Origin of the sequence: Modestobacter sp. VKM Ac-2982 (assembly GCF_026967935.1) — a bacterium.
GTDB lineage: Bacteria > Actinomycetota > Actinomycetes > Mycobacteriales > Geodermatophilaceae > Modestobacter.
Genome location: NZ_JAPVBL010000003.1, coordinates 227,578 through 455,496 on the forward strand (window position 1 = coordinate 227,578; position 227,919 = coordinate 455,496).

The window sequence follows — 227,919 nt, forward strand, 5'->3', positions numbered from 1 at the left end:
GACCTGGACCTCGACACGGCGATGGACATGATCGCCGACCGCGTCCTTGACGCCCGCCGCAAAGGCTGGCAGGACGAGGTGGACGGCCACGCCGTCAACCGCACGCTGGGGATAGCGAGCCTCGGAGGGGCGACCCTCGACAACGAGGAGAACTACCTCATGAAGAAGCTCTACAGCGCCATGGGCGCGATCCAGATCGAGAACCAGGCCCGCATATAGCACTCCGCGACGGTCCCCGGTCTGGGGACCTCGTTCGGTCGTGGCGGCGCCACGAACTTCCAGCAGGACCTGGTGAACTCCGATTGCATCGTGATCGAGGGTTCGAACATGGCCGAGTGCCACCCGGTCGGCTTCCAGTGGGTCATGGAGGCCAAGGCGCGGGGCGCGAAGGTCATCCACATCGACCCGCGGTTCACCCGCACCAGCGCGCTGGCCGACCTGCACGTCCCGCTGCGTGCCGGCACCGACATCGCGTTCCTCGGTGGGCTGATCAAGTACGTCCTGGACAACGACCTGGACTTCCGCGAGTACGTCGTCGCCTACACCAACGCGGCGGCGATCCTGCGTGAGGACTTCCAGGACACCGAGGACCTCGACGGCCTGTTCTCCGGCTTCGACCCCGAGACCGGGCAGTACGACGAGACGACCTGGCAGTACGAGGGCGTGAACGTGCCCTCCTCGGCCGGCCAGCGCTCGCCGAGCCAGCCGGGCGGGTCGGCCTTCCGTCAGGACGAGGAGGACCGGCCCGACGACGCCGCGGACGACGGCACCGACGACGAGACCGAGGGCGTCAAGGAGTCCGACCAGCAGCAGGGTGCCCAGGGCTCGGCCGACATCCACGGCAAGCCGAAGCGGGACGAGACGCTGCAGCACCCGCGCTGCGTCTTCCAGGTGCTCAAGCGGCACTACGCCCGCTACACCCCCGAGATGGTCGCCGACATCTGCGGCATCGAACCCGAGGTGTTCCTCAAGGTCGCCGAGTGGGTCACCGCCAACAGCAACCGCGAGCGGACGACGGCGTGGGTGTACTCGGTGGGCTGGACGCACCACACGGTGGGCGTGCAGTACATCCGGACGGCGTCGGTCCTGCAGGCGCTGCTGGGCAACATGGGCCGCCCGGGTGGCGGGATCCTGGCGCTGCGCGGGCACGCGAGCATCCAGGGCTCCACCGACATCCCGACGCTGTTCAACATCCTGCCCGGCTACATCCCGATGCCCCACGCCCAGCAGCACACCGACCTGGACAGCTTCTGCGCCTCCAGCGACGACCGGGTGGGCTTCTGGGGCAACATGCGCTCCTACTCGGTGAGCCTGCTGAAGTCCTGGTGGGGCGACGCGGCGCAGCCGGAGAACGACTTCGCGTTCGACTACCTGCCCCGGCTGACCGGTGACCACGGCACCTACACCACGGTCGCCGACATGATCCAGGGCAACGTGCCCGGCTACTTCCTCGTCGGGGAGAACCCGGCGGTGGGCAGCGCCAACGGGCGGATGCAGCGCTTCGGCCTGGCCAACCTCGAGTGGCTGGTCGTCCGTGACCTGCAGATGATCGAGTCGGCGACGTTCTGGAAGACGGCCCCGGAGATCGAGACCGGTGAGCTGGTCACCGAGGACATCGCCACCGAGGTCTTCTTCATGCCCGCGGCCACGCACGTGGAGAAGGAGGGCACCTTCACCCAGACGCAGCGGCTGCTGCAGTGGCGGCACAAGGCGGTCGAGCCGCCGGCCGACTGCCGCAGCGACCTGTGGTTCTACTTCCACCTGGGCCGCAGGCTGCGGGAGAAGCTGGCCGGGTCCACCGACCCGCGGGACCGCCCGCTGCTGGACCTCACCTGGGACTACCCGACGCACGGGGAGACCGAGGAGCCCAGCGCGGACGCGGTGCTCCGGGAGATCAACGGCTACGACGCCGACGGCGAGATGCTCTCGACGTACCTGGACATGAAGGACGACGGGTCGACCAGCGGTGGCTGCTGGATCTACACCGGCGTCTACGCCGACGGGGTCAACCAGGCGGCCCGGCGCAAGCCCGGCCGGGAGCAGGACTGGGTGGCCGCGGAGTGGGGCTGGGCCTGGCCGTCGAACCGGCGCACGCTGTACAACCGCGCCTCGGCCGACCCGGACGGCAAGCCGTGGAGCGAGCGCAAGGCCTACATCTGGTGGGACGAGGAGGCAGGTGAGGACGGAGCCGGCCGCTGGGTCGGTCATGACGTCCCCGACTTCGAGGCGACCAAGCGGCCGGACTACGTGCCGCCGGAGGGCGCGACCGCGCAGGCCGGACTGGGCGGTGCCGACCCGTTCGTCATGCAGGCCGACGGCAAGGCCTGGCTGTACGTGCCGGCGGGGCTCGCCGACGGCCCGATGCCGGCGCACTACGAGCCGGCCGAGTCGCCGGTGGAGAACGCGCTGTACGGCCAGCAGGCCAACCCGGGCCGGGAGGAGATCCAGGCTGCGTACAACCGGGGCAACCCGCCGCGCAGCACGGTCTACCCCTACGCGATGACCACCTACCGGCTCACCGAGCACCACACCGCCGGCGGGATGAGCCGCACGCTGCCCTACTTGTCGGAGCTCCAGCCGGAGTTCTTCGTGGAGGTCAGCCCGCAGCTGGCGCAGGAGCGCAACCTGGAGCACGGCGGCTGGGCGACGTTGATCAGCGCCCGGACGGCGATCGAGGCCCGCGTCCTGGTCACCGAGCGGATCCGGCCGATGAAGCTCAAGGGCGGCCAGCTCGTCGAGCAGATCGGCATCCCGTACCACTGGGGTGAGCAGGGGCTGTCCACCGGCGACTCCGGCAACGACCTGTTCGGTGTCGTGATGGACCCGAACGTGCACATCCAGGAGACGAAGGTCGCCACCTGCGACATCCAGCCCGGGCGGCGTCCGCGCGGCAAGGCGCTGGTGCAGTACGTGGAGGACTACCGGATCCGGGCGGGCGTGCAGTCGGGCCTGGTCCCCAGCGGCGGCCGGGCACCGATCGAGGAGGGGACGAGCTGATGCAGCGCGACCCGATGGAAGAGGAGCGCTCGTGACGACCGTCAGCTCGGCGAGCCCGGCGCTCACCGGCAACGACCCGGCCAACCGGCTCTACGGCCCGCTGCCCGACGTGAGCGGGGAGGCCGGTTACGCCGAGGACCACCCCGCGCGGGTGGGCTTCTTCACCGACACGTCGGTCTGCATCGGCTGCAAGGCCTGCGAGGTCGCCTGCAAGGAGTGGAACACGCTCCCGATGGACGACGCGGACGGCAACCGCGACGTCATGGCGATGACCGGGATGTCCTACGACAACACCGGGATGCTGGGGGCCAACTCCTGGCGGCACGTGGCGTTCGTCGAGCAGAGCCGGGCCGTCGACCTGCCGATGCCCGGGATCGGGCTGCCCGGGGCCGGTGCCGAGGGCGCCGGCGCACCCGCGGCGGGCTGCGGGAGCGGCGGAGGCGGCTGTGGGAGTGGTGGAGCCCCGGGCGACGCGCACGCCACGTCGCACGGCGGCAACGCCGACGGCGGGCTGACCGCGCAGTCCAGCGTGCTCAACGCCGAGGCGCTCAGCGAGTTCGACCCGCAGACCGGTCACTCGGCCGACCGGGAGATCCGCTGGCTGATGTCCTCCGACGTGTGCAAGCACTGCACGCACGCCGGCTGCCTGGACGTCTGCCCGACCGGGGCGCTGTTCCGCACCGAGTTCGGCACCGTGGTCGTGCAGGGCGACATCTGCAACGGCTGCGGCTACTGCGTGCCGGCCTGCCCCTACGGCGTCATCGACCAGCGCAAGGACGACGGCCGGGTCTTCAAGTGCACGATGTGCTACGACCGGCTCACCGACGGGCTGCAGCCGGCCTGCGCCACCGCCTGCCCGACCCAGTCGATCCAGTTCGGCGACCTCGACGAGCTCCAGGCCCGGGCCGACGCCCGGCTGGCCACGCTCAAGGAGCAGGGCGTCGAGACCGCCCGGCTCTACGGGCGCGACGAGGACGACGGCGTCGGCGGGGCGGGGGCCTTCTTCCTGCTGCTCGACGAGCCGGAGGTCTACGGGCTCCCGCCGGACCCGATCGTCACCACCCGGGACCTGCCGTCGATGTGGAAGCACGCCATCGGCGGGGCCGCCATGGTGGTCGGCTTCGCGCTCTCGGCCGTGCTGGGCTCACGCAAGGGGCTCGGGCGATGACCCTCCCCGAAGCACCAAAATGGCCATTTTGGTGGGAGGAGCAGCTGTGACCGAGGGACTGGTGACGCCGGGCGCCGGCTGGCGGCGGGCCGACGGCCCGCCGGCGCAGGTGCGGGAGAAGAAGCGGCGCAAGGGCGGCCGTCGCGGCGGTGGCCGCGACGGTGACCCGACCGTCGACGAGGCGGAGTTCACCTCCTACTACGGCCGGCCGATCATCAAGCCGCCGGTGTGGAAGACCCCGGACGTGCCGCTCTACCTGTTCCTCGGTGGCGCCGCGGGCTCGTCGGCGGTGCTCGGTGCGATCGCCGACGTGACCGGTCGCCCGGCACTGACCCGGGCGGCGCACTACACGGCCGGCGGTGGGGCGCTGGCCTCGGTCGTCTGGCTGATCCACGACCTGGGCCGGCCGGCGCGGTTCCTGCACATGCTGCGGGTGATCAAGCCGACGTCGCCGCTGTCGGTGGGGTCCTACATCCTGGCGCCGTTCAGTGCCCTGACCGCGGTCACCGCCGGCATCCAGCTGCTGGAGGCCTTCCCCGGCCTGCAGAAGTTCGGGCTGTCGCGGATCGCCGGGTGGTTCCCCGGGTTGCGGAAGGTCGTGGGCACCACCTCGGCCGTCTTCGGTGGCCCGATGACCACCTACACGGCGGTGCTGCTGGCCAACACCGCCGTGCCGTCGTGGCACGAGCCGTACAAGGAGCTGCCGTTCGTCTTCGCCGGCTCCGGGATGGCCGCCGGCGGTGGCATCTGCATGGCGTTCACCCCGGTCGCCGAGGCGGGGCCGGCCCGGAAGATGGCCGTTGCCGGCGCGGCGGTCGAGCTGGCCGCGATGCACAAGGTCGAGCACGACCACGGCATCGTCGGCGAGCCGTACCAGCTGGGCAAGGCCGGGAAGATGATGAAGGCCGCGAAGGCCTGTACCGCCACCGGCGCCGGGCTCACCGTGGTGGCCGGCCGCACCCGGGTCGGTGCCGCCGTCTCCGGTGCACTGCTGGCGGCCGGTTCGCTGCTGACCCGGTTCGGCGTCTTCGAGGCCGGCATGGCCAGCGCCCGCGACCCGAAGTACACGGTCGTGCCACAGCGGGCCCGGATGGCCGCCCGCGAAGAACAGAAGCGCCAGGACGAGGCCAGCACCATCACCCGCTGAGCACCCGCACCACCCGAACTGCCCCGTACCGCCGACGCCGGTGGTACGGGGCAGTTCGCTGTCCCGTCCCTGACGGCGGGTGACCAGGGGTGGGCACGCGCCCGCCGGCCGGTCGAGTGCCTAGGGCTCGACCGGAGCTCCCGACGGCGTCACCGGCGATGAGGCGTCGTCGGCCACCGTGTCGTCCAGCTCCGTCGGGGTCGGCTCCGTCGGCCCGACCGGATCGGTCGGGCTGGGAGTCGGCGTGGGCTCCGTCGGGGTCGGCTCGGGCTCGGTGGGGGTGGGCTCCGGGGTGGGGGTCGGTTCCGGCGTGGGCGTGGGAGTCGGCTCCGGGGTGGGCGTGGGGGTCGGCTCCGGGATGGGAGTCGGGGTGGGCTCCGGGTCGGTCGGGGTCGGCGTCGGGGTGGGGCGCGACACCGTGGGGTCGGCCGGGTCGGCCGGGTCAGCCGGGTCGGCGGGGTCCGTCGGCGTCGGCGCGGTGGTGCGGGTGCCCCCGCCGGACCCGGCGTCACTCGCCGGCGGCTGGTCATCGGTCACGGTGGCAGGTGGCACGGTCGACGGCTCGCTGGTCGAACTGCCCGTCGAGGTCGCAGGTGCGGTGTCGGTCCGGTCCGGCTCGTCCGTGGACGTGCCGGGCCGAGACTCCGTGGCGTCCTCCGGAGACCGGTCGCGGGTGTCCGTCTGCACGGGATCGGCCGTGGGCGCCTCCCAGCCGGGGATGACGACAGGGGTGGCGAGCCCGGAGATCGCGGCCCCCTGGTTGAGGGCGTCCCAGGTCGCCGGGACCTGGTCGGGATTGGCGGCCAGCTGGGCGGCAAGCGGGTCGCTGAACCCGAGACTGCTGCTGGAGCGGGCCAGGACCGGTGCGAGCGCGATGGCCGAGAGTGCGGTGAGGGCGAGCAGGCGCTGTGGGACGCGGCCGTGCAGGCCCGACCGATGGGCCCCTCTCCGGGTCCACGCCGACCCGATGCGGCGTGCCGGACCGGTGGGCACTCCTCCCGCGCCGAGGTGCCTGGCCGGTCGGGATGGCTGGCGGGACGCCGCTGGGACGGCGACGGTGACGTGCCGCCGTGCACCTGCGGCGAGGAGGGCGCGGTCGGCGGTCCGCCGGGTCCCGCAGCACGCGCCCGCCGCCGCGCCGGTCACGCGGGGGAGGGGCGACCGGCTCGACGTGCTCGGCCGGCGTCGCGAGACGTGCCGCGCCTGCAGGGGGATCCGGTGGACCGGACCGCGGACCAGGCGGGCCGTGCCGGCTGCGGTGGTCAGCCGGTGCCGGGTGGTGGCGACACCCGGCCGGCCGGCCGGCGGACGGGAGGCGGGCCGGCGGCGCAGCCCCAGCTGACGGCCCCCGGCGCGGTGGGCGTGCGCGGCGCGGGGCAGCTCGTAGCAGTGGTCCGGTGGCACGTTCGCGACGACGACGTGGAAGACGGCAGCAGCCAGCAGGCCCAGCACGGGCCAGGCGACCAGCAGCCACCACCACGCCACGGAGTTCCCCCGTCTCGGCCGCTCTGCCCATGCGGCAGGGTCCCGCTGCCAAGGTTCGCTCGCACGGACCCTCCCGTCAATCGCGCGTCTCACCAGGTGAGGGATCCGTACGTGGAGCTGCCCCGCGCCGCCGGGACACGGCGGCACGGGGCAGGCCTGGAGGCGGCGACGAGGGCCTCGCGGCCACCCCGCCGCTGCGGCGGACGCGCGGGGTCAGCGGCGGCTGCCGCGGTAGCGGATGACCCGGCCGCCGCCGATGCTGCGCGCCGCGGTGAGGCAGAGGGTGGCCCGGCGGTGCACCTCGCTGGACGAGGTGTCCGGCGCGAGTTCGGCGATCCCGGCGCAGGCGGTGACGCCGGGGAGGCCGGCGCCGGCGACGACCTCGAGCAGCCGGTCGGCGGCGGTCTCGGCGTCGTGTTCGGCCGCGCCCAGCAGCACGGCGAACTCGGCGGGCCCGGAGCGGGCCAGCCAGTCGTCGCCACGGACGTTCGCCGACAGTGCCGCAGCGACCTGGTCGAGGTGGCTGCCCGGCAGGGGCCAGCCGGTGTCCCGCCGGAGCAGCCCGACCAGCACGAGCGTCGCCGGGGAGACCCCGGACGCTGCCGCCTGCTCGGCCATCCGGAGCAGCAGGGTGGCTCGGGGCGGCAGCAGGGTGACGGCGGCGGTGGCCTGGAGGTCGGGCGGGGCCCCGACCTCGTCGGCGACCGGGGTGGCGGCGATCGGCATGGCGGTGATGTCGTCGTCCGGGACGGCGCGGTTGAGGTCCTCGGCCACCGGGTGCCCCGTTGGAGGGAACGGCCGCTGCTCGTCGGTGTGGTCGGCGGCGTCCTGGCTCAGGGGGCGACGAGCGAGCCGTCCCGCTCGGTGACGGTGCTGGCGGCCGCCTCCGCCGTCGCGGAGGGCGCGGTGGCCGTCCCGACCGGGCCCGGGTCGGAGGGCAGCGGCACGGCCGCCGTCCCCAGCGTGCCCGAGGGCGACGACGGGGTCGGGCTGGGCTGCGGCGAGGACGGCGGCGAGGACGGCGGCAGGTCGGGGACCGGGACGATCTCGCGGGACGGCTCGTCGGCCGCCGGGGGGTCCGAGGTCTCCGGAGCGACCGGGGCGCTGGTCCCCGGGGTGCTGACGGGGGTCGGCGTCGCACCGGTCGGCACGGGCGCTGCCGGGCCGGGTCCGGCCGGGGCCGGCTCCGTCGGTGCAGCCTCGGTCGCGCCCGGCCCGTCGGCGGGGTGGCTGTTCGTGGGGGAGCCAGGGGCTGGCGGAGCGGTGATCGGGTCACTGGCGGTGCCGGACGGGGAGCGGTCCGCCCGGGTGGTCGCGGGGGCCGGTGGCGTGCGGTCGGGCTGCGCCGTCTCGGGGGCAGGACCGCCGGCGGCGGAGGGCGCACCGGTCGGGCTGGGCGATCCGGCGCCGGTCCGCGCCGCCAGTGTGTCCTCGGCCTGGTCGGGATGGGCGGCGATCTCGGCGGCGACGGCGTCGTGCAGACCCAGGGCGCTGGTGGACCGGGCGAGCACCGGGGTCACGGTGAGGAGCAGCAGCGTCGCGCCGGCGAGCACTCGCTGCGGGGTCCGGCTGCGGCGGCGGCGCGCATCGGGGTGTGAGCTCGGCGCCTCGTCCGCCGCGTGGCGTCGTCGCACCGGCCGCAGCTGCTGGGGGGCGGGCAACGGGGGCAGGGCCGGCTGCGCGAGGACCACCCGGTGCCGGCCGGTCTCGGTGAGGGCCGAGGGCGCCGGGACCTGGCGGTGGCGGCCAGAGGTCTCCGGGCCAGGTCGATCGGTGTGCACTGTCCTGCGTCCCCCCTCGCGCCGGTCAGCAGCCGACGACGGGAACGTAGCCGTCGTAGCAGGCTGTGCCCAGACGGCTACGGCGTGTCGGATTTGACACGCCGCGTCGCTCGAGGGGCATGGCGGAACTCGGCTCGTGATCCATTTCACGTGCAAGTGCAGATGTGCACCGATGGCGCAATGTCGGGGTGCCGATTGCAGTGAGTATTGACCGAATGACCGACTGTGCCTAATTGCTGAGCCGACATGGAAACCCGGTCGGATGTCCATTCTCGTGGGGTGCCGCTTTCGCTACAGCTTCGTTACCGTCACCCGTGCCGGTCGGACAGTGCAGTCATCGGTCCGTCTCAGACATGGCTACCAGGTCACGCCCCCCACACGGCGTCGGCCGCCCGGGGGTGCACTGCATGAGCATGATCGACGAGCGCAACAGCGCCGTCCGTACTCGACGCCGCACGGCGTCGAAGCACCGGGCGCAGGACCCCCGGCGCCGGACGTTCGCACTGTCCCGGCTGCGCGGTGAGGGCACCCTGGCCCGCCGGGCCTGGCGGGCCGAGTACGTGCAGCGCATCGCGATCGGCGACACGCTCGCAGCCGGGCTCGCCGCGGGTGTCGGCTACCTGACCCGCTTCGGGCCCGAGGGGATGGCCGCCAGCTCGCAGGCGTCGCTGTGGATGGCCGCGATCCTCCCGGTGGCCTGGGTGGGCCTCATGCTCGTCAGCCGCAGCTACGAGGAGCGCTTCCTCTGGGTCGGCCCGGAGGAGTTCCGCCGGGTCTTCTCCGCCGCCATCCTGCTGCTGGCCCTCGTCGGCACGGTCTCCTGGGGCTTCAAGCTCGAGCTCGCCCGGGGCTTCATCGTGGTCGCCCTGCCCCTGGCCACCGGCCTGTCGCTGCTGCAGCGCTACGCGCAGCGGCAGTGGCTGCACCGCCGCCGCGGTGAAGGCCGTTTCCTGCAGACGGCGATCATCGTCGGTCACCGCAGCGGGGTCACCGCGCTGCACGCGCAGATCGACCGCGAGGCCTATCACGGCTACCGGGTGATCGGCTGCTGCCTCCCGGCTGCCCCTCAGGGCGAGTCCCCGGAGGCCTTCGACGGGCTGCCGGTGCTCGGCACCCTCGAGGAGGTGGTCGACGTCGTCCACGCCTACGAGGTCGACACCGTCGCCGTGCTGCCCTCCCCGGAACTCGACGGGCCGGCGCTGCGCCGGCTGGGCTGGGACCTGGAGAAGACCCGCGCCGAGCTGCTGCTGGCTCCCGCGGTCACCGAGATCGCCGGCCCCCGGGTGCGCATCCGGCCGGTGTGCGGGCTGCCGCTGCTGCACGTGGAACGGCCCGAGCTGCGCGGCGTCCGCAGGCTCACCAAGGAGTCGTTCGACCGCATCTCGGCCACGCTGGGCATCCTGGTCATCCTGCCGGTGCTCCTCGCCCTGGCCCTCGCCGTCGGGCTCACCAGCCGCGGTGGGGTCTTCTACCGCCAGGAGCGCGTCGGCCGGGACGGGCAGACCTTCGGGATGCTGAAGTTCCGCACCATGGTCGCCGGCGCCGACCGGATGGTGCCGGACCTGACTTCGCAGAGCGACGGCAACGGCGTGCTGTTCAAGATGAAGGGCGACCCGCGGGTCACCCCGGTCGGCCGGGTGCTGCGCCGCTACTCCCTGGACGAGCTGCCGCAGCTGCTCAACGTGCTGCGCGGTGAGATGTCCCTGGTCGGCCCCCGCCCGCCGCTGCCCACCGAGGTCGAGCGCTACGGCTTCGACATGCACCGCCGCTTCCTGGTCAAGCCCGGGATCACCGGGCTGTGGCAGGTCAGCGGTCGCTCCGACCTCTCCTGGGACGACTCGGTGCGCATCGACGTCCGGTACGTGGAGAACTGGTCCCTGGCCTTCGACTTCATGATCCTGTGGAAGACCGTGGGTGCCGTCTTCCGCGGCTCCGGCGCCTACTGACGCAACCGCCGGCGCGCTGCGCCGTGCCGCGGGATCCCTGCCGCTCCGCCCTGTGGCGGAGCGGCAGGTCCGCGTTCAGGACCGTGAGGTGGGCAGGGGGACGCCCCGCGAGGCAGCCAGGACCGCACCGCCGTCATCGGGTGACCCGCGCCGTCCGGACTGCCCACGGACGTCAGCGACCCCCTCGGGCAGTCGCCCGAGGGGGTTGCAGAGGTCGGTGGCGTCCGGTCAGGAGGACGCCCGCTAGATGATCAGCAGCCCGGCGTCCTCGGCCTGGATGACGGCCTCGACGAGCTTGCGCGGGGACTTGTACGTCCCGAAGGGGAGCAGGTGCGTGGCGTACCCGTCGAGCATCCGCTCGAGGTGCACCCCGTGCCGGCCGTTGATCACGGCGTGGGCGCTCTTCCCGACCTTCTGGATCACGACGGCGCGCCCCCGCGACGAGAAGCGTTCCTCGCCTGCGGCGGCAGCGGCCGGCATGTCGTCGAACGGAGGGGTGCCGGTCACGGCCACTGCCGTGCCGACGACGGCCACGGAGGCCCCCACCATGAATCGCCTGCGGTCCATGAGCCTGGTCCTCCTAGACGTATCGGTAGTTGAGTCGGTTGATGTCCAGGACGTCGGCCGGCGTCCGCGGCACGACCAGGCCCTGCATCGTGTCGTTGAGGTTGTGGCCGGTCGGGCCGCCGGATGCGGGCTGGTAGTTGTTCACGCCACGCATCCCCTGCCAGACCCACCAGAGCCGGTCCACGTTGCAGTGGGTCAGCCAGAAGACCGGGTCGTTCGGCGAGGTGCCGGCGAGCATGTCGCCGCCCACCCACCGGTGCACCAGGTTGTGCATGCGGGGGCCTCCGGACCAGCCCTCCATCCGGTTGCGGAAGGTGGCCACGCTGGCGTCCCAGGGGGACCTGTCGTAGGTGGTGTAGCGGTCGATGGCGTCGGTGACCTGTCCCGGGGTCGGCAGGCTGCTCGACCCGCGGGGGTCGCGACCGAGGAGCCGGATCAGGCCGGGGGTGGAGCGCGGGACGACGGCGCCGGTGCTGTTGTTGACGATCAGTGCCACCCAGTGCGCGAACGGCCCGTTGAGGACCCGGTTGCCCCGGGCCGGGTCGCCGTCGCCGCCGATGCCCCCCGCGGTCCACAGGGGCGAGCGTCGCGGGTCGCCACCGTTGAGCGCCGTGTCGTTCTGCCACCGCCAGTAGGGCATGCCCTCGATCGACGGGTCGACGGCCTGCAGGGCGTTCTCGATGTCCAGCAGGGTCGCCCGGTGCCACGGGAGGAAGGCGGGTGCGCGATGGGCGGCGTTGCGGGTGGAACCCGCCGGGGTGGCGATGTTCATCGCCTCGACGTGCTTGCGGATGAAGTGGTCGTAGGTGCCGTTCGCCTTCAGCACGTTGAACGCCGAGGTGAGCCGCTGCACCTCCCCGGCCGACATGCTCAGGATGTTCCGTCTCGTCCCTGTCATCAGGAAAACGCCCCTTCCACGGTGCCTCGCACGAGATCGTGAGTCGTCGACCGATCCCTGGTCTCGGGGGTCGGCTGGACTCTGTGACGAGACGGTGGTCCGAAGGGTGACGGCGGGTCGGCCACGAGCATGTCCGACCCTTCGACGACGGTTGACGGCAACACAGGTGAGTGCAATTCGGCCACCATTGATCCGCACTGGGAGTGCGAACGAGGTGGTCGACCACTCGTCAAGTCGTCGACACCATAGCCACATCTGTCTCTGCTAAGGACAGGGGTTCTCACGCATTTCTTTCCGTGATCGCGGAGTCACGATCTGCATTCTCAAATGTCACTCATCGCGCACATTCGGTGACGCGATGGTGCGCCTCGCGGGCCCTCGGTCCCGTCGACGGATCGCCGGCAGGCTCAGCCGGCCGGCGGGGTGCCCGGGCCGGACGGACGGCGGTCGGCGAGCGCGGCGAGCCACAGGTCCTCGACCCGGGGGAACACCGCGTCGGCGCTGAAGCGCTCCTCGAACGCCTGCAGGGCCGATGTGGCCAGCTGCGACCGGCGCTCCGGGTCGCTGAGCACCGACTGGAGGGCGGCCCGGAACGCCTCGGCGTCCCCGGGCGGTACGACGATGCCGTGCTCGTCGCCCAGGACCGCGGCGATGCCCCCGACGTCGGTGGAGACGACGCAGTTGCCGCGGGCCATGGACTCCAGGATGAACATCGGCATCGCCTCGTCCCGGGAGGGCAGCACCGCGACCCGGGAGCGGTCCAGCAGCGCCATGAGCTCCTCGTGCGCCAGCGAGCCGGCCATCGTGAGCCCGCCGATGCCCGGACGCACGAGGTCGGCGTCCTGGACCGGGCCGGCCACGACCAGCTCCCAGCCCGGGGCGTCGATCCGGGACCACGCCTCCTGCAGGACGTCGATCCCCTTGCGGTGCGACACGACGCCGCCGAAGACCACCAGGTCCTCCTTCGCCGTGGGCGCGCTGGAGGGGATCGCGTTCGGGATCAGCACCACCCGCTCGGCCGGCACGAAGCGGGCCGCCACCTCCGAGGACTCGGCCGACAGGCTGATCACCCGGTCCGCGCCGCGCAGCGCCCAGCCGGTCAGCCGCGGGTGCGCCGCGGCGAAGGCGGCGAAGGAGCTGCCGTGCAGGTGCGCCACCGTGGCGATCCCGCGACCGTGCGCCACCCGCATCAGCGCGCCCTCGCGGAGGAACGACCCCCGCTCGGACAGGTGCGCCACCACGACCGAGGTCCGCCGGGGCAGCCGCAGCACCCGGGCCAGCGCGCCGCTGGCCTTCACCAGGGCAGCACGCAGGTCGTGCGGGTTCCCCCGGGAGGTGATCACCGCGACGTCCACCCGCGGGAAGGGCCACGCCAGGTAGCCGTTCATCACCTGCGTCATCCCGCCCGGGATGTCGCCCACGCGGCCCAGGTGGTGCACGGTCGGCCGGGACGTCTCCACGGTCAGCCCGCGACCGGCTCGGTGGTGGCCGGCGCCGCCGGGGAGCGCCCGGAGAGCACCTGCTGGACGTCGTCGCGGTGCCCGCGCAGCCGCCGCCGGGCGTCCAGGAGGGCGCCGAACAGCTCGGCCCGCCGTCCGGCGAGGGCCTCCAGTCGGGCCACCAGCTCGTCGGCGGAGTCGATCGCCGCCGACACGGCCACCCCCGTGATCCCGATGGTGGTGAAGTGCCGGTCCACCTTGTCGGAGCTCTCGACCGGTGAGCCGACCGGCACCGCGCCCTCGGTGAAGGCGGCGATGACCACGTGCAGCCGGTCCGACAGGACGATCGCGGTGCGGGAGTACAGCTCGCGCAGCCGGCGCTCCTGCTCGTCGTGGCCGGTGGGGCCGACCCAGCCGAGCACCTGCCCGCCCAGGTCCGCCGCCAGTCGCCGGGTGCGCTCCTCGTCGGTCCACACCTGGGTGACGGCCCAGATCTCCAGCTCGTGCGCGGCGGCGTACGCCCGGACGCCGTCCAGCCAGGCCTGGCTGGGGTAGGGGCGCGCCGGGTCCTCGCCGCGCATGGAGACCACGAGCGCGTTCCGCTCGGGAGCGGGGGAGGCGAACCTCGCGACGGCGGCGTCGTCGGCCCCCTCGCCGAAGGCCAGGTCCGGCATCACCGCACCGGTGCCCATGTACCGGCCGGTCGCGTCGTCGCGCCACAGGGTCCGGTCCGACAGTGCGATCGACGGGCGCATCAGGGCCCGGGGCACGGCCGCGTAGTTGCGCGTGCCGACCCCGGCCCGGACCGCCGCGCCGCCCCGCAGCTTCAGCGCCACCAGCAGGGGCAGCAGGGAGAGGTGCTCCTTCATGCCCACGAGGGTCAGCTGGATCTCCCCGGGCTTGAAGACGTAGGCCGCCTGGCCCCGCACGGCCGAGGCGAGGGCCACCCGGTACCAGGCCCGCAGCGACCGGTAGACGCGGTCTCCCGGCCGCAGCCCGAGGCCCTCGTCGTAGCCGGCGGGGGAGGCGCCCACGTAGACGTGCAGCTCGCCCACGGGCCGGACCCAGTCGAGGAGCTGACGGCGCAGGATGATGTCTCCCACGTTCTCGTACTGGCCGCGGCCGATCGCGAACACCTTGGTCATGCGGGCGCCTTTCGGGGACGGTGGCGGCGGTGGCGGTGGCGTCGACGGCACCTCGGGACGCGCAGGTCCGCAGGTCACCTCGACGGCACCCTAGGAGGCGCCGGCCCGGCGGCTCACGGAGCCGCAGAACCGTAACGCACCGTTCACGACCCGGGCGCTCACCGGTCGGCGACGGCCAGCAGCCGGCGGTAGGCGGGGAGGGACACCTTGGCCGACACCGCCAACGCCAGTCGCTTGGCGTCCCGCCGGCGGGCCAGCAGCACCAGCTCCCGGACGCCGAGCCGGCCGCGCAACCGGCGCAGGTGCTCGGCGCTCTGCTCGGGGCTGTAGGAGCCCAGGACGGCGTCCTTGATCCCGGAGAGGGTGAGGTAGCGGGTCACGAAGTACCGGTACTCGGCCGTGTCCGTCGTCCCGGGGCCGACCTGCCGGGCGGCGGACTCGACCGCGGTGGCGATGAGCTCGAGGGACTCGGCCCGCTGCGACCGGCTGGTGATGATCGAGGCGCTGCGCACCCGGTACTCGTAGACGGTGACCGGCAGGAAGCCCACCCAGCGGGCGCCGGCGACCGCCTGGGCGACCATGGCGAGGTCGGACTGGACCCGGGCGGGGGTGAAGTCGATGCTGCCCAGCAGCTCCCGGCGGAACAGCTTGTTCCACAGGTGCCCGGTGATCTGGCCGGTCAGGAAGAGGCTGAACGCGTCCCGGCCCGGGACGGGAGGGCCGGCCGGCGGCTCGGTGCTGGTGGGTGCCTTGCCGGACTCGAAGGTGGCGCGCGCGCCGGCGACCACCACGTCCGTGTCGGGGGACGCGAGCGCGGCGGCCAGGAGCTGCGCGGCGGCGTCGGACGGCCAGCTGTCGTCGGAGTCCACGAACCAGATCCAGTCCGCGGTCGCCTCCCGCACCCCGCGCTCCCGCGCCCGCGCGACCCCGCCGTTCTCCGGCAGGGGGACGAACCGGACCCGGGGGTCCCGGTCGGCCGCGGCCCGGGCGATCGCCCGCGACCGGTCGGTGGAGCCGTCGTCGACGACGACCAGCTCGACGTCCACACCCTCCTGGCCCAGCACCCGGTCGATCGCGTCGGCGAGGTGGGCCTCGTCGTTGTAGACGGGCAGGACGACGCTGATCAGCACGTTTCCTCCGGGAGGTCAGGCGTAGGCAGGGTAGCCGTAGCTGATCAGCTCCTCGTCCTCCCACGGGCGGGCGTACCGGCGCACGAAGCGCTCGGGGTAGGGGAGGGAGAAGGGGTGGTCGCCCTCGACCGTCTGGGGGACGCCACGGGTCACCGAGGTCACCAGCCCCACGTGGTGCGGCCGGTTGACCTCGCCGCGGGAGTAGAAGACCAGTGCGCCCGGCTCCGGGTCCGAGCCCACCCGGCCGGCGCGCTGCAGCTCCGCGTGCAGGGTCACCGGGTCGGCCGTCGTCGGCAGCCCGACGTCGCGCAGCAGCCAGCTGACGTAGATGGCGCTCCACGGCTCGGAGGTCTCCCCGAACCAGGCGCGCCACGGGCTGCCGAGCAGCCGGCGACCGGCGGTCTGGTCGGCCTCGGCCAGCACCGCGTCCAGGGAGCCGGGCACCAGCAGCGACGGCGCCGGCGGCTCCGGGGCCGGCGCGGGGGCCGGCACCGGCGGGGGCTCCGGCGTCCCCTGCCGGTTGATCCCCGCCACGACGGCCGCACCTCCCGCCAGGACGGCGCCCCCCGCGAGCAGGAAGGCGCGACGGCTGACCGGCCGACCACCCCGGGCCGGGGCGGGCCGGCCGTCGGGGTCGGCCGGCGGGTCGCCGCGGAGGGACGGGCCGTGCGGGTCGATCACGCCGGCACCCCGTTCCGGTAGGACCCCGGGTCGGCTTCCTCGACCGTGCGGGCGATCCGGTGGCCGGTGTGCCACAACGTCACCCGGTCGAAGCGGCCGGCCACCCGGTAGAGCTGCATGTCGGTCCGGTGGTCCGCGGAGTCCGGCCGGAGCAGCACCCGGGGCACCTGGAGCCGGCCGTCGGCGAGGTGCATCGGGCGGACCGCCGTGGACTCCCCCTGGTTGACGTGGCACTCGACCCAGCCGGACCGGATGGACGACGACGCCCGGATCCGGAACACCACGTCGGTCCACTGCCCGCGGCGGTAGGGCAGGGACAGGAAGGGGACCGGGTCGCCGGGGTTCAGCTCGTTGCCCCGCACGCTGAACTCGTCGATCGGGTCGTCGGGCGTGCGGCGCTCGGTGTGCAGCACGAACGGGGAGCCCTGCTCGTAGGGCGGCCCGTAGAACTGGAAGACCGCGATGTAGCCGGAGGCGTCGCCACCGGGGGCGAGGACGCCGTCCCGGGGGTGGACGGAGGGGAAGTCCTCCGGCGGCAGGAAGGCGAACCCGACGCAGAACTCGTCGCCCTCGCGGATGTTGGACACGCTCGAGGACTGGAACCGCACGGTCGTCGACGTCGGCTGGTCGCGGTCGCCCCGCGCGCTGTCCGGCACGGAGACCCGGACGGCCCGCCGCGCCGGTCCGAGCACCGGGTCGGGCTCGACGGAGGCGTACTCGGCCCCGACGACGGCCGTGTTGCTGGCCAGCCACTGCTCGGTCGAACCGCTGTAGTCCGCCGCCCAGGCCAGCTCCTCCCGCCAGCCGCCGGCCGACTCCGCACGCGCGGCATCGCGGTCGTTGGCGGTGACGACGGCGACGTGCGGCGCCTCGACCCGGATGCCGTCCACGACCGCCGAGGCGGTGATCCAGAAGAGTGCGTCGGCCGGCGCGGGGACCTCGGGGTCCACCAGCTTGCGGGTGGTGTCCCAGCGGACGGCGTACGTCCGGTCGCCCACGGACTCGGCCCGCCGGGTCCCGAACCGGGGGTCCCCGATGGCGACCGTGACAGTGCTCACCCTGCTGCCGCCGCGCACCTCGACCCGCACCTCGACCGTGCCCCGGACCCGGGCCCCCGGCGCAGGACTCAGGATGGCGATCGAAGCCATGTTCCTCCTCGGGGACGGGCGCGGGACGGTGCCACGGCGGGCCGTGGGCCTGGGAATTGGCCTTCGTCCAGGGTACGTGCCGGGACGGCGGTGCCGGCCGTTCGCGGCTGCGCACGAGCCGGGCCGGGCTCGACGGGGTCCGGTGCCGCGTCGCGGCGTCCCCCGTCCGGGTGACACCCGGACGAGCTCGACCCCAGGTCGGCCCTGGCATCTGCGGTCGGCGGGGGCTAGCTTTCCTGTACACCCGTTCCGGTCCTGCGGCTCGGTGCGACCACCCGTCCCGGTTCTCATGGAGGGCCCAGCCCGTGTCCCGAGTCCACCCGGACGTCACCGCGTCCGACCTCCGCTCCGTCCGCGGCCCCCTGGCCAGCCGGCGCGCCGTCCTGATGGGCGCCGCAGCTGGGCTCGCCGGCGTGGCTGTCGGTGCCGGGCCCGCCCAGGCCGCCCCGGTCTACACCCCGATCCCGAAGCTGCCGGGCGAGGTCTCCCGCAGCGACACCCGGACCACCCGGATCGGGAAGAAGAAGTACGAGGCGATCGAGGTCGTCTGGGGCAAGGACCGGGCCCGGCTCTACGTGCCGTGGGCCACCCCACCGAAGGCGCCGAAGCCCGGCGCGGTGGCCTGGCTGTACCACTCGAACGGCAGCACGCACACGGCGCTCGACGGGGCCTACGCCTACCCCGCCATGCTGATGGTCGACCGCGGTGCGGTCTGCGTCTGCCCCAACTTCGGTGGCAGCAGCACCTGGACCACGCAGGCCGCCCTCACCCACCAGGTCAACTGGGACAAGTACATCAGCGCCGTCTTCAACGTCGGCGTGGCCTTCGCCCGTGCCAACTCCGGTGGCGGCTCGCTGATGACCTACGCGTACGCGAACGACATGGTGCGCGGGATGCGCGGGATATACCTCGCGAACGCCACCTACGACATGGAGGACCTGTACGCGCGGGACCCGGCCCGGATCGGCCCGCCCTACGGGAACGACCCGGCGCTCATCGCGGCGACGAACCCCGCCCGCCTGCCGCAGAGCGCCTGGGCCGGCAAGCGGGTCAAGACCGTGGTCTCCCTCGTGGACCCCGTCGTCCCGCCGGCCCGGCACGGCCTGGCGCTGGCCGACCTCGCCCGGCCGGTCGCGGCCGACGTGCGGGTCCAGTACCACGACCAGGGGCACACCGTGCCGGGTTGGACGCACTCGGACATGGCGGCCACCTTCTCCTCCTGGCTGTGAGCGCCCGTCCTCGGCCTGATGTCCGTTGCACCGAGCTCCGGTCCGTCGTCCCGCAGGCGGCACCCGTGACCGCGCGGGGAGCGGCGTGCGCGAGGCCGGACCGTGGGGTGCCTGGCGACGGGTCCGGCCGGTCGTGACCGGCCGCCGGCCCATGCGTCCGGCGGCCGTGCGGAGCGGCACCGACCGGCGCCTGGTGGTGCTGCACTCCCTGCGCGAGCCGGACGGCACCACGCAGTACGCCGACCAGATGGTCGACGGGGCAGCCTCGGACGTCGACATCCGCTTCTTCGACTGGCAGACGGGGCTGTTCGGCCGGTACGACGTGCTCCACGTGCACTGGCCCGAGCTGCTCATCCGCGACAGCCGGCGGCCGTGGTTGCGCTTCGTGAAGCGCCGGCTGCTGGACCTGCTGCTCCTGCGGCTGCGGCTGCGGCGGATCCCGCTGGTCTGGACGGCCCACAACCTCAACCCGCACGAGCAGGGCAGCCGGGCCGACCACCGGTCGCTGGACCGGTTCTACCGGCACGTCGACCTGGTCATCCGGCTCAACCCGGCCAGTCCGGTCACCGCCGGGCGCGAGACGGTGACGATCCCGCACGGTCACTACCGCGAGCCCTTCTCCCGGTACGCGCAGCCGGAGGCGGAGCCGGGGCGGGTCCTCTACTTCGGCATCATCCGGCCGTACAAGGGCGTCGACCTCCTCATCGCGGCCTTCCGCGGCCTCCCCAGCGACGACCTCCGGTTGCGGATCGTGGGCAACCCGCACCCCGGCCAGGCCGAGCTGGTGCACGAGGCCTGCCAGGGCGACCCCCGCATCGACACCCTGCTCCGCCTGGTGAGCGACGAGGAGCTGGTCGAGGAGATCCGCCGGTCGCAGCTGGTGGTCCTGCCCTACCGGGGGAGCATGCACAACTCCGGGTCCCTCTTCGCGGCGCTGTCCCTCGGTCGCCCGGTGCTCGTCCCGGAGTCGCCGACCAACGCCGCGCTGGCCGAGGAGGTGGGCCCCGGGTGGATCCTGCAGTACTCCGGTGAGCTGACCCCGGAGGTGCTCGGGTCGGCGATCGCCTCGACGGCCTCCCGGCCGAGCGCGGAGCCCCGGCTGGACGACCGCGACTGGGCGCGGATCGGGCTCCACCACCGCGACGCCTACCGCCGGGCCCGAGCGCTCAGCGGGCGAGGGTGACCGCCGACCCCGAGGCGAGCACGGCACGTCAGCCAGGACTGGCCGCGGCAGCCTCCCGGGGCGCCGCCGTCACCCTGGGCGGCCAGGGGCTCCGCGTGCTCGTCCAGCTGGTGGGCATCGTCGTGCTCGCCCGGCTGCTCGACCCGGAGGACTACGGCCTGGTCGCGATCGTGGCCCTGATCGTCGGCTTCGGGGAGCTGTTCCGGGACTTCGGCCTCTCCTCGGCCGCCGTGCAGGCGAAGACGCTCTCCGACGGGCAGCGGGACAACCTGTTCTGGCTCAACACCGGCATCGGCGCGGTCCTCGCCGGGCTCGTCTGCGCCGTCTCGCCGCTGATCGCTCTCGCCTTCGACGACGACCGGCTCACCCTCGTCGCCGTCGTCATGTCCGCCACGTTCCTGCTGAACGGGGTGTCCACCCAGTACCGGGCGATGCACACCCGGCACCTGCGGTTCGGCAAGCTGGCGCTCTCCGAGATCGGCGGGCAGGTCGCCGGGGTGACCGTCGGCATCGTGCTCGCCGTCCTCGGGGCCGGCTACTGGGCGCTGGTGGCCCAGCAGCTCACCCAGGGGCTGGTCGCGCAGGTGTTCCTGGTGGCCACCAACCGGTGGCTGCCGGGCTGGGTGGACCGGCGCGCGTCCGTCCGGCCCTTCCTCGGCTACGGCCTGCCACTGCTCGGCTCGCACCTGCTCAACTACCTGGGCAGGAACATGGACACCCTGGTGCTGGGCGCCCGCTTCGGGGTGGCGTCCGTGGGCATCTACAACCGCGCCTTCCAGCTGGTCATGATGCCGCTGCTGCAGGTCCAGGCACCGTCCACCCGGGTGGCCCTGCCGGTCCTCTCCCGGCTCCAGGACGACAAGAAGCGGTTCGCCGAGTTCATCAGCTTCGGCCAGGTCGCGCTGCTGACCCTGATCGGCGGCCTGTTCGCCGCGCTGTTCGCACAGGCCCCGTCCGTGGTGCGCGTGATGCTCGGGTCCCAGTGGACGGAGGCGGTGCCGATCTTCCGGGTGCTGCTCGTCGCCGGGTTCTTCCAGGCCGCCACCTACGCCACCTCGTGGGTGTTCCTCGCCAAGGGGCTGACGCGGTCGCAGTTCGTCTACGCGCTGGTGACCCGGCCCGTGGTCGCCGTCCTCATCGTGGTCGGCTCCATCTGGGGGCTGCAGGGCGTGGCGGCGGGCTACGCGGTCGGGGCGGCGCTGGTGTGGCCGGTGGCGCTGCTCTGGATCGCGCGCATCTCCGACGCCCCCGCCGGCCGGATGTTCCGCAACGGGCTCCGCACCGGGCTGGTCTTCAGTGCGGCGTCGGCGCTCTCCTACCTGTCCACGGTCGCGCTGCCGGCCGACGCGCACGCGTTGCGCCTGGTCGTCGGGGTCGCCGCCGTGCTCGCCGCAACCGGTCTCACCGCGTTGGTCTGGCCGACGTTCCGCCGCGACCTGCGCGACATCGCCGGGATGCGAAGGTACTTCCGACGCGGGCAGCGCCGCCCGGCCGACCGGACGGCGGGCGACGCCGAGGAGCCGGTGACCGCGCCGGCCGCCCAGACCGCCGACCCGGCCGCCCTCTCCGCCACCGGCGCGGCGGCCACCGACCCGATCACGACCCCGAAGGCGGGCATCGACCGATGAGCAAGGCCATCCAGCGCGCGCAGCGGATCTGGCGACGAGCGGTGGTGGGGTCGGGGCTGCCCGGGCTCGTCGACCGCACGATCATCCGCTCCCGGGTGCGCGCCGAGCCGGGCGAGCGGACCACGCACCTGCTCCTGGCCGCCCCCGGCGGCGGCAACGTGGGGGACCAGGCGATGCTCGAGGCGGTGCTGGAGAACACCGCCGGGCCGGTGACCCTGGTCGTCCCCGACCGCGCCTCGGTGGAGCTGCCCGAGGAGTTCCGGCAGCGGGTGGAGGTCCTGGAGATACCGCACCTGGTCTACGGGACCGGAGCCGACCACCGGGCGTCGGTGGCGTCGTTCGGCCGCGCCCTCGCGGGGGCCGCGCACCTGTCCGTCCTCGGGGCGGACGTGATGGACGGCCGGTACTCGCTGCCGGCGTCGGTGCGCCGGTCCACCCTCGCCCGGGCCGCGGCTCGCGCCGGGGTCGAGACCCGGGTCATCGGGTTCAGCTGGAGCGACCGCGCCCGGGTCGCGGCGCGGCGGTCGCTGGCGGCCGCGGCTCGCGACGGGGTGCGTCTCCTGCTGCGCGACCCGATCTCCGCCGGGCGTGCCCGGCGGGACGGGATCGCCCCGGTCGAGGAGGTCGCGGACGTCGTCTTCGCCGCCCGGAGCGTCGACGGCTCAGCGGCCGACCAGCTGCTGCAGGACGTCACCAAGCCGGTCGCGCTGGTCAACGTCAGCGGGCTGCTGGCCGACCGGATGGACCAGACCGAGGAGTACGTCCGCATCGTGGCGGCGCTGCGGGAGCGGGGCCTGCACGTGCTGGTCCTCCCGCACGTCGACCGGGCGCAGGCCGGCGACATGGCGGCCTGCGCCGCCCTGATGGCGCGGGTGGGGGAGCTGGCCGACGTGAGCGGTGTGCCGTCGATCCTGAGCCCCGCGCAGGTCCGTGGGCTCACCGCGCGGGCGAGCATCGCGGTGACCGGGCGCATGCACCTGGCGGTCATGTCGTTCCTGAACGGCGTCCCGGCGATCACGCTGGCGTCCCAGGGCAAGGTCGAGGGCCTCATGCAGTTGTTCGGGACGCCCGAGCTGCGCATCGACGCAGCCCCCGGCTTCGCGGCGGAGGTGGTCGAGGTGGTCGACCGGGTCCTCCCGGCGGACTCGGCTGCCCGCGAGTCGATCCGGCAGGCGCTGCCGGGGGTCGTGGCGATGGCGCGGCGCAACACGGCCGACCTGTCGGCGCCCGTCACCACCGGGCAGGCGTAGATGGCCGGCAGGATGCGTGGCGCGCTGGCCAGCTCGGTGGCCGGCAGCCCGGTCTGGGCTCCCCGTACCCGGGCGCGACTGCTCAAGGCGCTGGGCGTCCGGGTGCACGGCAGCGCCCGCGTCTACCCGTGGATCCGTTTCGTCGGCGGCGTCGACCACCTGGAGATCGGTCGGGGGGCCTTCGTCAACGTCAACGCCACGATCGGTGCCAACGCCCGGATCGTCATCGGCGACCGAGTGCACCTCGGCCCCGGGGTCAGCCTGCTGCCCACCTCCCACGAGGTGGGGCCGCGGGAGCAGCGCGCCGGAACACCCGGCAGTGCTCCGATCACGATCGGGGCCGGGGCCTGGCTCGGCGCCGGGGTCACCGTCCTGGGCGGGGTGACCATCGGTGAGGGCTGCGTCATCGCCGCCGGCAGCCTGGTCAGCGCTGACACCCAGCCGGACGGCGTCTACGGTGGAGTGCCGGCACGGCTGATCCGCCGCCTGGGTCCGTCGGGATCCGAGCCGGCACCGTCCCGGGCGGAGCCGACGCCCTCCACGGCAGAGTGAACATCGTCCTTCCAGCCCGCCGGGTGATCACGATCCCCGTACCGTCGGAGTACCGGCTGTTAGGGTCCGCCCGGATGACCGGCGGGTTACCGCGGCATCACATGACCGGACGCGGTCGGGCGACGGACCAGGCCGTAGGGAGAACGGAACCTCGATGAGCGCCCACAGTGCGGCCCCGACGACGGGGCGGTTCGCGTGGCTCGAGCCCGTCAAGGGCCTGGCCATCTTCATGGTCATCGCCTACCACGTGACCCTGTACCTGAAGACGGCGGACGTGGACGCCGTGCTCGGCCGCGCCAAGGCCGTCTTCGAGCTCTTCCCGATGCCGGCGTTCTTCCTGATCGCCGGGATCTTCGCCGGCCGGCACGGGGCCACGAAGTTCCGCGCGCTGTGGAAGCGGCGGCTGCTGCCACTGCTGTACCTCTACGTCGTGTGGTCGGTCATCCGGACCGTCTTCTACTTCGTCGTCCCCGGGCTCAACGGCGAGCTGGGTGAGATTCCGGCGACCGACCCGCTGGCGCTGCCGCTCATCCTGTTCTGGCCGAGCAGCAGCTACTGGTTCCTCTACGCCCTCTTCCTCTTCACCCTCGGCCGCTGGCTGATCGCCCGGGCGCCGGTCTGGGTGCAGCTGGCCGGTTCCGGGCTGGTCTCCACCCTCTTCACCAGCGGCCTGGTCGACGCGCAGAACATCGGCTGGAACCGGGTCGGGGCGCTCTTCTTCTTCTTCGTGCTGGGCGCGGTGTTCTCCCGGGAGATCCGGGACCTCGTCGCCCAGGCGCGGCCGGTGCACCTCGGGATCGCGTTCGCCGCCCTCGTCGTGTCCACCGCGCTGATCGTCCTGGGCTTCCGCTGGGTCCCGCTCGTGGTGCTCGTCGGGCAGCTCTCCGCCGTCGCCGTGGGCATCCTGATCACCCGGTACCTGGTCCGGCTGCCGGGCTTCGGCATCTTCACCTCGATGGGCCAGGCCAGCCTGAAGCTGTACCTGTTGCACCTCTACATCATCGTCGTGGCGACCGCTCTGATCGGGCTGCTGGACCCGGCCTGGCCCCGGTGGATCGACGTCGGCGTGCAGGTCGCCCTGGTGATCGTCACCGTCGTCGCGTCGTTCGGGCTGGCCCGGCTCACCAGCCGGGTGCGCTGGCTGTACGCCCCACCGGCCTTCCTCCGCGGTCCGCGTCGGCGCGGTGCACGGCAGGACCCCACTCCCAACGACCCCGAGGCGGCGATCAGCCCGCAGCGCGACCTGACGCCCCGGCCCACCGAGACGAGGGAATGACGATGCCCCGGGAACTGCCCGAGCTCCGGCCGGGTGCCGAGCGGCGGCTCGTGCTGGCTGCGTCCACCGGCGGTCACCTCGCCCAGCTGGTCCGCCTGGCCCCGGGGCTCGGCGCGTCTGCCGACTCGCTCTGGATCACCTTCGACACCGCCCAGAGCCAGTCGCTGTTGGCGGGCCGGAACGTCCTGCACGTGCCCTACATCCGCCCGCGGGAGGGGCTGAAGATCGCCCGGGCGTTCCGGTCGATCCTGCCCCGGCTGCGGTCGGAGGAGTTCGACGCCGCGGTGAGCACGGGGTCGGCGCTGGCGCTGGCCGCGCTGCCCGCCGCGCACCTGGCCGGGATCCCGACGCTCTACATCGAGAGCGTCTCGCGGGTGAACGGCCCCTCCGTCAGCGGCCGGGTCCTGGCCGCGATGCGGTTCGCCCAGCTGCGCACGCAGCACCCGGCCTGGGCGGGCGGCCGCTGGGGCACGCACCCGAGCGTCTTCTCGGCGTACCGGACGGTGCCCCGGGCCGACCGGCCGGAGGGGCCGCCGCGGCTGTTCATCACCCTGGGCACGCTCCGCGGGTATCCCTTCCACTCGATCATCGACCGCGTCCTCGAGTTCGGGCTGGCCGACGAGAACACGGTCTGGCAGCTGGGCGAGACGGAGCCCGCGACCGAGCTGCCGGGCCAGGTCCACCGTGAGGTGTCCGGTGCGGACTTCGACAGGTACGCGCGGGAGGCCGACGTGGTGATCACCCACGCCGGTGTGGGCAGCGTCCTCGGGCTGCTGGAGATGGGGATCTCGCCGATCGCGGTGGTCCGCCGCCGCGCCCGCGGTGAGCACGTCGACGACCACCAGCAGCAGCTGGCGTCGCTGATGAAGAGCAGTGGGATCGGCGTCGCCGTCGAGGTCGACGAGCTCTGCCCGGAGGTCGTCGCGGCTGCGGCCCGCGTCCGGGTGGAGGTCGACCCCAGCGGGCCCGGGGAGACCGGGACGTCGCTGTCGGGCACCGACCTGCCGTGACGGCCGCCGCGCGGTGCGCGGCGACCGGAGAGCAGTGCGGGCCGGGCATCGCCGGGGGTGACCGGCGGGCCCGCTGACCCGCCGGCCGGGGACGTCGGGGGAGCCGGCGGGCTCAGGTGACGGTGTGCCCCGCCTGCGAGATCGCGGTGATCTCGCGGAAGAACTCGTTGTCCTGCATCAGGGCCGAGGGCGCGTCGATGGCCTGCAGCCGCCCGGCCCCCATCACCATCACCCGGTCGCAGATCGACAGGGTGGACACCCGGTGCGCGACGAGCAGGAGCAGGACCTCGCCCTTCATCCGGGCCAGGGACTCCTGGACCGCCTGCTCGGACTTGACGTCCAGGGCGCTGGTGGGCTCGTCGAGGATCAGCACGTCGGGCCGGCCGGCCAGAGCGCGCGCGAGGCACAGCCGCTGCCGCTGCCCGCCGGAGATCGCCGAGGCCCGCTGCCCGATGACCGTCTGGTAGCCCTCGGGCCAGCTGATGATCTCCTCGTGCAGCGAGGCCTTGCGGGCGGCCTCCTCGACCTCGGCGTCGGTGATGCCGTCGCGGTAGAAGCGGATGTTGTCGGCGACCGTGCCCCACAGCAACTGCGGGCTCTGCGGGACGTAGGAGACGCGTTCCCGCCAGTCGCTGAGCCGGAAGTCGCGGGCGTCCTGGCCGTTGACCGTGACGGTGCCGCTGGTCGGCAACCGCAGGCGCAGCAGCAGCTGCACGATGGAGGACTTCCCGGCCCCGGACGGACCGACGATGCCGATCACCTCACCGCGACTCGCCTCGAAGGAGACGTCGTGGAGGACGGGGGCCGTGGAGTCGTAGGCGAAGTCGACGTGGGACATGCCGAGCCGCTCGACCCGGGACAGTGGCTGGTCGCCGTCCTGCCGGGTGTGGCCGGCGTAGTGGTCGAGCGCGCGCCGCAGCCGGCCCATGTACGGGATCAGCTCGTTCATCCGGGTGGAGGAGGCCTGGATCCGCTGCCCGAAGGTCAGCGACCGGATGAGGATGAGGACGACGGCGCCGAGCTCACCGATCGCCGTCGCCCCGGACAGGTGGACGATCATGAGGGCGAGGAGCAGCAGGAAGAAGGCGACGCTCTGGTAGAGCGCCGGCACGGCCCGGTTGAGGAAGCGGGTCTGCAGGAGCGGACGGCGCACCTCCTGGATCATCTTCTCCACGGCGTCGCGGTAGGCCCGGTTGGCCCCGAAGACCTGGGTCTCCTCGGCCAGCTGCACCATCTCCTGCACGCCCTTGGCGTACTCGACGTTCTCCGCGCTCAGCGCCCGGGCGTGGCCGCGCTGGCGGCGGGCCAGCGGCGCCAGCATCACGAACAGGACCGCCGAGGCCCCGATCAGGATGAGCGCCGTCGGGGCGCTGAGCAGGAAGGCGGAGGCGAGCAGCGTGAAGAACATCAGGACGGCGCTGATGCCCTCGGAGAGGGTGGTGACCGCCGCCGAGGCCTGGATCGCCTGGGTGGTCATCAGCGACTGGAAGTGCCCGTCGCGCTCGGCCGACTGGATCTTCCAGGACGCCGAGGTGAACCGCTCGAACAGGTCGCGCCGGAGGGCGGCCATCACCGATGCGCTCATCGACGCGGGGACGTAGGCGAGCCAGACCTGCAGCGCGCCGCGGAAGACGGCCAGCCCCAGCCCGATGGCGCAGAGGACGAGCAGGGGGGCAGTGGCCTCGAAGGGGCCCGGGATGGCGTCGACCTGCGTCTGTCCCTGGGAGAGCGCGGTGGCGAGGGAGGCGACGAGCGCCAGCAGCGCGGCCTCGACCAGACCGGCGATCACCGAGCCGCCGGCCATCACCGCTATGCGCGACTTCGACGAGCCGAGGAAGGGGCCGAACTGCTGCCAGGCGGTCCTGTAGCGCCGGACGACCCTGGTCGGGGTCGGCCACTGCTTCGGCAGTGACAACTGCCCTCCTGAGATCACGTGCGCGGCCCCGTCCGGGGCGTGGTCAGGCAGAACCTTACCGTCGACGGCTGGCCGTGCGGAGCGTCGTGGACCACACTGGCGCGAGGGCCGACCTTGCGGCGCGGCGTTCCGTCTGTTGGAGTGTGCGCCGTGCCGCCGGTGCCGTTCTCTCGTCTCGACCTGCAGCGGCTGGTTCCCGTACAGCTGCGGCGGGCGAGGAAGTTCTACCTCCGACACGGTCGGCTCCCTCCGCTGATCGGGTTCGAGACCTTCAACGACAAGGTGCAGTGGCGGGTCACCCGCGACCGCCGCGAGCTGCTCCGGACCACCTGCGACAAGCTGGCGATGAAGGAGCACGCGGCCCGGCTCACCCCGGATCTCACCCGGACGCCGGAGACCTACTGGTTCGGCACCGACGTCGCCGAGCTGCGCGACGTGGAGCTCCCCGCGAACTGGGTGCTGAAGCCCAACCACGCGAGCCAGCGGGTCATCATCAGCGGTGGCCCCGCCGACGTCGAGGAGCTGGCCGAGCAGGTCGCGGGCTGGGTGACCGAGCCGTACTGGCGGCGCAGCGGCGAGTGGGCCTACCGCACGGCGCGCCCCGGGCTGCTGGTCGAGGAGTTCATCGGCACGCCGGGTGAGGTGCCCGCCGACCTCAAGCTGTTCGTCTTCGACGGCCAGCCGCGGGTGGTCGCCGTGCACAGCAAGGACGGCGACGTGCACAAGGCCCGGTACTACAGCACCGACTGGGAGCCGCTGCCCTGGACCGGTGGCTACGCACCGGGGCCCGACACCCCCCGACCGGAGCGGCTGGCGGACATGCTGAAGGCAGCGTCCCTGCTCGCCGCGGACTTCGACATGATGCGGGTCGACTTCTACGAGCACGACGGGGTGCTGTGGTTCGGGGAGCTGACCCCCTACCCCGCGGCCGGGCTGGCCCGCTACGAGCCCGAGCTGGACCGGCTGCTGGGCAGCTGGTGGGAGCTGCCCGTCACGGGCCCGAGAGGGCTGCTCCGCCTCCGCTGAGCGGGGGCCGCCGTGCTCAGGCGTGCCGGCGGTCCAGCAGGCCGTGGTCGACGTAGAACCGCCGGACGCGCGGGTCGGCCAGGAAGGACCCGTGGAACTGGAACACGTTCAGGTTCGGGACGCCGGCGTTCCCCTCGAGGACCAGCGGGCCGCGATCGGTGACGCAGACGTCCCAGCCGACGTGCGTGACCTCCGGGAACGCCGTCATCAGCTCCCCGACCAGGTCGAGCACCTCGCCCCAGTGCGGCACGGTCTCCCCGGTGATCGGCGCCCCGGTGTCGGGGTGCCGGTCGTGGGAGGGCCGGCCCCGCTCCCGCGGACGGCCCACGGCCGGGCCGAGGCGTCCGGACCCGAGGTCGACGGCGCTGCACAGACCGCCGGAGCTGACGTTGTCGACGGCGCCGCTGGCCGCCGTGCCCCATCGGTGGACGGCCGCGGCGACCACCGGGTCGCCGTCCGGCAGTCGGATGGCCAGCGCCCGCAGGGTGTTGAGCGAGCCCGGGTGGACCGCCCGGAGGTCCGGGTGCTGTTCCAGCCGCTCCTGCACCAGCAGGGCGGCTGCCGGCTCGCCGGCGACCAGGCTCGCGACCCGCTCGCCCTCGACGATGCGGACCCCACGCCCCCCGGCGCCGTCCAGGGGCTTGAGGACGACGCCGTCCGCGGCCCGCATCCGGTCCAGCGCCGCGGCGGACCGGCCGTGCAGCACGCCGCGGAGCCCGACGCCGTAGACCTCGGGGGCGGACGCCGCGAGGCCCCGGGCGACCACGGCGTCGGCGAAGACGTTCTTGTCCTCCAGCAGCCGGGCGCCGGCCGGGTGGTTCAGTCGGCGCAGCCGGGCCTCGACCGCGGCGTCGCTGATGAACGGGACGGCGGGGTCCTGGATGCCGGGGTAGGCGTACCAGCGGTTGGAGAGGAAGCCCCGCCGCCACATCGAGGGGTGCAGGCGGCCGACGTACTGGCGCCGCTCCAGCCGCGCCATCGTGCGCAGCAGCGTCGCCCGGCTGGTCACCCGGCGCTCCGGACCCGGCGCCGGGCGGCCCGGGCGAGCCGGCGCGGGGTCCGGGCCAGCTTGCGACCGAGGACCAGGGGCGGAGGAGCGAAGGTGATCCCCTCCCGGTTGGTCAGCTGGCAGGGCCGGCACTGGCCACAGGGGAGGTCGCCCAGCGGGTCGTGGCAGAACCAGCGCTGCGACAGCAGGTCCAGGAAGCCGTGCTCGCGGGCGATCGCGGCCATCTCGCCCTTCGTCGTCCGGAGGACGGGGAAGGACCAGAACCGGAACATCTGCGCCTCGGGTGCGCTGCTGAGCGTGCCGCGGTCGTCGGTGAAGACGAGGCGGTGCAGCGCGGTGGGGCCGTCGTCGTGGGCCTGCATGCAGATCTCCACGTCGGACCAGCCCAGCGCCTCGGCGACGCCGGCGAGGTAGACGTACTGGCTGCCGATCCAGGTTCCGTTGCGCAGGATCGAGGCGTTGAGCGCCTGGAGTTCCGCCGACGGCGGGAAGTCCCAGCGCAGGTGCAGCTCGGTGGGGGCCAGCATCGCCGGGTCGTCGAGCCGGGGCAGCAGCTGCTCGCGCATCCGGGCCATGGTGCTGAGCTCCAGCAGCGTGCTGCGGCGCTCGGGGTTGACCACGTAGACCGGCTGCACCGGCCGGTGCTCGACGAGCAGCGCCTGCATCAGCCGGAAGGAGGAGTCCCAGCCTCCGGTCCACAGCAGTCGGATGGGGGTGCGGTCCTCAGCGGCGCTCATCGCCGTCCTCTCGTTCGTTCCAGGGGTCACCGGCCGGGTGCCTCGCAGCCGGCGGCGGGGGTCATCGGGAGGTGAGGGCGCGCCCGGTGCGCCGGACCACCCGGCGGGCGCGGTCCTGGCCCCGGACGAGGACCCCGACGGCGACCTGCCGCGACAGGCGGCCGGTGGGCAGCGGCACCCCGAGGCCCTCGAGCCGCTCCCGGGTGTCCGGGTCGGCGAGCCAGCCCTCGTCGGCCAGCATCTGGGAGCCGCGCAGGCTCCAGTGCACGTTGCCCTCCAGCAGCACGGGGCCGTCCGGGCCGATCACGACGTCCCAGCCGAGGAAGCGCAGCCCGGGGAAGAGGACGGCGGCGCGGCGGCACAGCTCCGTCGTCTCCTGCCACAGGGGCAGCTGCCGGCCGGCGAACCGCTCGCCGGTGTCCGGGTGGTCGGTCAGGTCGCCCGGCACGCCCTTGAGGATGCCCGGGCCCATCACGCCGGTGGTCACGTCGATCGGGATGCTGACCCCGCCGGAACCCCAGTTGTCGATCATGCCCCCGCGCCGGCCGAGGCGGATGCTCGCGGCGTGCACGTGCGCCGTCCCGTCCTCGGCGACGGTGGTCAGGACGCGGCAGGTGTTGGTCGTGGTGGGGGCGAGCGGCTCGAGCTCGGGGTGGTTGCGCACCGCGTGCTGCAGGACGTAGCCGCTGACCCCGCGCTCACCGCCCGGGTCGAGCGCTGCGAGGACCTGCTCGAGGCTGGTCTCCTCCCCGGTGCGGGTGGTGGCCGTGCCGGTCGCGTGGTCGATCCGGTCGAGGATGACGATCTGCGCGCCCTGCCCGCCGCCGGCCGGCTTCACCACCAGCCCGGACGGCCGCTCCCGGTCCAGCTCGGCGAGGACCTGTGGCACGGTGCGCATCGGGCGCAGCCCGTCCCAGCTGACGCCCTGGATGCTGTCGAAGAAGCCGATGGTCGGCGGCACGGACAGCCCGAAGCCGTGGGCGAAGCGGTAGAAGACCCACTTGTGCTCGGTCAGCACGTGGTTGCGGGGGTCGTTGACGACGTCCTGCACGAACCGGCGGTTCCAGTCGCTGCCCAGGTACCGGCCGGCGTCGGAGCTCGGGCGCCGGCCGTCGAACCCGTAGGCCGGGATGTCGGCGGGGCGGAAGCCCCACAGCCACACCAGCTTGCTGCGCTGCAGCCAGGTCAGGGTCACGCTGCTCCTCCTACCGATGGGCTCAGGACGTCGCCGGGGTTCCCACCGGCCACGGCATTGTGCCCGAGAACGATCATGGGAGGGCGGGTTGCTGCCCCGCGACCGCTGGTCCGGACCGGCCGGCGCGGGCGGCGTCGTCCCGGGCGTCGACGCGGAGGGAGGCGATGACGCCGGCGGCCGCGAAGACGAAGGGGAACGACGGGGACGACACGAACACCGGGGCCACCGCGGACTCCACCAGCAGCAGGATCAGCCAGCCGACCCCGGTGATCCGGATCCAGCGGACCAGGACGTCCTCGCGGGCGGAGACCCGGCGGAGCAGGGCGATGAGCATGCAGGCGAGCCCGGCCGCGAAGAAGAAGGCGCCGAACCAGCCAGCCTCGCCGTAGATCGCCGGCCACTGGGAGTCGTTGAGGAACTGACCGGAGTCCGGCCCGGGGCCCAGGCCGTAGCGGCCGGGGAAGCCCAGGGCGTAGTAGAGGGGGCTGTAGTCCTCCGCGGCCGACGAGCTGGCGTACCGGCCGAACCCCGCGCCGAGGGGGAAGTACTGCGCCGCCACGGTGATCCCACCTGCGGTGAGCAGGGACCGGGCGGAGTCCTGGGTCAGGTAGATCTCGATGTCGCCACCGATGAGTGCGGCCAGGGGCGGCACCGTGACCAGCGCCACGAGCGGACCGATGGCGAGGAGTGCGGCGACCCCGACCGGCCGGAGGAAGCGGGCACCGACCGCTGCCAGCGTGGCCAGCAGCCCGACGATCGACTTGACCTGGAAGGTCAGGAACGCCAGGCCGCCGGAGACGAGCACCAGGACCGTGTTGGCGACGGACCGGCGGACGACCAGGCCGTAGACGAGCGCGCCGACGGCGAGCACCCCGCAGAACCGGCTGAACGCGGCCGGGTGCTGGAACGCGCCGTTGATCGCCGGGAACGGGCCGATGTAGCTGATCGGCGGGCGCCCGGTGGTGAACTCCGCCCAGGCCGCCGGGAACGCGAGGTTCAGCACGGCGCTGAAGCCCATCAGCACGATCGCGACGATCCCGAGGCGGATCAGCAGCGCCAGGTCGTCACGGGTCCAGTGCAGCTGCGCCAGCGCGAAGGCGAAGAGGATGCCCTTGACGGCGATGAAGGCCGCGGGGATGCCGAGCCCGGCGGGGACGTCGGCCAGTGCGGCGCTGAGCAGCCCGGCGATGAGGTAGCCGACGAACCAGCCGGTCCCCGGCAGCCAGACCAGGCGCCCCTCGGTGACCAGGCGCCGCGTGGTGAGGGTGACGACGGCGAGGGCGATGACGCCCTCGTCGGCGTAGGTGCCCAGTTGCCCGAGCACGTTCTGGATGGGCGCCGACAGGATGATGACGACCAGCGCCAGCAGCGCGAAGAGCTTCGGCCGGAAGGCGGCGATCGCCACCGCCGTGACGCCGCCGAGCAGGACGATCGGCAGGGCCAGCTCGACCCAGGCCAGGGCGACCAGCACGAAGGCCAGGACGGCGGCAGTCACCACCCAGGCGGGCCCGGGAGGTGATCCCGGACCGGACCGGACGGGGGTCGCGCCGGTCGTCGGCGGCGCCGACATCAGCGTCCCCGGGTCCCCGTGGCGAGCGCCTGCCGGACCACGATCACCAGGAAGGCCACGAGCAGGCCGACCGCGAGACCGATGAGCAGGTTGAGCAGGAGCAGCGGCGAGGCGAGCTCGTCGGGGATCTCCGGCGCCTCCACCACGGTCCCGGTCACGTTGATCGGGTTGGCGACGGTGTCCTCGCCCTCGATCTGGGTGATCAGGCTGGCGGCGATCGCGTTGGCGAGCTCGGCCGCGTTCGTCGGCGTGCCGGCCTCGACGGTGATGTTGATGATCGACGTCCGGGGGATGACCTCGGCGGTGACGTTGTCCACGAGGTCGGTGGAGGCGACGTCCGCGTCGATGGCGTCGATGGCGGGGTCGAGCACGGCCGGGGTCTGGGCCAGGGCCGCGTAGGTGTCCACCCGGTCGGCGACGAGCGCCGATGCCTGGGACAGGCTCTCGGCGGCAGCGCCGGCAGCGCCCGCGACGGCGGCGCCGTTCGCGTCGACCGGGACGGAGACGACCGGGTCGACCAGGATCTTCGTCTCGGTCTCGTACCGCTCCGGGAGGAAGACGGTGACGAGCCAGCCGGCCAGGAGCCCGGCGACGACGGCGGCCACGATGACCAACCAGCTCCGGCGGATCACGCGCAGCACGTCGCGCAGCTGCATGGAGTCCCGGGCCTCGTGCCGATAGCGGGGGAGCGGAGGCGCCGCGGTGTCGATGGTCATGTCAGTGGTCCTCTCGGGTGGTGCCGATGTGCGGGAGTCAGGCGCGCCGATCACAGCTGCTCCTCGAGGAAGGTCAGGACCGCGCGCCGCACGTCGCTGTTGAGCAGCGTGATCCCGTGGTCGGGTTCGTCGACGATCAGCAGCTCCGCCGGGACGCCGGCGTCCGCCAGCGCTGCCGCCAGTGCCTCGGCCTGTTCTTCCGGCACCAGTTCGTCGGTGCCGTTCACCAGCAGCATCGGGGGGTCGGAAGGGTCCACCCCGGTGATGGGCGAGGCCGGCACCGACTGCGGGCAGTCGGTCACCGAGGTGCAGCCGAGGTAGTTCAGCACCAGGTCGGCGGCGTCCTCGCTGGGCTGACCCAGTTCGAGGCCCTCGGGGGACAGCACGGAGACGCCGCTCAGGGACGCCACCGCGCCCAGCCGTTCACCGGTGTCCAGCGGGCCCTCGCCACGCGTGGCCAGGCTCTGCGCGATGATCGCGCCGGCCGAGCTGCCGATGGCGCCGATCCGCGCCGGGTCGATCCCGAACTGCTCCACCTGGGCGGGCTCGCGCAGCCACTGGACTGCGTTGGCGAGGTCGTCGACCTGGGCGGGGTAGGTGAACTCCGGGGCGAGCCGGTAGTCGATCGAGAAGGCGGCTGCGCCCTGCTCGGCGGTCAGTTCGCACAGGGTGCGCAGCCCGGTGTTGTCGCGTGCACCTTCGGTGAAGCCGCCGCCGTGCACGATGAGCACGGCTGGGAGCGGCCCCTCGGCGTCGGTGGGGAGGCAGGCATCGAGCTTCAGCTCGGACTGCTCGTCGGACCAGTAGGTCAGCCCCTCCTCCACCGCGACGTTGGCCGGACCGGGATCGAGCCGGGTCGTCGGCTCGGAGTCGGAGGAGCAGGCGGTCAGCGTGACGAGCAGTGCGGTCAGCCCCATGGCTGCACGGGGGACGCCGGACCGCGACGTGGCGGGACTGTTCACATGCATCGGGGTTCTCGAATCCGTTGGGCGGCGACGGACGAGGGCCCCAGTGCTCGGGCACGGGCGGGGCCGGGTCTCGTCGAGGCCATCGGCTCATCAGTGCAGCGCGGCTGCGCTCCGTCATCGTGCCGTCGCCGGGGATCCGGCGGATGGCAACCCCGTGAACTTAGCGCCCGGGGCAGGGTGGTGACCGTGATCGCTGTCACGACCTCCCGCCGGCTGTGGGCGGGGGAGAGGGGAGCGCCGGGCTGATCCGGGGACCCGAGTGACGGGACTCACCAGGCGGCGGGAAGGGATCGCTCACAGCAACTGGTGCGCGTCCTCACTGGTCGAGTCACGGGTCATGGCGAGTCGTGAGTTTAGTCGGCGCACGCGCGCGATGCGGTACCGCTGTCACCGGTTCGGGTGTCGCCCGCCGGCGTCCTCGTCGTGGTGACGCAGGACCGCAGACGTGCTGGTCCGGGACGACTCTCAGCGGCGGGATGGATCGGAACCGGGAACTCGCTGCCGGCCGGTGCAGTTCGCCGGAGGAACTGCCGATGAAGCGGTCGAGGCCGTCGATCCGCCAGGTGCGTCAGGTCGGTCCGGGCAGTGCTGTGCGTGGTCACCTAGCGTCACTCTCGTATCACCGGACTCAGTGGTTTCACAAGGCTGTTGCGTGACGTAATCGCGCTGCTACGTTCCGCTGCGTGCCTCGCTCCCGTTTCGTCTCCCCACGAAAGTCCGTCTCGGCCACGTGCCGCGCGATCATGGGTGGCGGCCGCAGCCGCTGGCTCGCGCTCGCCATCGCCGCCGGCTGCCTCGTGCCGGTGACCACCACCGTCACCGGTGCCGCCGAACCAGTGCCCGCCGCTGACACCGCCGCGCCGGCCCCGGCCCCTGCGCCGGCCCAGCCCGCCGACGCCCCCGCCGCGGCTGAGGCCACCACCGACCGCACGGCCACGCAGCCGGCCGGCAGCGCACGGGCCAGCGCCTCGGCAGCCGCCCGGGCCGACCGCCTGGCGGCCGAGGCATCCACCCCTGCTCCTGCCCCTGCCCCTGCCCCCGCCCCGGCACCTGCTCCGGCCCCCAAGCCCGCTCCGGTCGCCGCGCCTGCTCCGGCGCCCGCGCAGGTCGAGCAGGTCGCCGCACCGGCTCCCGCGCCGGCGACCAGCGGCGCCGCGCTCAGCTGGGCGCCGCCCGCCGGCTACGCCAACTACCCCGTCACCAACGTGACGGCGACCGACTCGCTGACGACGGTGAGCGGTCGCGGCGGTGACGTGCTGATCAAGCTGCCGACCGACCGGGCGGTCGGCCCGATCACCATCACCGACTGCCGCAACGCCGTCCTCATCGGCGGCAGCATCAAGGCGCTGCCCTCCTCCAAGGTCGACGGCCACGACCAGCGCGCCATCTACGTGCGCAACTGCACCGGCACCGTGCACATCGAGGGCGTGCACATCAACGGCGCCGTCAACGGCGCGCAGACCGACGGCATCGCCGCCAACGCGCCCAAGGCGATCCTGCAGATCCAGAACGTGCGGGTCGACGGCCTGCGCGGCATGAGCACCGGGAACCACGCCGACGTCTTCCAGCCGTGGGGTGGGCTGCGGGAGTACCGCATCGACCGGCTGACCGGCTCGTCGAACTTCCAGGGCCTGCACATCTTCGAGAACACCGGGCCGATCGGCGCCGGCACGATCCGGAACACCAACATCTTCGGGCACAACGACGCCCCGGTGGACAAGGGTGGCTACTACATCTGGACCGACTGCAACGACGACTACCCGGTGGCCCTGGACGGCGTCTACGTCGCACCGCGGCCCGGTCGTCCCTTCGGTCAGAGCGTCTGGCCCTCGGTGACCCACAAGCAGTGCGCGGCGACCGTCGCCAACGGTGTCGCCACCTGGCCGAAGGACAGCTCGATCACCGGCAGCGTGCGGGAGGGTCGCCCGTCGTCGGGTGACTTCGTCCCGGCCGGCTCGGTCGGCCAGAACTACACCTCGCCCGGCTACCGCTGACCTCTGGTCAGAGTCCGCCCGTCGCGCTCAGCGACCGATCTCCTGCCGCCTACAGGCGGCACCGAGTGCCTCGTCCCCGGGACCCCGGGGGTGAGGCACTCGGCCTTGGTGGCACGGCCCGCCGGTCGTGCGCCCCAGATGAACTCCTGGTGAACGCTGTCGAGGCAGTCGACCCAACGCGTGCGGTAGGTCGATTCGTTCGGTGGGTGCATGGTCACCTCGAGTGGCGTCATATCACCGGACCGCTCGGTTCCACAAGTAGTGCGGTGTGACGTAATCACACTGCTACCTTCCCCCGCGTGCCTCGCTCCCGTTTCGTCTCCTCACAAAACTCCGCCTCGGCCACGCGCCGTGCGATCACGGGTGGTGGCCGCAGCCGCTGGGTGGCGCTCGCCATCGCCGTCGGTTGCCTCGTGCCGGTGACGACGACCGTCACCGATGCCGCCGCGCCCCAGGCGTCCGCGCCTGGTGTGGCCCTCGCATCGCCGCAGCTCGAGCTGGCCGCCGCGACCAGCCGCCCCAAGCTCAGCTGGGCGCCGCCCGCCGGGTACGCCAACTACCCCGTCAAGAAGGTGACGGCGACGACGTCGATGACGACGGTGAGCGGTCGCGGCGGTGACGTGCTGATCAAGCTGCCCACCGACCGGGCGGTCGGCCCGATCATGATCGCGGACTGTCGCAACGCCGTCATCATCGGCGGCAGCATCCGGGCGCTGCCCTCGGCGAAGGTGAACGGCCACGACCAGCGGGCCATCTACGTGCGCAACTGCACCGGCACCGTGCACATCGAAGGCGTCAACATCGACGGCGCCGTGAGCGGCGCGCAGACCGACGGTATCGCCGCCAATGCGCCGAAGGCGATCCTGCAGATCCAGAACGTGCGGGTCAACGGCCTGCGCGGCGGCAGCACCGGCAACCACTCCGACGTCTTCCAGCCCTGGGGTGGGCTGCGCGAGTACCGCATCGACCGGCTGACTGGATCGTCGAACTTCCAGGGTCTGCACGTCTTCGAGAACACCGGCCCGATCGGCCGCGGCACGATCCGCAACACCAACATCGTCGGCACGAACGACGGCACGGTCAGCAAGGGTGGCTACTACCTCTGGACCGACTGCAACGACGACTACCCGCTGGCCCTGGACGGCGTCTACGTCTCTCCCCGGCCCGGCCGCCCCTTCGGTCAGAGCGTCTGGCCCTCGGTGACCCACAAGCAGTGCGCGGCGACCGTCGCCAACGGCGTCGCCACCTGGCCGAAGGACAGCTCGATCACCGGCAGCGTGCGGCAGGGCCGCCCGTCGTCGGGTGACTTCGTCCCGGCCGGCTCGGTGGGTCAGAGCTACACCTCGCCCGGCTACCGCTGAGGCACAACAGCAACAAGAAGTAGCAGTCACGCCGGAGTCGGGTGCTTCACCCGGTTCCGGCGTGATTGCGTTCTGATCTCTAGTCGTGGAGCTCGGTAGAACTCGGCGTGGACCAGACGACGTGACCCTGGGGCAGCGGGGATGCGCTGCCATCGCGCACCTTGACCGACCACTCACCGTTGGCGTGTGCATGCCGAACGCGAGGACAAACCCTCTTTCTGGTGATCTGTAGCACCTTAATGTCTCAACTAGTGGACGGCCTCTGGCTTCTGGACGGCACTGCCGCTTGAGTGGGGCTCGCAGCGGTGAGGACGGATCAGTTTCGCTCTGGGCCGACCGCCGCATGGCCGGCTCATGTGAGTCGACCGCGACACCACGGGGGCACCACAGTTGAGTGATTCCTGCGCCATGCACGGGCCAAGACGGCGCCGACCTCTAGGCGACTGCGCCATCAGGGGCGGTGGTCGGACGTGAAGGTCGCGATCGCTCACGACTACCTGACACAACGGGGTGGGGCCGAGCGAGTGGTCCTGTCGATGGTGAAGGCGTTCCCCGACGCAGAAGTGCACACGCTTCTGTACGACCCGGCGACCACCTTCAGCGAGTTCGCTGACGTGCGTGTGCGTACTTCCCGACTCAATGACGTCGGCTTCCTGCGCCGGGACCACCGCAGGGCGCTGCCACTCCTTCCGTTTGCGGCGAGTCGGCTGAAGATCGATGCAGATGTCGTGCTGGCCAGCACCAGCGGGTGGGCTCACGGCTTTGATACCGGGAACGCCACACTCGTGGCCTACTGCTACTCGCCGGCGCGCTGGCTCTACCAGCATGACCGGTATCTGGGGGAGAACCCGCCACGCTTGCGCAGCATCGGTCTCCAGGCCTTGCGTCGTCCGCTCATTGCCTGGGACAAGCGCGCTGCTCAGCGGGTGGATCACTACCTGGCCATCTCAACGGTCGTACAGCAGCGCATTTACGATGTGTATGGCAAGACGTCCACGCTTGTCCCCGCGCCACTGAGCGGCTTCGCCAGCGGCGCACGTGCGCGGCCTGCTGAACTGTCCGATCACCTGGTGAGGGGCGGATTCCACCTCTGTGTCAGTCGCTTGTTGCCGTACAAGAACGTACGCCAGGTGCTGGAAGCTGCGCGGATTGCGGGCGTCAACCTCGTCATCGTGGGGAAGGGGTCTGAGGCGGAGTCGCTGAGAATGGCAGCGGGGCAGCGCGGTCAGGTGCTGTCTGATCTGAGCGACGCCGAAGTGGCGTGGTTGTACGCGCGCTGCGACGCATTGATTGCTGCCAGCTATGAAGACTTCGGTCTGACGCCGCTGGAGGCTGCCGTGCACGGGAAGCCGAGCATCGCACTCCGCTTTGGAGGCTTCTTGGACACCATGATCGAGGGGGTGACCGGAGTCTTCTTCGACGAGCCGACGCCCGAGCTAATCGCTGTTGCCATCGGGCGGGCCCGGGATGTCGTGTGGTCGGGTGAGGCGATCAAGGCACGGGCCGCCGAGTTTTCCGAAGATCGTTACATCGATCGGCTCCATTCCGCAGTCCACGCGGCGGCGACAGCTCGAAATGCTGTTCAGGGTCTGCCTGGCTGAGGGCACACATCGCCTCTCTCGTCAGACGAATGTTCAGACGGGGCGGGTCGAATGGTCTCGTTCATTGTTCCTCACGCCCACTCCAGTCGCTGACCCGAGTCGGCATCAACAGAAGGTGGCTCCGACCGCGTGCGCATCACTTTCGTCACGATCGCCCAGAATGAAGAGAAGAAGATCGCAAGGTGCATCCACTCCACACGTGGGCTGGGGCAGCACCTCGTCATCGACGGCGGCTCTCGAGATGGCACCGTTGCCACTGCCGAGGAGTTGGGCTGTCGGGTGCTCAAGCGGACCTACAGGTACTCGGCGGACCAGTACAATTACGGGCTGTCGCAGGTTGAGACCCCTTGGGTGTTCATCCTGGACGCCGATGAGACCCTCAGTGATCGCTTGCGTCAATCACTGGCCGAATTGGCTGACGCGGGCGAAACGGTTGCTGCCTATGAGGTGTCGCGGCTGAACCTGGTCTGGGGTCGCCCGCTGCGGCATGGTGGTTGGTACCCGGACTTCAATGCACGCCTTCTCCGAGTCGGAAAGGTGCGGTATCAGGACCGGGAGGTGCATGCGCGGCTGACCATTGACGGGGAGCTCGGTAGACTGGTTGGGGACATCGTCCATGAGACGTACGATTCAGTCGACCACTATCTCACGAAGCTGAACAAGTTCACGACCCGGGAACTGCTGGCGAGAAACCGTGCCAATGCCTCGACCGAAGCAGTGGCAGCCAAACGTGAGTTGTGGCTGCGTACGCCGTTCAAGCCGCTGACGAAGTTCCTGTACCAGTACGTGGCCAAGCAGGGCTTTCGTGACGGACGACTGGGCCTGGACATGGCGATCCTGTCCGCCTTCTACGAGTACATCGTCGGCGTGAAGAAGCGATCCGGTCTGGCTGCTGGCGCTCCCGGGTCGTTGCAGTCCCCAGCCCGCGATGTTGTCCAGCCGTGAAGCACCTCCTGGTCGAATCGCGCTGGAGAGGTGACTTCGGCATCGCTCGCTACGCGCGCGAGATGGTCCCGCGGCTCGGCATGAGCACTGTCCAGGTGGCAGCCCACTTGGGTCCAGGCGCTCCGCTGGACCCGGTCTACCTCTCCTCCCTCCTCGCCAGGGACCGGAGTGCACACTTCTACAACCCCGGGTTCAACGCCGGGGTCGGCTTCACAGCCCGGCAGTCCTTGACCATTCATGACCTCATCCACCTCGATGTCGAGGCGGAGTCCTCGCGGGCGAAGGCTCTGTACTACCAAAAGGTGGTCCGCCCGGTGGTCCGTCGCAGCCCTGTGACGTTCACGGATTCCGAGTTCAGTGCACGGCGGATCACGGAGTGGTCCGGGATCGACGAGGATCGGTTGGTGATCGCTCGTCCCGGGATCAGCCAGGTGTTCTTGGACGTCCCGCTGAGGCCTGCGCCTGATCCGTACGTCCTCGTCGTGGGCAACGCGAAGCCGCACAAGCGCGTTGCCCTCGCCCTCGAGGCGGCGCGCCACCTGCCGGATGGGCTGGGGCTGGTCTGTGTGGGGCTGAACGTCGACGAGGCCCGTCGTCTCGTGGACGACCCGGCAGAGACTGTCACCTACCGCCAGAACTGCAGCGACCAGGAGTTGGCGGGGCTGTACGCAGGAGCGGCGGCGGTCGCGTTCCCGTCCGCCTACGAGGGCTTCGGGTTGCCGGCCCTGGAGGCCATGGCAACAGGTACCCCTGTGGTCTATTCCGCCGTTGCCGTCCACGAGTTCGCCGTGGGATACGGCACCCTCTTGCATCACGGAGCAGACGCGCGGGAATGGGCGGATGCACTGGTGACCGCCACAGAGCATCGTGCCGAGATGCAGGCCGCTCGACGAGCCCGAGCAGCAACGCACACATGGGATCAGGCTGCTGCCACGGTAGGTGTGCGCCTACAGGCCCTCCTCGGCTGAAGCCGCGCTCACGGCTGATGAGGTCACGTCGCCTTCCTCAGCGAACGCATGTGGGGCGCGTTCGAGGGCACGAGAGGTGACTCGCGCCCACACGAACGCGGCCACCGTCTCATAGACCACGGCGCCTGCGGCGGCTCCGACGCCGCCGGCGAGGAGGAGCCCGGCGACCAGGCAACCAATGGCCACTGGGACAAGCGCCAGTCGCGTGGCGAAGGAGCTCTTGAAGCTCCGGATGCTCTTGAGGATCAAGACCCGCGACTGGGTGAAGGACGCTGGCGCTGACGAGATCAGCAGGATCAGGGCAATCTGCTTGGCGTCTGCCCACACCTGTCCGAAGGCTGCCTCGCCCACGGAATCCGGCACCAGGAGCAGGCTGGCGGCGCAGGCGACGGCCACGGCCACGCTCAGGGCGGTGTATCGGAGGGCCTGTGCGCGCAGGACGTCGGGGCGTGCGCGAGAGAGTTCCGGCAAGAGCGCCACGGTGAGCGAAGACGTCAGCAGGCGCACCGGAGCCAGCAGGACCTGCCCGGTGCGGTAGACGCCTGCAGTGGCCAGCGAGCCGATCCCGGCGATGATCCACAGGGAAGTCTGGCCGATCGCCTGAAGGCTGAGAAACTCCAGGGACAAGAAGCCACCGCTAGGAGCGTGCTCCCGGTACCAGGACACCCTTCCCACTTGTCGGGCGCCCCGGAGCAGGAGGCCAGGGCCGAAAGCCAAGGTCGAGATGGCTCCGGCGCCAGCCCAACACCAAGTCGCGACCCAGAGCGAGTCGATGAAAGGCGCGGAGGCCAGCAGTAGGACAAGCCACAGTGCATCCGAGGCGACTGCACCGCCGGCTCTCGACCTCGCGAACCTGTCATAGCGACCCAGGTCTTGGAGGAGCAAGAGGGGGAGCAACGCTCCGGTCGGGATCAGGGCTGGTGCAAACCGGGGGATGAGAAGTCCAGCGATAACGAAAAGTGCCCCAAAGGCGAGTCCTAGAGTCAAAGCCGCCCCAGCAGCCCGCTCGTGATATTCGCTGTGGTGGCCGGTGGACTTCTGTTGTGGTGCTGAGGAGAACAAGAGCAGGGGTTCCTGCACGTAGGCGCGGGTCAGCCCCAGGCAAAGCCAGTACGCGAGGAAGACGATCGAGAAGATGCCCAGACTGTCAGCGTCCGTGCTTCGAGCGACCAGTGCCGTCGCGACAGCATTGGAAATGCTGGCCAGGCCGTGATCAAGCGTGACGAGCAGTTTGTGTGACCTGAGAGCACTCAATTTCGACACGACGGCTGCCTCGCCTTGCTCATGCACATACCCCGGTCCACGGTGACGGGCGCACCGAGGGCGAGGTGGCTCGCCGTCCGCCTCCGCCGCTTCGTCATACGCGCTGTAGGCCATCCTCTTCGACGTGTGAACCACGGGCGGTGAAGCGCGGAGATGCGTGTGCTCCTGGATGACCGGTTGGGTGGCCTTGGGAGCCGGCGAATGTTACACAAATGGCCACGAGGGAGAACAACAAGTCGGCAGACCCGCGCATGGTGAGGTGGGGATCAAGGATCATCAAAACCGCCAGCTGGATCACGCCGGCAGCTGTCCCCATGCCCAGCGCTGCAACTGGGCCGAGATGAGAGGTAGCGATGTGACCTGCTGCGCGGTAGGCCAGGAGCAGGTACGCGGCGCAGGCCGTCAGAAGGAAGACGCCTCCAGCCCACAGTGCCCATGTGTATCCGCTCTCGATCCAGATCCATTCTCGCCATGGATATGGCGACGGAAGGCGGGCGGACGTGCGCACGCCGGTCAACCAGTTTAACTGAGTGAAGATTGATGGCCAGACGTGTTCCGTCAGGTTCGTCCATCGGCCGGCGTCGCCGGTCCACTGAACGGGGAGCCCGGTTCGCGGGTCGAGATCACCCAGCCGCTCCGCAACGACAGGGCCCAGCAGGGGAGTCGCTGCCAAGCCCGTTACCAGTAGTCCGCCCAGCAGCTGCCGCCATTTCCCGAGCATTGCTCCCAGTACGAGGAGTATCACCACGAGACCGATGACGGCAGAGAACTGTCCTGACGCGATGGTGGATACAGCAAAGAGAGCTGCGCCGGCCGAGTAGAGAGAGCGTTGTCGAGGCTGTGAGAAGGCAAGCGCTACGGTCAGGGCCGCGCAGATGCTCATGACGTCAGCAAAGGCGATGGGTGACCCGATGGTCGAAGAGGCATGCAGGATGTCGAGCTTGTGGGCGTCGCCCTCTGCTGCGTAGTACTGGAGGAGGAGTCGGGTCGCCGGAACGCCTGCCGCCTGAAGGAGGCCAATAACTCCTACAACCGCGCAAGAGCCCAAGGTCAACCGCAACACGATGCTGACCTGTCGGGCGTTTCTGACTGTAATGCGAAAAAGGGCGTATATGGCTGCGAACTTGAAGAGGGTCAAGGCGAATACGAAGTCGTCTCCGCTGATGCTCCGCCCGCGCGCGTACATCCATGCCAAAGGGACTGCTGAACTGAAGAGCACGAGAGCAGCAACGGCATAGTCGACGGACTCAAATCTTGGGATGCTCCCTCGGTCCCGCAGCCAGTCGGTCGTCAACCGAATGATGAGGGCAACCCACAGTGCGGCAAGCAGAGCCTCGTTGAGGCGTATACCAGGTAGAAGAGCTCCCCGGTCGAGGCCGACGATCAAGGGCGTCAGCACCGCATACACATATGCCGCTGTCTGGACTTGCCGGGTGACGAGCCACATGAGGCACACGAACGCCACGGCGGCAGGCGCGAATGGAGGAGACAGAGCGCCGCAGACACCAATCGCGGTCGCGGACGTGAGGGCAAGTAGCCCACTTGCCGGGCTGATGACCTTACGCTCCAGCATCTTCGCGGGTTCGTCGTACAAAGAAGGCGGTCGCCAGGGCCGCCAGTAGGGCACCTCCGACGAAGCCTCCCACCGCGGCACGCGCGGGTTGCGGGCTGACGGGCTCGGGGAGCGCGTAGGGCTCCGTGATGACCTCTGCGGGCGCAGAACTCTGCAACTCCCCGATCTCTGCGGTGGTCAACTGCATCTGCAGGTCGCCAATCTGGGAGATCAGGATCTCACGCTGGGATGTGAGTCCGACGGTTCCTCCCGCTGCAATCCGCGCGTCTAAGTCCGCGAGCGTGGCGTTCAGCTCTTGGAGTCTCGAGCGAAGGAAGTCGATGTCCTCGGGAGACTCAGCCGTGGTGTCGGCAACCGCCAAGTAGCTGGTCACAATCGCTGTCGTAACGTCAACTGCGCGATCCGCGTCCTCGGCTGTCACCGACAGCCCAAGGACCTGACTGTCATTGACTCGTTCCACCGAGACCGAGTCGGTCAGGGACGAGGTGTCCATGTCCAGGGCGCGGGCGACTGGACCGAGCACTGAACTGCTGGTCAGCAGTGTCACCTGGGTTGCCAGGGTCTGTTCAGTGACGGTCCCGCCTGCCTGGCTGGTCACCAGGACCTCAGCGCGAGCTTCATGAACGTCGGGCAGCGCGGTCGCGGTCGCATAGGCGACTGCTGTGGGGATCACGACGAGAGCAGCGATGCTCGCGGCGAACTGCATCTTGGTCTTCGTGGGCAGATCGCCGGCTCTGTGCCTCGACCGGCTCGCGCCGTCACGGTCCTTCACGCGGCGTGTGCCGCTGATGGGGACCAAGGACTCTGCGGCTCCATCGTCGGGCGCATTGTCGTCACGGTCGACTTCACGGGTGGGGCCCGGGCTGGCTGGCCCTGAGGTGCGGACCTCGCCCGTTTCACTCACCGGGTCGGTGACCGATGGCGGAGAGGGGTCTGTGTCATGCGATGTCACAACACTCGCCTCGCCGTCAGTGGGGGACTCGGGCTGGCGTCTGGTGGCTTGAGTCGTTGAGGCGTCGACTCCCGCCATGTCGAGCTTTGTGCTCCTGCCGACCGCGCGGGTGTTCGTCGGTTCGTCGACCACTTTCAGCCCATTCCCATCGCTGACGTTCTCATGATCGCTCGTCCCCCAACTTGTGGGGTGTGAGCCGGTCGGACCAATCCGTCGCGTCGGCCCGGGGGCTACCGATAGGTGGTGGCGACCAGGATGATGCAACTCATGCGGAGCGCGCGTACATCCTCCTTCATATGACGGCCGAAGTGGAGCGACTGAGTGCACCGTCACGCCAGGTTTCTGCGTTCCCATCGCCGGCATTGGCTCTGTCTCCCCTGTCTAGCCTCTGGGGCTGTATGTCTACCGGGGGACGTCAGGTAGGGCCTCGTCGCTGAACTCGTCTGCGTTCTGCCCCAGTGAGTCGGTGTGCAGGTAGCCCCACATGCGTTCACCGGCAGTCTGGTCCAGATATACGACGCTGGCCGCGCCCTCGGTGCCGAGACCCAGCACCGGAGCGGTGAAGAACTCGACGTCAGCCGGGGTGAGGCCGCGCAGCGAGTAGGCCAGCGACAGCAGGTCACCGTTGCCGAGAGCGTCGTCGACGGCCACCGCGTTCGTGACCGAGCGCAGCGTCGAGTCGAGCTTCCCGGGGGAGGTGAAGACCTCCTGGCTGAACAGCTTGGTGAACATCGCCCGCAGGTAGTTCTGCTGCCGCTTCACCCGGTCGAAGTCGCCGCCGGGGAGGTCGTAGCGCTGGCCGACGTACCAGCGGGCCTGATCGCCGTCGAGGTGGTTGAGCCCCTCGGTGAAGGTGTACGGCCCGTTGCTCGTCGTCTCCGACACCACGACGTCGACGCCGCCGAGGTCGTCGGTCACCTGGATCAGTCCGGCGAAGTCGATCGCCGCGTAGTGGTCGATCCGGACGCCGGTCAGCTGTTCGATCGTCTGGATGAGCAGCGTTGGGCCGCCAAGCGCGTAGGCGGCGTTGATCTTGCTCTTGCCGTACCCGGGGATGTCGACCCAGGAGTCGCGGGGGATGGAGATGACCTGGGCGTGCTCCCGGTCGCCGGCGAATCGCGCCAGCATGATCGCGTCGGAGCGGGCGTCGGGCAGCTCGCCCGGCCCGACCTCGGCGCGGGTGTCCGAGCCCACCAGCAGGAACGTGAACGGGTCGGCGGTCGCCGCGGGCTGGTCGACCGGCGAGGCGGGGGCGGGGCGGGAGTCCTCCTCGAGCTCGGCGAAGACGTTGCCGACCCGCTCGATGTTGCCGCCATACCGGTTGCCGACGAACCACAGGCCAACGCCGACGACCAGGGCCAGCACCAGGGCCAGCGCGCCGAGACTGATCAGCATGCGCCGCACCCATCGAGGCCGGGAGTTGGTCTCGCCCGCCTCTGCGGCACCGCCGCCTGCAGCGGGACCGTCGTCCTGTGTTCGGTCGCTCATGCCCACCGCCTCCCTGTCACTCCGTCGGACCCTAGCTGCGGGCGGCCGCGGAGAAGCGGCCACGGACGGCGACGTCATCCGAGGGAGGGACGACCTCAAATGACGCGTGTTGGCGGTGACGTTCGTCCCATCGGGCGACGGGGCCGCCGCTCTGGGTGACGACGGCTGGCGCCCGGCCGCGTCCGTTGTCTACGGTTCGCGGGAGCTGGGCGCGTCGGGTGTCCGCCGGTAGGGGAGTGGCACGCGCATGAAGATCTCGGTCATCGGTTGCGGCTACCTGGGCGCGGTGCACGCGGCCTCGATGGCCGAGCTGGGGCACGACGTCGTCGGCATCGACGTCGACCAGCCGAAGATCGACGCACTGCAGCGGGCCAAGGCGCCGTTCTACGAGCCCGGCTTTGAGGAGCTGCTCGGCACCTCCCTGGCCTCCGGGCGGCTGCGGTTCAGCACCGACATGGCTGACGCCGCCGACGCCGTCATCCACTTCGTCTGCGTGGGCACCCCGCAGAAGCGCGGCGAGTACGCCGCCGACCTGCGCTTCGTCGAGTCGGCCGTCGAGGGTCTGTTGACGGCGCTCAAGCCGGGTGACCTCGTGGCCGGGAAGTCGACGGTGCCGGTGGGCACGGCGGCTCGGCTGGCGGAGCTGGTGGCCGACAAGGTGCCGGGGGCAATGCTGGCGTGGAACCCGGAGTTCCTGCGGGAGGGCTTCGCGGTGCAGGACACGCTGCACCCGGACCGCCTGGTCTACGGCCTGCCGGCCGGCGCCGACGGTGAGACGGCGCGGGCGATGCTGGATGAGGTGTATGCCTCGATCGTGGCGGCGGGGACCCCGCAGGTGGTCACCGACTACGCGACGGCGGAGATGGTGAAGACGGCGGCGAACTCGTTCCTGGCCACGAAGATCTCCTTCATCAACGCGATGGCCGAGCTGTGCGAGGCCACCGGCGCGGACGTGAAGCAGCTGGCCGATGCGATCGGGCACGACGACCGGATCGGCCGCAAGTTCCTCAACGCCGGCCTGGGCTTCGGTGGTGGGTGTCTGCCCAAGGACATCCGGGCGTTCATGGCCCGCGCCGGGGAACTCGGCGCGGATCAGGCGCTGACGTTCCTGCGCGAGGTGGACAACATCAACATGCGCCGGCGGATCCGGATGGTGGAGCTGGCCCGCGAGGTCTGCGACGGGTCGCTGGTCGGCAAGCGGGTCGCCGTGCTCGGAGCGGCGTTCAAGCCCAACAGCGACGACATCCGCGATTCCCCGGCGCTCAACGTCGCCGCCCAGCTGCAGCTGCAGGGTGCGGCGGTACGGGTGACCGACCCGGCGGCCGGGGACAACATCCGCCGCAGCTGGCCCCAGCTGGACGCCGTGGACACCCCCGAAGAGGCCGCCGACCGCGCCGACGCGGTCCTGGTGCTCACCGAGTGGCAGCAGTACCGTGACCTGGACCCCGTCTCCTTCGGCAAGATCGTCGGGCAGAAGCGGATGCTCGACGGCCGCAACGCCCTGGACCGCGACCGCTGGGTCGCCGCCGGCTGGACCTACCGCGCCCTCGGCCGCCGCGCCGGCTGACCGTTCACGTCACGCGCCAGATGATCCGGCGACGAGAACTCGTATGAGCGCAAGTGGCCGATTCGAAGTCCGGTGGCGGTTCGCTTTGCAGGGCATGTCGTTTCAGCATCTTCCTCCCGTCCTGCAACTTGCTTCGCGGCCAACCATGCGGCTTTGCTGGTCTAGCGAGGGAAACCTCGGGGATCTTCCATCTCATGAAGCTGGCCGCGACGGATGTGCCTCGATCACGGTCGCCTGTGCATTTGGAGTGAATGATCCGTCGGTTGGGTCGTAACTGTAGGGCTGCAATCGATACGCGGGGTTCCAACGCGTTCCGGTGGCCCAGTACGTCGCTCCGATCCCCGCATCATCCAGCATGCTGTACAGCGCGTCGCCAAGCACGTTCCACCTGTCGGCATCTGTTGCGTCGTGGGGCCAACCAATCTCTCCGATGAAACCTCGGACGTTGTGTGCAGAAGCCCAGTCTGTGAAGTCGGACAACTCGTCGGTCACTCGGTCGTGAAGGTCTGTCCATCCGCGCGCCATTGCCTCCGACTCTACTGTTGAGAAGTCGTTGGGGTAGGCGCCTGCATTGTTCTCGGACAGGTAATAGTGTGCCTCGTAGACGATGCTGCCAGCGGGGTCCGTGATCCAAGGGGCGCCGTTCTTGTGTTGCCAGCTCTGTGCACCGCCCCACTGGTCCCCGCTGACGTAGATGTCCCTCGTGTCACCAGCGGCGCGGATGGCGTCGACGGCCTTCTGCGAGAACACTTGCCATGTCCCGCCGGGGCCCAACTCCTTCAGGTCATGGGGCTCGTTCATCAGACCCCAGCCAACAATGCCAGGTTGGTTTTCAAATGCGTGAACCAGTCGTCTCCATGCGTCGGCGAAGGCAGCGATGCTGATGCCTGACCCCAGCGTGACCTCAACGTCATCTTCCGTGCGAACAAAGGTGCCATAGTTGTGCATGTCCAAGATAACGGACAGTCCTTCGCTGGTGGCGGCCTCGACAGTCTCTTGAAGTTCCATCAAACCGATGGGATCCAGCGGCTGCCCAAATGAGTGCTGAATCCGCTCCCAGCGGAAGGGGATGCGAACGATCTCGTGGTTATGTGCGCTCAAGTAGCTGTACATCCGCCGCTGGTTGTATGCGTAATGGGTGTTCTGGCGCCCAGGCAGGGCGCTCGGGGAGTCGTTGAATTCGCCTCCCGCCGCATTTACGCCGCGGCGGAATGCGTAGTCCATCGCCAGGTCGGCATCGGACTCGAGCGCCTCTGGCTCACTGATCGTTGGCGGTTGTGCAGTCGGCGCAGTTGCCGCAGTGCCGTTTGCCTGACCGGAGGCCGAGTTGCCGTTCTGGTCTTTCTCGGGTCTTACGGCGGTGGGCCTGTCCTTTGCGGAGTACGCATCTAGCTGCCCCTGTGGACCCGACACGCCCGGCACGCCTGAGGTGCGTGGTGCTTCCGGTTTGCGTGGTGCGCCTGAGGAGGGTGGCGCCAGAAGGGGTAGGGGGGAATCGCCGTATTCGTCAGGATTCGTGCCGGTTGCAGGTGTTCGAGTAGCAGTGGGAGTTTCGTCCCGCTCTACTGCTCTCTGGTCGATGTTCCCGCTGCAAGATGTCAGGGCGAGGAGGCAGGCTAGGGCGAGTACAGCGCGACGCACGAGTTCTCCGACCGTTGATAGAGCGTCAATCCTCTGTCACGCATGGAGGATCGTGCGTTATCGACACGGTGGGCGATGGCTTAAACTTGATACTCGCTGAGTCCGCAGGGCTGTCGTCAGCGTTCGTCGCCAGTCGGATGCGGCCTCATAGCTACGCAACGTCCGGATGCTGAGCAGGGACCCCGGCGCACGGCTCCTAGTCGGCTAGCAGCTGGCTGGGGTGGCTCTCGATCACGACAGTCTGCGGGTTCGGTGAGAACTGGGTCTTGCTGTCGTCATAGGAGTAGGCCTGGAGCCGGTAGTCGGGATTCCAGCGAGTGCCGGCGGCCCAGTAGGTGGCGCCGATCTCGGCGGCGTCGAGGATGTCGTAGATGACGTCCCCAAGCCTGTTCCACTCCTCGGCGTCGGCTTCGTCGTAGGGCCAGCCCATCTCGCCGATGAAGCACTCGACGTCGTGCTCGCCACACCAGTCGGTGAAGTCGGTGATCTCGTCGGTGACCCGGTGGCGCAGCCCGTCCCAGCCCCGATCGACGGCGTCGGCGTCGACGTCGGCTAAGGCGTCCGGGTAGGCGCCAGCGTTGTTGGCCGCAAGGTAGTAGTGAGCCTCGTAGACGATGCTGTCGGCAGGATCGGTGATCCAGGGGTCGCCGTTCTTCGAAGGCCATTCCTGGGCCCCGCCCCAGGCGTTGCCACTCACGTAGATGTCTCGGGTATTCCCAGCATCACGGATCGCATCGACAGCCGCCTGCGAGAACACCTTCCAGGTGGGCACAGGTCCGTCCGGAAGGTGGATCGGCTCGTTCATCAAGCCCCAGCCGATGACGGCGGGCTGGTCCTTAAAGGCGTGGACGATGCGCGTCCAAGCGTCGGCGAAGTCGGAGGTCGTGACGCCATCGCCCAGCTTCACCTCCTCGTCGTCGACCTCTCGCACGAACTTGCCGTAGTTGTGCATGTCGAGTAGCACGAAGAGCCCAGCGTCGGCAGCGGCGTCCACCGTCGCCTCGAGTTCGGCCAAGCCGGTCGGGTCGAGGTCTTCGCCGAACGAGTGCTGGAGCCGCTCCCACCGGAAAGGTATGCGGACCACGCGGTGTCCGCGGTCGTACAGGTACTCGTAGAGCTCGGCTTGGTTGTAGGCGTAGTGCTGATTCGATGCCCCGGGCAGGGCGTCGGGAGCGTCGTTGAATTCGCCGCCGGCTGCATTGACGCCGCGCAGGTAGCGGTAGTCCTCTGGTGCAGGCGGCCCCGCGGTGCAGGCCGGCAAGGTCAGGAGCAGGAAAAGGACGAAGAGGTTCCGGCGCATCGCTGCCTGACGGTTGCACGGGGCAGCTGCAACTGTCCACTGGACGTTTCTCTGACTCACTAACGGCGCCCTTCTCGGCGAGCTAGCTGACCACCAGGAAGTCGTCCCAGCGGGTCTGACTCTTGTTCAGCGTGGCGCGGGCCACCCCTCTGCGCCGGAGCACGGGGCGCCGACAAAGGCCAAGGGAGCGTAGTCGCTTGGGGGCATGGTGAGCCGACTTCTGTACCGCTCCGGTCCGTAAGTAGATACGGTGCGCGGCGTGACACGGGGCCTGAGCAGCGAGTTCGAAGACGTAGCGGGGAGCAGGCAACCGGAGGTCCTCGGCGATCCGCCGCGGCCAGTCTCGCCGCTGCCCTATCTGCCGGGGTTGGACGGCCTAAGGGGCATCGCGGTCGGGCTCGTGCTGGTGCACCACTTCGTCCGGCCGTATGACTTTGGCGGCAACATCGGCGTCGACGTCTTCTTCGTCCTGTCCGGGTTCCTGATCACGACGATCCTGCTCGGCGAGTGGTCGAAGCGGTCGACGATCCGGCTGCGGCGCTTCTACATCCGGCGGGCGATCCGACTCTGGCCGCCGCTGCTGCTCGCACTCGCGGCTCTGGCGGTCCCCGGGCTCCTGCTCGCTCCGTCCGTGAGCGCCTTCGTCCGGGAGAGCGTGGCGGCCGGGCTCTACCTGACCCCGGTCGCGCAGCTGCTGGACGGCGACAACGAGGGCGCTTGGTATCACACCTGGACTCTGGGTCTGGAGGAGTACTTCTACCTCCTGTGGCCGGCTGTGCTGCTGCTCACCCTCGGCCGCCGGTGGGGATGGCGGACGCTGGCCGGCCTCTGCGCCGCGGGCGGGATGCTCCTGCTGCTGGCGAAGATCGGGCTCTCCGGGGTCGGCGTTGACTCGGGGGCCTACCTGCGCGCAGGGGCGCTAGCAGTCGGTGCCGCCCTGGCTGTGGTGATGCGAAACCGCCCGGAGTGGGTGCCGCCCCGTTGGTGGGGCACGGGCGGACTGGCGTTGATCGGGGTTGCGGTGCTCTGCAGCACCGTCCAGACCCTGGGCGTCATCGCCTCCCTCTCCTACCTGCTCACCGCCATCGGATCAGTTGCCGTGGTCGCCACCGTCTCTCGACGGGGTGGGGGTGCACTGCTCACGTGGAAACCGCTGGTGGCCACCGGGGTGGTCTCCTACGAGCTCTACCTCTGGCACTACCCGGTGCTGCAGCTGGCGGCGTGGGCGACGGACCGGCCCATCATCGAGGTGGCCTGGTGGGCCGGTCCGTTGGGTATCGCCCTGGCTGTGCTGGCCTACCGATTGCTGCACCAGCGGACTGAGCGGTGGAAAGTGCGGTATTAGGCCCTCGTTGTAGTGCGCGGTGATGGGGTCCGCCGGGATGCCGTGTCGTCCATGGCGAAGTTCTTAGCCGAGCAACTCTTCGGCGGCGTTCATTTGGGCGCCAAGCCGCTGGCCAGTTGCTTGTAGGCGTAATCGGTGACCCCGACCCCGGCAGCGCGGCGGCGGTGTCGTGAACTCGCCGCCAGCTGCCTTGATGCCGCGCAGGTAGGGGGCTCGGCGCGTAGGAGAGGGTGGTGCCCGCCCGACCTCGATGGCGCCGTCCGCGATCGCGTCCTGTAGCGCTGCGACAGGCAGAGGCCGCCCCTGTGCCACGGCCCAGTAATCAGGGCTCGGTGGTGCCCGTCGCGGGGATGGGACGAGCGGGCACCCGGTGGCGCGCCGGCGATTGAGCGACGCGGCTGGGCGCCGCGGTCCTTGGTAGCGGTGCTGCCTGCGCCCACGTGCTCAGGGGCGGCGGCAGGTCGAACAGCCAGTTCGCCCACGGGCGGTCGGCCGTGAACGTCGCGACGGCGAACGGGATGCCGACGCCGGCGAGGACCGCCAGCGTGGCGATGACGTACGGCTGGTCGACCCCGAGTCGCACGAGCACGACCCGCACCCCGGCGACGACCAGCACGTGGGCCAGGTAGATCGGCAGGGTGCGGCGGCCGATCGCGGCCAGCAGGTCGCGCAGCGGAGGCACCCGGGTCAGCAGCACCGAGACGGCGAGCAGCGCGATCGTGCCGGCGACCGCGGCGCCCAGGCTCAGCGCCCGCTCGGCCAGGCCGACCTCGGCCGGCAGCGTCGACGGGACGACGTCGGCCTGCAGCAGCACCCCGAGCGAGGCGGCGCCGAGCAGCCCGGCCGCCGTCCAGGCCCAGAGCGGGCCCTGCATCCAGGTGCCCAGCCGGGCCAGCCCGACGACGGACCCGGCCGCCGCGAACACCAGCAGCGAGAGCCCGGTCAGCCCGAACAGGGTCGGGTTCCAGCCCCAGGTGAGCAGGCACACCAGCGCCAGCGCACCCCCGCCCAGCAGCCGGCGGGCCGGGTCCTGCCACGGCCGCAGCACCGCCAGCACCACCGCCGTCAGGATCAGGAACGGCAGGAACCACAGGTGCGCGAACGGCTCCCACACCCGCCAGACCGCCCCGGGCTCCCGCGGCACGTTCTTGACGTCGTTGGTCGCCAGCTCGGCGACGCTCTGCACCAGGTACCAGAGCAGGTAGAGCCAGAGCATCAGCGTGGCCCGCTCGCGGACGTAGCCGGCCGCCCCGCGCCTGGCCACCGCCCGGGGCACGAACAGCCCGAGCAGAAACGCCAGGGCCGGCATCCGGAACAGGTAGAGCGCGGAGTTGGCCACCTCGAGCGGGTGGTCGGTGGGGATCAGGCCGGCGTTGAGCAGGCCGTCGATCGAGTGGTTGGCCGCCACCCCGATGATCGCCACGGCCCGCGCGACGTCGATCGCCGCCACCCGCTGCGGGCGGGCGGGGGCCTCGGTCACGCGGCAGAGCCTAGGTGTGGATCTTCCTCTGTCCACCCGTGTGTGCAGACGTATCCGCAGCTCAGCGGCCCGTTCCCTGCTGTCCACCCGGTGTTCACCCGGAGGGATGACGCGTTCCGGCGTGATCAGCCGGGCCCTATCATCTGGACGCTGTTGCGGGCGGACTCCGCCGATGGCACGAGGGAGGACGCACGCGCATGAGCAGCTCGACAGGCCGGTCGGCCGGCACTGACCCAGGCGACGCAGACACCCGGGCCGACACCTGGCCCGGGCCGGCGGCACCGCTGGCCTGGCTGGCCCGGCTGGCCGTCATCGGCGCCCTCCTCGGTGGGCTGCTCGGCCTCCTTGTCGGGGTCGCCGCTGAGGAGGAGGTCACCGCCTCGGCCACCTTCGAGGTCGTCCCCGACGCCCAGGTGCTCAGCGGCCCGCTGCCGACCACGACGCAGACCGGCGCCGACGACTCCCTGGTCGCCGGCCAGCTCGAGGCGCTGGACGCGCTCCGGCTCAGCCAGGAACCGCAGCCGGACGACGCGGTCACCGTCTCGGTCGCCCAGGTCGGTACCTCCGACGTCCTGCGGATCAGCGCCACCGCCCCCACCGCCGAGGAGGCCCGGCGGGCCGTGACGGCGCTGCTCGACGGCTACGTCGCCGCCCGCCAGGAGGCCGCCGAGACGGCGGTCACCGCTGCGCTGGCCGCGGTGCAGCAGCGGCTGGACGCTCTCGGCGAGCCGGGCGCGGTGAACAGCCCCGTCGCCCAGGAGGTCGAGCGGCTGCTCGCCCAGCAGAGCCAGCTGAGCGGCGCCGCCACCCGGGTCCCCGACCTGGTGCCGGTGCTGCGCGCCCCGACCCTGGAGCAGGAGACCGGCGCACCGGCCGCGCTGCTGTCCACCGTGCTGGGCGCCGTGCTCGGTGCCGTGCTGCTGCTGGCCGCCGGTGCCGTGTGGCGGGCCACCTCCCACCGGCTGTTCGACGCCCGGCTGCTGGTGGCGGCCGGGGTGCCCGTGCTGCTGCCGCGGCTGCCCGCCGGGCGGGTGCGCAACCGCAGCCCGCAGGTCCCGGCACAGCTGCCCCGGGCCGGCGCGCTCGCGGCGGCCCGGCTGCTCGCCCCGCAGGTGATCGACGCCGGCGGACGCAGCCTCGTCGTGGTCGGCGCCGACGAGCGCGCCGGGGCCGCCGAGGTCGCGTGGGAGCTGGCCTGGGCGATCTCTTCCACCGGCGCTCCCGTGGTGCTGGTGACCACCGCGGCGCACGCGCACAGCAGCCGCCCGACCGCGTCGCCGGAGTTCCCCGGCGAGCAGGTGCTCACCCCGCTGCTGACCGTCGTCGCCCTCCCGCCGCACGACGGCGACGCGGTGCTCGCCGCGACCGTCGCCCGGCACACCGCCGCCGGCCGGCAGGTGCTGCTGCACGCCCCGGCGCTCACCTCCGTCGCCCGGTTCGACGAGACCGCCCGGCACGCCGAGCGGGCCGTCGTCGTCGTGGGGGAGGGGGTCTCCTCGCTGGAGGACGCGCTGGCCGCGGTCCGGGACGTGGCGTCGTCCGGCCCGGCGCTGCAGGGCGTCGTCGTCACCACCACCGGGCGGCACCTGGGGCGCGAGCGCCCCCAGCCGTCCTCCCCGCGGGCTGCGGAGGAGACGACGTCCCCTCGGCAGGAGCCCGTCGCCAGCGAGGCCTGACCGTGGCGGTCCAGGCGGGGGAGCAGACCCAGGAGGTCCGCCGGAGCTTCGGCCTGCGCATGGTCGTGGCCGTGCTCGGGCTCCTCGCCACCTTCCTGACGTCGGTGCTCGCGGTCCGCACCCTCGACGCCCGGGCGGCCACCGGCTTCCTGGCCGTGCTGGGCGCACTGATGCTCGGGCCGATGGTCGGCCGGCTGGGCCTGGGGCAGCACGCCATCCGGGCGATCGCCGCGGCCGCCTCCCCGGCCGAGGTGGCCGCCCAGGTGCTCGCCCACCTGCGGGCGGTCGCGCTGCTCAGCGTGGTCACCGCGCCGGCCGTCGCCTGGGTCGCCACCGCCGTCGTCCGGGACGACCGGGCGCTCGTCGTCGCGCTGGTCGCCGCGCTGATCGTGCTGGAGACGCTGCGGCTCACCATCAGCGACGTGTACGCCGCGGTCGGCCGGATCCGCTGGTCGGTCGCGGCCACCCACCACAGCCGCTCGGTGCTCGCCCTGCTCGCCATGGTCGTCGTCGTCCTGGTCCAGGGCGGCCGGACGACGCTGGTGGCGCTGCTGACCGTCTACGCCGCGACCTCCCTGGTGCTGCTGGCGGTGATGCTGCTCCGGCTGCCGCTGCGGGCCCGGGTGCGCGGCGCCCGCTGGTGGTCGCCGATGGCCGCCGCCGTCGCGGGCGGGGCCTGGCTGTTCACCGTCGAGCTCGGCGCCTTCCTGGTCGGCCGCGGCGACGTCTGGCTGGCCGGCTGGGCCTTCCCCGGCGAGCAGGCGCTGCTGTACTCGACCGCCAGCGTGCTCGCCATGCAGGTGACCGTGCTCGAGGGGCTGGCCAACATCGCGATCACCCCGGTCGCCGCCCGGCTGGAGGCCCAGGGGCGGCGGGACCGGGTGCTGGCCCTGCTGTCGGCGGCGGCCACCGTGTCGAGCGCGGTCACCGTGGTGCTGGTCGCCGCGGCCTGGCTGCTCGCCCCGCAGGTGCTCACGCTCTACGGCCCGGGCCTGGACGACGCCGCCCCGTACCTCTCCGTGCTCGCCACCGGCGGCCTGGGCATGGCCGTCTTCGGCTCCTGCGCCGTCCTGCTCGTGGTCACCGGCCACGGCCGTGCCGCCGCCCGCGCCGTCGGGGTGGCGCTGCTGGTGGTCCTGCCCGCGGCCGTGCTCGCCGCGCAGCTGGGCGGCCCGCTGGCGCTGGCGCTGGTCAGTGCGGCGGCGACCGTCGTGCTGTTCGGCTCCTACGCGGTCGTCTGCCGCCGGGCCTTCGGGACGGCGCCGCTGCCCGGGCTGCAGCTGCGGCACAGCCTGCGGGTGCTGGCCGGCCGCGAGCCGGACGGCGTGGGGGCCCGATGAGCACCCGGATCACCGCCGTCCGGCCGCGGACGGCGGACCTCGGCGGCCGGCCCGGGGGCGTGTGGTGGCTCTCCCCGATCGCGCTCATCGGCCTGGTCGCGCTGCCCGCCACCTGGCTGAGCCTGGCCATCGCCGACGAGCGGTACCGGGCGCTGTGGGGCACCCCGAAGGCCGTCAACCTGGAGTGGACGCTGTGGTTCACCGCCGGCCTGCTGCTGTTCCTGGGCGGCGCGCTGCTGCCGGGGCTGCGCGGCGTCCGCCGGGTGCCGAGCTGGCCGGCGCTGTCGGCCGGTGACCTGCGCGTCCTCGAGCGCGCGGCCACGGTGCTGTTCTGGCTGACCATGCTCGGCTACGTCGCCTACGGCATCAACGCCGTCCGGGTCGGGCTGGAGCCGGTCGTGCTGGTCACCGCGCTGATCGACCAGGAGCTCTACGGCCTGGGCATCCGCGAGCAACTGGGCACCGTGCCCGGGCTGACCACGATGACCCAGTTCGGCGTCGCCTTCGTCGTGCTGACCGGGGTGCTGATGCTCGCCGAGGGGCGCCGGCCGCAGCACCTGCGCCGGCTGGCGGTGGTCGCCTTCCTGGCGCTGCTGCGCGCCTTCTTCGTCACCGAGCGCCTCGCCCTGCTCGAGCTGCTCGTGCCGCTGCTGGTGCTGGTGGTCGCCGGGATGTCGCGGACCAGCCGGGGCACCCGGCGGGCCGCGTTCCTGCCGGCAGTGCTGGCGCCGGTGGTGGTCGCGGTCTTCGCCGCCTTCGAGTACTCCCGCAGCTGGGTGTTCTACGCCGCGCAGGGCGGCCAGTCCTTCCCCGTCTTCGTGGTCGAGCGCTTCGCCGGCTACTACGTCACCGCCTACAACAACGGCGTGATCCGGCTGCTGCACCAGGAGCCGGCCGGGCTGCCCTACGACCTGTGGTCGGCGTTCTGGACGGCGCCGGGCATCGGCAGCCTGAACCTGTTCCGGTCGCTCACCGGCGTCGACCCCGAGCCCGCCTACACCCTCGCCCTCACCCAGTTCGGCAACCCCGAGTTCAACAACTACGGCGCCGTGGCCAGCCCCTTCGTCGACCTGGGCATCGCCGGGGGGCTGCTGTTCTTCCTCGGCGCCGGGCTGCTCACCGGCACCCTGCACCGCGCCCTGCGCGAGGGCCGGATCTGGGGCCTGCTGCTCTATCCGCTCTTCGTGCTGACCATGCTCGAGCTGCCGCGCTACTTCTACCTCGGCCAGGGCCGGGCCACCCCCGGGCTGGTCGCCCTGGTGGTGGTGGCGCTGCTGGTCAACCGCGGCCGACGCCGCCGCGCCGGAGCCGTGCGCTGATGGCCCGGCCGCTGCGCTACCTGCTGATCGGCACGCACGTCCCGCCGTCGGGCGAGGGCGGGGGGATGGTCCGGTACGTCGTGCAGCTGGCCCGCGGGCTGGCCGCCCGGGACGACGTGGAGCTGCACGTGCTCGCCGGCGCGGGTGCGCAGGGGGCGTTCACGCACCTGGTCGACCGCGACCGGGTGCACACCCTGCCCGGCCGCGGACCGCTGGTCTCCGCCGTGGAGCGGCTGGCCGGTGCGCGGGTCGGCGGCCGGATGGACGTCGTGCACGGCACCAAGCACCTGCTGCCCCGCGGGGTGCCCGGCGTCGGGGTGCTCACCGTGCACGACATGCTGGCCCTGGACCGCCCGCACGACTTCGGCCGGGCCAAGCGCTGGCTGGTCCGCCCGCCGTACCTGGCCTCGCTGCGGGCCGCCGACGCGCTCGTCTGCGTCAGCGCCGCCACCCGGGAGCGGCTGGTCAGCTACCTGCCGTCCACCGCCCCGCGGACGTCGGTGGTGCACCACCCCGACGGCTCCTCGCTCACCGACGTCGCCGCCGAGGCCGTGCCCGAGCTGGCCGGCCGGCCGTTCGCGCTGGTCGTCGGCGACCCCTCACCGCGGAAGAACGTCGGCCTGGTCGTCGACGCCTGGGCACAGGTGCGCGCCGCCGTCCCCGACGCCGTGCTCGTGGTGGTCGGCCCGGACAGCTGGGGGCCCACCGACCGCGGCCGGGCCTTCGCCGAGCTGGCCGCCGACGGCGCGGTCGTCGCGCTGGGCCACGTCCCCGACGCCCGGCTGCGGTGGCTCTACGAGCGCGCCCGGGTGGTGCTGTGCCCCAGCCTCGCCGAGGGCTTCGGGCTGCCCGCCGCGGAGGCGCTGGGGCTGGGGGCGCCGGTGCTGACGTCGGAGGACCCGGCGCTCGCCGAGGCCTCCCCGGCCGGTGCCCAGCGGCTGCCCGCGCGCCGTCCCGAGGTGTGGGCCGCCGCGATGGTGGAGCACCTGGGCCGGCCCCGGCCGCCGGTGCTGCTCCGGCCGGCCCGCCGGAGCTGGGACGACGTCGTCGAGGAGACCCTGGAGGCGGTGCGCCGTGTCCGCTGACGTGCGCGCCATCCTCTCCACCCCGGTGTACGGCGAGGTGCTGGGCGTGCTGCACGTCGCCGGCCCCGCCGAGCTGGCGACGGCCCGGGCGGTCGCGGCCGCGCAGACCGCGGCCGGCTGGCGCACCGGCGTGCTGGCGCCCGACGCACTGCCGGAGGCGCCGCTGGACGACGTCGACGTGGTGGTGCTCTGGGGCCGTCGCGCCGCCGCCGGGCGGGACGTCGTCGCCGGCCGCCGGGCGACCGTCGTCGTCCTCGACGCCGGGGACGTGCGGGCGGTGCTGACCTCGCCGCTGCACTGGGCCCGGGAGCTGCGCCGGACGGCGCACACCAACCTGCTGCTGGTGCCCGCCGGCCTGGCCGAGCGCTACACCCGCTGGGGGCCGCCGGTGCCGCTGGCGCACCGCCCCGAGGGGCTGCCGGAGCCAGCCGCCGTCACCGTGCTGTCGGCGTGGACGGCGCGGGCGCACGCGTTCGGGGCGCGGCCCGCCGGCTGAGCCGGCGGGTCACCAGCCGCGGTGCTCGGGGACGGGGGAGCCGTCGACGGTGACGTCGAACAGCCGCACCGCGGGGGACGCGTTGGTGTGGAACGGCCGCGCCGGGCCGCCGGTGAGCGAGATCCCGGAGAAGGTGACCCGCTGGACGCCCGCGCCCGGGTCGGCGAGCACCCCGAGCTCCCAGCTGGCACCGGCCCGGGTGCCGCTGACCGCCAGGTCGCGGATCGTCACGTCCGCGGTCGTGGTGTCGCTGTTGCCGGCGTAGACGAGCACCGCACCGTGGTCCTTGGCCGGGTTGGTGTTGGCGCCGGTCACGGTGCCGCGGGTGATCCGCACCCGGCGCGAGGGGAACGTGTAGTAGGGGTCGCCCTCGCTGCCGACGTAGACCCCAGCGGCGTCGGTGTCCCGGACAGCCACGTCGGTGTAGGTGATGTCGTCCCCGCCGACCACGGAGATGCCCCGGCCCCACGTCGTCCCGTTCACCTGCGGGGAGGTGATCTCCACCCGCGCGCACGGCACCCCGTCGGCCCGGTAGGAGACCACGGCGACCCCGTCGTCCCCGGTGTTGGTGGTGACGGGGGAGACGACCCGGCCGTCGTGTGCGCCGCCGGTCACGTGCACGCCGTCGGCGCGGCTGCCGACGACCGTCACCCGGTCCAGCAGGAAGTGCCCGGAGCCGTTGCCGACGTAGAAGCCGGCGGCCGCCGCACCCCGGACGTGCACGTCGCGCAGCACCACCCCGTCGGCGGAGACGCGGACCTTCATCTGCTCGTAGGCGTGGAAGCGCTCGGTCGAGGTGGCGAGGGCGAACGTCACCCCTTCGACGACCACGCGGTCGGCGTCGACGTGGAACGCCGACCGGGTCTCCTGGGTGGCGGTGACGGTCGCGCCCCGGCCGAGGACGGTGAGACCCGGGGTGCGCACCCGGAGGACGTCGGAGTGCAGGTAGGTCGCGCCCGCGCGGAGCCGCAGGACGCTCCCGGTGGGCACGGTGTCCAGCGCCTGCTGCAGCGCGGCGGTGTCGTCGGTGACGCCGTCGCCGACCGCGCCGAACCGCTCGACCGGGATGTCGCCGCGGGCGCCGGCGACCACCACGGCGTCCCTGGCACCGGCCGCCGCGGTGCCGGCCGCTGCGGTACCGGACGCGCTCGAGCCGGAGGACGGGGCGACGGTGGCCGGACCGGCCGCGGCAGGCGGCGGCGGAGGTGTGGAACCGGCGGCCGGTGGGGCGGCCGCTCCGGGCGCCGGCAGGGCCGCGCTCGGGTCCGTGGCGGTGGACGGGCCGGCCGGGGGGACGGCGGCGGGCGCGGCCCCGGCCGGGTCGCCGGTGAGGGCGCTGGTCCGCGGCTCGGCCACCCCCGTGGACCCGACCAGGCACAGCGCCAGGAGCGCGCTCGCCACCAGCGCCCGGGACACCGTCCGCGGCCGGCGCGCCCGCGAGGGGCTCATCGGGACCCGGCCAGGTGCAGCAGGTGCTCGGCGACGGCGGCCTGGGAGGTGGCCGCGGCGTACCGGGTGGTCGCCACCGATCGGCCGGTCTCGGCCTCGCGGGCTGCGGCGGCCGGGTCGAGCAGCCGGGCGGTCAGCGCGGCGGTGAACGCCTCGATCTCGAACGCCGGGACGGCGGCACCCGCGCCGCCGAGCGAGGCGCCGATGCCGGCGACGTCGAAGGCGACCACGCTGCGCTGACCTGCCATCGCCTCCATCGCCACCAGCGGCAGCCCGGCCTCCCAGCGGGAGGGGACGGCGACGACGTCGGCGGCGGCGTACCACTCGGCCAGCCGCTCCCCGGGGGCGAAGCGCATCGAGCCGTCGGCCTGGGCGCGCAGCGCCGCCTCGTCCGGGCCGGCGCCGACGAGCACCAGCTGGGCGTCCGGCACGGCCCGTCGCACCCCGGGCCAGGCGGCGAGCAGCATGTCCTGGCCCTTCTGCCGGGCCAGCCGGCCGACGCAGACGACGGTGGGCGCCGCGGGGAGCCCGAGCGCGGCGCGGGCGGCCGCCCGGTCCTGCGGAGCCCACAGCTCGGGCTCGACGCCGTTGGGCACCACCACCGACCGCCCGGTCAGGCCGGCGGCCCGCCCGGTCGCCAGCTCGGCCTCGCTCACGCAGAGGGTCAGGTCGGTCCAGCGCTGCGCGAACCGCTCCCAGCCGCGGGAGGCCGTCTGCACCGGCCCGGTGACCGCCTCGAACGACCAGGCGTGCGGCTGGAAGACCGTCGGACGCCGGCCCCGCACCGCCAGCCGCCCGGCCAGCCCGGCCTTGGCGCTGTGCAGGTGCACCACCTGGGGGTCCGTGGCCGCCACGACCCGGCGCAGCGCCGCGGCCTCGCCGGGCACCGACGGGCCGGGGGAGCGGCTGGCCCGCCACGGCACCAGCTCGGCCCCGGCGGCCTGGACGGTGTCGGCCAGCCAGCCCTCGCCCGGGCAGGCCACCAGCACCTCCCAGCCGCGGCGACGTTGGTCGGCGACCAGCCCGGCGACCACGCGCGCCACCCCCGCCTCGACCGGCTGGCTGACGTGCAGGACGCGCAGCGTCGGGTTCTCGGATCCGCCCACGGGTCGAGCATGGGGCCCCCGGGCGACGGGCTGGCCGGAGGACACCACGGACGTCCAGAAGGTGACCGAACTCACGAGGCTGACGGCAGGTGTACGGCAGGAAACGGCGGTATGGAGCCCCCTGCGCGCCGTCACTCTGCGCGAGTGATCACCGGGTGATCGGTTCGATCGGGTGTGGCGCGCGCCACGGCCACCGATCCCCGGGTGTCCCGGGCTCTCGTCCGGGGCTGGTCGACCCGAGCGGCCGGACCGTACGTTCCCCCGGGTCGGTCGGCGGGGGTCTCCTCCCGACGGACCGGCGGCGACCGGTCGCCGCGCTGACCAGGGAACCAACGACCTAGGGGAGCCGGACCTTGTTGCTGCTGGAAGCGCCCGACGAGCTCGTCGAGCCCCGGACGGGGGTCGTCGCCCGCCGGCGCTTCTGGTCCGTGGCGCGCCTCCGGGGCGAGGGCACCGCGGCCCGCCGGGCCTGGCGGAAGACCTACGTGCGCCGGATCCTGCTGGGCGACACCCTGGTCGCCGTGCTGGCCGCCCTGGTCGGTCGGTTGCTGCCCGAACAGGGGCCGCTCGCCGCGCACGGCGCCCCGTGGCCGGTCGTCGTCCTGCCGCTGGTCTGGGTGGCCGCGATGGCGGTCGGGCGCAGCTACGAGGAGCGCTTCCTCTGGGTCGGCCCCGAGGAGTTCCGCAGGGTCTTCTTCTCCGCCGTCCTGCTGCTGGCGTCGGTGGGCACGGTCTCCTGGGCGTTCAAGCTCGAGGTCGCCCGCAGCTTCGTCGTGGTCGCGCTGCCCCTGGCCACCGTGCTCGGCCTGCTGCAGCGCTACGCCCAGCGGTCCTGGCTGCACCACCAGCGCACGCACGGCCGGTTCCAGCAGACCGCGATCCTGGTCGGCCACCGCAACGGCACGGCCGAGCTGCACGCCCAGCTCGTCCGCCAGGCCCAGCACGGCCTCCGGGTGATCGGCGTCTGCCTGCCGTCGGCCCCGCCCGCCGGGACCGTCTTCGACGGGCTGCCGGTGCTGGGCGGCTTCGCCGACATCGCCGACGTCGTCCGCCGGTACGAGGTGGACACCGTCGCCGTGCTGCCCTCACCGGAGCTGGACGGCGCTGCCCTGCGCCGCCTCGGGTGGGACCTGGAGACCACCGAGGCCGAGCTGCTGCTCGCCCCGGCGGTGACCGAGTTCGCCGGCCCGCGGGTGGGCATCCGGCCGGTCAACGGGCTGCCGCTGATGCACCTGGAGCGGCCGGAGTTCCGCGGGCTGCGCCGCGTCACCAAGGACGTCTTCGACCGGTCGGTCGCCCTCGCCGCCGTCGTGGTGCTGCTGCCGGTGCTGCTGATGCTGGCCGTGGCGGTCAAGACCACCAGCCGCGGCCCGGTGTTCTTCCGGCACGAGCGGATCGGCCGCGCCGGCCAGCCCTTCCACGTGCTGAAGTTCCGCAGCATGGTGCCCGACGCCGACCAGCGGATGGCGGCGTTGATGGCACAGAACGAGGGCAACGCCGTCCAGTTCAAGATGAAGCGCGACCCGCGGGTGACCCGGGTCGGCGCCGTCATGCGGCGCTGGTCGCTCGACGAGCTGCCGCAGCTGCTCAACGTCGTCGGCGGCACGATGTCGCTGGTCGGCCCGCGGCCGCACGTGACCCGCGAGGTCGAGCAGTACGGCTTCGACATGCGGCGCCGCCTGCTCGTCAAGCCCGGGATCACCGGCCTGTGGCAGGTCAGCGGCCGGTCGGACCTGTCCTGGGACGACTCGGTGCGGATCGACGTCCGGTACGTGGAGAACTGGTCCCTCGCCCTGGACCTGATGATCCTGGGCAAGACCCTCGGTGCGGTGGTCCGCGGCTCCGGGGCCTACTGACGCCGACCCGCCGCGGCGGCGCCGGGGTGCGGGGCCGGAGGATTGCCCCCACCCCCGCCCGGACGGAGACCGACGTTGACCGGCACCGATCACGACCTCGCCCGCACGCTGGCCACCCAGGCCGGCGAACTGCTGCTCACCGTGCGCGGCCGGGACTTCGCCGACGCCGCGGCGCGCAAGGCCGCCGGCGACGGGGAGTCCCACCGCTGGCTGGCCGAGCAGCTCGGCGCGCTGCGCCCCGGGGACGCCGTCCTGTCCGAGGAGGGCGCCGACGACGCCCGCCGGCTCACCGCCGACCGGGTCTGGATCGTCGACCCCCTCGACGGCACCCGGGAGTTCTCCGAGCTGGAGCGCACCGACTGGGCGGTGCACGTCGCGCTCTGGGAGCGGGGCGACCTGGTCGCCGGGGCCGTCGCCCTGCCGGCCGAGGGCACCACCCTGGGCACCGCCGCCGTCGCTCCGCCGCCGGCCCGCCCGGACGGCCCGCTGCGCCTGGCGGTTAGCCGCAGCCGCCCGCCGGCCCTGGTCGCCGACCTCGTCGCAAAGCTCGGCGCCGAGCCGGTGGCCATGGGGTCGGCCGGGGTCAAGGCGATGTCCGTCGTCCGCGGGGCCACCGACGCCTACGTGCACGGCGGCGGCCAGTACGAGTGGGACTCCGCCGCACCGGTCGCGGTCGCCCGGGCCGCCGGGCTGCACACCAGCCGGCTCGACGGCTCCCCGCTGCGCTACAACCGGCCCGACCCCTACCTGCCCGACCTGCTCATCTGCCGGCCCGAGTTCGCCGACCAGCTGCTCGCCGCCCTGGCGGGGGACGCCCGGAGCTGAACCCCTTGAGATCGGCAGCCCCGACCCGGTCAAGCACCGGTGCGGACCTGCCGATCACGAGGACATGCCGTGGTGGGGGTGGGTGCTCGTCGGGTGGACGACGCTCGCGGTCGTCGTCGCCGTGCCCCTGGGCATGGCCCTGCGGATCGCCGAGCTGCGTTCGCGGGGGGAGACCGGCCCGCTGCCGACCGGCCTCCGCTCCGCCGTCCGGACCCGTTCGCGCCGACGCCGGCTGCCCGTGCCGCCGCTGTCCGCCGCGCTCATCGGTGTCGGGCTCAGCCTGGAGGCCGTCGGCCTCGGGCTGCGGATCGCCGGCACCGACCGCGGCGCCGCCCGCTACCTGTCCATGGACGCCCCGCTGTCGGTCCCGCGGATGTGGGTCACCGCCCTGCTTGCCACCGCCGCCGTGGCCGCCTTCGTCGGCGCCGCCCGCGCCACCGAGCGCCGGCCGTGGTGGCTGGGCGTCGGTGTCGTCGCGGCCCTGGTCGCCCAGGTCAAGGGCGGCGGGACCGTGCACGTCGAGGCGCTGCGGACCGCCGGTCTGGCCGGCCGGCCGGTGCTGGCCACCGCCGTCAGCGCCGGCATTGCCGCCGTGACCCTCGCCGTGCTCTGGTGGCTCAGCCGCACCGAGCGGCGTGACCGCCGGCGGGTGATGACGGCCTTCGGCATCTACGCCGCCGCCGCCGTCGTCCTGTCCGGCGTCTCCTCCGTCGTCGGGTCGGCGTCCGGTGCGTTCCCGTGGGCCGCCGTCGCGACGTTCGTCGAGGAGAGCGGTGAGGTCGTCGGCGCGGTGGCCGTGCTCACCGCCGTCCTCGTCGGGGTCGCACCCCGGCTCGTGCTCCCGGCCGACTGGGCGCTGCGCCGCCGCGCCGACGCCGAGACGGTCGACGCCCCCGGTCAGCTGCCGGCCTGGCGCACCGGCCCCGAGCGACTGCCCGGCTGGCCCGGCTCCTGACCGTCAGTCCGCGACGAGGTGCGCCAGCACCCGCCGGGCGCTCTCCTCGGGGGTCAGGTCCCGGGTGTCGATGGTCAGCTCGGCGTCCGTCGGCTCCTCGTAGGGGTCGCTGATCCCGGTGAAGCCGGTGATCTCCCCCCGCCGTGCCTTGGCGTAGAGCCCCTTGCGGTCACGCGCCTCGCACTCGGCCAGCGGGGTGGACACGTGGACCAGCACGAACGACCCCGGCCCGGCCTGCTCCTCCACCAGCCGGCGGGCGTCGGCGCGGGTGGCGGCGTAGGGCGCGATCGGTGCACACACCGCCAGCCCGCCGTGCTTGGCGATCTGCGCGGCCACCCAGCCGATCCGGCGCACGTTGGTGTCCCGGTCGGCCTGGGAGAAGCCGAGCCCGGCCGACAGGTGGGTGCGCACCACGTCGCCGTCCAGCAGCGTCACCGTCCGGCCGGCCTCCAGCAGCAGCTCCACCAGGCGCCCGGCGATCGTCGACTTCCCGGCGCCGGAGAGCCCGGTGAACATGACCACCCGGCCCCCGGTGCGCAGCGGCGCCGGGTCGAGCCGGTCGCCCAGCAGCTGCGCGCCGTAGGCGGCGGCGACCTCGGTCCAGCCGGCCTCCGGTGCCGCGGCGGTCACCGGCACGGGGACGACGACGAGCTCACGCCCCTCGGCCCACGGTGCCCAGGCCGCCGATGCCAGCGACAGCGCGGCCGAGTCGGGCGAGGTGCCGGCCGCCGGGAGCAGGACGAGCAGCTGCTCGGGCAGGTCCGTGTCCTGGGCCGGAGGTCCGCCGACCCAGGCCCGCGGCGCCGGCCAGCCCCGCTGGGCCAGCTCGGCACGGACGGCGGACGGCGCCCGCCAGCGCGGGATCTCCCGGACGGTCAGCCCACCGTCGTCCCGGGTGGCGACCAGCACCCCTTCGGCGTCCTCCAGCTCGACGGCCGGGGGCACGGCGGGTGCGCCGGGCACGAGGTCGAAGCCGTACCGCGCGAGCGCGGCGAGCTCGGCGTCGGTCAGTCGGGTCCGCGTCTGTGCCATGCACGGAGTCTGGCAAGCGCCGGGTCACCGGCCCGGACCCGGTCGGGTGCGGACGTCACATGCCGGGGCGGACGACCCCGCAACGGCAGGCGTACAGGGAGGCGCCGCTGAACGGGTCGTCCCCGGCGCGGCGGTAGTGGTGCAGGTGCACCGGCGACGGCCGGCGGCGGGCCGGGCGGACCACCGAACGCAGCACGGCGACAGGCGCGGGCGGCGGCGATGCGAGGAAGCGCACGGGGCGAGTGTGGAGCCCCTCGGGCCGCCGCGGAAGAGCCTGAGCACCAACAGCAGATGAACTGCGTCACCCGGAGGGGGTGGCCCGGACGGGTGGTCGACGGGCGAGCGGTCACCGAGCGTGGTCGGCGTCCGGGCCCGGACGCCGCCGCTGCGCCCGGTCGGCCGGGATACAGCGGCGGTCGAGGTCAGCGGGGCGCAGGCCCGACGGGGTCGCGCGGGGTGCGCTCGTCGGCGGCCCGCTGGGCGGCGAAGTCCGACTGCAGGGCGTCGGCGAGCGCGAGGGCGGAGTCGGCGGGACCGGCGACCGGAGCCTGTTGGGTACGCGTCATGGCGGAAAGCTAGGGCTCCGCCCTGGCGCGGGGACGGCGACACACGGTCGGCGTCTGTTGCGAGTTCATGACGGGTGCACACCCGTCACATCGGGCAGCCGGTCGCCGAGCGCGGCGTCCAGCCAGGCGTCCGTCCGTCGGTCCCAGGTGCGTTCGGCGGCCCACTGGACCCGATCGGCGGCCCAGCTCACCGGCTCGTCGGCGGCCGCCACCATCGCCGCGGCCATCTCCGCCGCGCCGTCGGCGACGTAGCTGTGCGGCGGTGCGTCGCTGGAGTGCTCCAGGTGGCCGGCGCTCGCCACCACCGGGACGCCCCGGGCGCAGTAGTCGTAGGTCTTCATCGACGACTGGCCCAGCGCCCGGTCGGCCACGTCCGGGAGCAGGGCGACGGCCGCGGCGTCGAGCACCGCGGGCAGCTCCGCGCGGGCGATCGGCCCGGCGTACCGGAACCGGCCACCGGTCTCCTGCTCCAGCGCCAGGAAGCGCTCGGCCGCGGCGCTCGCGCGCAGCGGGAAGACCAGCTGCCCGTGGACGGTCAGCGTCCACTCCGGCAGCAGGGTGAGCACCGCACGGACCAGGTCGACGTCGAACCGCTCGGCGACGCTCCCGACGTAGACCGCGTGCCGCGCCCGCCGCTCGACCGACCGGGGCGCCTCCAGCAGCGCCGCGTCGGTGCCGTTGGGCACGACGACCGGGGTGCGGCCCGGGAACAGGTCGGCGAGCACCTGGTTCACCACGATCACCTCGTCGGCCTCGTCGGCGATCCGGCGGAGCTGCTCGGGGAGGCCGCGGGCCTGGGGGAGCAGCCGGGCCCAGTCGTCGGTGCAGTCGAACACCACCCGGCCGCCGACCGAGCGGGCCGCCCGCCACTCCCAGGGCAGCATGAACACCGTCAGCGCCGGACTCCAGGAGGAGCGGCGCAGGAAGCCGCCGAGCAGGGCAGCGTCGACCCGTTCGGCCACCGGCCCGCGCAACCCGGGCAGCACCGTCGAACGCTCGGAGACGGTGATCCCCGGAGCCACCTCGGCGAACCGGCCGGCCGGCAGGTGCCGCCACCAGTTGCCGGGGTCGCTGCGCACCCGTCGCCAGTCGGCCGGCGCCTGGACGAACCGGATCGGTGCACCGCGACGGGCCAGCTCGGTGGCGATCATGTGCTCCCGCCGGATGGCCGGGTGCCAGGGGTCCTTGGCGACGAAACCGACGCCGGTGGTCAGATCGGGGAAGGGCATCGAGCTCAGCGTGGGGCCCCAGACGTGGTCACCGCTCGACCCTAGGAGTCCCGCCCAGCGGCCGCTGCACCAGACTCCCGGTCGTGACAGCCGGGTGGGGAGTGCAGCGGGTGTCCCCGGCCGTCGTCCGCCGGTTGCCGCTGCCGGCCAAGCGCGCCGTCCTGTACCGGCAGGCGCACGGACGCCGCCCGGCCCGCCCGCCGCAGACGTTCACCGAGAAGGTGAACTGGCGGGTGGTGCACGACCGGCGGCCGCTCATCGGGCAGCTGGGCGACAAGCTGGCGATGAGGCAGTTCGCCGCCGCGGCGCTCCCGGGCCTGAGCGTGCCCGGGGTGCTGTGGGCGGGCGTGGACGTCGCCGCCCTCGCCGAGCTGGACCTGCCCGACCGCTGGGTGCTCAAGCCCAACCACGGCACCATGCGGGTGCACCTGGGCACCGGGCGCCCGGACGTCGACCAGCTGCGCCGGGTCACCGCGGGGTGGCTGGACGAGCCGCTGTACCGGGACCGCGGCGAGTGGGTCTACCGCCGGGCGCGGCGGCTGCTGCTGGTCGAGGAGTTCCTCGGCTCGGCCGGTGAGGCGCCGGCCGACCACAAGCTGTTCGCCTTCGACGGCCGGGTGCGCCTGGTCCAGGTGGACACGGGCCGGTTCGGCGAGCACCGGCGGCGGCTCTACACCCCGGACTGGACGCCGGTCGACGTCGACGAGGCGGTCGCCCCCGGGCCGGTGACCCCACCGCCGGCCTCGCTGGCGCGGCTGACCGAGGTGGCCGAGGCGCTGGGCGCACCGTTCGACTTCGTCCGGGTCGACCTCTACGACGTCGGCGGCCGGGTCTGGTTCGGCGAGCTCACGCCCTACCCCGGCGGCGGGCTCGACCGCTTCGACCCGGCGCTGGACGTGCTGCTGGGCTCGATGTGGCGGCTGCCGCCGCGCTCAGCCGTGCGTGCGGGCCAGCAGCTCCTCCGCTGAGCCGGTGTTGATCACCCGGTCGGCCGGTACGCCGCACTCCACCGCCCGGGCACAACCGGCGTCCTGCCAGTCCAGCTGGCCGGGGGCGTGCGCGTCGGTGTCGATGGCGAAGTCGCAGCCCAGCTCCACGGCCCGGCTGAGCAGCCGCCGGGGCGGGTCGAGGCGCTCGGGCCGGGAGTTGATCTCCACCGCCGTCCCGTGCTCGACGCAGGCGCGGAAGACGGCGTCGGCGTCGAACTCGCTCTCCGGCCGGGGACGCTGGGTGCCGTTGCGTTGCTTGCGGCCGATGACCAGCCGCCCGGTGACGTGCCCGAGGACGTCGGTGTGCGGGTTTGCGACCGCGGCCAGCATCCGCTCGGTCATCTGGGCGCGGGGTGCGCGCAGCTCGGAGTGCACGCTCGCGACGACGACGTCCAGCCGGCCCAGCAGTTCGTCGGTCTGGTCCAGGGAGCCGTCGACGAGGATGTCGCACTCGATGCCGGTGAGGATGCGGAAGGGCGCCAGCTCCTCGTTGAGCGCGGCGACCACGTCCAGCTGTTGCTCCAGCCGCTCGGGGGTGAGCCCGTTGGCGACGGTGAGCCGCGGGGAGTGGTCGGTGAGGGCGAGGTACTCGTGGCCGATGCCGATCGCCGCCTCGGCCATGTCCCGGATGGGGCTGCCGCCGTCGGACCAGTCGGAGTGGGCGTGCAGGTCGCCCTTGAGGGCGGCCCGCAGCGCGGCGGCGTCGTCGGCCAGCGGGGTCAGCTCGGCGTGGGCCGCCTCGAGCTTGGCCAGGTAGGCCGGCAGCTCGCCCCGGTGCGCCTCGACGACGACCGCCGCGGTCTTGTCGCCGATGCCCTTGAGGTCGGTGAGCGTCTTCGTCGCGACCCGGCGGTCGAGCTCCGCGTCGTCCAGGGCGGCGACGACGGTGGCCGCCGTCCGGAAGGCCTGCACCCGGTACGACGGCTCGCGGGCGCGTTCCAGGAGGAAGGCGATCCTCCGGAGCGCGCCCGCGGGTGTCAGTGCCGTGCTCATGCGGTCAGCTCAGTGGGTGAGCTTCTTCGCCTGCTTGGTCGCGCGCTTCTGTGCCTTGGCGGCCCGCTTCGAGGCCTTCGTGTAGCTGGCCTCGGCCGCAGCGGCGGCGACACCGGCGGAGCGCTTCGCGCGCCAGCCCACCGACGGCTTGCCCTCGGTGTCGACGGCGGCGATGAGCAGGCCGCCCAGGATGCCGACGTTCTTGACGAAGTTGCTGGTCTGCCCGAAGCGCTCCTTCGGGTCCTCGTGCTCCCAGAAGCGGTGGCCGGCCAGCGTGGTGGGCACCAGCGAGGTGGCCAGCGCCAGGGCGGAGAAGCGCGGGAACCGGCCGAGGGCCAGCAGCGTGCCGGCGCCCACGTGCACGCCGGCGTTGATCTTGACCCACTGCTCGACGTCGCGAGGGACCTCGACGGGGAGCTGCTTGTCAGCGATCTCGGTGATCTGTTCGACGATCGGTGCTGCACCGGGCACGCGCGACTGCGGGTTCCGGAGGGTGTTGATCCCCCCGTAGATGAACGTGGCGGCGAGCATCGGCCGGGCGATCCGGCGGACCAACATCTGTGACCTCTTCCCATCGGTGACGTCAGCGGTGCGGTGCCCTGGCCGAGGCCTGGGCAACCGCTGCATCGGAACCGTAGTGAGAAGTGGCGATCACCGCCGGACGAGCAGGCCCCTCGTCGAGGGGACCGGGGTCAGTGGCTGGGCAGCGGGCTGCGCGGGCCCAGGACGTCGGCGACCGTCAGGTCGGCGGGCAGGCCCACCAGGTGGTCGGTGAACGGGGCACGGTCATCGGCCATGCGGACGCACCCGCCGATGACGAGTGCGACGACTCCGGACAGGGCGGCCCACGACAGGGCGACGACAGCGACGATCACAGGTACTTCGTACTGGGCGCAGGCCGTGGTCAGGGCGGTGTTCGCACGGCAGAACCTGACCAAGCTGGGTGATCGTCGTTGGGGGATCGCGCACGGGCGACGCCTGTCGGTCGCCCGGGTGAGACGGGTGGGTCGGGAGGATGGCGCTGTGACGGGAGAGGTGTCGGGAGCGGGTCCGTCACCGCTGCACGCACCCCCTCGCCCGGCCCGCTGGGTGCTGGCGCCGGCGGCGGTCGGGGTGCTGCTGTTCGCCGTCGGGCTGCTGGTCGAGGTGCGCTGTGCGGTCGACCGGTGCCCGGCCGCCGGGTGGTCCCGGTTCTTCGCGCTGGACGCTCCGGGGGCGCTGCCCCGGCTGTTCACGGCCGCGGCGTTCCTCGCGGTCGGTTTGACGGCCGCGCTCGCCGTTGCCGGGTCGACGGGGCGGGCGCGGTGGTGGTGGGCGGCAGTGCTGGGCGTCGGCGTCGTTCTCGGGACGGCGAAGGCGGCCAGCGCCTCCTCGGCGGCGGAGCAGAGCGGCGGCAGGTACACCACGTTGGTCGTGGGCGTGCTGCTGTCGGCGGTCGGCCTGCCGCTGCTGTGGCGGGCCGGACGGCGCTGGGCGGTGCGCGGCGCGACCCCGGTGACCCTGGCGTTGACGGGTTGCGCGGTCGCGGTGTTGGGGCTGGACCAGGTGACCGCGCTGGTCAGGTGGGCGTCGGGCTCTCCGGTGGCCCTGGCGGTGGCGACCTGTCTGGAGGAGGGCGGGGAGGCGGTGGCCGCGCTGCTGCTCCTGGCTGCGACCTCGGCCTGGCGACCCCGGCGGACCTGACGGTTGCGCCGGGGCGGTCGTCAGTCGTACGGGCTGGTGAGCACCGAGCGGGCCTGCCGGACGGTGAAGGTGGTCGGTGCGCCGTCGGTGGTCGTGGTCCCGGGGACGTCGGCGCTGACCCCACCGTCGACCGAGTAGGTCGCGCCCCAGGTGGTGGTGAGGGAGGCGGTGTAGGTGCCCGAGGAGTACTCGTGGGTGATCGTCTGGTCGGGGTACGCGGCGCCGGGGTCGGTGGTGGTCAGGGTCGTCCCGTCGTCGGTGCGCCAGGTGTAGCTGACCGCGTTGGCGGTGATCAGCACGTCGAACCCGCGGATGTCGACCGTGAACGTCTGGGTCGTCGGGCTGTCGGTGAAGAAGATGACCGGCAGGCCGACCAGCGCCTCACCCGGTGGCTGCTGGCGGGTGGTCAGCTGGGGGAGCGGGAGGGTCTCGAAGTAGCGGAAGACCTCCGCCGGCGACGGCGGCGGATTCAGATCCGTGACATCAACGCAACCAGCGAACTCGGTGTCCCAGGCTCCGTAGGGGGTGCCGACCTCTTGCCCCGGTGGTGGAGTAGCCCCATCTACTGGTTCACCGTTTGCCTGCGCGAGTCGCTGACGTTGGACGATGTAGTAACTGACCAATCGGCCAGGCGGCGAATCGCAGCTAGTGGCGCCAGGATCGCACCCACCAACTTGACCGTCCGTCATCTGGCATGTGGTGCGCAATCGCCACCGATATACAGGCGGAGCGGGGGTGGTGCTCGAGGCGTACCCGATTTCTGTTTGCACCTCGAAATATGCAGCATTGATGACGCCGTCACCAAACTCGGCTTCGGGATCGGGGGCGCAGGAGAACCTGCATTCTTGCGTGGCAGCTTCGGCCGGCGCCGCGCTCGTCACGATCAAGCTGGTGAAGACAAAGCCCAGTAGCCATGCCGCTCGGCGAATCATCCGAACGACAGATTGGTTACGACCCAGTGGTCACCCGTCCACACACCAATCATTCCCGCTGGTAGGCCGGTCATCTGCGCAGCCGACAGACCTTCGACTGGGCGGCCTGACGCGTCGATCACAGAATAGGCGGCCTGATCGATAGTGAAGGCAATCTCTGCCTGTTCGTCAGTTAGAGCGACTGGCGCGATGGCTGCGATTGTAAGCTCACCACCGTCGTACCGGTATCCCGCAAGACTATCCGAGTCTGCGTCGGCAGCCAGTCGGTCACAAGTATCGCAATTCCGGCTGAATTGGCGAAGGTGTGTCGAGTCGAGGTCGTTCTGCAGCCGATTGATGAGGCTGATGTAGTACTCGGCGAAGGCGCTGAACCCTTCTGCGGTTCGCTCTTGAGCGACGGCGGGAAGTGGAAGGTCGGCGGGCCCTAGTTCTATGGGATGCGCCGCGGTTACAGATGACGAAGCATCGGGCAGGGTCTCGTTCGCCGCTTCCCCTCGTGAGCAGGCGCCGAGCACGGCGATCGCCACGGCCGCTGCCACAGCTGCCCGAACCGGCCGCATGCGCCGTCCTCCCTGCTCCACCCGACTGAGGTCGTGAGGAGAGTACGCAGGTCAGCGGCTCGCCGCGTCGCCCAAACGGTCGAACTGTGGACGCTTGTGCTGTGGTGCACCAGTGCAGCCAGAGCACAAGCACCAGCAGGTGCAGCATGTGGTCGGCCGGCTGTGCTGCCCGGTGGAGGCGGCCCGGCCACGACCGTGGGCGCCGGCTACGTGCTGACCGGCTGTTCCCGGCGCGTGCGCCCCCAGCGCTGACTGGCCAGCGCGACCCCCCAGCCGAATGCCATCCCGGCGACCACGTCCCCCGGGTAGTGCACGCCCACGTGCACCCGGGACCACCCCACTCCGAGCGCCAAAGGCGCGATCAACGCCCCGGTCACCGGGCTCTCCAGCGCGACCCCCGTGGTGAAGGCCGCCGCGGATGCCGAGTGCCCGCTGGGGAAGGACGACGTGTGCGGTGCCCGCCGCAGGGTCCGTTCGACCTGCACGGTCGCCAGCTCCGGCCGGACCCGGCGGAACACCCGCTTGACGACGGCGTTCACCAGCACGCTGGACACCGCCATCGACCCCAGCCCGCGCAGCGCGGCCCGGCGCAGCTTGCCCGGTTGCAGCGCGAGGACGGCGCCGATCAGCGCCCAGAGCTTGCCGTGGTCTGCCGTGACCGACAGTCGGCGCAGCCACCGGTCGGCCGGCGTCGTCGGCAGCCGGCCGATGTGCTCGAACAGCGTCGCGTCCCAGTGGCGGGGATGGAGCACCCGGCGTCGGCCCTCAGCTGCGCTGGCGGGCGCGGTACGCGGCGACCGTGGAGCGGCTCGCGCAGGTGTTCGAGCAGTACCGCCGGCTGGCGTTGCGCGAGGTGTCGACGTAGACGTGACCACAGCCCTCGGCCGAGCAGGCGCCCAGGCGCTGCCAGCCGTGCTGCACCACGACCTGGGACAGGCCCATCGCCACGGTCGTGGTCAGCTGCTCGACCACGCCGGCGTCGGGGCGGGCGTAGTGCAGGTGCAGCTCGCCGTCGTGGTCGGTGGCGTAGGGCTTGGGCGAGGCCAGCGCCAGCAGGGCGTTCAGCCGCGCCATCACCTCCGGTTCGCTGTCGGCCTCGGCGACGTCGCGCACCAGTGACGACGTCTGCACGACCGCGGTGGCCTCGGTGGGCCCCAGCTCCAGCGCCGTCCCGGTGGTGAACCACTCGTGGTGGGCGTCGAGGAACACCTGCACCCAGTCCGGGTCGTCACGGTCGGCGTTGGCCAGGTCGATGGCCAGCTCGACGGCGTTCGACCCGTAGGTGTCGTAGTCCATTTGACTCCCTACTCGTTGGTCCGTAACCTTCGGCACCTGTAGGGGGTCAACAGCATCTGACCACCTACAGATTCCCTTCTCGTACGTCTCGAAGTGAGCTCAGTCATGCGTTCGTACCTCGCCGTGTGGCGGCTGCCGTCTGCCCCGGTGCTCCTGCTCGCCGGGTTCGCCGGACGACTGCCCTCCTCCATGGTGCCGCTCGCGCTGCTGCTCATGGTGCAGGAGCAGACCGGCTCCTATGCGATCGCCGGAGGGGTCTCCGCCACCTACGGCGTCGCCACCGCGGTGATGGCCCCGGTACTGGGCAGGCTGGCCGACCGGCGCAGCCCCCGCCACGTGCTGTTCGCCCAGTCGGCGGCCTACCCGCTGCTGCTGGCGCTCATGGCCGCCGCCGTCCTGGGTGGCGCATCGCTGCCCTGGGTGTTCGCGGCCGCGGCCGCCGTCGGTGCCAGCACCCCGCTCGTCTCGGGCACGGTCCGGGCGCTCTGGTCGCGGGTCGACGCCCGGGTCCGCCCCACGGCCTACGCGCTGGACGCGACCGCCACCGAGCTGGTGTTCGTCGCCGGCCCCACGCTGGTCGCGGCGCTGACGTTCCTGACCCGGCCGGCGGTGGCCCTCGGCGTGGCCGGTGTGCTGGGCGTCCTCGGCGCGCTGGGGGTCGCGACGAGTGCGCCGATGCGCGCCTGGCGGCCGGTGGTCGCGGAGCGTCGCCGACTGCTGTCGACAGTGACCGCGCCGGGCATGCCACGCATCCTGCTGAGCGGCACCGCACTGATGTTCGGCGTCGGTGGGCTCGAGGTGGCGGTGCCGGCGTTCGCCGACGACGCCGGCTCGCCCGGCATGTCCGGCCTGCTGCTCGCCGTCTGGGCGCTGGGCTCGGCCGGGGGTGGCCTCTGGTTCGGCGCCCGCGTGGTCAGCGCCTCGCTGCCCCGCCAGTACCGCTGGTGCCTGCTGGGCGTGACGATCGGCCTCGCGCCGCTGGCGGCCATCTCCGACCCGTGGGTGCTGGGCGCCCTGCTCTTCCTGGGTGGGACGGCGATCGCGCCGACCCTCACCGTGCAGAGCTCGCTCGTCGGGTCGATCGCGCCCGCGTCGGCGGTCACCGAGGCGTTCACCTGGCTGTCGACCGTGACGTTCGGGGCGTCGGCGATCGGAGCGGCGGTCGGGGGTGCGCTGATCGAGAGCTCGGCCGGCGTGGCCGGTTCGCTGCTGATGGCCACCGGTGCCGCGGCGCTGGCCGTGGCGGTGACGCTCGTGCCCGGGCGTCGTCCTGGCCTGCCGGTCGTCCCCCAGCGGGACGTCGTCCCGGCCTGATCGACGGCGGCTCCCGACCCCGGTTGGGAGCCGCCCACACGCGCTGGTAACCTTTCCCCTCGGTGGTTCCGGGGCAACCCGGTCCCCGGGAGGCTTCGCCTAGTCCGGTCTATGGCGCCGCACTGCTAATGCGGTTTGGGTTAATCCCCATCCCGGGTTCAAATCCCGGAGCCTCCGCGCGACAACTGAACACGCACCACGCGCCCGTAGCTCAACGGATAGAGCATCTGACTACGGATCAGAAGGTTAGGGGTTCGAGTCCCTTCGGGCGCACGTCTGGTTGAGACAGCACCACGGCCCCGCACTCCTCGGAGTGCGGGGCCGCAGTGTGTTCTGGGGGTGGTTCAGGCCGGGGTGGCCCCGCCGTGCCGCACGCCGAGGTCGGCGAAGACGTCGGCGTTGAGCCGGAAGGCCAGCGACACCTCGGCGATCACCCGGTCCTGCTCCGCCGCACTCCACGGTGCGGCGTCGAGCGCGGCCCGGTAGGCGTCCTTGAACGGCTTGGGCTTGGGGATCTGGTCGAACACGTAGAACCGCAGCCCGTCCCGCTCCAGGCCGAAGGTGCGGCCGACCAGTCGGCGGATGATCTGCCCGCCGGACAGGTCGCCGAGGTAGCGCAGGTAGTGGTGGGCCACCAGCCCCGCCGGCCAGTCGAAGGCCACCTCCCGCAACCGGGCCACGTACCGCTCGGTGGCCGGCAGGATCGTCAGCTCGCGCCGCCACTGCGGCCCCAGCAGGAAGGTCAGGTCCGCCTCCAGCGCGGGCAGCCGGACCAGCCCCGGGTGCAGGAACGGGCGCACCTCGGGGGAGTCGGCCTGGGCCTCGGCCGCCTCCTCCAGCACGGCGTAGACGGCGTGGGTCTGGCCGAGGAGATCGGCGTAGGCGGTGCGGGGAAGCTCACCGGCGAGGAGCGCGGTGACGAAGCCCGAGCCCTCCGCCGCGGTGTGGTCGGCCTGGGTCGCCTCCTTGAGCCGGGCGGCGAACCCAGGGGTGGCGGCGAGCGTGCGGGTCATCGGCGGGTCTCTCCGGTCGTCGTCACGGGCGTGGAGCCGGCGGTGGCAGGGGCGGGGCCTGGTCGGTGCGCGTCCGTCGGCGTCGACGTGGCGTCCACCATGCCGCGAGGACCGCCCGGAACACCAGCATGGACGTCGTCCGGCTGCCGGTGCGGCCGGGCTCAGCGGGGGCGCAGCACCGTCTTGGTCACCTGGCCGGCAGCGACCAGCACCCCGTCGACGCTCGCCTCGGCACGGAGGAACGCCACCGACCGGCCCAGCCGCAGCAGCGTGCCGGTCAGTCGCACCTCTGCGCCCGGCTGCACCGCGCGCAGCAGCGAACTCGTCGCGTCGTGGGTCACCGCGTTCTCGCCGGGGCCGAGGTGGGGGAGCAGGTGGACGTAGGCGGCGACGTCCAGCAGGGCCGCCACCAGCCCGCCGTGCAGCACCCCGCCGTTGTTCAGGGCCGGGGGCCCGACCGGGAGCACCAGGCCGGCCGCGGGGTCGGCCGGGTCGGCCAGCCGCAGGCCGAGCCAGGCGTGCAGCGGGACGTCGAGCACGCCCTGGACCCGTTCGGTCAGCAGCTCCTGCGCAGCGGTCACCCGAGCGACCGTACGGCCCGGTTCGGGCGCCCCGCCCCGTCCGGGCGGCTGCGTGGCGAACATGACGATCGCGTTGAGAAGTGCCCGGGACGTGCATGGACCGGTGATCCCGGAGCACGGTGGAGAACAACCCACCGTGGCCGATGGGCAGGAGTCGGCTGCGCACGTCAGGAAGAGGTGCAGGTCATCGCCGGAGGAGGAGGTCGGCCCCCGGGTGGCCAGCCCTGGCTGTTGCCCGCTGCCGAGCCGGTCGCCCCCCGGCCGCGCGGTCGCAGTGTCCTCCTGCTCCGCCTGGTGATCGCCCTAGTGCTAGCCGGCGGGCTGGTCGCCGGGGTCGTCGCACCCTGGATCGGCGGGGCCAGCGCGCTGGCCCAGCGGGGAGCCGACCTCGTCCGCCCCCTCGAGACCGCCGCCGTCGACACCCGGCTGCCCGGCAACACGCGCGTCCTCGCCGCGGACGGCTCGCTGATCACCGAGTTCTACACGCACAACCGGCACCCCCTCACCGGCGAGCAGATCGCCCCGGTGATGAAGGACGCGCTGATCGCCATCGAGGACGCCCGCTTCCGCGACCACCCGGGCGTGGACTCCCGCGGGCTGCTGCGTGCCCTGGCGCGCAACATCGCCGCCGGCGAGGTCGCCGAGGGCGGCTCGACGATCACCCAGCAGCTGGTCAAGCAGTTGCGGCTGCAGACCGCCGAGGACGCCGACGGGCGGGCCGCGGCCACGGCCGACACGGTCGGGCGCAAGCTGCGGGAGGCCCAGATCGCCCTGGCGGTGGAGGAGCAGTACTCCAAGGAGGAGATCCTCACCCGCTACCTGAACACGGTCTACTTCGGAAACGGTGCCTACGGGGTCGCCGCCGCCGCGCAGCGCTACTTCGCCACCACCGCCGACCAGCTGACCCCCGCCCAGGCCGCGATGCTGGCCGGGCTGGTCCGCAGCCCGGCCTACTACGACCCGGTGACCGCTCCCGAGCCGACGAAGCAGCGCCGGGACCTCGTCCTGCGCCGGATGGCCGAGGTCGGCCTGCTCGACCACGCTGCCGCGGACGCCGCCCGGGCCGAGCCGCTCGGCGTCGTCGACGGGGGCAGCGCCCGCAACGGGTGCACCGAGGCGACCATCGGTGGCTTCTTCTGCGGGCACCTGCTGAAGGTGCTCGCCGAGCAGTACGGCGTGACCACCGAGCAGTTGCAGGCCGGTGGGCTGACCGTGCGCACCACGTTGGACCCGGCGCTGCAGCGAGCCGGGGACGCCGCCGTGGTGCAGACCCTGGCGCTGGAGGACCCGCGCGCCGCCGTCTACGTGAACGTCGAGCCCGGTACCGGCCGGGTGCTGGCCATGTCGGTCAACCGCAGGTACGGGCTCGACCCGGCCGACCCCGCGCAGACCACGTTCGACCTCCCGGCCGCCGCCGGTCAGGGCGCCGGCTCGACCTACAAGGTGTTCACCGCCGCGGCGGCGCTGGAGCAGGGCTTCGGGCTGGACTTCGAGCTGTCGACGCCGGACCCCTACGTCTCCAGCGTCTACCGCGACGGTGACGGCCCCTACGACGTCGAGAACGCCGGCAACTACCCGCGCCGGCTGGACATGGAGCAGGCCCTCTACCGCTCCTCCAACACCTACTTCCTCGCCCTCGAGGACGCCCTGGGCAGCGTCGAGGGGCCGGTCCGGGTGGCCCAGCGGCTGGGGTTGTCCAGCCTCGACCCGATCGCCGACCAGGTCGTCGCGGAGAACCGGGGGTCATTCACCTTCGGCGCCGAGCCGACCAGCCCGCTGGCCCTCGCCAACGCCTACGCCACCCTCGCCGCCCGGGGCACGCACTGCGAGCCGCGGCTGGTCGAGGCCGTCCTCGACCGGTCCGGCGAGCCGCTGACCGGGCCGGACGGCCAGCCGCTGGTCGGTGCGCCGCAGTGCACCCCGGAGGTCATCGCGCCGGGGATCGCCGACACGCTCAACCACGCGCTGCGCAAGGACGTCGAGCCGGGCCACCCGGGGCAGACCGGTCGCCGGGCCCACGTCCCCGGCCACCAGATCGCCGGCAAGACGGGCACCAGCCAGGGCAACTACTCGGTCACCTTCGTCGGCTACACCCCGCAGTTCGCGGCGAGCGTGATGGTCTACGACCCGGTCCGCAACCAGGACGTCGGCGGGTTCGGTGGCGGCAAGGCGGCCACCATCTGGCACGACGCGCTCGCGCCGGTGCTCACCGGCCGGCCGGTCGCGGCCTTCCCGCCGCCGGACCCGCAGTACGTGCGCAGCGAGCGCGCCACCGTGCCGGGCGGGTGCGTGGGCGCCTGGGCGGACGGGTGCACCGGGCTGTTGGCCGAGCGCGGCTTCCAGGTCGTCCGGGTGGTCGTGGACGGCGCCCGGCCCGCCGGCCGGGTGGTCGGGCTGACCCCGTCGGGCGGTCGGTCCCTCCCGCCGGGTGGCCAGGTCAGGATGTTCGTCAGCAACGGGGCCGACTACGCGCCGCCCCCGCCACCGCCGCCGGTGCGCACCCCTGCGCCCCGTCCCGAGCCGACGCCGGAGCCGGCTCCCGCACCGGTGCCCAGCCCGGCACCGGAGCCGAGCCCTGAGCCCGCCCCGGAGCCGGCTCCCGTGCCGGAGCCGACGCCGGTGCCGGAGCCGACGCCCGTGCCGGAGCCCACTCCCGTGCCAGAGCCGACGCCGGTGCCGGAGCCCACTCCTGGACCGGAACAGACCCCTGCTCCCGAGCCGACCCCGGACCCGACTCCCGTGCCTGAGCCGGAGCCCGCTCCGGAGCCGGAGCCTGAGCAGGAGCCCGCTCCGGAGCCGGCGCCTCAGCCGGAACCTGCTCCGGAGGCTGCGCCCCAGCCGGAGCGGGCACCTCAGCCGGAGCCCGCCCCGGAGCCTGCGCCCCAGCCGGAGGCTGCCCCGCAGCCGGAGCCCGCTCCGGACGCTGCGCCGCAGTCAGAGCCTGCGCCTCAGCGGTAGCCCTGCGTCTCCGCCAGAGCCCGCGGCCCAGTCGAAGCCTGCGGCTCAGCCGTGGCCTGCACCTCAGGCCGGAGCCCGCGCCCCAGGCGGCGCCCGCTCCGGAACCGGAGTCCGTGCCTCAGCCAGAGCCCGCGCCCCAGCCGGAGCCCGCGCCCCAGTCGGCGTCCGCTCCGGAACCGGAGTCCGTGCCTCAGTCAGAGCCCGTGCCTCAGTCAGAGCCCGTGCCTCAGCCAGAGCCTGCGCCTCAGCCGGAGCCGGCCAGCTGACGGCGGAGCGACGTGTGGTGGGCGGAGGGCCGGTCCTGACGGTCTGGCCGCGTTGGTCGGTCTCTCCAGCAGTGGAGAGCCACTCGTAGCCGGCTCCCCCGCCCGCAACAACTGTGACCCACGGCACAATCGAACGTCAAGGGGCGGACGGCGAGCCCTCGTCGCCACGCGGCACCACCAGCACCGGCACGGTGGCGGCGCGCAGGATCTTCGTCGCCGTCGAGCCGAGGAACACCCGTCCCGCCGGCCCGAGGCGCGAGGACCCGATGACCAGCACGTCGCCGGGCACCCAGGTCACGGCGGCCACCGCTCCCGCCCAGCCGGCGCCGCGGCCCTGCACGGTCTCCGGGACGGGCCCGGGCCCGGGCCAGTCCGCCACGACGTCGTCCAGCGAGCCCTGCACCTGACCGGCCCACTCCTCGCTGACCACCTGCTCCAGCGGGAGACCGGTCTCGGAGGGCAGCAGGGCGGCGCGTTCGGGCACGAAGGTCGCCAGCCGGACCGGCACGCCCCAGCGGCCGGCGAGGACGCGGGTCGCCGACAGCGCCTCGGTGGAGCGGGCTGCGTCGGCCCAGGTGCAGGTGAGCCGGGTGGGCTCCGCCGGCGCCGACCACGCCCGCGGGGCCAGCGCCAGGGGCACCGGCGAGCTGTGCAGCAGCGGCTCGGCGACCGAGCCCGCCGCGAACCGGCCCTCCGGCGCCTCGGTCGCGGCGCCGAGCACGAGCACCCGCGCCCGGTACCGGTGGGCCGCCTCCACCAGCCCGGCGGGCACCGAGGACGCCGGGACGACGGCGGTGCGGACGTCCTCGACGCCCGCCGCACGCAGCGCGGTGAGCGCCTCCGCGTGCCGGGTGGCGGTCAGGGCGGCTCGCCACTGCCGGTACTCGTGGTCGAGCCGGGAGACGGTCGCGTCCGGCGGGTCGAGCGGCACGACCGTCGTCACGACGACCGGGGAGCCCTCCGCACCGGCCAGCCCAGCGGCCAACCGCAGCGCGGCGTCGTCCCCGCCGCTGTGCTCGGCGGCCTCCAAGCCCAGCAGGACGGTCATCGGGCACCGGGCTGCGGGGAGGCGATCACGATCCGCACTGTGCCCCGCGAGCGCCGCCCTGACCACCCCGGGCGGTCATCTCGTCCCCGGCGGCGGTCAGGGGCGGCGGTGCAGGACCTCCCGGGAGAGCTGGTCGACGGCGGTGTGTCCGGTGAGCCCCAGGGTCAGGTCGAACTCGCCGAGCACGTCCTCGACCACCTGCCGGACGCCGTCCTCGCCGGCCACCCCCAGGCCCCAGGCGTAGGGCCGCCCCAGCAGCACCGCCCGGGCGCCCAGGGCGACGGCCACCAGCACGTCGGCGCCGCTGCGCACCCCGCTGTCGAACAGCACCGGCACCCGGTCGGCGACGGCGTCCACCACGTCGGGCAGGGCGTCCAGCGCGGCGATCGAGCGGTCGACCTGCCGCCCGCCGTGGGTGCTCACCACCACCCCGTCGACGCCCTCCTCGACCGCACGACGGGCGTCGTCGGGGTGCAGCACGCCCTTGAGCACGATCGGCAGCCGGGTTCGCTCGCGCAGCCAGGCCAGGTCGGCCCAGGTGATCGACGGGCGGGAGTAGATGCCGAGGAACACCTCCACGGCCGCCCGGGGGAGGGGCGAACGCAGCGCCTCGCGCATCGGCATGCCGGTGGCGCGCGACCAGGCGCGCGACATGCCCACCAGCGCTCGGACGGCGGCGGCGTTCGGCCGTGGCTGGGGGTGCCGCTGGGGTGGTGCGGGCGGGGGGCCGCTCTGCGCGCCGGCCGCAGCCGCCCGTTCCTCGACCAGCCGGCGGAACACCGGGTCGGAGGTGTACTGCGCGATGCCCTTGCCCAGCGCGAACGGCAGGTGGCCGAGGTCCAGGTCGCGCGGGCGCCAGCCGAGCATCGTGGTGTCCAGTGTGACGACGACGGCGTCGCAGCCGGTGGCCTCGGCGCGACCCAGCAGGCTCTCCACCAGCTCGTCGGAGGTTGACCAGTACAGCTGCATCCACCGCGGGCTGTCGCCCATCGCCGCTGCGGTGGTCTCCATCGGCACCGAGGCCTGGTTGGAGAAGACCATCGGCACCCCGACCGCCGCCGCGGCGCGGGCGACGGCGAGGTCGCCGTCGGGGTGCACCAGCTCGAGCGCACCGACCGGGCCGAGCAGCACGGGGGCGGGGAGCCAGCGTCCGAACAGCTCGACCGAGGTGTCGCGGCGGCTGACGTCGCGCAGCACCCGGGGCACCACCGACCAGTGGTCGAACGCCGCCCGGTCGGCGCGCTGGGTGGCCTCGTCGCCGGCGCCGCCGGCGACGTAGCCGTAGGCCCGGGCGTCCAGCCGGCGCTTCGCCTCCCGGGCCAGCGCCCGGTAGACGGTGGGCACCCGGGGGTGCCTGCCGTAGACGCCCGCCCGGTAGACCACGTCCTGCCGCCGCCGCCCGGTCCCTGCCGCTGAGGTCATCGGTCCACCGTAGTGACCGAGGTCTCCCCACTGGTCCCGAGACCGCCACCGGCGAGAGCCGGGGCCATGGACGGTCGGCGCACCGGTCGACACGCCCGTGACGACACGCCAGTGGGACGGAAGTGGTGGGTGTGGCGTACTCGCGGCTGGTCAGCGCCACGGGGCATGGTGGAGGCAGTTGCTGGGCAGGACGACTGCACGTCACAGAGCAGTCGTCCGCCGGGCGCTGGAGAACGGGGGACCACCGTGCCGCTGACGCGCCCGGTCGCCCGCCCGGCGCTGACCGCCGGCCTCGCCCTCGGCGCGCTCCTGGTCGCCGGGGTCGCCGCAGCCGGTCCGGCCGCCGCGCTGGAGGACCCACGGCGCCCGACCGCGACGGTCACCCACGGCCCCAGCTGCGGCCCGGCCGTCGTCCGGGTCCAGGTCACCAACGGCACCGAGCCGCACCGGGTCGCCCTGGTCTTCGACGGGGTCGAGCAGCAGGACGTCGCCGACCTCGACCCCGGCCAGCAGGCCGAGCTCGTCAGCGAGGACGTCGACTGGGGCGTCACCGTCGAGGTGTCGGTGACGGTCGCGGACCCGGACGGGACGGTGGAGCAGCCGCTGCACTTCCAGACCTACACCCGGCCGAGCGAGGAGGACTGCGAGGCGGTCATGCCGCCGCCCACCCCGGTGACCCCGACGCCGGATCCGTCGACGCCCGCGCCGGTCCCGCCGACGCCGACCGCCACCCCGGTGCCGTCGACGCCGCCTCCGTCGAGCTCCCCGCCCTCGCCCCCCGAGCCCTCGCCCCCCGAGCCGTCGAGCCCTGCGCCGTCCAGCCCGACGCCCCCTCCCGTGGCGTCCAGCCCGACGCCGTCCCCCGTGCCGTCCAGCACGACTCCGTGGCCCCGGGTCCCGTCCGCGCCGCTGCCCACCGCGTCGGACCCGGGCACGTCGGCACCCACGACCTCCAGCGGTGCGCCGTCGAGCACGTCCACGACGGAGCCCGACGTCGGGTCCGGCGGCCCGTCCCGTCCGAACGGTGACGCGACCTGGTCGCCGGTGGCGTCGGTGTCGCCGGGCGGAGTGGTGACCGTGCGGGCCAGCGGCTTCTTGCCCGGAGAGCCGGTCGACGTCCGCCTGGCCGGCGACGGGGAGCTGCTCGACACCGTCACCGCGGCGGCCGACGGCAGCGTCGAGGCGGTCGTCCAGATCCCGCGCGGTGTCGCGCTGGGCGCGGCCACGCTGGAGTTCGTCGGCGGCGAGTCCGCGGCGACCGCCGAAGTCGACCTGGAGGTGGCCGCCCGCGCCGCGCCGGTGACCGAGCAGAACGGTTCACCGGTGGTGCTCGCCGCCGGACTGGCCCTGCTCACCGCGGCCGGGTCGATCGGGCTGGTGGGTGTGCGCCGGTCGCGGAGCGGGCACTCCGGGGGGCGACGGTGAGCGGGCGGTCCGGGGGACGGCACCGGGACGAGCCCTGTGAAGGAGACGTGGACCGACCGATGGACCAGCCCGCGGACCGGCTGCACGACGGCGCACCACCCCGGGGGGTGCCCCGGGACGTGCGTGGCCTGGCCGCCGCCGGACCGAGCGCGCCGGAGACCTGGCTGCGGATCGTCCAGGTGCACGACCGGATCACCCGGCGGGTCGACTCGGCGCTGCACCGGCAGCACGGGTTGTCGCTCACCGGCTTCGAGGTGCTGCGCCGGGTGGCCGAGTCCCCGGCGGAGCACGCCTCGATGGGCGACCTGGCCGAGGCGGTCGGCCTCTCCCGGCCGGGGATCACCAGCACCGTCAACCGCCTCGTCGAGGAGGGGCTGGTCACCCGCGAGCGGCTGGACGGCGACCGGCGGCTGCTGCACGCCCGGCTGACCGACACCGGCCGGGACCGCGTCCGCGCGGCCATGTCCACCCACGACGACCTGGTGGCGCACCTGTTGACGATGCTCGGTGACGACGCCGCCGTGGTCACCGATGCGCTGGCCCGGGTGTCCTCCGCCACCCGCCGGCCGCGCTGAAGGGGGGATCCGCCGTCCACTGCCCGCCGGTCCGGCGCGGCTGCGGTGTACGCCCAGACAACTTAAAGCCCGTAGTGTTTCGGAGACGATCTTCCGGGCACGATTCCAGGCATGTCCGGTGCCCTCTGCAACTGCACGGTCGTCGTGCCGACGATCGGACGGCCGTCGCTGGGCGTCCTCCTCGACGCCCTGGCCGACGCCACCGGCCCGCGTCCGGCGGAGATCGTGCTGGTCGACGACCGGCCCAGCGGTGAACCGCTGCACCCCGAGCGGTCCGGGCTGCCCCCGGTCCGGGTGGTGCGCACCGGCGGCGGCGGGCCGGCGGTGGCCCGCAACCTGGGCTGGCGCACCGCGCGCACCGAGTGGATCGCCTTCCTGGACGACGACGTCGTCCCCGACCACGACTGGTACGCCCGGCTGGCCGAGGACCTCGCCGCCCTGCCCGCCGACGCGGCCGGCACCCAGGGCCGGGTGCGGGTCCCGCTGCCGGCCGACCGCCGCCCCACCGACTGGGAGCGCGGCACCGCGGGGCTGGCCACCAGCAGCTGGATCACCGCCGACCTGGCCTACCGTCGGTCCGCACTGGCCGCGGTCGGCGGGTTCGACGAGCGTTTCCCCCGGGCCTTCCGGGAGGACTCCGACCTGGCGCTGCGGGTCATGGACACCGGGTCGGCGCTGATCCGCGGCGAGCGGTGGATCACCCACCCGGTCCGGCCGACCGACCGCTGGGTGTCCGCCCGGGTGCAGGCCGGCAACGCCGACGACGTCCTCATGCGCCGGCTGCACGGGCCGACCTGGCGGGCGCGCGCGGACGCAGCCGTCGGCCGCCGTCCCCGCCACCTCGCCGTCACGGCGGCGGCGGTGGCCGCCCTCGGCCTGGCCGCCGCGGGACGGCCGCGCGCTGCGGCGCTCGCGGCGCTGGGCTGGGCCGCCGGCACCGCCGAGTTCGCCTGGGCGCGGATCGCCCCCGGGCCGCGGGACCGCGCCGAGGTCACCACCATGCTCGCCACCAGCGCGCTGATCCCGCCGCTGGCCAGCTGGCACTTCCTGCGCGGTGCGGTGCAGCACCGCACGGTGACGCCGTGGCGCGGCCTGCCCGACCTGGTGCTCTTCGACCGCGACGGCACGCTGGTGCACGACGTGCCCTACAACGGCGACCCGGCCCAGGTGCGCCCGGTCGACAGCGCCCGCGCGGCACTGGACTCACTCCGGGCCCGCGGCGTGCGGATCGGCCTGGTGACCAACCAGTCCGGCGTGGGCCGGGGGCTGATCACCCGGGCGCAGGCCGATGCGGTCAACGCCCGCGTCGCCGAGCTGCTCGGCCCCTTCGACACCGTCCAGGTGTGCCCGCACGCCCCCGAGGACGGCTGCGACTGCCGCAAGCCGGCTCCCGGCATGGTCAAGGCCGCCTGCGCCGAGCTCGACGCCGACCCCTCCCGCGTCGTGGTCATCGGTGACATCGGCGCCGACGTCGAGGCCGCCACCGCGGCCGGCGCCGCCTCGATCCTGGTGCCGACGACGGTCACGCGCCCCGCCGAGGTCACCGCCGCGGCACACCGGGCGCCCACCCTGGTCGAGGCAGTCGAGGACGTGCTGGCAGGCGCCTGGTGACGCGCACCGTCCTGGTCGCCCGGCTGGACAACGCCGGCGACGTGCTGCTGCAGGGCCCGCTGGTGCGGGCCGTGGCCGCCGGCGCCGACCGGGTGGTCTTCCTGGCCAGCCCGCAGGGCACGGCGGCGGCCGAGCTGCTGCCCGGCGTGGACGACGTGCTGACCTGGCACTGCCCGTGGATCGACGGCTCACCGCAGCCCGTGGACGCCGAGGACATCGCCGCGCTCGCCGACCGGGTCCGCGCCCTCGGCGTCGACGAGGCGGTGGTGAGCACGAGCTTCCACCAGTCGCCGCTGCCGCTGGCCCTGGTGCTGCGCACCGCCGGGGTGCGGCGGATCTCCGCGATCAGCGTCGACTACCCCGGTTCGCTGCTCGACGTCCGGCACCGGGTGGAGGACGACCTGCCGGAGCCGGAGCGGGCCCTCTCGCTGGCCCGCGCCGCCGGCTTCGAGCTGCCGGCCGGGGACGACGGGCTGCTCGCCGTGCGCCGTCCGTTGCCGGCGACCGGCCGGGAGCCGGGCTACGTCGTCCTGCACCCCGGCGCCTCAGTGCCCGCGCGGGCCTGGCCGGCCGAGCGCTGCGCGGAGGCGGTCGAGGCGCTCACCGGCGCCGGCTGGCGGGTGCTGGTCACCGGCGGGCCTGGGGAGCGCGCGCTGACCGCGGCGGTCGCCGGCCGGCGGGGCACCGACCTCGGCGGGTCCACGACGCTGGCCGAGATGGCCGCGCTGCTCGACGGTGCGGCCGCCGTCGTCGTCGGCAACACCGGCCCGGCGCACCTGGCCGCCGCCGTCGGCACGCCCGTCGTCTCCCTCTTCTCCCCGGTCGTCCCGGCCGTGCGGTGGGCGCCCTACGGCGTGCCCACCGTGCTGCTCGGCGACCAGTCCGCCCCCTGCCGCGACACCCGGGCCCGCGAGTGTCCGGTGCCCGGTCATCCCTGTCTGACGTCGGTGAGCCCAGCCGACGTCGTCGCCGCCGTCGACAAGGTGGTCGCCCCATGAAGGTCCTGCTCTGGCACGTGCACGGCTCCTGGACGACGTCGTTCGTCCAGGGCGCCCACGACTACCTGCTCCCCGTGACCCCCGATCGCGGCCCCGACGGCCTCGGCCGCGCCCGCACCTGGGCGTGGCCGGCGTCGGCCCGCGAGGTGACCCCCGACCAGCTGCGCGGCGAGGACGTCGACGTCGTGGTGCTGCAGCGCACCCGCGACCTCGAGCTCGTCCGCGAGTGGCTCGGCCGCGAGCCCGGGCGCGACCTCCCGGCCGTCTTCCTCGAGCACAACGCCCCCGACGGGGCGGTGCCGAACACCCGGCACCCGCTGGCCGACCAGCGCGAGATCCCGATCGCCCACGTCACCTTCTTCAACCAGCTCTTCTACGACAACGGCAGCGCCCCGACGACCGTCATCGAGCACGGCATCGTCGACCCGGGCGAGCGGTACACCGGCGAGCTGGCCTGCGCCGGCGTGGTGGTCAACGAGCCGGTCCGCCGGGGCCGGTACACCGGCGGCGACCTGTTGCCGCTGCTGTCCGCGGCCGCGCCGCTGGACGTGTTCGGCATGGGCCTGGCCGGGCTGCACGAGCGCTACGGGCTGGATCCCGACCGGGTGGGCCTGTACGACGACCCGCCGCAGGCCGCCATGCACGACGAGCTCGCCCGCCGCCGGGTCTACGTGCACCCGGTGCGCTGGACCTCCCTGGGGCTGTCGCTGCTGGAGGCGATGCACCTGGGCATGCCGGTCGTCGGGCTGGCCACCACCGAGGCCGTCGAGGCGGTGCCGCCCGACGCCGGGGTGCTCTCCACCCGGCCCGAGCGGCTGGCCGAGGCGGTCCGGCACTTCGTCGCCGAGCCGGACGCCGCGCGGCTGGCCGGCAAGGCCGCCCGCGCCGCGGCGCTGGAGCGGTACGGGCTGGACCGGTTCCTGGCCGACTGGGACGCGCTGCTCGCGGAGGTGACCCGATGAGGATCGACCTGGTGAGCGAGCACGCCTCGCCGCTGGCCGCGATCGGCGGCGTCGACGCCGGCGGGCAGAACGTGCACGTGGCGGCGCTCGCCGCCGGCCTGGCCCAGCGCGGGCACCAGGTCACCGTGCACACCCGCCGGGACGACGCCGCGTTGCCCGACCGGGTCACGACGGCCGACGGCTACGACGTCGCGCACGTCGCCGCCGGGCCGGCCCGGGTCGTGCCCAAGGACGAGCTGCTCCAGCACATGGCGACCTTCGCCGACGTGCTGCGCGCCGAGTGGTCACAGACCCGGCCGGACGTCGTGCACGCGCACTTCTGGATGAGCGGCTTGGCCTCGGTGCAGGCCGCGTCCGGCCTGGGCATCCCGGTGCTGCAGACCTTCCACGCCCTCGGCTCGGTCAAGCGCCGGCACCAGGGCGACGCCGACACGTCCCCCGAACAGCGGATCGACCTGGAACGCGGGCTGTGCGCCGACGTCGACCACGTGGTCGCCACCTGCAGCGACGAGGTGTTCGAGCTGCGCCGGCTCGGGCTCTCCAGCGACCGGGTGTCGATCGTGCCGTGCGGGGTGGACACCGACGTCTTCACCCCGAGCGGCCCGGTCGCCCCGCACGCCGGCCACCCGCGGCTGCTCGTGCTGGGTCGGCTGGTCGAGCGCAAGGGCCAGGAGGACGCCGTCCGGGCGCTGGCCGCGGTCCCCGACGCGGAGCTGGTCGTCGTGGGCGGCCCGCCGACCGACGAGCTCGACACCGACCCGGAGGTCGGCCGGCTGCGGGCGATCGCCGCCGAGCTCGGCGTCGGCGACCGGCTGGTCTTCACCGGCGCGGTGTCCCGGGCCGACGTGCCCGGCTGGATCCGCTCGGCCGACGTCGTCCTGGCGGTGCCCTGGTACGAGCCCTTCGGCATCACCCCGCTGGAGGCGATGGCCTGCGGCCGGCCGGTCGTGGCCACCGCCGTCGGCGGGCTGGTCGACACCGTCGCCGACGGCGTGACCGGCGACCTCGTCCCACCCCGTGACCCCGACGCCCTCGGGCAGGCGCTGGCCGCCCTGCTCGCCGACGACGAGCGGCGGGTCGCCTACGGCGCCGCCGGCGTCACCCGCGCCCGGACCCGCTACCGCTGGTCCCGGGTCGTCGCCGACACCGACGCCGTGTACCGACAGGTGGTCTCCGCCCGGACCCCGGTGGAGGCCGCCCGATGAACCCCCGCGCTGGAAGGACCGTCATGAGCACCGCCCCCTCCGCCGACCGCGAGGTCGTCTCGCCCGACACCTGCACGCACCTCACCGGGCGCGACCACGTCGCCTCGCTGAGCACCGCATTGCGCGGCCTCGACGAGCAGATCGAGACGCTGGACCGCTGGGGCCGGCTGCTCGCCGACGTGCTGACCGGGCCGGCCCGGGGCCGGCTGCTGGCCGCCGGGAACGGCGGCAGCGCGGCGCAGGCACAGCACCTCACCGCCGAGCTGGTCGGCCGCTACCGCGCCGACCGCCCGCCGTTCTCCGCGATCTGCCTGACCGCCGAGACCTCGTCGCTGACGGCGATCGCCAACGACTACCCGGCCGACGAGCTGTTCGCCCGGCAGGTCGAGGCCCACGGCCGGGACGGCGACGTGCTGGTGCTGCTGTCGACCAGCGGCCGCAGCCCCAACGCGGTCGCCGCGGCCCGCCGCGCCCGCGAGTGCGGGATCACCGTGCTGGCGATGACCGGGCCCGCGCCCAACCCGCTGGCCGCCGTCGCCGACGAGACGGTCGCCATCGACTCGCCGTGGACCGCGACGGTGCAGGAGTGCCACCTGGTCGCGCTGCACCTGCTGTGCGCCGCCTTCGACGCCGCCGTGCTCGCCGACTCACCCCGGATCTCCACCCGCAACCACGTCGAGGTGGTCTCGTGACCCGCGCGCCCTCCCGGCCGATCGTCGTGGTCGGTGACGCCCTGCTGGACGTCGACCTGGTCGGGACGGCGACCCGGCTGACCCCCGACGCCCCGGTGCCGGTGGTCGAGGACGTCGAGACCCGCGAACGCCCGGGCGGGGCCGCGCTGGCCGCCGTGCTCGCCGCGCGGTCCGCCGGTGGCCGGGAGGTCGTGCTGGTCACCCCGCTCGCCGACGACGAGGGCGCCGCCCGGCTGCGGGCCCTGCTCGACGGCCGGGTCCGGCTGATCGAGATCCCGGCCAGCAGCGCCACCCCGGTCAAGCAGCGGATCCGGGTCGGTGACCACTCCGTCGCCCGGCTGGACAGCGGGGGAGCGGTCGCCACCTTCGGCGCGCTGCCCGCCGCCGCCGCGACGGCGATCGGGGACGCCGCCGCCGTGCTGGTCGCCGACTACGGCCGCGGCACGACGTCGGCCCCCGACGTGCGGGCCGCGCTCTCCGCCGCCTCGGGCCCGGTGGTCTGGGACCCGCACCCGCGCGGCGCGGAGCCGGTGCCCTCGGCCCGGCTGGTCACCCCCAACGGTGCCGAGGCGACCCGGGCGGCCGGACTCGACGTGACCGGCGAGGGGCTCGCCGCGGTCGGCGCCCGGGCCCAGGCGCTCATCGCGCACTGGGGGGTCGGCGCCGTCGCGATCACCCTCGGTGCCCGCGGCGCACTGCTCTCCTACGGCGAGGGCGCGCCGATGGTCGTCCCCGCCACCCCGGTCACCGGCGGGGACCCGTGCGGCGCCGGCGACGCCTTCGCCGCCGCGGTGACCGTGGCGCTGGCCGGTGGCGCGGTCACCGGTGAGGCGGTCACCGCGGCGGTCGCCGCGGCCGGGACGTTCGTCGCCCGCGGCGGGGCCACCGCCTGGGACGCCGAGCCGGCCGTCGCGGACCCCGTCCCCGACACCGACGAGCCCGGCCCGGCGCCCCGGCTGGCGGCCGTGCTGGACCGGGTGCGCGCGGCCGGCGGCACCGTCGTGGCCACCGGGGGCTGCTTCGACCTGCTGCACGCCGGGCACGTCGCCACGCTGCAGGCCGCCCGCGGGCTCGGCGACTGCCTGGTGGTCTGCATCAACTCCGACGACTCGGTGCGCCGGCTCAAGGGCCCGACCCGCCCGCTGGTCACCGCGGCCGACCGGGCGCGGGTGCTGGAGGCGCTGGAGTTCGTGGACGCCGTCGTCGTCTTCGACGAGGAGACCCCGGCGCAGGTGCTCGAGCAGGTGCGCCCGGACGTCTGGGCCAAGGGCGGCGACTACGCCGGCGCGGACCTCCCGGAGGCCGCGGTGCTGCAGACGTGGGGCGGGCAGGCCGTCGTCCTGCCCTACCTGGACGGCCACTCGACCACCGCCCTGGTCGAGCGCTCCCGGGTATGAACTCACCCTCGAGGGGCCATAATCGCGATTTTGGCCCTTCTGCGGTGGTGCTGCGGCCGCTGGGGCTGGGGGACCTGCTCACCGGGGTGCCGGCGATCCGGGGCATCCGGGCCGCGGTGCCCGACCACCGGCTGGTGCTGGCCACCACCCGGGCGCTGAAGCCGCTGGCCGCGCTGATCGACGCCGTCGACGAGGTGCTGCCGGCCGTCGAGCTGGAGCCGCTGGACTGGGCCGGCCCGCCGCCGGAGCTCGCCGTCGACCTGCACGGCAAGGGCCCGGCCTCGCACGTCGTCGTGGCCGGGCTGCGCCCGCAGCGGCTGCTGACCTTCGACAGCCCCGGCTACCCGGGGCCGACCTGGCACGCCGACGAGCACGAGGTGCGCCGCTGGTGCCGGCTGGTCTCCGAGGGCCTGGGCGTCGACTGCGACCCGGACGCCCTGGACCTCGCCGTCCCGGACGTCGAGCCGCCGGTGCGCGACGTCGCGGTCGTGCACCCAGGAGCGGCGTTCCCGGGCCGGCGTTGGCCGGCAGAACGGTTCGCCGCCGTGGCCCGGCACCTGGTCGCGGCTGGGCTGCAGGTCGCGATCACCGGCGGCCCGGCCGAGCGGGAACTGGCCCTCGCCGTGGCCGCGCAGGCCGGGCTGGGCCCGGAGTCCGTGTTGGCCGGCCGGACGACGTCCCTGGAGCTGGCCGCCGTGGTCGCCGCCGCCCGGGTGGTGGTCTGCGGGGACACCGGGGTGGGCCACCTGGCGACCGCCTACCGCCGTCCGTCCGTGGTGCTCTTCGGCCCGGTGTCACCGGCGCTGTGGGGGCCACCGCCCCGCGCTCAGCACGTCGTCTGCTGGCACGGCGACGGCACCGGCGACCCCTGGGGGACGACGCTGGACCCCGCCCTCGCCCGGGTCACCGTCGACGAGGTCACTGCAGCCCTCGACGCCCTCCTCGCCCGCACCTGACCGGGCCCCTCCTGCAGAGGGCCCTTCGTCAGCCGCGGCGGCGGATGGCGTCGAACAGCACGCCCTGCAGGTCCTCGGGGTCCAGTGCCTGGTAGGCCGCACCGCCGGTCGCCTCGCCGATCTGCTCCAGCGCCTCGAGGTCGGCGTCGGGGCCGAGCGCGATCCCGATGACCTTGACCGGTCGATCCGGGTCGGCCTCGGCGCGGAGGGTGTCCAGCAGGACGGGCAGGTCGGTGCCCGCCGCGTCGTCGTCGTCGGTCCCGTCGGTGATCAGCACGACGCTGTTCACCGAGTTCGGGTCGTAGGCCTCCTGGGCGGCACGCACGGCGGCGAGCGTCGTGTCGTACAGGCCCGTGCCGCCGGGCGCCAGCAGGTTCGGCAGGGTGTCGAACTGCTGGTCGATCAGCTCCCGGTGGGTCTGGCCGCCGACGTCGGTGCCGAAGGTGCGCAGCGGGGCCAGCTCGACCCAGTCGCGCTCGCCGTCGAGCTGGTAGGCGAAGGCCCAGACCCCGCCGGAGTAGGAGTCCGGCAGCAGGGTGAGCGCGCTCTTGGTGGCGTCCCGGGCGAGCGTGGCGCGGGTGCCGTCGCCGGCCGGGGCGTTCATGGAGGTGGAGACGTCGATGACGGTGAGCAGCCGGGACGGGGTGGCCAGGCTGGACAGCCGGCCGAGCAGGCCCTGCACCGCGGCGGCGTCCAGCTCCAGCGGCTCCGGCGCCTCCTCCTGCACACCGGTGCCGGGGCCGGCGCCCTCGGGAGCGGTGCCGGCGGCGTCGCGGAAGCCGGCCGCCCGGGCCTGCTCGCCGGCCGAGGCGGCGGTCAGCGCGTCGACCACGGCGTCCACAGCCGCGGAGTCCTCCTCGGCGGAGGGCAGCCGCAGCACCGGGTAGTCCAGGGACGGGGAGCCCTCGCGCGGGTAGATCGCGACGAGGGAGTCGGAGCCGGCGGCGCGGTTGGCGGCCAGCACCTCCTGCTCGCTGACCGGCACCAGCGGTGCATCGGCCCCGTTCTCGGTGCCGGTGGCCAGCGCGTCGGCGACAGTGGGCACGTCGCCCCGCCCGGCGGCCAGCACGGCCTCGACCACGGCGTTGTCGGCGTCCTCCCCACCGCCGAGCGACTGCCGGACGGCGGCCAGCACGGACAGCCCCTCGGCGCTGGCGGCCAGATCGGGCACGGCCAGCGCCCGGCCGGTGGTCAGGGCCTCGCCCCAGCTGGGTGCGTTGCTGGTCCAGCCCAGCTCGTCGGCGGCGGCCCGGCTGGTGGCGAGCACCAGCGGTGAGGTGGCCAGCGACCCGGCCACCTCGAGGTCGGCGCTGCTGGCGCGGGCGGCCCACAGCGAGGAGTCGGGCACCCACACCTGGGGGAGTGCGTCGGCGCCGAGGGAGCCCAGGGCGGCCAGGGTCTGCAGCGGCTCGGTGGCCTCGACGTCGGCCACGGCGCACGCGTCACCGCTGAGCGGCAGCGGCTCGGCCAGCAGCTCCCGGACCAGCGTGCCGAGCTCCGGGGCCACGGTCACGCGGACCGTCTCGGGCTCGTCGCAACCGGCGGCCTCCGCCGTCCCGGCGTCCGGGCCGGTGGCCCACCAGGTGACGCCGGCGATCAGGGCCAGGGCGACCACGACCGCGAGCCCGGTGAGCAGGGCTGGTCGGCTGGCCGTCCCGGAACGGGCGGGAGTACGGGCGTGCCGCCCCATCTGGGTTCTCCGTCGTGTCTGGTGCTGTGCAGGTGCCCTGCGGACGCCGCGGGGCCGACGCGGGCATCGCGTCGTCCCGGACTCTACCCAGTTCCGGCCGACAGACGGTCGGCGTCCGAGCCCTCAGCGTTCGGCCGATCACCCTCCGTCGCGGCCCCGGCGGGGTCGCTCAGCCGGCCTGGGCCGCAGCGTCGCGCTGGGCGGCGAACCAGGCCACCGTGCGCCGGAGCCCCTCCTCAGAGGGCACGCTGGGGTGCCAGCCGAGCACCTCGGCGGCCAGGGCGGTGTCCGGCCGGCGCACCTTGGGGTCGTCGACGGGGAGGTCGATGAAACCGACCTCGGACTCCGACCCGGTGAGCCGGACGATCCAGCGGGCCAGCTCCAGCATCGACAGCTCGTCGGGGTTGCCGATGTTCATCGGGCCGGTCGCGGAGCTGAAGGCCAGCGCCAGGATGCCGCGCACCGTGTCGTCCACGTAGCAGATGGACCGGGTCTGGGAGCCGTCACCGGCCACGGTCAGCGGCCGCCCGGAGAGCGCCTGGCCGACGAACGCGGGGATGGCCCGGCCGTCGTCGGCGCGCATCCGGGGGCCGTAGGTGTTGAAGATCCGCACGATCGCGGTGTCGATGCCCTGCGAGGTGCGGTAGGCGGTGGTGAGCGCCTCGCTGAACCGCTTCGCCTCGTCGTAGACCCCGCGCGGGCCCACCGGGTTGACGTTGCCCCAGTAGTCCTCGCGCTGGGGGTGCTGGAGCGGGTCGCCGTAGACCTCCGACGTGGAGGCCAGCAGGTACCGGGCGCCCTTCTCCTTGGCGAGGCCCAGCGTGTGCAGCGTGCCCAGGCTGCCGACCTTGAGGGTCTCGATCGGCATCTTCAGGTAGTCCAGCGGGCTGGCCGGGGAGGCGAAGTGCAGCACCAGGTCGACCGGCCCCGGCACGTGCACGTAGTCGGTGACGTCGCAGCGGACCAGCCGGAAGCCGGGGTGCTCCATCAGGTGCAGCACGTTCTGCGGGGAGCCGGTCAGGAAGTTGTCCAGGCAGACCACCTCGACGCCCCGGTCGAGCAGCTGCTCGCACAGGTGCGAGCCCAGGAAACCGGCACCGCCGGTCACCACCGCCCGGCGGATGTCCCGCGTGCTCCGCACCGCTCCCTGCACCGCCATCTGCCGCTCCTGTTCTGCCGAGCCCACGCCGTGCCCGGCGGGTCTGCGCGGCCCTACCCGGAGATCAACTCGACGACACTTCGCCGTCGAAGCGTCTTGGTGCCGAACGGCCGACGGGCCGCCGGCCTCCCGTGGGGGGAGACCGACGGCCCGTCGGTGGGACCCGTCCGCTGGACGGGGTCCTGGATCAGTCCATCACCGACTCCTCGTTCGGGATGCCGTTCTCCGGGACCTCGGCCGGCTCACCCTCGTAGGGCTCGATCTCCGCGCCGCCGATGTCGGTCAGCTGCACCGGCTCGACCTCCTCGGTGGTGTCGCCGGTGACCCGGCTGATCGACATGCCGGCGGTGCCCATGTGGCTGTCCTCGGAGTAGCGGAACGGTGCGAGCACCGGGCCCTCCCAGTCGCCACCGGCGATCTCGATGGCCTCGACCAGACCGTCGCGCGTCGGGTTCTGGCCGGCCGCCTGCAGGGCCTGCACCGTGGTGTAGGCCTGCGCCATGCCGTAGATCCGGTAGTTGGTCAGCTCACCCTCGCCGCCGCACTCGTCCCAGATGCGCTGGAACTCCTGCACCCACGGGTTGTCCGGCTCGTCGACCGTCGGCAGGTAGTCGGTGGTCAGCGCGCCGTCGAGCAGGCTGGCGTCGCTCACCTGGCCCTGCGAGAAGTTGTTCAGCAGGCTGCCGACCAGCGTCGGGTCCGACCCCACGTTGGAGTAGAACCACTGCGGGTCGTAGCCCAGCTGCAGGGCGGTGAGCTGGGACAGCGCGGTGTAGCTGGGCACGTTGAAGCCGACGACGAAGTCGGCCCCGGCGGCCTGCAGGGCGGCGATCTGCGGCCCGACGTTGGTGTTGCCCGGCGTGTAGCGCTCGGCGGCCACGATCTGGTCGTCGATGTACTCCCGGATGCCGGCCTCGCCGTCCTCGCCGAAGTCGTCGTCCTGGAGGAAGAGCCCGACCTTCGCGTCCGGGAAGTTCTCGGCGATGTACTGGCCGATGATCTTCCCCTCGCTCTCGTAGTCGGTCTGCCAGCCGAACGTGTACGGGTTGGTCTCCGGGTCCTCTCCCCACAGCAGCGAACCGGAGGAGACGAACAGGTCGGGCACGCCCTCGCTGTTCAGGAAGTCCAGGACGGCGCTGTGCGTCGGGGTGCCGAGACCGCCGACGATGGCGAAGACCTCGTCCTCGAGGACCAGCTGGTTGACCACCTGGCTGGTGTTCGTCGGGTTGTAGGCGTCGTCCCGGTAGATGTACTCGATCGTCCGGCCGTTCACCCCGCCCTGCTGGTTGAGGCACTCGAAGTACGCCTGCGCGCCGGTCGGGATCTCGCTGTAGCCGGGCGCGGCCACCCCGGTGAGGGGGAAGTGGGCGCCGAGCTTGATCGAGTCCTCGGTGATGCCGATGTCGGAGGCCTCGTTGGCGCTGGCGTCGCCACCGCCACCGCCACCGCCGCCGTCCCCGCCGCCGTCATCGCTCCCACCGCAGGCGGCGAGGGTCGAGGCGGCGGTGGCTGCGGCGATGACGGTCATGAGACGTCGAGAGGATCTGGACAACGGTTCTCCTCTGGTGCTGCCCGGGCTTCGTTGCCCGGGGGTGTGTGGGGGGTCGCGGGGGCCGGGATCGGCGGTCAGGTCGGGTCGTCCTCACCCCCTGCTCGGCTGGGCGGCCGACCGCTTCGCCTGGCGGGTGAGCCAGCGCATGCGGAGGGTGCCGACGAAGCCGGCGGGGGCGAAGATCATCGCGACGATGAGCACCACGCCGTAGACGAAGGGGGCCAGCTGGGCGGCCTCGGTGTTGTCCAGGCCCCACCCGGCACCCAGGTCGGTGACGAACGGCGGCAGGAAGACCAGCAGCGCCGAGCCGAGCAGGGCGCCGAGCAGGCTGCCGAGCCCGCCGATCACGATCGCCGTGAGCAGGGCCAGGGAGAGGACCAGCGTGAAGCCGCTGGGGGCGGCCAGCCGGACGACGAGGGCCAGCACGCCGCCGGCCAGCCCGGCGGCCGCTGCGCTCACCACGAAGGCGAGCACCCGCCACGCGCCGAGGTTGATGCCGGCGAGCTCGGCGGCGACCTCCTGGTCACGCACCGCGCGCCAGGTGCGGCCGATCCGGCTGCGGATCAGGTTGGCCAGCAGGAAGTAGGTGATCAGCAGGCAGATGGCGCCGAGGTAGGCCAGCCACTTGGTGTTGGTCGCGGAGTTGCCCGAGACGGCGCTGATGAAGGACCCGAAGGCCTCCGGGGCCCGGGGGGCTCGCACCCGCATGCCCTGCTCGCCGCCGAGGACGTCGTGGAAGTAGATCGCCAGGCCGGGCAGGCCGACGGCCAGGGCGAGCGTGGCGCCGGCCAGGTACGGGCCGTGCAGCCGGGCGGCCGCCACCCCGACCAGGGCACCGACGGCGGTGGCCGTCACGATCGCGGCCAGCAGGATCAGCGGCAGCGGCAGCGGCTCGTCGGCGGAGAGGAACAGTGCGGTGGTGTACGCGCCCACCGCCATCAGGGCGCCGTGCCCCAGCGAGATCTGGCCGTTCATCCCGGTCAGCACGGTCAGCCCGCCGGCCGCGATGGCGTAGTAGGTCAGCGTTGCCAGCTGGGAGTTGGTGAACGGGTCGGTGATCTCCAGCAGCACCACCGCGCCCACGGCCGCGAGCAGCAGCACCAGCAGGTGCCGCAGCAGCGTCGACTGGGGGAGCAGGCTGCGCCGCCGGGTGGCGGTGGGCTGGTCGGCGCCGGCGGTCGCCTCGGTGGGGGCCTCCTCCGCGGCCTTGCCGCCGGCCCGGGTGCCCTCGGCGGTCGTGTTCGTGGGGCTCTGCAGGTCGCTCATCGTCATGCCCTCCGGGCCGTGCTGCTGGCGAACAGGCCACCGGGCCGCACGAGCAGCACGACCATGAGGATGACCAGGGCGGCGACGTTGACCAGGGCGCTGCCCCGCTCGACGTAGCCGCTGACGTAGCTGAGAGCCAGGCCCAGGATCAGCCCGCCGACGATGGCGCCGATGGGGGAGTCCAGGCCGCCGAGCACGGCGGCGACGAAACCGAAGACGATCAGGCTGTCCATGTAGGCGGGGTAGACGAACTCCCCGCCGGCGATCAGCAGCCCGGCCAGCGAGCCGACGACGGCCGCGAGCGCCCAGCCCAGGGTGAGCATCCGGCCGACCCGCACGCCGAGCAGCCGGGCGACCTCCTGGCCGAACGCCGAGGCGCGCATGGCCAGGCCGATCCGGGTGAACCGGAACAGCACCACCAGCAGCGCCATGGTGACCAGCACCGCGGAGATCACCCAGACGCTGTTCGGGGTGAGGGCGATCCGGTTGTCGCCGACCTGGAAGCCCTCCAGGCCGAACGGGGTCGGGAAGGACTGGAACGCCGAGCCGAAGACGATCGCGATCGCGGCCTGGATGGCCACGAAGAGGCCCAGGGTGACGATGACCGCGTTGAGCTCCGGCCCGCCCTCCACGGGCCGGATGACGACCCGCTCGACGAGGGCGCCCAGCAGCAGCCCGGAGAGCAGGGCGACGATCAGCGCGACCCAGTACGACTGCCCGGCCTGGATCAGCGCGAGGGCGATGAACGTCGTCGCCGCCGCCATCGAGCCCTGCGCGAAGTTCACGATCCGGGTGGACCGCCAGATCAGCACCAGGGCGAGGGCGAAGGCCGAGTAGACCATTCCCTCGGTCAGCCCGGTGAGGGTGACGTTCACGAAGTACTGCACGGAGGAGGTGCCTTCCTGGCGGTGCGGAGGGAGCTCGGGAGGGGTGGGTCAGAAGCCCAGGTAGGCGTGCCGGAGGTCCTCGTCGGCCATCAACGTGCGGGCGGAGTCGGTGACGACCACCCGGCCGAGGTTGAGGACGACGCCGACGTCGGCCACCGACAGGGCGCTCCGGGCGTTCTGCTCGACCAGCAGGACCGACAGCCCCTCGCTGTCGACGAGCCGGCGGAGCAGGCCGAAGATCTGCGCCACGATCCGGGGGGCCAGGCCCAGCGACGGCTCGTCGAGCAGCAGGATCCGCGGCTGGGCCAGCAGCGCCCGCCCGATCACGAGCATCTGGCGCTCACCACCGGAGAGGACGTGCGCCGGCTGGTCGCGGCGCTCGGCGATCCGGGGGAACAGGTCGTAGATGCGGTCGTACTCGCTCTTCTCGACCTTGCCGCGGAACAGCGCCCCGACCCGCAGGTTCTCGTGCACGGTGAGCTCGGCGATGACGCCGCGCCCCTCGGGCACGTGGGCCATGCCCCGGCCGACCATCGACTCGACAGAGGCGGAGGTGATGTCCTCTCCGTCCAGGACGACCCGGCCCGAGGAGCTCCGGACCAGCCCGCTGACGGTGCGCAGCAGGGTGGTCTTGCCGGCGCCGTTGGCCCCGAGGACGGCGGTGATCCGGCCGGCGTCGGCGGTCAGCGAGACCCCGTCCAGTGCCCGGACCGCCCCGTAGGAGGAGGTGAGGTCCTCGATCTGCAGCAGGGCCGGGGCGGTGGCGGTGTCCCCGCCGGTCGCGACCGCGGTGCTGCCGTGCGCGCGGGTGTCAGGCATGGTGGCGCCCTCCGTCGGTGGGGGTCGTGCCGGCCGCGTCCTCCTCGGCGGTCACCTCGTCGCCGAGGTAGGCCTCGGTGACGGCGGGGTCGGCCTGGACCTCGGCCGGGGTGCCGGCGGCGATCTGCCGCCCGGAGTCCAGGACGGTGATCCGGTCACAGACCCGCATGACCAGGTCCATGTGGTGCTCCACCAGGAGCACGCTCATCCGGCCGGAGAGCGTGCGGATGAGCTCGCCGAGCTCGTGCATCTCGTCCTCGGCGAGACCGCTGGCGGGCTCGTCGAGCAGCAGCAGGTCGGGGGCGGAGACCAGGGCGCGGGCCAGTGCGACCCGCTTCTGCACCGGGTAGGGCAGCCCGCCGGGGTAGCGGCCGGCGTGCTGCTGGGCGCCCAGGTCGCTCAGCGCGGTCATGGCCCGGGCGCGCAGCTCCCGCTCGTCACGGTCCGAGCGCGGCAGGGCGAGCAGGGCGGAGCCGAAGCCGGCGCGGGCGTGCCGGTGGGCGCCGATCATGACGTTCTCCAGCACGGTCATGCCGGGGAAGAGGCCCACGCCCTGCAGGGTGCGGGCGATGCCCAGGCCGGCCAGCTGGTGCGGCTTCAGCCGGCGGAGTGGCCGGCCACGCCAGGTCATCTCACCGGCCGTGGGGCGCACGATCCCGCAGGCGACGTTGAACAGGGTCGTCTTGCCTGCGCCGTTCGGGCCGATCAGCCCGTGCACCTGGCCGGGCTCGACCACCAAGGAGACCTCGGAGAGCGCGACCACGCCGCCGAACGCGACGGTGATCCCGGTCATCTCCAGGCTGGCGGAAGGGGCGCGGTCGGTGTCCGGGGCAGCGGTGCGGTCGATCGCAGTGCTGCCTGCAGTCGGGGTCGGCTGCGCCAACGGGCCCACGGCTCCTTTGCCTCGGGTGCCCCGTCCGCCGGGCATGGCGCGGCGAACGAGTGTCGGATGATCCGACCACCCGAGGGTGGGGTGCGGTGAGTGCGGTCACAATGGGCGCGGAGCACAGCGATCACTCCGGTTGCTTGTGCAGTGTGCCGTGTGTCACAGAAGGGGGGCGGGGTGCAACCGTTCCGACCCGAGGTCTCCGCGCGGCTTGCCCAACTCGCCCCGCCGCTGCTCGGCCAGCTCGACGAGATGACCTCCCGGATGATCAGCATCCTGGAGCGCACCGAAGGCGCGTACACCGAGCAGGGGCCCGTCGTCCGAGCCGAGCTGTTCGAGTCCGGCCGGACGAACCTGGAGCGCGCGGTGCGCACCCTGATGGGCGACGCCGACGACGGCGGGCGCGCAGCGCTGGCCGCGGCCCGCGAGGTCGGCCGCCGCCGGGCGATCCAGGGCGTGCCGCTGGAGACGGTGCTGCGCGCCTACCGGCTCGGCGGGCAGGTCACCTGGGAGGCGTTGCGGGCCACGGCCCGCGCCGCCGAGGCGCCCGGCGACAGCGACGTCCTGCTCGAGGTGGCGGGGTCGGTCTGGCACGTCAACGACGTGCAGTGTGCAGCGCTGGCCGAGGCCTACCGGACCGAGGAGCGTCGCCTGGCCGGCATCGACGACCAGGCCCGGCAGCAGGTGCTGGACGGGCTGCTGGGTGGCCGCGGGGGTGACCCGGTGTTCGTCCGGACGGCATCAGAGCTGCTGGCCCTGCCGCTGGACGGCCGGCTGGTGTGTGCCGTCGCGCCCCCGGACGAGTCGGGGGGGCCGAACCTCACCGACCCCGGCGCCCGGCTGCTGAAGCGGGGTGTCCGATCGGTGTGGGGCTGGCGCTCCGGTGCCCAGGTCGGGGTCGTGGCCCTGGGCACCCGCCAGGTCGGCGACGTGCTGACCTGGCTGGCGGAGCTGGCCGCCGGCCCGGTCGGCGTCTCGGCCGTGGTGGACGGCGCCTCGGCGGTCGCCTCCGCCTGGCGGCTGGCCGACACCGCGGCTCGCACGCTGCCCGCGGGCCAGCCGCGGGTGGTGACGATCGACGACCGGTTGCCCGAGGCGCTGCTCAGCAGCTCACCGGAGATCACCCGCCGGCTCGTGGAGCAGTCGCTGGGCCGGCTGCTCGACCTGCCCCCCGACGAACGCGACGTGCTGCTGGACACGCTGACCGCGGTGCTGGCCTCCGACGGGTCACCGACCCGGGCCGCTGACCAGCTGTACTGCCACCGCAACACGGTGATGCACCGGCTGCGCCGGATCGAGCAGGTCACCGGCCGTTCGGTGGCCGACCCCCGGTCCCGCCTGCTCTGGCAGCTGGCCCTGCTGGGAGCCGACCACCACCGCTGACGGGCCGGGGCCTCCTGTTACTGGAGGTAGTTCTCGACCTGCGGTTCCGGGCGGGGCTGGGCCTCGTCGGGGTCCTCGCCGTACTGCCGCTTGGCGTCCCGCTGGCGCAGGAGGTCCCACAGCTGGTCGCGGTCCTCCTCGATCTGCCGCAGGCGGGCGCGCTGCTCGTCGGTGTGCTCGCTGGCGTTGCGGAGCGTGTGCTCCTCCTCGACCAGTGCCTCGATCCTGCTGCGGATGTCCTTGTCGTCCATGGCGGTCACCTTGCCCGGTCCGGGCGTCTCCCACGCGTGCGGATCACGCCCGATCCGGCACCCAGCCCTCGACGAAGGCCGCCAGCCGCCGGGTGACCGCCCCGCCGGCCCGGCCCAGCGCGAGCAGAGCGGCCCGGTCCAGCGGGACCCGGACCGTCCGGCGCCCGGCCGCGGCCACCCGCACCGCGTGCCCGTCGGCGACCAGCTCCGGCCAGGGGCGGTCCAGCTGGGCCCGGACCCGGTCCAGCGCCGCAGCCGCCGGCCCGGCGTTGCCGGTCACCAGCGCGGTCACGAACGCCGGGTCGCTGCCGATCACCCGGGTGGCGTCCCGGAAGCTGCCGGCCGCCAGGGAGAGGGCGAGCGGGCCGGCCTGCCCGGCGGCGGCGGCCACCGCCGCGGCCAGCAGGTGCGGGACGGCGCTGATCGCCGCGACCGCGTCGTCGTGCTCCGCGGCGGTCACCGGGACCACCTCGGCGCCGACGGCCAGCGCGATCTCGGCGACCCGCAGCCAGCGCCGCAGGTCGGTGTCCGCCTCCAGGCACAGCGCCCACCGGGCGCCGGTGAAGAGCGTGGGGTCGACGGCGGCGGGCCCGGAGCGCTCGGTGCCGCACATCGGGTGTCCGCCGACGTACCGGTCCCCGTGGGCGGCGCCCAGCTCGGCCAGCACCGGCACCTTCACCGAGCCGAGGTCGGTGACCGTCGCCCCGGGGTCGATCCGCAGCCCGGTCAGCGCCGTGCCCATCGCCGGCAGCGGGACCGCGAGCACGACCACGCCGGTCAGCTCCCGGCGGATCTCCACGCCGGTGTCCTCCGCCGCCTGCCGGGCGGCCGGGTCGACGTCCCAGCCGGAGACCGGCCGGCCGGCCGCGACCAGCGCCGCGGCCAGGGAGCCGCCCAGCTGCCCGAGGCCGACCACGGACACCGGCGGTGCCGGCATCGTCGGGACGGGGAAGGAGCCGGTCACGGTGCCGCCTCGCCGGTCTCCCACGGCGTGCCCAGCCGGAAGACGCGGGCCAGGGCGGTGGCGACCGGGCGGCCGTCCGCGGTGGCCGCGTCGATCCGGTAGACGGCGGTGCGACCGGTCCGGTGCAGCTCGACCCCCTCGGCGACCAGGTGGTCGCCGGACCGGCCGGCGGAGAGGAACTCGGTGTGCACGTCCTGGGCTACGGCGATCGTGCCGTGGCTGTTGCTCACCGCGGCGTGCACCACGTCCAGCAGCGCCATCGTGGCGCCGCCGTGGGCGGTGCCGACAGCGTTGAGCAGGCTCGGGCCCACGGTCATCGACGCGCGGGCGTAGCCGGGCCGGACCTCCTCCAGCTCGATGCCCAGGTGGGCGGCGAGCGGATCGGCGGCGAGGGCGGCGAACAGCGCGGGTGCGACGGCGGGGACCTCGACCGGCGCGCTGTCGTCGGAGAGGGCGTCGGCCATGATCTACAGGCTATGGCCCTCCCATCCGACTCCGGCACCTCGCTGCAGGAGAGCTTCGCCGTCCGGGTCAGCTCGGCCGCCGGCCGCTGGCAGTGCGAGCTCCTCGCCGCCGATGCCGACGACGAGTTGCCGGCCCTGGAACGGGCCCTCGGCGACCCGGGCGCCGCCGGCTGGCCGGGCCCGTTCGTCCTCGTCGTCGACAGCCGGCTCTACTTCGTCGTGCTGCGGCACGGACCGGGCGGCATGGTCCGGGCGCTGATCTCCGACGCGACCTTCCAGGAGCACCTGCTCGCGGCGGAGGTGGTGGAGCGCTACGGCATCCCGGTCGAGACCGGCACCACGGTCGACGACGCCTTCGACGCCGACGAGCAGGGCCGGCCCGGCGGTGACCTCGACGTCCTGGCCGACGCCGGGCTCCCGGCCGAGGAGCTGAGCCGGCTGCTGGACTCCGACGAGCTGTGGGCCGACGAGGTCGTGCTGGCCATCGCCGAACGGCTCGGCTTCGCCGACGAGCTCAGGGCGGTCGCGGCGCCGTGAACGCACCTGACCCCGGCCACGTCCGTGCCGTCGTCTTCGACCTGGGCGGTGTGCTCACCGAGAGCCCGCTGACCGCCTTCGCCGCCTACGAGCAGGAGGCGGAGCTGCCCGCCGGGTTCATCGTCGGCCTGAACAGCACCGACCCGGACACCAACGCCTGGGCCCGCTACGAGCGCCGGGAGCTCGACGAGCCGGGGTTCCGGCGGGCCTTCGAGGCCGAGGCCGCCGCCGCCGGCCACCCGCTGGACGCCGGCCGGGTGCTCGCTGCCCTGGCGGGGGAGCTGCGCCCGGCGATGGTGACGGCGGTGCGGCGGCTGCGGACGGCGGGGCTGCCGCTGGCGCTGCTGTCGAACAACGTCGCGCCGATGCAGCGCACCGGCCGGTTGGGCGAGCTGCTGGGGCTGTTCGACGTCGTCGTCGAGTCCTCGGTGGAAGGAGTGCGCAAGCCCGAGCCGGCGATCTACCCGCTCGCGGTGCAGCGCCTGTCGCAGGAGGTCGGCCGGGAGCTCGCGCCGTCCGACTGCGCCTACCTGGACGACCTGGGCATCAACCTGAAGCCGGCCCGGGCGCTGGGCATGCACACGATCAAGGTCGTCGACCCCGCCGCCGCGCTCGCCGAGCTGTCGGCGCTCACCGGCCTGGACCTGGCATGACCTCGCCGCGCAGTTGTGCTCTGGCTGCACCAGTGCGCCAGAGCACTACTCGCGGCGAAGCACGCCTGTCGGCCCGTCCGTGGGCGGGCCGGCGGTGACCGACGACGAGGCGATGCTGCGGGCGCTGGAGCTCGCGGCCGCCGCGCAGGAGTGGGGGGACACGCCGATCGGCGCCGTCGTCCTCGGGCCCGACGGGACGGTGCTGGCCGAGGCGGCCAACGAGCGGGAGAAGCGGGGCGACCCGACCGCGCACGCCGAGGTGCTGGCCCTGCGCACCGCCGCGGCGGTGCACGGTGACGGCTGGCGGCTGACCGGGGCGAGCCTGGTGGTCACGCTGGAGCCCTGCACGATGTGCGCCGGGGCGAGCGTGCTGGCCCGGGTGGCGCGGGTGGTCTACGGGGCCGACGACCCGAAGGCGGGGGCGGCCGGTTCGTTGTGGGACGTCGTCCGGGACCGCAGGCTCAACCACCGGCCCGAGGTCACCGGCGGTGTCCGCGCCGAGGAGTCCGGCGCCTTGCTACGTGCGTTCTTCCGTTCGAAGCGGGGCCTGTAGTCTCTCCGGCGGTGGCGTGTCCGAGCGGCCGAAGGAGCACGCCTCGAAAGCGTGTGAGGTGCAAGCCTCCGTGGGTTCAAATCCCACCGCCACCGCCATGTCAGTCGAGAACGGCGGCGCCCCACCCGGGGCGCCGCCGTTCTGGCGTCCCGGGTCCGTCAGACGGGGACGTCGTAGTCGATGAGCAGCCGACCGTCGTCCCCGCGGACCAGGGTGACCTGGTGCTGTTCGGCGATGACGGTGCCGTCGCGCTCGGTGAACGTCACCGGCACCGAGGCGACGAGCGACCCGTCCTGCGCCGACACCGGCCCCCGGCTGACGCTCTGGAAGCGGTCCCAGAAGGCGAGGTAGGCCGACCGGCTGCCGATCTCCGCGCGCAGCCGTGGCCCGGTGCGCTCCCAGGCCGCCCCGGCGTCACCGGGCAGCAGCGCGTAGTAGCTGGTGACGGCCTGCACGACCTCGGCCGCGGAGCCCGGTGCCGGACCCGCGGGCGTCGGCGTCGGTGTGGGGGTCGGGGCCGCGGTGGGCGCCGTCGGCGGTGGGGTCACCGACGGGGTCGGGGCGGCGGAGGTCGACGGCGCCTCCGAGGTGACCACCGGTTCCTCCTCGGTCGTCGGCGCCGGCTCCTCGGTCGTCGGGGCCGGGTCGGCGGACGACGGCGCCGACGGCGAGCTGCTGGCCTCGGCCGCGGGGGCCCGGCCGTCGTCGTTCCGGGCCTCGAACCAGACCGCGCCCAGCGTGCCGGACAGGGCGAGGAGCACGATCGCGACGGCGGCGACCAGCCGGGACCGGCGGCGGCGCCCCGGTGCGGGTGTGCCCGAGGGTGGCTGGTCGGCCGCAGACGGCGCGCCGGCCGCCGCAGCACCCGGGGGTGTGGCACCGGCGACCCGCGGCCGGTCGGTGCTCTCCGGCTGGTCGCCCGTGCGCGGTCGGTCGCCCGTCTCCGGGGACGGCGGGTCGTCGGCCGGGGGCGCCGGCCCGGCGGCGGCCACCCCAGCGGCGGCCACCCCAGCGGCGGCCGCCCCGGTGGGTGTCCCGGTCGTGGCGGAGCCGGTGGGGGTCCCGGTGGTGGGGGTCCCGGTGGTGGCGGAGCCGGTGGTGGCGGAGCCGGTGGCGGGGGAGTCGGTGGCGGGGGAGTCGGTGCCGGCGGGTGTGCCCGGCGCGCCGGCGGGCTCCGCACCGGGCACCGCGCGCAGGTCGGCCAGCGTCGGCAGCAGCGGTGTGCGCGCGGCGAGCACCTCGGTGACGTCGCCGTCCCGGCCGGCAGCCAGCTTCGCCAGCTGGTCGCGCGCCTGAGACATCGTCGGCCGCTTCGCCGGGTCGTTGGCCAGCATCCGCATCAGCGGCCGGGTGAGCGGCCCGGCGTTCCGCGGCCGGGCCACGTTGCCCCCGGCGACCCGGTGGAGCATCTCCAGCGGGTTCTCCGTCATCCCGAACGGCGGCGTCCCCTCCAGGCAGGCGTGCAGGGTGGCGCCGAGGGAGAAGACGTCGCTCGCCTCCCGCGGTTCCTGCCCGCGGGCGACCTCGGGGGCCAGATAGGCCGGCGTCCCCTTGACCACGCCGGTCTGGGTGAGCGAGACGTCGCCGCGGGCACGGGAGATGCCGAAGTCGGTGATCTTGACGAGGCCGGCGCTGCGCTGCCCCTCGCCGATCAAGATGTTGCCCGGTTTCACGTCCCGGTGGACGACCCCGGCGGCGTGCGTGGCCACCAGCGCATCGGCGACCTGGGCGCCGATCAGCGCCACCTGCTGCACGGGCAGCGTGCCGCGTTCCGCCAACACGCTGGCCAGGCTCCGGGAGGGCAGGTGCTCCATGACCAGCCACGGCGTCCCGCCGTCGTCGACCATGTCGTAGACCGCGATGGCGTGCGGGTGGGTCAGCCGGGCGGCGATCCGGCCCTCGCGCATGGCCGCCTCGCGGTGTCCGGCGGTCGCCTCCGGGTCGCTGCCGACCGGGATGAGCACCTGCTTGACCGCGACGTCGCGGCCCAGCAGCTCGTCCCGGGCCAGCCAGACCGCGCCCATGGCCCCGCCGCCGAGTCGGGACCGCAGCAGGTAGCGCCCGGCCACCCGGGCGCCCGGCGCCGTCATCCCAGCCCTGCCCGCACGCCGGCCGCGCCGCGGGTCAGGCGGAGACGGGGGCCCCGTACCGGCGCGTGTACTCCGCCTGGGCCCCCTCGGGCAGCGCGTCGTAGAGCTCGCCCAGCTGGTCGACCGAGCTCTGCGGCAGCTCGTCGAACAGCTGCCGCCAGCTCGGCGGCTCGTCGTGGCTGCGGGTCAGCAGCAGCTCCCACGCCCGGGTCTGCCGCTCACGCTGCGCCCGCCCGGCGACCAGGCCGGAGAGGTACTGGTCCTTCGCGGCGTCCTTCTCGGCGCGGGTGGCGTCGGGCGGGAGGTTGCTGGGGTCGGTCTCCTCCAGCGCGGTGACGATCGCCGCGACCACGTCGGGGCGCACCTGCTCGGCGCTGCTCATGTCGGTCCCTCCGGTGTCCGGTTCCGTGCGGCGGTCGCCGTCCCGTAGATCACTCAACCACTCTCCGGCCCCGCAGGCTGCTCGGGTCGGAGGGGAGCGGCTGACTGCCGCGGACCCGCCCGGTACAGTGGCCCCGCACTGGAGGATTCGCCTAGTGGCCTATGGCGCTCGCTTGGAAAGCGGGTTGGGTGCAAGCCCTCGGGAGTTCGAATCTCCCATCCTCCGCAGGTAGAGCGCCGTCACGGCGCCGAGCATGAGCGCTCCCCCGGCCAGCGCGGTCGGGGTGAGCCGCTCCCCGAGCACCACGGCGGCCAGCGCGGTCGCGGTCAGCGGCTCCAGCAGGGTCACGATCGAGGCGACCGCGGCCGGCACAGCTCGCACCCCGGTGAAGAACAGCCCGTAGGCGAGCGCGGTCGGCACCAGCCCCAGGTAGAGCAGCAGCGCCAGCCCCAGCGGGTCGGCGGTGAGGTCGAGCCCGGCGGCCAGCGCCACCGGGGTGAGCGCCACGGCCCCCACGACGAAGCCGACCGTCGTCGTCGGCACGCCCGCCGGTGCGCCGGCCGACAGCAGCACGACCGCGGCGTAGGCGACCGCGCAGCCGATCGCGGCCAGCGCGCCCAGCAGGACGGCGTCCCCGCCGTCGCCGCCCGCCGAGACGCCCACGAGGAGCACCAGCCCGGCCAGGGCGACGACGAGGGCCACGCCGGTCGCCCGGTCCGGCCGGCCGTGCCCGAGTGCGGCGGCACCGACGGCCACCAGCAGCGGGGCCAGGCCCAGCGCGACCAGCGTCGCGATGCTCACCCCCGCCGTGGCCACGGCGGCGAAGTAGGCGCTCTGGTAGACCGCCAGCCCGGCGCCGACGCCGGCCAGCCGCCAGCGCAGCGAGCGCGACCAGTGGACCGGTGGGGCGGTGGGCCTGGAGGAGGTCCGCCGGGCGAGCAGGTGCACGGCGAGCAGGGCGACCGCGCCGACGGCCATCCGGTGCCAGGCGACGTCGAGCGGGTCCAGGTCGGTGCGGTCGGCGACCAGGTCGCCGGTGATGCCCGAGGTGCCCCAGCACAGCGCGGCCAGGACGACGAGCACGAAGCCGCGGGTGGACGGCGCAGGCGGGACGGGCTGAGGGGTGCGCCCGGTCATGCGGCGGGAGCGTACGGGGAGGGCGGCTCCGGTCTCGGCGGCGTCCTCTACAGTGGACGGCGACCCCTCGTGCGGCGTCACCCTGTGAACCTCCCCAGGGCCGGAAGGCAGCAAGGATAAGCGGGCTCTGGCGGGTGTGCGGGGGGTCCTTTCTCTCTCCCGGACGATTCTCAGGCTCCTCCCAGGTTCGTGCGCTCTGATGCACCCACCTTCGAGCGGAGGAGTGGCCGTGCCCAGTCGTCGTACCTGGTGGATCACCGGCGGGGCCGTGGCGGTGGTCGCCGCGGGGGCTCTCGGCGGGCCGTTGATCTACGCCGCCCTCGCGGAGGACGCGCCCCCGGCCGAGACGGTGCAGGCGCAGCCGCAGGAGGTCGAGCTCGCCGCGGACACCGACGGCACCTGGACCATCGCCCCGGACTCCACCGCGGGCTACCGCGTCGACGAGGTGCTCAACGGCGCCGACGTCACCGTGGCCGGCACGACCGACCAGGTCACCGGCACCGTCGTCGTGTCCGGTGGGGACCTCGCCGACGCCGACGTGACCGTCGACGTCGCCTCGATCAGCACCGACAGCGGCCGCCGCGACTCCTACTTCCGGGACAACGTGATGGACGTCGCCGCGAACCCCACGGCGGTCTTCTCCGTCACCGAGGTGGCCGACCTCCCCCAGCTCAGCGGCACCCCGGTCACCGTGCCGGTGACCGGCGAGCTGACCCTGGCCGGCACGACGCAGCCGGTGACCACCGAGCTCTCCGTCGTCCGCACCGCCGACGGCGTGGACGTCTCGGGTGCGGTGCCGGTGACCTTCGCCGACTACGGCATCGAGCCGCCGGACCTGGGGTTCGTCAGCGTCGAGGACCAGGGGTCCATCGAGTTCTTCCTGCGCCTGACCATGTAGGTCAGCGGCCGTCACCGGGGGGCGGGGCGGTGGACCAGCTCCTGGGTGCGGCCGTCGAGGGTCCGGCTCTCGGGCAGTTCGAGGTCGGCGTCACCCGCGCCCGCGAGGACCGGGCTGGTCCCGGTCCGTCCGGAGACGACCGGGAAGACGGTCACCTGCAGACCCGGCGTACGGCCGAGAACCGACCTGACGGGCGCGCTGCGTCGACAGCACGTCGGAGCGTCGGTGCGGCCACGTAACCTCGCGGCGTGGCTCTGGCGCTCTACCGCAAGTACCGTCCGGCGACCTTCGCCGAGGTGGTCGGGCAGGAGCACGTCACCGCACCCCTGATGAACGCCGTGGACGGCGGGCGGATCAACCACGCCTACCTGTTCAGCGGGCCGCGGGGCTGCGGGAAGACGTCGTCGGCGCGGATCCTGGCCCGCTCGCTGAACTGCGAGCAGGGGCCGACCTCCACCCCCTGCGGCGTCTGCGGCTCGTGCATCGCGCTGGCCCCCGACGGCCCCGGCTCGATCGACGTCATGGAGATCGACGCGGCCAGCCACGGTGGTGTCGACGACGCCCGCGACCTGCGCGAGAAGGCCTTCTTCGCGCCCGTGCACAGCCGCTACAAGGTCTACATCGTCGACGAGGCGCACATGGTGAGCTCGCAGGGCTTCAACGCCCTGCTCAAGGTGGTCGAGGAGCCGCCGGAGTTCCTGGTCTTCGTCTTCGCCACCACCGAGCCGGAGAAGGTCCTCCCGACCATCCGCTCCCGCACCCACCACTACCCGTTCCGGCTGGTGCCGCCCAGCACGCTGCGCGCCCTCCTGGAGAAGACGTGCGCGGCCGAGGGCGTCACCGTGGAGCCCACGGTGTTCCCGCTGGTGGTCCGGGCCGGCGGCGGCTCGGTGCGCGACTCGCTGTCGATCCTCGACCAGCTGCTGGCCGGCGCAGGCCCCGAGGGGGTCACCTACCGGTCGGCCGTGGGCCTGCTCGGCGTCACCGACGAGGCGCTGCTCGACGAGGCCGTCGACGCGCTGGCCGCCTCCGACGCGCCGGGCGTCTTCCAGGCCGTCGACCGCGTGGTCGAGGCCGGGCACGACCCCCGCCGGTTCGCCACCGACCTGCTGGACCGGCTGCGCGACCTGATCGTGCTGGACGCCGTGCCCGAGGCCGGCGGCAACGGCCTGCTCGACAGCCCGCCCGACCGGATCGACGTGATGAGCCGGCAGGCCCAGGCGCTGGGCTCGGCCACACTCTCCCGGCTGGCCGACACCGTGCACGAGGGCCTCACCGAGATGCGCGGGACGACGGCCCCCCGGCTGCTCCTGGAGCTCGTCTGCGCCCGGATGCTGCTGCCCGGGGTCGACGGCTCGGCCGCGGCCACCCTGCAGCGCCTGGAGCGGCTGGAACGGCGGATGTCGATCGCCGGCGAGCACGCCGGTCGCCCGGAGGCCGCCGCCGTCCCGGCGCCGGTGCGCGAGCCCGCCCGGCCGGCCCCGGTCCAGGCACCGCCGCCCGCGGTCCGCACCCCGGCGGCCCCGGCCCCGGCCCCGCAGGCCCCGGCCCCGCAGGCTCAGGCCCCGCAGGCCCCGGTCGCGGAGCCGGTGGCGTCTCCCGCCGCTGCGCCGACCAGCCGGCCGGCGTACGTCCGTCCCTCGCAGGCCCGGTCGGCGCCGGCCACCCCCACCCCGGCCCCGGCCTCGCCGCCGGCCCCGGAGGGCGACGACGGCTGGCCGGTGACCGCCCGTCCGGGCGGACCCGCCCCGGCGCCCCCGGCTGCCCAGCCGCCTGCCGCCGAGCCGCCGCGGCCCCGGTCGGAGAGCGCGCCGGCGTCCGAGGTGCCGCTGCCGCCCGAGCCCACCGACGACGAGGACTGGCCGCAGCCGGCCCGCCCGGCGGCGGAACCCCACCGCGCCGCCGCGCCGGCCACGGATGCCGCTCCGGCACCCCGGGCCGCAGCGGAGTCCGCGCCGGCGCCACGCGGTGGCGAGCCCACGCCGCTGGTGTCGGCCACGCCGGCCGAGCCCGCCGGCGACGACGCTGCGCTGACCACCGCCGACGTCCGGCGCATCTGGCCGGAGCTGCTCAAGGTGGTGCGCGGGCACAAGCGCACCACCGAGGCGCTGCTCAAGAGCGCCCAGGTCCACGACCTGACCAACGGGGTGCTCACCCTGGCGGCCACCTCGCCGGCGCTGGCCAAGATGCTGGGCGACGACCTGAACAAGGACGTCATCCGGCAGTCGCTGCAGGAGCTGCTCGGCGTCCGCTGGAAGGTGCAGGCCGTCGTCGACGGGGGGCCGGGTCAGCCCGGGGCCGCCGGCGGTGGCTCGGGGGGCGGGGCACCGGTGTCGCCGGAGGCGGCACGGGCCGCCGTGCAGGCCGCGGAGTCCGCCGAGGCCGACGAGCTGATGGCCGAGCGGGCCGCCGACGCGGCCTCCGGCGACACCGCGGACTCCGCGCCGGCGCTGGACCCCGAGGCCGCCGCGCTCCAGCTGCTGCGCACCCAGCTCGGCGCGCGGCCGATCGACAGCTGACCGGCGCCCCGGTTCCTACGGCAAGGGCCGGGGCAGCGCGGAACGGGGCGGGGCGGAACGCTGGGCGAGGCGGCGCACCCACGGGTCGACCAGCCGCGGCGCCAACGGCCCCAGCACGGCCAGGATCAGCACGTAGGCGGCGACCGTCGAGCCGAAGGCCGCCGGCACGCTGCCCAGCACCAGGCCGGCGATGATGATCGAGAACTCGCCGCGCGCGACCAGCGCCGCCCCGGCACGCACCCGGCCGGGCGGCCCGACGCCGGCCCGGCGCCCGGCGACCCACCCGGTGCCGAACTTCGTCACGATCCCGACCGCGGCCAGTGCCGCTGCGGGCAGCAGCGCGCCGGGCAGCTGGGAGGGGTCGGTGGACAACCCGAAGAAGACGAAGAAGACGGCGGCGAACAGGTCGCGCAGCGGGGCGAGCACGTCCCCGATCCGCTCGGCGACCTCGCCGGAGAGGGCGATCCCAAGCAGGAACGCGCCCACCGCCGCCGAGACGTGCACCGCTTCGGCGGCACCGGCGACCAGCAGCGCCAGGCCGAGCACCCGCAGCAGCAGGATCTCGTTGGACCGCGCCCCGACGAACCGGGTCACCGTGTTGCCGTGGCGCACCGCGACGGCCAGCACGGCCGCGAGGGTGGCCAGGGCGACGCTGACCGACAGCAGGGCGTCGCCGGTGGTCGTGGCCGCGACGACGCCGGTCAGCACCGGGAGGTAGGCGGCCATCGCCAGGTCCTCGATGACCAGGACGCCGAGCACGGCCGGGGTCTCCCGGTTGCCGAGCCGGCCGAGGTCGGTCAGGAGCTTGGAGACGATCCCCGACGAGCTGATCGCGGTGACGCCGAACATGGCCAGCGCGGCGGTAGGCCCCCAGCCCAGGAACAACGCCAGGGCGGCCCCGGGCAGGCCGTTGAGCAGCAGGTCGACGACCCCGACCGGCGCCTGGCGGCGCAGGTTCTCCACCAGGTCTCCCGCGGTGTACTCCAGCCCGAGGACGAGCAGCAGGAGCACGATGCCGACCTCGGCGCCGGTGGAGAAGAAGCCCTCGGGGGCGTCCAGCGGCAGCAGCCCGCCGGTGCCGAACGCCAGCCCGGCGAGCAGGTACAGCGGGATGGGGGACAGGCCGATCCGGCCGGCCAGCGAGCCGAGCAGCCCCAGCCCGAAGAGGACGGCGCCCAGCTCCAGCAGCAGGACCGCGGTGTGCCCCAGGTCCATCAGCGGGGGTTGAGCAGGGCACCGACCGCTGCGACGCCGTCCGACGTGCCGACCACGACCAGCCGGTCCTCGGCCTGGAACCGGAAGTCCGGCGTGGGCGAGGCGATCATCTCCTCACCCCGGACGACCGCGACGACGGAGGCGCCGGTGCGGGTCCGGATGGCCGCGTCGCCCAGGGTGGCGGCGACGTAGGGGGAGCCGGGCTCGATCGGCACGCCCTCGGTGGCCAGGCTCTCCACCTGCTCACGCAGCCTCGACAACCGCTCGGTGATCCGCGGCGCGCCCAGCAGCTCGGCGACGACCTCGCTCTCCTCCGGGGTCAGCTCGATCGTGGCCGCCGTGGCGTCGGGGTCGCGCTCGTCGTAGAGGACGACGTGCCGGGCCCCGTTGCGCTGGGAGATGACCCCGACCCGCCGGCCCTGCGCGGTCACCAGGTCGTGCCGCAGCCCGATCCCGGGCAGTCGTGTCTCCTCGACGTCCATCGGCGTCCTTGCTCCTGTCTCGTCGTGGCGCAGGAGAGATCCCCGCCGTCGGCGCTCATCGTGCCCCGCCGGGTGGTCAGCCGGCAGCGGCCCTTGGTCCCCGGTCCAGTGCCCGGAAGCGGGCCAGCGCGGCCACCGAGACCACCGGGCCGGCGGCGAGCAGCACCAGCGTCCACCGCCAGGTGACCAGGTCGGCCAGGTAGGGCAGCGCGCTGATCGTCACCGTGGTGAGCAGGAACCCGGTCGCGGTCTGCACGGTGAGGGCGGTGCCGACCCAGCGCCGGTCGGAGACCTCGCTGAGCAGGGTGGAGAACATCGCCGAGTCGGCGATGACGCTGGCCCCCCAGACGCAGACGAAGACGGCGAGGACGGCGGTCGGCCAGGACCAGGCCCACGGGGAGAGCAGGCAGCACACGCCGCTGGTGGACACCGCGACGGTGGCGACCGGCGCCCGGCCCCACCGGCCGGCGAGCCAGCCGGCCAGCACGCAGCCGGCCGCGCCGCAGATGCCGAACGCGACCAGGGCCAGCAGGGCGATCCGGGCGGCCGGCAGGGCGGGGTCGTGGACGTCGCGGGACGCGGTGATCCAGACCGCGGCCCAGGTCCAGAGCGCGTAGAGCTCCCACATGTGCCCGAGGTAGGCGAGGTTCACCAGCCGCGGCCGGGCCGACCGGAAGCCGTCGAAGGCCTGCGCGGCCCGCGGGCGGCTGCCCACCGACAGGTGCGGTCCGGCGCGCAGCAGGCCCAGCGCGAGCAGTGCGGCGCCCGCGCCGCTGGCCGCGGCGGCGACCAGCACGGTCCGCCAGGAGTCGCCGAGCACGCCGACCAGCAGCTGGGGCAGCAGCGAGCCCAGGGTGAGCGCCCCGACCAGCACGCCGAGCGCCAGCCCCCGCCCGCGGGCGCCGAACCACGAGGCCATCAGCTTCATGCCGATCGGGTAGACCAGCGCCAGGCCCATCCCGGTCAGGAAGCGCAGCGCGACGCCGAGCAGCGGCCCGTCGGCCAGGACGGCGACGCCGAGGGTGCACGCGGCGGCGGCCCCGGCCCCGGTGGCGAGCAGCCGCTCGGGGCGGACCCGGTCGGCCAGCCCGGTCGTCGCCGAGACGAGCGCACCCACGACGAAGCCCAGCTGCACGGCGACGGTGAGGCCGACCCCACCGGCGGTGCCCAGCTCCCAGTCGCGGCGCAACACGGGGAGCACGGCGGAGGCGGAGAACCACACGGCCAGGGCCAGCACCTGGGTCAGCGCGATGAGCGCGAGCTGCGACCACGGCCCGGTGCGTGCCCCGCCCACGGTGCTGCGGACCTGCACGCCGTCGCCCGTCACGGGGCGACCCTGCCACCGAGCCCGGGCGCGCCCCAAGTCGGCTCGCGTGGAGCGGTGCGTGCGGCGGACTGTCGGTGCCAGCACCTACGCTCGGACCATGCGACCCGGTGGCCAGCCCGACATGCAGCAGATCATGAAGCAGGCGCAGCAGATGCAGCAGCAGCTCGCTGCCGCGCAGGAGGAGCTGTCCCGTGCGGAGGTGACCGGTTCGGCCGGCGGCGAGCTGGTCACGGTGACCATGACCGGCAGTGGTGAGGTCAGCGCCGTCACGATCGCGCCGGCCGCCGTCGACCCCGACGACGTCGAGACCCTGCAGGACCTGGTGGTCGCGGCCATCCGTGACGCCCAGCGCGCCGTCGGCGAGCTCACCGCCTCCACGATGGGCCCGCTGACCGGCGGTCTCGGTGGCGGGCTGGGTCTCCCCGGCCTCTGATCCACCCGGGTGCGCACACCGCCACCCGCATCGAAGGAGAACCGTGTACGAGGGCGCTGTCCAGGACCTCATCGACGAGCTCGGGCGGCTGCCCGGCGTCGGTCCCAAGAGCGCGCAGCGCATCGCCTTCCACCTGCTGGCCGCCGAGTCGGCCGACGTCGTCCGGCTGGTCGCCGCCCTGCAGCGGGTGCAGGCCGAGGTCCGCTTCTGCGTGACCTGTCACAACGTCGCCGAGGCCGAGCAGTGCCGGATCTGCCGTGACCCGCGGCGCACGCTCGACGTCATCTGCGTCGTCGAGGAGCCCAAGGACGTCGTGGCGATCGAGCGGACCCGGGAGTTCAAGGGCCGCTACCACGTGCTCGGCGGCGCGATCAGCCCGATCGAGGGGATCGGCCCCGACGACCTGAAGGTCAAGGAGCTGATGACCCGGCTGATGGACGGCCAGGTCACCGAGCTGATCATCGCCACCGACCCGAACCTGGAGGGCGAGGCGACCGCCGCCTACCTGGCCCGGTTGGTCGGCCCGCTGGGGCTGGCGGTGTCCCGGCTGGCCAGTGGGCTGCCGGTGGGCGGCGACCTCGAGTACGCCGACGAGGTCACCCTCGGCCGGGCGTTCGAGGGCCGCCGCCGCATCGACGCCTGAGGAAGGACCCCGCTGCCCCCCACCACTCGCACGCTCGTGGCGGGCCCCTGCAGCGGGGCCGTTCCAGCACGTCACCGAGCTCGGCGCGGGCCCCTGCAAGGGGGCCGTTCCAGCAGGTCACCGAGCTCGGCGCGGGCCCCTGCAAGGGGGCCGTTCCAGCACGTCACCGGGCTCGTGCCGGCCCCTGCAGCCGGGCCGTACTGGTTGAGCGTTCGATCACAGCCGGCCGCAGGAAGTGGCGGGGGCGGCGCTCGCGGGGCACGCTGGACGGGTGGTCGGGCCCAGTTCGTTGACGCGTCGTCGCGCCATCGATCTGATGCGCCTGGCCGGCACGCTCTGTCGGTGAGCCGACACCCCTGACCGGAGGTCCGCGCCGCGCCGTTCGGCGCCGAGCCCGCTGGACCCCGGCAGGACGAGCCGTGCCCGCCGTCCGTTCCACCCCCGAGGACTCCCGTGATCGAGCTGTCCGACGTCCGCAAGGTCTTCCCCGCCCGCCGCACCGCCGGTGAGGTGGTCGCCCTCGACGGCGTGAGCCTGTCCGTCGCCCGCGGTGAGTTCGCCGGTGTGGTGGGCCCCAGCGGCTCGGGCAAGAGCACCCTGGCCCGGCTGGTGAACCTGCTCGAGCGGCCGACCTCGGGCACGGTCACCGTCGACGGCCGGGTGCTCACCGACCTCGACGCCGCCGGTGTCCGCGAGGCCCGCCGCAGCATCGGCATGATCTTCCAGCACTTCAACCTGCTCGACTCCCGCACCGCGGCCGGCAACGTCGAGCACCCGCTGGAGCTGGCCGGCGTCGGCCGCACCGAGCGCCGCCGCCGGGTCGCCGAGTTGCTGGACCTGGTCGGCCTCGCCGACCGGCACGCCTCCCGGCCGGCCCAGCTCTCCGGTGGGCAGAAGCAGCGGGTGGCGATCGCCCGCGCCCTGGCCGCCCGACCCTCCGTGCTCCTCTGCGACGAGGCGACCTCGGCCCTGGACCCGGCCAGCACCACCGGCGTGCTCGAGCTGCTGCGCCAGGTGCGCGCCGAGCTGGGGCTGACCGTGCTGCTCATCACCCACGAGATGTCCGTCGTCCGTGCCGTCTGCGACAGCGCGGTGCTGATGAGCGACGGCCGGGTGGTCGACGGCGGTCCGCTGACCGAGGTGCTCGCCCGGCCGGACTCCGCGCTGGCCGCCCAGCTGGTGCCCGCACCAGCCGGCTCCGGGGTCGGTGGTGACCTGGTGCTGGTCACGGTCACCGACGCCATCCCGCACGGCGCCGTCCTGCAGACCCTGACCGCCGAGCTCGGCCTGTCGGTCGAGGTGGTCGGCGGGTCGGTGGAGACCGTCGCCGGCCGGCGCTTCGGCCAGCTGCTGCTGCGGGTCGAGGGGGACGACGGCCGGCTGGACCCGGCGCTGGCGCGACTGCGGGCCGGGGGTGCCCTGGTGGAGCGGACCGCCGCGGGTGACCCGCGCCCCCAGCCGGACGCCGACGACGCACCACCCCGCCCCCACCGCGAGCCCGACGTCCAGCGGCTCGCCGACGCCCCGGACGTGCAGCGGTGAACGACTGGTCCCGGATCGCCCCGCAGCTGGTCGACGCCACCGGCGAGACCCTCTACATGGTGGGCGTCGCCACCGCACTGACCGTGCTGCTCGGCGTGCCCCTCGGCGTGCTGCTCACCATCACCGCGCCCGGGGCGCTCGCCCCGCACCCGCTGGTGAACCGGCTGCTCGGACTGGTGGTGAACCTCGGCCGCTCCCTGCCCTTCATCATCCTGCTGGTCCTGGTCGCCCCGGTCACCCGCGGCATCGTCGGCACCACCATCGGCTCGACGGCGACGATCGTGCCGCTGACCATCGGCGCCGTCCCGTTCCTGGCCCGGCTGGTCGAGACCAGCCTGCGCGAGGTGGCGCACGGCAAGGTCGAGGCGACGCTGGCCATGGGTGCCCGCCGCCGCGACGTCGTCCGCACCGTGCTGCTGCCCGAGGCGCTGCCGTCGCTGGTCGCCGGCGTCACCGTCACCGTCGTGGCGCTGATCAGCTACTCGGCGATGGCCGGCGCGATCGGCGGCGGCGGGCTGGGCGACTTCGCCATCCGCTACGGCTACCAGCAGTTCCGCACCGACATCACGCTCGCGACCGTCGTCCTGCTGCTCGTGGTGGTGCAGCTCCTGCAGTGGGCCGGCGACCGCTGGGCCCGCCGGCTCGCCACCTCCTGACCGTCCGTCCCCGTTGCACGAGGAGAGAGAACTGATCATGCGTTCGAAGAGCCCCCTGGCCGCTGCGGCCGCCGTTGCGACCGCCCTGGTGCTGAGCGCCTGCGGCGGGGGCAGCGCCGAGCTGTCCGCCGAGGACGAGCCGTTGCAGGTCGGCGCCTCGCCGGTCCCGCACGCGGAGATCCTGCGCTACATCGACGACGAGCTGGCCGACGACGCCGGCCTGGACCTGGAGGTCGTCGAGTTCACCGACTACGTCCAGCCGAACGTCGCCCTGGACGACGGGTCGATCGACGCCAACTACTTCCAGACCATCCCCTACCTGGAGGAGCAGGAGGCCAACGCCGGCTACGACTTCACCGCCCTGGAGCCGGTGCACATCGAGCCGCTGGGCATCTACTCCGAGTCGCTGACCGACCTCGCGGCCCTGCCGGACGGCGCGACGGTGGCGATCCCCAACGACCCGACCAACGCCGGTCGGGCGCTCCGGCTGCTGGCCGCGAACGACCTGATCACGCTGGCCGACACCGGGGATGCCGCGCCCACCTCGCTGGACATCGAGGGCAACCCGAAGGACCTGCAGATCACCGAGGTCGAGGCGGCGCAGCTGCCCCGGTCGCTGGTCGACGTCGACGCCGCGGTGATCAACGGCAACTACGCGATCGACGCCGACCTGGTGCCCGCCGAGGACGCGCTGGCCCTGGAGGAGGCGGAGGGCAACCCCAACGCCAACCTGCTGGTGGTGCGCGCCGGCACCGAGGACGACGAGCGGATCGGCCAGCTGGAGGAGCTGCTGCACTCCGACGAGGTGCGGACCTTCATCGAGGAGAACTACGAGGGCGCGGTCATCCCCGCCTTCTGAGTCGCGCCGGCGGGGTCAGGGCTCGACGACGACGTCCGGGCCCCGCCGGACCGCCCGGCGTACCCGCAGCCGGACCACCTGGCCGAACCGCTTCACCAGCCCGGAGTAGCCCGGCGTGGGCCCGTGCCAGCCGAGGAACCCGCGCGGGCCGGTGACCATCTCCCCGGTGGAGAGGTCGTAGCGGGACTGGTGCCACGGGCAGACCAGGCAGCCCTCGGCGTCGACGTGGCCGTCGGCCAGGTCGGCGAGCTGGTGCCGGCACCGGCGGGAGACCGCGGCCAGCCGGTCGCCGGTGTTGGCCACCGCCCACTGTCCGGCGGGGCGCACGGCGCCCGGGGGCAGGTCGGCGGCGGGGACGCGATCGGGCACGGGGCCTCCTGATCTCGGGCGGTGCCCGAGCCCCTACCCGCTGCAGCGGCGGGCAGACGTGGCGCGCCGGGCCGGTCGAACTGTCGGTGACCGGTGGGACGGTCGGCCTCCCGACTCGAGGAGCAGTCATGCCCACTCGCACCACACCCTGGCCGTCCGGCACGCCGTGCTGGGTCGACCTCGGCACCCCCGCCCCCGACGCCGCCCGGTCGTTCTACGCAGCGGTCCTCGACTGGACCTACCGCGACACCGGTCCCGACTCCGGCGGGTACCTGTTCTGCCTGACGGACGGGCACGAGGCGGCCGGCCTCGGTCCGCAGCAGGACCCGGCCGACCCGTCCCGCTGGACGACGTACTTCGCCACCGACGACGTCGATGCGACGGCCGCCCGGGTGACGGCGGCCGGCGGCGGGGTGCTCGCCCCGCCGATGGACGTCGGCCCGGCCGGCCGGATGGCGATCGTCGCCGACCCGCAGGGCAGCCCGTTCGGGCTCTGGCAGGCCGGCACCACCACCGGGGTCCAGGTGTTCAACGAACCCGGCGCACTGGTGTGGAACGAGGCCGCCGTCGACGACCCGGCCGCGGCGCAGGAGTTCTACACGGCCGTCTTCGGCTTCGGCTGGGAGGAGGTCCCGGACGCCGGCGGCTACTGCACCTTCGCCACCGGCGACCGACCGCTGGGCGGGCTGAGCGGCGTGGTCGACGGGCTGCCCCGGGGCTGGAGCACCTGCTTCGCGGTGGCCGACACCGACGCGGCGGTCCGGGCGGTCGAGTCCGGCGGCGGGAAGGTGCTCATGCCTGCCGAGGACACGCCGTTCGGTCGGTTCGCCGTCGTGACCGACCCCTGGGGTGCGGTGTTCTCGGTCATGGAGGTCGCCGAGGAGTGAGGTCCGCCGGCCCGGCGGGGCCACCGCCGCCGGCACCCACCGGGGGCCGGCTGGCGGAGCCGGAGCCCTCGGCCACCCCCAGCACAGCGTGATCGGCGACGATGGACCCATGCGTCTTCTCTCCCGGCTGCTCGTCCCGCTGGCCGTCGGTGTGCCCGCCGTGCTCCTGACCGCGGGGCCGGCCCTCGCCGCCGAGCCGTTCGCGCCGACCGAGCAGCTCGTCGACGAGGCCGACGTGCTGGACGGCGGCGAGGAGTCCGAGGTCGAGTCGGCGCTGCAGGAGCTGCAGGCCGAGGACGGCACCCAGCTCTACGTCGTCTACGTCGAGGACTTCGGCGAGCTGTCCGGCCCCGAGTGGGCGGCGGACGCCTTCGACGTGGCCGGTCTGGGGACCAACGAGGTGCTCTTCGCGGTCGCCACCGAGCAGGAGCGTCTCGGCTACTACGTCGGGCAGAGCTCCCCGGTGACGCAGTCCGGCCTCGACTCCTTCGTCAGCTCCGAGGTCGAGCCGTTCCTGGTCGAAGGGGACTGGGCCGGCGCCGCGGTGACCCTGGCGGAGGGCATCCAGGCCGGCGACGGTGCTTCCGCGGGCGCCGCGGGCGCCGCGGGCGGCGGGGACGGCGGCGGTGGCGGAGCACTCGCCGTGCTGGTCGGCATCGCCGTCGTCGGTGGTGGCGGGTACGCGCTGATGAAGAGCCGGCGGAGGAAGAAGCAGCAGGCTGCCGCCGCCCGGGTGGCGGAGGAGCGCGCCGCCGCCGAGGCCGCGGCCCGCGACCCGCACCACGGCACCTCCACCGAGCAGCTGACCTTCCGGGCCAGCCAGGAGCTGCTCGACCTCGACGAGGCGATCAAGACCTCCGAGCTCGACCTGGCCTACGCCCGCTCGCAGTACGGCGAGCAGTCGGTCGCGGGTTTCCAGGACGCGCTCGACCGGTCCAAGGCCGAACTGTCCCAGGCGTTCGCCCTCCGCCAGGAGCTGGACGACGAGTTCCCCGAGGACGAGCCCACCCAGCGCCGGATGCTCACCCAGCTGCTGCAGCTCACCGCGGCCGCCGACGCCCGGCTGGCCGGGCAGGCGGAGGCCTACGCCGAGCTGCGCCACCTGCAGGAGTCCGCGCCCGAGACACTGGCCGGGCTGACCCCGGCCATCCAGGGTGTCCGGGAGCGGATCCCGGCCACCGAGGCGACCCTGCAGGACCTGCAGCAGAGGTACGCGCGCTCGGCCTGGGCGCCGGTCGCCGACAACGTGACCGAGGCGCGCACCCGGACGGAGTTCGCCGAGCAGGCGGTGGCCTCCGGTCAGACCGAGCTCGACCAGGGCCGGCCCGCCGGGGCGGTCCCGGCGATCCGCGCGGCGGAGGACGCGCTGGCGCAGAGCCGGACGCTGCTGGACGCGGTGCGCCGGCTGGCCGAGGAGCTGAACAGCAGCGGCGCGCGGTTCGACGAGGTGCGGGCGGAGACCGAGCGGGACATCGCCGAGGCCCAGGCGATGCTGGCCCGCGGCGTCGACACCCCCGGCCTGCGGGAGCAGTTGGCCCGCGCCGAGCGCGCGCTGGCCGGCAGCACCGCGGAGCTGCAGCCGCGCGACGGCGCCCTGCCCGACCCGCTGGCCGTGGTCCGGCGGCTGGACGAGGCCGATCTCGCCCTGGAAGCGGCTCTGGAGCCGGCGCGCGACGTCCGGCAGCAGCAGGAGCGGGCGGCGGCCCACCTGCAGCAGGCCATGCACGCCGCCGACTCCTCGGTCACCGTCGCCGGTGACTTCATCTCCACCCGGCGCGGCGCGGTGGGCAGCCCCGCGCGCACCCGCCTCGCCGAGGCCGAACGGCACCTGGACGAGGCCTCCCGGTCCGCCGCCGACCCGATCGCCGCGCTGCGGTCGGCGCAGCGCGCGGACGGCCTGGCCCGGCAGGCGCTGACCGCTGCCCAGCAGGACGTCGAGCAGTACATGGCCGGTGGCTACGGCGGCCGCCCCGGCTACGGCGCGGGCCCCCGGCGGGGGTACGGCGGCGGGGGCTTCGCCGGTGGGGTCGCCGGCGGGGTGGCCGGCGGCATGCTGGGCAGCATCCTGCTCGGCGGTCTCGGTGGGGGCTACGGCGGTGGCTTCGGCGGCGGGGACGGCGGAGGCGGTGGCTTCGGCGGCGGCGGCGACTTCGGTGGCGGTGACTTCGGCGGCGGCGGGAGCTTCTGACCGCTGGCGGCCCGTCCTCGGTCGGGTCGTTCGGCGGTCACAACACCATCACGCCTCCACCCACCCGTCCCACCTCGTGGGAAGGGTGTGTTAGTCATGCATCTCCAGAAGGCCATCGGCGGCCGTCGCGGCGCACCGTTGCGCCCACGGGCCGCCACCCCATGAGAACGAGGTAGCGGATGAACTCCGTGTCCAGGAGCGGCCGGCGTGCGCTGGTCGCCACAGCGGGCATCACGGCGACGGCCTTGGCGCTGTCGGCGTGCGGCGGTGACGACGGGGACGGCGGCGGTTCCGGCGGCGGCGACTCGCTGATCGTCGGCACCACCGACAAGATCACCACGATCGACCCGGCCGGTTCGTACGACAACGGCTCGTTCGCCGTGATGAACCAGGTCTACCCGTTCCTGATGAACACGCCGCTGGGCAGCCCCGACGTCGAGCCGGACATCGCCGAGTCGGCCGAGTTTACCGCGCCCACCGAGTACACGGTGACGCTGAAGGACGGGCTGACGTTCGCCAACGGCAACGAGCTCACCGCCTCGGACGTCAAGTTCTCCTTCGACCGGATGGTCGCGATCAACGACGAGAACGGCCCGGCGTCGCTGCTCTACAACCTGGACAGCGTCGAGGCCCCGGACGACACCACCGTGGTGTTCAACCTGAAGTCGCCCGACGACCAGGTGTTCCCGCAGATCCTCTCCAGCCCGGCCGGCCCGATCGTCGACGAGGACGTCTTCGCCGCCGACGCGCTGACCCCGGACCAGGAGATCGTCGAGGGCAACGCCTTCGCCGGCCCGTACGCGATCACCAACTACGACCAGAACAACCTGGTCTCCTACGAGGCGTTCGAGGGCTACCAGGGCCTGCTCGGTGCGCCGGAGACCGAGACGGTCAACGTCCGCTACTACGCCGACTCGTCGAACCTCAAGCTCGACGTCCAGGAGGGCAACGTCGACGTCGCCTTCCGCAGCCTGGCGGCGACCGACGTCGAGGACCTGCGCGGCGACGACTCCGTCACGGTCGTCGACGGCCCGGGCGGGGAGATCCGCTACATCACGTTCAACTTCAACACCCAGCCCTACGGCGCGACCACCCCTGATGCCGACCCGGCCAAGGCCCTCGCCGTCCGGCAGGCCGCGGCGCACCTGATCGACCGCGAGGAGCTGGCCGACCAGGTCTACAAGGGCACCTACACGCCGCTGTACTCCTTCGTGCCCGAGGGCCTCACCGGCGCCGTCGAGCCGCTGCTGGAGAAGTACGGCGACGGCTCGGGTGGCCCGGACGTCGAGGCGGCCCGGCAGGTGCTGGAGGCGGCCGGCGTGCAGACGCCGGTGGAGCTGGACCTCCAGTACTCCAACGACCACTACGGCCCGTCCTCGGGTGACGAGTACGCGCTGATCAAGGACCAGCTGGAGTCCAGCGGCCTGTTCACGGTGAACCTGCAGACCACCGAGTGGGTGCAGTACTCCAAGGACCGCACCACTGACGTGTACCCGGCCTACCAGCTCGGCTGGTTCCCGGACTACTCCGACGCCGACAACTACCTGACGCCGTTCTTCCTCACGGAGAACTTCCTCAGCAACCACTACTCCGACCAGCAGGTGAACGACCTGATCCTGGAGCAGGCGACCACCACCGACCCGGCCGAGCGCCAGGCCCTGATCGAGCGGATCCAGGGTGAGGTCGCCGACGACCTGTCGACGCTGCCCTACCTGCAGGGGGCCCAGGTCGCCGTCACCGGGACCGACGTGCAGGGCGCCGAGGACACCCTCGACTCGTCCTTCAAGTTCCGCTACGGGGCCCTCAGCAAGGGCTGATCGAGCCGGAGCAGACCGCCCCGGGTGACCCGCCGTCCGCGGGTCGCCCGGGGCACCGGCATGTCCGCCGCCACCTCAGGCTGGGAGAGATGACCACCACCACGACCGAACGCACCGGGAGCTCGGCCGACCCTGCCGGCACCCCTGACCCCGCGCCGCGGCTCCGGCGGAAGGGCAGCGGGGGGCTGGGCAGCTACCTGCTGGTCCGGTTCCTGCTGATCTTCCCGACGATCTTCATCCTGGTGACGACCGTCTTCTTCCTGATGCGGGCCACCGGCGACCCGATCACCGCCGCGCTCGGCGGGCGGCTGCCGGCCGACCAGCTGGCCGAGCGGGTCCGGGAGGCCGGCTACGACCGGCCGCTGTTCACGCAGTACCTCGAGTACCTGGGCAACCTGGTGCAGGGCGACTTCGGCACCACCCTCAGCGACCGGCGACCGGTCCTGGAGGTGCTGACCACCTTCGGCATCGCGACGCTGGAGCTGACCGTCTACGCGCTGATCGTGGCGTTCATCGTCGGCATCCCGCTGGGCATGCTGGCCGCCTACTCCCGGGACCGCTTCCCCGACGCCGTCCTGCGGGTCTTCGCGATCCTCTGCTACGCGACGCCGGTCTTCTTCACCGGACTGCTGCTCAAGCTGGTCTTCGCCTCCGGGCTGGGCTGGCTGCCGGTGGCCGGCCGGGCCTCGACCGGCACCGAGATCGAGCTGCAGTTCCTGGAGAACCCGACCGGCTTCTACCTGATCGACGCGTTCCAGACCGGCGACTGGGACGTCATCTCCGACGTCCTGGAGCACGCCGTCCTCCCCGCCCTCGCGCTGGGCCTGCTGACCGCCGGCATCTTCCTGCGGCTGGTGCGCACCAACATGATCGGCACGCTGGGCACCGGCTACGTGGAGGCGGCCCGCTCCCGCGGCGTCGCGGAGTCCCGGCTGCTCCGCAAGCACGCCTACCGCCCCGCGCTGATCCCGATCATCACCGTCATCGGTCTGCAGATCGCGATCCTGCTCGTCGGGGCCGTGCTCACCGAGACGACGTTCGAGTGGAAGGGCCTGGGCTTCCAGCTGGCCGAGTACCTGCAGGCCCGCGACTTCGTGGCCGTGCAGGGCATCGTCGTGCTGCTGGCGGTCATCGTCGCCGTCACCAACTTCATCGTCGACATCATCGCCGCGCTCATCGACCCCCGCGTGAGGTACTGACATGGCCACGGTGACCTCCGTGCCGACCGCGGCCGGACCGGGGAGCGAGCCCACTGCGGCGCCCCGCCGGCGCCGCTCCTGGCGCCGGCTGCCGGTCGTCCACCAGCTCCGGCAGAGCGTGGGCCTGCAGCGAGGCATGCTCGTGGCCGGGCTGGTGCTGGTGGGCGTCTTCCTGCTCACCGCGCTGTTCGCCCCGCTGCTGGCGCCCTACGAGTACGCGCAGCTCCGCGACGCGGACGGCCTGTTCGGGGCGCAGCAGCCGCCGTCGGGCGATCACCTGCTCGGCACCACCGTGGGCGGCTACGACGTCCTGTCCCGGGTGATCTGGGGCTCGCGCACGGCGCTGTACGTGATCGTCGTCGGCGTCCTGCTGTCGATCGTCGCGGGCGTGCTGCTCGGGCTGGTCTCCGGCTACTTCGGCGGCTGGCTGGACCGGGTGCTCGTCGTCATCGCCGACGCGGTCTATGCCTTCCCGGCGCTGCTGCTGGCGATCATCGTGGCGATCGTCATCAGCGGCGGGCAGTCCAGCCTGTGGGGCGGCATCCTGGCCGCGGCCATCTCGATCGTCGTGGTGTTCATCCCGCAGTACTTCCGGGTGGTCCGGGCCGAGACGGTGCGGATCAAGGCCGAGGCGTTCGTCGAGTCGGCCCGGGTCATCGGGGCGAGCAACCGCCGGATCATGCTCCGGCACGTGCTGCGCAACGCCACCCGCACGCTGCCCCTGATCCTCACGCTGAACGCGTCCGAGGCGATCCTCACCCTCGCCGGGCTGGGCTTCCTCGGGTTCGGCATCCAGCCCACCGCCGCCGCCGAGTGGGGCTACGACCTGCAGCAATCGCTGCCCGACGTGACCAGCGGCATCTGGTGGACCTCGCTGTTCCCCGGCCTGGCGATCGTGCTGGTGGTGCTCGGCCTGACGCTGGTCGGCGAGAGCCTCAACGACCTCGCCGACCCCCGGCTGCGCACCCGCCGCCGGGTGGCCGACCAGGAGCCGGCGGAGGAGGGCGAGGTCGCCGCCGTCCCCGGCGGCGCGCTGACCAGGGGGGCGGCGGGCGTGGGTGGCCTCGGGGTCACGGTGGCCGGCGAACGACCCGGGGACCCGGCCCCGGCCGGCGCCACCGGCGCCGAGCCCGCCGACGGGCAGGGAGCCGGACCGGACGTGACCGGCCAGGACGGAGGAGGGACCCGCTCATGAGCGTCGTCGACATCAAGGACCTGCAGATCTCCTTCGCCACCGACGCCGGCACCGTCACCGCGGTGCACGACGTCACCCTCGCCGTCCAGGCCGGTGAGGTGCTGGCCATCGTGGGGGAGAGCGGCAGCGGGAAGACCGTCACCGCGCGCAGCATCCTGGGGCTGCTCCCCGAGACCGCGCGGGTGCGCGGTGCGGTGGTGCTGAGCAGCAAGGACGGCACCGACGAACACGACGTCGTCCCGCTGTCCGGCGCGAAGCTGCGCGAGGTCCGCGGGCAGGACGCCGCGATGGTGTTCCAGGAGCCCTCGACGTCGTTGAACCCGGTCTACCCGATCGGCTGGCAGATCGCCGAGGGCCTGCGGGCGCACGGCAAGTACACCAAGAAGGAGGCCCGGGCCAAGGCGATCGACGTGCTGCGCCGGGTCGGCATCCCCGACCCCGAGCACCGGGTCGACCACTACCCGCACCAGTTCTCCGGCGGGCAGAAGCAGCGCATCGTCATCGCCCAGGCGCTGGCACTCGACCCCGGCGTGATCATCGCCGACGAGCCGACGACGGCGCTGGACGTGACGGTGCAGGCCGAGATCCTGGAGCTGCTGCGCCGCTGCCGGGACGACTTCGGCGCCGCCATCGTGCTGATCACGCACAACATGGGCGTCGTCGCCGACCTGGCCGACCGGGTCGCCGTCATGTATCAGGGCCGGATCGTCGAGCAGGCCGACGTCCGCACGCTGTTCAGCGCACCGAAGGACCCGTACACCCAGCAGCTGCTGGCCGCCGTCCCGCGGCTCGGTCAGGGCGTCGAGCGCACCCGGGAGCGGGCCACCCGGCGCGCGGCCGGCTGGGAGCGCGCCGCGCCGGTCGTCGAGGCGACGGACCTGCGGATCGTCTACCCCGGCCGGATGCGCCGCCCGGACTTCGTCGCCGTGGACGGCGTGAGCTTCAGCATCCGGCCGGGCGAGGTGCTCGGTCTGGTCGGGGAGTCCGGCAGCGGGAAGACCACCATCGGGCGGGCGATCGCCGGCCTGACCAAGGTCAGCGACGGCTCGCTGGCGGTGCTGGGCACCGAGATGAACGGGATGAAGGAGCGCACGTTCCGGCCGGTGCGCGAACGGATCGGGTTCGTCTTCCAGGACCCGGCGTCCAGCTTCAACCCGCTGCTCACCATCGCCGACGCGGTCGCCGAGCCGCTCGTGGTGCACAAGCGGGCCAAGGACCCGCGCGCGGCCCGGCCGCGGGTCGACGAGCTGCTGGAGGCCGTGCAGCTGCCGAAGGCGTTCGGCGACCGGTACCCGCACGAGCTCTCCGGCGGGCAGCGGCAACGGGCCAGCCTGGCCCGGGCGCTGGCGCTGCAGCCGGAGCTGCTCATCGCCGACGAGCCGACCTCGGCGCTGGACGTGTCGGTGCAGGCCCGGGTGCTGGAGCTCTTCGCCGAGCTGCAGCGGGAGCTGGGGTTCGCCGCGCTGTTCATCAGCCACGACCTGGCCGTCGTCGACCTGCTCGCCGACCGGATCGCGGTGCTCTACCGCGGCGAGCTGGTCGAGGAGGGCACGGGGGCAGAGGTGCTGGGCGCGCCGAAGCACCCGTACACCCAGCGGCTGCTCGCCTCGCTGCCGGTGCCCGACCCCGACGAGCAGGCCCGCCGCCGCACCCACTGGGACGCCCTCCGCGCCGCCGACTGATGAAGGGCCCCCCTGCCCCCCCACCACTCGCAGGCTCGCGGTGGGCCCCTGCAGGGGGGCCGAAGGGCCAAAGTCGCGATTGTGGCCCCTCTCCGGTCGTCGGCCGTGGGGGAACGGTCGCGGGGCGACGGCTGATCTCGGAGGCGGCTGGGTAGCGGCTCCGACGTGACGGTGATCGAGCTGCTGGCCGGACTCGCCCTGCTCACCGTCGGTGGGGAGTTCCTGGTGCGCGGGGGCTCGGCCCTGGGCCGCGCGGCCGGCATCTCCCCGCTGGTCATCGGGCTCACCGTGGTCGCGTTCGCCACGGCCGCGCCCGAGCTGGCCGTCTCGCTGGACGCCGCGCTGACCGGCGCGGCCGGGCTCGCGGTCGGCAACGTGGTCGGCAGCAACATCGCCAACGTGCTGCTGGTCGGCGGGCTCACCGCGCTCGCCGCACCGCTGGCCGTCGACCGGGGGCTGCTGCGCGGCGACGTACCGGCGCTGCTCGCACTGTCGGTCCTGCTGCTCGTGCTCGCCGCCGACGGCACCGTCGCGCTGTGGGAGGGGATCCTGCTGGTGGCCCTGGCCGCGGGTTACCTCGGCTGGAAGGTGCGGGCCGGCCGGCGCGAGGGGGCCCCCGAGGAGAGCGAAGGGGCCCCGGAGGAGACCGGTGCCGCCCGGCCGCCCGTCCGGCCGCGCTCGTTCCTGCCCCCCGCCGGCTCCCTGCTGGCCGGGCTCGCCCTCCTGGTCGTCGGCGCCCGGCTGCTGGTCGACGCCGCCACCACGATCGCCTCGGCGCTGGGGCTCTCCGACCTGGTCATCGGGCTGACCGTGGTCGCCGTCGGCACCTCGCTGCCGGAGCTGGCCACCTCGGTGGTGGCCGCCGTGCGCGGTCAGCGCGAGATGGCGCTGGGGAACATCGTGGGCAGCAACGTGCTCAACATCGGGATGGTGCTCGGGCTCACCGCTGTCGTCGCCCCGGGCGGCCTCCCGGTCGACCCCTCCGCCCTGCGCTTCGACGTGCCGGTGATGATCGTCGTGGCGTTGGCGCTCGTGCCGCTGCTGCTCACCCATGCCACGTTGGCGCGCTGGGAGGGCGGGCTGCTGCTGGCCTGGTACGCGGTCTACGTCACCGTGCTGGTGCTCTCCGCGATCGACTCGAGCGCCGCGCCCGCGGTCACCGCAGTGGCGCTGTGGGGACTGCTGCCCCTCACCGTCGTCGGGCTGGCGGTGCTCACGGCCCGCGAGGTCGGGCGGCGCCGCCGGGCCGCCGCCGCGCGCTGACCCGCCGCCACCGACCACCGAGGGGCCAAGATCGCGACTTCGGCCCCTCGGGTCGTCAGCGGGTGCGGCCGCGGGGCTTGAGAGGGAGCGGGGGCAGGGCGGGGGCGCCGAGCCGGTGGCCGTCGAAGCCGGGGACGTCGGTGAACCGGTCGCCCTCGGCCCACTGCTCGGCGTACTCGGCGATCTCCTCACCCGTGCGGCCGACGAAGTTCCACCACATGACGATCCGCTCCTCGAACGGCTCGCCGCCCAGCAGCAGCAGCTGTGCGGCGTCGTCCGCGCGCAGCCGCAGCGTGCGCCGGCCCGAGCCCAGGTAGAGCATCGCGCCGGGGGTGAGCGGCACGCCCTCGACGTCGGCGGACCCGGAGGCGGTGAGCACCGCGTACTCGAAGTCCGGTTCCAGCGGCAGCTCCACGTCGGCGCCGGCGGAGAGCGCCAGGTCCACGCCGACCAGCGGGGTGTGCGCCGTCCCCGGTGAGGTGGCGCCGGCCATCGCACCCATCAGCACGGTCGCCCGGACCCCGTCGGAGTCGAAGCCCGGCAGCGCGGTGTGGTGCTCGAAGGCCGGGGCGACGTCCCGGACGCCGTCGGGCAGCGCCACCCACAGCTGCGCGCCGTGCAGGTACCGCGGGTGCACCGCCGGCGACTGCTCGGCGTGCGCGATCGCGTGCCCGGCGGTCATCAGCGCCAGCTCCCGCGGCCGGATCAGCACGTCGCTGCCGAGCGAGTCGCGGTGGTGCACCTCGCCGTCCAGCAGCCAGGAGACCGTCTGCAGCCCGGTGTGCGGGTGCGGCAGCACCTGCATGCCGTCGGAGCCGAACACGTCGTCGGGGCCGTAGTGGTCGACGAAGGCCCAGGCGCCCACCAGTCGCCGGCCGAGCGTGGGCAGCAGCCGGCGAACGTGCGTGGCCTCGCCGAGCAGCACCTCCTTGCCCGGCAGCAGGTCCAGCGCCGGCCCGGCCGACGCCTGGGCGCGCCCGCCCAGCTCGTGCGGCGCCGGCCGTGGCTCCAGGTTGCTCATGGCCGCCTTCCTACTCGCTCAGACCGTGCACGTCACCGTGCGCGACGCGGGCGGCCGGGATGGTGCCGAGCCGGCCGGCGGAGGCGTCGGTCATCGCGTCCAGCACCTCCTGCCGGGTGTTCATCACGAACGGCCCGTACATCGCGATCGGCTCCCGGATCGGCAGCCCGCCGAGGACGACGACGTCCAGGTCCGGTGTGCGCGCCTCGGCGTGCCGGTCGCCGGGCCGGGTGCCGTGCACGGTCACCGTGTCGCCGGGGCCGAGGACGGCGAGCTGCCCGGTGTGCACCGGGGCGCCGTCGACGCCCACCGAGCCGGAGCCGGAGAGCACGTAGACCAGCGCGTTGAAGTCCGGCCGCCAGGGCAGGTCCAGCGAGGCGCCGGGGGAGACGGTGGCGTGCACCATCGCCATCGGCGTGTAGGTGCTGCCCGGGCCGCGGTGGCCACCGACGTCACCGGCGATCACCCGCAGCAGCGCGCCGCCGTCCGGGCTGGTCAGCAGCACCGACTGGCGGGCCCGCAGGTCCTGGTAGCGCGGCTCCACCCACTTCTGCGCCGCGGGCAGGTTCACCCACAGCTGCAGGCCGTGGAACAGCCCGCCGCTGAGCACGAGCGACTCCGGCGGCCGCTCGATGTGCAGGACGCCGCCGCCGGCGGTCATCCACTGGGTGTCGCCGTCGCTGATCGTGCCGCCGCCGCCGTGGCTGTCGGCGTGCTCGAACGTCCCGTCGAGGAGATAGGTGACGGTCTCGAAGCCACGGTGCGGGTGCCACGAGGTGCCCTTGGGCTCACCGGGGGCGTACTCGACCTCGCCCATCTGGTCCATGTGCAGGAACGGGTCCAGGGCGCGCAGGTCGACCCCGGCGAAGGCACGCCGGACCGGGAAGCCCTCGCCCTCGAAGCCGGACGGCGCAGTGGTCACCGAGCGCACCCGGCGGCGCACCGTGCGGGGCGCGGGCAGGGGGACTCGGGCGAGGGTGGTGGTGTCCTCGACGGTCACGGCGGGCATGGCGGCCTCACTTCTGTTGAGGGCTCAACTAGGTACACGGTAAGGCGTCGGGGCGGCCGCGTCTTCCCCAGTCGCGGCGGTTCTGTCGTTCCGGTACGAACGCGTCTTGCGCCGTGCGCGCCCGCCGGGCACAGTGTGACCGCTCCCACACCCACTGTCAGCAGTTGCGGGCGGCGGTCTCAGAGAGCGCTCTCACGGCGGTCCCGCCGTGGTCTCCTCGACGACAGGACGACGATGTTCTCGACTCCACGCCGCCGGAGGGCGGCGCTGCTGGCCGTCTCCGCGGTGATCGCGGTCGGCCCGCTGAGCGTGGCCGGCCCGGCCGCCGCGGCCCCACCCGTCGCCGAGGCGCCTGCCCCGGCCGTGCCGCTCGCACCGGACACGAGGTTCACCACCACGGTGCCCGACCCGGGCGCCGTCCGGCAGACGATCGACCTCGCCCAGGACCACCGGTTCTCCGACGCCGAGCTCATCGCCCGTGAGGCGGCCACCCCGCAGGCGATCTGGTTCACCGACGGGACGCCGAAGCAGGTCCGGCACGAGGTCCGGCGGGCCTCGGCCCTCGCCGCGGCGACCCGCTCCGTCCCCACCTACGTCGTCTACAACGTCCCCGGCCGGGACTGCTCGCAGTACTCCTCCGGTGGGGCGGCCGATGACGCGGCCTACCGCGCCTGGGTCGACGGCTTCGCCGCCGGGCTGCGGAAGGGGCAGCAGATCACCGTCGTCATCGAGCCCGACGGGCTGGCGCTGATGCCCGGTGACTGCCCGCCCGGGACCTACCCCGAGGGCACCGCGCCGACCGACGAGGGCCGGCTGGCCGACATCACCTACGCCGCCGCGGCGATCGAGCGGGCCAACCCCGCGGCGCTGGTCTACCTCGACGCCGGTCACGTCGGCTGGCACGCCGTTGGTGACATCGCCGAGCGGCTGGACGCCGCGCAGGTGGAGCAGTTCCAGGGCTTCGCGCTGAACGTCTCCAACTACCAGTACACGGCGAACCTGCAGCAGTACGGCACCTGGATCTCCTCCTGCCTGACGCTGATCACCGTGGCCGCCCTGCCCTCGTCGGAGTGCGGCAGCCAGTACTGGAGCGGCGGGCCGGCCAACGACTTCCAGGGCGTGGCACTGGACCCGACGCAGGAGTGGAGCGACGCCGCGGCCGACCCGACGGCGAACACCGCCGGGGTGAACAGCCGCTACGACCAGCAGCTGGGCGAGCTGGCGCCGACCGCGCACTTCGTGGTCGACACCAGCCGGAACGGTCAGGGGCCCTGGACCCCGGACACCGCGTACCCGGACCCGCAGACCTGGTGCAACCCGCCGGCCCGCGGCCTCGGACTGCGCCCGGACGCCCAGCCGGCTGCCGCGTTCCCGCTGCTGGACGCGTACCTGTGGGTGAAGACGCCCGGGCAGTCCGACGGCCAGTGCAACCGCGGCATCGCCGGGTCCACCACGGACCCGGAGTGGGGCGGCATCGTCGACCCCGCCGCCGGTGCGTGGTTCCCGGAGCAGGCGCTGGAGCTGGCGCAGCTGGCGGTCCCGCCGCTGCGCTGAGCAGGTGCCCGGCCGCCCCGCCCCCGTGGTGCGGGGCGGCCGGGCGCTGCGTCCACCTCGTCAGCCGAGGACGGCGGTGCCCTGCCAGCGACGCGCGGCCGCGTCGGCGAGCAGCAGGAAGGCCTGCGCCTCGGGCGAGTGGCCGGGCCGGTCGAAGTGGGGGGCAGCGCTCGCGCCGGTGACCCGGCCGAGGTCGTCCACCCGGTCGCAGACGGCGGCGAGCAGCGACTTGCCGACGACCGCGTACCGCGACGGCAGCCAGCCCTCGGCCGCGCCGGTCAGCGCCGCGAGGGCGACCATCGACGCGACGTTGGTGTCCGCCGGGGTGCTCGCGTCGTCGAGCACGTCGCCGAACAGGCCGTCGGGACGGCGCAGCGGCAGGACGGCGTCCAGCAGCGCGCGCACCTCACCGGCGACCGCCGTGCCGGCGGCCCCCGGCAGCCAGCGCACCGCCCGGGCCGCGCCGGCGGCGACCCAGCCGTTGCCGGTGCCCCAGGCGCGCGGGTCGGCGAACGCCCCGGCGTCCTCGTCCCAGCGGGCCGCCCACAGGCCGGTCGCCGGATCGCGCAGCCGGGCGCGGTGGCCGGCCAGCTGCGCGACGGCCGCCGCCCCGTCGCCGCGGCAGGCGAGGAACGGCACCACCATGTGGACGGTGTCGGCCCACACCTGGCGGCTGCCGACCAGGTGGAACAGCGTCCCGTCCGCCGCCCGCGGCGCGCCGGACCGCAGCCAGCCGTGCTGGCGGGTGGCGGCTGCGGCCAGCGCCGGGTCGCCGAGCCGGTGGGCCAGGGAGTCCACGAACTCACCGAGCGCCGCGCCGTTCACCGCGCAGGCCGGGTCCAGCTCGGCCAGCCGCCCGTCGGGCAGTTGGCGCACCACGGCGTCGTCGACCAGCGCACGCAGCGGGCCGGACGCGCCGGCGTCGTCGAGCACGGCGGCCGTGAGCCCCTGGTCCCAGGAGTGGCGCTGAGAGACCAGCAAGCAGTCGAGGACGCGCCGGCGGGTGTCCGGATCGAGCACTGCGGGTCCTTCCGGACGACTCGAGCCCCGGCCGGAGTGCCGGCCAGGGCTCGAGTGATGGTGGCGGGTCAGAAGGAGATCTCGGCGCCGTCCTTGAAGATCCGGCCGGTCACCGTCGGTGGCTCGCGCAGCAGCGCCAGGGCGCCCGCCGCGCTCTCCTCCGGGGTGCCCGGTGCCTCCGCGCCGCCCAGGTCGGTGCGCACCCAGCCGGGATCGAAGGCGTTGACCGCGACCTCCCCGGCCAGCTGCGCGGCCTGCATGAGCACCAGCCCGTTCAACGCCCACTTGCTCACCCGGTAGCTGCCGATCCCGGCGTCGCGGATGAGCTCGGTGGTGCCCGCCCCGGAGCTGACGTGCACCACCCGGGGGTCGGTGCCCTTGCGCAGGGCGGGCAGCAGTGCGAGCACCAGCCGGTGCGGGACGACGCAGTTGACCAGCAGGCTCTCCTCGAGCGTCCCGGCCGGTTCGTCCTCGAAGCGCGCCTCGCGGGCGAGCATCACCCCGGCGTTGTTCAGCAGCACGTCCAGCGTGCCCCACCGTTGCCCGACCACCTCGGCCAGCCGGTGCGGCGTGGCCTCGTCGGTCAGGTCGGCGACGACGGCGGTGAAGGAGCCGGGCCCGTCGGCCAGCTCCCGGCTGAGCTCGTCCAGCCGGCGCCCGTCCCGGGCGGTGCCGAGGACGTCGGCGCCCGCCGCGACCAGTTGCCGGGCGACGGCCGCGCCGACCCCGCGGGACGCGCCGGTGAGCAGCACCCGGCGTCCCGCGAGGCGGGCGGTGGGGGGAGGGGTCGTCACACGCCGTCCTTGGCGTTGCGGATGACCTCGGCGTAGGTGCGGGCGCTGTCCTTCGGCGTCCGGACCTGGGTGTCGTAGTCGACGTGCACCAGCCCGAAGCGCTGCGCGTACCCGCGGGCCCACTCGTAGTTGTCCAGCAGCGACCAGGCGAAGTAGCCGCGGACGTCGGCGCCGGCCTCGATCGCCTCGGTCATCGCCGCGAGGTGCCGCAGCAGGTAGTCGACCCGCTCGGGGTCGTGCACCTGGCCGTCCGCGGAGACCTCGTCCGGCCAGGCCGAGCCGTTCTCGGTGATGAACAGCGGCAGCCCGGGCGCGATCCCGGAGATCCGGGTGAGCAGCGCGGTGAACGCCTCCGGGGAGATGCCCCAGCCCATCGTGGTGGTCGGCCCCTCGGGCTCCAGGTCCTGCACGCGCTCGGCGCCGATGAAGGTCGGGTGCTTGCCGCTGGGCTCGCTGAGCCCGCGGACCGTCGACTCGAAGTAGTAGTTCACGCCCAGCCAGTCCAGCGGCGTGGAGATGACCTCCAGGTCGCCGTCCTCGATCGGCAGCGGCGCACCGGCGTCCGCCAGGTCGGCCACGACGTCGGCCGGGTACTCCCCGGTGGCGATCGGCACCAGGAACATCCGGTTCTGCTGCCCGTCGAGCCGGCGGGCGGCGTCGACGTCGGCGGCGGAGTCGGTCGCCGGCGACATCGGCGTGAAGTTCAGCGTGATGCCCAGGTGGTCGGCGCCCTTGTCGCGCATGACCTGCGTGGCCAGGCCGTGCCCGAGCAGCAGGTGGTGCACCGCGCGGGAGGCCTCGACCGGGTCCTGGTGGCCGGGGGCGTGCTGGCCGGCCATGTGGCCCAGCAGCGAGCTGCACATCGGCTCGTTCAGCGTCGACCAGTGCGGGACCCGGTCGCCCAGGGCGTCGTAGACGATGCCGGCGTAGTCGGCGAAGCGCAGGGCGGTGTCCCGGTTCGTCCAGCCGCCCCGGTCCTGCAGCCCCTGCGGCAGGTCCCAGTGGTACAGCGTCAGCCACGGGGCGATGCCGGCCCCGAGCAGCTCGTCGACCAGCCGGCGGTAGAAGTCCAGGCCGCGCTGCTCGATCGCGCCGGCCCCGGTGGGGAGCACCCGGGACCAGGAGACGGAGAACCGGTAGGCGTCCAGGCCCAGGTCCTTCATCAGCGCGACGTCGGCCGGGTAGCGGACGTAGTGCTCGACGGCGACGTCGCCGGTGTCGCCCTGGAACGTCTTGCCGGGGGTGTGGCTGAAGGTGTCCCAGATGGACGGTCCGCGGCCGTCGACGTCGACCGCGCCCTCGATCTGGTAGGCGGCGGTGGCGGCGCCGAACACGAAGCCCGGCGGGAAGGTCAGCCCGGCAGCGGTCTGCGGGCGCACGTCGGTGGAGGTCATGACAGGAGTGCTCCTTGCGGGGGCGTGAGGGGACCGCGCGGCGAGGTCAGGCCGTGCGGGAGTCGGTGGCGGCGGCCCCGCAGGGGCCGGCCGCGAACGTGCGAGCGGAGGGGTCCTCGGTCAGTCGACCCGCTGCTGAGTCTGGGCGTCGAACACGTGCACGGCACCTCGGTCCGTGCTGAGCCAGAGCTGCTGCCCGGTCGTGACGGCCGACCGCGGCTCGGTGCGCACCACGAGGTCGGCGGAGTGCAGGACGTCGTCCGGGGCGTCGGCCAGCGAGGTGTAGAGGAAGGCGTCCGAGCCCAGCTGCTCGACCACGTCGACCCGCACCGGCAGTCCCTCGCCGGGGCCGGCCAGGCGCACGGCCTCGGGGCGGAAACCGACGGTCACCTTCCCGTTGCTCGCCGCGGCCCGGGTGAGCTGCTCGCGGGGCACCGGCAGCACCGCGTTGCCGACCTGGACGCCGCCGTCCACGGCGTCCCCGGTGACCAGGTTCATCGCCGGCGAGCCGATGAAGCCGGCGACGAACACGTTGGCCGGCCGGTCGTACAGCTCACCGGGGGTGTCGCACTGCTGCAGGACGCCGTCCTTGAGCACCGCGACCCGGTCGCCCATGGTCATCGCCTCGACCTGGTCGTGGGTGACGTAGACGGTGGTGGTGCCGAGCCGGCGCTGCAGGGCCGCGATCTGCGTGCGGGTCTGCACCCGCAGCTTGGCGTCGAGGTTGGACAGCGGCTCGTCCATCAGGAAGACCTGCGGGTTGCGCACGATCGCCCGGCCCATGGCCACGCGCTGACGCTGGCCACCGGAGAGGGCCTTGGGGCGGCGGGCCAGGTAGGGCTCCAGGTCCAGGATCTTCGCCGCCTCGCGCACCCGGGTGGCCCGCTCGTCCTTGGAGATGCCGGCGAGCTTCAACGCGAAGCCCATGTTCTCCTCCACCGTCATGTGCGGGTAGAGCGCGTAGTTCTGGAACACCATCGCGATGTCCCGCTCCTTGGGCGGGGAGTCGGTGACGTCCCGGTCGCCGATCACGATCGACCCGGTGTCGACCTCCTCCAGCCCGGCGAGCATCCGCAGCGACGTGGACTTGCCGCACCCGGAGGGCCCGACCAGGACCAGGAACTCGCCGTCGGCGATCTCCAGGTCCAGGGCGTCGACCGCCGGTCGTTCGGCCTTGGGGTAGATCCGGCTGGCCTGCTGGAAGGACACGGTGGCCATGGTCAGGCACCTCTCGAGAGGGGGGAGGAGGGGGAGGACGGAGCTGCGCAGCGGGTCATCCCTTCACCGCGCCCTGCATGATGCCGCCGACGATCTGCTTGCCCAGGATCGTGAAGACGATCAGGACCGGCAGGGTGCCCAGCAGCGTGCCGGCCATGATCACCGAGCGCTGCGGCACGTAGCCCGAGCCCAGCCCGGCGAGGGCCACCTGCACCGTCGGGTTCGCGGTGGTCAGCGCGATGAGCGGCCAGAAGAACTCGTTCCAGGCGGTGAGGAACGTGAGCATCGCCAGCACCGCCATCGCCGGCCGGGCGACCGGGACGACGATCGACCAGAAGATCCGGAACGTCGAGGCGCCGTCGACCCGGCCGGCCTCCAGCAGTTCGTTGGGCAGCGCGGAGATCAGGTACTGCCGCATGAAGAAGACGCCGAAGGCGCTGACCAGCGTGGGCAGGATGACCGCCTGCAGCTGGTTCACCCACTGCAGCTCGGCGATCATCATGAACAGCGGGATCACCGCCAGCTGGGTCGGCACCATCATCGTGCCGATCACCAGGCCCAGCAGCACGCCCTTGCCGCGGAACTGGAGCTTGGCGAAGGCGAACCCGGCCAGCGTGCAGAAGAGCACGGTGCCGACGGTGATGCTGCCGGCGACCAGGACCGAGTTGAGGATCGCCTTGCCGATCGGAGCCTGCTCGAGGGCTGCCTGGAAGTTGTCGAACAGGCTGGCGTTGGGCAGGAACGGCGGCGGGGTCGCGGCGATCTCGGCGTTGGTGTGCGAGCCCGCCACCAGCGTCCAGTAGAGCGGGAAGATCGACACCAGCGCCACCAGGGTCAGCAGCGTGTAGGTGACCGGGCCGGGCTTGCCGGCCTTGCTGCCGCCCCGGTGCCGGCGGCGGGTGGCGGGTGCGGCGGGGGAAGGACTCCGGCCGGCATCGGGAACGGGGGGAGCGAGGGTCGCCATGCCGGTCTCCTACCGGTCTGCCCGGTTGCGGAGGCGGCCGATGACGGCGTTTACCCCCACGATCACCAGGATGATCATGAACATTGCCCAGGCCGTGGTGGCTGCCTGACCGATGTGGAAGTTGCTCCAGCCCTGCTGGTACATCAGCAGGCCGAGCGTCTGGTACTGCCCCGAGGCGCCGCCGGAGGTGGTGCCGTTGCCGGCGAACAGCAGCGGCTCACCGAACAGCTGGACGGCGCCGATGGTCGACACGACGATGGTGAACAGGATCGTCGGGCGCAGCGACGGGATCGTCACGTGCAGGAACTGCTTCCACTTGCTCGCGCCGTCGATCTCCGCGGCCTCGTACAGCTCGCCGGGGATCGACTGCATCGCGGCCAGGTAGATGAGCGCGTTGTAGCCGGTCCAGCGCCAGGTGACGATCACCGCGATGGCGACCTGGCTGCTCACCGTCCCGGCCTCCCAGTCGATCGCCTGCAGGCCGACGGCCTCCAGCATCGTGTTGATCAGGCCGTAGTCGCGGCCGAACAGCTGGGAGAAGACGAGCGTCGCGGCGGCGATGGACGTCGCGTAGGGCATCAGCATCACGGTGCGGAAGAAGGTGCGGCCGCGGAGCTTGTAGTTCAGCAGGTGCGCCAGGCCCAGGGCCATGCACAGCTGCGGCACCGTGGCCAGGATCCCGATGGTGAAGGTGTTGCGGGTGGCGTTCCAGAAGAACTCGCTCTGCAGCAGGTTGCGGTAGTTCTCCAGCCCGACCCAGGTGCCGCCGTTGATGTTCGACAGGCTGGTCTCGTGCAGCGAGACCCAGGCGGTGTACATGAACGGGTAGAGGCTGAAGGCCGCGAACACCAGGAAGAACGGTGCGACGTAGGCGTAGCCCCAGCGGTTGCGGGTCAGCTGCCGACGCTTGCGCGGGCGGGCGGGGGAGGTGGCGGCGGAGGCGGGTGGTGGCGCGGCGATCGCCGCTTCCCGGACGGTGCCACTCGCGATGGTCATGCAGGGTCCTCGACGGTGTCGGTGGGCGCGGATCGGGCCGGGCGGGTCCCGGGGGCGCGAGCGGGCCGGGACGGCGGGACCGGTGCAGGTGCCCGGGAGCGGGTGACGCTCCCGGGCACCGCGTCCGGTCGGCGGTGCGTTGAGCCGGGTGGGCTCAGCCGCCGGTTGCCTGCTGGGCGGCCTTGAGGGCGTTGTCCCAGCCCTCGTCGATCTCGGCACCACCTGCGGCGACGTCGGTCAGCGCCGTGGTGAACGCCTCCTGGATCTGGGTGTCGTACGGGCCGATCGGGGTGCGCTGGATGTTCGCGGCCGACTCACCGAAGATCTCCCCGGTGGGGGCGCCGTTGAAGTACTCGTTGGTCGCGCCGACGACCTCGGGGTCCTCCGCCGCCTGCGGGCTGGAGGGGAAGTGCGCCGCGCGGGTGAACATCTTCACCTGCTGCTCCGGAGCCGTCAGCCACTCGACGAGGTCCTTGGCCGCCTCGGCGTTCGGGCCGTCCTCCGGGACGGCGAGGAAGGAGCCGCCCCAGTTGCTGGCGCTCTCGTCCGCGCCGGGCAGCGGGGCGATGTCCCAGAGGCCGGCCCCGGTCTCACCCATCTGGGAGTTGATGTACCCGAGCATCCACGCCGGGCAGGCGATCGTGGCGAACGCACCGTTGGAGAAGGCGGCGTTCCACTCGTCACCGAACTGGCTGAGGTTGGCGGTCAGCCCCTCGTCGGCGGCCTGGCTGGCGTAGTCCCACGCCTGCTGCACGCCGTCGCTCTCGGCCGGGATCGGGTTGCCCTCCTCGTCGTTGTAGGCCAGGTCGCCCTGGTACACCGAGGAGGAGAAGATGCTCGCCGGGCTGTCGACGAAAGCGCTGTCGGCGGGCTTGGTCGGGGAGGCCATGTACTGCTCCGCGACCTCGAGGTACGCCTCCCAGGTCGGCCAGAGCTCGGCGACCTCGGCCCGGTCGGTGGGCAGGCCGGCCTGCTCGAAGAGGTCCTTGCGGTAGCACATGGCCTGCGGGCCGATGTCGGTGCCGAGAGCGATCGTCTCACCGTCGGCGGTGGAGGCCTGGCCCCACTTCCAGTCGTAGAAGTTGCCCTCGAGCTCGTCGGCGTTCTCCTCCGCGGCGAAGTCGACGAAGGCGTCGGCGTGGTTGCGCACGACGTCGGCGATGAAGCCGATCTCCAGGGCCTGGACGTCGTCGAGGCCGGAGTTGGCGGCCAGCCGGGTCTGCAGCGACTTGTAGTAGGCCGCGGACTGGGCGACGTTGTTCTGCTTGATCGTGACGTTCGGGTGGAGCTCCATGTACTCGTCGTAGAGCCCCGCGTTGTCCAGGTCCATGGTGCCGAACGTGCCGACGGTCAGGGTGACCGGGGCGTCGGGGTCGTAGTCGGCGGCGTCGGCGCTCGCGTCGTCGGAACCGCCACAGCCGGCGGTCAGCAGGACCGCGGCCAGGGCCGCTCCCCACGCCGCCCTGCTCTTCGTGGAATGGAACATCTGACCTCCTGGGTCGGCCCGGGACGCGTGCTCCGCTGCATCGTCCACCGGGTTCGTGAGAACGCTCTCACGGCCGTGGCGCACAGAGTGGTCTGGGCCACACAAGGCTGTCAAGTAACGGGTGGGTAACGGATCAGGGCTGTGCGGGAGCGCTCTCACGGTGCACCATGGTCACCACCCCCGGAGCACTGGAGACCCATGACCGACATGAGCACGCGGCCGGCGTCGCCCACGCTGGACGAGGTCGCCGTGCTCGCCGGCGTGTCCCGCGCCACGGTGTCGCGGGTGGTCAACGACTCACCGCGGGTGAGCCCGGAGGCCCGGGCGGCGGTGCGGTCGGCGATCGCCGAGCTGCGCTACGTGCCCAACCGGATGGCCCGCAGCCTGGTCACCCGGCGCACCGACACCATCGCGCTGGTGCTCAACGAGCCCAACACCCAGGTCTTCTCCGACCCGTTCTTCGCCAGCATCGTACGGGGGGTCTCCGCGACGCTGGCCGACACCGACCTGAACCTGGTGCTGCTGACCGCCCAGGACGAGCGGGAACAGCAGAAGATCGGCCGGTACGCCCGCCAGGGCCACGTCGACGGCGTGATCCTCATGTCGGTGCACAGCAACGACCCGCTGCCCGACATCCTCGCCGAGGCCGGCGTGCCCCTGGTCATGTGCGGGCGGCCCTTCGACGACCGCGCGGTCGCCTACGTCGACGCCGACAACCGCGGCGGCGCCGAGGCGGCCACGGCCCACCTGATCGCCACCGGTCGCAACCGGATCGCCACGATCACCGGGCCGCTGGACATGATCGCCGGGGTCGACCGGCTCGCCGGCCACCGCGCCGCGCTCACCGCCGCCGGGCGGCAGGTGCACCCGGAACTGGAGGCGGAGGGCGACTTCACCGAGGTGGGGGGTGCCCGGGCGATGGAGTCGTTGCTGGCCCGCGATCCCGAGCTCGACGCGGTCTTCGTGGCCTCGGACCCCATGGCGGTGGGCGCACTGGGCGCGCTGCGCGCCGCCGGTCGGCGGGTGCCCCAGGACGTCGCCGTGGTCGGCTTCGACGACGCCGCCGTCGCCACCCGGTGCGACCCGCCGCTGACCACGATCGCGCAGCCGCTGACCGACATGACGCCGCTGCTCACCGAGCTGCTGCTGCGCCAGATCGAGGGCGTGGGCGAGCCGGCGGAGTCCCGGGTGTGCCACACCTCGCTCGTCCGCCGCGCCTCGGCCTGAGCACCTCTCCAGCAGTGATCAGGTCACCTGATCACTGCCCGTCCCCCCGCACCAGCGTTGGTGCAGGGGGTCAGCCATCGGTGCGGGAGGACGGCGCGGTCGGGCGGGAGGGCGAGCGCGGCGCCCACCTGCGCCAGGTCACGACCCGGTCGCGTCGAAACGCGTGGGACACACGGCCTGTCTAGGTTCGTCCCATGGCGGACCTGTTCGACGGCTACCCGCTCGGGGAGCTGTGGGACGAGATGTTCTCGGCCCCCGGCCAGCCCCGCGCCCCCTACACCGGCCTGTTCAGCTCGCTGCAGCCGATGTCGGGGGAGGAGCTGGCCGCACGGGCCGACGTCCTCTCGCAGACCTACCGCGACGCCGGGGTGACCTTCGCCCACGCCGGGGAGGAGCAGCCCTTCCCGCTGGACATCGTGCCGCGGGTGATCGGGCACCAGGAGTGGTCGGTGATCGAGCGCGGGGTCACCCAGCGGGTGCATGCCCTCGAGGCGTTCCTGGCCGACGTCTACGGCGCCGGCGAGGTCTTCACCGACCGGGTCGTGCCGCGCAGCGTGGTCACCACCAGCGCGCACTTCCACCGGGCCGCGCACGGGCTGGTCCCGCCCAACGGCGTCCGGGTGCACGTCAGCGGCATCGACCTGGTGCGCGACGAGGCCGGTGACTTCCGGGTGCTGGAGGACAACCTCCGGTCGCCCTCGGGGGTCAGCTACGTGATCACCAACCGGGCGGCGATGACCTCGGTACTGCCGGAGCTGTTCGGCGACCACCGGGTGCAGCCGGTCGCGGAGTACCCGGGCCGGCTGCTCGCGGCGCTCAAGGCGTCGGCGCCGTCCGGGGTCGGCGACCCCACGGTCGTGCTGCTGACCCCCGGCGTCTACAACTCCGCCTACTTCGAGCACGCGCTGCTCGCCCGGCAGATGGGCGTCGAGCTGGTCGAGGGCCGGGACCTGGTCTGCTCCGGCGGCCAGGTCAGCATGCGGACGACGGACGGCCAGCAGCGGGTCGACGTCATCTACCGCCGGATCGACGACGAGTTCCTGGACCCGGTGCACTTCCGCTCCGACTCGGTGATCGGCTGCGCCGGGGTGCTCAACGCCGCCCGCGCCGGCCGGGTCACGATCGCCAACGCGGTGGGCAACGGTGTCGCCGACGACAAGCTGCTCTACACCTGGGTCCCCGAACTCATCCGGTACTACCTCGGTGAGGAGCCGGTGCTCGCCAACGCCGAGACCCACCGGCTCGACGACCCGGACACCGTCGAGTGGGTGCTCGCCTCCCTCGACCAGCTGGTGCTCAAGCCGGTCGACGGCTCCGGCGGCAAGGGCATCGTGATCGGGCCGCGGGCCGACGAGCAGACGCTGGCGGAGCTCGCGGTCAAGGTGCGCAGCAGCCCGCGGGACTGGATCGCGCAGAAGCCGATCGGCCTCTCGACGTCCCCGACGCTGATCAACGGCCGGATCGCGCCGCGGCACGTGGACCTCCGGCCGTTCGCGGTCAACGACGGCACCGACGTCTGGGTGCTGCCCGGCGGGCTGACCCGGGTGGCGCTGCCCGAGGGGGAGCTGGTGGTCAACTCCAGCCAGGGCGGGGGCTCCAAGGACACCTGGGTGATCACCCCGCCGCGGCCGGCGGTCGAGCCGCCCCCCGAGCACGACGTGACCCGGATCGAGTTCACCACCGAGGACCTGCCCGTCGAGCCGCCCGCCCAGGACCCGGGCCCGCCCAACGACGACGCCCTCGCCCAGTCCCAGCAACAGCAGCAGCAAAGGGCCAAAGTCGCGACTTTGGCCCCACCGACGGAGCTGGGGGACGCTCCGAGGGGCCAAAGTCGCGATTTTGGCCCCCGGGGGAGTGCGCCGTGCTGAGCCGGATCGCGGAGTCGCTGTTCTGGATCGGCCGCTACGTCGAGCGCGCCGACGACACCGCCCGCATCCTCGACGTGCACACCCAGCGGCTGGTCGAGGACCCGTGGATCGACGAGCAGAAGGCCTGCGCCAACCTGCTGGCGCTGATGGGGGTGCCCTGCCCGCCCGAGGAGGCCGACACCGAGCGGGTGCTGGCCACGCTGGCCTTCGACCGGGCCAGCCCCAGCTCGATCACCGGGGCGTTGTCGGCCGCCCGGGAGAACGCGCGCGGCGCCCGGGAGGTGCTGTCGGCAGAGATCTGGGAGTCGCTCAACGTCACCCACAACGCCCTGCCCCAGCAGCGCACCATGGCCCGCCGGTACGGCCCGCACTCGATGTTCCGGTTCGTCCGGGAGCGCTCGGCGATGGTCTTCGGCCTGGCCGACGCCACGATGAGCCGCGACGAGGGCTGGCTGTTCCTCGTCCTGGGCCGGTCGCTGGAGCGGGTCGACATGACCGCCCGGATGCTGTCCACCCGGGTGCTGGCCGGTGACGCCGCGCCGTCCTGGACCCTCGTGCTGCGTTCGACCGGCGCCTACGAGCCCTACCTGCGCACCTACCGGGGAGCGGTGAACTCCAGCCGCGCGGCGGAGTTCCTGCTGCTGGACCGCCTCTTCCCGCGCTCGGTGTTCGCCTCGCTGGAGCGCGCGGAGGGGTGCCTGGCCGAGCTGGAGCGGGTGAACGTGCGCGAGGGCCACCGGATCGGCGTCGCCGGCGAGGCACACCGGATCGTCGGCCGCGCCCGGACGATGCTGGAGTTCATGCAGACCGACGAGATCCTGGCGCGGCTGCCGGCCCGGCTCGACGAGCTGCAGCGCACCTGTTCGGCGGCCAGCGAGGCGGTCACCAACCGGTTCTTCACCGAACAGGCACCGCAGGTCTGGGTGCCGGAAGGCGCGGGGTGAGCACGGTGCCGCAGCGCCAGAGCCAGTCGCAGTCGCAGGTCCAGTCCGGCCCGGTGCGGGTCCCGGGGGACCGCTGGCGGCTGCAGGTCGTGCACCGCAGCGCGTTCCGCTACGGCGGGCCGGTCCGCTCCTCCTACAACGAGGCGCGGATGACCCCGGAGAACAGCAGCCGGCAGACCACGCTGCGCTCCCGCGTGGAGATCGAGCCGCTGGCCACGGTGCACGCCTACCGCGACTACTGGGGGGCGACGGTCACCGCGTTCGACACCCACGGCCCGCACACCGAGCTCGTCGTGCAGGCCACCTCGGAGGTGGAGGCCGGGCCGGAACCGCACGTCCCGGAGGCGGTCGACTGGGCCGACCTCGCCACCCCAGACCTGCGCGACCGGTACGGGGAGATGCTGCGCCCGACCCCGCTCACCGCGATGGACGACCCGGTGGTCGCCGAGGTGCGGGCCGTCGTCGGGGACGCCGGGCCACGCGAGGCCGCGCACCTGGTCTGCGACTTCGTGCACGAGCACATGGCGTACCTGGCCGGCTCGACCAACGTGAAGACCAACGCGATGCAGGCGTGGACGCACCGCAAGGGCGTCTGCCAGGACATCTCGCACGTCTCGGTGGGCCTGCTACGTGCCCTGGGCCTGCCCGCCCGGTACGTCTCCGGGTACCTGCACCCCCAGCCCGCGGCGGCGATCGGGCAGTCGGTCACCGGGGAGAGCCACGCCTGGGTGGAGTGGTGGGACGGCGGCTGGTACGGCTACGACCCGACGAACTCGGTGGAGATCGGACCCCGGCACGTCACCCTGGCCCGGGGGCGCGACTACTCCGACGTCCCCCCGCTCAAGGGCATCTTCTCCGGCCCCCGGAGCGAGGGCTCGAGCGTGACCGTGGAGGTCACCCGGCTCGCCTGAGCCGGCGGCGATGAGTCCTGCCGTCGGCGCCGGTCTCTCCTGACAGCGACCACGTCAGAGGAGGGTTCCGTGCAGCAGCTGCTCAGGGTCCACAACGTCATGCTGTCCAGCGACGGCTTCGGTGCCGGAGAGCACCAGAGCCTGGAGCGGCCGTTCGGCCACGCCGACCCGGCGGTGCTGGGTGCCTGGGCCTTCGCCACCGCGAGCTGGCCCAACCGCACCGAGCCCGGCGGCACCCGCGGCCTGGACGACCTCTTCATGCGTGAGTTCGGGCGCAACATCGGCGCCGAGATCATGGGCCGGAACAAGTTCGGGCCCGTGCGCGGACCGTGGCGCGACCACGAGTGGCGGGGCTGGTGGGGGGACGAGCCGCCGTTCCACACGCCGGTGTTCGTGCTGACCCACCACCCGCGGCCCTCCTTCTCGCTGTCGGACACGACGTTCCACTTCGTCAGCGGCGAGCCGGCCACGGTCCTCGAGCAGGCGAAGGCGGCGGCCGACGGCCGCGACGTCCGGCTCGGCGGGGGAGCCACCACCATCCGGCAGTTCCTGGACGCCGACCTGGTCGACACCGTGCACGTGGCCGTGGCACCGGTCGAGCTCGGCGCCGGGTCGCGGCTGTGGACGTCGCCCGACGAGCTGCTCGACCGGTTCCACCACGAGGTCGTCCCCAGCCCGAGCGGGGTGACCCACCACCTGTTCTGGCGGCGCTGACGACCCGGCCGCCGCGGGCTGGCGGGAGCCGGTCCCGCGGACCTGGGATGCTGGGTGGTGATGAGCGCACCCCTGAACCTGGTCAACCTCGAACGGGTGCACAAGGCACACGGCACGACGGTCATCCTCGACGACGTCTCCCTCGGGGTCGCGGCCGGTGAGCGGATCGGCGTGGTCGGCCGCAACGGCGGGGGCAAGTCCACCCTGCTCGGCGTCCTCACCGGCACCCAGGAACCCGACTCCGGCCGGGTCACCCGCCGCAGTGACCTGGCGATGGGCGTCCTCGACCAGACCGGCACGCTGCCGCCCGGGACGACGGTGCGCGACGTCGTCCTGCCGCCCTCCCGGTTCGCCGCCGAGCACGAGTGGGCCGGGGACGCCGCCGTCCGCTCCGTGCTGACCGGCCTGGAGCTGGACCGGATCGGGCTGGACTCCCCGGTCGCCCCGATGTCCGGCGGGGAGCGGCGCCGGGTCGCGCTGGCCGCCCAGCTGATCCGCCCGCTGGACCTGCTGGTGCTCGACGAGCCGACCAACCACCTCGACGTCGAGGGCGTGGCCTGGCTGGCCGAGTACGTGAAGGCCCGCACCGGTGGCCTGATCGTCGTCACCCACGACCGCTGGTTCCTCGACGAGGTCTCCACCACCACGTGGGAGGTCGCCGACGGCAGCGTGCACGCCTACGAGGGCGGCTACTCCGCCTACACGCTGGCCCGCGCCGAGCGCTCCCGGATCGCCAACGTGACCGAGGAGCGCCGGCTCAACCTGGTGCGCAAGGAGCTGGCCTGGCTGCGTCGGGGCCCGCCGGCCCGCACCAGCAAGCCGAAGTTCCGGATCGAGGCGGCCCAGGCGCTGATCGCCGACGAGCCGCCCGCCCGCGACACCATGGCGCTGGCCGGCTTCGCCGCCCGGCGGCTGGGCAAGACGGTCTACGACGTCGAGGACGTCACCTACACGGTGCGCGGCCGCGGCGACGACGCCGAGGACCCGGCGGGTCCGGCCGACCCGGGCGGGCCGCGGGAGCGCACCCTCTTCCACGACCTCACCTGGCACGTCGGCCCGGGCGACCGGATCGGCGTCGTCGGCGTCAACGGTGCGGGCAAGACCTCGCTGCTCAAGCTGCTCGTCGGCGAGGCGCAGCCCGACGCCGGGCGCGTCGTCGTCGGCCAGACGGTGTCGGCGGCGTACCTGTCCCAGCACGTCACCGAGCTGGACCCCCGGCAGCGGGTGCTGGAGGCGGTGCAGGACGTCGCCCGGATCGCCAAGATCGGCAACCAGGAGATCTCCGCGTCCACGTTGGCCGAGCGGTTCGGGTTCGCCGCCAACCGGCAGTGGACGCCGGTGGGCGACCTCTCCGGCGGCGAGCGGCGCCGGCTGCAGCTGCTGCGGCTGCTGATGGCCGAGCCCAACGTGCTGCTGCTCGACGAGCCGACGAACGACCTGGACATCGACACGCTGACCGCGCTGGAGGACCTGCTCGACAGCTTCCCCGGCACCGTGCTGGTGGTCAGCCACGACCGGTACTTCGTCGACCGGGTCTGTGACTCGGTGGTCGCACTGATGGGCGACGGCTCGCTGGCCGCGCTGCCCGGCGGGGTGGAGGAGTACCTGCGGCGCCGCGCCGCGGGAGAGGCCGCGCTGCCCGGGTCCGGTGCCGCGGCTCCGGTGGGCAGCTCCTCGGCCCCGGCGCACAGCGCGGCGGACTCCCGGGCCGCCCGCAAGGAGGCGTCCCGGCTGGAGCGCCGGATGCTCAAGCTCGACGCCGACGAGAAGAAGCTGCACGAGCAGCTCGCCGCAGCCGCCACCGACTACGGCCGGGCGGCCGAGCTCGACGCCCAGCTCAAGGCGCTGCAGGCGGAGAAGGAACAGGTGGAGACCGACTGGCTGGCCGCGGCGGAGGTCGCCGACGCCTGACCGGGCACCACCCCAGGCCGGCCGTGAGCGCGCTCACGGCCGGCCTGGGGTGCGACCGTTCGAGTCGCCGCGACCGGCGGCGCCCAGGAGGATGGGACGCAACGCTCGAACGCGCTGATCGACGGGCGCGCTGCTGCCCGCCTGCCTGAGAACGACCGGAAAGGGACCCGTTGGGCCTGCTGCTCCTGCTCCACCTCCTCGCCGCGGTCGGAGCTCCGCTGCTCGTGCGGTGGTGGGGGCGACAGGCGTTCCTGGCCCTCGCCCTGGTCCCGGCCGCCGCGTTCGGGTGGGCGCTGACCCAGCTGGGGACCGTCGTCGGCGGGGGAGCCGTCCGGGAGACGTTCACCTGGATCCCGGCGCTCGACCTGCAGATCGCCCTGCGGCTGGACGCCCTGGCGCTGACCTTCGCCGCCCTGGTCACCGGGGTCGGCGCGCTGGTGCTGGTCTACTGCGCGCGCTACTTCGAGCCCGACGAGGAGGGCGTCGGCCGGTTCGCCGGCGTCATGACCGCCTTCGCCGGTTCCATGCTCGGCCTGGTGCTGGCCGACGACGTGCTGCTGCTCTACGTCTTCTGGGAGCTCACCACCGTCTTCTCGTTCCTGCTGATCGGCGGCTCGGGGGCCAAGCTGGCCGGACGGCGGGCGGCCAGCCAGGCGCTGCTGCTCACCACCGCCGGCGGCCTGGCGATGCTCGTCGGGCTGCTGATGATCTCCTCGGCCAGCGGCAGCCGCCTGCTGTCGGAGATCGTCACCGACCCGGGCAGTGGCGCGGTGATGGTGGCCGGCACGATGCTCGTCCTGGCCGGCGCGGTCACCAAGTCGGCGATGGTGCCCTTCCACTTCTGGCTGCCGGCCGCGATGGAGGCGCCGACCCCGGTCAGCGCCTACCTGCACGCCGCCGCGATGGTGAAGGCCGGCATCTACTTGGTCGCGCGGCTCGCCCCCGGCCTGGCCGACGTCCCCGGCTGGCGGCCGGTCGTGCTGGGGCTCGGCGTGGCCACCATGCTGATCGGTGGCTGGCGCTCACTGCGGCAGAACGACCTCAAGCTCCTGCTGGCCTTCAGCACGGTCAGCCAGCTGGGCTTCCTCATCACCCTGGTCGGCGCCGGCAGCCAGGAGCTGGCCGCGGCCGGCCTGGCGATGACCATCGCGCACGCGCTGAGCAAGTCGACGTTGTTCCTCTCCGTCGGGGTGATCGACCACGCGACCGGGGTGCGTGACCTGCGCCTGCTCTCCGGCCTCGGACGGCGGATGCCCGTCCTGGCCGGCATCGCCACGCTGGCGGCCGCGAGCCTGGTCGGGCTGCCCCCGTTCCTGGGCTTCGTGGGCAAGGAGGCGGCGTTCACCGCGCTGTGGGAGGGCGGGCTGCCCGACCGGGTCAGCGCCGTCGTCGTCCTGGTCGGCCTGGTGCTGGGGTCGGTGTTCACCGCCGCGTACTGCGCCCGGTACCTGTGGGGCGCGTTCGCGCGGAAGCCGGGCCTGCCGGAGACCGCGCCGGCAGAGCTGGAGCACCACCCCGGGCCGCTGTTCCTCGCCGCACCCGCCGTCCTCGCGCTCGCCGGGCTCGTGGCCGGCCCGGCCAGCCCGGTGCTGGACCACCTGGTGGCCGCCTACGCCGAGACCCTGACCCTGATCGCCCCGGAAGCCGAGCACCTGGCGCTCTGGCACGGCCTCCAGCCGGCGCTCGCGCTGTCCGCGGTCACCCTGCTCGGTGGCGCCGCGCTGTTCGCCCTGCGGGCGCCGTTCCTGCGGCTGCAGCACCGGCTGGCCGTGGGCGCCTCCGCCGACGAGGGCTACTGGAACGTCCTGCAGGGCCTCGACCGGCTCGCCGTGCTGGTGACCGGGACGACGCAGCGCGGGTCGCTGCCCGCCTACCTGGGCACCATCCTCGTCGTCGTCCTGGCGCTGCCGGGGTCCGTGCTGCTGTTCCAGGCGCCCTGGCCGCAGGAGTGGCGGGCCTGGGACACGCCCCTGCAGGCGCTGGTGGGTGCGGTCGTGCTGATCGCCGCGGCCGTGGCGGTGCCCCTCCGGCAGCGGCTGTCCGCCGTCCTCGTGGTCGGCGTGACCGGATACGGCCTGGCCCTGCTCTTCGTCCTGCACGGTGCCCCGGACCTGGCGCTGACCCAGTTCCTGGTGGAGACGCTCAGCCTGGTGGTCTTCGTGCTGGTGCTCCGCAAGCTCCCCTCGGACATCAGCGAGCGGCACCGCCCCGCCGAGCGGACGATCCGGGCGGTGCTGGCCATCTCGGCCGGCGTGCTGATGGCAGGTGTCGGTGCCGCTGCGCTGAGCGCGCGCACCGCCACGCCGGTCTCCGCGGACATCCCGGAGCTCGCGCTGATCGAGGGGCACGGGGAGAACGTGGTCAACGTGATCCTCGTCGACATCCGCGCCTGGGACACCCTGGGCGAGCTGTCGGTGCTGGTCGTGGCGGCCACCGGCGTGGCCAGCCTGGTCTTCCTCCGCAGCCGGACCGGAGCGGTCGACCGGCCGGGGGACGAGCACACGTCCGGAGCCGACCCGACGGAGGCCCGGCGGGCGCCGAAGAGCCGGTGGCTCTCGGCCAGCTCCAGCCTCGCGCCCCAGCGGCGTTCGGTGGTGCTCGAGGTGGCCACCCGTTTCCTGTTCCACCCGATCGTCGTCTTCTCGCTGTTCCTGCTGTTCTCCGGGCACAACCAGCCCGGCGGCGGTTTCGCCGGGGGGCTGGTGGCCGGACTGGCCCTGGTGCTCCGCTACCTGGCCGGTGGCCGGTACGAGCTGGGCGAGGCAGCCCGGGTGTCGCCGGGCCTGCTGCTCGGCAGCGGTCTGCTGCTGGCCGGCGGCAGCGGGATCATCAGCCTGCTGCTGGGTGGTGCAGCGCTCGAGTCCGCCTACTTCTCCGGCGAGGTGCCGGTGTTCGGCAGCGTGAGCCTGCCCACCGCACTGTTCTTCGACATCGGCGTCTACCTCATCGTCGTCGGCCTGGTCCTGGACGTGCTCCGCAGCCTGGGCGCCGAGCAGGACCGCCAGGAGGACGAGCAGGACGGCGAGGAGGACCAGCAGGACCCGGCCGAGACCGCTCCCGAGGAGGTGATCGCCCGATGACCCCCACCATCGTGCTGCCGGTCGTGATCGGTGGCCTCTACGCGGCCGGTGTCTACCTGCTGCTGGACCGCAGCCTCACCCGGGTGATCCTGGGCTTCATCCTGCTCGGCAACGCGACCAACCTGCTGCTGCTGTCCTCCAGCGGCCCGGCCATGCTGGCCCCGCTCTTCGGGTACGCCGAGCCCGAGGAGATGAGCGACCCGCTGCCGCAGGCACTCGTGCTGACCGCCATCGTGATCACCTTCGGCGTCACCGCGTTCCTGCTGGCGATGGTGCACCGGTCCTGGCGGCTGGTCCGGCAGGAGGTCATCGAGGTCGACGAGGAGGACCGGCGGGTGGCTGCCCGGCAGGGCATGGACGCCGACGACGTGGACCCCGACGACATCGACCCGAACGGGCTCCGCACGGAGGACCGTCCGGCTGGGAAGGGGAACACCCTGCACTCCGACGTCGACGTCGAGGAGCAGCTGGCGCGCCGGTACGACGGGTTCGCCTCCGACGACATCGCACTCCCACCGACCCGGCGGGGCGAGCAGTGATCGGCGACCTCGCGCCGCTGCCGGTGCTGCTGCCGTTGCTCGGGGCCGCCGCCGCCCTGCTCGTCGGCCGGCACCCCCGGGTGCAGCGCACGGTCAGCATCGCGGTGCTGGCCGGCGTGGTCGGGGTGTCGGTCGCCCTGCTGCTCATCGCCGATGCAGAGGGGGCGGCTGCGGTCGCCGTGGGTGACTGGCCGGTCCCGGTGGCGATCATGCTCGTCGTCGACCGGCTCTCGGCGCTGATGCTGGTGGTGGCCAGCACGGTGGGGCTCGGCGTGCTCGTGTTCGCCGTGGGCCAGGGCACGGCCGACGGCGACGAGGAGACGCCGCTGTCGATCTTCCACCCGACGTTCCTGGTCCTGATGGCCGGTGTGAGCTACGCCTTCCTGGCCGGGGACCTGTTCAACCTCTACGTGGGCTTCGAGGTGCTGCTGACCTCCAGCTACGTCCTCCTCACCCTGGGGGGCTCCGCGCCGCGGATCCGGGCCGGGATCACCTACGTCGTGGTGAGCCTGCTCAGCTCCCTGCTCTTCCTGGCGTCGATCGCGCTGGTCTACGCCGCGACCGGCACGGTCAACCTGGCGCAGCTGGCCGGCCGGATCGGCGAGCTCCCGGCCGGCACCCAGCTGATGCTGCAGTCGATGCTGCTGATCGCCTTCGGCATCAAGGCGGCGGTGTTCCCGCTGTCGGCCTGGCTGCCGGACAGCTACCCGACCGCTCCGGCCCCGGTCACCGCCGTGTTCGCCGGTCTGCTGACCAAGGTCGGCGTCTACGCGATCATCCGCACCCAGACGCTGCTGTTCCCCGACGGCGCCCTCGACGACGTGCTCATGTGGGCTGCGCTGGCCACCATGCTGGTCGGCATCCTCGGCGCGGTCGCGCAGACCGACATCCGGCGGATCCTCTCCTTCACGCTGGTCAGCCACATCGGGTACATGGTCTTCGGGATCGCGTTGGCGACCACGGCCGGCCTGGCCGGTGCGATCTTCTACGTCGTCCACCACATCGCCATCCAGACGACCCTCTTCCTGGTCGCCGGGTTGATCGAGCGGCGCGGTGGCACCACGTCGACGGCGCGCCTCGGTGGGCTCGCGACCGCGTCCCCGTTGCTGGCGGTGCTCTTCTTCGTGCCGGCGATGAACCTGGCCGGCATCCCCCCGTTCTCCGGCTTCATCGGCAAGGTGGGGCTGCTGGACGCCGGGGTCGCCGTCGGCGGCTGGCAGGTGTACGTGCTGGTGGGCGGCGCGGTGGTGACCAGCCTCCTGACCCTGGTGGCCATGTCGCGGGTCTGGACCCGGGCGTTCTGGCGGCCGCCGACGCAGGCCGCCTCGGCGGACACCGCCGCCGCGGCGGCCCGCGACGCCGGCCCCGAGCACGGCCAGGAGGACGACCCCGCGGGAGGCGAGGAGCCGGCTGAGGAGCCCCTGCCGGCGGGGCTGGCCGGCGGCGCGACCTCGACCACCACCGCCCGCCAGACCGGACGCCGGGGGGCCTGGCTGCGGCACGTCGCCGTGGCGACCGCGGCACCTGCCGGGGGCGAGGGGCAGCCGAGCGGGAGGGCGGGGGACTCCCGGACGCCGACGCGTCCGCTGCCGGCGGTGATGATGGCGGCCACCACCGCGATGGTGCTGCTGACCGTCGGTCTCACGGTGATCGCCGGGCCGTTGTACGGGATGACCGAACGGGCCGCCGGGGACCTGCGGGAGCGGACGCCCTACATCGAGGCCGTCTACGGCGCGGAGGTGGACGAGTGACCGTCGACTCACCCCTCCGCCAGTTGCGGCTCCGGGCACCGCTGCTCATCTGGCTGGTGCTGATCTGGAACCTGCTGTGGGGCACCTGGTCCTGGGCGAACCTCATCACCGGGGTGCTGGTCGCCCTGACGGTGACCGTCGTCCTGCCCCTGCCCGTGGTCGCCGGTGGTGCCCGGATCCACCCGCTGCCGGCGCTCTACCTGATCGGCCACTTCCTGGTGAACCTCACCGTGTCCAGCGCCCAGGTCGCCTGGCAGACCCTGCGGCCCAGCGGCATCCGGCAGAGCGCGGTCATCCGGGTGCAGTTGCGCACCGACTCGGACCTGCTGCTCAGCATCATCTCCCAGAACCTCACGTTGGTCCCCGGGTCGATGGTGCTGGACCTGGACCGACGGCGGATGGCGCTGGGCGTCCACGTGCTGGACGTCGGCGACGAGGCCGACGTCGAGCGCCAGCGCGCGGAGGTGCTGGCGACCGAGCGACGGGTGGTGCGGGCCTTCGGGTCCGCGGAGGACATCGCCCGGCTGGACCAGGAACCACCTCAGGAGCGTGCCACCGCTCCCGCCACCGCGGAGCCGACCCTATGACCGTGGTGGCAGTCCTCATCTACGGCATGCTCGGGCTGGGTGCCCTCCTGGCGATGGTGCGGTTGGCGCTGGGCCCCTCCCTGCTGGACCGGGTGGTGGCCACGGACTCCATCCTGGTCATCGTCGCGGTCGGCCTCGCGGTGCACGCGGCCCTGCAGCGGGACCCCACGGTGGTCCCGGTCCTCGTGGTCGTCGCCCTGCTGGTCTTCGTCGGCGCCATCTCCGTCGTCCGCTACATCGGCGGCATGCTGATCCGCACAGGAGAGGACAACGAGGAGCTGGGGGGCTCCCCGGCGGCTGAGCAACTGAGGCGACTCGAGGACGGGGGCAGATCGTGAACGACTTCGACTCGGTGGCCGACTGGATCGCCGCAGCGTTCCTGCTGGTCGGTGCCTTCCTCTGCCTCACTGCCGGGGTCGGCCTGCTGCGGTTCCCCGACGTCCTGTCCCGGATGCACGCCGGCACCAAGCCACAGGTCATGGGCGTCCTGCTGATCATGATCGGTGGGGCGATCCGGCTCACCGGCTGGTCGGTGACCTGGATGCTGCTGCTCGTCGCGGTGTTCCAGCTGATCACCGCACCGGTCAACGCGCACATGGTCAGCCGGATCGCCTACCGGCGCCGGCACGTGGCATCGGAGCACCTGTTCGTCGACGAGCTCGGGGTCGCCCCGCGCGGCGCGGAGGTGCAGGCGGGGGAACGCGGCCGGCGTGGCGACGAACCGGCGGATGCGCCGGTCGACCAGGGGCCGGGTCCGACGGTGGGCGAGGACGACGAGGCCGGAGACCCCGCTGCGGACGAGCCGGCCGGGGGACCTCGCCGCTGAACCGTCCGGGTGCGGGGCACTCTCCGCACCCGGACGGGCCGGGCTGCTACCGCTGGGCCCGGTTCACCGCGGAGACGACCGCCCGCAGTGACGCGGTGACGATGTTGGCGTCGATCCCGACGCCCCACAGCACTCGCTCGCCGACGGCGCACTCGACGTAGGCGGCGGCCCGGGCGTCGCCGCCGGAGGAGAGCGCGTGCTCGGCGTAGTCGAGCACGCGGACGTCGACGTCCATGCTGGCCAGCGCGTCGACGAACGCGGCGATCGGGCCGTTGCCGCGGCCGTGGACCGTGGTGGGCACCCCGGAGTCGACGAGCTGGGCGGTGAGCTCGTCGGGGCCGGCGCCGGACGCGGTGTGCTCGTGCCCGCTGAGGGCGAACCGGCCCCAGGGGGCGTCGGCGTCGGGCAGGTACTCGCTGGAGAACGCCGTCCACATCTGCTCGGCGGTCACCTCGCCGCCCTCGTCCTCGGTGTGCCGCTGGACGACGGCGCTGAACTCGATCTGCAGCCGGCGCGGCAGATCCAGGTGGTTCTCGGTCTTCATGATGTAGGCGACGCCGCCCTTGCCGGACTGGCTGTTCACCCGGATCACGGCCTCGTAGCTGCGACCGACGTCCTTGGGGTCGATCGGCAGGTAGGGCACCGCCCACGGGATGCCGTCGACGCTCGTACCGGCCGCCTCGGCGTCGGCCTTCATGACGGCGAAGCCCTTGTTGATCGCGTCCTGGTGCGACCCGGAGAACGCGGTGTAGACCAGGTCGCCGCCGTAGGGGTGTCGCTCGTGCACACCCAGCTGGTTGCAGAACTCGACGGTGCGCCGGATCTCGTCGATGTCGGAGAAGTCGATCTGCGGGTCGATGCCCTGGCTGAACAGGTTCAGGCCCAGCGTCACCAGGTCGACGTTGCCGGTGCGCTCGCCGTTGCCGAACAGGCAGCCCTCGATCCGGTCCGCCCCGGCCCGGTGGCCCAGCTCGGCGGCGGCCACGGCGGTGCCCCGGTCGTTGTGCGGGTGCAGGCTCAGCACGACGGAGTCGCGGCGGCCCAGGTTGCGGTGCATCCACTCGATCTGGTCGGCGTAGACCGTCGGCTCGGCCATCTCCACGGTCGCCGGCAGGTTGAGAATGGTCGGCCGGTCGGGCGTCGGCTCCCAGACGTCGGTGACGGCGTTGCAGACCTCGACGGCGAAGTCCAGCTCGGTGCCGGTGAACGACTCGGGCGAGTACTGGAACCGGATCTCGGTGTCCCCGGCCTGCTCGGCCAGCTTGCGCACCAGCTGTGCGCCGTGGACGGCGATGTCGGTGATGCCGGCGCGGTCCTGGCCGAACACGACCCGGCGCTGCAGCGTGGAGGTCGAGTTGTAGAGGTGCACGATCGCCTGCTTGGCGCCGCGCAGGGACTCGAAGGTCCGCTCGATCAGCTCGTCACGCGCCTGGGTGAGCACCTGGACGGTGACGTCGTCGGGGACCAGGTCTCCTTCGACCAGCTCGCGGATGAAGTCGAAGTCGGTCTGGCTGGCCGCCGGGAAGCCGACCTCGATCTCCTTGTAGCCCATCCGGACCAGCAGCTCGAACATCCGCCGCTTGCGCTCGGGGGTCATCGGGTCGATCAGCGCCTGGTTGCCGTCGCGCAGGTCGACGGCACACCAGCGGGGGGCGGACGTCGTGGTCGTCTCCGGCCACGTGCGGTCGGGCAGCGGGACGGGAGCGAAGGGCGCGTACTTGCCGATCGGCATCGGCGAGGGCCGCTGGGGGTTGCGGGCGTGCGGGTGGTTCTCGTTCACGGGGGCTCCTCTGGCGGGCTGCGGACAGCTCCGGGATGCGGTCAGCTGGCGCCCGGGGACGCGCGATCACCGCGGCGAGGGAGCCGACCTAGGAGAGGGCCTCGCCGCGGCTGATAAGAAGGAGGCTGCCGCGCACGGGGCAACGGTAGCAGCGGGTCATGCCACGTCGCAGCCGCAGGCACAGGCCGGTGCGTGCCCGAGGTCGGCGTTGGACTCCTCGGCGTACTCGCACCCGGGCGGGCAGGTGCAGCCGGTGCCCCAGTCGGGCCCGCCGAGACCGCCGGCCGCGAGCCACGCTCGCCAGGCGGCCTCCCGCCGCTCCCGCCGGCGCAGGAGCGCCGCCCACCCCCGTGCGGCGGCCCGCTCCGCCAGGGAGTCGCCGGGGCCGTGCACCTGGTGGTCCTCCGGGGTGCCCAGCTGCCGGCGCCAGGAGTCCCGGCTGCGGCGGTCCCGGTCGAAGGTGACCTCCGGCTGGCTGCGGGTGTGCCGGTGCGGGCCGGACCACCAGTCCTCGTCCCCGTGCCGGGTGTCCAGGTGCGCGGGGAACCGCCGTCCGGCCCGGTCCCGGACGGCGTCGGCGGACATCGGTGTGACCTCCTGCCCCTGGGGGTCCAGCAGGACCAGGCGCAGCCGGGCCAGCGACACGATGCCGGCGAACTCGCCCACGCGCAGGTCGCCGCGGCCTGCCTCTGCGCGGCCCAGGCGGTCCCGAGAGACGCCGCTGGCCTCGGCCAGCTCACGCTGCGACATGTCGGCCAGCCGCCGCACCCGCCGCAGCATCCCCGCGACATCGACCCTCGCAGCCACCGGCACGGCCTCGGTCTCAGGCTGGGGCTGGGGCTGGGGTCCGTTCTCGGGCTGCGCCGCTGACACCTGCCGAGCGTGTCGGCTCACCCGCCCGGTGACCGCACCCCGGGCGAGAGCTGTGGACGCCGCCCACCGTGTGGGCGGGGAGAGGCGGGTTGCGAGCAGTTGTGCTCTGGCTGCACTGCTGCACCAGAGCACAACTCGCCCGGGGGGCAGCCACACTGTGGGGGCGGTTCGCGGAGGACCTGCGGCGTGGACGCGCCGGGGAGCACGGTCTTACGGTGGACGGTCGCACTCTGCGCAGAGCTTGCGGCGCGGTGGGCGGGACGAGGGCGGCGCGCCGTGCGGACGTCGGGCCGGCCGTGCCACGCCGGTAGCCTGGGCCCGTGGCCTTGGTGGTACAGAAGTACGGCGGTTCCTCCGTCGCGAATGCCGAGCGCGTCAAGCGTGTGGCCGAGCGCATCGTCGAGGCGAAGAAGAACGGCGACGACGTGGTCGTCGTCGTGTCCGCCATGGGCGACACGACCGACGAGCTGCTGGACCAGGCGAGCCAGATCACCGCCAACCCGCCGGGTCGCGAGCTGGACATGCTGCTGACCGCCGGTGAGCGGATCTCGATGGCGCTGCTGGCCATCGCGATCTCGACCCACGGGTACGAGGCGCGGTCGTTCACCGGTTCGCAGGCCGGGGTGATCACCACCTCCAGCCACGGCAAGGCGCGGATCATCGACGTCACGCCGGGCCGGCTGCGGGATGCGCTGGACGACGGCTCGATCGTCATCGTCGCCGGCTTCCAGGGCGTCAGCCAGGACACCAAGGACGTCACCACCCTCGGGCGGGGCGGCTCGGACACCACTGCCGTCGCCGTCGCGGCCGCGCTGCGGGCCGACGTCTGCGAGATCTACACCGACGTGGACGGCGTCTTCACCGCCGACCCGCGGATCGTGCCGAACGCCAAGCGGCTGGAGACCATCACCTACGAGGAGATGCTCGAGCTGGCCGCCTCCGGGGCGAAGGTGCTCATGCTCCGCTGCGTCGAGTACGCCCGCCGGTACGGCATCCCGGTGCACGTCCGCAGCTCCTACTCACAGCTCCCCGGCACGATCGTGGCCGGCTCGATGGAGGACCTCACCGTGGAACAGGCGATCATCACCGGCGTCGCGCACGACCGGAGCGAGGGCAAGATCACCGTCTCCGGGGTGCCGGACCGCCCGGGTGAGGCAGCGCAGATCTTCCGCGTGCTCGCCGACGCCGAGGTCAACATCGACATGATCGTGCAGAACGTCTCCACCGAGGCGAAGCTGACCGACATCTCCTTCACGCTGCCGGTCAGCGACGGCCCCACCGCCATCGCCGCCCTGGAGCGGGTCAAGCACACGGTCGGCTACACCGACGTCAGCTTCGACCAGCACATCGGCAAGGTCTCCCTGGTGGGCGCCGGAATGCGCTCGCACCCGGGCGTCTCGGCGAAGTTCTTCGGCGCGCTCGCCGACGCCGGGGTCAACCTGGAACTCATCAGCACCTCGGAGATCCGCATCTCCGTCGTCTGCCGCGACACCGACGTCGACCTCGCCGTCCGCGCGGTGCACGACGCGTTCGACCTCGGCTCCGAGCAGGGCGAGGCAGTGGTCTACGGAGGTACCGGACGATGAGCCGCCCGCTGCACCTGGGCATCGTCGGCGCGACCGGTCAGGTCGGCGTGGCGATGCGCTCCATCCTGGCCGAGCGGGACTTCCCGCTGGCCTCCATCCGGTTCTTCGCCTCCGCTCGCTCCGCCGGCAGCACGCTGCCCTGGGGCGACGGCGAGGTGGTCGTCGAGGACGCCGCCACCGCCGACCCGACCGGGCTGGACGTCGCGCTGTTCTCCGCCGGCGCGACGACCTCGCGCGTGCAGGCGCCCCGGTTCGCCGCGGCCGGCGTGACCGTCATCGACAACAGCTCGGCGTTCCGCCGCGACCCGGCGATCCCGCTGATCTGCAGCGAGGTCAACCCCGGGGACATCGCGCTCGCCGCCGAGGGCCGGATCATCGCCAACCCGAACTGCACCACGATGGCCGCGATGCCGGTGCTCAAGCCGCTGCACGACGAGGCGGGGCTGACCCGCATCGTGGCCAGCACCTACCAGGCGGTGTCCGGGTCCGGCGTCGCCGGCGTCCGCGAGCTGCACGGGCAGGCGCTCGCCGTCGTCGAGAAGGCCGACGAGCTGGCCTACGACGGGTCGGCCGTGGCGTACCCGGCGCCGGCCGTCTACGTCGCGCCGATCGCGTTCAACGTGCTCCCGATGGCCGGCTCCGTCGTCGACGACGGCAGCTTCGAGACCGACGAGGAGCAGAAGCTCCGCAACGAGAGCCGCAAGATCCTCGGCATCCCCGACCTGCGGGTCTCCGGCACCTGCGTGCGCGTGCCCGTCTTCACCGGGCACTCGCTGTCGCTGAACGTCGAGTTCGCCCGTGAGCTCAGCGTCGCCCGCGCGACCGAGCTGCTGTCGGCTGCACCGGGCGTGCAGCTGGTCGACGTGCCGACCCCGCTGAAGGCCGCCGGCAAGGACCCGAGCTACGTCGGCCGGATCCGGCAGGACGGCGGCCGTGGCCTGGCGCTGTTCGTGAGCAACGACAACCTGCGCAAGGGCGCGGCCCTCAACACGGTGCAGATCGCGGAGCTCATTGCATCGTCACGCTCCGCGTGACACCGCGGCCAGGAGCCGTGCCCCGGCTGCGTTGAGCCGCTGCCCGTCGCACCTCGGGGAGGACTCCGTCCTCCCGTCGGCGCGACCGCGGCACGCGGTCCTCGCCCGGCGGGAGCCTTCGGCCCCGCGCCGGGCGAGCACCAGCAGCTGGCGCTGCGGTGCCGCGGTCCGCACCTGGAGGTGGCCGCGTTCGCGTGCCCCCGTGGGTGGCCGCGTCCCCGTCCTCCTGCTCCTACGGCTTGACGTGCCTCAGGGCGAAGCTGAGGGCGACCTCGACCTGGCGGATGGTCTCTTCGATGACCAGGGAGCCGTGGCCGGCGTCGAAGCGGTAGACCTCGTGGGCCTTGCCCTGCTCGGTCAGTGCGGCCAGGTAGTTGTCGATCTGGCGGATGGGGCAGCGCGGGTCGTTCGCACCGGCGACGACGAGGACCGGGGCGGCGACCGCGTCGACGTAGGTGATCGGCGAGGAGCGCACGTAGACGTCGCGCACCTCCTCCGGTGAGCCGCCGAACAGCGCGCGGTCGTAGGCGCGCAGCCCTTCCATCTCGTCCTCGTACGCGGCCAGGTAGTCCGCCACCGGCACCTCGGCGATCCCGGCCGACCAGCGCTCGGGCTGGGTGCCGAGACCGAGCAGGGTGAGGAAGCCGCCCCACGAGCCGCCCGAGAGGATCGTGCGGGCAGGGTCGACCACGCCCTCGGCGACCAGGGCGTCGTAGACGGCGCCGACGTCCTCCAGCTCGGTGAGCCCCGGCCGCCCGGTGAGCGCGTCACGCCACTCGCTGCCGTAGCCGGTGGAGCCCCGGTAGTTCACGTGCACGACCGCGTAGCCGGCATCGACGTAGGCCGCCCGGCGCGCGCGGTAGGAGTCGTCGTCCTGGGACTCCGGGCCGCCGTGCACCAGGAACGCGGTCGCGAACGGACCCTCCCCGGCCGGCCGGACCAGCAGTGCGTGCACGTCGCCCCCCGGACCGGGCACCCAGCGGTCCTCGACCGGGTAGGCGGCCGGCGGTGCCTCACCGGGCGCGGCCAGCACGACCGGGCCGTCGGCTCGGCGGATGACCGGGGGCAGCTCGGCCGACGACCAGGCCAGCTCCACCGTGCCGTCGGGGCGGGCGGTCGCGCCGCGGACCACGCCGCGCGGGGTGTCCAGCTGCTCCAGCGTCCCCGAGCCCAGGTCGTAGCGGTACAGCTCGCTGCGGGCGGCGTGGTCGTGCCCCACCAGCAGCGCCGAGCCGTCCGGGTACCAGCCGGCGGTCACGTCACCGGGCAGGTCGAGGACCAGCTCGGTCTCGGTGCCGGCGGCGACGTCCCAGAGCAGCAGCTCCTCGCGGCCGCGGCGTTCGTGACCCACCAGCAGCCGCTGGTCGCCGGGCACGGGGGAGAAGCTCAGCGCGTGCAGGCCACGGCCCTCGCCGTCCCACCGGTCGGCGACGAGGGAGAGGTCGGCGGTGCGCAGCACGCGCAGCGCGGGGTAGCGCGGATCGCCGTGCTCGGAGTGCGAGAAGACCAGCAGCGAGTCGTCGCGGGAGAGCGCGTCCACCCCGGCCGTGTCCGGGGAGGAGTAGAAGACCGTGGGGGTCCCGCCGGCGGGGGCGATCCACAGCTCGCTGCCGTCGTCGGTCGAGCGGCCCACGGCGGTGACCGTGTGGCCCAGCTCCAGGCCGGCGGGGTAGGCCGGACCCACCTCCGGCAGCGCCACGGCGTCCGGGCCGCCGGCGAAGGGCTGGGTCATCCAGACGCCGAACTCGTCGCCGTCGGTGTCGGCGAACCACCAGATCGTCTCGCCGTCGGGGGTCAGCGTGGCGGCCAGCGTGCCGTTGGGCCGGTCGGTGACCTGGCGGTGGGCGTCGGTGTCCCGGTCCCAGGCGTACTGCTCCATGACGCCGCTGACGTCGGAGGCGTACAGGCTGCGCTGCGGGGCGTCCTCGGCCCAGTCGGGCAGGCTGACCCGGGGGGCGCGGAACCGGGCCTGCCAACGCACGGTGACCTCCTCCGGGAGGGCGGGCGCGGGCGGGTTCTCCGTGGGCTCGGCAGTCACCGGGCCATCTTCCCCCTGTCGGTGGCGAGCTCTCCGAGGGGCTTCGGCGAGGCGGTCGCGGCGCGCCCGGCCGGGCTTGACGGATCAGGTGATGAGCCTCACGCTACCCGCCGACGGACGAACGTCCGTGTACCGGACACGTCACCGTCGACGACCTCAGGAGTCCCCATGTCCCACTCGACCCTCCCACCGGCCGCCGGTGCCCCGGCGGCCACCCGGACGGGCGGCCCTGCCTCGACGGTGGCGGTGGCGGTCGGCTTCGCCGCGCTCTGCCTCTCCTACATGCTCAACGCGATGGACCGGCAGGTGTTCTACCCGCTGCTGCCGCAGATCCGCGAGGAGTACGGGTTCTCGCTCGACCAGACCGGCCTGCTCGCCACGGGCTTCACGCTCGGCATCGCCCTCACCGGTGTCCCGGCCGGCTACCTGCTGGACCGGCTGTCCCGCAAGCTCATCGTGGTCGTCAGCGTGGTCGTCTACTCCCTCGGCACGCTCGCCATCCCGCTGGCCACGGGCTTCGGCGACATGGCGGTCTACCGGCTGATCTCCGGTGTCGGGGAGGGCGTCCAGGCCACGGCCATCTACGCCATCGTCGGCGCCTACTTCTTCCACCGCCGGGCGGTCGCCGCCGGGTTCATCGGCGTCGCCTTCGGTCTCGGCGTGTTCCTGGGACCCATCCTCGGCCAGCAGCTCGCCCTCGCCGTCGACAGCTGGCGGGCGCCGTTCATCGTCTTCGGTGTCGCGGGTCTGGTCATGGCCGTCGTGCTGCTGGTCACCGTGCCGAAGGCGATGAGCGAGGCGCTGGCCGGGCGGGGCGGCACCGCCGACACGGCCGACTACACGCACGTGCCGGCGAGCCCGTACAACCGCGGCACCCTGGGCATGGGCCTGGCCTCGGCGATCTCCGGCCTGGTGTTCTACGGCTTCCTCGGCCTCTACCCGACCTTCCTGCGGGAGGAGCTCGGGCTGGCGCCCGCGCAGGCGGCGTGGGCGGCCTCGCTGGTCGGGTTCGGCGCCATGATGGCGCTGCCGGTCGGCTGGCTGGCCGACCGCTACGACCAGCGGATGCTGCTCGCCGTCGGCTTCGTGGGCTCCTCGCTCACCGGTCTGGCGATCTACCGCTTCGCCGAGGGGGCGTCCGCGCAGTACGTGCTGGCGTTCCTGATGGGCGCCTTCGCCAGCGGCGTGCTCTTCACCAACTGCACGACGGGCATGCAGCGGGCGGTGCGCCCGGAGCACGTGGGCCGGGGCGCCGGGCTCTTCATGTTCACGTACTACGTGGCGGCAGCCGTCTCCGGGCTGCTGTTCGCCCGGCTGGTCGCCGCCTTCGACTGGTCCGGGGCCGGCCTGGTGCAGGTGACCCTGTTGCCGATCCTCGGCCTGGCCGCGCTGGCCCTGGTCGACGTCCGCCGGATGGTGCTCCCGCCGCGCCGCTGACCGGTCCACCCGGAGGAGTCGGCGCCGGCGGTCATCTGCCGCCGGCGCCGACCACGGCCTCCGCGGCGGGCGCCCGGCCGAGGGGCGGGCGCCCGGCGGCGGGGCGTTCGACACCGGCATCGCGGACGTCGCCGATCAGCTGCTCGAGCACGTCCTCCAGGGCCACCAGGCCGAGCACCCGGTCACCGTCGCGGACCAGCCCCAGGTGCGCGCCGGACCGGCGCATCTCCCGCAGCACCTCCGGCAACGGCTCGTCCGGCGTGAGCTCGACGAAGGAGATCACCGCCTGGTCGGGCACCGGCTGGTCCCGGGACGTCGGGCCGACGCCCAGCACGTCCTTCACGTGCACGTAGCCGACCAGCGAGCCGTCGTCGTCGCGCATCGGGTAGCGGCTGTAGCCGTGCTCGGCCACGATGCCCTCCACCTGCCGCGGGGTGGCGGAGCGGGGCACGGTGACGAGGGAGTCCGGCGGCAGCAGCACCGAGCTGACGTCGTTCTGCTCGAAGGTCAGCGCGCCGGCGGCCAGGTCGCTGACCTCGCTGCCCAGCAGTCCCTCGCGCCGCGACTGGGTGATCATCGACTGGATCTCGTCGTGGTCGAAGCTGGCCGAGACCTCGTCGGTGGGGGTGACCCCGAACAGCCGCACGAAGCCGTTGGCGACGGTGTTGAAGAACCAGATGAACGGCTTCAGCACCCGCACCACCAGGGCCAGCGGCGGGCCGAGGGCGATCGCCGCCCGGTCGGGACCGGCGATGGTGATGTTCTTGGGCACCATCTCGCCCAGCACCATGTGCAGCACGGTGACGACCGACAGGGCGATCACCAGTGCGATCGGGTGCAGCAGCGCCTCGGGCGCCCCGACGGCCGCCAACGGCACCTCGATCAGGTGCGCGACCGCGGGCTCGCCGATCGCACCGAGGCCCAGGGAGCACAGCGTGATCCCCAGCTGGGCCCCGGCCATCATCTGGCTGACGTTGCGCATCGCGACCAGGGTCTTCTGGGCGCGCACCGACCCGGCCTCCGCGCGCGGCTCGATCTGGTCGGCGCGGGCGGAGACGAGCGCGAACTCGGCGGCGACGAAGAAGGCGTTCCCCAGCAGCAGGACGACCAGGACCAGCAGGGCGAGACCGTCGCTCATGCCGGGGCCACCTCTCGTTCGGGGCGGACGGCGGTGGCGCCGGCCGGGGAGGGGCTGTCGGCAGCGCCCTCGTCGTCGTCGGCCGGGACGGGGGTGGCCCGCAGCCGGGAGACGCGGCGTCCCTCGACCTCGTCGACGGTGAGCCGCCAGCCGTCGACCTCCACGGACTCACCCCGCTCCGGGAGGTGGGCCAGCTGCTCGACGACGAACCCGGCGACCGTCTCGTACCGGCCCTCGGGCACCGAGACGCCGGTGCGCTCGCGCAGTTCGTCCGGGCGCAGCAGGCCGGACAGCACCCAGTCGTCGTCGTCCCGGCGCAGTTGGCGCAGCGGCCGGTCGGTCTCGTCGGCGATCTCGCCGACCAGCTCCTCGACGATGTCCTCCAGCGTCACGATGCCGTGGGTGGCGCCCCACTCGTCTACGACCAGGGCCAGCTGCAGGCCCTGCTCGCGCAGCAGGTCCAGCAGCGGGTCCAGGCGCAGCGAGGAGGGGACGGCGAGCACCGGCTCGGCCAGTTCGCCGGCGGTGCGCTCGAGTCGCTCCTCGTCGGGGACGGAGACCGCGTGCTTGACGTGCACCACGCCGGTGACCTCGTCGAGGTCGGCGCCGTAGACCGGGAACCGGGAGTTGCCCGAGCGGATGGCGGCGTCGATGACGTCGGCGGCGGTCGCCGCCGAGCTCAGCGTCCACAGCCGCGTCCGCGGCGTCATCACGTCGGTGGCGAACTTCTCGCGGAGGCCGAGGGAGCGGGCCAGCAGCCGGGCGGCGACCGGGGAGAGGTCGCCCTCCTCGGCCGAGCGCCGGGCGACGGCGGCCAGCCCCTGGGCGTCGCGGGTGTCGTCCAGCTCCTCGCGGGGCTCGAAGCCCAGCCGGCGCACGATCGCGTTGGCCAGGCGCTGCAGGGTGCGCACCACCGGGCCGGTCACCGTGGTGAACAGCCGCATGCCGGGGGCGACGAGCGCGGCGGTGGGCAGCGGCCGGGCGATCGCCAGGTTCTTGGGCCCCAGCTCGCCGATGATCATCTGCAGGAACGTGGCCAGGAAGATGGCCAGCGCGATCGCGATCGGGGTCGTCGAGCTGTCGGGGAGCCCGATCGCCTCGAGCACCGGCTCCAGCAGGCCGCCCAGGGCGGGCTCGGCGAGGAAGCCGACGACCAGCGTGGTCAGCGTGATGCCCAGCTGGGCCGCCGACAGCTGGGTGGACAGCCCCCGCAGAGCGGTGACGACGCCGGCGGCTCGCTCATCGCCGGCCTGCGCGGCCTCGTCGGCCTTGCCGCGGTCGACGGTGGTGAGGGAGAACTCTGCCGCGACGAAGAACCCGGTGAGCGCGGTCAACAGCACGGCCGCCAGCAGGAGCAGCCATTCGGTCACTGTTGGTCCGGTGCCCGCGCGACGACGGGCGGAAACGGGGCGGGGGAGTGACCTGCGCCCCGAACGCACTCAGGGACCGCCGGATCGGCGGTCCCTGAGTGGATGGTCGGGGTGACAGGATTTGAACCTGCGGCCTCGTCGTCCCGAACGACGCGCGCTACCAAGCTGCGCCACACCCCGAGGTGCGGTAGCCACTCTAGCTGACCGCCGGAGAGCTCCCGACAGCGGTGTCAGGCAGGTCGTCCGGTGAGGGTCAGCAGCGTCGCCTCCGGCGGGCAGGCGAAGCGCAGCGGCGCGTACGGGCTGGTGCCCAGGCCCGCCGAGACGTGCAGCCAGGTGCCGTTCGGGGCGCCCTCGCCGGGCTGTGCCCACTGGTGCAGCCAGCGCACGTGCTCCCGGTCGATGCCGCAGTTGGTGACCAGGGCGCCGTGGAAGGGCACCCGCAGCTGCCCGCCGTGCGTGTGCCCGCACAGCAGCAGGTCGTACCCGTCGGCGGCGAACCGGTCGAGGACCCGCGGCTCCGGGGAGTGCACCAGCCCGATCCGCACGTCGGCCGTGGGGTCGGCCGGCCCGGCGACGTCGTCGTACCGGTCCAGCTGCAGGTGCGGGTCGTCGACGCCGGCCAGCGCGATGCGCACGCCGCGCACCGTCAGCTCGCCGGTGCCGTTCGTCAGGTCCAGCCAGCCGCGAGAGGTCATGCCGTCGCGCAGCTCGCGCCACGGCAGCTCCTCCCCGTGCACGCGCTCGTGGTCGGTCTTGAAGTACTTCAGCGGGTTCTTCGGCCGGGGCGCGTAGTAGTCGTTGCTCGCCAGCACGAAGGCGCCGGGGAGCTCCATCAGCGGCTCCAGCGCCCCCAGCGTCGGCGGGACGGCGTCCATCCCGGCCAGGTTGTCGCCGGTGGTGATGACGACGTCCGGGTGCAGGGCGGCGAGCCCGGCGACCCAGGCCTGCTTGCTGTGCTGCCCGGCGGTCATGTGCAGGTCCGACAGCTGCAGGACGGTGAGCGGCCGCGAGCCGGGCGGCAGCACCGGGACGTCGAAGCGGCGCAGCGTCCAGTGGGTGCGCTCGACGAGGCCGGCGTAGGCGACGGTGGCGGCGCCGGTGGCCAGCAGGGCGGCAGGGACGGCGGTGATCGCGCGCATCGCCTGAGCCTAGGGGGAGGGGGAACTGCGTCGTCCGGGCCCGGGTGGAGGTGGCAGGCTCTGCACCGTGCCTGAGCTGAAGGACCGACTGCGCGCTGACCTGACCACCGCCATGAAGAGCCGCGACGAGCTGCGCACCGCGACGCTGCGCATGGTGCTCTCCGCCGTGACCGCGGAGGAGGTCTCCGGCAAGGAGGCCCGGGAGCTGAGCGACGACGAGGTGCAGGCGGTGCTGCGCCGGGAGGCGAAGAAGCGCCGGGAGGCGGCCGACGCCTTCGCCGGTGCCGGCCGCGCCGAGCAGGCCGAGCGGGAGAAGGCGGAGGAGGGGGTGCTGGCCACCTACCTGCCCGCCCAGCTCGACGACGCCGACCTGAGCGCCCTCGTCGCCGACGTGATCACCACGACCGGTGCCGCCGGGATGAAGGACATGGGCAAGGTCATGGGGGCCGTGCAGGGCCGGGTGGCCGGTCGCGCGGACGGCGGCCGGGTGGCCGCAGAGGTGCGCCGGCAGCTCGGCTGAGCAGGGGGCGCGCTCAGCGCCCTGGGAACGGCAGAGGGGCCGGGCCCGCAGGCCCGGCCCCTCTGCCGTTCGGTCAGCCCGGCTGCCCGTCCCCGTTCAGGTCGGGTTGCGGAGCCGCCGGGTCGGCCGGGGGAGCCGCGTCGGTGGACGGCGTCGCGGCGGTCGACGGTGCCGGCTGGGGCGCGGGGGCCGGCGCGCTCACCGGGCTGCTGTCCCGGCTCGACGTCCGGTTCCCGCGCCGAGAGTCGCGGTCGTCGTCGTCCGAGGTCGAGGACCGTGCGCTCGTGGGCGGTGCGTCCACCCCGCGCCCGGCGTACTTCGGGTCGGCCGCCGGGAACTCCGCGGTGGGCTGGCCCGAGAGGATCGGCAGCATCGCGTCGTGCCAGATGGTGGCCGGCCGGCCACCGCCATAGCCACCGACGCTGTCGGTGCCGGTCGGGCGGAACACCATGACGCTGGCGGCGTACTCCGGGGTGAAGCCGACGAAGGTCACCGAGTCGTTGTTGTTCACCGTGCCGGTCTTGCCGGCGATCTGGTGGCCGGGGATGTAGGCGCGCGCGCCGGTCTGCATCCGGTTGCCCGGCTCGACGTCCTTGCGCAGCATCTGGCTCAGGGTGTTCGCGAGACCGGGCTCGACCACCTGCTCGCACTGATCGGCGGGGACCACGGGCTGGCCGTCGTCGTCGGTGACCGGCTCGCCGTTGCGGTCGAGGATCTGCAGGACGGGCTTGGGGGAGCACTTCACCCCGCCGGCCGCGATCGTCGCGTAGGCGTTGGCCAGGTCGAGGGGGCTCACCCCGTCGGTGCCGTAGGCGAAGGACGGGCGGTTCTCGGCGATGATCTGCTCGGCCGGGGTCTGGGTCACCGAGTAGTCGAAGTCCATGCCCAGCCGCTCGGCCATCCGGACGGCCGGCTCGATGCGGCCCAGCGCGTCCTCCAGGGCCAGGAAGTAGGTGTTGGAGGACATGTAGAGCGCCTGCGTCATGGTCAGCGTGTTCGGGTAGTTGTTGCCCACGTTGCCGACCGAGTAGGGCTCGTACTCCGCGGTGTCGGTGTTGAAGCCCTGGTAGACCCGGCTGGTGTACGGCTCGCTGGTGGTGATCGTGTGGCTGGCCGGCAGGCCCTGCTCCAGGGCGGCGGCGGCGACGAAGGTCTTGAACGTCGAACCGGAGCCCTTGGTCGGGATGGTGGCGAAGTTGACCGACTCGCAGCCCGCTGCGGGGTCGCCGCAACCGAACCGTCGGTTCACGCTCATCGCCAACACGTGCCCGGTGCCGGGCTCGATCGCGTCGTAGACCCCGACGATCGGGTCGCCCATGCCCTGGGTGTTGAGCACGGCCTGGTCGGCGGCGACCTGCATGTCCGGGCGGAGCGTGGTCTGGATCGTCCAGCCGTTGTCCTTGATGTCGTCCATGCTCAGCCCGAGCGTGCCCGTCAGGTAGCTGGTGACGTAGTCGCAGAAGAAGCCGCCGATCGCGGCGTCGATGCAGCCGTTGGGCGCGTTGCCGCCGGGGGCCAGCGGGATCGGTGCGGCCGAGACGTCGGCGAGCTCCTGGTCGGTGATGTGCTCGAGCTGGTGCATCCGGTTCAGCACCTGGTCGCGCCGGGCGGTCGCCTCGGCCGGGTAGGCGATCGGGTCGAACTTGGGGCTCTGCACCAGCCCGGCGAGCACCGAGGCCTGGGGCAGCGTCAGGTCGGCGGCGTTCACGCTGAAGTACTTCTGCGCGGCCGACTGGATGCCGTAGGCGCCCTGCCCGAAGTAGGCGATGTTCAGGTAGCGGGTGAGGATCTCGTCCTTGGAGTACTCCTCCTCCAGCGCGAGGGCGAGGCGGGCCTCCTTGAGCTTGCGGCCGACCGACTCCTCCTCGGCAGCGGCCCGCTCCTCGGCGTTGTCCGCGGTCTGCAGCAGGGTCTGCTTCACCAGCTGCTGGGTCAGCGTCGACCCGCCCTCGAGCACCTCCCCGGCAGCGAGGTTCTTCGCCAGCGCGCGCGTCGTGCCCTCGATGTCCAGCCCGTTGTGCTGGTAGAAGCGCGAGTCCTCGATGTCGACGATCGCCTGCTTCATCACGTCGGAGATCTGCTCGTGCGTCATCGGCGTGCGGTTGTTGTCGTAGAACTGGGTGATCGGCTGGCCGTCGGCGGCCACCATGACGGCGTTGCCGTTCGGCGTCTCGTCGGTGAGCTCGACCGGGAGGGCGTCGAGCAGGCTGGCGGAGTTCCGGGCGACGAGCCCGGTCCCCCCGACCCAGGGCAGCAACATGGCAGCGACCAGGGCGCCGGCCACGACGATCGTGACGGCCAGCTTGACCAGGGCACCGAGCGGAGAACGCGCAGAGTCGGACATCGCAGGCCAAGGTACCTGCCCAGCGGGCCTGCGTGGGGTGCCTCGGACGCAACGCGCGGAGCGGCCGCCGAGGACGCCGGCAGGCCGCTCCGCACGGCGGTCAGGACATCTGGTAGCGGTTCGCCCGCGTGAACGTGCCCATGTCGTTGAACCGCACCCCGTTGGCGGCCAGCACCGGGTGGATGTCGCGCTCCATCAGCTGCCGCACGTAGAACGGATCGGCCACGTAGAAGTGGTGGATCGGGTGCGTGCTGCCGAAGTTGAGACAGAAGACCTGGAAGGGCAGCAGGTACCAGCGGTTGAACACCTGGGTCTGCTGCAGCACGTTCCCCTGCTCGACGTCCCCCTGGTAGTGCATGTTGCTGCTGATGAAGTGCAGGCAGAAGCCGCGCCAGACGTTGGGGCCGACCCAGACGACGGTCAGCACGGTCAGCGCCTGCAGCCACGTCGCGGGCACCTCGGCACCCAGCCAGCTCGCCAGGTGCAGGCCGAGGAACGCATACCAGATGGTGATCGCCACCGGGGTCAGCCCGATGCTGGCCTTGAGGATGGTGCGGCGCCAGAGCGCGTCCTCGGCGTCCTTCGGCCGGGTGGTGACGATCCGGATCAGGGCGGGCACGTAGGGGTCCAACAGGCTGTACAGCCGGACGGCGCCCCACGGCTTGCCGTTGGTGATCGACACCTCCTCGATGTCGTCGGGTAGACCCGAGTACGCGTGGTGCCGCAGGTGCAGCCGGATCCGGTACACGGGGTTGATCGTGTACGGCCGGATCGCCCAGACGCCGAAGAGCAGCGCGTACCGGACGGCCTTGCGCCGGCGGAAGTAGAGCGCGTGGATCAGGTCGTGCTCCACCTCGTGGCCGACCGCGGCGAAGGCCGCGGACAGCAGCAACGTCACGTACCAGGGCAGCACCCCGGTCAGGTAGAGGGCGCCGCTGCCGATGAAGCCGAGCACCGCGACCGCGAACGCGGTGAGCCCGAGGGCGTCCTGGTGCCGCAGCACCGGGTGGTCGCGCCGCAGCTCCTGAGACCGGCGGCGGATCGCGCTGGTGATGACCTTGGTGCGGGCCTTGTCGTCGGGGGAGAGCCCGGCGGTGTCGACCGGGATCTCGACGGGGAGGTCGGCGGCGGCAGGGACGGTGCCGGTGCCGAAGAGACCGGCCGGTCCTGGCGACGTCGTCGCGGTGGTGCGGTCGAGCTCGGGTGTGGTGCTCATGCCTGGTGTGTCATCCCTCCGACGGAACGGTCGGGCGGACGCTAACGGAGCGTCACGACCGGGACCAGGCTCCGGGATGACGTGGACACGAACGGGGGACTCGCCTGTTCCTCCTGCCCCTCCCGCCCCGCCGGAGGGGCGCCGGTCAGCCGGCCTGGGGGCGCACCGGCAGCACCCGGCTGCGCGGCGTGCCCGTCCCGGTGTCGCCCTCCGCGGCGAGCAGTGCCTCGCCCATCACCCGCAGCCCGTCCAGGTCGTGGACGTCCCCGGCCGCCGCCGGCACCGTCCGCACCGGCACCTCCGGGTGGGCGCTGGTGAACCGGTCGGCCAGCCGCTGCTCCCGGGTGGCGACCGTCATCCGCTCGGCGTGCACCCGAAGCGCCCCGGCGGCGAGCTCGGAGCCCCGGCCCCCGGCCTCGGCCACCGCCTCGGCGGCGCCCTCCGCGCGGGTGGCCGACAGGGCCGTGGTGGCCGGCGGGTGGGTGCGGTTGAGCACCAGCCCGGCCAGCGGCATCCCCTCGGTGGAGAGCCGGTCGACGAAGTAGGAGGCCTCGCGCAGCGCGTCCGGCTCCGGGGCGGCGACGACGACGAACGACGTCCCCGGCTGGCGGAGCAGCTCGTAGGTCGCGTTCGCCCGCTCCCGGAAGCCGCCGAACATGGTGTCCAGCGCGGAGACGAACGCGGAGATGTCGTTGAGCAGCTGGCCACCCAGGATCTTGCTGATGATCCGGCTGAACAGCAGGAAGCCGGCCCCCACGAACCGCACCCCGGCCCGGCCGCCCGCCCGCGCCGGGGCGGTGAGCAGCCGGATCATCGTGCCGTCGAGGAAGCGGCTCATCCGGTTCGGAGCGTCCAGGAAGTCCAGCGCCGACCGGGACGGCGGGGTGTCGACGATCACCAGGTCCCAGCGGTCGCTGGCCCGCAGCTGCCCGAGCTTCTCCATCGCCATGTACTCCTGCGTGCCCGCGAAGGAGGAGGAGAGCGCCTGGTAGAAGGGGTTGTCGAAGATCACCTGCGCCCGCTCGGGCGTCGAGTGCGCGGACACGACGTCGTCGAACGTCCGCTTCATGTCCAGCATCATCGCGTGCAGCTCGCCCGGGGCGCCGGGCGTCTCGACCAGTCGCGGCTCGTTGTCCAGCTCGACCAGGCCCAGCGACTGGGCCAGCCGGCGGGCCGGGTCGATGGTGAGCACCACGACCTCCCGGCCGGCCTCGGCCGCGGCCAGTGCGAGCGCCGCCGAGGTGGTGGTCTTGCCCACGCCTCCCGAGCCGCAGCACACGATGATCCGCGTGCTGCGGTCGCTGACCAGCGCGGCCAGGTCCAGCGGCGGTGCCGGCGTGGGCCGCCGCGGCGGCTGGGCGGCGGTCACGCGGCGACCTCGTCGCGCAGGTGCCCGTCGAGCCGGTCGGCCAGCTCGAACAGGCAACCGAGGTCGATCGGCGACGACGACAGCGGCAGCTCGACCACCGGGCGGCCGAGCGCCTCGACGTCCCCGCGCAGTCCGTCCTGGGAGATCCAGCGGCGGGCGTGCTCGACCGCCTCGGCCACCAGCCCATCCGCCAGCCCGTCCACCCCGGACAGCTGGGCCGCGGTCAGCGCCGGCTGCAGGTCGGAGCCGGTCAGCCGGCCCTCGGCGATGCGGGCCAGGCTGGACGCCGGCAGGAGCGGCTCGGTCGCCATGTTGACGATCACCGAGCCGACCGGCAGCCCGGCCGCGGTCAGCTCGGTGATCGCGTCGGCGGTCTCCTGGACCGGCATGTCCTCCAGCAGGGTCACCACGTGCACGGCCGTCTGCGGCGAACGGAACACCGCCATCACCCCGTCGCTCTGCGTCCTGATCGGGCCGGACCGGGCCAGCCCGGACACCTCGTTGGTCACGTTCAGGAACCGGGTGATCCGGCCGGTCGGTGGCGCGTCGACGACGACGGCGTCGTAGACCGGGCGGCCGTTCTCCCGCCGGGTCACCGCCTCCTTGATCTTCCCGGTGAGCAGCACGTCGCGGAGCCCGGGCGCGATGGCGGTGGCGAAGTCGATCGCACCCATCTTGCGCAGCGCCCGGCCGGCCCGCTTCAGGTTGTAGAACATGTCCAGGTACTCGAGGAAGGCCGCCTCGACGTCGATCGCCAGCGCCTTCACCTCACCGCCGCCCCGGGCCACCGCGACCCGCCGCTCCTCGTAGGGCAGTGGCGGGGTGTCGAACAGCTGGGCGATGCCCTGCCGGCCCTCGGTCTCCACCAGCAGCACGTGGCCACCGTCGGCTGCGAGGGAGAGGGCGAGGGCCGCGGCGACCGTCGTCTTCCCGGTGCCGCCCTTCCCGGTGACGACATGGCACCGCACCGGCACCGCTCCTGGACGCGACTGTTCCCGGTGCACGGGCTCTGGGCTCACCCGCACCAGCCTACGAGCGGTGGCCGCTCCCGGCGCGCCCCGGCTGCGCTAGCGTCGCGGCATGAGTGATTCGGCCCGTCGGACCTGGGAGTACGCGACCATCCCGCTGCTCACCCACAACACCAAGGCGATCCTGGACTCCTGGGGCGTCGACGGCTGGGAGCTGGTGACCGTCGTCCCCGGCCCCGGTGGCGGCGACCAGCTGGTGGCCTACCTCAAGCGCCCGACCAGCTGAGGCCACGATGACCACGCCCGTCTCCTGGCACGCCCGGCTCGCCGAGCTCGGCGTCCGGCTGCCCCCGGTGGCCGCCCCGGTCGCCGCCTACGTGCCGGCCATCCGCACCGGCCAGCTTGTCTTCACCTCCGGCCAGCTGCCCTTCGTCGACGGCGGGCTGCGCCGCACCGGCAAGGTCGGCGGCGCGGTCGACATCGAGGACGCCGCGGGCGACGCCAAGGTGTGCGCGCTCAACGCGCTGGCCGCGATCGACGACCTGGTCGGCCTGGACTCCGTGGCCCGGATCGTGCGGGTCGTCGGGTACGTTGCCAGCGCCGAGGGCTTCTCCGCCCAGCCGCGGGTCGTCAACGGCGCCAGCGAGTTCCTCGGCCGCGTCTTCGGCGAGGCCGGGCGGCACGCCCGCAGCGCCGTCGGCGTCGCCGAGCTCCCGATGAACGCCCCCGTCGAGGTCGAGCTCACCGTCGAGCTGAGGTGAACGGGCCGGCGCCGATCCGGCAGGCGGCGACGGTGTTGTTGCTCCGGGACGGCGCCGCGGGGCTGGAGGTGTACCTGCTCCGGCGGACCCGGGGGATGCCGTTCGCCGGGGGGATGACCGCCTATCCCGGTGGCGGGGTCGACGACCGGGACGGTGACACCGAGCTCGCCTGGGTGGGGCCGCCGCCGGCGCACTGGGCGAGCGCCTTCGGCTGCGACGAGCGCCTGGCCCGGGAGCTGGTGTGCGCCGCCGTCCGGGAGACGTTCGAGGAGGCCGGCGTCCTGCTGGCCGGCCCGGCGGACGGCTCCGGGGTCGTGGTGCCCGACGTCTCCGGCGACGACTGGGAGGCGGAGCGGCAGGCCCTCATGGCCCACGAGCTCTCGCTGGCCGAGCTGCTGGCCGGCCGCGGACTGGCGCTGCGGGCCGACCTGCTGCGGCCCTTCGCGCACTGGATCACCCCGCCCCCGGAACGACGGCGCTACGACACCAAGTTCTTCGCCGCGCTGCTGCCCGTCGGCCAGGAGGCGCGCGACGTCTCCGGTGAGGCGGACGAGGCGGTCTGGACGACGCCGGCCGCCGCGCTCGCCGAGCACGCGGCCGGGACCCGGCCGATGCTGCCGCCCACGATCCACACGCTGGGCCAGCTGGCGGCGTTCGCCGACTCCGCGGCGACGCTCGCCGGCTCGCCACCGGCGCCGCTCGAGCCGATCAGCCCCACGTTCGAACAGGGGCCGGGCGGCAACTACGCGGTGCTGCCCGACGGCACCCGGATCCGGATGGTCGCGCGGCTGGGCACATCGCGACCCTGACGGGCCGCACCGCGGCCAGGAGCCGGGGCCGGTTGCGCTGAGCCGTTGGCCGTGTCCCGGCGAGGGACCCTCCGGGCCCCGTCCCCGGGCCACCCCTCGCTTCGCTCGGGTCTCGTACCGCGGCCAGGTGCCTGGTCCGGCCGGTTGGGGCCGTTGGCCCGTGTCCCGGTGAGGGACCCTGCGGGCCCCGTCCCCGGGCCACCCCTCGCGGTGCTCGGGTGCGTACCGGTGGTCGCGCGAAACGCGCGAGGGCCCTTCCCGGTGAACCGGGAAGGGCCCTCGTCAGTGCTGTGGGGTCAGCGGGCGCGGCGGCGGAGGCGTTCCTCGTCGAGGACGACGACCGACTTGCCCTGCAGCTGGATCCAGCCGCGGTGCACGAAGTCGGCCAGCGCCTTGTTCACCGTCTCGCGGGAGGCGCCCACCAGCTGGGCCAGCTCCTCCTGGGTCAGGTCGTGCTTGACGCGGAGGCCGTCGGTCTCCCGGCTGCCGAAGCGGTCGGCCATCTGCAGCAGCGCCTTGGCCACGCGGCCGGGGACGTCGGTGAAGATGAGGTCGGCGACCGAGTCGTTGGTGCGCCGCAGCCGCCGGGCCAGCACCCGCAGGAGCTGCTCGCCGATCTCCGGGTGCGCGGTGATCCACGGCCGCAGCATGGTGTTCGGCATCTTGGCCAGGCGCACGTCGGTGACGGCGGTGGCCGTCGCGGTGCGCGGCCCCGGGTCGAACACCGAGAGCTCACCGAACTGGTCGGAGGGGCCCATCACGGCCAGCACGTTCTCCCGGCCGTCCGGTGCCCGGCGGGAGATCTTCACCTTGCCGGACAGGACGACGTAGAGGCTGTCGCCCGACTCGCCCTCGTTGAAGACGACCCGGCCGCGGGGCAGCACCACCGTCTCCAGTGCGCTCGCCACCGGCTCGGCGGCATCTTCCGACAGCCCCTGGAAGAGACCGGACTGGGCAAGGACCTCGTCCACGTGCACCTCTCGCAACGTCCTCACGGGTGCGATGGCGACCCGCGTTACTCGGAGAGTCTAGGGCCTGTGGCCCGCCTCACCAGTGCACTCCGTCACGAGCCTGCCCACTCTGAGTGGCAGCGGGCGGCCGCAGCTCCGGGACGTGCAGGTCGGACGCCCGAAACTCAGTCCTCGTCGACCGGGTCGACGTCGGCGTCTGCCAGCGGGTGGGCCCGCTCGGTCAGGACCGGACGGGGGGCGCTGCGGGCCCGGCCGCGGCGGCGCGCCCGCCAGCGGCTCATCGCCCGGCGGATGCCCGAGTTGGCCAGCGTGCCCACCTCGCCCGGGGTGGCCGAGCCGAGGAAGTCCTCGACCTCCCGCTGCGAGGTCGGGCGCCGCAGTGGCTCCTCGACCCGCTCCATGACCAGCAGGAACGCGATCAGCAGGGGAGGGAACAAGATGACGATGAGGGCGACCACGAGCACCTCCTCGGGAGGACGACCCCCCGGCGGGGGCGTCGGGCGGGGACCAGGTCGTCGAGCGGCCGTGGGGCGTCCCCGGCCACCGACCGGGTCTGCACCACCACCGAGTATGACGGGCGGTGGCTGTCAGCGGAGACGCCTACCCTCACTCGCGTGTCCCGGCCCGCCACCTCACCCGACGCCCCGCCGGCCTACACGCGGCCGGCGCGCGCCCCCCGCCCCGGACGCGCCGCCCGGTTGGGCGTGTCCCCGTTCGACCCGGAGGAGAGCCCGCTGGCCCGCACTCGCCGGGCCCGGCGGATGGCCCGCGAGCTGACGGTCATCCATCCCGATGCGCACTGCGAGCTGGACTTCACCACGCCGCTGGAGCTGCTGGTCGCCACGGTCCTGTCGGCGCAGACCACCGACAAGACGGTCAACAAGGTCACCCCGGTGCTGTTCGCCCGGTACCCCGATGCCGCGGCCTACGCCGGGGCGGACCGGGCCGAGCTCGAGGAGGTCCTGAAGCCCACCGGCTTCTTCCGGGCCAAGGCCAACTCGGTGATCGGCCTGGGGCAGGCGCTGGTCGAGCGGTTCGACGGTGAGGTGCCCGGCCGGCTGGCCGACCTGGTGACCCTGCCCGGGGTCGGCCGGAAGACCGCCAACGTCGTCCTCGGCAACGCCTTCGGGGTGCCGGGTCTGACCGTCGACACCCACTTCGGCCGGCTGGTCCGCCGGTTCGGCTGGACGGCGGAGGAGGACCCGGTCAAGGTCGAGGCCGAGATCGCGGAGGTGATCCCCAAGAAGGAGTGGACGATGTTCTCCCACCGGGTGATCTTCCACGGCCGGCGCGTCTGCCACGCCAAGAAGCCCGCCTGCGGTGCGTGTGGTCTGGCGGCCTGGTGCCCGTCCTACGGGATCGGTCCGCTCGACCCCGAGGTCGCGGCCAAGCTGGTCAAGTCCCCGGCCGCCTCGGACACCGAGTGAGCCGGGCACTGCGCGCCCTCGGCGCCCTCGGCCTGCTGGCGGGCGTGCTGACCGGGTGCTCGTCGGAGGACGCCGCACCTGAGCCGACCGTCGCCTCACCGGCGGGCAGCGACGTGGGCTCGGTGGAGACCGACCTCGAACCCTGTCCGGAGCAGGCCGACGTCCCGGCCGCGGACAGCGACCTGCCGGCGACCGTCTTCGACTGCTTCGGCGGCGGCACCCTGGACCTCAGCCGCGCCCCGGGGGTGCCCACGGTGCTGAACCTGTGGGCCAGCTGGTGCGGCCCCTGCCGGGAGGAGCTGCCGCTGGTGCAGCAGCTCGCCGACGCCGCCGGTGACCAGGTGCGGGTGCTGGGCGTGGTCTCCGTGGACCGGGTGCCCGCAGCGGCCTCCTTCGCCGACGACGCCGGGGTGACCTTCCCCAGCGCGTTCGACGCCGACGGTGAGGTGATGGCCGGGATGGGGGTCAACAACCTCCCGTACACCCTCTTCCTGGCCGCCGACGGGTCGGTCGCGTACGTCCAGGTCGGCCCGGTGCACTCCCTGGAGGAGTTCGAGGGGCTCGTGGCCGAGCACCTCGGGGTGCAGCTGTGACGGTCTCCGCGGCAGACCTCGAGGAGCTCCCCGAGCACCTGCAGCGACTGGTGGCCAACGCCGGGCAGCTGCCGCTGTGGCACCGGCACGGCCAGCCCTCAGACAGCGCGCGACGCTCGGCGGTGCTCATCCTCTTCGGTGAGGGCCCGGCCGGGCCCGACGTGCTGCTGATCGAGAAGTCGGCGCACCTGCGCAGTCACGCCGGGCAGCCGGCCTTCCCGGGCGGCGGCGCCGACCCGGGCGAGGACTACCCGGTGGGGACGGCGCTCCGTGAGGCCCACGAGGAGGCCGGCGTCGACCCGGACGGGGTCCGGGTGCTGGCCACCCTGCCCGCGCTGTTCCTCGGCCCGTCGGACAACCTCGTCGTCCCGGTGCTCGGCTGGTGGGACGACCCCCGCGACGTGACCACCGGTGACCCCCGCGAGGTGGCGCGGGTGGCCCGGGTGCCGCTGAGCGACCTGGTCGACCCGGCCAACCGCTTCCGGGTGCGCCACCCAGCCGGGTACGTCGGCCCGGCGTTCGGGGTGGCCGACATGGTCGTCTGGGGCTTCACCGCAGCCCTGCTCGACGCGGTCCTCGAGGCCGCGGGGCTGGAGCAGCCGTGGGACGACGCTGACGTGCGTCCTCTCGCCGTCCCGCCCGTGCGCCCGGGGGACGTGCGGGACGAGCCGGTCGACTCCGACGTGGCGGACCGCGCCGCGCCGACGGTGGCCGAGGACGCCGGGCGGCCCGGCTCCGCGCGTACCGTTCCGGGGCGATGACCACGGCCCTCACCGGTGCCGGCGGCGGACGACGCCGCCGGCCTGCCCGCACGCTGCCCGGCCCGCTGCTGGCCCTCACCCTCGCCACCGCCCTGCTCGCGGGCTGCAGCTCCGAGCCGGCGCTCCCGGAGGTGGAGCGCACCGCCGGCGCCGAGGCCGGTGCGGTGCGCACCGCCTCCGACGGCGTCCAGGAGATCACCCTGGAGACCGGCGACGACTACGTCTTCACCCCGGACACCTTCACCGTGACCCCCGGCGAGGTGCGGCTCACCCTGCTCAACTCGGGGGAGCAGATGACGCACAACCTCCTGTTCACCGCGGGGGCGGGCCCGGCCGAGATCTCCGAGCAGATCCCGGTGCTCGGCCCGGGCCGGAGCGAGACGATCGAGTTCACCGTCACCGAGCCCGGCGAGCACCCCTTCGAGTGCAGCTTCCACGTGGCACTGGGGCAGGTCGGCACGATGACGGTGAGCTCCCCGGGATGACGGCGCGGGGAGCAGTCCGGCTCGCGATCGACCGGGGGTGCTGACCGGTGTCCCTGGTCGACCTGACGCTCATCGTGCTCGCGCTCGTCTTCGCGCTGTCGGGGTTCCGGCAGGGCCTGATCATCTCCGCCACCTCCTTCGTGGGGTTCTTCGGCGGGGCCGTCGTCGGCGCGCAGCTCTCCGGCCCGATCGCCGACGACCTGGCCAACTCCTCGGTGACCCGGGTGTTCATCGCCCTGGTCGTGGTGCTGGCCGGCGCGCTGATCGGCCAGCTGCTGGCGGGCCTGATCGGCCGGGCCGTGCGCAGGTGGATCACCTGGGAGCCGGCCAAGGTCGTCGACTCGGTGGCCGGGGCGGTGGTCTCGGCCATCGCCGTCCTGCTCGTGGCGTGGATGGTGGCGATCCCGCTGGCCAGTTCGCCGTTCCCCGGCGTGGCCGGTCAGGTGCGCCAGTCCTCGCTCGTCCAGGCCGTCGACCGCACCGTCCCCAACCAGGTGCGCACGCTCTACGACTCGCTGCGCGAGGCGATCGACCGGCAGGGCCTGCCCGACGTCCTGGACCCGCTGACGCCCACCCAGTCACGTGACGTGCCGGCGCCGGACCAAGCCCTGCTGGCCAGCCCGGTGGTCGAGCAGGTCCGGGGATCGGTCGTGCAGATCCGGGGGATCGCGGCGTCCTGCTCCCGGCAGATCGACGGCTCCGGCTTCGTCTTCGCCGACGACCGGGTGATGACCAACGCCCACGTGCTGGCCGGGGTCACCGAGCCGACGGTCATCGCCGAGGGCGAGGCCTACGACGCCGTCACGGTGTACGTCGACGAGGCCATCGACGTCGCCGTGCTGGCCGTGCCCGGGCTCCCGCAGGAGCCGCTGGCCTTCTCCGACGTCCCCGTCGACACCGGCGCCGACGCGATCGTCATGGGGTACCCCGGCGGCGGGCCCTTCTACGTCGGACCGGCCCGGGTGCGCGACCGCGGGGACATCAGCGGCCCGGACTTCCGGGCCACCCGCACCGTGCAGCGCGACGTCTACGCCCTCTACGGGCAGGTGCGAGCGGGCAACTCCGGCGGCCCGCTGCTGGCCCCCGACGGGTCGGTGCTCGGGGTGGTCTTCGCCTCGGCGATCGACGACCCCGACACCGGGTACGCGCTCACCGCCGCCGAGGTGTCCGAGGCCGTGACGATCGGCGGCGCCGCGGTCGGCGAGGTCGGCACCGGCGCCTGCGAGTGACGGGAGCCTCGTGGCCGTCCGGTCACGTCACCTGACCCAGGCGGCGATGGCGGCGGTGACCTCGTCGGGGGCCTCCTCGTGCGGGAAGTGCCCCACGCCGGGCAGCTCCCGCCACTCGTAGGCGCCGGCCACGTAGCGGCCGGACCCGCGGGCGGTCGAGGGCAGCACTGCCGTGTCCAGTGCCCCGTGCAGCTGCAGGGTGGGTGCGGTGACGGGCGCGGCCATCCGCCGGGCGAACCGCCACCCGTCCGGGCGCAGCTGCGAGCGACCGGCCCAGCGGTAGTACTCCATCGCCCCGTAGGCCGCCTGCGGGATGCGGCTGGCCGACCGGTAGCGGGTCACGGCCTCGGCGAAGTCGGCGGTGTGCACCCAGGACGGGCCGGCCCAGCGGCGCATCAGCTCGGCCACCGGGTCGTCGTCGGGCCGGGTCAGGCGCCGTTCCGGCAGCCGGGGGAGCTGGAAGGGCAGTGCGTAGGCCAGGGCCCGCCGCTGCCGGGGGTCGCCGACCGAGCTGCGCAGCCGCCGGGGGTGTGCCGCCGAGAGGACGACGAGACCGCGCACGCTCCGGGGGTGCAGCGCGGCCATCGTCCAGGCGACCAGGCCACCCCAGTCGGAGCCGACGACGACCGCCTCCTCCTCACCGAGCGCGCGGACCACCGCGGCGGCGTCGGCGGCGGCGGTCGGCAGGTCGTACCCGCGCGGCGGCTTGTCGCTGGCGCCGTAGCCGCGCAGGTCGGGGGCGACCACCCGGAACCCAGCGGCGGCCAGGCCGGTGAGCTGGGAACGCCAGGACCACCAGAACTCCGGGAAGCCGTGCAGCAACAGCACCAGCGGGCCGCTGCCGGCCTCGGCGGCGTGCAGCCGGACGCCGTTGGCCGAGACGTCCCGGTGCGCCCACGGGCCCGGGAGCAGGACGCTGGTGGCGTCGGGCCGCTCTTCGGGCACCGTCACGGCGGCCCCTGGTCGGGGCTCGTCCCCCCGCGCCCCGCGCCCGGTGAGCCGGCGGGCCCCGTCTCTCAGGTTCAGCGCAGGGGGGCGTGCGCGTCCTGGCGGACGACCTGGCCGTCCCGCACGGTCGGCAGGTCGTGGGTCCGCTTGCCGGGGGCTTCGCGACGCATGACGTCGGGGAGGTCCTGCAGCGTCTCGATGGTGCGCTCGGGCTTCTTGATCTTCTTGACCAGTCGCCAGCCGACCAGGCCGACGATCGCCGCGATCAGGACGAGCAGGCCGAACACGATGAGGAAGGCCGCCCACCGGGGGAGCCAGACGGCGAGCAGCTCGGCGAGGAAGAAGAAGAAGAAGAACCCGGCGAAGGCCAGCATCACGCCGGCTGCGGCGAAGGCGGCGGCGCCGGCCCCGCCGCGCTTGACCGACGTGCCGATCTCGGCCTTGGCCAGCTCGATCTCGCCGCGCACGAGGGTGGACACGTCGGCCATCGCGCTCTTGGCGAGGGTCCCGACCGAGGGCTCGGCGGGCCCGGTGGGACGACCCGCGAGCGGAGTCGCCCCGGCGGGACGACCCGCCGGCGGAGTCGTCGAGACGCTGTGGGCCACGGATGGCTCCTCCCTGGTCGGTGCCGATCGGACGACGCGGCACGTGCTGTCCGGGTGATCGTGCCGCATGCCGACGTTCATCGCTGTCCGGGGTCACCCGTGCGGGCCACGGCGCCGCTCAGGCGATGTCGCACCGGCACCGGCAGTCGTCGACGTGCGGGACCGCCCGTCGTCCCGCGGAGAGCTCCTCGTCACCGAAGAGGAGCTCGTCACACGCTGCCGGACAGCTGCAGGTCAGCACCGGGAGGCCGAGGGAGCGCTGCTCGGTGCCGCGGAGGACTCGTCGCTCCCGCTCCCGCTCCCGCTCCCGCTGCCGGGCGACGGCGGCGAGGCGCCGGGCGCGGACCCGGTCGTCCGGGCTGTCGCCGGGCTGGGGCAGCTGGTGGTCGGCAGGTGTGCCGGTGGCCTCTCGGAACCGGTCCCGCAACCGTCGCCCCCGGTCGAAGGTGTACCAGGGCGGGGTGCGGCTGTAGCGCTCCTCGCCGTGCCACCAGCCCTCGTCCCCGTGGCGGACGTCCAGATGAGCCGGGAAGAGACGGCCGCGACCGTCCCGGACGGCGTCGGGCGTCATGCCGGGCACCTCCCGGCCGGACGCATCGAGGAGCCCCAGCCGGAGCCCGGCCAGCGTTGCCGCCCGGGCCAGCACGCCGGCCGGCAGATCCCGGGCGCCGGTCTCGACCTGGGCGACCGTGGAGGCGGCGACGCCGAGCGCCCCCGCGAGCTCCCGTTGGGAGAGGTCGGCGGTGCGGCGGATGCGGCGCAGCAGCGATCCGAGGGGGAGGGGTGCGCCATCGGCCTGCACGCGCGTACCCGGCACGCCCGTACCCGGCACGGGCTCGCCGGGTACGTCGTCCGTCACCCGTCCGATGGTGCCGTCCAGGCGATGGCGACGCGGCGCAGACAGGCGCGCCTGTGGACGGGCCGGGGCCCGCTGGCCGGCGCCGAGCCCGACCGGGTGTCGTGCTGGCGGAGCTTGAGCTCTGCTCACTGGTGGTGAGCAGAGCACAAGCTCCGCCGATGCCCCTCGCAGCCCCGTCCGCCTGAGGCATGAGGGCGGGACCTGGCGCACCCGGGTCGCTGCGTCGATCCCGGTGGCCGTCGAACCTCGGGGGTGTCTCCTCAGTCCTCGCTGGGGGCGGCGGGGAGCTTGGAGCTGATCAGGTCCATCACCGAGGAGTCGGTGAGGGTGCTGACGTCGCCCAGCTCCCGGTTCTCCGCGATGTCCCGCAGCAACCGGCGCATGATCTTCCCCGAGCGGGTCTTGGGCAGCTCGGCGACGACCATGATCTGGCGTGGGCTGGCGATCGGCCCGATCTCCTTGCGGACGTGCTGGCGCAGCACCTTCACCAGGTCCTCGCCGGAGTCGACGGCGTCCCCGCGCAGGATCACGAACGCCACGATGCCCTGACCGGTGGTGGGGTCGGTGGCGCCGACGACCGCCGCCTCGGCCACCGTCGGGTGGCTGACCAGCGCGGACTCGACCTCGGTGGTGGAGATCCGGTGCCCGGAGACGTTCATGACGTCGTCGACCCGGCCGAGCAGCCAGATGTCGCCGTCGTCGTCCAGCTTGGCGCCGTCGCCGGCGAAGTAGACGCCCTGGCCGTACCGGCTCCAGTAGGTGTCCTTGTAGCGCTCGTCGTCGCCCCAGATCGTGCGCAGCATGGCTGGCCAGGGCTCGGTGAGCACCAGGTAGCCGGTGGCGCCGGGCTCGATCGGCTTGCCCTCCTCGTCGACCACGCTGGCCGCGATGCCCGGGAACGGGCGCTGGGCGGACCCGGGCTTCAGGGTGGTCGTGCCCGGCAGCGGCGTGATCATGTGGCCGCCGGTCTCGGTCTGCCACCAGGTGTCCACGATCGGGCAGCGGCTGCCACCGATGTTCTTGTGGTACCAGAGCCAGGCCTCGGGGTTGATCGGCTCACCGACCGAGCCGAGCAGCCGCAGCGAGGAGAGGTCGAAGCCGGCCGGGACGTCGTCGCCCCACTTCATGAACGTGCGGATCGTGGTCGGGGCGGTGTACAGGATCGTCACCCCGTACTGCTGCACGATCTCCCACCAGCGGCCCCGGTGCGGGGTCTCCGGGGTGCCCTCGTACATCACCGAGGTCGCCCGGTTGGCCAGCGGCCCGTAGACGATGTAGCTGTGGCCGGTGACCCAGCCGACGTCGGCCGCGGTCCAGAAGACGTCGGTGTCCGGCTTGAGGTCGAAGGTCGCCCAGTGGGTGTAGGAGACCTGGGTGAGGTAGCCGCCGGAGGTGTGCAGGATCCCCTTGGGCTTCGCCGTCGTGCCCGAGGTGTACATGATGTAGAGCGGGTGCTCGGCGTCGAAGGCCTGCGCCTCGTGCTCGGCAGACTGCCCGGCGACCAGGTCGTGCCACCAGACGTCGCGGCCCTCGGTCCACTCGACGTCGGTCTCGGTGCGCTTGACCACCAGCACGCTGCGCACGCCCTCGGTCTTGGTCAGCGCCTCGTCGACGTTCGGCTTCAGCGGGCTGGGTGCACCCCGCCGGTAGCCGCCGTCGGCGGTGATGACCACCTTGGCGTCGGCGTCGGTGATCCGGCTGGCGAGGGCGTCGGGGGAGAAGCCACCGAAGACCACCATGTGCACGGCGCCGATGCGGGCGCACGCCAGCATGGAGATCACCGCCTCCGGGATCATCGGCAGGTAGATCGCGACCCGGTCGCCGGCGTTCACGCCCAGCTCGGTGAGCGCGTTCGCCGTGCGGCACACCTCGTCCTTGAGGTCGGCGTAGGTCAGCGTGCGGGTGTCGCCGGGCTCACCGACCCAGTGGTAGGCCACCTGGTCGCCGTGGCCGGCCTCGACGTGCCGGTCGACGCAGTTCACCGCGACGTTGAGCTTCCCGCCGACGAACCACTTGGCGAACGGCGGGTTGCTCCAGTCCAGCGCCTGCTCCCAGGGCTGGGCCCAGTCCAGTCGCCGGGCGGCCTCCTCCCAGAAGCCGATCCGGTCGGCGGCAGCGCGCTCGTGGACGTCGGGGCCGGCGTTGGCGGCCGCGGCCAGCTCCGGCGGGGGCGGAAAGCCGCCCTCGGGCAGCTGGTCGGACAGGGCCTGATCAGTCGTCTCGCTCATGCGCACCTCCGTGGTCGGGCGCCGCCTGGACTCCGCGGCGCTACCTCAGTGCACAACCTATGGCCCCGGTCACCCTGTCGTCAGGTCAGTGCCGCACGCGGTCGGCACGAGATGGGCAGACTGGGCGGGTGAGCGACGACGGTGCCCAGGCGCTGGTGGTGTCCCGGCTGCCCGGGGCCGCCGCCCTCGGGCTGCTCTCCCCGCCGTCGGCGATCCCCGTCCCGGGGCCGCTGCTGGCCGACCCGGCGTGGACGGCGCAGCTGCTGACCACCCGCGCCGTCCGGCAGCGGACCGATGACCGGCGGGTGCTGGCCACCGTGTGGTGGTACTCGCTGTCCAGCGTGCTCCTCACCCCCGTGCTTGCCGGGCTGGTGACCGGGGTGGGGCTGTCGGCGCGGCTGGCGGACACCACGGTGCACGCGCTCGCCGGTGGGGTCCCGGTCGCGGCGACCACCCGCGGGGTCCGTGACCCGGACCTGGCTGGGGACCTGCGGACGACGATCGGGGCGGTCGTGGCCGTGGTGGCCGAGGCCGGCGGGACCCGGGAGCGGCCGCTGTGGGCGATCGCCACCGACTCGCTGGCCAACCGGCTGCTCGCGCTCGGCCGCGCGGTCGGCGACGTCACCGCGGTGACCGCGCTGGCCGGGCCCCTGGCCGCCGCGATCGGGGAGCCGTTGCCGGCGCCGCGCTACGTCGACGTCGGCCGGCCCGGCGGCGGCACGGCCCGCTTCACCCGGCGCGCCTCCTGCTGTCTGCTCTACCGGGTGCCGCACGAGGTGCTCTGCACCTCGTGCCCGCGCCGGGACCCCGGGGAGCGCCAGGTGCTGCTGGAGGACCTGGCCGAGCGGATGTGACCGGCACGGGGGCGCCGTGTGGCGCCCCCGTGCCGACCGATCAGCAGGCGCCGACGTCGTAGGCCCGCAGCGGCACCGTGAAGCGGCAGCCGTACTGGGGGTCGGCGACCACCGCGGCGTCGAGCACGTCGTCGCCGGCCGGCCGCACGCCGTCCTCGACCCAGGCGACGAGGTCGGTGAACGCCTGCTGGTACTCCTGCGCGCTGAAGTCGCAGTGCGCGACGGAGCGGATGGCCCGCTGCACGAGCAGGTCGCTGTTCCCCCGGGCCGCGGCGTCGCGGGCGTACTCCTGCTCCATGCTGAACGGCACGAACAGGTCGCCCAGGCCGTGCAGCGACAGCACGGGCACGTCGAAGCGCCCGTCGATGGTGGGCACTCCGGAGAGGCCGTTGCTGCCGCGGTCGGCCCGCACCCGCAGGATCTCCTCGTTGAGCGCCTGCTCCTCGGCCGTCAGCTGCGGGTCGCCGTCCAGCTGGTAGACCGTGTCCGCGTTGCCGCCGACGGCGCCACGCTCCTCGCCGAGGCCCGGGTAGACCGGGTAGACGGTGAACAGGAAGTCGGCGAAGGCGCTGAAGCCCAGCTCGAACAGCGGCCGGTCCCCGCCGGTCCGCTGCTCGGTCAGGGCGCGCAGGTCCTCGCCGGCCTCGGTGAGCACGTACGGGTAGGGAGTGCCCAGCTCGGCCTTCATCTCCGGCACGGTGGTGGTCAGGTAGTCGGCCGGCGCCGGGTAGACCGGCGGGGTGTCGGTGAGCGCCTGCGCGGCGGCGTTGTAGTCCAGGAACGTGTCGAACAGCCGCCGGTCGCCCATGACGCCGCAGGCCGGCAGCGCGCCGTCGTAGGCGTTCGGGTACTGCTCGATGCTCACCCCGGTGACGTGCCCGCCCATCGAGACCCCGGACAGGTAGGTGAGGTCGGCCTTGCCGACGGTCTTCTCGAAGTACTTCAGCAGCCGGTGGGTGCTCTTCACCCCGGAGACGACGTCGTACCCGTTCTCGGTGTAGCTGGAGGCGGCCCAGGCGTAGCCCTCGTCGACCAGGTGCTGCCGCAGGCCGTCGGGTGGGGAGTCGACGGTCAGGGTGGGGCCGGTGCCGCGGTACCCGTGCGCCCACATGACCAGGTCGCCGTTCCAGTCCGCCGGCACCTCGATCCGGTAGCCGGCGTCCTTCAGCACGCCCCAGGTGCGGGTGGTGGTGGTGCCCGGCAGCGCCTCGAACGGCAGCGCCGCCTCGTCGACGACGTACTCGACCTCGGGCGACTGCGGGTACTGGGGGGCGGGCTGGTGCTTCGGCTGGGCCGTGGCCGGGCCGGTGAACACGGTGCTGACCAGGGCGAGCGCCATCGGCGCGAGCAGCAGTCGGGTGGGGCGGTGCATGGGGTCCTCCGGGACGTCGTCGTTGACGGTGACCGGACGCTAGCGCCGCGTGTTGTGGATCACATGGGCGGGTCGGCCGCGCGGCGGGCCCGGTAGGCGGCCACGTGCTCACGGTTGGCGCACGTGCTGTCGCAGAACCGCCGGCTGGCGTTCTTGGTGAGGTCGACCAGGACGTCGTCGCAGCCGGAGGCGGCGCACCGGCGCAACCGGTCGAGAGCACCGGCGCGCACCACGTCGGCCACTGCCATGGCGGCCTCCACGCCCCACCGGTGGGCGACCGAGGCGTCCGGCTCGGTGGCGTGCACGTGGTAGCCCCAGTCGTCGTGCCGGACCAGCTGCGGCAGGGCGTTCCCCTCGCGCAGCAGCCGGTTGACGATCGCCACCACGCCGTCCTCGTCGGCGTCCCAGACCCGGGCCAGCACCGACCGCAGCTCGTGCACCGCGGCCAGCTCGGCGGCGTCGCCGGCCCGGCTGCCGGTGAACTGCCACTCGTCCAGGAACGCGGCCAACGCCGGGGGGGCGGGCAGTCGCTCCTCGCCGTCCCCGGTGGTGTTCACCAGCGCGGCGGCGCTGGCGAGCCCCACCTCGGTGTCATGGGCAAAGAGCATGTGACTCCTGTACTCCTCTGCTAGCGTCCGCTGTACAGGAGCGTACGTCGGTTGACTCCTGACGAGGAGGTGTCTGCCGTGCTCGACCGTCGGACCGGGCTGACCGGACTGCTGCTGGCCGTGGTCTCCGCGGCCGCGTTCGGCACCTCGGGGGTGTTCGCCAGCGCGCTGCTGGACGCCGGCTGGACCGCCGGCTCCGCCGTGACCGTGCGGGTCGGGGTGGCGTCGGTGGCGCTGGCCGTCCCGGCCCTGGTCCAGCTGCGGGGCAGGTGGTCGCTGCTGCGGGCCAACGCCGGCGCCGTCCTGGCCTTCGGCGCGCTGGCCGTCGCGCTGCCCCAGCTGGCCTACTTCTACGCCGTCTCGCGGTTGTCGGTGGGCGTGGCGCTGCTGCTGGAGTACTCCGGCGTGCTGCTCGTCGTGCTCTGGACCTGGGCGCGGCTCGGGCAGCGGCCGAGCCGCGTCACCGGCGCCGGGGTGGTGGTGGCCGTCGGCGGTCTGGTGCTGGTCCTCGACGTGCTCAGCGGCGCGCAGATCGACCCGCTGGGCGTGATGTGGGGGCTGATCGCAGCGGTGGGGCTGGCCTCCTACTTCGTCCTCTCCGCCCACTCCGACGACGCGCTGCCGCCGCTGGTCAGCGCCTGGGCCGGGCTCGGGGTGGGTGCCCTGGTGCTCGGGGCGGCGGCTCTCGTCGGCGTCCTCCCGTGGCGCACCACCGCCGTGGACGTCGAGCTGGCCGGCCGGTCGACCAGCTGGCTGGTGCCGGTGCTCGGCGTGGCGTTGGTGTCGGCGGCGCTCGCCTATGCCACCGGGATCGCCGCCGTCCGGCGGCTCGGCTCGCGGCTCAGCTCGTTCGTCGGTCTGAGCGAGGTGCTGTTCGCGGTGGTGGCGGCCTGGCTGGCGCTGGGGCAGCAGCCGAACTCCGTGCAGCTGGTCGGCGGGGTCGTCGTCCTGGTGGGGATCGTGCTGGTCCGGCTGGGGGAGGACCGCCCGCCGGCCGACACGGCCGACGTCGACCCGGTGCCCACCGGCGAGGAGCCCCCGGCGACGGCGTCCCGACCGCCGGCGCCGACGACGACGCCGCGGGTGTGAACCGTCGCCGGCCGTCCGCTCAGCCCGAGGAGGCGCGCTGCCCGTCTGCTGCGTCGCTGATCCGGGGGAAGGGGCGGGTGGAGAACACCGTCTCGACCGGCAGCTGGAAGAACTCGGCGATGCGCAACGCCAGGTTCAGGCTGGGGTTGTACTCGCCCCGCTCCAGGTAGCCGATCGTCTGGTAGTGCACGCCGAGGGCGTCGGCGAGCTCGCGCCGGCTGACCCCCTGCTCGGCCCGGAGCAGGGAGATCCGGTTGAAGACGCCCTCGTTCACCCGCTCACCGCACCCACTGCAGAGCCGTCTCCCGTGCCGCCTCGACCGTCGACCCCGATTGCCGCCGGGCCATCCGGCGCAGCACCCGCGGGGCGACCAGGAGACCGGCCACCGCCCAGGCGCCGAGGACCAGCAGCATCGGGCCGGTCCGCCAGGAGTCTCCCAGCTCGCCGACGACCGCCTCCGGGGGGAGGAAGGCCGAGCGCAGCCCGAGCCCGATCCAGTAGACCGGGAAGACCTGGGCGACGGCCTGCACCCAGCCCCACATCGCCTGGATCGGGACGAAGATGCCGGAGATGGCGGTGATCAGCAGGACCGGCAGCATCCCCCAGGTGCCCATCTTCTGGACGCCGGGCACCACCGAGCCCAGCACCATGCCCCACGGCATCGTGGCGAGCATGCCGAGCACGATCAGGCCGAGGACGGCGAGCCAGCTGCCCGCACCGCCGGGCATCACGCCGTCGAACAGGAGCAGGCTCGGGACGAGGACGACCAGCAGGCTGGGCAGCAGGGTCAGCGACTGCAGCGTCAGCTGCCCGGTGACGTAGCCCTCCATCCCGTGCGGCAGCGCCTTGTGCCGCAGCAGCGTGCCGTCCTCCCGCTCCATCGCCAGCGAGTAGCCCGGCCCGATCACGAGGCCGAAGGTGACCAGCCCGCCCAGGATGCTGGGCAGCGCGAACGTCGGGTAGAGCAGGCCGGTCTCGCCCACCTCGTTGTCCCGGTTGAACCACAGGACGGCGAGGGTGACCACGCCGATGAAGAGGTAGAAGCCCTGGTCCTGCGCGCTGCGCAGGCTCTGCACGAACTCCGTCCAGCCGCGGCGCAGGCCCTGGCGCACGGCCTGGCGGGAGGCGCTCACCGGGCCACCTCCGCCAGGTGCCGCTGCGGCCGGGACTCGAAGCGCTGGACCATCGCGATGTAGGTGTCCTCCAGGTCGGCCCGCCGCACCTCCAGGTCGGTGAGCTCGTCGCCGTGCTGTTCCAGCAACCGGCGCACGAAGGGGACGATCTCGTCGGTGGCGTGCACGAACTGCTCGCCGTCCCGGACCCACCGGACCTCGCTGCTGCCGGCCACCTGCCGGGTGAGCGCCGCCGCGCTGCCGTCGGCGACGATCCGCCCGTCGGTGAGGATGAGGATCCGGTCGGCCAGCCGTTCGGCCTCACCCAGGTCGTGGGTGGTGAGCAAGATCGAGGTGCCCTCGAGGTCGGAGAGCCGGTGCACCAGGTCGTGGAAGTCGCGGCGGGCCTGCGGGTCGAACCCGGCGGTCGGCTCGTCCAGGAACAGCAGCTCCGGCCGGCCGATCAGCCCGACGGCGACGTCCAGCCGTCGGCGGCGCCCACCGGAGAGAGTGGCGATCTTCCGGTCGGCCTCCTCGGTGAGCCCGACGGTGGCCAGCAGGTCCTCCACGTCCCAGGGGCGGGTGCGGTCGGGTGTGGACCAGGGTGTGTAGTAGCCACCCAGGTAACTGAGCAGCCGTCGCGGGGTCCATCGGGGATGGTCCCGCCAGGACTGCAGCACCACCCCGATCCGGGCTCGCCACGCGTCGTCGCCACGGGCCGGGTCGGCGCCCAGCACCTCGACCGTGCCGGCCGAGGGCAGCCGGAAGCCCTCCAGCACCTCGATCGTGGTGGTCTTCCCCGCGCCGTTGGGGCCCAGCAGGCAGACCACCTCGCCCTGCCGGACGTCGAAGTCGACCCCGCTCAGCACCTCGTGGGTGCCGTAGGCCATCCGCAGGCCCCGGACCCGGACGGCGGGCCGGGGGCCCGGCGGGCCCGGCTGGAGAGGCTCGGCGGAGTCGGGGAACGTGGGGACCGCGGCCATGGCGCACCACTCCTGGAGCAGGGAGGAGCTGACAGCCGAGATAGTAGGGCTGCTACATCCAGAGCACCAGTACTCTGCCCGCCTGCCGTCCCGTCAGCCGGCCCGGACGTGCCGCACCCAGCGGGCGATCTGCTCGGCGGTCTCCTCGGTGCGGGTCAGGGCCACCATGTGCCCGGCACCGGGCAGCTGGACGAGCTCACCGTCGGTGAGCTTCGGCATCAGCTCGTCGATCTCCTCCTGCGGCACCTCCGGGTCGTGCTCGCCGTGCACCACCAGGGTGGGCACGGTCAGCGCCGAGGCGTACTCGACGCCGTTGGTGCTGACGCTGGCCAGCGTGGTCCGGGCCAGCGGCACCCGCCGGCTGCCCATGAAGTCCTCCCGCACCTGGGCGACCGCGTCCTTCGGCGCACCCGGCTCGAAGGCGAACTTCCGCACCAGCCAGTCGGCCAGCGGCTCGAAGGGCCGCACCCGGTTCGCGACGACCGCCACCAGGCGCAGCGTCTTCAACCAGCTGCGACGCACGATCCGGCGGGCCATCGGCGGCAGCCCGTCGGCCGGGAACCCGGCGAACGTCACCCCCGAGCCACCCGACCCGGCGAACACCACGCCACCGATGCGGTCGAGCCCGAGGTCGCGGGCGTGCACGATGATGATGCCGCCGCCGAGGCTGCTGCCGACCACGACCGCCTTCTCACCGTCGGGCACCACCTCGGTGAGCACGGCGGCCAAGTCCTGGGCGTGCGCCTCCAGGCTGTAGTCGTCGGCGGGGGCGTTGCCGCTGCGACCGTGTCCCCGGAGGTCGTACCGGACCACCCGGTGGCGATCGGCGAGCAGCTCGGGCACCCGGCCCCAGGAGTCGGTGGTCATGCCCAGGCCGTTGACGAGCACGACGACCGGGCCGTCGGCCGGGCCCTGGGCCTGCAGGGTCAGGACGGTGGCATCGAAGGAGACGATGTAGGACACCGAGGAACGGTACGTCGGCCGTGTGCCACCTGCTCGGCGATCAGCCGGCGCCGAGGCCCACCACGTCGCCGACCACCCACACGGCGGGCGGGCGGACGCCCTCGTCGGCGATGGTCTGCGCCAGCCCGGCGAGGGTGGTGCGCAGGGTCCGCTGCGAGGGGCTGGCGCCGTCGGTGACCACGGCGACCGGCGTCTCCGGTCCCCGGCCGTGCTCCACCAGGGCGGCGGAGATCGCCGGGGCGGTGTCCACGCCCATCAGCACCACCACCGTGCCGCGCAGCCGGCCCAGCGCCGCCCAGTCGACCAGTGACGCCGGGTGCCCCGGCGGCACGTGCCCGGAGACCACGACGAACTCGTGCGTCATCCCGCGGTGGGTCACCGGGACGCCGGCCAGCCCGGGGACGGCGATCGCACTGGTCACCCCGGGCACGACCTCGACCGGCACGCCGGCTGCGGCACACGCCTCGAGCTCCTCGTAGCCGCGGCCGAAGACGAACGGGTCACCGCCCTTGAGGCGCACCACCCGGCGGCCGGCGAGGGCGTGGGACACCAGCAGCTCGTTGATCTGCTCCTGCGCCATCGAGCGCCCGCGCGGCAGCTTGGAGGCGTCGATGACCAGCACGTCGGCGGGCAGCGAGGCGAGCAGCCCCTGCGGGGCGAGGTGGTCGGCGACGACGACGTCCGCCGTGGCGACCGCCTGCCGGCCGCGCACCGTCACCAGCCCGGGGTCACCGGGCCCGCCACCCACCAGGACGACGCTGCCGGCGGCCACCGAGGGGGTGCGGGAGGCGCGGTCGGCGATGGAGCCGTCGGTCAACCCGGTCAGCACCGCATCCCGCACGCCGATGGCCCGCTGCGGGTCGCCGCCCCCGTGCACGCCGATGACGAGGTCGCCCTGCCGGCCGACCGCCGGGGTCCAGACGGTGGAGACCGAGCGGTCGTCGGCGCGGGCGCAGAACACCCGGTCGCGCTCGGCCTCGGCGGCGACGGCGGCGTTCACGTCGGGGTCGTCGGTGGCGGCCACGGCGTACCACGCCCCGGCCAGGTCGCCCGCGACCCAGCGCCGCGGGTGCCAGGTGACCGAGCCGGGTGCGACGAGGGCCTCGAGGGCCGGGGTGAGCTCGGGGCTGACCACGGTGACCTGCGCGCGGGCCTCGAGGAGCCCGGCGACCCGGCGGTGCGCGACCTGGCCGCCGCCGACGACGACGACGCGGCGCCCGGTCAGCCGCAGGCCCACCGGGTAGACGGTGCCCGGATCCGGAGAGGCGGTCACTTCTCGGTCACACCGGCGGAGTCGAAGGTGGCGACGTCGCGCAGCGCACGGGCCGCGCTGGCCACCAGGGGCAGGCTCAGCAGCGCCCCGGTGCCCTCGCCGAGGCGGAGGTCGAGCCCGAGCAGCGGGCGCAGGCCCAGCGCACGCAGGGCCAGGCCGGCGCCCGGCTCGGCCGAGGTGTGGCCGGCCAGGGCGTGGTCCAGCGCCGCGGGGCACAGCGCCGCGGCGACGAGGGCGGCCGAGCCGGCGATCACGCCGTCCAGCAGCACCGGCACCCGGGCGGCCGCGGCGCCGAGCACGAAGCCGGCCAGCGCCGCGTGCTCGAGGCCGCCCAGCTCGGCCAGCGCGGCGAGGGCCGCCTCCGGCGTGGCCGGGCGGGCCGGCACCCGGGCCACCGCGCGGGTGACCGCCGCGATCTTGCGTTCCAGCGTGGGGTCGTCGATGCCGGTGCCGCGGCCGGTCGCCGCAGCCGGGGCGGCGCCGGTGAACGCGCAGACGAGGGCGGCGGCGGCGGTGGTGTTGCCGATCCCCATGTCGCCGGTGACCAGGCACCCGGAGCCGGCGGCGAGCGTCGTCGCCACCTCGATGCCGACCTCGACGGCCTGCCGGGCCTCCGCGAGGGTCATCGCCGGACCGAGGGAGAGGTCGGCGGTGCCGCGGCGGACGTTGCGTTCCAGCAGCCCCGCGGCGGGGCCGACCGGGGTGGCCACGCCGACGTCGACCACGACCACCTCGGCGCCCAGCTGGGCGGCGAAGGCGTTGACCACGGCGCCGCCGGCGGCGAAGTTCGCCACCATCTGCGCGGTGACCTCCTGCGGCCACGGGGTGACGCCCTGGGCGTGCACGCCGTGGTCGCCGGCGAAGACCGCGACGGCGGCCGGCTCGGGCAGCGGGGGCGGGCACACCCCGGCGATGCCGGCCAGCTGCGCCGCGACGTCCTCGAGCACGCCGAGGGAGCCGGGGGGCTTGGTCATCCGGTCCAGCCGCTCCCGAGCGGCCCGCTCGGCGGTGCTGTCCCGCGGGGTGATGGCCGCGATGGTCGCACCCAGCAGCGTGCCGGCGAAGGGGGTCGGGTCGGTGCTCAGCGGACCTCCTCGGTCGTGTCGATCGGGTCAAGGGTCTCAGCCAGCGCCGACGCGAACGCACGGGAGGTCTCCGGGTCCCGGACGGCGACCCGCAGGTGGTCGCTGCTCAGGCCGGGGAACGTGTCGCCCCGGCGCACCGCCCAGCCCCGTGCCCGGAGCCGCTCGCGCACCCGGGCACCCGCCGGCACGCGCAGCAGCACGAAGGACGACCGCGGCTCGGCGACCACCTCGACCGCCGGTGGCAGCGCGGCGAGCAGCGCGGCCCGGTGCTCGGTGAGCCGGTGGGCCACCTCCTCGGCCTCCGCCCCGGCGGACGGTGCGGTGCAGGCGGCCAGCGCGGCGAGCGCGGGGGTCGAGACCGGCCAGTGCGGTTGCTGCGCGGCCAGCGCGGCGACCAGGTCGGCCGGGCCCAGGGCGTAGCCGACGCGCAGCCCGGCCAGGCCCCAGGTCTTGGTCAGGCTGCGCACCACCAGCAGCCCGGGCAGGTCGGTGCGGGCGGCCAGTGACTCGGGCTCCCCGGGCACGGTGTCGGCGAACGCCTCGTCCACCAGCAGCACCCGGCCCGGGCGGGCCAGCGCAGCGAGGTCGGCGGCGGGGTGCAGCACCGACGTCGGGTTGGTCGGGTTGCCGACGACGACGAGGTCGGCGTCGGCCGGGACCGCCGCCGGGTCCAGCCGGTACCCCGGCGCGGTCAGCAGCAGCCGCTCCACCGGGTGGCCGGCGGCGCGCAGCGCGGCCTCCGGCTCGGTGAAGGAGGGGTGGACGACGACCGCGCGGCGGGGGCGCAGCGCCCGGGCGACCAGCGTGAACGTCTCGGCGGCGCCGGCGGTGAGCAGCACCTCGGCCGGGTCGCGGTGGTGCGCGGCGGCGACCGCGGCGCGGGCCGGGCGCGGGTCGGGGTAGGCGGCGCTGGCGTCGAGGGCGTCGACCAGGACGGCGCGCAGCCAGGCCGGTGGGGCGTCCGCCCGGACGTTGACCGCGAGGTCGACCAGGCCGGGGCCGACCTCGACGTCGCCGTGATGCCGGAGGTCGATGTCGTGGTGCCGGAGGTCGATGTCGTGGTGCCGGAGGTCGATGTCGTCGTGCCGGAGGTCGATGTCGTCGTGCCGGAGGTCGACGTCGCCGTCCTGGAGGTCGTTGGCCTCGACGCCGGGGGAGACGGCCACCGCGACCGTGACCCGGCCGTGCACCCGCTTGCTGACGACGAGCCGCCCGCCTCCGAGCAGAGCCGCCGCCTCGGCGACCGATGCCGTGCCGACGGCGGCGGCGACCCGCGCCGACGGGGTGGGCACCGGGACGGCGGCCAGGGCGGTGGCCGGGTGCCCGGTCAGCAGCCAGCCGCGGCGCGCGGCCGCCTCGCGCACCCCCGGCTCGGCGGCCCGGACGTCCAGCGTGGCCAGCCGGACCGGGCCCTCCGGTGCCGGCAGCACGGCGTCGACGGCGGCCAGCACCTCCTCGGCGGTCGCCCCGGTGGAGACGCCCACGCCGACGGTGGTCCCCGGACCGGTCACGTGCGCACCCCGGGGCGGTCGGGGAGGGCGGCCAGCAGCGCGTCGGCATCGCGGGGGAGGGCGCCGTCGGGCAGCAGCCCGAGGGCCTGCAGCCGGGCGCCGACGCTGAGCGCCCAGGGGCGGTCCAGCCGGGCGCGCGCCAGCAGCGCGTCGTCGCCCAGGACGACGTCCGGGGCACCCTGCACCACCCCGCCGTCCACCACCACGGCGACCTCGTCGGCCCAGCGCAGCGCCAGGTCGACGTCGTGGGTGCTCATCACGATCGTCGAGTCGGCCTCCTGCAGCCGGGCCAGTGCGGCCAGGGCCTCGCCGACCGCGGTCGGGTCGAGCCCGGCGGTCGGCTCGTCGAGCATCAGCACGCATGGCCGCATGGCGACCGCACCGGCGATGGCGACCCGCTTGCGTTCGCCGTAGGAGAGCTGGTGCGTCGGGCGGCCGGCCAGGTGGGCCACGGCGAGCAGCTCCAGGGCCTCGGCCACCCGGGCGCGGACCTCCTCCTCCGGCAGGCCGAGGTTGACCGGCCCGAAGGAGACGTCCTGGGCGACCGAGGCGCTGAACAGCTGGTCGTCGGGGTCCTGCAGCACCAGCTGCACCGCCTGCCGGTGGGCGCGCAGGCCCTTCCGGGTGAAGTGCAGCTCGGCGTCGTCCAGGGTGATCCGGCCGCGGGTGGGCGGCAGCGCCCCGGACAGGCAGCGCAGCAGCGTCGTCTTGCCCGACCCGTTCGCGCCCAGCAGCGCGAGCCGGCGGCCGGGTGGCACGGTCAGCGACGCGCCGTCGAGCACCCGGGCGCCCCGTTCGTACCCGGCGACCAGGGCCTCCGCGGCCAGCGTCAGGTGGCTCATGTGAGCGCGCTGACGGTGACCAGGGCCGCCAGGCCGGCCAGGGTGGCAGCGACGAAGCGGGGGGAGGAGGGCAGCACCTCCGGCAGCACCCGCAGCCCGGTCTCCATGCCGCGCCCGGCCAGCCCGTCGGACAGCCGCCGGGCCCGGTCCCAGGAGCGGGTGAGCACCGCGGCGGCCAGCATCCCGGAGGAGCGGTAGGAGTTCCGGATGCCCGCGTGCCCCATCCGGGCGGCCTGCGCCTCGCGGATGGTCGACAGGCTGGTGAGCAGCACGAACAGCATCCGGTAGGTCACCGAGGCCACCTCGACGACGGCGTCGGGCACCCGCAGCCGGTGCAGCGCGGGCAGCAGGTCCGACATCGGCGTCGTCGTCGCCAGCAGCAGCACCGCCGCGCTGCCGGCCACCGCGTGCGCGACCAGCCCGCCGGCCTGGGTGGCGGCGTCCGGCGCCCAGCCGAGGCCGCCGTCCCCGACCTGGACGACGGCCGTCAGCGCCCCGATCAGGATGAACGCCAGGGGCAGCCGGACCGCCCGGCCGAACGTGCGCGCCGGCACCCGGGCCGGGCCCAGCGCCAGGACGACGGCGGCCAGCCCGACGAGCACGCTGCCGGGCCAGGCCGGGAGCACCAGGGCGGCGAGCACCAGTCCGCCGCTGAGCAGCAGCTTGTCGGCGGGGGAGCGCAGCCGCCAGGCGCTGGCCCAGGCGGCGTCGTCGATCGCCAGCCCGGTCACGGCGTCGTCGGCGGCGTGAGCGCCTTCCCCGCCGTCTGCTCCGCCGTCCGCCGGCCCTTCAGCCGGCCGAGCACGTAACCCAGCACCCCGCCGCCCAGGGCCGCCTGCAGCGCGAACAGGCCGGACTCGATCTCCGAGGAGCCGGGGGAGAAGACCGACTCGAACCACGGCTCGTAGCCGGCGTCGGACTCCTCGATCAGCGCGGTGGCCTGGCTGTCCGTGCCGGCGTACTCGCTGGCGCCGTCGAGCAGCAGCGGCGTGGCGAAGAGCGCGATCACGGCCAGCACCAGCAGCGCGGTGACCAGGTGCCGCCTCACCGCTCAGCCCCGGGGGTGGGTTCGGGCACCGGGGCCTGATCGGGCTCCGGTGTGCGGCGAAGGACGCCGAGGCGCTCCAGCTCGGGGCGGGCGCTGACCACGAGCACCCGGAACAGCAGGACGCCGAGCAGGCCCTCACCGATCGCCAGCGGCACCTGGGTGAAGGCGAAGACGGACAGGAACTTCGCCGCCGCCCCGGCGAAACCGCTGGCCGCGTCGGGGTGCGCCCAGGCCAGCTGCAGCGCCGTCGTCACGTAGGTGGCCAGGTCGGCGACCGCCATGGCGGCGAACACCCCGGGGAGCAGCCCGCCCCCGCTGCGCCGGACCAGCCGGTAGGCGGCGTAGCCGGCCCAGGGGCCGACGACCGCCATGGAGAAGGCGTTGGCGCCCAGGGTGGTCAGCCCGCCGTGCGCCAGCAGCAGCGCCTGGAACAGCAGCACCACCGTGCCGAGCAGCGCCATCACCGGGGGTCGGAACAGGACGGCGCCCAGCCCGGTGCCGGTCGGGTGGCTGGAGCTGCCGGTGATCGAGGGCAGCTTGATCGCGCTGAGCACGAAGGTGAACGCCCCGGCGGCGCCGAGCAGCAGGGTCGACTCCGGGTTCTCCCGCACCTCCTTGACCACCGCCCGGGCGCCGTGGACGACGAACGGGGCGGCGGCGATCGTCCAGCCGATGGCGTGAGCGGGCGGCAGGAACCCCTCAGCGATGTGCACGGCCGACCTCCTGGGGGAGCCGCGCGGCGGCGGCGACGAAGCGGGTGGCCATCCCGGGAGACCCGGCCCAGTTCAGGTGCAGGTAGGAGGCGTGCACGTTGCCGACCACGAAGCCCTCCGGTCCGTCGGCGTTCCACTGCCAGGCGGGGGTCGCACCGGCGGCGGGGCCGGCGGCGGTGCGGTGGAACTCGTGCCCGCGCACCCGGGTGCCGGCCGGGGCCAGCACGCTGTCGGTGAGCGCCACCGCGGCCCGGTAGCCCAGCGTGAGCCGCGGGTGCATCGCGGTCGTCGTCGGCAGCACCCCGCACATCGGTTCGCCGTCCAGCTCCTGGGAGAGGTACAGCAGCCCGGCGCACTCCGCGGCGATCGGACCCCCACGGGCGGCCAGGTCGGCGATCGCCGTCCGCAGGCCGACGTTCGCGCTGAGCGCGCTGGCGTGCACCTCGGGGAAGCCGCCGCCGACGACCAGCGCCCCGGTGCCCTCGGGGAGATCGTCGTCCCGCAGCGGGTCGACGGTCACCACCTCGGCGCCGGCGGCGGTGAGCAGCTCGGCGGTCTCGGCGTAGCCGAAGGTGAAGGCCGGGCCGCCGGCCACGGCGATCACCGGCCGGCCCTCGACCCGGGTCACCTCGGCGGCCGGGTCCCACGGCTCGCCGGTGAGGTCCGGCGCGGTGCGGGCCAGCCGCAGGACGGCGTCCAGGTCGATGCTCGACTCGACCACCGCGCCCAGCGCGCGCACGGTCCGGACCGCCTCCGCCGACCGTTCGGCCGCCGGCACCAGCCCCAGGTGCCGGGACGGCGTCTGCAGCTCCGTGATCCGGCGGACCGCACCGAGCACCGGCACCCCGGCGGTGCCCAGCGCCTCGCGCAGGATCGCCTCGTGCCGGTCGGAGCCGACCCGGTTGAGCACCACGCCGCCGATCCGCACCGTCGGGTCGAAGGTGGCGAACCCGTGCACCAGCGCGGCCACGCTGCGGGCCTGCGAGGCGGCGTCGACCACGAGCACCACCGGCGCTTGCAGGTGGGCGGCGACCTGGGCGGTGGAGCCGTAGCCGGGCTCGACGCTGGCGTGGGCGGCGCCGTCGAACAGGCCCATCACGCCCTCGACGACCGCGACGTCGGCACCGCGGAAGCCGTGCAGGAACAGCGGGGTGATCCGGTCGTCGCCGACCAGCCACTTGTCCAGGTTGCGGCCCGGCCGGCCGGCGGCGAGGCCGTGGTAGCCGGGGTCGATGTAGTCCGGGCCGACCTTGTGCGGGCTCACGGTGAGCCCACGGTTGGTGAGCGCAGCGATCAGCCCGGTGGTGATCGACGTCTTCCCGGCGTTCGACGACGGCGCCGCCACGACGATCCGCGGGATGCGGTGGGTGCTCATCGCCCGGTCCTCGTGGCGACTGTGCAGTTGTGGTCGCCGACACGCGCGGACACGCCGGGGCGGGCGACCACAACTGCGCACTCGACGGGGAAGGGAGCGGTCATCACCACTCGATCCCCCGTTGGCCCTTCTGGCCGGCGTCCATCGGGTGCTTGACCTTGGTCATCTCCACGACCAGGTCGGCGGCCTCGATCAGCGCCGGCGGGGCGTCGCGCCCGGTGATGACGACGTGCTGGCTGCCCGGCCGGTTGGTCAGGGTCTCCACGACGTCCTCGACGTCCACCCAGCCCCACTTCAGCGGGTAGGTGAACTCGTCGAGCACGTAGAAACGGTGCGCCTCGGCGGCCAGGTCGCGCTTGATCTGCGCCCAGCCCTCGGCGGCGTCACCGGCGTGGTCGGTCTCGTCGCCGTGCTTGCGCGACCACGACCAGCCCGAGCCCATCTTGTGCCAGACCACCGGGCCGCCCTGCCCGGTCGTCGCATGCAGCTCGCCCAGGGCGGTCAGCGCGTTCTCCTCGCCGACCTTCCACTTGGCGCTCTTGACGAACTGGTAGACCGCGATCGACCAGCCCTGGTTCCACGCGCGCATCGCCATCCCGAAGGCGGCGGTGGACTTGCCCTTCATCTCACCGGTGTGCACCGCCAGCAGCGGCCGGTTGCGGCGCTGCCGGGTGGTCAGCCCGTCGACCGGGACCGCGGTGACCTGTCCCTGTGGCATCAGGCGGCCTCTCGCACCGTGCGGACCAACGACTCCGGTCCCAGCTCCTCGAGCCGCATCGTCTGCGCGCCGAGCGCCGTGCCCAGCGACGCGGCCAGGCCGAGCCGCACCGGGCCGGACTCGCAGTCGACGACGACGCTCGCCGTCCCGGCCGCGGCGAGCAGGCCGGCGGCCCGGCGGGCGTCGGAGAGGTGGTCGCCACCGCGCGGCCCGGTCGCCCGGCCGTCGGTGACGACGACCAGCAGCGGCCGACGCTGCGGGTCACGGACCCGCTCCAACCGCAGCGTCTCGTGCGCCCGGAGCAGCCCCGCGGCCAGCGGGGTCCGCCCGCCGGTGGGCAGGCTGGTCAGCCGGGCGGCCGCCGCCTCCACCGACCAGGTCGGCGGCAGGGTGAGTTCGGCGTCGCCGCCGCGGAAGGTGATCAGGCCGACCTTGTCCCGGCGCTGGTAGGCGTCCATCAGCAACGAGAGGACGGCGCCCTTCACCGCGGCCATCCGGGACCGGGCGCCCATCGAGCCGCTGGCGTCGACGACGAAGAGGACCAGGTTGCCCTCGCGGCCCTCCAGCGTGGCCTGGCGCAGGTCGTCCCGCTCGACCCGCAGGCCGGTGCCGGTGCGCCCGCGGGCCCGCTGGTGCGGTGCCGCGGCGAGCACGGTGTCGACCAGGTGCAGCTTGGTGACGCTGCCCTCGGGACGGCGGGAGCCGACCACCCGGCCGCGTTCGCTGCGGGCCCGGGACCGCCGGCCGGCTGCGCCCGCGCCGATGCCGGGCACCTCCAGCCGCTGCACCCGGAACGCGGCGTCCGGGGCGACGGCGGCCTTCTCCGGTGCCGACGCGGCGTCGGTGTGCCCGCCGCCCTCACCCCGCGGCGCCGTCGTCGGCCCCTGCTCCCCGCCGTCCGGACCGGTGCCGTCGTCCGAGGGGCCAAAGTCGCGATTTTGGCCCCCGGGGGTGCCGCCGTCGGTGGGGCCACCGGCGGTCGGGCCGCCGGGCGGGTCGTTGCCGTCTGGGGTGTCGTCCGTCGGGTCGCCGTCGGTGGGGTCGGTGCCCTCGGGTGGGGTGGGGTCGTCGTCCGGCGGGGAGTCGGGGCGGGAGTCCTCCAGCGCCTGGTCCAGGGTCTCCTCGTCCAGGCCGGGGGCGTCGAAGGGGTTGCGCCGGCGGCGGTGCGGCAGCGCCAGGCGGGCGGCGACCCGGACGTCGTCCTCGGTGACGTCGGTGCGCCCGCACCAGGCCGCGTGCGCGATCGCGGCGCGGGCGGTGACCAGGTCGGCGCGCAGGCCGTCGACGTCGAAGGCGGCGCAGACGCTGGTGACCTGGCGCAGCGCCGCATCGCTCAGCACCACGCTGGGCAGCAGCGCGCGGGCCGCGGCGATCTGGTCGGCCAGCTCGCGCTCGGAGACGGCCCAGGCGGCGGCGAAGCCGGCCGGGTCGGCGTCGTAGCCGAAGCGGCGGCGGACCACCTCGGCGCGCAGGTCGGCGTCCCGGGGGGCGGCGACCTCGACGGTGAGCCCGAACCGGTCCAGCAGCTGGGGGCGGAGCTCGCCCTCCTCCGGGTTCATGGTGCCGACCAGCAGGAAGCGAGCGGCGTGCCGCACCGAGACGCCCTCGCGCTCCACGTAGGCCCGGCCCAGGGCGGCGGCGTCCAGCAGCAGGTCGACCAGGTGGTCGTGCAGCAGGTTGACCTCGTCGACGTACAGGACGCCGCGGTGCGCACCGGCCAGCAGCCCGGGCTCGAACGACTTCACGCCCTCGGTCAGCGCGCGCTCCAGGTCCAGCGAGCCGACCAGCCGGTCCTCCGAGGCGCCGACCGGCAGCTCGACGAGCTTGGCCGGGCGGGTGACGGGGCGGTCGTCGGCGGAGTGCGGGCCGTCCGGGCACTCCGGGTCGGGGGCGGCGGGGTCGCAGGCGAAGCGGCAGCCGGCGACGACGTCGACCGGAGGCAGGACGGCGGCCAGGGCGCGCACCGTCGTGGACTTCGCCGTGCCCTTCTCGCCGCGCACGAGCACCCCGCCCACGGCAGGGGAGACGGCGTTGAGCAGCAGCGCCAGTCGCATGTCGTCCATGCCGACGACAGCGCCGAAGGGATAGGTCATGAAGAGACCACAGGTCCTCTCCCCGGGTGTCCACGCCCGGAGGTGGCAGGAAGCGACGGCGGGAGTTCCTGACTCCCCGGCCGGGACCGGGTCACAGTGGCGGGACCGCGCCGGAGTTCCACCGGGCTTCCTCCACTGCCGTCGCAGTTGGAGCGCCATTCGACCACGCGCACCCCGGGTGAGGACAGGGGCGTGTCTCTTGACGAAGTGGAAAGTCATGCGCCACTCTTTCCATCATGGAAAGCAGAGGGATCGGCCGGGACGACGCCACCGCCCAACTGGCCGCGCTGGACGCGGACCGCGCCGCGCTGGCCGACCGGGTCGTACCGCCGTGGTGGTACGACGTCACGCTGGGGCTGCTGCTGTTCGGGTTCATGGCCTCCTACGCGTTCGACTCGCTGTGGGTGACCTTCCCGGCGCTGGCGGTGTTCGGTGCCTGCCTCGCCGCGTTGATCTCCGCGTACAAGCGCATCACCGGCGTCTGGGTGAACATCGACGCGCGTTCGATGGCCGTGTGGATCGGGATCGTCCTGGTCGTCCTCGTGCCGGCGTTCGTGCTCGCCGACGGGTACGGCCACCACTGGGTGATGGTGCCCGCCGGCGCCGTGCTCGGGGTCGCGGTCGCCCTGCTGGGCCGCCACTGGAGCCGCGCCTACGCCGCCGAGCTGCGGGGCGAGCGATGACGGGGTCCGTGCCCGTCGGGGGCGAGCCGGTGACCGACCCGCAGGCGGCGGCCGCGCAGCTCGCCGCGCTGCAGTCGGACCGGGCTGCGGTGGCCGACCGCCTGATGCAGCCGTGGTGGTACGACGTCGCCCTGGGGCTGCTCCTCTTCGGCTTCTTCAGCAGCTACTCGTCCCACAGCATCTGGGTGATCGCCGGAGCGCTGGTGCTCTTCCTCGCCGGGATCGCCGGGCTGGTGTCGGCGTACCAGCGGATCACCGGGGTCTGGTGGGACGCCCGGAAGGTGGGGCCGGTCCAGGACCGCGTCCAGCGAGCCATCCGGTGGTGGGCGACCGGCTACTTCGTGCTGTTCGCCCTGGGCGGCGCAGCCGAGTTCCTGCTCGACCTGCGTGGTGCGATGGTCGTGGTGGGCGCGGTGCTGGGGGCGTCGGCGGGTCTGCTCAGCCGGTGGGTGACCCGGATCTACGTCGCCGGCCTGCGGGCCGGGCGGTGACCGCGGTCGAGCCGCGGTTCGACGCCGTGGTCCACGCCCCGCCGCGGCTGCAGATCTGCGGGCTGCTCGCGGTCGTCGACACGATGGAGTTCGCCGCCGTCCGGGACGCGGTCTCGGTGAGCGACTCCGTCCTCTCCAAGCACGTCAAGCAGCTGGAGGAGGCGGGCTACGTGCAGGTGCGGAAGTCCACCATCGCCTCCCGCCAGCGCACCAGCCTGGCGCTCACCAAGGCAGGGCGGGCGGCGTTCGGCGCCCACGTCGCCGAGCTGCGTCGCATCGCCGGCCTCTGAGGGCGGGCTCACCGCCACGAGCTCGGACGGGCCTCGCAACAGGGTGCCGACGAGGTGGGGCAGAGTGCCCGGCGTGGCACGGGGGCGAGGGGAGCGGGTGCTCGACTGGGCCGCCGTCCTCCTCGTCGGGATCGGCGCCACCGTGGCGCTCGACCTCCTCGCCGTGCCCTCCGCCGCGTTGTTCGGCGGGCTGGTGGCCGGGCTGGGCCGGGCGCTGCTCGGCACCACGCCGTTGGCGCTCCCACGGCCGGCCGGCACCGGCGCGCAGGCGGTCATCGGGGTCTCGATCGGCGCGCTGATCCAGGCCGACACGCTGCGCACGGTCGCCGACCACTGGCTGCCGGTGCTGCTGATCACCGTCGCCACGCTCGCCGTCAGCCTGGTCGCCGGGCAGCTGATGCGGCTGCAGCCCGGGGTCACCCCGGTGACCGGCGCGTTCTCGATGATCGCCGGCGGCGCCTCCGGCATCACCGCGATGGCCCGGGACCTGGGCGCGGACGCCCAGGTGGTCGCCGTCCTGCAGTACCTCCGGGTGCTGCTCATCGTGACCGCGATGCCGATCGTGGCCACCACCGTCTACGGCGCCTCGGGTAACGGCGCGGCCTCGCCGACCGACGACGGCCCCGGCTGGCCGGCCGGGCTGCTGTTCACCGTGGTCTGCGTGGTCGTCGGGGTGCTGCTCGGCCGGGTGAGCCGGCTGCCGGTGGGCGCGTTGCTGGGTCCGCTGGCGGTGGCCGCCGTCCTGGACGTCACCGGGCTGTCGCAGGGGGCCACCGTGCCGCCGCCGGTGGAGGCGGCCGGCTTCCTGGCGATCGGGCTGCAGGTGGGCCTCGGCTTCACCCGGGCGAACCTGCGGCTGGTCGGCCGGGCGCTGCCACTGGCCGTCGTGCTCATCGTCGGTGCGGTCGCGGCCTGCGCCGGGCTCGGGGTCCTGCTGTCCCGGACCGCCGGGGTGAGCGCGCTCGACGGGTACCTGGCCACCACGCCCGGCGGGCTCTACGCGGTGCTGGCCACGGCGACCGGCAGCGGCGCCGACGCGACCTTCGTGCTCGCGGTCCAGGTGCTCCGGCTGTTCGTGATGCTCTTCTCCGCCCCGCTGCTGGCCCGCTGGCTGGGCAGGGGGCAGCAGCCGGCCTGAACGTGACGATCCCCGATCGTCATGTGTCAGGCGGCGTTCCCGTGGCATCCCCTGGGCATGGCAGCTCACGAACCCCGCTCCGACCTCGGACCCCGACCCGATCTCGAGCCCCGATCAGACCTGGACGGCCGGGCGGCGCCCGACTGGCTGGTGCGCTCCGCCGCCGTCGGCGGGCGGCTGCTGGTGCTCGCCGTCCTCGTCTGGCTGCTCGCCGGCCTGGCCGTGAAGCTCACCCTGGTGCTCGTCGCCGTGCTGACCGCGCTGCTGCTCGCCGGGGTGGCGGCGCCGGCGGTGCGCTGGGCGAGCAGCAGAGGCGTGCCGCGGTGGGTCTCCGCGGGTGCCGCCGTGCTGCTGCTCCTCCTGCTGCTGGCCGCCGCGGGGTTCGGTCTGGCCGCCCGCATCGCCTCCCAGCTGCCCCAGCTCCGTGACGCCCTGGACCGGGTCTCCGCCCAGCTCTCCGAGCGATTCGGCATCTCCATGCCCTCCCTGGGCGACCTGATGGGCGGCGGGGGGCAGGGCAGCTCCGGCGTCACCGAGCTGATCGGGCCGGCCCGGACCCTGCTCGAGATCGTCCTCGGCGTCTTCCTCGCCCTGGCGCTCGCGTTCCTCTTCCTGACCAGCGGTCCGGGCATGTGGCGCTGGCTGGTCGACAAGTTCGGCGGCACGCTCCGGGAGGACGTCGACGCCGGCGGGCGGGCGGCGTGGGGCACGGTCGGCGCCTACGTGCGGGGGCTGACGATCGTGGCTCTGTTCGACGCGGTCGGCATCGGGGTCGGTCTGCTGCTGCTCGGCGTGCCACTGGCGCTGACCCTCGCCGCACTGCAGTTCGTCGCCTCCTACATCCCCACCATCGGCGCCTTCGTCGCCGGCGCGGTCGCCGTGCTGGTCGCCTACGGGACCTCGGGCCTGGGCACCGCCGCGCTGGTGCTCGGGCTGGTCGTGCTCGTCCAGCAGCTCGGCAACGACGTGGTCGAGCCCTACGTGATGAAGAACCGGCTGCCGATCAACGCGGCCATGGTGCTGATCGCCGTGACGGCGGGCGGGCTGCTGTGGGGCCTGGCGGGCGCCCTGCTGTTCGTGCCCCTCCTCGCGGCGGTCTCGGCGGCCGGCCACGAGGTGTGGACGCGGCACGGATCACGCCCGATCGCCGGCGGTTGAGCGTCGCTGCCGCGGGACGAGCGGCTCCTGGGTGCCTACCCTTGTCGGGGCCGCCACCCGGTGCGGCACCGGCACCGAGCGAGGAGGACTGCGCTGTCCGAGGACGACACGACCGCCACCGGCACTGCCGAGGACCAGGCTGCCGTGCTGCTGTTCGTGGGCGGGCCGCTGGACGGCCGGGTGGAGCTCCGCGAGGCGCGCCACGGTGAGCCGCTGCCGACGATCACCCACACCCACCTGCACGGCGGGCCGAAGGTGGTGCACCGGTACGACCTGCGGTCGCTGACGGACTCGGCCGGCGTCTACCACCTGCGGCCTCGGACCTCGCGGGACGGCGACGGCGCCACCGGCTGACGACCCGTCGTCAGCCCCGCAGGCGCCGCACCTCGACGGCGACCTGGTCGAACCGGTCCCGGCCGAGGACAGCGCCTTCGCGCCGGACGTCGTCCGGGTCGATCCGCAGGACCCGGTCGATCCGCACCTCACTGGGCCGGCCCTGCCGGTCCCAGCCGCCGCTGCCCACGTCGACCCAGTGCCGGCCGTGCCGGGCCTCGTCGCTCACGTCCCGGTCGTGGTCCTTGCTGGTCAGCATGAGGCCGAGGAGGGCATCGCCGTCCCGCCCGACGACCAGCACCGGCCGGTCCTTGCCCCGGCCGTCGCCCTCGTCGAACGGCACCCAGGTCCAGACGACCTCGCCCGGATCGGGACGGCCGTCGGCCCGTGGTGCGTAGTCCAGCTCCAGCGGACCGGTGTAGTCGGTCGCCAGGTGGATCCGCCGCGGCGGCGCCGCCGGGGGCAGGGGAGCCCGCGCAGGGGGCGCCGAGCCGGGGGCGGCCCACTCGGGGAGGGACGGCGACCGGTCGCCGGGACGCCTGCGCGTGCGGCTGCTGCGCCGGAGGCTCCGGCTGCCCTCCTGGACGACGACGTCCACCAGTCGCCCGAGTGTTCTCCGCCAGCTGCTGCCCGCCACCCTCGGCACGGTAGGCGATGGCCCCCGCGACGCGCCGGACGAGGACACGCCGGGCTGCGCGTCGGCGGTCCGGCGCGCGCGTCTCCGCGGGAACGACACGCGTGTGATCCTCGTGACAGTTGGTGCGTGAACGTCATCGAATTGGTCACGACATCGGGTCGGTCGGGCTCTCCGGGGTGAAACTCGTGATGGCGATCTGACCGCGGTCGCCACGGGGGAGAGGGTCGCGAGATGGCCATGGTCGAGCCGGTCCACCCGGCGGAGGTGCTCGTGTCGCCGGCGGTGCGCGCGAGCGCACTCGCTGCCTGGCAACTGGTCGAGGACGCCCGCTACCGGACGCCGGACCGGCAGCGTCGCAACGAACGGCGGCGCCTGCTGGCCCAGCGCGCCGTGGCCGACCGCAAGGCCGAGCGAGAACACCCCCTCGGCTGAGCGGCCCCGATCCGCACGCCGCGAGAGCTCAGCGCGGGACGGCGGTCAGGTGAGGCAGAGCTCGTTGCCCTCGGGGTCGGCGATCGTCACCCAGCGGTGCGGGCCCTGGTGCCCCTCGTGCAGCACCGTGGCCCCGCGCGCGGTCAGCCGCGCCACCTCGGCGTCCACGGCCTCCGCGCCCACCCGCACGTCCAGGTGCACCCGGTTCTTGACCGTCTTGGGCTCGGGGACGAGCTGGAACAACACCCTCGGCGCACCGCCGGTGGGGTGGTTGATCGCCGCGCCGGCCCGCCAGACGAGCTGGCCGTCGTGCCGCATCGTCTCGGCCTCGGTCGCGAAGCCCTCGTCGACCATGCGGCGGATGAAGGCCTCGTCGGTGGGTTCTCGGTCCCAGCCCAGCGCCTCGGCCCACCAGTCGGCGAGCGGGTGCGGCGCGACCGAGTCGACGGTGACCTGGAAGGTGTGTGCCATGCCGGGCATGCTGCACCCGGCCACCGACAGGAGCTAGAGCTCTCGGGCGAGGTCCGCGCGGATCGTCGCGTCGTCGGGCAGCGGGGTCTCCAGGGCGCAGTGGTCCTTGAGCACCTGGCCGAACGGCGTCATCGTCGAGCGGTCGACCTGGGCCTCGGGGTCCCACAGCCGGGAGCGCATCAGCGCCTTGCCGCACTGGAAGTAGGCCCGCTCCACGTGGACGACCAGCACGGAGCGGGGCTCGCGGCCGAACTCGGTGAAGTCGATGCCGAGGTCACCGGCGCCGACGAGCGACGTCGTCCCGAAGACCTTCAGCGTCTCCTCGCAGCCGGGCACGAAGAACAGCAGCGCCGCCCGCGGGTTGGCGGCCAGGTTGCGCAGGCCGTCGACCCGGTTGTTGCCCTGCCGGTCGGGCAGCGCCAGGCGGTGCTCGTCCAGCACGTGCACGAAGCCCGGCTCGCCGCCGCGCGGGGAGACGTCGGGCCAGCCCTCGGCGTCCGCGGTCGCGAGCGTGGCGAAGGGCGAGCGGCCGATGAAGGCGCGGCAGTGCTCGTCGACCCGGTCGATGACCTTGTCGAGAACCAGCTGGGAGGGCGCCCGGTAGGCGGCCAGCACCTCGAGGTCGGCAGCGGCGGTGTCGGCAGTCACGGCTCCGACGGTAGCGGCCGGGGCCGCCGGCCCGGTCGGTAGCCTGCCCGCTCGTGCCTGCGGTGTGGAGTGCCCCGGTCCGGTTCGTCGAGTGCGACCAGCAGGGCGTGGTGTTCAACGCGCACTACCTGACCTGGGCCGACGAGGCGGTCACCGCCTGGTGGGGCACGGTCGGCGTCCCGCACGGGGCGCTGGACGCCTGGGGCGTCGAGTACCTCGTCAAGGCCACCGCCCTGGACTGGAGCTCCTCGGCCCGGTACGGCGACACGGTCGCGGTCGACGCCGAGCTGACGAAGCTGGGCCGCACCAGCCTGACGCTGCTGCTCACCGTGCGGGTGGACGACCGGGTCTGCTGCACCGTGCGGACCACCTACGTGGCGACCGCCGACGGCCGCCCGGTGCCGTGGCCGGACGAGGTGCGGGCCCGGGTCAGCGCGCGCTGAACCCGCTGGCCAGCACCGGCAGCCCCACCGGCGGGCCGGCCTCGACCAGCCGCCACAGCGCGTCGGTGTCCGCGTGCTCGGCGATCAGGTCGCCCAGCGCGTCCAGCCGGGCCTCGCGGTGCTGGGCGAAGTCGGTGTCCGGGGCCGCGGTGAACCGGCGGCCGGCGATCCGGGCGACCTCGGTGAGGAAGGCCCGGCGGAAGCCGTCGGACTCCAGCGCCCCGTGCCACGTCGTCCCGAAGACCGAGCCGGCGCGGGCGCCGTCCAGGAAGGGCTCGGCGCCGTCGTCCAGGCGCACGACGCCGTGGTGGATCTCGTAGCCGCGGACGGGCTGGCCGAGTGCCGAGCCGGTGGGCCGGCCCAGGGTCTTCTTTCGGGCGAAGGTGACCTCGGTGGGCAGCAGGCCGAGCCCGGGGACGACGCCGGCCCGGGACTCGACGTCGTCGCTGATCGTGCGGGCCAGCATCTGGTGGCCGCCACAGATGCCCAGCACCGGGCGGCCCTCGGCGGCCCGCCGGGCGACAGCGTCGGCCAGCCCGGTGTCCCGCAGCCACTGCAGGTCGGCGACGGTGGACCGGGTGCCGGGCAGCACCACCAGGTCGGCGTCGGCGAGCTCCTCGGGGCGGGTGGCGTACCGCAGGAGCACCCCGGGCTCGGTGGCCAGCGCGTCCAGGTCGGTGAAGTTGGACAGCCGGGGCAGCCGGGCGACCGACACCCGGAGGACGTCCTCCCCGTGCGGCGGGCCGGCGGGCGCGCGGACGGCGTCGACGCCCAGGGAGTCCTCGACGTCCATCTCCAGCCCCGTGCGCCAGGGGAGCACGCCCAGGGTCGGCCGGCCGGTGAGCGCGGCCAGCTGGTCCAGGCCGGGGGCCAGCAGCCGGGCGTCGCCGCGGAACTTGTTGACCAGGAAGCCGGCGACCAGCGCCTGGTCGGCCGGGGGCATCAGCGCGACGGTGCCGTAGAGGGCGGCGAACACCCCGCCCCGGTCGATGTCGCCCACCACGACCACCGGCAGCCCGGCGGCGGTGGCCAGGCCCATGTTGGCGATGTCGTCGGCGCGCAGGTTGATCTCGGTGGGGGAGCCCGCCCCCTCGCAGACCACCACGTCGAAGCGGGCACGCAGGTCGGCCAGGCAGGCCAGCGCCTGCTCCAGCAGGGCGGCCTTCATCGGCCGGTAGGACAGGGCGGTGACGTCGGCGACGGCCCGCCCGAGGACGACGACCTGGCTGGCGTTCTCCCCGCCCGGCTTGAGCAGCACCGGGTTCATCGCGGCCTCGGGCTCCACCCGGGCGGCCGCGGCCTGCATCACCTGGGCGCGGCCGATCTCGGCGCCGTCGGCGGTGACCATGGAGTTGTTGCTCATGTTCTGCGCCTTGAACGGCGCGACCGACACCCCCTCGCGGACCAGCCAGCGGCAGATGCCGGCGGTGACCACGGACTTGCCGGCGTCGGAGGTGGTGCCGGCGACGAGCAGCGCGCCGCTCAGGGCCGTCCTCCCCAGCCTGCCTTCTCCTGGCCGGACAGCTCCGCGATCGCCTCCATCACGCGGTCGGTGACCTCGCGCCGCGCCCTGCCCTTGCCCGCCAGGCCGCGGTGCTCGGGGAAGGTCAGCGGCTCCCCGAAGGTGACCCGCACCCGGTGCGGGCGCGGCCACTTCGCACCGACCGGCTGGACCTTGTCGGTGCCGTGCACCGCCACCGGGACCACGGGGCAGTCGGCGGTGAGCGCGAGCCACGCGACGCCGGTCTTGCCGCGGCCCAGCCGCCCGTCGCGGGACCGGGTGCCCTCCGGGTAGACGCCGAACGCCTCCCCGGCACACAGCACCCCCAGCGCGGTGTCCAGCGTCGCCTGGGCGGCCCGGGCCTCCTGCCGCTCGACCGGGAGCGCCCCCAGCGCGGTGAACAGCGTGCGGGTGAGCCACCCGCCGATGCCCGACCCGTGCCAGTACTCGGCCTTGGCCAGGTACCCGACCTTGCGGGGCGCCACCAACGGGATGGCGAAGCTGTCGATGAAGGACAGGTGGTTGCTGGCCAGGATGACCGGGCCGGTGGGGGGGACGTTGGCCCGGCCGGTCACCTTCGGCCGGAAGACGAGGATGAAGAGCGGTCGGAGCACGAACCGGACGAGCAGGTAGAACACGTCGCCGTCCCCCTTCCTCGTCCCGGCCTGCGTGGCGCGGGTCCCGGCATCTTCCCCCGTGGCCGCCGGGCCGGGACGAGCGGGGGCGCTCAGCCCGAGCGGCCGGGCGGGGACGCGTCGTGCAGGATCTCGCGCACGTCGTCGGGCAGCGGATGGCGGCCGCTGGCCGAGTCGATGATCGCGACCGCCACGTCGCGCACCTTGCGGTGCGTGTGGCTCGAGATGTGCGCCAGGAGGTCGAAGGCGACCTGGTCGCCGCAGCTCATCAGCAGCATGAGGATGCCCTTGGCCTGCTCGATCGCCGCGCGGCTCGCCATGGCGTTGCGCAGCTGCTCGACCTCGGTCTCCAGGTGGCGCACGTGCTCGTCGTCGGACTGGGGCAGGTGCGCCTCGGTGATGTCGACGACCAGGCCGGTGAGGGCCACCACGGCGCCCGAGGCGTCGGTCTCCGGTTCACAGACGAGCACCGCCGTCCGCTGCGCACCGTCGGCGCGCACGACCCGGTGCTCGCGGGAGACCGCGGTGCCGGTGGTGCCGGCGACCGCGAGGGCCTCCCGGATGGCGGGGCGGTCCTGTTCGTGCACGTGTGCCAGCAGCAGCTGCCCGGACGGCTCCGTCGAGCCGTCCGGCACGCCGTACAGGGCGTGGAGCTCCGGGGACCACCACCACCGTTCGGTGGTCAGGTCGCCGCGGAAACGGCCGGCCGGACGGGGGGCGGCGGAGTCGACGGTGTGGCGGCTGGGTTCGACCCGGCCGGCTGCCGGGCGCACCGGCGGGGCGACGGGGCTGGGGCGGCGGTGGAGTGCAGAGGGTGTGGTCATGGCGTCGGCCGATTCTCTGGTGGCGCACCGGTGTCTTCGGTGGGGATCGCCGTGCCCGTGGTTTGACACGGACGATCCATCGAGCCGTCGGACTCGACCGCTTCAGTGCTCGCGAAGCTACCGCGCGTGCGGACGCCGTGCACGCACGTAGCGGGGGGGCGAACCCGCCCCGGGCGGGTCTTACGGACGGTCATGACTCGATGACTCAGACGACGGTGGGCGCCGGAGCCGCCGGGTGCCTGCTGCCCGCGCCGCCCAGCGTCTCGGCGAGGCAGGCGAGCACGTCGACCGCGGCGCGCAGCTCCTCGACCGGTCGGGTGAAGGGCAGCCGCAGGTGGTCGTCGAAGGCGCGTCCGGTGCCGAAGGCCCGGCCCTCGGCCAGCAGCACTCCCCGGGGCGCCGCGCCGGCGACCAGGGCGGCCGAGCTCAGCCCCGGGGGCAGGGCGCACCACAGCGAGAGCCCGCCCGACGGGGGGTGCACCCGCCACTGCAGCAGCCGGCCGGCCAGCGCGCCCAGCAGCGCGTCCCGCTGGTTACGGAGCTGGTCGCGGCGCCAGGTCAGCACGGCGTCGAGGTCCTGCACCAGGGTGGTGGCCGCGAGCTGATCGAGGAGGCCGACGGAGAGCTGGCGGCGCCCCAGCACCGCGCTCAGCCGTGCGGCCAGGGCGGCGTCGGTGCGCAGCCAGCCGATCCGCAACCCGCCCCAGACCGGCTTGGCCAGCCCGCCGACGGTCACCGTGGCGGCGTCCGGCAGCCCGGCGGCGTACGGGGGCAGCGGCCCCTCGTCCAGGTGGAGCTCGGCGCACGACTCGTCCACCAGCGTCAGCACGCCCTGCTGCCAGAGCGTCGCGGCCAGCCGGCGGCGCCCGGCGGCGGACAGTCGGGCGCCGGTCGGGTTGGTGAAGTCCGGGATGAGCACGGCCATCCGCGCGCCGCTCTGCCGCGCGGCGAGGTGGGCGGCCTCGACGAGGTCGTCGGGGCGGCGCTCGTCGACCGGCACGGGCACCAGCCGGGCGCCCACGCTCTCCACCAGGCGCAGAGCGCCGGGGTAGCTGGGGTGCTCGACGAGCACCCGGTCACCCGGCTCCAGCAGGGCCTCGGCGACCACCGCCGAGGCGTCGCCGACGCCGGAGGTCACGACGACCTGGTCGGGGTCGGTCGGCAGGCCGCGGGCGGTGAACCGGTCGGCGATCGCGGCGCGCAGCTCGGGGAGGCCGCCCGGCGCGTACCCGTGGCCGGCGGTGTACGCCGGGAGCCGGTGCACCGCCTGCTGGTAGGCCGGCTCCAGCTGCGGTGCCGCGGAGGGTGCTGCGTGTGCGAGGTCGATCAGGCCGGGGACGTCGCGGGGCAGCCAGCCGGCCGAGGACGAGTCCCCGCCGGGCACCTCGACCACCGTGCCCGACCCCTGCCGGGTCCGCGCCCACCCCTCCTCCCGCAGCACCCGGTAGGCCGAGGCGATGGTGACCCGACTGGTGACCAGGGCCGTGGCGAGGTCTCGCTCGGCGGGCAGCCGGGTGCCCGCCGGGAGCTGACCGGCCAGCACGAGCTCACGGACCCGCCGCGCCAGCCCGGCGTACCGCGGGCCCGGCAGGGCCGTGACCGGCCCGATGAGCGCGGCGACCTCGCGCGCCGAAGTGGTCTGGGATGCGACGACTGGCATGGGGCCACTGTGCCGGATTGGCCTGCTCCGTGGTGCTGTTCTCGGTGCCAGTCTCGCCGCATGACACCTGGAACCGGTCTCCTCGTCCTGATCGGACTGTTCCTCGCCCTGGGCGCCCTCGCCGCGCACACCCTGCTGGTGACCCTGCGCGGGGGGCTGGGGCCCGCTGATCCGCCGGCCAGTCACCCGCGGGTCGACCCGGCCGGCTTTCCGACGCCGTCGGAACCGCGGGGTGCGCTGCGCCGCCGTCCCCGGCCGGCCCGTCAGGCGGAGGGGCCCCGGCGCCGCAGCCGGCTCAGCGCGGCGAGGGCGGCGGCCGCCGTCCACACCGCGCGGGAGAGCCGGACCGCCCGGCGGATGTCCCCCCGCGCGGGGGGCTGACCGTCGCCCAGCGTCGGTCGCTCCTCCACCCGGGCGCCGTAGACGTTGCGGCCGCCCAGCCGCAGGCCGAGGGCGCCGGCCAGCGCGGCCTCGCACCGGCCGGCGTTCGGGCTGGGGTGGGCGGCGCCGTCCCGCTGCCAGGCCCGCCAGGCGCCGGTGGGCGACCCGCCGGCCACCGGCGCGACCGCCACGGTCAGCGCGGCGGTGAACCGGGCCGGCAGCCAGTTCAGCACGTCGTCGAAGCGGGCCGCGGCCCAGCCGAAGCGGGCGTACCGCGGCGACCGGTACCCGACCATCGCATCGAGGGTGTTGGCCGCGCGGTAGGCCAGCAGCCCCGGCAGGCCGGCGACCGCGCCCCAGAACAGCGGGGCGACGGCGGCGTCCGAGGTGTTCTCCGCGACCGACTCCACGGTCGCCCGCACCAGCTCCGGCTCACCGAGACCGCTCGGGTCGCGGCCGGCCAGAGTCGGCAGGTGCGCCCGGGCGGCCGGCAGGTCCCCGGCGGCCAGGTGCCCCGCCATGGTGTCCGCCGCCCGGCCCAACGAGGTGCCGCCCAGCACGGCCCAGGTGGCCCCCGCGGTCACCACCGTCCGGGCGATCGGCCGGCCCGCGGTTCCCCGGTGCAGGACGGCGCCCAGGGCGGCCGCCGCCCCGACGCACACCGCGGTGTGGCCGGCGCCCGCCACCCGTGAGTCCCGCCAGACCGACCGCTCCAGCGCGGCGGCCGCCCGCCCGAAGCCGGCGACCGGGTGCCCCCGGCGCGGATCGCCCAGCAGCAGGTCGGCGAGGGCGCCGAGCACGAGCCCGGCGGCGGTCGGAGCGGGCCGGGTGCGCATCGCGGTCACTGTAGGCAGCGGGCAGGTCCTTAGGATCGACGGTCATGCGCCTGCCCGGCCGTTACGACGGCGTCGCCCGGCCGATCGTCACCTACGGCAGCAACCCGGTGCTGCACCGGCCGTGCGCCCCGGTGACCGAGTTCGACCGGGAGCTGCGGCACCTGCTGCTGGACATGTTCGCGAGCATGTCCGCCGCCGACGGTGTCGGGCTGGCGGCCAACCAGATCGGCGTCGACGCGCGGGTGTTCGTCATCGACTGCCCGGACGCCGACGGGGAGGACGTCGTCGGCTACGTGGTGAACCCGGTGCTGACGGTGCTCGACCCGGTCGGCGACGAGCCGGCGGTCGAGCTGACCGAGGAGGGCTGCCTGTCGGTGCCGGGCCCCTACGCGGAGCTGGAGCGGGCCTTCCGCGCCCGGGTCGACGGCGTCGACGTGCACGGTCAGCCCACCGCGATCGAGGCGACCGGCATGGCCGCGCGCTGCCTCCAGCACGAGGTCGACCACCTCGAGGGCACCGTCTACGTCGACCGGCTGCCGGAGGAGACGCGTGAGCGGCTGCTGGCCGAGGCCGCCGGCCCTGAGGGCGACCTGCCCGCGTGAGGGCCGAGGGAGCATCGCAGGGAGCGCCAGCGACCGAGGAGCGGACCGAGGTCCGTCATCACGCTTTCGGGGACACCGTGACGGCCGAGGGAGCATCGCAGCGAGCGCCAGCGAGCGAGGAGCGGATCGAGGCCGGTCCTCACGCCTTGGGCAGCTGGGCATGAGCCGGTTCTCCGTCACGGTCGTCGGCGTGGGCGCCGACGGATGGGACGGGCTCTCCCCCGCCGCCCGGCGGGCGATCGCGGGGGCGGAGGTGGTGCGGGGGAGCGCCCGCCAGCTGGCCCTGGTGCCCCCGGACGTCGCCGCCGAGCGGGTGCCCTGGCCCTCGCCGATGGCGCCCGCCCTGGCTGCCCTGCCCGAGGCGCACCCGGGCCGGCGGGTGGCCGTGCTCGCCAGCGGCGACCCGATGCTCTCCGGCGTCGGCACCACGCTGGTCCGGCTGTTCGGCGCCGACGCCGTCCAGGTCGTGCCGCACCCGTCGTCGGTGACCCTGGCCTGCGCGCGGCTGGGCTGGGCGGTGGAGGGGACGACGGTGGTCTCCGTGGTCGGCCGGCCGGTGTCGCTGGTCCTCCCGCACGCCACGCCCGGCCGGCGGCTGCTGGTGCTGGGCTCGGACACCCGGACGCCGGCGGAGCTCGCCGCTCTGCTCGCCGGAGCCGGGTACGGCGCCAGCCGGTTCACCGCGCTCGCCCAGCTCGGCGGGCCCGCCGAGCGCCGGTTCACCGGCACCGCAGCCGACTGGCCCCATCCGGAGACCGACCCGCTCGTGCTCACCGCCGTCGAGGTGGTCGCCGACCCCGGCACCGTGCCGCTGCCGACCGTGCCGGGCCTGCCGGACGACGCCTACTCCTCCGACGGGCAGCTGACCAAGCGGGACGTCCGGGCGGTGACGCTCTCCCGGCTGGCCCCGCTGCCCGGCCAGTTGCTCTGGGACGTCGGCGCGGGCGCCGGCTCGGTCGGCATCGAGTGGATGCGGGTGCACCCCTCCTGCCGGGCGATCGCGGTGGAGTCCGACCCCGTGCGCGCCCAGCGGATCGGCCGGAACGCCGGCCGGCTCGGGGTGCCCGACCTGCAGGTGGTCGAGGGCCGGGCCCCCGATGCACTGCTCGGGCTGCCGCAGCCGGACGCCGTCTTCGTCGGGGGCGGGGCGACCACGCCGCTGCTGCTGGACACCGTCTGGGAGGCCCTCGCCCCGGGCGGCCGGCTGGTGGTCAACGCGGTCACGGTGCAGAGCGAGGCCGTGCTCGCCGAGTGGCACGGCCGCTGCGGCGGCTCGCTCACCCGACTGTCGGTCGCGCAGGCCGAGCCGGTCGGCGGCTTCACCGGCTGGAAGCCCGCCATGCCCGTGACGATCTGGAGCGTGACCCGATGACCGTCCACTTCATCGGCGCCGGGCCGGGTGCCGCCGATCTCGTCACGGTGCGGGCCGCCCGGCTGATCGCGTCGTCCCCGGTCTGCCTCTACGCCGGTGCCCTCGTGCCCCGCGATCTGCTGGACACCGCACCGGCGGGCGCCCGGCTGGTCGACACCGCGGACCTCGACCTGGACCAGATCACCGCGGAACTGGTCGCCGCGCACGAGGCCGGGCTGGACGTCGCCCGGCTGCACTCCGGCGACCCCTCGGTGTACAGCGCCATGGCCGAGCAGATGCGCCGGCTGGACGCGGCCGGGGTGCCCTACGACGTCGTCCCCGGGGTGCCCGCGTTCGCCGCGGCGGCCGCGTCGCTGAAGCGCGAGCTGACCGTGCCGGGGGTGGCGCAGACCGTCGTCCTCACCCGGACGTCGGCGCGGTCGACGCCGATGCCACCGGGGGAGACCCTCGCCGCCTACGCGGCGACCGGCGCGACCCTGGTGCTGCACCTGGCCGTGCAGCGGATGGACGACCTCGCCCCGGAGCTGGCCGCGCACTACGGCGCGGACTGCCCGGTGGCGGTGGTGGCCAAGGCCAGCCGGGACGACGAGCTGGTGTTGCGGGGCACGCTCGCCGACATCGCCCAGCAGGTCAGCGCGGCCGGTGTGCGGCGGACGGCGGTGGTGGTCGTCGGCCGGGTGCTGGCCGCCGAGCAGTTCCTGGACAGCCACCTCTACTCGACCACCCGGACCCGATGAGTTCAGCCGCGGCCGACGATGGTGCCGGCGCGGTCGATCACCACGACGTCGACCTCGACCGGGGCGCCGAGCAGCACGCCCTCCGCGGTGCGGCGCGCCCCGACGGCGACCAGGTCGCCCAGCGGGAACCCGGCGGCGGTGCACTGGTGCAGTGCGTCCAGCGCGGTGTTCGCCTCCCGCACGCCCTCGACCAGCGCCGGTGCGCCGCCGGCCTCGGCGACCAGGGTGGCCAGCGCGGTGAACGACACCTGCGACCGGGCCGAGTGCAGGTCCAGGTGCCCCTCGGCGAGCTTGGCCAGCTTGCCGATGCCGCCGGCCACGGTCAGCCGCGGCACCGGGTGCCGGCGCAGGTACTTCAGCACCGCGCCGGCGAAGTCGCCCATGTCCAGCAGCGCGTCCTCGGGCAGGCCGTGGAGCTCCTGGGCCACCCGCTCACTGGTCGACCCGGTGCACCCGGCGACGTGCTCCCGCCCGGCGGCGCGGGCCACGTCGATGCCGCGGCGGATCGAGTCGATCCAGGACGAGCACGAGTAGGGGACGACGACCCCCGTCGTCCCGAGGATCGACAGGCCACCGAGGATGCCCAGCCGCGGGTTCCAGGTCCTGCGGGCCAGCTCGGCGCCGTTCTCCACCGACACCTCCACGACGACGTCCCCGCTGCCGCCGTGCCGCTGCGCGACCGCGGCGACGTGCTCGCGGATGAACTGGCGCGGCATCGGGTTGATCGCCGGCTCGCCGACGGCCAGCGGCAGGCCGGGCTTGGTGACCGTGCCGACGCCCTCGCCGGCCCGGAAGAGCACGCCGCTGCCCGGGGCGCCGTGGGTGATGCGGGCGGAGACCAGCGCGCCGTGGGTGACGTCGGGGTCGTCGCCGGCGTCCTTGACGATGCTGACGGTGGCGGCGTCCTCGGCGAGCTCCTCCTTCGCCAGGGCGAAGGACGGGTGCCTGTCGTTGGGCAGGTCGATCGTGACCGGGTCGGGGAACTCGCCGGTGAGCAGCGCGGTGTAGGCGGCGGTGGTGGCCGCGGTCGCGCAGGCGCCCGTCGTCCAGCCGTGCCGCAGCCCTGCGCTGCCGTCCCTGCTCACGGGACCATCCTCCACGGCGATCCAGCGACGACCTGTCGACGCCTCGCCCGCCGGGCAGGCGTGGACGACTCGACACTCGGCGACGGGGGGACGGCGTGACCGGTCAGGTGCTGGTGCTCGGGGGCACCGGGGAGGCCCGGCGGCTGGCCGCGGCGCTGGTCGGGGCGGGTGTCGACGTGCTGTCCTCGCTGGCCGGGCGGGTCGCCGACCCGGTGCTGCCGCCGGGCGCCGTGCGGATCGGCGGGTTCGGTGGCGCCGACGGGCTGACCGCCTGGCTGGCCGAGCACCGGCCGCGGGCGGTGGTCGACGCCACCCATCCGTTCGCCGCGCAGATCACCGCCTCCGCCGCGGTCGCCGCGGCCGCGCACGGGACCCCGCTGCTGCGGCTGCAGCGGCCCGGCTGGACGGCGCAACCCGGGGACCGCTGGCGACATGTCGACTCGTTGGCCGCGGCGGCCGAGGCGGTGGCCGGGTACCGCAGCGTCTTCCTCACCACCGGCCGGCAGGGCGTCGGGGCGTTCGCCGCCCTCCCGGGCCGGGTGCTGGTCCGCTCGGTCGACCCGCCGGACGAGCCGCTGCCGGCCGGCGCGACCCTGCTGCTGGACCGCGGGCCGTTCAGCCTGGCCGACGAGCTGGCGCTGCTGCACGAGCACGACGTGGACGTCGTCGTCACCAAGGACTCCGGCGGCGCCCTGACCGAGGCGAAGCTCGTCGCCGCTCGAGAGCTCGGCATCCCGGTGGTGCTCGTCCGCCGCCCACCGCTGCCGCCCGGGGTGGAGACGGTGGACACCGTCGAGGATGCGCTCACCTGGGTGCTGCGGCGATGAGGCTGGTGCTCTTCGACCTCGACGGCACCCTGGTCGACTCGTCCCCGGGCATCTGGGCCTCGATCCGGGTCGCTGCCGCCGAGCTCGGCCTGCCCGAGCCGACCACCGACCAGCTGCGGTCGATGGTCGGGCCGCCGCTGTGGGAGGGGTTCGCCGGCGCCTTCGGCATCGGTGGGGACGACGTCGACCGGGCGGTGGCCGCATACCGCGCGCACTACACGGCCGGGGCGATGCTGGCGGCGCCGGTCTACCCGGGCATCGCGGAGCTGCTGTCCGGGCTCCGGGCCGACGGCGCCACGCTGGCCGTGGCGACCAGCAAGCCCGAGCCGTTCGCGCTGCGCATCCTGGCGCACGTGGGGCTGTTGCCGGAGTTCGCGAGCGTGCACGGCGCCACGCTGGACGGCGCCGTGCGGCACAAGGAGCAGGTGGTCGCCGCGGCGCTGGCCGCCCACCCGGACGGCGACCGGCCGGTCCTGATCGGCGACCGGTCGCACGACGTGCTCGGTGCCCGGGTGCACGGCCTGCCCTGCATCGGCGCCGGCTGGGGGCCGGCCTCGCCCGGTGAGCTCGCCGCCGCCGGTGCGGCGGCGGTCGCCGCCACCCCGGCCGACGTCCGAACGGCGCTCGCCACGGTCTGAGCCGGGGAGGGTGTCGGCGCCCCGGCAGTGGGTGCACCGTCCGGGCACGACGGTCGCCCCGGGGATGTGCCGCCGTCCTCGTCGGGTGCGGCACGTCGCTGTTGCATCGTTGTAAAAGAGTGAGCAGACTCACGCCGTCACCAGCGCCGCACAGCGCCGGTGCCCCAGCGTCCCCAACGGGGTGGACGCCCGCCTGAAGAGAGTCCGCCCATGACCCGTTCCCTCCTCCGCCGGGCGTGGGTGCCCGCGCTCACGGCAGCCGTGCTGGTCGGCTCAGCAGCGCTCACCGCCCCGGCCGCCGCCGCGCCGACGCCCGCGGGTCCACCGCTCGTGGCCGGAGCCGACCGCCCCGCGGACCCGATCGCGCACGACCCCACCCTGGTCAAGGAGGGGGACTGGTTCTACCTCGCCGTCACCGGCGACGCCGCCACCGGCAGCGACTACATCCCGATGAAGCGGTCGAAGGACCTCCGCACCTGGGAGGAGCTGCCGCCGGTCTTCACCGAGCTGCCCGCCGGCGTCCTGGCCGCCATCGGCGCGACCCCGGCCGACGCGCCGCAGGACGCCTGGGCCCCGGACCTCAGCTGGTCCGGCAGTGAGTGGCGGCTCTACTACTCGGCCTCCCGCTTCGGCACGACCAACTCCGTGACCGCGCTGGCGACCACGACGTCGCTGGACCCGGCCGACCCTGGCCACGGCTGGGTCGACCGCGGCCCGGTGCTGGAGAGCGAGGCGGGCAGCGACGAGTACAACGCGATCGACGCCAACCACGTCACCGACGTCGAGGGCGGCGAGTGGCTGACCTTCGGCTCGTTCTTCGGCGGCCTGAAGATCGTTGCGCTCGACCCGGCGACCGGGGAGCTCGCTGCCGGCGCTCCGGTGCTCCCCCTCGTCGACCGGGGGATCCAGTACAACCCCGTCGAGGGGCCCTCGATCATCCGCCACGGCGACCACTACTACCTGTTCGCGGCCTTCGACTACTGCTGCCGTGGTGAGGAGAGCGACTATCGGGTGGTCGTCGGCCGGTCGACGTCCATCACCGGCCCGTACGTGGACCGGGACGGCGTCTCCCTGCTGGAGGGCGGCGGCACCGAGGTGCTGCGGGGCTACAACGAGTTCCAGGGCACCGGCCACCCGGACGTGTACTCCGCCGGCGGGGTCGACTACTTCGTCAACCACTACTACGACGCGCTGTCCGACGGCACGCCGCGGCTCAACGTGCGCACCCTGTCCTGGTCCGACGGCTGGCCGACGGTCAGCGACCCGGTCAACCCGAGCCGTTCGGCCGGTCACGGCTCGGCCTACGTGCAGGTGGTCCCGCGGGACGGTGCCGCGGTCGTGTCCAACGCGACCTGTGGCTACGCCGGGGCCAACCTGGCCCTGGTCGCCGCCTCGTCGACCGACCCCTGCCAGCAGTGGCAGATCGACGCACGGGACGCCGCCCAGGTCACCGACGGCAGCGAGACGGGTTCGCGGTTCCAGAACCGGAAGAGCAACATGGCCGCCGACTTCCCCGGCTGCGCGGAGGCGCAGACCAGCGGCGACGTCGGCCAGTTCGACTGGTTGGGCAACTTCTTCTACAACGTCTGCCAGCGCTGGCTGTTCTCGCCGGCGCCCGACGGCTACACGACGATCTCCTCCATCGCGGGGCGCAACCTCGTGTGGACCGCCGAGGGTCGGACGCCAGGCGCCGACCTGGGCGTGGCGACGCCGACGGGTGCGGCGAACCAGCAGTTCCGGTTCCAGCCGGTCGGTGAGGTCCTGCTGGGCAGCACCACCGACCAGACCCGGACCCTGGGTGTGGCCGGGTGCACGGCGGCCAAGGGCAACGGCAACAAGGTGCGGATGGAGACCCGGGTCTCGGGCTCCTGTCAGACCTGGACGGTGACCTCCGCCGGCGGCGCCGGCTACACGGTCACCAACGCCGCCACCGGCTCGGTGCTCGCCTCGACGTCCTGCACCACCGGCAGTGCCCCGGCGCGGCTCCGGCTGCTCCCGGCGAAGAGGGCGGGCAAGGCGGGCGAGTGCGGCACCTGGACGCTCGTCCCGGGCGACGACGGCACGTGGTCGCTGGCCACGGCCGGGACCACCCAGGAGGTCCGGCTGCTCATCCCCTGACCGACCCCGCTGCACCATCCGGCGGCCGGTGTCCCCTCGCGGGGCGCCGGCCGCCGTCGTCACCCGGTGCCGACGCACGGACGACGGTGACCATGGCGGACGTCCGTTCGGAGCCGGCCCCGGTCCGGCTCCGAACGGTGTCGAAGACGCGGCAGCGGGACTACCGTCCGCTCATGGTGGTCGTCCTGGGCGGTGTCCTAGTGCTGATCGGCGTGGCTCTCGCGGTCCAGCAGGCCCAGCGGGCGACGAGCGCGGCGGGGCGGCCACTGCGGCTGAAGGAGGCCTCGGCGGAGCTGCCGGACCCCTACCGTCGCTGGTCCAGCGTCGGCATCGCCGCGGCGTTGTTCTCCGGCGCCCTGCTCCTCGGGCACGGGCAGCCCCGGTGGCTGCACTACGTGCTCGTGGTGGGGGTCGCGGTGCTCACCCTGGTCGTGCAGGCGGTGGCCCTCCGGCTGGTGGCACCGAGCCACGACCCGGGCGGCGTCGCGGGCTGACACCCGGTCGGCCGGGCCTCCCGCCACGGACCGTCGGACCCACGGTGCACAGTGGGAGGCGACGGAGGTGGTGCGCAGTGCTGGGAGAACCGCGGGCGGTCGACCTCGACCCGCTGGACCTGGAGAGCGCGCTGCTGCGCGCTGCGGTCGGTGACTACGCGGCCGAGGCGGCGGTGCTGCTGCTGGCCGACTCCGGCCACTGGCTGCCCCGGTTGCAGGTGGCCGGCCTGATCGCCATCGCGCTCGACGCCGACGCGGCCGACGGTGGGCCGTGGGCGGCCGTCCAGTGGGCCGACCTGGACGACGCGCTCCGGTCGGGCGTGATCGGCGGCAGCGGCGGGCAGTTGCGGCTGCTGCGGGCGGCGGCGAGCCTCGCTGAGGGCCAGCCGCTCGACCTGGCCGACCTGACCGCGGGGCTCGACCGCGCGGAGCTGGTCCTCCTGCTGGCTGCCCTGTCCCACGCAGCCGGCAGCCACGAGCACGACGACGGCGACGGCGCCTCGGTCGGCCCGGTCGTGCCCTGGCCGCTGCGCGACTGACCGGGCCTCACCCGGCCGAGGGGTGGGCGGTCGGCGTCCCGGGCAAGATCCCCGGCATGACCACCCCGCTCGGGCTGCCCGACGCCCTGCAGCAGCTGCGCGACCGGGTCGCGGCGGCACCGCTCGGCCTGGCCGTCCCGGGCCGGGACGCTGCCGCCCGCACCGCCCGCTCGGTCGTCGACCAGGTCGACGACTACCTGCTGCCCCGGCTGCGCGACCTGGACGCCCCGCTGCTCACCGTGGTCGGTGGCTCGACCGGCGCCGGCAAGTCCACCCTGGTCAACAGCGTGCTGGGCGCCCGGGTCACCACCCCCGGCGTGCTCCGCCCGACGACCCGCGCCCCGGTGCTCGTCTGCGCTCCCGCCGACCGGGCCGCGTTCGCCGGTGACCGGGTGCTGCCCGGGCTGACCCGCACCACCGGCGGGGAGGCCGGCCCCGGCGGGCTGCAGCTCGTCGTCTCCGAGGCGCTGCCGGCCGGGCTCGCCCTGGTCGACGCTCCGGACGTCGACTCGGTGGTCGAGGCCAACCGCGATCTGGCCGGGCAGCTGCTGGCCGCGGCCGACCTATGGGTCTTCGTGACGACGGCGGCCCGCTACGCCGACGCCGTCCCCTGGGACCTGCTGCGGACGGCTCAGGAGCGGGGGACGGCGCTGGCCATCGTGCTGGACCGGGTGCCGCCCGAGGCGGTGGTCGAGGTCGCCGACGACCTGGCCGGGATGCTGCGCCGGGCCCGCCTGGAGGGGGCCCGGCTGTTCGTGATCGAGGAGCGCCCGCTGGCCGACGGGTTCCTGCCCGAGGACCAGGTCGTGCCACTGCGCGAGTGGCTGCACGCGCTCGCCGCCGACGCCGAGCAGCGGGCCGCGGTCATCCGGCAGACCCTGGCCGGGGCGCTGGAGAGCATGCACGACCGGGTCGACGTCGTCGTCGCCGGCGTCGCCGAGCAGGCGGTCGCCGCCGAGGCGCTGCAGGCCGCTGCGGACGCCTCCTACGCCCGGGCGCGGGCGGCAGTCCACGAGGCGGTCGGCAACGGCAGCCTGCTGCGCGGGGAGGTGCTCGCCCGCTGGCAGGAGT

The 227,919-nt window shown here is 73.8% G+C and carries 210 protein-coding genes, 5 tRNA genes, 1 other RNA gene, 2 pseudogenes and 1 riboswitch (2 of these 219 cut by a window edge); of the genes and pseudogenes, 108 read left to right on the forward strand and 110 right to left on the reverse strand.

What is annotated here, in order from left to right; genetic code table 11:
- The 3 genes and pseudogenes from fdh to nrfD all read left to right on the forward strand — a co-directional run.
- Window positions 1-2,997, forward strand: a pseudogene (fdh, locus tag O2W20_RS11740) (formate dehydrogenase) (it extends 363 nt beyond the left edge of the window).
- 31 nt (window positions 2,998-3,028) lie between these two features.
- Window positions 3,029-4,165, forward strand: coding sequence for a 4Fe-4S dicluster domain-containing protein (locus tag O2W20_RS11745; protein ID WP_269172442.1), 1,137 nt, complete (start codon window positions 3,029-3,031; stop codon window positions 4,163-4,165).
- Window positions 4,166-4,211: 46 nt separating this feature from the next.
- On the forward strand, window positions 4,212-5,312 hold the full coding sequence (nrfD, locus tag O2W20_RS11750; protein ID WP_269172441.1) for an NrfD/PsrC family molybdoenzyme membrane anchor subunit: 1,101 nt from the start codon (window positions 4,212-4,214) through the stop codon (window positions 5,310-5,312).
- Between the two features lie 120 nt (window positions 5,313-5,432).
- Here the strand turns inward: nrfD and O2W20_RS11755 are convergent, their stop codons facing one another.
- The 3 genes from O2W20_RS11755 to O2W20_RS11765 all read right to left on the reverse strand — a co-directional run bounded on the left by O2W20_RS11755 (window position 5,433) and on the right by O2W20_RS11765 (window position 8,431).
- The gene (locus O2W20_RS11755; protein ID WP_269172440.1) at window positions 5,433-6,797 is read right to left on the reverse strand and encodes a hypothetical protein; all 1,365 of its coding nucleotides are present in this window, start codon (window positions 6,795-6,797) and stop codon (window positions 5,433-5,435) included.
- A 213-nt stretch (window positions 6,798-7,010) separates the two neighbouring features.
- The gene (locus O2W20_RS11760; RefSeq protein ID WP_269172439.1) at window positions 7,011-7,571 is read right to left on the reverse strand and encodes a diguanylate cyclase domain-containing protein; all 561 of its coding nucleotides are present in this window, start codon (window positions 7,569-7,571) and stop codon (window positions 7,011-7,013) included.
- 59 nt (window positions 7,572-7,630) lie between these two features.
- Complete coding sequence (locus O2W20_RS11765) at window positions 7,631-8,431, reverse strand: hypothetical protein (protein WP_269172438.1); 801 nt, start codon at window positions 8,429-8,431, stop codon at window positions 7,631-7,633.
- Between the two features lie 554 nt (window positions 8,432-8,985).
- Between O2W20_RS11765 and O2W20_RS11770 the strand changes: the two genes are divergently transcribed.
- Entirely contained in the window at window positions 8,986-10,524 is a 1,539-nt protein-coding gene (locus O2W20_RS11770; protein WP_269172437.1) for a sugar transferase, read from the forward strand.
- 243 nt (window positions 10,525-10,767) lie between these two features.
- Here the strand turns inward: O2W20_RS11770 and O2W20_RS11775 are convergent, their stop codons facing one another.
- The 7 genes from O2W20_RS11775 to O2W20_RS11805 all read right to left on the reverse strand — a co-directional run bounded on the left by O2W20_RS11775 (window position 10,768) and on the right by O2W20_RS11805 (window position 17,532).
- Window positions 10,768-11,091, reverse strand: a complete 324-nt coding sequence (locus O2W20_RS11775) for a hypothetical protein (RefSeq protein ID WP_269172436.1) — start codon at window positions 11,089-11,091, stop codon at window positions 10,768-10,770.
- 13 nt (window positions 11,092-11,104) lie between these two features.
- On the reverse strand, window positions 11,105-11,959 hold the full coding sequence (locus O2W20_RS11780) for a tyrosinase family protein (protein ID WP_269172435.1): 855 nt from the start codon (window positions 11,957-11,959) through the stop codon (window positions 11,105-11,107).
- Window positions 11,960-12,396: 437 nt separating this feature from the next.
- A complete protein-coding gene (locus O2W20_RS11785) occupies window positions 12,397-13,449 on the reverse strand; it encodes a glycosyltransferase family 4 protein (protein WP_269172434.1) in 1,053 nt (350 codons plus the stop codon).
- A 2-nt stretch (window positions 13,450-13,451) separates the two neighbouring features.
- Window positions 13,452-14,573, reverse strand: coding sequence for a hypothetical protein (locus tag O2W20_RS11790; RefSeq protein ID WP_269172433.1), 1,122 nt, complete (start codon window positions 14,571-14,573; stop codon window positions 13,452-13,454).
- 158 nt (window positions 14,574-14,731) lie between these two features.
- Window positions 14,732-15,703 carry a glycosyltransferase family 2 protein gene (locus tag O2W20_RS11795; RefSeq protein WP_269172432.1) on the reverse strand — a complete coding sequence of 324 codons (972 nt, stop codon included), beginning with the start codon at window positions 15,701-15,703 and terminating at the stop codon, window positions 14,732-14,734.
- A gap of 15 nt (window positions 15,704-15,718) precedes the next feature.
- Entirely contained in the window at window positions 15,719-16,384 is a 666-nt protein-coding gene (locus O2W20_RS11800) for a CHAP domain-containing protein (protein ID WP_269172431.1), read from the reverse strand.
- On the reverse strand, window positions 16,381-17,532 hold the full coding sequence (locus tag O2W20_RS11805) for an Ig-like domain-containing protein (RefSeq protein WP_269172430.1): 1,152 nt from the start codon (window positions 17,530-17,532) through the stop codon (window positions 16,381-16,383). Before O2W20_RS11805 ends, O2W20_RS11800 begins: the two co-directional genes overlap by 4 nt.
- A gap of 305 nt (window positions 17,533-17,837) precedes the next feature.
- Between O2W20_RS11805 and O2W20_RS11810 the strand changes: the two genes are divergently transcribed.
- The 7 genes from O2W20_RS11810 (at window position 17,838) to O2W20_RS11840 (ending at window position 25,660) form a co-directional block, all read left to right on the forward strand.
- Window positions 17,838-18,761 carry a hypothetical protein gene (locus O2W20_RS11810; protein WP_269172429.1) on the forward strand — a complete coding sequence of 308 codons (924 nt, stop codon included), beginning with the start codon at window positions 17,838-17,840 and terminating at the stop codon, window positions 18,759-18,761.
- A gap of 85 nt (window positions 18,762-18,846) precedes the next feature.
- Window positions 18,847-19,944 (forward strand): glycosyltransferase, encoded by a 1,098-nt coding sequence (locus tag O2W20_RS11815; RefSeq protein WP_269172428.1) that lies wholly within the window; start codon window positions 18,847-18,849, stop codon window positions 19,942-19,944.
- Window positions 19,941-21,572: a lipopolysaccharide biosynthesis protein gene (locus O2W20_RS11820; protein WP_269172427.1), complete on the forward strand. Its 1,632-nt coding sequence runs from the start codon at window positions 19,941-19,943 to the stop codon at window positions 21,570-21,572. The genes O2W20_RS11815 and O2W20_RS11820 overlap by 4 nt, the downstream gene beginning before the upstream one ends.
- A complete protein-coding gene (locus tag O2W20_RS11825; RefSeq protein WP_269172426.1) occupies window positions 21,569-22,822 on the forward strand; it encodes a polysaccharide pyruvyl transferase family protein in 1,254 nt (417 codons plus the stop codon). Before O2W20_RS11820 ends, O2W20_RS11825 begins: the two co-directional genes overlap by 4 nt.
- Window positions 22,823-23,374, forward strand: a complete 552-nt coding sequence (locus O2W20_RS11830; protein ID WP_269172425.1) for an acyltransferase — start codon at window positions 22,823-22,825, stop codon at window positions 23,372-23,374. It begins immediately after the preceding gene.
- Between the two features lie 154 nt (window positions 23,375-23,528).
- On the forward strand, window positions 23,529-24,650 hold the full coding sequence (locus tag O2W20_RS11835; RefSeq protein ID WP_269172424.1) for an acyltransferase family protein: 1,122 nt from the start codon (window positions 23,529-23,531) through the stop codon (window positions 24,648-24,650).
- Window positions 24,651-24,652: 2 nt separating this feature from the next.
- Window positions 24,653-25,660, forward strand: a complete 1,008-nt coding sequence (locus O2W20_RS11840) for a glycosyltransferase (RefSeq protein ID WP_269185502.1) — start codon at window positions 24,653-24,655, stop codon at window positions 25,658-25,660.
- 112 nt (window positions 25,661-25,772) lie between these two features.
- Here the strand turns inward: O2W20_RS11840 and O2W20_RS11845 are convergent, their stop codons facing one another.
- Window positions 25,773-27,575, reverse strand: coding sequence for an ABC transporter ATP-binding protein (locus O2W20_RS11845; RefSeq protein WP_269172422.1), 1,803 nt, complete (start codon window positions 27,573-27,575; stop codon window positions 25,773-25,775).
- Between the two features lie 159 nt (window positions 27,576-27,734).
- Between O2W20_RS11845 and O2W20_RS11850 the strand changes: the two genes are divergently transcribed.
- Complete coding sequence (locus O2W20_RS11850; RefSeq protein ID WP_269172421.1) at window positions 27,735-28,601, forward strand: ATP-grasp fold amidoligase family protein; 867 nt, start codon at window positions 27,735-27,737, stop codon at window positions 28,599-28,601.
- Window positions 28,602-28,617: 16 nt separating this feature from the next.
- On the opposite strand, the gene O2W20_RS11855 is transcribed toward O2W20_RS11850, so the two are convergent.
- The 6 genes from O2W20_RS11855 to O2W20_RS11880 all read right to left on the reverse strand — a co-directional run bounded on the left by O2W20_RS11855 (window position 28,618) and on the right by O2W20_RS11880 (window position 34,745).
- A complete protein-coding gene (locus O2W20_RS11855; RefSeq protein WP_269172420.1) occupies window positions 28,618-29,610 on the reverse strand; it encodes a sugar-transfer associated ATP-grasp domain-containing protein in 993 nt (330 codons plus the stop codon).
- Window positions 29,607-30,347, reverse strand: a complete 741-nt coding sequence (locus tag O2W20_RS11860) for a hypothetical protein (RefSeq protein ID WP_269172419.1) — start codon at window positions 30,345-30,347, stop codon at window positions 29,607-29,609. Before O2W20_RS11860 ends, O2W20_RS11855 begins: the two co-directional genes overlap by 4 nt.
- A gap of 61 nt (window positions 30,348-30,408) precedes the next feature.
- Window positions 30,409-31,542 (reverse strand): sugar-transfer associated ATP-grasp domain-containing protein, encoded by a 1,134-nt coding sequence (locus O2W20_RS11865; protein ID WP_269172418.1) that lies wholly within the window; start codon window positions 31,540-31,542, stop codon window positions 30,409-30,411.
- Window positions 31,543-31,615: 73 nt separating this feature from the next.
- A complete protein-coding gene (locus O2W20_RS11870) occupies window positions 31,616-33,037 on the reverse strand; it encodes a hypothetical protein (protein ID WP_269172417.1) in 1,422 nt (473 codons plus the stop codon).
- Window positions 33,038-33,111: 74 nt separating this feature from the next.
- Window positions 33,112-33,828, reverse strand: coding sequence for a YveK family protein (locus tag O2W20_RS11875; RefSeq protein WP_269172416.1), 717 nt, complete (start codon window positions 33,826-33,828; stop codon window positions 33,112-33,114).
- Between the two features lie 50 nt (window positions 33,829-33,878).
- Complete coding sequence (locus O2W20_RS11880; protein WP_269172415.1) at window positions 33,879-34,745, reverse strand: alpha/beta hydrolase; 867 nt, start codon at window positions 34,743-34,745, stop codon at window positions 33,879-33,881.
- Between the two features lie 734 nt (window positions 34,746-35,479).
- Here O2W20_RS11880 and O2W20_RS11885 point away from each other — a divergent pair.
- The 5 genes from O2W20_RS11885 to O2W20_RS11905 all read left to right on the forward strand — a co-directional run bounded on the left by O2W20_RS11885 (window position 35,480) and on the right by O2W20_RS11905 (window position 41,665).
- Window positions 35,480-36,790 carry a hypothetical protein gene (locus tag O2W20_RS11885; protein WP_269172414.1) on the forward strand — a complete coding sequence of 437 codons (1,311 nt, stop codon included), beginning with the start codon at window positions 35,480-35,482 and terminating at the stop codon, window positions 36,788-36,790.
- 299 nt (window positions 36,791-37,089) lie between these two features.
- A complete protein-coding gene (locus O2W20_RS11890) occupies window positions 37,090-38,151 on the forward strand; it encodes a hypothetical protein (RefSeq protein WP_269172413.1) in 1,062 nt (353 codons plus the stop codon).
- A 470-nt stretch (window positions 38,152-38,621) separates the two neighbouring features.
- Window positions 38,622-39,752: a glycosyltransferase gene (locus tag O2W20_RS11895; protein WP_269172412.1), complete on the forward strand. Its 1,131-nt coding sequence runs from the start codon at window positions 38,622-38,624 to the stop codon at window positions 39,750-39,752.
- A gap of 129 nt (window positions 39,753-39,881) precedes the next feature.
- Window positions 39,882-40,697 (forward strand): glycosyltransferase family 2 protein, encoded by an 816-nt coding sequence (locus tag O2W20_RS11900; protein WP_269172411.1) that lies wholly within the window; start codon window positions 39,882-39,884, stop codon window positions 40,695-40,697.
- Window positions 40,694-41,665 (forward strand): glycosyltransferase, encoded by a 972-nt coding sequence (locus tag O2W20_RS11905; protein ID WP_269172410.1) that lies wholly within the window; start codon window positions 40,694-40,696, stop codon window positions 41,663-41,665. The genes O2W20_RS11900 and O2W20_RS11905 overlap by 4 nt, the downstream gene beginning before the upstream one ends.
- Here O2W20_RS11905 and O2W20_RS11910 read toward each other — a convergent pair.
- The 4 genes from O2W20_RS11910 to O2W20_RS11925 all read right to left on the reverse strand — a co-directional run bounded on the left by O2W20_RS11910 (window position 41,645) and on the right by O2W20_RS11925 (window position 46,848).
- A complete protein-coding gene (locus O2W20_RS11910) occupies window positions 41,645-42,928 on the reverse strand; it encodes a hypothetical protein (RefSeq protein WP_269172409.1) in 1,284 nt (427 codons plus the stop codon). The two genes, O2W20_RS11905 and O2W20_RS11910, sit on opposite strands and share 21 nt — an antisense overlap.
- Window positions 42,929-43,022: 94 nt before the next feature.
- Window positions 43,023-44,375 carry a hypothetical protein gene (locus O2W20_RS11915; RefSeq protein ID WP_269172408.1) on the reverse strand — a complete coding sequence of 451 codons (1,353 nt, stop codon included), beginning with the start codon at window positions 44,373-44,375 and terminating at the stop codon, window positions 43,023-43,025.
- 112 nt (window positions 44,376-44,487) lie between these two features.
- Window positions 44,488-45,585 carry a hypothetical protein gene (locus O2W20_RS11920; RefSeq protein ID WP_269172407.1) on the reverse strand — a complete coding sequence of 366 codons (1,098 nt, stop codon included), beginning with the start codon at window positions 45,583-45,585 and terminating at the stop codon, window positions 44,488-44,490.
- 270 nt (window positions 45,586-45,855) lie between these two features.
- The gene (locus tag O2W20_RS11925; protein WP_269172406.1) at window positions 45,856-46,848 is read right to left on the reverse strand and encodes an LCP family protein; all 993 of its coding nucleotides are present in this window, start codon (window positions 46,846-46,848) and stop codon (window positions 45,856-45,858) included.
- 340 nt (window positions 46,849-47,188) lie between these two features.
- Between O2W20_RS11925 and O2W20_RS11930 the strand changes: the two genes are divergently transcribed.
- Window positions 47,189-48,508: a UDP-glucose dehydrogenase family protein gene (locus O2W20_RS11930; RefSeq protein ID WP_269172405.1), complete on the forward strand. Its 1,320-nt coding sequence runs from the start codon at window positions 47,189-47,191 to the stop codon at window positions 48,506-48,508.
- A 192-nt stretch (window positions 48,509-48,700) separates the two neighbouring features.
- Here the strand turns inward: O2W20_RS11930 and O2W20_RS11935 are convergent, their stop codons facing one another.
- Together O2W20_RS11935 and O2W20_RS11940 are read right to left on the reverse strand one after the other, a co-directional pair.
- Entirely contained in the window at window positions 48,701-49,732 is a 1,032-nt protein-coding gene (locus tag O2W20_RS11935; protein ID WP_269172404.1) for a glycoside hydrolase family 5 protein, read from the reverse strand.
- Window positions 49,733-50,345: 613 nt separating this feature from the next.
- Window positions 50,346-51,449 carry a glycoside hydrolase family 5 protein gene (locus O2W20_RS11940; protein WP_269172403.1) on the reverse strand — a complete coding sequence of 368 codons (1,104 nt, stop codon included), beginning with the start codon at window positions 51,447-51,449 and terminating at the stop codon, window positions 50,346-50,348.
- Between the two features lie 367 nt (window positions 51,450-51,816).
- Here O2W20_RS11940 and O2W20_RS11945 point away from each other — a divergent pair, with 367 nt between their 5' ends.
- On the forward strand, window positions 51,817-52,794 hold the full coding sequence (locus tag O2W20_RS11945; protein WP_269172402.1) for an acyltransferase family protein: 978 nt from the start codon (window positions 51,817-51,819) through the stop codon (window positions 52,792-52,794).
- Between the two features lie 322 nt (window positions 52,795-53,116).
- Here the strand turns inward: O2W20_RS11945 and O2W20_RS11950 are convergent, their stop codons facing one another.
- A complete protein-coding gene (locus O2W20_RS11950; RefSeq protein WP_269172401.1) occupies window positions 53,117-54,274 on the reverse strand; it encodes an acyltransferase family protein in 1,158 nt (385 codons plus the stop codon).
- A gap of 197 nt (window positions 54,275-54,471) precedes the next feature.
- Here O2W20_RS11950 and O2W20_RS11955 point away from each other — a divergent pair, with 197 nt between their 5' ends.
- From O2W20_RS11955 to O2W20_RS11975, 5 genes are read left to right on the forward strand one after another with little or no spacing between them, the layout of a single operon-like run.
- Entirely contained in the window at window positions 54,472-55,950 is a 1,479-nt protein-coding gene (locus O2W20_RS11955) for a hypothetical protein (protein WP_269172400.1), read from the forward strand.
- Between the two features lie 2 nt (window positions 55,951-55,952).
- Window positions 55,953-57,290 (forward strand): lipopolysaccharide biosynthesis protein, encoded by a 1,338-nt coding sequence (locus tag O2W20_RS11960; RefSeq protein WP_269172399.1) that lies wholly within the window; start codon window positions 55,953-55,955, stop codon window positions 57,288-57,290.
- On the forward strand, window positions 57,287-58,609 hold the full coding sequence (locus O2W20_RS11965) for a hypothetical protein (RefSeq protein WP_269172398.1): 1,323 nt from the start codon (window positions 57,287-57,289) through the stop codon (window positions 58,607-58,609). Before O2W20_RS11960 ends, O2W20_RS11965 begins: the two co-directional genes overlap by 4 nt.
- Window positions 58,609-59,694, forward strand: a complete 1,086-nt coding sequence (locus O2W20_RS11970) for a glycosyltransferase family 4 protein (RefSeq protein ID WP_269172397.1) — start codon at window positions 58,609-58,611, stop codon at window positions 59,692-59,694. The genes O2W20_RS11965 and O2W20_RS11970 overlap by 1 nt, the downstream gene beginning before the upstream one ends.
- Window positions 59,684-60,190, forward strand: a complete 507-nt coding sequence (locus O2W20_RS11975) for a hypothetical protein (protein ID WP_269172396.1) — start codon at window positions 59,684-59,686, stop codon at window positions 60,188-60,190. The genes O2W20_RS11970 and O2W20_RS11975 overlap by 11 nt, the downstream gene beginning before the upstream one ends.
- A 9-nt stretch (window positions 60,191-60,199) precedes the next feature.
- On the opposite strand, the gene O2W20_RS11980 is transcribed toward O2W20_RS11975, so the two are convergent.
- Together O2W20_RS11980 and O2W20_RS11985 are read right to left on the reverse strand one after the other, a co-directional pair.
- Entirely contained in the window at window positions 60,200-61,639 is a 1,440-nt protein-coding gene (locus O2W20_RS11980) for a glycosyl hydrolase family 28-related protein (protein WP_269172395.1), read from the reverse strand.
- Window positions 61,636-62,745, reverse strand: coding sequence for a glycosyltransferase family 4 protein (locus O2W20_RS11985; protein ID WP_269172394.1), 1,110 nt, complete (start codon window positions 62,743-62,745; stop codon window positions 61,636-61,638). Before O2W20_RS11985 ends, O2W20_RS11980 begins: the two co-directional genes overlap by 4 nt.
- 353 nt (window positions 62,746-63,098) lie before the next feature.
- Here O2W20_RS11985 and O2W20_RS11990 point away from each other — a divergent pair, with 353 nt between their 5' ends.
- From O2W20_RS11990 to O2W20_RS12000, 3 genes are all read left to right on the forward strand, one after another.
- Window positions 63,099-64,601, forward strand: a complete 1,503-nt coding sequence (locus tag O2W20_RS11990) for a sugar transferase (RefSeq protein ID WP_269172393.1) — start codon at window positions 63,099-63,101, stop codon at window positions 64,599-64,601.
- A gap of 75 nt (window positions 64,602-64,676) precedes the next feature.
- Window positions 64,677-65,426: a 3'(2'),5'-bisphosphate nucleotidase CysQ gene (locus tag O2W20_RS11995; RefSeq protein WP_269172392.1), complete on the forward strand. Its 750-nt coding sequence runs from the start codon at window positions 64,677-64,679 to the stop codon at window positions 65,424-65,426.
- Window positions 65,427-65,490: 64 nt separating this feature from the next.
- On the forward strand, window positions 65,491-66,381 hold the full coding sequence (locus O2W20_RS12000) for a hypothetical protein (RefSeq protein WP_269172391.1): 891 nt from the start codon (window positions 65,491-65,493) through the stop codon (window positions 66,379-66,381).
- A 3-nt stretch (window positions 66,382-66,384) separates the two neighbouring features.
- Here O2W20_RS12000 and cysC read toward each other — a convergent pair whose 3' ends face one another.
- The 4 genes from cysC to O2W20_RS12020 all read right to left on the reverse strand — a co-directional run bounded on the left by cysC (window position 66,385) and on the right by O2W20_RS12020 (window position 69,208).
- Window positions 66,385-67,413, reverse strand: coding sequence for an adenylyl-sulfate kinase (cysC, locus tag O2W20_RS12005; RefSeq protein ID WP_269172390.1), 1,029 nt, complete (start codon window positions 67,411-67,413; stop codon window positions 66,385-66,387).
- A 55-nt stretch (window positions 67,414-67,468) separates the two neighbouring features.
- A complete protein-coding gene (locus O2W20_RS12010) occupies window positions 67,469-67,648 on the reverse strand; it encodes a hypothetical protein (protein ID WP_269172389.1) in 180 nt (59 codons plus the stop codon).
- 187 nt (window positions 67,649-67,835) lie between these two features.
- Window positions 67,836-67,979, reverse strand: coding sequence for a hypothetical protein (locus O2W20_RS12015; protein WP_269172388.1), 144 nt, complete (start codon window positions 67,977-67,979; stop codon window positions 67,836-67,838).
- A 65-nt stretch (window positions 67,980-68,044) separates the two neighbouring features.
- Window positions 68,045-69,208 (reverse strand): hypothetical protein, encoded by a 1,164-nt coding sequence (locus tag O2W20_RS12020; protein WP_269172387.1) that lies wholly within the window; start codon window positions 69,206-69,208, stop codon window positions 68,045-68,047.
- Window positions 69,209-69,291: 83 nt separating this feature from the next.
- On the opposite strand from O2W20_RS12020, the gene O2W20_RS12025 reads away from it, so the two are divergent.
- The gene (locus tag O2W20_RS12025; RefSeq protein ID WP_269172386.1) at window positions 69,292-70,176 is read left to right on the forward strand and encodes an ATP-grasp fold amidoligase family protein; all 885 of its coding nucleotides are present in this window, start codon (window positions 69,292-69,294) and stop codon (window positions 70,174-70,176) included.
- Here O2W20_RS12025 and O2W20_RS12030 read toward each other — a convergent pair.
- The 3 genes from O2W20_RS12030 to O2W20_RS12040 all read right to left on the reverse strand — a co-directional run bounded on the left by O2W20_RS12030 (window position 70,141) and on the right by O2W20_RS12040 (window position 72,065).
- A complete protein-coding gene (locus tag O2W20_RS12030; protein ID WP_269172385.1) occupies window positions 70,141-71,190 on the reverse strand; it encodes a PHP domain-containing protein in 1,050 nt (349 codons plus the stop codon). The two genes, O2W20_RS12025 and O2W20_RS12030, sit on opposite strands and share 36 nt — an antisense overlap.
- Before the next feature lie 9 nt (window positions 71,191-71,199).
- Window positions 71,200-71,748, reverse strand: coding sequence for a DoxX family protein (locus tag O2W20_RS12035; protein WP_269172384.1), 549 nt, complete (start codon window positions 71,746-71,748; stop codon window positions 71,200-71,202).
- A gap of 134 nt (window positions 71,749-71,882) precedes the next feature.
- A complete protein-coding gene (locus tag O2W20_RS12040) occupies window positions 71,883-72,065 on the reverse strand; it encodes a hypothetical protein (protein ID WP_269172383.1) in 183 nt (60 codons plus the stop codon).
- A gap of 148 nt (window positions 72,066-72,213) precedes the next feature.
- Here O2W20_RS12040 and O2W20_RS12045 point away from each other — a divergent pair, with 148 nt between their 5' ends.
- The gene (locus O2W20_RS12045; protein ID WP_269172382.1) at window positions 72,214-72,873 is read left to right on the forward strand and encodes a hypothetical protein; all 660 of its coding nucleotides are present in this window, start codon (window positions 72,214-72,216) and stop codon (window positions 72,871-72,873) included.
- 20 nt (window positions 72,874-72,893) lie between these two features.
- On the opposite strand, the gene O2W20_RS12050 is transcribed toward O2W20_RS12045, so the two are convergent.
- From O2W20_RS12050 to O2W20_RS12065, 4 genes are all read right to left on the reverse strand, one after another.
- Window positions 72,894-73,496, reverse strand: coding sequence for a hypothetical protein (locus O2W20_RS12050; protein ID WP_269172381.1), 603 nt, complete (start codon window positions 73,494-73,496; stop codon window positions 72,894-72,896).
- Between the two features lie 305 nt (window positions 73,497-73,801).
- The gene (locus tag O2W20_RS12055; RefSeq protein ID WP_269172380.1) at window positions 73,802-74,332 is read right to left on the reverse strand and encodes a DUF6318 family protein; all 531 of its coding nucleotides are present in this window, start codon (window positions 74,330-74,332) and stop codon (window positions 73,802-73,804) included.
- 239 nt (window positions 74,333-74,571) lie between these two features.
- Window positions 74,572-75,117, reverse strand: a complete 546-nt coding sequence (locus O2W20_RS12060) for a phosphatase PAP2 family protein (RefSeq protein WP_269172379.1) — start codon at window positions 75,115-75,117, stop codon at window positions 74,572-74,574.
- Between the two features lie 13 nt (window positions 75,118-75,130).
- Window positions 75,131-75,661: a CGNR zinc finger domain-containing protein gene (locus O2W20_RS12065; protein ID WP_269172378.1), complete on the reverse strand. Its 531-nt coding sequence runs from the start codon at window positions 75,659-75,661 to the stop codon at window positions 75,131-75,133.
- Between the two features lie 105 nt (window positions 75,662-75,766).
- Here O2W20_RS12065 and O2W20_RS12070 point away from each other — a divergent pair, with 105 nt between their 5' ends.
- The 3 genes from O2W20_RS12070 to O2W20_RS12080 all read left to right on the forward strand — a co-directional run bounded on the left by O2W20_RS12070 (window position 75,767) and on the right by O2W20_RS12080 (window position 77,248).
- Complete coding sequence (locus O2W20_RS12070) at window positions 75,767-76,975, forward strand: MFS transporter (RefSeq protein ID WP_269172377.1); 1,209 nt, start codon at window positions 75,767-75,769, stop codon at window positions 76,973-76,975.
- A gap of 88 nt (window positions 76,976-77,063) precedes the next feature.
- Window positions 77,064-77,152, forward strand: a tRNA-Ser gene (locus O2W20_RS12075).
- Between the two features lie 23 nt (window positions 77,153-77,175).
- Window positions 77,176-77,248, forward strand: a tRNA-Arg gene (locus tag O2W20_RS12080).
- A 71-nt stretch (window positions 77,249-77,319) separates the two neighbouring features.
- Here the strand turns inward: O2W20_RS12080 and O2W20_RS12085 are convergent.
- A complete protein-coding gene (locus O2W20_RS12085) occupies window positions 77,320-77,988 on the reverse strand; it encodes a biliverdin-producing heme oxygenase (RefSeq protein ID WP_269172376.1) in 669 nt (222 codons plus the stop codon).
- Between the two features lie 161 nt (window positions 77,989-78,149).
- Window positions 78,150-78,569 (reverse strand): PaaI family thioesterase, encoded by a 420-nt coding sequence (locus O2W20_RS12090; RefSeq protein ID WP_269172375.1) that lies wholly within the window; start codon window positions 78,567-78,569, stop codon window positions 78,150-78,152.
- Window positions 78,570-78,800: 231 nt separating this feature from the next.
- Between O2W20_RS12090 and O2W20_RS12095 the strand changes: the two genes are divergently transcribed.
- Window positions 78,801-81,527, forward strand: coding sequence for a transglycosylase domain-containing protein (locus tag O2W20_RS12095; protein WP_269185503.1), 2,727 nt, complete (start codon window positions 78,801-78,803; stop codon window positions 81,525-81,527).
- 402 nt (window positions 81,528-81,929) lie between these two features.
- On the opposite strand, the gene O2W20_RS12100 is transcribed toward O2W20_RS12095, so the two are convergent.
- Window positions 81,930-82,841 carry a universal stress protein gene (locus O2W20_RS12100; protein ID WP_269172373.1) on the reverse strand — a complete coding sequence of 304 codons (912 nt, stop codon included), beginning with the start codon at window positions 82,839-82,841 and terminating at the stop codon, window positions 81,930-81,932.
- A gap of 96 nt (window positions 82,842-82,937) precedes the next feature.
- On the reverse strand, window positions 82,938-84,263 hold the full coding sequence (locus O2W20_RS12105) for an alpha-hydroxy-acid oxidizing protein (RefSeq protein ID WP_269172372.1): 1,326 nt from the start codon (window positions 84,261-84,263) through the stop codon (window positions 82,938-82,940).
- Between the two features lie 246 nt (window positions 84,264-84,509).
- Here O2W20_RS12105 and O2W20_RS12110 point away from each other — a divergent pair, with 246 nt between their 5' ends.
- From O2W20_RS12110 to O2W20_RS12150, 9 genes are all read left to right on the forward strand, one after another.
- Window positions 84,510-85,688: a hypothetical protein gene (locus O2W20_RS12110; protein ID WP_269172371.1), complete on the forward strand. Its 1,179-nt coding sequence runs from the start codon at window positions 84,510-84,512 to the stop codon at window positions 85,686-85,688.
- A 59-nt stretch (window positions 85,689-85,747) separates the two neighbouring features.
- On the forward strand, window positions 85,748-86,263 hold the full coding sequence (locus O2W20_RS12115) for a MarR family winged helix-turn-helix transcriptional regulator (RefSeq protein ID WP_269172370.1): 516 nt from the start codon (window positions 85,748-85,750) through the stop codon (window positions 86,261-86,263).
- 111 nt (window positions 86,264-86,374) lie between these two features.
- Window positions 86,375-87,874, forward strand: coding sequence for an HAD-IIIA family hydrolase (locus tag O2W20_RS12120; RefSeq protein ID WP_269172369.1), 1,500 nt, complete (start codon window positions 86,375-86,377; stop codon window positions 87,872-87,874).
- Window positions 87,871-88,872 carry a glycosyltransferase family 9 protein gene (locus O2W20_RS12125; RefSeq protein ID WP_269172368.1) on the forward strand — a complete coding sequence of 334 codons (1,002 nt, stop codon included), beginning with the start codon at window positions 87,871-87,873 and terminating at the stop codon, window positions 88,870-88,872. The genes O2W20_RS12120 and O2W20_RS12125 overlap by 4 nt, the downstream gene beginning before the upstream one ends.
- On the forward strand, window positions 88,869-89,834 hold the full coding sequence (locus O2W20_RS12130; protein WP_269172367.1) for a glycosyltransferase: 966 nt from the start codon (window positions 88,869-88,871) through the stop codon (window positions 89,832-89,834). Before O2W20_RS12125 ends, O2W20_RS12130 begins: the two co-directional genes overlap by 4 nt.
- Window positions 89,831-91,039: a glycosyltransferase gene (locus tag O2W20_RS12135; RefSeq protein WP_269172366.1), complete on the forward strand. Its 1,209-nt coding sequence runs from the start codon at window positions 89,831-89,833 to the stop codon at window positions 91,037-91,039. The genes O2W20_RS12130 and O2W20_RS12135 overlap by 4 nt, the downstream gene beginning before the upstream one ends.
- A gap of 23 nt (window positions 91,040-91,062) precedes the next feature.
- Window positions 91,063-91,731 (forward strand): D-sedoheptulose-7-phosphate isomerase, encoded by a 669-nt coding sequence (locus O2W20_RS12140; RefSeq protein WP_269172365.1) that lies wholly within the window; start codon window positions 91,063-91,065, stop codon window positions 91,729-91,731.
- Complete coding sequence (gene rfaE2, locus O2W20_RS12145; RefSeq protein WP_269172364.1) at window positions 91,728-93,128, forward strand: D-glycero-beta-D-manno-heptose 1-phosphate adenylyltransferase; 1,401 nt, start codon at window positions 91,728-91,730, stop codon at window positions 93,126-93,128. Before O2W20_RS12140 ends, rfaE2 begins: the two co-directional genes overlap by 4 nt.
- Window positions 93,129-93,172: 44 nt before the next feature.
- Window positions 93,173-94,084, forward strand: coding sequence for a glycosyltransferase family 9 protein (locus O2W20_RS12150; RefSeq protein WP_269172363.1), 912 nt, complete (start codon window positions 93,173-93,175; stop codon window positions 94,082-94,084).
- Between the two features lie 28 nt (window positions 94,085-94,112).
- Here O2W20_RS12150 and O2W20_RS12155 read toward each other — a convergent pair whose 3' ends face one another.
- The 7 genes from O2W20_RS12155 to O2W20_RS12185 form a co-directional block, all read right to left on the reverse strand.
- Window positions 94,113-95,774, reverse strand: a complete 1,662-nt coding sequence (locus O2W20_RS12155; protein WP_269172362.1) for a VWA domain-containing protein — start codon at window positions 95,772-95,774, stop codon at window positions 94,113-94,115.
- Between the two features lie 169 nt (window positions 95,775-95,943).
- A complete protein-coding gene (locus O2W20_RS12160) occupies window positions 95,944-96,933 on the reverse strand; it encodes a UDP-glucuronic acid decarboxylase family protein (protein WP_269172361.1) in 990 nt (329 codons plus the stop codon).
- A gap of 187 nt (window positions 96,934-97,120) precedes the next feature.
- Window positions 97,121-98,461 carry an ABC transporter substrate-binding protein gene (locus O2W20_RS12165; protein ID WP_269172360.1) on the reverse strand — a complete coding sequence of 447 codons (1,341 nt, stop codon included), beginning with the start codon at window positions 98,459-98,461 and terminating at the stop codon, window positions 97,121-97,123.
- Between the two features lie 114 nt (window positions 98,462-98,575).
- Entirely contained in the window at window positions 98,576-99,751 is a 1,176-nt protein-coding gene (locus O2W20_RS12170) for a branched-chain amino acid ABC transporter permease (RefSeq protein WP_269172359.1), read from the reverse strand.
- Window positions 99,752-99,753: 2 nt separating this feature from the next.
- Window positions 99,754-100,638 (reverse strand): branched-chain amino acid ABC transporter permease, encoded by an 885-nt coding sequence (locus O2W20_RS12175; RefSeq protein ID WP_269172358.1) that lies wholly within the window; start codon window positions 100,636-100,638, stop codon window positions 99,754-99,756.
- A 48-nt stretch (window positions 100,639-100,686) separates the two neighbouring features.
- Window positions 100,687-101,457 carry an ABC transporter ATP-binding protein gene (locus O2W20_RS12180; RefSeq protein WP_269172357.1) on the reverse strand — a complete coding sequence of 257 codons (771 nt, stop codon included), beginning with the start codon at window positions 101,455-101,457 and terminating at the stop codon, window positions 100,687-100,689.
- Complete coding sequence (locus O2W20_RS12185; protein ID WP_269172356.1) at window positions 101,450-102,349, reverse strand: ABC transporter ATP-binding protein; 900 nt, start codon at window positions 102,347-102,349, stop codon at window positions 101,450-101,452. Before O2W20_RS12185 ends, O2W20_RS12180 begins: the two co-directional genes overlap by 8 nt.
- Before the next feature lie 171 nt (window positions 102,350-102,520).
- On the opposite strand from O2W20_RS12185, the gene O2W20_RS12190 reads away from it, so the two are divergent.
- Window positions 102,521-103,726, forward strand: a complete 1,206-nt coding sequence (locus O2W20_RS12190) for a PucR family transcriptional regulator (RefSeq protein ID WP_269172355.1) — start codon at window positions 102,521-102,523, stop codon at window positions 103,724-103,726.
- Window positions 103,727-103,743: 17 nt separating this feature from the next.
- Here O2W20_RS12190 and O2W20_RS12195 read toward each other — a convergent pair whose 3' ends face one another.
- Genes O2W20_RS12195 through O2W20_RS12205 form a run of 3 tightly spaced genes read right to left on the reverse strand, consistent with a single transcriptional unit; the run spans window position 103,744 to window position 105,405 of the window.
- Window positions 103,744-103,977 carry a DUF2630 family protein gene (locus O2W20_RS12195; protein ID WP_269172354.1) on the reverse strand — a complete coding sequence of 78 codons (234 nt, stop codon included), beginning with the start codon at window positions 103,975-103,977 and terminating at the stop codon, window positions 103,744-103,746.
- A 43-nt stretch (window positions 103,978-104,020) separates the two neighbouring features.
- Window positions 104,021-104,941, reverse strand: a complete 921-nt coding sequence (locus O2W20_RS12200) for a prephenate dehydrogenase (RefSeq protein WP_269172353.1) — start codon at window positions 104,939-104,941, stop codon at window positions 104,021-104,023.
- Entirely contained in the window at window positions 104,938-105,405 is a 468-nt protein-coding gene (locus tag O2W20_RS12205) for a PaaI family thioesterase (protein WP_269172352.1), read from the reverse strand. The genes O2W20_RS12200 and O2W20_RS12205 overlap by 4 nt, the downstream gene beginning before the upstream one ends.
- Before the next feature lie 12 nt (window positions 105,406-105,417).
- On the opposite strand from O2W20_RS12205, the gene O2W20_RS12210 reads away from it, so the two are divergent.
- The 4 genes from O2W20_RS12210 to O2W20_RS12225 all read left to right on the forward strand — a co-directional run bounded on the left by O2W20_RS12210 (window position 105,418) and on the right by O2W20_RS12225 (window position 107,246).
- A complete protein-coding gene (locus O2W20_RS12210; RefSeq protein WP_269172351.1) occupies window positions 105,418-105,942 on the forward strand; it encodes a tRNA adenosine deaminase-associated protein in 525 nt (174 codons plus the stop codon).
- Entirely contained in the window at window positions 105,939-106,595 is a 657-nt protein-coding gene (locus O2W20_RS12215) for an HAD-IA family hydrolase (protein WP_269172350.1), read from the forward strand. Before O2W20_RS12210 ends, O2W20_RS12215 begins: the two co-directional genes overlap by 4 nt.
- Before the next feature lie 94 nt (window positions 106,596-106,689).
- The gene (locus O2W20_RS12220) at window positions 106,690-107,148 is read left to right on the forward strand and encodes a nucleoside deaminase (protein ID WP_269172349.1); all 459 of its coding nucleotides are present in this window, start codon (window positions 106,690-106,692) and stop codon (window positions 107,146-107,148) included.
- A gap of 10 nt (window positions 107,149-107,158) precedes the next feature.
- A tRNA-Ser gene (locus O2W20_RS12225) sits at window positions 107,159-107,246 on the forward strand.
- Between the two features lie 60 nt (window positions 107,247-107,306).
- Here the strand turns inward: O2W20_RS12225 and O2W20_RS12230 are convergent.
- On the reverse strand, window positions 107,307-109,238 hold the full coding sequence (locus O2W20_RS12230; RefSeq protein WP_269172348.1) for a serine/threonine-protein kinase: 1,932 nt from the start codon (window positions 109,236-109,238) through the stop codon (window positions 107,307-107,309).
- 34 nt (window positions 109,239-109,272) lie between these two features.
- On the reverse strand, window positions 109,273-109,620 hold the full coding sequence (locus tag O2W20_RS12235; protein ID WP_269172347.1) for a hypothetical protein: 348 nt from the start codon (window positions 109,618-109,620) through the stop codon (window positions 109,273-109,275).
- Window positions 109,621-109,760: 140 nt separating this feature from the next.
- Between O2W20_RS12235 and O2W20_RS12240 the strand changes: the two genes are divergently transcribed.
- Window positions 109,761-109,845, forward strand: a tRNA-Ser gene (locus tag O2W20_RS12240).
- Between the two features lie 66 nt (window positions 109,846-109,911).
- Here the strand turns inward: O2W20_RS12240 and O2W20_RS12245 are convergent.
- Window positions 109,912-110,757, reverse strand: a pseudogene (locus O2W20_RS12245) (DMT family transporter); the annotation flags it as partial.
- A 58-nt stretch (window positions 110,758-110,815) separates the two neighbouring features.
- On the opposite strand from O2W20_RS12245, the gene ffs reads away from it, so the two are divergent.
- Together ffs and O2W20_RS12255 are read left to right on the forward strand one after the other, a co-directional pair.
- An RNA gene (gene ffs / locus O2W20_RS12250) (signal recognition particle sRNA small type) lies at window positions 110,816-110,911 on the forward strand.
- Window positions 110,912-110,986: 75 nt separating this feature from the next.
- Entirely contained in the window at window positions 110,987-111,655 is a 669-nt protein-coding gene (locus O2W20_RS12255) for a YceI family protein (protein ID WP_269172346.1), read from the forward strand.
- An 11-nt stretch (window positions 111,656-111,666) separates the two neighbouring features.
- Here the strand turns inward: O2W20_RS12255 and O2W20_RS12260 are convergent, their stop codons facing one another.
- Window positions 111,667-111,810 (reverse strand): hypothetical protein, encoded by a 144-nt coding sequence (locus O2W20_RS12260; RefSeq protein WP_269172345.1) that lies wholly within the window; start codon window positions 111,808-111,810, stop codon window positions 111,667-111,669.
- Between the two features lie 93 nt (window positions 111,811-111,903).
- Here O2W20_RS12260 and O2W20_RS12265 point away from each other — a divergent pair, with 93 nt between their 5' ends.
- Window positions 111,904-114,174: a DNA polymerase III subunit gamma and tau gene (locus O2W20_RS12265; RefSeq protein WP_269172344.1), complete on the forward strand. Its 2,271-nt coding sequence runs from the start codon at window positions 111,904-111,906 to the stop codon at window positions 114,172-114,174.
- Window positions 114,175-114,189: 15 nt separating this feature from the next.
- Here the strand turns inward: O2W20_RS12265 and O2W20_RS12270 are convergent, their stop codons facing one another.
- The 3 genes from O2W20_RS12270 to O2W20_RS12280 form a co-directional block, all read right to left on the reverse strand.
- Window positions 114,190-115,389, reverse strand: coding sequence for a cation:proton antiporter (locus O2W20_RS12270; RefSeq protein ID WP_269172343.1), 1,200 nt, complete (start codon window positions 115,387-115,389; stop codon window positions 114,190-114,192).
- Window positions 115,389-115,871, reverse strand: coding sequence for a cation:proton antiporter regulatory subunit (locus O2W20_RS12275; protein WP_269172342.1), 483 nt, complete (start codon window positions 115,869-115,871; stop codon window positions 115,389-115,391). The genes O2W20_RS12270 and O2W20_RS12275 overlap by 1 nt, the downstream gene beginning before the upstream one ends.
- Before the next feature lie 76 nt (window positions 115,872-115,947).
- Window positions 115,948-117,198, reverse strand: coding sequence for an MFS transporter (locus O2W20_RS12280; RefSeq protein ID WP_269172341.1), 1,251 nt, complete (start codon window positions 117,196-117,198; stop codon window positions 115,948-115,950).
- Window positions 117,199-117,295: 97 nt separating this feature from the next.
- Between O2W20_RS12280 and O2W20_RS12285 the strand changes: the two genes are divergently transcribed.
- From O2W20_RS12285 to O2W20_RS12305, 6 genes are all read left to right on the forward strand, one after another.
- Entirely contained in the window at window positions 117,296-117,631 is a 336-nt protein-coding gene (locus tag O2W20_RS12285) for a YbaB/EbfC family nucleoid-associated protein (protein ID WP_269172340.1), read from the forward strand.
- 43 nt (window positions 117,632-117,674) lie between these two features.
- Window positions 117,675-118,274: a recombination mediator RecR gene (recR, locus tag O2W20_RS12290; protein ID WP_269172339.1), complete on the forward strand. Its 600-nt coding sequence runs from the start codon at window positions 117,675-117,677 to the stop codon at window positions 118,272-118,274.
- Between the two features lie 271 nt (window positions 118,275-118,545).
- Window positions 118,546-118,620: a putative leader peptide gene (locus O2W20_RS22795; RefSeq protein ID WP_442929194.1), complete on the forward strand. Its 75-nt coding sequence runs from the start codon at window positions 118,546-118,548 to the stop codon at window positions 118,618-118,620.
- 107 nt (window positions 118,621-118,727) lie between these two features.
- Complete coding sequence (locus tag O2W20_RS12295; RefSeq protein ID WP_269172338.1) at window positions 118,728-119,816, forward strand: methionine ABC transporter ATP-binding protein; 1,089 nt, start codon at window positions 118,728-118,730, stop codon at window positions 119,814-119,816.
- Complete coding sequence (locus O2W20_RS12300; protein ID WP_269172337.1) at window positions 119,813-120,472, forward strand: methionine ABC transporter permease; 660 nt, start codon at window positions 119,813-119,815, stop codon at window positions 120,470-120,472. The genes O2W20_RS12295 and O2W20_RS12300 overlap by 4 nt, the downstream gene beginning before the upstream one ends.
- Before the next feature lie 37 nt (window positions 120,473-120,509).
- On the forward strand, window positions 120,510-121,331 hold the full coding sequence (locus O2W20_RS12305) for a MetQ/NlpA family ABC transporter substrate-binding protein (protein ID WP_269172336.1): 822 nt from the start codon (window positions 120,510-120,512) through the stop codon (window positions 121,329-121,331).
- 15 nt (window positions 121,332-121,346) lie between these two features.
- On the opposite strand, the gene O2W20_RS12310 is transcribed toward O2W20_RS12305, so the two are convergent.
- The gene (locus O2W20_RS12310; protein WP_269172335.1) at window positions 121,347-121,700 is read right to left on the reverse strand and encodes a Rieske (2Fe-2S) protein; all 354 of its coding nucleotides are present in this window, start codon (window positions 121,698-121,700) and stop codon (window positions 121,347-121,349) included.
- A gap of 128 nt (window positions 121,701-121,828) precedes the next feature.
- Here O2W20_RS12310 and O2W20_RS12315 point away from each other — a divergent pair, with 128 nt between their 5' ends.
- The 7 genes from O2W20_RS12315 to O2W20_RS12345 all read left to right on the forward strand — a co-directional run bounded on the left by O2W20_RS12315 (window position 121,829) and on the right by O2W20_RS12345 (window position 131,931).
- Window positions 121,829-122,587, forward strand: a complete 759-nt coding sequence (locus tag O2W20_RS12315) for a VOC family protein (protein WP_269172334.1) — start codon at window positions 121,829-121,831, stop codon at window positions 122,585-122,587.
- A 109-nt stretch (window positions 122,588-122,696) separates the two neighbouring features.
- Window positions 122,697-124,775 (forward strand): TPM domain-containing protein, encoded by a 2,079-nt coding sequence (locus tag O2W20_RS12320; protein WP_269172333.1) that lies wholly within the window; start codon window positions 122,697-122,699, stop codon window positions 124,773-124,775.
- 179 nt (window positions 124,776-124,954) lie between these two features.
- Complete coding sequence (locus tag O2W20_RS12325) at window positions 124,955-126,592, forward strand: ABC transporter substrate-binding protein (RefSeq protein WP_269172332.1); 1,638 nt, start codon at window positions 124,955-124,957, stop codon at window positions 126,590-126,592.
- 89 nt (window positions 126,593-126,681) lie between these two features.
- On the forward strand, window positions 126,682-127,791 hold the full coding sequence (locus O2W20_RS12330; protein WP_269172331.1) for an ABC transporter permease: 1,110 nt from the start codon (window positions 126,682-126,684) through the stop codon (window positions 127,789-127,791).
- A gap of 1 nt (window position 127,792) precedes the next feature.
- Window positions 127,793-128,986: an ABC transporter permease gene (locus O2W20_RS12335; RefSeq protein ID WP_269172330.1), complete on the forward strand. Its 1,194-nt coding sequence runs from the start codon at window positions 127,793-127,795 to the stop codon at window positions 128,984-128,986.
- A complete protein-coding gene (locus O2W20_RS12340; protein WP_269172329.1) occupies window positions 128,983-130,668 on the forward strand; it encodes an ABC transporter ATP-binding protein in 1,686 nt (561 codons plus the stop codon). The genes O2W20_RS12335 and O2W20_RS12340 overlap by 4 nt, the downstream gene beginning before the upstream one ends.
- A 165-nt stretch (window positions 130,669-130,833) precedes the next feature.
- Window positions 130,834-131,931, forward strand: coding sequence for a calcium/sodium antiporter (locus O2W20_RS12345; RefSeq protein ID WP_269172328.1), 1,098 nt, complete (start codon window positions 130,834-130,836; stop codon window positions 131,929-131,931).
- 55 nt (window positions 131,932-131,986) lie between these two features.
- Here the strand turns inward: O2W20_RS12345 and O2W20_RS12350 are convergent, their stop codons facing one another.
- Together O2W20_RS12350 and O2W20_RS12355 are read right to left on the reverse strand one after the other, a co-directional pair.
- Window positions 131,987-132,952: a pirin family protein gene (locus tag O2W20_RS12350; RefSeq protein ID WP_269172327.1), complete on the reverse strand. Its 966-nt coding sequence runs from the start codon at window positions 132,950-132,952 to the stop codon at window positions 131,987-131,989.
- Window positions 132,953-132,962: 10 nt separating this feature from the next.
- Window positions 132,963-133,961 carry a pirin family protein gene (locus tag O2W20_RS12355; RefSeq protein WP_269172326.1) on the reverse strand — a complete coding sequence of 333 codons (999 nt, stop codon included), beginning with the start codon at window positions 133,959-133,961 and terminating at the stop codon, window positions 132,963-132,965.
- Between the two features lie 234 nt (window positions 133,962-134,195).
- Between O2W20_RS12355 and O2W20_RS12360 the strand changes: the two genes are divergently transcribed.
- A complete protein-coding gene (locus tag O2W20_RS12360) occupies window positions 134,196-135,515 on the forward strand; it encodes a glycoside hydrolase family 6 protein (RefSeq protein WP_269172325.1) in 1,320 nt (439 codons plus the stop codon).
- A 60-nt stretch (window positions 135,516-135,575) separates the two neighbouring features.
- Here the strand turns inward: O2W20_RS12360 and O2W20_RS12365 are convergent, their stop codons facing one another.
- From O2W20_RS12365 to O2W20_RS12395, 7 genes are all read right to left on the reverse strand, one after another.
- Window positions 135,576-136,535: a glycoside hydrolase family 88 protein gene (locus tag O2W20_RS12365; protein WP_269172324.1), complete on the reverse strand. Its 960-nt coding sequence runs from the start codon at window positions 136,533-136,535 to the stop codon at window positions 135,576-135,578.
- Window positions 136,536-136,603: 68 nt separating this feature from the next.
- The gene (locus O2W20_RS12370; RefSeq protein WP_269172323.1) at window positions 136,604-137,329 is read right to left on the reverse strand and encodes an SDR family NAD(P)-dependent oxidoreductase; all 726 of its coding nucleotides are present in this window, start codon (window positions 137,327-137,329) and stop codon (window positions 136,604-136,606) included.
- Window positions 137,326-138,723, reverse strand: coding sequence for a GH1 family beta-glucosidase (locus O2W20_RS12375; RefSeq protein WP_269172322.1), 1,398 nt, complete (start codon window positions 138,721-138,723; stop codon window positions 137,326-137,328). Before O2W20_RS12375 ends, O2W20_RS12370 begins: the two co-directional genes overlap by 4 nt.
- Window positions 138,724-138,843: 120 nt before the next feature.
- On the reverse strand, window positions 138,844-139,941 hold the full coding sequence (locus tag O2W20_RS12380; protein WP_269172321.1) for an ABC transporter ATP-binding protein: 1,098 nt from the start codon (window positions 139,939-139,941) through the stop codon (window positions 138,844-138,846).
- Window positions 139,942-139,996: 55 nt separating this feature from the next.
- Window positions 139,997-140,905 (reverse strand): carbohydrate ABC transporter permease, encoded by a 909-nt coding sequence (locus O2W20_RS12385; protein WP_269172320.1) that lies wholly within the window; start codon window positions 140,903-140,905, stop codon window positions 139,997-139,999.
- Window positions 140,906-140,914: 9 nt separating this feature from the next.
- Complete coding sequence (locus O2W20_RS12390; protein ID WP_269172319.1) at window positions 140,915-141,901, reverse strand: carbohydrate ABC transporter permease; 987 nt, start codon at window positions 141,899-141,901, stop codon at window positions 140,915-140,917.
- Window positions 141,902-142,055: 154 nt separating this feature from the next.
- Window positions 142,056-143,387, reverse strand: a complete 1,332-nt coding sequence (locus tag O2W20_RS12395) for an ABC transporter substrate-binding protein (protein ID WP_269172318.1) — start codon at window positions 143,385-143,387, stop codon at window positions 142,056-142,058.
- Window positions 143,388-143,585: 198 nt separating this feature from the next.
- Here O2W20_RS12395 and O2W20_RS12400 point away from each other — a divergent pair, with 198 nt between their 5' ends.
- From O2W20_RS12400 to mnhG, 12 genes are all read left to right on the forward strand, one after another.
- Window positions 143,586-144,614, forward strand: a complete 1,029-nt coding sequence (locus tag O2W20_RS12400; protein WP_269172317.1) for a LacI family DNA-binding transcriptional regulator — start codon at window positions 143,586-143,588, stop codon at window positions 144,612-144,614.
- Window positions 144,615-144,808: 194 nt separating this feature from the next.
- Window positions 144,809-146,482 (forward strand): circularly permuted type 2 ATP-grasp protein, encoded by a 1,674-nt coding sequence (locus tag O2W20_RS12405; protein WP_269172316.1) that lies wholly within the window; start codon window positions 144,809-144,811, stop codon window positions 146,480-146,482.
- Window positions 146,476-147,426, forward strand: a complete 951-nt coding sequence (locus O2W20_RS12410; RefSeq protein ID WP_269172315.1) for an alpha-E domain-containing protein — start codon at window positions 146,476-146,478, stop codon at window positions 147,424-147,426. Before O2W20_RS12405 ends, O2W20_RS12410 begins: the two co-directional genes overlap by 7 nt.
- Before the next feature lie 5 nt (window positions 147,427-147,431).
- Complete coding sequence (locus tag O2W20_RS12415) at window positions 147,432-148,337, forward strand: transglutaminase family protein (RefSeq protein ID WP_269172314.1); 906 nt, start codon at window positions 147,432-147,434, stop codon at window positions 148,335-148,337.
- A gap of 69 nt (window positions 148,338-148,406) precedes the next feature.
- Window positions 148,407-149,051 carry a dihydrofolate reductase family protein gene (locus O2W20_RS12420; protein ID WP_269172313.1) on the forward strand — a complete coding sequence of 215 codons (645 nt, stop codon included), beginning with the start codon at window positions 148,407-148,409 and terminating at the stop codon, window positions 149,049-149,051.
- Between the two features lie 60 nt (window positions 149,052-149,111).
- A complete protein-coding gene (locus tag O2W20_RS12425; RefSeq protein ID WP_269172312.1) occupies window positions 149,112-150,962 on the forward strand; it encodes an ABC-F family ATP-binding cassette domain-containing protein in 1,851 nt (616 codons plus the stop codon).
- A 170-nt stretch (window positions 150,963-151,132) separates the two neighbouring features.
- Window positions 151,133-154,042 (forward strand): Na+/H+ antiporter subunit A, encoded by a 2,910-nt coding sequence (locus tag O2W20_RS12430; RefSeq protein WP_269172311.1) that lies wholly within the window; start codon window positions 151,133-151,135, stop codon window positions 154,040-154,042.
- Window positions 154,039-154,581, forward strand: coding sequence for a Na(+)/H(+) antiporter subunit C (locus O2W20_RS12435; RefSeq protein WP_269172310.1), 543 nt, complete (start codon window positions 154,039-154,041; stop codon window positions 154,579-154,581). Before O2W20_RS12430 ends, O2W20_RS12435 begins: the two co-directional genes overlap by 4 nt.
- Entirely contained in the window at window positions 154,578-156,332 is a 1,755-nt protein-coding gene (locus O2W20_RS12440) for a Na+/H+ antiporter subunit D (protein WP_269172309.1), read from the forward strand. The genes O2W20_RS12435 and O2W20_RS12440 overlap by 4 nt, the downstream gene beginning before the upstream one ends.
- Window positions 156,329-156,919: a Na+/H+ antiporter subunit E gene (locus O2W20_RS12445; protein ID WP_269172308.1), complete on the forward strand. Its 591-nt coding sequence runs from the start codon at window positions 156,329-156,331 to the stop codon at window positions 156,917-156,919. The genes O2W20_RS12440 and O2W20_RS12445 overlap by 4 nt, the downstream gene beginning before the upstream one ends.
- Entirely contained in the window at window positions 156,916-157,257 is a 342-nt protein-coding gene (locus O2W20_RS12450; RefSeq protein WP_269172307.1) for a monovalent cation/H+ antiporter complex subunit F, read from the forward strand. Before O2W20_RS12445 ends, O2W20_RS12450 begins: the two co-directional genes overlap by 4 nt.
- Window positions 157,254-157,745, forward strand: a complete 492-nt coding sequence (gene mnhG / locus O2W20_RS12455) for a monovalent cation/H(+) antiporter subunit G (RefSeq protein ID WP_269172306.1) — start codon at window positions 157,254-157,256, stop codon at window positions 157,743-157,745. The genes O2W20_RS12450 and mnhG overlap by 4 nt, the downstream gene beginning before the upstream one ends.
- Before the next feature lie 46 nt (window positions 157,746-157,791).
- Here mnhG and leuA read toward each other — a convergent pair whose 3' ends face one another.
- Window positions 157,792-159,525, reverse strand: coding sequence for a 2-isopropylmalate synthase (gene leuA, locus O2W20_RS12460; protein WP_269172305.1), 1,734 nt, complete (start codon window positions 159,523-159,525; stop codon window positions 157,792-157,794).
- 156 nt (window positions 159,526-159,681) lie between these two features.
- A complete protein-coding gene (locus O2W20_RS12465) occupies window positions 159,682-160,332 on the reverse strand; it encodes a helix-turn-helix domain-containing protein (RefSeq protein ID WP_269185504.1) in 651 nt (216 codons plus the stop codon).
- Between the two features lie 386 nt (window positions 160,333-160,718).
- Between O2W20_RS12465 and O2W20_RS12470 the strand changes: the two genes are divergently transcribed.
- On the forward strand, window positions 160,719-161,984 hold the full coding sequence (locus tag O2W20_RS12470; protein ID WP_269172303.1) for an aspartate kinase: 1,266 nt from the start codon (window positions 160,719-160,721) through the stop codon (window positions 161,982-161,984).
- Window positions 161,981-163,018, forward strand: a complete 1,038-nt coding sequence (locus O2W20_RS12475) for an aspartate-semialdehyde dehydrogenase (protein WP_269172302.1) — start codon at window positions 161,981-161,983, stop codon at window positions 163,016-163,018. The genes O2W20_RS12470 and O2W20_RS12475 overlap by 4 nt, the downstream gene beginning before the upstream one ends.
- Before the next feature lie 232 nt (window positions 163,019-163,250).
- Here O2W20_RS12475 and O2W20_RS12480 read toward each other — a convergent pair whose 3' ends face one another.
- Window positions 163,251-165,056: a S9 family peptidase gene (locus O2W20_RS12480; protein ID WP_269172301.1), complete on the reverse strand. Its 1,806-nt coding sequence runs from the start codon at window positions 165,054-165,056 to the stop codon at window positions 163,251-163,253.
- A 168-nt stretch (window positions 165,057-165,224) separates the two neighbouring features.
- On the opposite strand from O2W20_RS12480, the gene O2W20_RS12485 reads away from it, so the two are divergent.
- The gene (locus O2W20_RS12485; protein WP_269172300.1) at window positions 165,225-166,493 is read left to right on the forward strand and encodes an MFS transporter; all 1,269 of its coding nucleotides are present in this window, start codon (window positions 165,225-165,227) and stop codon (window positions 166,491-166,493) included.
- A 31-nt stretch (window positions 166,494-166,524) separates the two neighbouring features.
- On the opposite strand, the gene O2W20_RS12490 is transcribed toward O2W20_RS12485, so the two are convergent.
- From O2W20_RS12490 to O2W20_RS12505, 4 genes are all read right to left on the reverse strand, one after another.
- Window positions 166,525-167,631 carry a hemolysin family protein gene (locus O2W20_RS12490; RefSeq protein ID WP_269172299.1) on the reverse strand — a complete coding sequence of 369 codons (1,107 nt, stop codon included), beginning with the start codon at window positions 167,629-167,631 and terminating at the stop codon, window positions 166,525-166,527.
- Entirely contained in the window at window positions 167,628-169,001 is a 1,374-nt protein-coding gene (locus tag O2W20_RS12495) for a hemolysin family protein (protein WP_269172298.1), read from the reverse strand. The genes O2W20_RS12490 and O2W20_RS12495 overlap by 4 nt, the downstream gene beginning before the upstream one ends.
- 103 nt (window positions 169,002-169,104) lie before the next feature.
- Window positions 169,105-169,181, reverse strand: a tRNA-Pro gene (locus tag O2W20_RS12500).
- Window positions 169,182-169,231: 50 nt separating this feature from the next.
- Complete coding sequence (locus O2W20_RS12505; protein ID WP_269172297.1) at window positions 169,232-170,143, reverse strand: metallophosphoesterase; 912 nt, start codon at window positions 170,141-170,143, stop codon at window positions 169,232-169,234.
- Window positions 170,144-170,210: 67 nt separating this feature from the next.
- Here O2W20_RS12505 and O2W20_RS12510 point away from each other — a divergent pair, with 67 nt between their 5' ends.
- Entirely contained in the window at window positions 170,211-170,663 is a 453-nt protein-coding gene (locus O2W20_RS12510; protein ID WP_269172296.1) for a GatB/YqeY domain-containing protein, read from the forward strand.
- Window positions 170,664-170,736: 73 nt separating this feature from the next.
- Here O2W20_RS12510 and O2W20_RS12515 read toward each other — a convergent pair whose 3' ends face one another.
- The 4 genes from O2W20_RS12515 to O2W20_RS12530 form a co-directional block, all read right to left on the reverse strand.
- Window positions 170,737-173,007: a transglycosylase domain-containing protein gene (locus tag O2W20_RS12515; protein ID WP_269172295.1), complete on the reverse strand. Its 2,271-nt coding sequence runs from the start codon at window positions 173,005-173,007 to the stop codon at window positions 170,737-170,739.
- Between the two features lie 100 nt (window positions 173,008-173,107).
- Entirely contained in the window at window positions 173,108-174,223 is a 1,116-nt protein-coding gene (locus tag O2W20_RS12520; RefSeq protein ID WP_269172294.1) for a fatty acid desaturase, read from the reverse strand.
- A 145-nt stretch (window positions 174,224-174,368) separates the two neighbouring features.
- On the reverse strand, window positions 174,369-175,592 hold the full coding sequence (locus O2W20_RS12525) for an ArsA family ATPase (RefSeq protein WP_269172293.1): 1,224 nt from the start codon (window positions 175,590-175,592) through the stop codon (window positions 174,369-174,371).
- Complete coding sequence (locus tag O2W20_RS12530) at window positions 175,589-176,611, reverse strand: ArsA-related P-loop ATPase (RefSeq protein WP_269172292.1); 1,023 nt, start codon at window positions 176,609-176,611, stop codon at window positions 175,589-175,591. The genes O2W20_RS12525 and O2W20_RS12530 overlap by 4 nt, the downstream gene beginning before the upstream one ends.
- A gap of 61 nt (window positions 176,612-176,672) precedes the next feature.
- On the opposite strand from O2W20_RS12530, the gene O2W20_RS12535 reads away from it, so the two are divergent.
- The 3 genes from O2W20_RS12535 to O2W20_RS12545 are packed head-to-tail and all read left to right on the forward strand — an operon-like array spanning window position 176,673 to window position 178,130.
- Window positions 176,673-176,846 carry a hypothetical protein gene (locus tag O2W20_RS12535; RefSeq protein WP_269159666.1) on the forward strand — a complete coding sequence of 58 codons (174 nt, stop codon included), beginning with the start codon at window positions 176,673-176,675 and terminating at the stop codon, window positions 176,844-176,846.
- A gap of 7 nt (window positions 176,847-176,853) precedes the next feature.
- The gene (locus tag O2W20_RS12540; RefSeq protein ID WP_269172291.1) at window positions 176,854-177,321 is read left to right on the forward strand and encodes a RidA family protein; all 468 of its coding nucleotides are present in this window, start codon (window positions 176,854-176,856) and stop codon (window positions 177,319-177,321) included.
- Window positions 177,318-178,130 carry an NUDIX hydrolase gene (locus O2W20_RS12545; RefSeq protein ID WP_269172290.1) on the forward strand — a complete coding sequence of 271 codons (813 nt, stop codon included), beginning with the start codon at window positions 177,318-177,320 and terminating at the stop codon, window positions 178,128-178,130. The genes O2W20_RS12540 and O2W20_RS12545 overlap by 4 nt, the downstream gene beginning before the upstream one ends.
- A gap of 296 nt (window positions 178,131-178,426) precedes the next feature.
- Here the strand turns inward: O2W20_RS12545 and O2W20_RS12550 are convergent, their stop codons facing one another.
- Complete coding sequence (locus tag O2W20_RS12550; protein ID WP_269159669.1) at window positions 178,427-179,125, reverse strand: Crp/Fnr family transcriptional regulator; 699 nt, start codon at window positions 179,123-179,125, stop codon at window positions 178,427-178,429.
- Window positions 179,126-179,265: 140 nt separating this feature from the next.
- Window positions 179,266-179,559, reverse strand: coding sequence for a hypothetical protein (locus O2W20_RS12555; protein ID WP_269172289.1), 294 nt, complete (start codon window positions 179,557-179,559; stop codon window positions 179,266-179,268).
- Window positions 179,560-179,715: 156 nt separating this feature from the next.
- Here O2W20_RS12555 and nth point away from each other — a divergent pair, with 156 nt between their 5' ends.
- Genes nth through O2W20_RS12580 form a run of 5 tightly spaced genes read left to right on the forward strand, consistent with a single transcriptional unit; the run spans window position 179,716 to window position 183,596 of the window.
- The gene (gene nth, locus O2W20_RS12560; protein WP_269159671.1) at window positions 179,716-180,528 is read left to right on the forward strand and encodes an endonuclease III; all 813 of its coding nucleotides are present in this window, start codon (window positions 179,716-179,718) and stop codon (window positions 180,526-180,528) included.
- Complete coding sequence (locus O2W20_RS12565) at window positions 180,525-181,121, forward strand: TlpA family protein disulfide reductase (protein ID WP_269172288.1); 597 nt, start codon at window positions 180,525-180,527, stop codon at window positions 181,119-181,121. Before nth ends, O2W20_RS12565 begins: the two co-directional genes overlap by 4 nt.
- Complete coding sequence (locus tag O2W20_RS12570) at window positions 181,118-181,882, forward strand: NUDIX hydrolase (protein ID WP_269172287.1); 765 nt, start codon at window positions 181,118-181,120, stop codon at window positions 181,880-181,882. The genes O2W20_RS12565 and O2W20_RS12570 overlap by 4 nt, the downstream gene beginning before the upstream one ends.
- Complete coding sequence (locus O2W20_RS12575; RefSeq protein ID WP_269172286.1) at window positions 181,879-182,367, forward strand: plastocyanin/azurin family copper-binding protein; 489 nt, start codon at window positions 181,879-181,881, stop codon at window positions 182,365-182,367. The genes O2W20_RS12570 and O2W20_RS12575 overlap by 4 nt, the downstream gene beginning before the upstream one ends.
- Before the next feature lie 47 nt (window positions 182,368-182,414).
- Window positions 182,415-183,596, forward strand: a complete 1,182-nt coding sequence (locus tag O2W20_RS12580) for a MarP family serine protease (protein WP_269172285.1) — start codon at window positions 182,415-182,417, stop codon at window positions 183,594-183,596.
- Between the two features lie 27 nt (window positions 183,597-183,623).
- On the opposite strand, the gene O2W20_RS12585 is transcribed toward O2W20_RS12580, so the two are convergent.
- The 4 genes from O2W20_RS12585 to acs form a co-directional block, all read right to left on the reverse strand.
- Window positions 183,624-184,547: an alpha/beta fold hydrolase gene (locus O2W20_RS12585; RefSeq protein WP_269172284.1), complete on the reverse strand. Its 924-nt coding sequence runs from the start codon at window positions 184,545-184,547 to the stop codon at window positions 183,624-183,626.
- 71 nt (window positions 184,548-184,618) lie between these two features.
- A complete protein-coding gene (locus O2W20_RS12590) occupies window positions 184,619-185,149 on the reverse strand; it encodes a phage holin family protein (protein ID WP_269159677.1) in 531 nt (176 codons plus the stop codon).
- A 118-nt stretch (window positions 185,150-185,267) separates the two neighbouring features.
- Entirely contained in the window at window positions 185,268-186,008 is a 741-nt protein-coding gene (locus O2W20_RS12595; RefSeq protein WP_269172283.1) for a helix-turn-helix domain-containing protein, read from the reverse strand.
- Between the two features lie 260 nt (window positions 186,009-186,268).
- Window positions 186,269-188,236, reverse strand: coding sequence for an acetate--CoA ligase (acs, locus tag O2W20_RS12600; RefSeq protein WP_269172282.1), 1,968 nt, complete (start codon window positions 188,234-188,236; stop codon window positions 186,269-186,271).
- 128 nt (window positions 188,237-188,364) lie between these two features.
- Between acs and O2W20_RS12605 the strand changes: the two genes are divergently transcribed.
- Window positions 188,365-189,090 (forward strand): (2Fe-2S)-binding protein, encoded by a 726-nt coding sequence (locus O2W20_RS12605; protein WP_269172281.1) that lies wholly within the window; start codon window positions 188,365-188,367, stop codon window positions 189,088-189,090.
- Window positions 189,091-189,130: 40 nt separating this feature from the next.
- On the opposite strand, the gene O2W20_RS12610 is transcribed toward O2W20_RS12605, so the two are convergent.
- Complete coding sequence (locus tag O2W20_RS12610; RefSeq protein WP_269172280.1) at window positions 189,131-190,462, reverse strand: esterase; 1,332 nt, start codon at window positions 190,460-190,462, stop codon at window positions 189,131-189,133.
- A 59-nt stretch (window positions 190,463-190,521) separates the two neighbouring features.
- Entirely contained in the window at window positions 190,522-191,070 is a 549-nt protein-coding gene (locus tag O2W20_RS12615) for a CGNR zinc finger domain-containing protein (protein ID WP_269172279.1), read from the reverse strand.
- 78 nt (window positions 191,071-191,148) lie between these two features.
- Between O2W20_RS12615 and O2W20_RS12620 the strand changes: the two genes are divergently transcribed.
- Window positions 191,149-192,159: an EamA family transporter gene (locus O2W20_RS12620; RefSeq protein ID WP_269172278.1), complete on the forward strand. Its 1,011-nt coding sequence runs from the start codon at window positions 191,149-191,151 to the stop codon at window positions 192,157-192,159.
- A 19-nt stretch (window positions 192,160-192,178) separates the two neighbouring features.
- On the opposite strand, the gene O2W20_RS12625 is transcribed toward O2W20_RS12620, so the two are convergent.
- The 14 genes from O2W20_RS12625 to O2W20_RS12690 form a co-directional block, all read right to left on the reverse strand.
- The gene (locus tag O2W20_RS12625) at window positions 192,179-192,433 is read right to left on the reverse strand and encodes a helix-turn-helix transcriptional regulator (protein WP_269172277.1); all 255 of its coding nucleotides are present in this window, start codon (window positions 192,431-192,433) and stop codon (window positions 192,179-192,181) included.
- A gap of 4 nt (window positions 192,434-192,437) precedes the next feature.
- Window positions 192,438-193,292, reverse strand: coding sequence for an ABC transporter permease (locus tag O2W20_RS12630; RefSeq protein WP_269172276.1), 855 nt, complete (start codon window positions 193,290-193,292; stop codon window positions 192,438-192,440).
- Window positions 193,289-194,254, reverse strand: a complete 966-nt coding sequence (locus tag O2W20_RS12635; protein ID WP_269172275.1) for an ABC transporter ATP-binding protein — start codon at window positions 194,252-194,254, stop codon at window positions 193,289-193,291. The genes O2W20_RS12630 and O2W20_RS12635 overlap by 4 nt, the downstream gene beginning before the upstream one ends.
- A 93-nt stretch (window positions 194,255-194,347) precedes the next feature.
- Complete coding sequence (locus tag O2W20_RS12640) at window positions 194,348-195,217, reverse strand: alpha/beta fold hydrolase (protein ID WP_269172274.1); 870 nt, start codon at window positions 195,215-195,217, stop codon at window positions 194,348-194,350.
- A gap of 40 nt (window positions 195,218-195,257) precedes the next feature.
- Window positions 195,258-196,490, reverse strand: a complete 1,233-nt coding sequence (gene cobA, locus O2W20_RS12645; protein WP_269172273.1) for a uroporphyrinogen-III C-methyltransferase — start codon at window positions 196,488-196,490, stop codon at window positions 195,258-195,260.
- Entirely contained in the window at window positions 196,487-197,575 is a 1,089-nt protein-coding gene (gene cobT, locus O2W20_RS12650; RefSeq protein WP_269185507.1) for a nicotinate-nucleotide--dimethylbenzimidazole phosphoribosyltransferase, read from the reverse strand. Before cobT ends, cobA begins: the two co-directional genes overlap by 4 nt.
- Window positions 197,572-199,086: an Rv2231c family pyridoxal phosphate-dependent protein CobC gene (gene cobC / locus O2W20_RS12655; RefSeq protein ID WP_269172272.1), complete on the reverse strand. Its 1,515-nt coding sequence runs from the start codon at window positions 199,084-199,086 to the stop codon at window positions 197,572-197,574. The genes cobT and cobC overlap by 4 nt, the downstream gene beginning before the upstream one ends.
- Window positions 199,083-199,928 (reverse strand): energy-coupling factor ABC transporter ATP-binding protein, encoded by an 846-nt coding sequence (locus O2W20_RS12660; RefSeq protein ID WP_269172271.1) that lies wholly within the window; start codon window positions 199,926-199,928, stop codon window positions 199,083-199,085. Before O2W20_RS12660 ends, cobC begins: the two co-directional genes overlap by 4 nt.
- Complete coding sequence (gene cbiQ / locus O2W20_RS12665) at window positions 199,925-200,659, reverse strand: cobalt ECF transporter T component CbiQ (RefSeq protein WP_269172270.1); 735 nt, start codon at window positions 200,657-200,659, stop codon at window positions 199,925-199,927. Before cbiQ ends, O2W20_RS12660 begins: the two co-directional genes overlap by 4 nt.
- Entirely contained in the window at window positions 200,656-200,976 is a 321-nt protein-coding gene (locus O2W20_RS12670; protein ID WP_269172269.1) for an energy-coupling factor ABC transporter substrate-binding protein, read from the reverse strand. The genes cbiQ and O2W20_RS12670 overlap by 4 nt, the downstream gene beginning before the upstream one ends.
- Window positions 200,973-201,689, reverse strand: a complete 717-nt coding sequence (locus O2W20_RS12675) for an energy-coupling factor ABC transporter permease (protein ID WP_269172268.1) — start codon at window positions 201,687-201,689, stop codon at window positions 200,973-200,975. Before O2W20_RS12675 ends, O2W20_RS12670 begins: the two co-directional genes overlap by 4 nt.
- Window positions 201,676-203,064 (reverse strand): cobyrinate a,c-diamide synthase, encoded by a 1,389-nt coding sequence (locus O2W20_RS12680; protein ID WP_269172267.1) that lies wholly within the window; start codon window positions 203,062-203,064, stop codon window positions 201,676-201,678. Before O2W20_RS12680 ends, O2W20_RS12675 begins: the two co-directional genes overlap by 14 nt.
- Before the next feature lie 103 nt (window positions 203,065-203,167).
- Window positions 203,168-203,782 (reverse strand): cob(I)yrinic acid a,c-diamide adenosyltransferase, encoded by a 615-nt coding sequence (gene cobO / locus O2W20_RS12685; protein ID WP_269172266.1) that lies wholly within the window; start codon window positions 203,780-203,782, stop codon window positions 203,168-203,170.
- Window positions 203,782-205,875 carry a putative cobaltochelatase gene (locus O2W20_RS12690; RefSeq protein WP_269172265.1) on the reverse strand — a complete coding sequence of 698 codons (2,094 nt, stop codon included), beginning with the start codon at window positions 205,873-205,875 and terminating at the stop codon, window positions 203,782-203,784. The genes cobO and O2W20_RS12690 overlap by 1 nt, the downstream gene beginning before the upstream one ends.
- Before the next feature lie 46 nt (window positions 205,876-205,921).
- Window positions 205,922-206,033: riboswitch (adenosylcobalamin (AdoCbl) riboswitch) on the reverse strand.
- Between the two features lie 78 nt (window positions 206,034-206,111).
- Between O2W20_RS12690 and O2W20_RS12695 the strand changes: the two genes are divergently transcribed.
- The 6 genes from O2W20_RS12695 to O2W20_RS12720 all read left to right on the forward strand — a co-directional run bounded on the left by O2W20_RS12695 (window position 206,112) and on the right by O2W20_RS12720 (window position 209,989).
- The gene (locus O2W20_RS12695) at window positions 206,112-206,558 is read left to right on the forward strand and encodes a hypothetical protein (protein ID WP_269172264.1); all 447 of its coding nucleotides are present in this window, start codon (window positions 206,112-206,114) and stop codon (window positions 206,556-206,558) included.
- Window positions 206,555-207,049 carry a hypothetical protein gene (locus tag O2W20_RS12700; protein WP_269172263.1) on the forward strand — a complete coding sequence of 165 codons (495 nt, stop codon included), beginning with the start codon at window positions 206,555-206,557 and terminating at the stop codon, window positions 207,047-207,049. Before O2W20_RS12695 ends, O2W20_RS12700 begins: the two co-directional genes overlap by 4 nt.
- Window positions 207,046-207,339, forward strand: coding sequence for a transcriptional regulator (locus tag O2W20_RS12705; protein ID WP_269172262.1), 294 nt, complete (start codon window positions 207,046-207,048; stop codon window positions 207,337-207,339). Before O2W20_RS12700 ends, O2W20_RS12705 begins: the two co-directional genes overlap by 4 nt.
- Window positions 207,340-207,412: 73 nt before the next feature.
- Window positions 207,413-208,477, forward strand: a complete 1,065-nt coding sequence (locus O2W20_RS12710; protein WP_269172261.1) for an AbrB family transcriptional regulator — start codon at window positions 207,413-207,415, stop codon at window positions 208,475-208,477.
- Between the two features lie 57 nt (window positions 208,478-208,534).
- The gene (locus tag O2W20_RS12715; RefSeq protein WP_269172260.1) at window positions 208,535-209,635 is read left to right on the forward strand and encodes an AI-2E family transporter; all 1,101 of its coding nucleotides are present in this window, start codon (window positions 208,535-208,537) and stop codon (window positions 209,633-209,635) included.
- 144 nt (window positions 209,636-209,779) lie between these two features.
- A complete protein-coding gene (locus O2W20_RS12720; protein ID WP_269172259.1) occupies window positions 209,780-209,989 on the forward strand; it encodes a hypothetical protein in 210 nt (69 codons plus the stop codon).
- A gap of 10 nt (window positions 209,990-209,999) precedes the next feature.
- Here O2W20_RS12720 and O2W20_RS12725 read toward each other — a convergent pair whose 3' ends face one another.
- The gene (locus O2W20_RS12725; RefSeq protein WP_269172258.1) at window positions 210,000-210,605 is read right to left on the reverse strand and encodes a type II toxin-antitoxin system PemK/MazF family toxin; all 606 of its coding nucleotides are present in this window, start codon (window positions 210,603-210,605) and stop codon (window positions 210,000-210,002) included.
- Window positions 210,606-210,836: 231 nt separating this feature from the next.
- On the opposite strand from O2W20_RS12725, the gene O2W20_RS12730 reads away from it, so the two are divergent.
- Complete coding sequence (locus O2W20_RS12730) at window positions 210,837-211,037, forward strand: hypothetical protein (RefSeq protein ID WP_269172257.1); 201 nt, start codon at window positions 210,837-210,839, stop codon at window positions 211,035-211,037.
- Between the two features lie 45 nt (window positions 211,038-211,082).
- On the opposite strand, the gene O2W20_RS12735 is transcribed toward O2W20_RS12730, so the two are convergent.
- Complete coding sequence (locus tag O2W20_RS12735; protein WP_269172256.1) at window positions 211,083-211,508, reverse strand: VOC family protein; 426 nt, start codon at window positions 211,506-211,508, stop codon at window positions 211,083-211,085.
- A 33-nt stretch (window positions 211,509-211,541) separates the two neighbouring features.
- Window positions 211,542-212,156, reverse strand: coding sequence for an MSMEG_1061 family FMN-dependent PPOX-type flavoprotein (locus O2W20_RS12740; RefSeq protein WP_269172255.1), 615 nt, complete (start codon window positions 212,154-212,156; stop codon window positions 211,542-211,544).
- Window positions 212,157-212,209: 53 nt separating this feature from the next.
- Here O2W20_RS12740 and O2W20_RS12745 point away from each other — a divergent pair, with 53 nt between their 5' ends.
- A complete protein-coding gene (locus O2W20_RS12745; RefSeq protein WP_269172254.1) occupies window positions 212,210-212,599 on the forward strand; it encodes an acyl-CoA thioesterase in 390 nt (129 codons plus the stop codon).
- Here O2W20_RS12745 and O2W20_RS12750 read toward each other — a convergent pair.
- The 5 genes from O2W20_RS12750 to O2W20_RS12770 all read right to left on the reverse strand — a co-directional run bounded on the left by O2W20_RS12750 (window position 212,586) and on the right by O2W20_RS12770 (window position 218,436).
- The gene (locus O2W20_RS12750) at window positions 212,586-214,100 is read right to left on the reverse strand and encodes a cobyric acid synthase (RefSeq protein WP_331254112.1); all 1,515 of its coding nucleotides are present in this window, start codon (window positions 214,098-214,100) and stop codon (window positions 212,586-212,588) included. The genes O2W20_RS12745 and O2W20_RS12750 overlap by 14 nt on opposite strands.
- On the reverse strand, window positions 214,082-214,738 hold the full coding sequence (locus O2W20_RS12755; RefSeq protein ID WP_269172253.1) for a lysophospholipid acyltransferase family protein: 657 nt from the start codon (window positions 214,736-214,738) through the stop codon (window positions 214,082-214,084). The genes O2W20_RS12750 and O2W20_RS12755 overlap by 19 nt, the downstream gene beginning before the upstream one ends.
- Before the next feature lie 89 nt (window positions 214,739-214,827).
- Window positions 214,828-215,559 (reverse strand): PAS and ANTAR domain-containing protein, encoded by a 732-nt coding sequence (locus O2W20_RS12760; protein WP_269172252.1) that lies wholly within the window; start codon window positions 215,557-215,559, stop codon window positions 214,828-214,830.
- Between the two features lie 205 nt (window positions 215,560-215,764).
- On the reverse strand, window positions 215,765-217,219 hold the full coding sequence (gene yczR, locus O2W20_RS12765; RefSeq protein WP_269172251.1) for a MocR-like transcription factor YczR: 1,455 nt from the start codon (window positions 217,217-217,219) through the stop codon (window positions 215,765-215,767).
- Between the two features lie 263 nt (window positions 217,220-217,482).
- The gene (locus O2W20_RS12770; RefSeq protein WP_269172250.1) at window positions 217,483-218,436 is read right to left on the reverse strand and encodes a cobalamin biosynthesis protein; all 954 of its coding nucleotides are present in this window, start codon (window positions 218,434-218,436) and stop codon (window positions 217,483-217,485) included.
- A gap of 44 nt (window positions 218,437-218,480) precedes the next feature.
- Here O2W20_RS12770 and def point away from each other — a divergent pair, with 44 nt between their 5' ends.
- The 3 genes from def (at window position 218,481) to cobM (ending at window position 221,147) form a co-directional block, all read left to right on the forward strand.
- Window positions 218,481-219,038, forward strand: coding sequence for a peptide deformylase (def, locus tag O2W20_RS12775; RefSeq protein WP_269172249.1), 558 nt, complete (start codon window positions 218,481-218,483; stop codon window positions 219,036-219,038).
- 160 nt (window positions 219,039-219,198) lie between these two features.
- Window positions 219,199-220,410: a precorrin-6y C5,15-methyltransferase (decarboxylating) subunit CbiE gene (cbiE, locus tag O2W20_RS12780; RefSeq protein WP_269172248.1), complete on the forward strand. Its 1,212-nt coding sequence runs from the start codon at window positions 219,199-219,201 to the stop codon at window positions 220,408-220,410.
- Complete coding sequence (gene cobM, locus O2W20_RS12785) at window positions 220,407-221,147, forward strand: precorrin-4 C(11)-methyltransferase (RefSeq protein WP_269172247.1); 741 nt, start codon at window positions 220,407-220,409, stop codon at window positions 221,145-221,147. The genes cbiE and cobM overlap by 4 nt, the downstream gene beginning before the upstream one ends.
- Window positions 221,148-221,149: 2 nt before the next feature.
- Here the strand turns inward: cobM and O2W20_RS12790 are convergent, their stop codons facing one another.
- The gene (locus tag O2W20_RS12790; RefSeq protein WP_269172246.1) at window positions 221,150-222,232 is read right to left on the reverse strand and encodes a cobalt-precorrin-5B (C(1))-methyltransferase; all 1,083 of its coding nucleotides are present in this window, start codon (window positions 222,230-222,232) and stop codon (window positions 221,150-221,152) included.
- Window positions 222,233-222,327: 95 nt separating this feature from the next.
- Here O2W20_RS12790 and O2W20_RS12795 point away from each other — a divergent pair, with 95 nt between their 5' ends.
- The 6 genes from O2W20_RS12795 to O2W20_RS12820 form a co-directional block, all read left to right on the forward strand.
- Window positions 222,328-223,059, forward strand: a complete 732-nt coding sequence (locus O2W20_RS12795; protein ID WP_269172245.1) for a cobalt-precorrin-6A reductase — start codon at window positions 222,328-222,330, stop codon at window positions 223,057-223,059.
- Window positions 223,056-223,697: an HAD hydrolase-like protein gene (locus O2W20_RS12800; protein ID WP_269172244.1), complete on the forward strand. Its 642-nt coding sequence runs from the start codon at window positions 223,056-223,058 to the stop codon at window positions 223,695-223,697. The genes O2W20_RS12795 and O2W20_RS12800 overlap by 4 nt, the downstream gene beginning before the upstream one ends.
- 210 nt (window positions 223,698-223,907) lie before the next feature.
- On the forward strand, window positions 223,908-225,815 hold the full coding sequence (locus tag O2W20_RS12805) for a family 43 glycosylhydrolase (protein ID WP_269172243.1): 1,908 nt from the start codon (window positions 223,908-223,910) through the stop codon (window positions 225,813-225,815).
- A gap of 173 nt (window positions 225,816-225,988) precedes the next feature.
- Complete coding sequence (locus O2W20_RS12810) at window positions 225,989-226,309, forward strand: hypothetical protein (protein WP_269172242.1); 321 nt, start codon at window positions 225,989-225,991, stop codon at window positions 226,307-226,309.
- Between the two features lie 77 nt (window positions 226,310-226,386).
- The gene (locus tag O2W20_RS12815) at window positions 226,387-226,848 is read left to right on the forward strand and encodes a hypothetical protein (protein ID WP_269172241.1); all 462 of its coding nucleotides are present in this window, start codon (window positions 226,387-226,389) and stop codon (window positions 226,846-226,848) included.
- Window positions 226,849-226,904: 56 nt separating this feature from the next.
- Window positions 226,905-227,919, forward strand: the 5' portion of a protein-coding gene (locus O2W20_RS12820; RefSeq protein ID WP_269172240.1) for an ABC transporter. The gene runs 686 nt beyond the window's last position; only the first 1,015 of its 1,701 coding nucleotides appear in the window; its start codon is at window positions 226,905-226,907; its stop codon lies off the right edge, out of view.

Bases quoted from the DNA above. Each gene is read 5' to 3' on its own strand.
- O2W20_RS11770 (WP_269172437.1), top strand. From the start codon at position 8,986: ATGAGCATGATCGACGAGCGCAACAGCGCCGTCCGTACTCGACGCCGC.
- O2W20_RS11775 (WP_269172436.1), bottom strand. From the start codon at position 11,091: ATGGACCGCAGGCGATTCATGGTGGGGGCCTCCGTGGCCGTCGTCGGC.
- O2W20_RS11780 (WP_269172435.1), bottom strand. From the start codon at position 11,959: ATGTCGGCCGGGGAGGTGCAGCGGCTCACCTCGGCGTTCAACGTGCTG.
- O2W20_RS11790 (WP_269172433.1), bottom strand. From the start codon at position 14,573: ATGACCAAGGTGTTCGCGATCGGCCGCGGCCAGTACGAGAACGTGGGA.
- O2W20_RS11805 (WP_269172430.1), bottom strand. From the start codon at position 17,532: ATGGCTTCGATCGCCATCCTGAGTCCTGCGCCGGGGGCCCGGGTCCGG.
- O2W20_RS11825 (WP_269172426.1), top strand. From the start codon at position 21,569: ATGAGCAAGGCCATCCAGCGCGCGCAGCGGATCTGGCGACGAGCGGTG.
- O2W20_RS11830 (WP_269172425.1), top strand. From the start codon at position 22,823: ATGGCCGGCAGGATGCGTGGCGCGCTGGCCAGCTCGGTGGCCGGCAGC.
- O2W20_RS11835 (WP_269172424.1), top strand. From the start codon at position 23,529: ATGAGCGCCCACAGTGCGGCCCCGACGACGGGGCGGTTCGCGTGGCTC.
- O2W20_RS11840 (WP_269185502.1), top strand. From the start codon at position 24,653: ATGCCCCGGGAACTGCCCGAGCTCCGGCCGGGTGCCGAGCGGCGGCTC.
- O2W20_RS11860 (WP_269172419.1), bottom strand. From the start codon at position 30,347: ATGAGCGCCGCTGAGGACCGCACCCCCATCCGACTGCTGTGGACCGGA.
- O2W20_RS11875 (WP_269172416.1), bottom strand. From the start codon at position 33,828: ATGACCATCGACACCGCGGCGCCTCCGCTCCCCCGCTATCGGCACGAG.
- O2W20_RS11880 (WP_269172415.1), bottom strand. From the start codon at position 34,745: ATGGGGCTGACCGCACTGCTCGTCACGCTGACCGCCTGCTCCTCCGAC.
- O2W20_RS11915 (WP_269172408.1), bottom strand. From the start codon at position 44,375: ATGTGGCTCGTCACCCGGCAAGTCCAGACAGCGGCATATGTGTATGCG.
- O2W20_RS11925 (WP_269172406.1), bottom strand. From the start codon at position 46,848: ATGCTGATCAGTCTCGGCGCGCTGGCCCTGGTGCTGGCCCTGGTCGTC.
- O2W20_RS11930 (WP_269172405.1), top strand. From the start codon at position 47,189: ATGAAGATCTCGGTCATCGGTTGCGGCTACCTGGGCGCGGTGCACGCG.
- O2W20_RS11935 (WP_269172404.1), bottom strand. From the start codon at position 49,732: ATGGACTACGCATTCCGCCGCGGCGTAAATGCGGCGGGAGGCGAATTC.
- O2W20_RS11940 (WP_269172403.1), bottom strand. From the start codon at position 51,449: ATGCGCCGGAACCTCTTCGTCCTTTTCCTGCTCCTGACCTTGCCGGCC.
- O2W20_RS11955 (WP_269172400.1), top strand. From the start codon at position 54,472: ATGAGCAGCTCGACAGGCCGGTCGGCCGGCACTGACCCAGGCGACGCA.
- O2W20_RS11965 (WP_269172398.1), top strand. From the start codon at position 57,287: ATGAGCACCCGGATCACCGCCGTCCGGCCGCGGACGGCGGACCTCGGC.
- O2W20_RS11970 (WP_269172397.1), top strand. From the start codon at position 58,609: ATGGCCCGGCCGCTGCGCTACCTGCTGATCGGCACGCACGTCCCGCCG.
- O2W20_RS11980 (WP_269172395.1), bottom strand. From the start codon at position 61,639: ATGAGCCCCTCGCGGGCGCGCCGGCCGCGGACGGTGTCCCGGGCGCTG.
- O2W20_RS12000 (WP_269172391.1), top strand. From the start codon at position 65,491: ATGCCGTGGTGGGGGTGGGTGCTCGTCGGGTGGACGACGCTCGCGGTC.
- cysC (WP_269172390.1), bottom strand. From the start codon at position 67,413: ATGGCACAGACGCGGACCCGACTGACCGACGCCGAGCTCGCCGCGCTC.
- O2W20_RS12015 (WP_269172388.1), bottom strand. From the start codon at position 67,979: ATGACGCGTACCCAACAGGCTCCGGTCGCCGGTCCCGCCGACTCCGCC.
- O2W20_RS12020 (WP_269172387.1), bottom strand. From the start codon at position 69,208: ATGCCCTTCCCCGATCTGACCACCGGCGTCGGTTTCGTCGCCAAGGAC.
- O2W20_RS12030 (WP_269172385.1), bottom strand. From the start codon at position 71,190: ATGAGCACGGCACTGACACCCGCGGGCGCGCTCCGGAGGATCGCCTTC.
- O2W20_RS12035 (WP_269172384.1), bottom strand. From the start codon at position 71,748: ATGTTGGTCCGCCGGATCGCCCGGCCGATGCTCGCCGCCACGTTCATC.
- O2W20_RS12065 (WP_269172378.1), bottom strand. From the start codon at position 75,661: ATGGACTACGACACCTACGGGTCGAACGCCGTCGAGCTGGCCATCGAC.
- O2W20_RS12070 (WP_269172377.1), top strand. From the start codon at position 75,767: ATGCGTTCGTACCTCGCCGTGTGGCGGCTGCCGTCTGCCCCGGTGCTC.
- O2W20_RS12085 (WP_269172376.1), bottom strand. From the start codon at position 77,988: ATGACCCGCACGCTCGCCGCCACCCCTGGGTTCGCCGCCCGGCTCAAG.
- O2W20_RS12100 (WP_269172373.1), bottom strand. From the start codon at position 82,841: ATGACCGTCCTGCTGGGCTTGGAGGCCGCCGAGCACAGCGGCGGGGAC.
- O2W20_RS12105 (WP_269172372.1), bottom strand. From the start codon at position 84,263: ATGACCTCAGCGGCAGGGACCGGGCGGCGGCGGCAGGACGTGGTCTAC.
- O2W20_RS12115 (WP_269172370.1), top strand. From the start codon at position 85,748: ATGGACCAGCCCGCGGACCGGCTGCACGACGGCGCACCACCCCGGGGG.
- O2W20_RS12120 (WP_269172369.1), top strand. From the start codon at position 86,375: ATGTCCGGTGCCCTCTGCAACTGCACGGTCGTCGTGCCGACGATCGGA.
- O2W20_RS12130 (WP_269172367.1), top strand. From the start codon at position 88,869: ATGAAGGTCCTGCTCTGGCACGTGCACGGCTCCTGGACGACGTCGTTC.
- O2W20_RS12135 (WP_269172366.1), top strand. From the start codon at position 89,831: ATGAGGATCGACCTGGTGAGCGAGCACGCCTCGCCGCTGGCCGCGATC.
- O2W20_RS12140 (WP_269172365.1), top strand. From the start codon at position 91,063: ATGAGCACCGCCCCCTCCGCCGACCGCGAGGTCGTCTCGCCCGACACC.
- O2W20_RS12155 (WP_269172362.1), bottom strand. From the start codon at position 95,774: ATGGGGCGGCACGCCCGTACTCCCGCCCGTTCCGGGACGGCCAGCCGA.
- O2W20_RS12160 (WP_269172361.1), bottom strand. From the start codon at position 96,933: ATGGCGGTGCAGGGAGCGGTGCGGAGCACGCGGGACATCCGCCGGGCG.
- O2W20_RS12165 (WP_269172360.1), bottom strand. From the start codon at position 98,461: ATGACCGTCATCGCCGCAGCCACCGCCGCCTCGACCCTCGCCGCCTGC.
- O2W20_RS12170 (WP_269172359.1), bottom strand. From the start codon at position 99,751: ATGAGCGACCTGCAGAGCCCCACGAACACGACCGCCGAGGGCACCCGG.
- O2W20_RS12180 (WP_269172357.1), bottom strand. From the start codon at position 101,457: ATGCCTGACACCCGCGCGCACGGCAGCACCGCGGTCGCGACCGGCGGG.
- O2W20_RS12195 (WP_269172354.1), bottom strand. From the start codon at position 103,977: ATGGACGACAAGGACATCCGCAGCAGGATCGAGGCACTGGTCGAGGAG.
- O2W20_RS12205 (WP_269172352.1), bottom strand. From the start codon at position 105,405: ATGGCCGACGCCCTCTCCGACGACAGCGCGCCGGTCGAGGTCCCCGCC.
- O2W20_RS12210 (WP_269172351.1), top strand. From the start codon at position 105,418: ATGGCCCTCCCATCCGACTCCGGCACCTCGCTGCAGGAGAGCTTCGCC.
- O2W20_RS12230 (WP_269172348.1), bottom strand. From the start codon at position 109,238: ATGACGGCGCCGGGCGCCCGGGTGGCCGGGCGCTACCTGCTGCGGTCC.
- O2W20_RS12235 (WP_269172347.1), bottom strand. From the start codon at position 109,620: ATGAGCAGCGCCGAGCAGGTGCGCCCCGACGTGGTCGCGGCGATCGTC.
- O2W20_RS12270 (WP_269172343.1), bottom strand. From the start codon at position 115,389: ATGGACCTGGGGCACACCGCGGTCCTGCTGCTGGAGCTGGGCGCCGTC.
- O2W20_RS12275 (WP_269172342.1), bottom strand. From the start codon at position 115,871: ATGGACGTCGAGGAGACACGACTGCCCGGGATCGGGCTGCGGCACGAC.
- O2W20_RS12285 (WP_269172340.1), top strand. From the start codon at position 117,296: ATGCGACCCGGTGGCCAGCCCGACATGCAGCAGATCATGAAGCAGGCG.
- O2W20_RS12305 (WP_269172336.1), top strand. From the start codon at position 120,510: ATGCGTTCGAAGAGCCCCCTGGCCGCTGCGGCCGCCGTTGCGACCGCC.
- O2W20_RS12315 (WP_269172334.1), top strand. From the start codon at position 121,829: ATGCCCACTCGCACCACACCCTGGCCGTCCGGCACGCCGTGCTGGGTC.
- O2W20_RS12320 (WP_269172333.1), top strand. From the start codon at position 122,697: ATGCGTCTTCTCTCCCGGCTGCTCGTCCCGCTGGCCGTCGGTGTGCCC.
- O2W20_RS12325 (WP_269172332.1), top strand. From the start codon at position 124,955: ATGAACTCCGTGTCCAGGAGCGGCCGGCGTGCGCTGGTCGCCACAGCG.
- O2W20_RS12330 (WP_269172331.1), top strand. From the start codon at position 126,682: ATGACCACCACCACGACCGAACGCACCGGGAGCTCGGCCGACCCTGCC.
- O2W20_RS12335 (WP_269172330.1), top strand. From the start codon at position 127,793: ATGGCCACGGTGACCTCCGTGCCGACCGCGGCCGGACCGGGGAGCGAG.
- O2W20_RS12340 (WP_269172329.1), top strand. From the start codon at position 128,983: ATGAGCGTCGTCGACATCAAGGACCTGCAGATCTCCTTCGCCACCGAC.
- O2W20_RS12350 (WP_269172327.1), bottom strand. From the start codon at position 132,952: ATGAGCAACCTGGAGCCACGGCCGGCGCCGCACGAGCTGGGCGGGCGC.
- O2W20_RS12355 (WP_269172326.1), bottom strand. From the start codon at position 133,961: ATGCCCGCCGTGACCGTCGAGGACACCACCACCCTCGCCCGAGTCCCC.
- O2W20_RS12360 (WP_269172325.1), top strand. From the start codon at position 134,196: ATGTTCTCGACTCCACGCCGCCGGAGGGCGGCGCTGCTGGCCGTCTCC.
- O2W20_RS12375 (WP_269172322.1), bottom strand. From the start codon at position 138,723: ATGACCTCCACCGACGTGCGCCCGCAGACCGCTGCCGGGCTGACCTTC.
- O2W20_RS12380 (WP_269172321.1), bottom strand. From the start codon at position 139,941: ATGGCCACCGTGTCCTTCCAGCAGGCCAGCCGGATCTACCCCAAGGCC.
- O2W20_RS12385 (WP_269172320.1), bottom strand. From the start codon at position 140,905: ATGGCGACCCTCGCTCCCCCCGTTCCCGATGCCGGCCGGAGTCCTTCC.
- O2W20_RS12390 (WP_269172319.1), bottom strand. From the start codon at position 141,901: ATGACCATCGCGAGTGGCACCGTCCGGGAAGCGGCGATCGCCGCGCCA.
- O2W20_RS12395 (WP_269172318.1), bottom strand. From the start codon at position 143,387: ATGTTCCATTCCACGAAGAGCAGGGCGGCGTGGGGAGCGGCCCTGGCC.
- O2W20_RS12400 (WP_269172317.1), top strand. From the start codon at position 143,586: ATGACCGACATGAGCACGCGGCCGGCGTCGCCCACGCTGGACGAGGTC.
- O2W20_RS12405 (WP_269172316.1), top strand. From the start codon at position 144,809: ATGGCGGACCTGTTCGACGGCTACCCGCTCGGGGAGCTGTGGGACGAG.
- O2W20_RS12425 (WP_269172312.1), top strand. From the start codon at position 149,112: ATGAGCGCACCCCTGAACCTGGTCAACCTCGAACGGGTGCACAAGGCA.
- O2W20_RS12435 (WP_269172310.1), top strand. From the start codon at position 154,039: ATGACCCCCACCATCGTGCTGCCGGTCGTGATCGGTGGCCTCTACGCG.
- O2W20_RS12450 (WP_269172307.1), top strand. From the start codon at position 156,916: ATGACCGTGGTGGCAGTCCTCATCTACGGCATGCTCGGGCTGGGTGCC.
- O2W20_RS12475 (WP_269172302.1), top strand. From the start codon at position 161,981: ATGAGCCGCCCGCTGCACCTGGGCATCGTCGGCGCGACCGGTCAGGTC.
- O2W20_RS12485 (WP_269172300.1), top strand. From the start codon at position 165,225: ATGTCCCACTCGACCCTCCCACCGGCCGCCGGTGCCCCGGCGGCCACC.
- O2W20_RS12490 (WP_269172299.1), bottom strand. From the start codon at position 167,631: ATGAGCGACGGTCTCGCCCTGCTGGTCCTGGTCGTCCTGCTGCTGGGG.
- O2W20_RS12505 (WP_269172297.1), bottom strand. From the start codon at position 170,143: ATGCGCGCGATCACCGCCGTCCCTGCCGCCCTGCTGGCCACCGGCGCC.
- O2W20_RS12515 (WP_269172295.1), bottom strand. From the start codon at position 173,007: ATGTCCGACTCTGCGCGTTCTCCGCTCGGTGCCCTGGTCAAGCTGGCC.
- O2W20_RS12520 (WP_269172294.1), bottom strand. From the start codon at position 174,223: ATGAGCACCACACCCGAGCTCGACCGCACCACCGCGACGACGTCGCCA.
- O2W20_RS12535 (WP_269159666.1), top strand. From the start codon at position 176,673: ATGAGTGATTCGGCCCGTCGGACCTGGGAGTACGCGACCATCCCGCTG.
- O2W20_RS12540 (WP_269172291.1), top strand. From the start codon at position 176,854: ATGACCACGCCCGTCTCCTGGCACGCCCGGCTCGCCGAGCTCGGCGTC.
- O2W20_RS12575 (WP_269172286.1), top strand. From the start codon at position 181,879: ATGACCACGGCCCTCACCGGTGCCGGCGGCGGACGACGCCGCCGGCCT.
- acs (WP_269172282.1), bottom strand. From the start codon at position 188,236: ATGAGCGAGACGACTGATCAGGCCCTGTCCGACCAGCTGCCCGAGGGC.
- O2W20_RS12610 (WP_269172280.1), bottom strand. From the start codon at position 190,462: ATGCACCGCCCCACCCGACTGCTGCTCGCGCCGATGGCGCTCGCCCTG.
- O2W20_RS12615 (WP_269172279.1), bottom strand. From the start codon at position 191,070: ATGCTCTTTGCCCATGACACCGAGGTGGGGCTCGCCAGCGCCGCCGCG.
- O2W20_RS12635 (WP_269172275.1), bottom strand. From the start codon at position 194,254: ATGGCCGCGGTCCCCACGTTCCCCGACTCCGCCGAGCCTCTCCAGCCG.
- O2W20_RS12660 (WP_269172271.1), bottom strand. From the start codon at position 199,928: ATGAGCCACCTGACGCTGGCCGCGGAGGCCCTGGTCGCCGGGTACGAA.
- O2W20_RS12680 (WP_269172267.1), bottom strand. From the start codon at position 203,064: ATGAGCACCCACCGCATCCCGCGGATCGTCGTGGCGGCGCCGTCGTCG.
- cobO (WP_269172266.1), bottom strand. From the start codon at position 203,782: ATGCCACAGGGACAGGTCACCGCGGTCCCGGTCGACGGGCTGACCACC.
- O2W20_RS12690 (WP_269172265.1), bottom strand. From the start codon at position 205,875: ATGACCTATCCCTTCGGCGCTGTCGTCGGCATGGACGACATGCGACTG.
- O2W20_RS12695 (WP_269172264.1), top strand. From the start codon at position 206,112: ATGGAAAGCAGAGGGATCGGCCGGGACGACGCCACCGCCCAACTGGCC.
- O2W20_RS12700 (WP_269172263.1), top strand. From the start codon at position 206,555: ATGACGGGGTCCGTGCCCGTCGGGGGCGAGCCGGTGACCGACCCGCAG.
- O2W20_RS12715 (WP_269172260.1), top strand. From the start codon at position 208,535: ATGGCAGCTCACGAACCCCGCTCCGACCTCGGACCCCGACCCGATCTC.
- O2W20_RS12730 (WP_269172257.1), top strand. From the start codon at position 210,837: ATGGCCATGGTCGAGCCGGTCCACCCGGCGGAGGTGCTCGTGTCGCCG.
- O2W20_RS12735 (WP_269172256.1), bottom strand. From the start codon at position 211,508: ATGGCACACACCTTCCAGGTCACCGTCGACTCGGTCGCGCCGCACCCG.
- O2W20_RS12760 (WP_269172252.1), bottom strand. From the start codon at position 215,559: ATGACCACACCCTCTGCACTCCACCGCCGCCCCAGCCCCGTCGCCCCG.
- yczR (WP_269172251.1), bottom strand. From the start codon at position 217,219: ATGCCAGTCGTCGCATCCCAGACCACTTCGGCGCGCGAGGTCGCCGCG.
- O2W20_RS12770 (WP_269172250.1), bottom strand. From the start codon at position 218,436: ATGCGCACCCGGCCCGCTCCGACCGCCGCCGGGCTCGTGCTCGGCGCC.
- def (WP_269172249.1), top strand. From the start codon at position 218,481: ATGCGCCTGCCCGGCCGTTACGACGGCGTCGCCCGGCCGATCGTCACC.
- cbiE (WP_269172248.1), top strand. From the start codon at position 219,199: ATGAGCCGGTTCTCCGTCACGGTCGTCGGCGTGGGCGCCGACGGATGG.
- cobM (WP_269172247.1), top strand. From the start codon at position 220,407: ATGACCGTCCACTTCATCGGCGCCGGGCCGGGTGCCGCCGATCTCGTC.
- O2W20_RS12800 (WP_269172244.1), top strand. From the start codon at position 223,056: ATGAGGCTGGTGCTCTTCGACCTCGACGGCACCCTGGTCGACTCGTCC.
- O2W20_RS12805 (WP_269172243.1), top strand. From the start codon at position 223,908: ATGACCCGTTCCCTCCTCCGCCGGGCGTGGGTGCCCGCGCTCACGGCA.
- O2W20_RS12810 (WP_269172242.1), top strand. From the start codon at position 225,989: ATGGTGGTCGTCCTGGGCGGTGTCCTAGTGCTGATCGGCGTGGCTCTC.